152 protein-coding genes, 7 tRNA genes, 2 rRNA genes, 1 pseudogene and 1 riboswitch are annotated in these 168,758 nt (G+C 48.8%); of the genes and pseudogenes, 99 read left to right on the top strand and 63 right to left on the bottom strand.

The window, feature by feature from the left end; all coding sequences use genetic code 11:
• Together BLW68_RS12915 and rrf are read left to right on the top strand one after the other, a co-directional pair.
• Nucleotides 1-292 (top strand): 23S ribosomal RNA (locus BLW68_RS12915); the annotation flags it as partial.
• Nucleotides 293-439: 147 nt separating this feature from the next.
• Nucleotides 440-554: ribosomal RNA gene (rrf, locus tag BLW68_RS12910) — 5S ribosomal RNA — on the top strand.
• Between the two features lie 226 nt (nt 555-780).
• Here the strand turns inward: rrf and thiH are convergent.
• The 6 genes and pseudogenes from thiH to sbcB all read right to left on the bottom strand — a co-directional run bounded on the left by thiH (nt 781) and on the right by sbcB (nt 7,904).
• Nucleotides 781-1,893 carry a 2-iminoacetate synthase ThiH gene (gene thiH, locus BLW68_RS12905; protein WP_092793923.1) on the bottom strand — a complete coding sequence of 371 codons (1,113 nt, stop codon included), beginning with the start codon at nt 1,891-1,893 and terminating at the stop codon, nt 781-783.
• Nucleotides 1,890-2,657, bottom strand: coding sequence for a thiazole synthase (locus BLW68_RS12900; protein ID WP_092793921.1), 768 nt, complete (start codon nt 2,655-2,657; stop codon nt 1,890-1,892). Before BLW68_RS12900 ends, thiH begins: the two co-directional genes overlap by 4 nt.
• Before the next feature lie 2 nt (nt 2,658-2,659).
• Nucleotides 2,660-2,860, bottom strand: a complete 201-nt coding sequence (gene thiS / locus BLW68_RS12895; protein WP_092793918.1) for a sulfur carrier protein ThiS — start codon at nt 2,858-2,860, stop codon at nt 2,660-2,662.
• The gene (gene thiE, locus BLW68_RS12890; RefSeq protein WP_092793915.1) at nt 2,844-4,337 is read right to left on the bottom strand and encodes a thiamine phosphate synthase; all 1,494 of its coding nucleotides are present in this window, start codon (nt 4,335-4,337) and stop codon (nt 2,844-2,846) included. The genes thiS and thiE overlap by 17 nt, the downstream gene beginning before the upstream one ends.
• 16 nt (nt 4,338-4,353) lie before the next feature.
• A pseudogene (gene thiC, locus BLW68_RS12885) lies at nt 4,354-6,105 on the bottom strand (phosphomethylpyrimidine synthase ThiC); the annotation flags it as partial.
• 97 nt (nt 6,106-6,202) lie between these two features.
• Nucleotides 6,203-6,313, bottom strand: a riboswitch (TPP riboswitch).
• A gap of 157 nt (nt 6,314-6,470) precedes the next feature.
• Nucleotides 6,471-7,904 carry an exodeoxyribonuclease I gene (gene sbcB / locus BLW68_RS12880; protein WP_092793910.1) on the bottom strand — a complete coding sequence of 478 codons (1,434 nt, stop codon included), beginning with the start codon at nt 7,902-7,904 and terminating at the stop codon, nt 6,471-6,473.
• A gap of 271 nt (nt 7,905-8,175) precedes the next feature.
• Between sbcB and BLW68_RS12875 the strand changes: the two genes are divergently transcribed.
• Nucleotides 8,176-8,445 carry a type II toxin-antitoxin system Phd/YefM family antitoxin gene (locus BLW68_RS12875; RefSeq protein WP_092793908.1) on the top strand — a complete coding sequence of 90 codons (270 nt, stop codon included), beginning with the start codon at nt 8,176-8,178 and terminating at the stop codon, nt 8,443-8,445.
• Nucleotides 8,426-8,701, top strand: coding sequence for a Txe/YoeB family addiction module toxin (locus tag BLW68_RS12870; RefSeq protein WP_092793906.1), 276 nt, complete (start codon nt 8,426-8,428; stop codon nt 8,699-8,701). The genes BLW68_RS12875 and BLW68_RS12870 overlap by 20 nt, the downstream gene beginning before the upstream one ends.
• A gap of 51 nt (nt 8,702-8,752) precedes the next feature.
• Here the strand turns inward: BLW68_RS12870 and BLW68_RS21145 are convergent, their stop codons facing one another.
• The 3 genes from BLW68_RS21145 to BLW68_RS12860 form a co-directional block, all read right to left on the bottom strand.
• A complete protein-coding gene (locus tag BLW68_RS21145; RefSeq protein ID WP_177172233.1) occupies nt 8,753-8,926 on the bottom strand; it encodes a hypothetical protein in 174 nt (57 codons plus the stop codon).
• Between the two features lie 67 nt (nt 8,927-8,993).
• Complete coding sequence (locus tag BLW68_RS12865; RefSeq protein ID WP_092793904.1) at nt 8,994-11,531, bottom strand: EAL domain-containing protein; 2,538 nt, start codon at nt 11,529-11,531, stop codon at nt 8,994-8,996.
• A 100-nt stretch (nt 11,532-11,631) separates the two neighbouring features.
• Nucleotides 11,632-12,465 carry a LysR family transcriptional regulator gene (locus BLW68_RS12860; protein ID WP_092793903.1) on the bottom strand — a complete coding sequence of 278 codons (834 nt, stop codon included), beginning with the start codon at nt 12,463-12,465 and terminating at the stop codon, nt 11,632-11,634.
• 109 nt (nt 12,466-12,574) lie between these two features.
• Here BLW68_RS12860 and BLW68_RS12855 point away from each other — a divergent pair, with 109 nt between their 5' ends.
• From BLW68_RS12855 to BLW68_RS12845, 3 genes are read left to right on the top strand one after another with little or no spacing between them, the layout of a single operon-like run.
• A complete protein-coding gene (locus BLW68_RS12855) occupies nt 12,575-13,753 on the top strand; it encodes an acyl-CoA dehydrogenase (protein WP_092793901.1) in 1,179 nt (392 codons plus the stop codon).
• Between the two features lie 35 nt (nt 13,754-13,788).
• Nucleotides 13,789-15,999 carry a thiamine pyrophosphate-dependent enzyme gene (locus tag BLW68_RS12850; RefSeq protein WP_092793899.1) on the top strand — a complete coding sequence of 737 codons (2,211 nt, stop codon included), beginning with the start codon at nt 13,789-13,791 and terminating at the stop codon, nt 15,997-15,999.
• Entirely contained in the window at nt 15,996-17,015 is a 1,020-nt protein-coding gene (locus BLW68_RS12845) for a malonyl CoA-ACP transacylase (protein WP_092793897.1), read from the top strand. The genes BLW68_RS12850 and BLW68_RS12845 overlap by 4 nt, the downstream gene beginning before the upstream one ends.
• 5 nt (nt 17,016-17,020) lie before the next feature.
• Here the strand turns inward: BLW68_RS12845 and BLW68_RS12840 are convergent, their stop codons facing one another.
• On the bottom strand, nt 17,021-18,199 hold the full coding sequence (locus tag BLW68_RS12840; RefSeq protein ID WP_092793895.1) for a tetratricopeptide repeat protein: 1,179 nt from the start codon (nt 18,197-18,199) through the stop codon (nt 17,021-17,023).
• 174 nt (nt 18,200-18,373) lie between these two features.
• On the opposite strand from BLW68_RS12840, the gene BLW68_RS12835 reads away from it, so the two are divergent.
• The 4 genes from BLW68_RS12835 to BLW68_RS12820 all read left to right on the top strand — a co-directional run bounded on the left by BLW68_RS12835 (nt 18,374) and on the right by BLW68_RS12820 (nt 24,208).
• Entirely contained in the window at nt 18,374-19,375 is a 1,002-nt protein-coding gene (locus tag BLW68_RS12835; RefSeq protein ID WP_092793892.1) for an isoaspartyl peptidase/L-asparaginase family protein, read from the top strand.
• Nucleotides 19,376-19,450: 75 nt separating this feature from the next.
• On the top strand, nt 19,451-19,870 hold the full coding sequence (locus BLW68_RS12830; protein ID WP_068238149.1) for a CBS domain-containing protein: 420 nt from the start codon (nt 19,451-19,453) through the stop codon (nt 19,868-19,870).
• A 69-nt stretch (nt 19,871-19,939) separates the two neighbouring features.
• Entirely contained in the window at nt 19,940-23,827 is a 3,888-nt protein-coding gene (hrpA, locus tag BLW68_RS12825; protein WP_245728337.1) for an ATP-dependent RNA helicase HrpA, read from the top strand.
• Between the two features lie 81 nt (nt 23,828-23,908).
• Nucleotides 23,909-24,208 carry a PilZ domain-containing protein gene (locus BLW68_RS12820; RefSeq protein WP_068238154.1) on the top strand — a complete coding sequence of 100 codons (300 nt, stop codon included), beginning with the start codon at nt 23,909-23,911 and terminating at the stop codon, nt 24,206-24,208.
• Nucleotides 24,209-24,273: 65 nt separating this feature from the next.
• Here the strand turns inward: BLW68_RS12820 and BLW68_RS12815 are convergent, their stop codons facing one another.
• Together BLW68_RS12815 and BLW68_RS12810 are read right to left on the bottom strand one after the other, a co-directional pair.
• The gene (locus BLW68_RS12815; protein ID WP_092793888.1) at nt 24,274-24,843 is read right to left on the bottom strand and encodes a YceI family protein; all 570 of its coding nucleotides are present in this window, start codon (nt 24,841-24,843) and stop codon (nt 24,274-24,276) included.
• A gap of 70 nt (nt 24,844-24,913) precedes the next feature.
• Nucleotides 24,914-26,128, bottom strand: a complete 1,215-nt coding sequence (locus BLW68_RS12810; RefSeq protein WP_092793886.1) for a class I SAM-dependent rRNA methyltransferase — start codon at nt 26,126-26,128, stop codon at nt 24,914-24,916.
• Nucleotides 26,129-26,233: 105 nt separating this feature from the next.
• On the opposite strand from BLW68_RS12810, the gene BLW68_RS12805 reads away from it, so the two are divergent.
• The gene (locus BLW68_RS12805) at nt 26,234-27,229 is read left to right on the top strand and encodes an NAD(P)H-quinone oxidoreductase (protein ID WP_092793885.1); all 996 of its coding nucleotides are present in this window, start codon (nt 26,234-26,236) and stop codon (nt 27,227-27,229) included.
• Between the two features lie 84 nt (nt 27,230-27,313).
• Entirely contained in the window at nt 27,314-28,783 is a 1,470-nt protein-coding gene (locus BLW68_RS12800) for a hypothetical protein (protein WP_092793883.1), read from the top strand.
• A gap of 43 nt (nt 28,784-28,826) precedes the next feature.
• Here BLW68_RS12800 and BLW68_RS12795 read toward each other — a convergent pair whose 3' ends face one another.
• The gene (locus BLW68_RS12795) at nt 28,827-30,245 is read right to left on the bottom strand and encodes an MFS transporter (RefSeq protein ID WP_092793881.1); all 1,419 of its coding nucleotides are present in this window, start codon (nt 30,243-30,245) and stop codon (nt 28,827-28,829) included.
• 45 nt (nt 30,246-30,290) lie between these two features.
• The gene (metG, locus tag BLW68_RS12790) at nt 30,291-32,339 is read right to left on the bottom strand and encodes a methionine--tRNA ligase (RefSeq protein ID WP_092793940.1); all 2,049 of its coding nucleotides are present in this window, start codon (nt 32,337-32,339) and stop codon (nt 30,291-30,293) included.
• 131 nt (nt 32,340-32,470) lie between these two features.
• Between metG and apbC the strand changes: the two genes are divergently transcribed.
• The 5 genes from apbC to BLW68_RS12765 all read left to right on the top strand — a co-directional run bounded on the left by apbC (nt 32,471) and on the right by BLW68_RS12765 (nt 38,049).
• Nucleotides 32,471-33,535 (top strand): iron-sulfur cluster carrier protein ApbC, encoded by a 1,065-nt coding sequence (gene apbC / locus BLW68_RS12785; RefSeq protein ID WP_218141369.1) that lies wholly within the window; start codon nt 32,471-32,473, stop codon nt 33,533-33,535.
• A gap of 1 nt (nt 33,536) precedes the next feature.
• Entirely contained in the window at nt 33,537-34,127 is a 591-nt protein-coding gene (dcd, locus tag BLW68_RS12780; RefSeq protein ID WP_092793879.1) for a dCTP deaminase, read from the top strand.
• Nucleotides 34,128-34,399: 272 nt separating this feature from the next.
• Nucleotides 34,400-36,517 carry a hypothetical protein gene (locus BLW68_RS12775; RefSeq protein ID WP_177172232.1) on the top strand — a complete coding sequence of 706 codons (2,118 nt, stop codon included), beginning with the start codon at nt 34,400-34,402 and terminating at the stop codon, nt 36,515-36,517.
• 60 nt (nt 36,518-36,577) lie between these two features.
• On the top strand, nt 36,578-37,471 hold the full coding sequence (locus BLW68_RS12770) for a DMT family transporter (RefSeq protein ID WP_092793877.1): 894 nt from the start codon (nt 36,578-36,580) through the stop codon (nt 37,469-37,471).
• A 2-nt stretch (nt 37,472-37,473) separates the two neighbouring features.
• The gene (locus BLW68_RS12765; protein WP_092793875.1) at nt 37,474-38,049 is read left to right on the top strand and encodes a glutathione S-transferase family protein; all 576 of its coding nucleotides are present in this window, start codon (nt 37,474-37,476) and stop codon (nt 38,047-38,049) included.
• Nucleotides 38,050-38,066: 17 nt separating this feature from the next.
• Here BLW68_RS12765 and BLW68_RS12760 read toward each other — a convergent pair whose 3' ends face one another.
• Nucleotides 38,067-38,615, bottom strand: a complete 549-nt coding sequence (locus BLW68_RS12760; protein ID WP_092793934.1) for a YaeQ family protein — start codon at nt 38,613-38,615, stop codon at nt 38,067-38,069.
• 152 nt (nt 38,616-38,767) lie between these two features.
• Here BLW68_RS12760 and BLW68_RS12755 point away from each other — a divergent pair, with 152 nt between their 5' ends.
• The 3 genes from BLW68_RS12755 (at nt 38,768) to BLW68_RS12745 (ending at nt 41,566) form a co-directional block, all read left to right on the top strand.
• A complete protein-coding gene (locus BLW68_RS12755) occupies nt 38,768-40,048 on the top strand; it encodes an MgtC/SapB family protein (RefSeq protein ID WP_092793872.1) in 1,281 nt (426 codons plus the stop codon).
• A 79-nt stretch (nt 40,049-40,127) separates the two neighbouring features.
• On the top strand, nt 40,128-40,697 hold the full coding sequence (locus BLW68_RS12750; RefSeq protein WP_092793871.1) for a hypothetical protein: 570 nt from the start codon (nt 40,128-40,130) through the stop codon (nt 40,695-40,697).
• A gap of 116 nt (nt 40,698-40,813) precedes the next feature.
• On the top strand, nt 40,814-41,566 hold the full coding sequence (locus BLW68_RS12745; protein WP_092793869.1) for a MipA/OmpV family protein: 753 nt from the start codon (nt 40,814-40,816) through the stop codon (nt 41,564-41,566).
• A gap of 1 nt (nt 41,567) precedes the next feature.
• On the opposite strand, the gene BLW68_RS12740 is transcribed toward BLW68_RS12745, so the two are convergent.
• Both BLW68_RS12740 and ggt read right to left on the bottom strand, forming a co-directional pair.
• Nucleotides 41,568-42,563: an extracellular catalytic domain type 2 short-chain-length polyhydroxyalkanoate depolymerase gene (locus BLW68_RS12740; protein WP_092793868.1), complete on the bottom strand. Its 996-nt coding sequence runs from the start codon at nt 42,561-42,563 to the stop codon at nt 41,568-41,570.
• 126 nt (nt 42,564-42,689) lie between these two features.
• Entirely contained in the window at nt 42,690-44,366 is a 1,677-nt protein-coding gene (gene ggt, locus BLW68_RS12735) for a gamma-glutamyltransferase (protein WP_092793867.1), read from the bottom strand.
• A gap of 175 nt (nt 44,367-44,541) precedes the next feature.
• On the opposite strand from ggt, the gene BLW68_RS21265 reads away from it, so the two are divergent.
• Both BLW68_RS21265 and BLW68_RS21260 read left to right on the top strand, forming a co-directional pair.
• On the top strand, nt 44,542-45,384 hold the full coding sequence (locus BLW68_RS21265; protein WP_218141368.1) for a cache domain-containing protein: 843 nt from the start codon (nt 44,542-44,544) through the stop codon (nt 45,382-45,384).
• Between the two features lie 39 nt (nt 45,385-45,423).
• Nucleotides 45,424-46,245 (top strand): methyl-accepting chemotaxis protein, encoded by an 822-nt coding sequence (locus BLW68_RS21260; RefSeq protein ID WP_218141367.1) that lies wholly within the window; start codon nt 45,424-45,426, stop codon nt 46,243-46,245.
• Between the two features lie 67 nt (nt 46,246-46,312).
• Here BLW68_RS21260 and BLW68_RS12725 read toward each other — a convergent pair.
• Nucleotides 46,313-46,389: transfer RNA gene (locus BLW68_RS12725), tRNA-Pro, on the bottom strand.
• 156 nt (nt 46,390-46,545) lie between these two features.
• Between BLW68_RS12725 and BLW68_RS12720 the strand changes: the two genes are divergently transcribed.
• Both BLW68_RS12720 and BLW68_RS12715 read left to right on the top strand, forming a co-directional pair.
• Nucleotides 46,546-47,517: a DUF4382 domain-containing protein gene (locus tag BLW68_RS12720; RefSeq protein ID WP_092793866.1), complete on the top strand. Its 972-nt coding sequence runs from the start codon at nt 46,546-46,548 to the stop codon at nt 47,515-47,517.
• 103 nt (nt 47,518-47,620) lie between these two features.
• Complete coding sequence (locus BLW68_RS12715) at nt 47,621-48,493, top strand: EamA family transporter (RefSeq protein ID WP_092793864.1); 873 nt, start codon at nt 47,621-47,623, stop codon at nt 48,491-48,493.
• 28 nt (nt 48,494-48,521) lie between these two features.
• On the opposite strand, the gene BLW68_RS12710 is transcribed toward BLW68_RS12715, so the two are convergent.
• Nucleotides 48,522-50,036 carry a leucyl aminopeptidase gene (locus tag BLW68_RS12710; RefSeq protein ID WP_092793862.1) on the bottom strand — a complete coding sequence of 505 codons (1,515 nt, stop codon included), beginning with the start codon at nt 50,034-50,036 and terminating at the stop codon, nt 48,522-48,524.
• Nucleotides 50,037-50,209: 173 nt separating this feature from the next.
• Between BLW68_RS12710 and BLW68_RS12705 the strand changes: the two genes are divergently transcribed.
• The 3 genes from BLW68_RS12705 to BLW68_RS12695 are packed head-to-tail and all read left to right on the top strand — an operon-like array spanning nt 50,210 to nt 52,441.
• Complete coding sequence (locus BLW68_RS12705) at nt 50,210-51,340, top strand: lysophospholipid acyltransferase family protein (RefSeq protein WP_245728336.1); 1,131 nt, start codon at nt 50,210-50,212, stop codon at nt 51,338-51,340.
• On the top strand, nt 51,337-52,212 hold the full coding sequence (locus tag BLW68_RS12700) for an EamA/DMT transporter family protein (RefSeq protein WP_092793861.1): 876 nt from the start codon (nt 51,337-51,339) through the stop codon (nt 52,210-52,212). Before BLW68_RS12705 ends, BLW68_RS12700 begins: the two co-directional genes overlap by 4 nt.
• Nucleotides 52,196-52,441, top strand: a complete 246-nt coding sequence (locus BLW68_RS12695; protein WP_068238202.1) for a DUF2960 domain-containing protein — start codon at nt 52,196-52,198, stop codon at nt 52,439-52,441. Before BLW68_RS12700 ends, BLW68_RS12695 begins: the two co-directional genes overlap by 17 nt.
• A gap of 118 nt (nt 52,442-52,559) precedes the next feature.
• On the opposite strand, the gene cspE is transcribed toward BLW68_RS12695, so the two are convergent.
• Both cspE and ald read right to left on the bottom strand, forming a co-directional pair.
• Entirely contained in the window at nt 52,560-52,769 is a 210-nt protein-coding gene (gene cspE, locus BLW68_RS12690; protein ID WP_027670166.1) for a transcription antiterminator/RNA stability regulator CspE, read from the bottom strand.
• A gap of 310 nt (nt 52,770-53,079) precedes the next feature.
• Nucleotides 53,080-54,198 carry an alanine dehydrogenase gene (ald, locus tag BLW68_RS12685; protein ID WP_092793859.1) on the bottom strand — a complete coding sequence of 373 codons (1,119 nt, stop codon included), beginning with the start codon at nt 54,196-54,198 and terminating at the stop codon, nt 53,080-53,082.
• 148 nt (nt 54,199-54,346) lie between these two features.
• Here ald and lrp point away from each other — a divergent pair, with 148 nt between their 5' ends.
• The 7 genes from lrp to BLW68_RS21140 all read left to right on the top strand — a co-directional run bounded on the left by lrp (nt 54,347) and on the right by BLW68_RS21140 (nt 61,263).
• Nucleotides 54,347-54,847, top strand: a complete 501-nt coding sequence (gene lrp, locus BLW68_RS12675) for a leucine-responsive transcriptional regulator Lrp (protein ID WP_092793854.1) — start codon at nt 54,347-54,349, stop codon at nt 54,845-54,847.
• 121 nt (nt 54,848-54,968) lie between these two features.
• Nucleotides 54,969-57,425, top strand: coding sequence for a DNA translocase FtsK (locus tag BLW68_RS12670; RefSeq protein ID WP_092793851.1), 2,457 nt, complete (start codon nt 54,969-54,971; stop codon nt 57,423-57,425).
• Nucleotides 57,426-58,037, top strand: coding sequence for an outer membrane lipoprotein periplasmic chaperone LolA (lolA, locus tag BLW68_RS12665; RefSeq protein ID WP_092793850.1), 612 nt, complete (start codon nt 57,426-57,428; stop codon nt 58,035-58,037). It abuts the gene before it with no gap.
• 4 nt (nt 58,038-58,041) lie between these two features.
• Nucleotides 58,042-59,382 carry a replication-associated recombination protein A gene (locus tag BLW68_RS12660; protein ID WP_092793932.1) on the top strand — a complete coding sequence of 447 codons (1,341 nt, stop codon included), beginning with the start codon at nt 58,042-58,044 and terminating at the stop codon, nt 59,380-59,382.
• On the top strand, nt 59,382-59,756 hold the full coding sequence (gene crcB, locus BLW68_RS12655; protein WP_092793847.1) for a fluoride efflux transporter CrcB: 375 nt from the start codon (nt 59,382-59,384) through the stop codon (nt 59,754-59,756). The genes BLW68_RS12660 and crcB overlap by 1 nt, the downstream gene beginning before the upstream one ends.
• A 5-nt stretch (nt 59,757-59,761) precedes the next feature.
• Nucleotides 59,762-61,051: a serine--tRNA ligase gene (gene serS / locus BLW68_RS12650; RefSeq protein ID WP_092793844.1), complete on the top strand. Its 1,290-nt coding sequence runs from the start codon at nt 59,762-59,764 to the stop codon at nt 61,049-61,051.
• 65 nt (nt 61,052-61,116) lie between these two features.
• The gene (locus tag BLW68_RS21140) at nt 61,117-61,263 is read left to right on the top strand and encodes a hypothetical protein (protein ID WP_177172231.1); all 147 of its coding nucleotides are present in this window, start codon (nt 61,117-61,119) and stop codon (nt 61,261-61,263) included.
• A 3-nt stretch (nt 61,264-61,266) separates the two neighbouring features.
• On the opposite strand, the gene BLW68_RS12645 is transcribed toward BLW68_RS21140, so the two are convergent.
• From BLW68_RS12645 to BLW68_RS12625, 5 genes are all read right to left on the bottom strand, one after another.
• Nucleotides 61,267-61,602 (bottom strand): TusE/DsrC/DsvC family sulfur relay protein, encoded by a 336-nt coding sequence (locus BLW68_RS12645; RefSeq protein WP_092793842.1) that lies wholly within the window; start codon nt 61,600-61,602, stop codon nt 61,267-61,269.
• Entirely contained in the window at nt 61,590-61,856 is a 267-nt protein-coding gene (locus tag BLW68_RS12640; protein WP_092793839.1) for a DsrH/TusB family sulfur metabolism protein, read from the bottom strand. The genes BLW68_RS12645 and BLW68_RS12640 overlap by 13 nt, the downstream gene beginning before the upstream one ends.
• Nucleotides 61,856-62,212: a sulfurtransferase complex subunit TusC gene (tusC, locus tag BLW68_RS12635; RefSeq protein ID WP_092793837.1), complete on the bottom strand. Its 357-nt coding sequence runs from the start codon at nt 62,210-62,212 to the stop codon at nt 61,856-61,858. Before tusC ends, BLW68_RS12640 begins: the two co-directional genes overlap by 1 nt.
• Complete coding sequence (gene tusD / locus BLW68_RS12630) at nt 62,212-62,574, bottom strand: sulfurtransferase complex subunit TusD (protein WP_092793836.1); 363 nt, start codon at nt 62,572-62,574, stop codon at nt 62,212-62,214. The genes tusC and tusD overlap by 1 nt, the downstream gene beginning before the upstream one ends.
• A gap of 77 nt (nt 62,575-62,651) precedes the next feature.
• Nucleotides 62,652-63,320, bottom strand: a complete 669-nt coding sequence (locus BLW68_RS12625) for a Bax inhibitor-1/YccA family protein (protein ID WP_092793834.1) — start codon at nt 63,318-63,320, stop codon at nt 62,652-62,654.
• A 164-nt stretch (nt 63,321-63,484) separates the two neighbouring features.
• Here BLW68_RS12625 and BLW68_RS12620 point away from each other — a divergent pair.
• From BLW68_RS12620 to BLW68_RS12580, 9 genes are all read left to right on the top strand, one after another.
• Nucleotides 63,485-63,575: transfer RNA gene (locus BLW68_RS12620), tRNA-Ser, on the top strand.
• A gap of 185 nt (nt 63,576-63,760) precedes the next feature.
• A tRNA-Ser gene (locus BLW68_RS12615) sits at nt 63,761-63,851 on the top strand.
• A 209-nt stretch (nt 63,852-64,060) separates the two neighbouring features.
• A complete protein-coding gene (uvrY, locus tag BLW68_RS12610) occupies nt 64,061-64,705 on the top strand; it encodes a UvrY/SirA/GacA family response regulator transcription factor (protein WP_092793832.1) in 645 nt (214 codons plus the stop codon).
• The gene (gene uvrC, locus BLW68_RS12605) at nt 64,705-66,522 is read left to right on the top strand and encodes an excinuclease ABC subunit UvrC (RefSeq protein ID WP_092793830.1); all 1,818 of its coding nucleotides are present in this window, start codon (nt 64,705-64,707) and stop codon (nt 66,520-66,522) included. Before uvrY ends, uvrC begins: the two co-directional genes overlap by 1 nt.
• A gap of 33 nt (nt 66,523-66,555) precedes the next feature.
• Nucleotides 66,556-67,110, top strand: a complete 555-nt coding sequence (gene pgsA, locus BLW68_RS12600; protein ID WP_068238239.1) for a CDP-diacylglycerol--glycerol-3-phosphate 3-phosphatidyltransferase — start codon at nt 66,556-66,558, stop codon at nt 67,108-67,110.
• Between the two features lie 135 nt (nt 67,111-67,245).
• Nucleotides 67,246-67,321: transfer RNA gene (locus BLW68_RS12595), tRNA-Gly, on the top strand.
• Nucleotides 67,322-67,351: 30 nt separating this feature from the next.
• Nucleotides 67,352-67,425 (top strand) — tRNA-Cys (locus BLW68_RS12590).
• Between the two features lie 65 nt (nt 67,426-67,490).
• Nucleotides 67,491-67,577 (top strand) — tRNA-Leu (locus BLW68_RS12585).
• A 31-nt stretch (nt 67,578-67,608) separates the two neighbouring features.
• Nucleotides 67,609-67,684: transfer RNA gene (locus BLW68_RS12580), tRNA-Gly, on the top strand.
• Between the two features lie 111 nt (nt 67,685-67,795).
• On the opposite strand, the gene BLW68_RS12575 is transcribed toward BLW68_RS12580, so the two are convergent.
• Complete coding sequence (locus BLW68_RS12575; protein ID WP_092793828.1) at nt 67,796-69,238, bottom strand: SLC13 family permease; 1,443 nt, start codon at nt 69,236-69,238, stop codon at nt 67,796-67,798.
• 35 nt (nt 69,239-69,273) lie between these two features.
• Nucleotides 69,274-70,032 (bottom strand): pseudouridine synthase, encoded by a 759-nt coding sequence (locus tag BLW68_RS12570; protein WP_092793825.1) that lies wholly within the window; start codon nt 70,030-70,032, stop codon nt 69,274-69,276.
• Between the two features lie 100 nt (nt 70,033-70,132).
• Between BLW68_RS12570 and BLW68_RS12565 the strand changes: the two genes are divergently transcribed.
• A complete protein-coding gene (locus BLW68_RS12565) occupies nt 70,133-71,092 on the top strand; it encodes an aldo/keto reductase (protein ID WP_092793823.1) in 960 nt (319 codons plus the stop codon).
• Between the two features lie 76 nt (nt 71,093-71,168).
• On the opposite strand, the gene BLW68_RS12560 is transcribed toward BLW68_RS12565, so the two are convergent.
• Both BLW68_RS12560 and BLW68_RS12555 read right to left on the bottom strand, forming a co-directional pair.
• Nucleotides 71,169-73,232, bottom strand: a complete 2,064-nt coding sequence (locus BLW68_RS12560; protein ID WP_245728335.1) for a hypothetical protein — start codon at nt 73,230-73,232, stop codon at nt 71,169-71,171.
• A 331-nt stretch (nt 73,233-73,563) separates the two neighbouring features.
• Entirely contained in the window at nt 73,564-75,198 is a 1,635-nt protein-coding gene (locus tag BLW68_RS12555) for an electron transfer flavoprotein-ubiquinone oxidoreductase (protein WP_177172230.1), read from the bottom strand.
• A 200-nt stretch (nt 75,199-75,398) separates the two neighbouring features.
• Here BLW68_RS12555 and BLW68_RS12550 point away from each other — a divergent pair, with 200 nt between their 5' ends.
• From BLW68_RS12550 to BLW68_RS12515, 8 genes are all read left to right on the top strand, one after another.
• A complete protein-coding gene (locus BLW68_RS12550; protein WP_092793818.1) occupies nt 75,399-76,148 on the top strand; it encodes an electron transfer flavoprotein subunit beta/FixA family protein in 750 nt (249 codons plus the stop codon).
• On the top strand, nt 76,148-77,074 hold the full coding sequence (locus tag BLW68_RS12545; RefSeq protein WP_092793816.1) for an electron transfer flavoprotein subunit alpha/FixB family protein: 927 nt from the start codon (nt 76,148-76,150) through the stop codon (nt 77,072-77,074). Before BLW68_RS12550 ends, BLW68_RS12545 begins: the two co-directional genes overlap by 1 nt.
• A 115-nt stretch (nt 77,075-77,189) precedes the next feature.
• On the top strand, nt 77,190-77,687 hold the full coding sequence (locus BLW68_RS12540) for a GNAT family N-acetyltransferase (RefSeq protein WP_092793815.1): 498 nt from the start codon (nt 77,190-77,192) through the stop codon (nt 77,685-77,687).
• A gap of 277 nt (nt 77,688-77,964) precedes the next feature.
• Nucleotides 77,965-78,930 (top strand): toll/interleukin-1 receptor domain-containing protein, encoded by a 966-nt coding sequence (locus BLW68_RS12535; RefSeq protein WP_092793812.1) that lies wholly within the window; start codon nt 77,965-77,967, stop codon nt 78,928-78,930.
• 342 nt (nt 78,931-79,272) lie between these two features.
• The gene (locus tag BLW68_RS12530) at nt 79,273-80,148 is read left to right on the top strand and encodes a glycosyltransferase family 32 protein (protein ID WP_218141366.1); all 876 of its coding nucleotides are present in this window, start codon (nt 79,273-79,275) and stop codon (nt 80,146-80,148) included.
• Nucleotides 80,149-80,222: 74 nt separating this feature from the next.
• Complete coding sequence (locus BLW68_RS12525) at nt 80,223-82,379, top strand: family 16 glycosylhydrolase (RefSeq protein ID WP_177172229.1); 2,157 nt, start codon at nt 80,223-80,225, stop codon at nt 82,377-82,379.
• Nucleotides 82,348-83,952 (top strand): carbamoyltransferase C-terminal domain-containing protein, encoded by a 1,605-nt coding sequence (locus tag BLW68_RS12520; protein ID WP_092793809.1) that lies wholly within the window; start codon nt 82,348-82,350, stop codon nt 83,950-83,952. The genes BLW68_RS12525 and BLW68_RS12520 overlap by 32 nt, the downstream gene beginning before the upstream one ends.
• Before the next feature lie 132 nt (nt 83,953-84,084).
• On the top strand, nt 84,085-84,381 hold the full coding sequence (locus BLW68_RS12515) for a hypothetical protein (RefSeq protein WP_092793807.1): 297 nt from the start codon (nt 84,085-84,087) through the stop codon (nt 84,379-84,381).
• A gap of 84 nt (nt 84,382-84,465) precedes the next feature.
• Here the strand turns inward: BLW68_RS12515 and asnS are convergent, their stop codons facing one another.
• Entirely contained in the window at nt 84,466-85,866 is a 1,401-nt protein-coding gene (gene asnS / locus BLW68_RS12510; RefSeq protein ID WP_092793804.1) for an asparagine--tRNA ligase, read from the bottom strand.
• A 101-nt stretch (nt 85,867-85,967) separates the two neighbouring features.
• Here asnS and BLW68_RS12505 point away from each other — a divergent pair, with 101 nt between their 5' ends.
• Nucleotides 85,968-86,342 (top strand): hypothetical protein, encoded by a 375-nt coding sequence (locus BLW68_RS12505; protein WP_092793800.1) that lies wholly within the window; start codon nt 85,968-85,970, stop codon nt 86,340-86,342.
• 47 nt (nt 86,343-86,389) lie between these two features.
• Here BLW68_RS12505 and bioA read toward each other — a convergent pair whose 3' ends face one another.
• Nucleotides 86,390-87,661 carry an adenosylmethionine--8-amino-7-oxononanoate transaminase gene (gene bioA / locus BLW68_RS12500; RefSeq protein WP_092793797.1) on the bottom strand — a complete coding sequence of 424 codons (1,272 nt, stop codon included), beginning with the start codon at nt 87,659-87,661 and terminating at the stop codon, nt 86,390-86,392.
• Between the two features lie 106 nt (nt 87,662-87,767).
• Between bioA and bioB the strand changes: the two genes are divergently transcribed.
• Genes bioB through bioD form a run of 4 tightly spaced genes read left to right on the top strand, consistent with a single transcriptional unit; the run spans nt 87,768 to nt 91,474 of the window.
• Nucleotides 87,768-88,808 (top strand): biotin synthase BioB, encoded by a 1,041-nt coding sequence (bioB, locus tag BLW68_RS12495; protein ID WP_092793794.1) that lies wholly within the window; start codon nt 87,768-87,770, stop codon nt 88,806-88,808.
• Between the two features lie 2 nt (nt 88,809-88,810).
• Nucleotides 88,811-89,962, top strand: coding sequence for an aminotransferase class I/II-fold pyridoxal phosphate-dependent enzyme (locus BLW68_RS12490; protein ID WP_092793792.1), 1,152 nt, complete (start codon nt 88,811-88,813; stop codon nt 89,960-89,962).
• Complete coding sequence (locus BLW68_RS12485) at nt 89,959-90,768, top strand: methyltransferase domain-containing protein (protein WP_092793789.1); 810 nt, start codon at nt 89,959-89,961, stop codon at nt 90,766-90,768. The genes BLW68_RS12490 and BLW68_RS12485 overlap by 4 nt, the downstream gene beginning before the upstream one ends.
• Nucleotides 90,758-91,474 carry a dethiobiotin synthase gene (gene bioD / locus BLW68_RS12480; protein ID WP_092793787.1) on the top strand — a complete coding sequence of 239 codons (717 nt, stop codon included), beginning with the start codon at nt 90,758-90,760 and terminating at the stop codon, nt 91,472-91,474. The genes BLW68_RS12485 and bioD overlap by 11 nt, the downstream gene beginning before the upstream one ends.
• Nucleotides 91,475-91,607: 133 nt before the next feature.
• Here the strand turns inward: bioD and pepE are convergent, their stop codons facing one another.
• Nucleotides 91,608-92,309 (bottom strand): dipeptidase PepE, encoded by a 702-nt coding sequence (pepE, locus tag BLW68_RS12475; RefSeq protein WP_092793929.1) that lies wholly within the window; start codon nt 92,307-92,309, stop codon nt 91,608-91,610.
• Nucleotides 92,310-92,451: 142 nt separating this feature from the next.
• Here pepE and htpX point away from each other — a divergent pair, with 142 nt between their 5' ends.
• Nucleotides 92,452-93,315, top strand: coding sequence for a protease HtpX (gene htpX / locus BLW68_RS12470; RefSeq protein WP_092793785.1), 864 nt, complete (start codon nt 92,452-92,454; stop codon nt 93,313-93,315).
• 50 nt (nt 93,316-93,365) lie between these two features.
• On the opposite strand, the gene BLW68_RS12465 is transcribed toward htpX, so the two are convergent.
• Entirely contained in the window at nt 93,366-93,707 is a 342-nt protein-coding gene (locus tag BLW68_RS12465; RefSeq protein WP_092793781.1) for a zinc ribbon domain-containing protein YjdM, read from the bottom strand.
• A 197-nt stretch (nt 93,708-93,904) separates the two neighbouring features.
• Between BLW68_RS12465 and BLW68_RS12460 the strand changes: the two genes are divergently transcribed.
• The 3 genes from BLW68_RS12460 to BLW68_RS12450 all read left to right on the top strand — a co-directional run bounded on the left by BLW68_RS12460 (nt 93,905) and on the right by BLW68_RS12450 (nt 98,828).
• On the top strand, nt 93,905-95,044 hold the full coding sequence (locus BLW68_RS12460) for a pyridoxal-phosphate-dependent aminotransferase family protein (protein WP_092793777.1): 1,140 nt from the start codon (nt 93,905-93,907) through the stop codon (nt 95,042-95,044).
• A gap of 118 nt (nt 95,045-95,162) precedes the next feature.
• Nucleotides 95,163-98,441 carry a S41 family peptidase gene (locus BLW68_RS12455; RefSeq protein WP_092793776.1) on the top strand — a complete coding sequence of 1,093 codons (3,279 nt, stop codon included), beginning with the start codon at nt 95,163-95,165 and terminating at the stop codon, nt 98,439-98,441.
• A 138-nt stretch (nt 98,442-98,579) separates the two neighbouring features.
• Nucleotides 98,580-98,828 (top strand): TIGR02647 family protein, encoded by a 249-nt coding sequence (locus BLW68_RS12450; protein WP_092793773.1) that lies wholly within the window; start codon nt 98,580-98,582, stop codon nt 98,826-98,828.
• Here the strand turns inward: BLW68_RS12450 and BLW68_RS12445 are convergent.
• From BLW68_RS12445 to BLW68_RS12430, 4 genes are all read right to left on the bottom strand, one after another.
• Nucleotides 98,793-100,748: a transglutaminase TgpA family protein gene (locus tag BLW68_RS12445; RefSeq protein WP_177172228.1), complete on the bottom strand. Its 1,956-nt coding sequence runs from the start codon at nt 100,746-100,748 to the stop codon at nt 98,793-98,795. The two genes, BLW68_RS12450 and BLW68_RS12445, sit on opposite strands and share 36 nt — an antisense overlap.
• Nucleotides 100,742-101,692, bottom strand: a complete 951-nt coding sequence (locus BLW68_RS12440) for a DUF58 domain-containing protein (RefSeq protein ID WP_092793768.1) — start codon at nt 101,690-101,692, stop codon at nt 100,742-100,744. Before BLW68_RS12440 ends, BLW68_RS12445 begins: the two co-directional genes overlap by 7 nt.
• On the bottom strand, nt 101,680-102,588 hold the full coding sequence (locus BLW68_RS12435) for an AAA family ATPase (protein ID WP_092793766.1): 909 nt from the start codon (nt 102,586-102,588) through the stop codon (nt 101,680-101,682). Before BLW68_RS12435 ends, BLW68_RS12440 begins: the two co-directional genes overlap by 13 nt.
• A gap of 123 nt (nt 102,589-102,711) precedes the next feature.
• Nucleotides 102,712-105,201, bottom strand: coding sequence for a S8 family serine peptidase (locus tag BLW68_RS12430; protein WP_092793764.1), 2,490 nt, complete (start codon nt 105,199-105,201; stop codon nt 102,712-102,714).
• 287 nt (nt 105,202-105,488) lie between these two features.
• Here BLW68_RS12430 and BLW68_RS12425 point away from each other — a divergent pair, with 287 nt between their 5' ends.
• The 5 genes from BLW68_RS12425 (at nt 105,489) to BLW68_RS12405 (ending at nt 109,062) form a co-directional block, all read left to right on the top strand.
• Entirely contained in the window at nt 105,489-105,890 is a 402-nt protein-coding gene (locus BLW68_RS12425; RefSeq protein WP_092793761.1) for a curlin subunit CsgB, read from the top strand.
• A 91-nt stretch (nt 105,891-105,981) separates the two neighbouring features.
• Nucleotides 105,982-107,460 (top strand): hypothetical protein, encoded by a 1,479-nt coding sequence (locus BLW68_RS12420; RefSeq protein WP_092793759.1) that lies wholly within the window; start codon nt 105,982-105,984, stop codon nt 107,458-107,460.
• Between the two features lie 49 nt (nt 107,461-107,509).
• Nucleotides 107,510-107,890, top strand: a complete 381-nt coding sequence (locus tag BLW68_RS12415) for a curli production assembly/transport protein CsgE (RefSeq protein WP_092793758.1) — start codon at nt 107,510-107,512, stop codon at nt 107,888-107,890.
• A gap of 11 nt (nt 107,891-107,901) precedes the next feature.
• On the top strand, nt 107,902-108,285 hold the full coding sequence (locus BLW68_RS12410; RefSeq protein WP_092793756.1) for a curli assembly protein CsgF: 384 nt from the start codon (nt 107,902-107,904) through the stop codon (nt 108,283-108,285).
• Complete coding sequence (locus BLW68_RS12405; RefSeq protein WP_092793753.1) at nt 108,286-109,062, top strand: CsgG/HfaB family protein; 777 nt, start codon at nt 108,286-108,288, stop codon at nt 109,060-109,062.
• On the opposite strand, the gene BLW68_RS12400 is transcribed toward BLW68_RS12405, so the two are convergent.
• Complete coding sequence (locus BLW68_RS12400) at nt 109,035-109,712, bottom strand: response regulator transcription factor (RefSeq protein WP_092793751.1); 678 nt, start codon at nt 109,710-109,712, stop codon at nt 109,035-109,037. The genes BLW68_RS12405 and BLW68_RS12400 overlap by 28 nt on opposite strands.
• 135 nt (nt 109,713-109,847) lie before the next feature.
• Between BLW68_RS12400 and BLW68_RS12395 the strand changes: the two genes are divergently transcribed.
• From BLW68_RS12395 to BLW68_RS12385, 3 genes are all read left to right on the top strand, one after another.
• A complete protein-coding gene (locus BLW68_RS12395) occupies nt 109,848-110,330 on the top strand; it encodes a low molecular weight protein-tyrosine-phosphatase (protein ID WP_092793748.1) in 483 nt (160 codons plus the stop codon).
• Between the two features lie 128 nt (nt 110,331-110,458).
• Nucleotides 110,459-111,808 (top strand): class II 3-deoxy-7-phosphoheptulonate synthase, encoded by a 1,350-nt coding sequence (locus BLW68_RS12390; protein WP_092793745.1) that lies wholly within the window; start codon nt 110,459-110,461, stop codon nt 111,806-111,808.
• 22 nt (nt 111,809-111,830) lie between these two features.
• The gene (locus BLW68_RS12385; protein ID WP_092793744.1) at nt 111,831-112,898 is read left to right on the top strand and encodes a 2-dehydropantoate 2-reductase; all 1,068 of its coding nucleotides are present in this window, start codon (nt 111,831-111,833) and stop codon (nt 112,896-112,898) included.
• On the opposite strand, the gene ppsR is transcribed toward BLW68_RS12385, so the two are convergent.
• Nucleotides 112,895-113,704 carry a posphoenolpyruvate synthetase regulatory kinase/phosphorylase PpsR gene (gene ppsR, locus BLW68_RS12380; protein ID WP_092793742.1) on the bottom strand — a complete coding sequence of 270 codons (810 nt, stop codon included), beginning with the start codon at nt 113,702-113,704 and terminating at the stop codon, nt 112,895-112,897. The genes BLW68_RS12385 and ppsR overlap by 4 nt on opposite strands.
• A gap of 137 nt (nt 113,705-113,841) precedes the next feature.
• Between ppsR and ppsA the strand changes: the two genes are divergently transcribed.
• The 4 genes from ppsA to BLW68_RS12360 all read left to right on the top strand — a co-directional run bounded on the left by ppsA (nt 113,842) and on the right by BLW68_RS12360 (nt 119,182).
• The gene (gene ppsA, locus BLW68_RS12375) at nt 113,842-116,232 is read left to right on the top strand and encodes a phosphoenolpyruvate synthase (protein WP_092793741.1); all 2,391 of its coding nucleotides are present in this window, start codon (nt 113,842-113,844) and stop codon (nt 116,230-116,232) included.
• Between the two features lie 145 nt (nt 116,233-116,377).
• Entirely contained in the window at nt 116,378-117,064 is a 687-nt protein-coding gene (locus BLW68_RS12370) for a glutathione S-transferase (protein ID WP_092793740.1), read from the top strand.
• Between the two features lie 82 nt (nt 117,065-117,146).
• Nucleotides 117,147-118,664, top strand: coding sequence for an alanine/glycine:cation symporter family protein (locus BLW68_RS12365; protein WP_092793738.1), 1,518 nt, complete (start codon nt 117,147-117,149; stop codon nt 118,662-118,664).
• Nucleotides 118,665-118,831: 167 nt separating this feature from the next.
• Nucleotides 118,832-119,182 (top strand): BON domain-containing protein, encoded by a 351-nt coding sequence (locus BLW68_RS12360; RefSeq protein WP_218141365.1) that lies wholly within the window; start codon nt 118,832-118,834, stop codon nt 119,180-119,182.
• A gap of 51 nt (nt 119,183-119,233) precedes the next feature.
• On the opposite strand, the gene BLW68_RS12355 is transcribed toward BLW68_RS12360, so the two are convergent.
• On the bottom strand, nt 119,234-121,081 hold the full coding sequence (locus BLW68_RS12355) for an ABC transporter ATP-binding protein (RefSeq protein WP_092793735.1): 1,848 nt from the start codon (nt 121,079-121,081) through the stop codon (nt 119,234-119,236).
• 282 nt (nt 121,082-121,363) lie between these two features.
• Here BLW68_RS12355 and ribA point away from each other — a divergent pair, with 282 nt between their 5' ends.
• The 3 genes from ribA to ydiJ all read left to right on the top strand — a co-directional run bounded on the left by ribA (nt 121,364) and on the right by ydiJ (nt 125,624).
• Entirely contained in the window at nt 121,364-121,945 is a 582-nt protein-coding gene (ribA, locus tag BLW68_RS12350; RefSeq protein ID WP_092793733.1) for a GTP cyclohydrolase II, read from the top strand.
• 92 nt (nt 121,946-122,037) lie between these two features.
• Nucleotides 122,038-122,505 carry a YehS family protein gene (locus tag BLW68_RS12345; RefSeq protein WP_068237899.1) on the top strand — a complete coding sequence of 156 codons (468 nt, stop codon included), beginning with the start codon at nt 122,038-122,040 and terminating at the stop codon, nt 122,503-122,505.
• An 80-nt stretch (nt 122,506-122,585) separates the two neighbouring features.
• A complete protein-coding gene (gene ydiJ / locus BLW68_RS12340) occupies nt 122,586-125,624 on the top strand; it encodes a D-2-hydroxyglutarate dehydrogenase YdiJ (RefSeq protein ID WP_092793731.1) in 3,039 nt (1,012 codons plus the stop codon).
• Nucleotides 125,625-125,676: 52 nt separating this feature from the next.
• On the opposite strand, the gene BLW68_RS12335 is transcribed toward ydiJ, so the two are convergent.
• The gene (locus tag BLW68_RS12335; protein ID WP_092793729.1) at nt 125,677-128,235 is read right to left on the bottom strand and encodes a TonB-dependent receptor plug domain-containing protein; all 2,559 of its coding nucleotides are present in this window, start codon (nt 128,233-128,235) and stop codon (nt 125,677-125,679) included.
• A gap of 214 nt (nt 128,236-128,449) precedes the next feature.
• Here BLW68_RS12335 and BLW68_RS12330 point away from each other — a divergent pair, with 214 nt between their 5' ends.
• The 3 genes from BLW68_RS12330 to BLW68_RS12325 are packed head-to-tail and all read left to right on the top strand — an operon-like array spanning nt 128,450 to nt 130,354.
• A complete protein-coding gene (locus BLW68_RS12330) occupies nt 128,450-129,013 on the top strand; it encodes a GNAT family N-acetyltransferase (protein WP_092793726.1) in 564 nt (187 codons plus the stop codon).
• A 14-nt stretch (nt 129,014-129,027) separates the two neighbouring features.
• Nucleotides 129,028-129,264 carry a hypothetical protein gene (locus BLW68_RS21415; protein WP_245728334.1) on the top strand — a complete coding sequence of 79 codons (237 nt, stop codon included), beginning with the start codon at nt 129,028-129,030 and terminating at the stop codon, nt 129,262-129,264.
• Nucleotides 129,265-129,274: 10 nt separating this feature from the next.
• The gene (locus BLW68_RS12325; RefSeq protein ID WP_245728333.1) at nt 129,275-130,354 is read left to right on the top strand and encodes an NAD(P)/FAD-dependent oxidoreductase; all 1,080 of its coding nucleotides are present in this window, start codon (nt 129,275-129,277) and stop codon (nt 130,352-130,354) included.
• Nucleotides 130,355-130,385: 31 nt separating this feature from the next.
• Here BLW68_RS12325 and BLW68_RS12320 read toward each other — a convergent pair whose 3' ends face one another.
• Nucleotides 130,386-132,737 carry a TonB-dependent receptor gene (locus BLW68_RS12320; RefSeq protein ID WP_092793723.1) on the bottom strand — a complete coding sequence of 784 codons (2,352 nt, stop codon included), beginning with the start codon at nt 132,735-132,737 and terminating at the stop codon, nt 130,386-130,388.
• 172 nt (nt 132,738-132,909) lie between these two features.
• Here BLW68_RS12320 and BLW68_RS12315 point away from each other — a divergent pair, with 172 nt between their 5' ends.
• The 5 genes from BLW68_RS12315 to BLW68_RS12295 all read left to right on the top strand — a co-directional run bounded on the left by BLW68_RS12315 (nt 132,910) and on the right by BLW68_RS12295 (nt 136,436).
• Nucleotides 132,910-133,554, top strand: a complete 645-nt coding sequence (locus BLW68_RS12315; protein WP_092793720.1) for a LysE family translocator — start codon at nt 132,910-132,912, stop codon at nt 133,552-133,554.
• 45 nt (nt 133,555-133,599) lie between these two features.
• On the top strand, nt 133,600-134,130 hold the full coding sequence (locus BLW68_RS12310; RefSeq protein ID WP_092793717.1) for a YaeQ family protein: 531 nt from the start codon (nt 133,600-133,602) through the stop codon (nt 134,128-134,130).
• A 94-nt stretch (nt 134,131-134,224) separates the two neighbouring features.
• The gene (trhO, locus tag BLW68_RS12305; RefSeq protein ID WP_092793714.1) at nt 134,225-135,139 is read left to right on the top strand and encodes an oxygen-dependent tRNA uridine(34) hydroxylase TrhO; all 915 of its coding nucleotides are present in this window, start codon (nt 134,225-134,227) and stop codon (nt 135,137-135,139) included.
• A gap of 164 nt (nt 135,140-135,303) precedes the next feature.
• Nucleotides 135,304-135,852 (top strand): cytochrome b, encoded by a 549-nt coding sequence (locus tag BLW68_RS12300; RefSeq protein ID WP_092793712.1) that lies wholly within the window; start codon nt 135,304-135,306, stop codon nt 135,850-135,852.
• 14 nt (nt 135,853-135,866) lie between these two features.
• A complete protein-coding gene (locus BLW68_RS12295; RefSeq protein WP_092793710.1) occupies nt 135,867-136,436 on the top strand; it encodes a YceI family protein in 570 nt (189 codons plus the stop codon).
• Between the two features lie 19 nt (nt 136,437-136,455).
• Here BLW68_RS12295 and BLW68_RS12290 read toward each other — a convergent pair whose 3' ends face one another.
• From BLW68_RS12290 to ubiG, 5 genes are all read right to left on the bottom strand, one after another.
• Nucleotides 136,456-137,520, bottom strand: coding sequence for a tetratricopeptide repeat protein (locus tag BLW68_RS12290; protein ID WP_092793707.1), 1,065 nt, complete (start codon nt 137,518-137,520; stop codon nt 136,456-136,458).
• A 70-nt stretch (nt 137,521-137,590) separates the two neighbouring features.
• A complete protein-coding gene (yfaE, locus tag BLW68_RS12285; protein WP_092793703.1) occupies nt 137,591-137,845 on the bottom strand; it encodes a class I ribonucleotide reductase maintenance protein YfaE in 255 nt (84 codons plus the stop codon).
• Nucleotides 137,846-137,853: 8 nt separating this feature from the next.
• Nucleotides 137,854-138,984, bottom strand: a complete 1,131-nt coding sequence (gene nrdB, locus BLW68_RS12280) for a class Ia ribonucleoside-diphosphate reductase subunit beta (RefSeq protein ID WP_092793701.1) — start codon at nt 138,982-138,984, stop codon at nt 137,854-137,856.
• A gap of 70 nt (nt 138,985-139,054) precedes the next feature.
• Entirely contained in the window at nt 139,055-141,340 is a 2,286-nt protein-coding gene (nrdA, locus tag BLW68_RS12275; protein ID WP_092793699.1) for a class 1a ribonucleoside-diphosphate reductase subunit alpha, read from the bottom strand.
• 340 nt (nt 141,341-141,680) lie between these two features.
• Nucleotides 141,681-142,391, bottom strand: a complete 711-nt coding sequence (gene ubiG / locus BLW68_RS12270) for a bifunctional 2-polyprenyl-6-hydroxyphenol methylase/3-demethylubiquinol 3-O-methyltransferase UbiG (RefSeq protein WP_092793697.1) — start codon at nt 142,389-142,391, stop codon at nt 141,681-141,683.
• A gap of 187 nt (nt 142,392-142,578) precedes the next feature.
• Here ubiG and gyrA point away from each other — a divergent pair, with 187 nt between their 5' ends.
• The 10 genes from gyrA to BLW68_RS12220 all read left to right on the top strand — a co-directional run bounded on the left by gyrA (nt 142,579) and on the right by BLW68_RS12220 (nt 154,548).
• Nucleotides 142,579-145,197, top strand: a complete 2,619-nt coding sequence (gene gyrA, locus BLW68_RS12265) for a DNA topoisomerase (ATP-hydrolyzing) subunit A (protein WP_092793694.1) — start codon at nt 142,579-142,581, stop codon at nt 145,195-145,197.
• A 135-nt stretch (nt 145,198-145,332) separates the two neighbouring features.
• The gene (gene serC, locus BLW68_RS12260; protein ID WP_092793691.1) at nt 145,333-146,415 is read left to right on the top strand and encodes a 3-phosphoserine/phosphohydroxythreonine transaminase; all 1,083 of its coding nucleotides are present in this window, start codon (nt 145,333-145,335) and stop codon (nt 146,413-146,415) included.
• Complete coding sequence (gene aroA, locus BLW68_RS12255; RefSeq protein WP_092793688.1) at nt 146,412-147,692, top strand: 3-phosphoshikimate 1-carboxyvinyltransferase; 1,281 nt, start codon at nt 146,412-146,414, stop codon at nt 147,690-147,692. The genes serC and aroA overlap by 4 nt, the downstream gene beginning before the upstream one ends.
• 145 nt (nt 147,693-147,837) lie before the next feature.
• Nucleotides 147,838-148,527: a (d)CMP kinase gene (gene cmk, locus BLW68_RS12250; protein ID WP_092793686.1), complete on the top strand. Its 690-nt coding sequence runs from the start codon at nt 147,838-147,840 to the stop codon at nt 148,525-148,527.
• Nucleotides 148,528-148,637: 110 nt separating this feature from the next.
• On the top strand, nt 148,638-150,314 hold the full coding sequence (rpsA, locus tag BLW68_RS12245; RefSeq protein ID WP_092793925.1) for a 30S ribosomal protein S1: 1,677 nt from the start codon (nt 148,638-148,640) through the stop codon (nt 150,312-150,314).
• A 64-nt stretch (nt 150,315-150,378) separates the two neighbouring features.
• Nucleotides 150,379-150,663, top strand: a complete 285-nt coding sequence (gene ihfB, locus BLW68_RS12240) for an integration host factor subunit beta (protein ID WP_068237962.1) — start codon at nt 150,379-150,381, stop codon at nt 150,661-150,663.
• 41 nt (nt 150,664-150,704) lie between these two features.
• Nucleotides 150,705-150,947 carry a hypothetical protein gene (locus BLW68_RS12235; protein WP_092793683.1) on the top strand — a complete coding sequence of 81 codons (243 nt, stop codon included), beginning with the start codon at nt 150,705-150,707 and terminating at the stop codon, nt 150,945-150,947.
• A 3-nt stretch (nt 150,948-150,950) separates the two neighbouring features.
• Nucleotides 150,951-152,087: a tetratricopeptide repeat protein gene (locus BLW68_RS12230; RefSeq protein ID WP_092793681.1), complete on the top strand. Its 1,137-nt coding sequence runs from the start codon at nt 150,951-150,953 to the stop codon at nt 152,085-152,087.
• 14 nt (nt 152,088-152,101) lie between these two features.
• Entirely contained in the window at nt 152,102-152,806 is a 705-nt protein-coding gene (gene pyrF, locus BLW68_RS12225; RefSeq protein WP_092793679.1) for an orotidine-5'-phosphate decarboxylase, read from the top strand.
• 17 nt (nt 152,807-152,823) lie between these two features.
• Nucleotides 152,824-154,548 carry a potassium/proton antiporter gene (locus tag BLW68_RS12220; RefSeq protein ID WP_092793677.1) on the top strand — a complete coding sequence of 575 codons (1,725 nt, stop codon included), beginning with the start codon at nt 152,824-152,826 and terminating at the stop codon, nt 154,546-154,548.
• A gap of 5 nt (nt 154,549-154,553) precedes the next feature.
• Here BLW68_RS12220 and BLW68_RS12215 read toward each other — a convergent pair whose 3' ends face one another.
• From BLW68_RS12215 to BLW68_RS12175, 10 genes are all read right to left on the bottom strand, one after another.
• Nucleotides 154,554-154,820 (bottom strand): hypothetical protein, encoded by a 267-nt coding sequence (locus BLW68_RS12215; protein WP_092793675.1) that lies wholly within the window; start codon nt 154,818-154,820, stop codon nt 154,554-154,556.
• Nucleotides 154,821-155,644: 824 nt separating this feature from the next.
• Nucleotides 155,645-156,871, bottom strand: a complete 1,227-nt coding sequence (locus BLW68_RS12210) for a zonular occludens toxin domain-containing protein (protein WP_092793673.1) — start codon at nt 156,869-156,871, stop codon at nt 155,645-155,647.
• Between the two features lie 3 nt (nt 156,872-156,874).
• Nucleotides 156,875-157,240 carry a hypothetical protein gene (locus BLW68_RS12205; RefSeq protein WP_092793671.1) on the bottom strand — a complete coding sequence of 122 codons (366 nt, stop codon included), beginning with the start codon at nt 157,238-157,240 and terminating at the stop codon, nt 156,875-156,877.
• A 1-nt stretch (nt 157,241) separates the two neighbouring features.
• Complete coding sequence (locus BLW68_RS12200; RefSeq protein WP_143039962.1) at nt 157,242-158,600, bottom strand: hypothetical protein; 1,359 nt, start codon at nt 158,598-158,600, stop codon at nt 157,242-157,244.
• A 17-nt stretch (nt 158,601-158,617) separates the two neighbouring features.
• The gene (locus BLW68_RS12195; protein WP_092793668.1) at nt 158,618-158,824 is read right to left on the bottom strand and encodes a major coat protein; all 207 of its coding nucleotides are present in this window, start codon (nt 158,822-158,824) and stop codon (nt 158,618-158,620) included.
• A 251-nt stretch (nt 158,825-159,075) separates the two neighbouring features.
• Complete coding sequence (locus BLW68_RS12190) at nt 159,076-159,444, bottom strand: hypothetical protein (protein WP_092793666.1); 369 nt, start codon at nt 159,442-159,444, stop codon at nt 159,076-159,078.
• 11 nt (nt 159,445-159,455) lie between these two features.
• A complete protein-coding gene (locus BLW68_RS12185; RefSeq protein WP_092793664.1) occupies nt 159,456-160,706 on the bottom strand; it encodes a phage/plasmid replication protein, II/X family in 1,251 nt (416 codons plus the stop codon).
• On the bottom strand, nt 160,700-160,870 hold the full coding sequence (locus BLW68_RS21135; RefSeq protein ID WP_177172227.1) for a hypothetical protein: 171 nt from the start codon (nt 160,868-160,870) through the stop codon (nt 160,700-160,702). The genes BLW68_RS12185 and BLW68_RS21135 overlap by 7 nt, the downstream gene beginning before the upstream one ends.
• Entirely contained in the window at nt 160,870-161,085 is a 216-nt protein-coding gene (locus BLW68_RS12180) for a hypothetical protein (protein WP_092793662.1), read from the bottom strand. Before BLW68_RS12180 ends, BLW68_RS21135 begins: the two co-directional genes overlap by 1 nt.
• The gene (locus BLW68_RS12175) at nt 161,082-161,483 is read right to left on the bottom strand and encodes a hypothetical protein (protein ID WP_092793660.1); all 402 of its coding nucleotides are present in this window, start codon (nt 161,481-161,483) and stop codon (nt 161,082-161,084) included. The genes BLW68_RS12180 and BLW68_RS12175 overlap by 4 nt, the downstream gene beginning before the upstream one ends.
• Nucleotides 161,484-161,604: 121 nt before the next feature.
• Between BLW68_RS12175 and BLW68_RS12170 the strand changes: the two genes are divergently transcribed.
• Nucleotides 161,605-161,958 (top strand): DUF3693 domain-containing protein, encoded by a 354-nt coding sequence (locus tag BLW68_RS12170; protein ID WP_177172226.1) that lies wholly within the window; start codon nt 161,605-161,607, stop codon nt 161,956-161,958.
• Between the two features lie 68 nt (nt 161,959-162,026).
• Here BLW68_RS12170 and BLW68_RS12165 read toward each other — a convergent pair whose 3' ends face one another.
• Entirely contained in the window at nt 162,027-162,956 is a 930-nt protein-coding gene (locus tag BLW68_RS12165; RefSeq protein WP_092793657.1) for a hypothetical protein, read from the bottom strand.
• Between the two features lie 428 nt (nt 162,957-163,384).
• On the opposite strand from BLW68_RS12165, the gene BLW68_RS12155 reads away from it, so the two are divergent.
• The 3 genes from BLW68_RS12155 to BLW68_RS12145 all read left to right on the top strand — a co-directional run bounded on the left by BLW68_RS12155 (nt 163,385) and on the right by BLW68_RS12145 (nt 165,857).
• A complete protein-coding gene (locus BLW68_RS12155; RefSeq protein ID WP_092793653.1) occupies nt 163,385-164,278 on the top strand; it encodes a hypothetical protein in 894 nt (297 codons plus the stop codon).
• Between the two features lie 324 nt (nt 164,279-164,602).
• Complete coding sequence (locus BLW68_RS12150) at nt 164,603-165,235, top strand: porin family protein (protein WP_177172225.1); 633 nt, start codon at nt 164,603-164,605, stop codon at nt 165,233-165,235.
• A 16-nt stretch (nt 165,236-165,251) separates the two neighbouring features.
• Nucleotides 165,252-165,857 (top strand): DUF938 domain-containing protein, encoded by a 606-nt coding sequence (locus BLW68_RS12145; protein WP_092793649.1) that lies wholly within the window; start codon nt 165,252-165,254, stop codon nt 165,855-165,857.
• On the opposite strand, the gene BLW68_RS12140 is transcribed toward BLW68_RS12145, so the two are convergent.
• The 4 genes from BLW68_RS12140 to BLW68_RS12120 form a co-directional block, all read right to left on the bottom strand.
• Nucleotides 165,847-166,737: a transporter substrate-binding domain-containing protein gene (locus BLW68_RS12140; protein ID WP_092793647.1), complete on the bottom strand. Its 891-nt coding sequence runs from the start codon at nt 166,735-166,737 to the stop codon at nt 165,847-165,849. The two genes, BLW68_RS12145 and BLW68_RS12140, sit on opposite strands and share 11 nt — an antisense overlap.
• A 106-nt stretch (nt 166,738-166,843) precedes the next feature.
• Entirely contained in the window at nt 166,844-167,713 is an 870-nt protein-coding gene (locus tag BLW68_RS12135; protein ID WP_092793645.1) for a GNAT family N-acetyltransferase, read from the bottom strand.
• 10 nt (nt 167,714-167,723) lie between these two features.
• Nucleotides 167,724-168,353, bottom strand: coding sequence for a zinc chelation protein SecC (locus tag BLW68_RS12130; RefSeq protein WP_233079392.1), 630 nt, complete (start codon nt 168,351-168,353; stop codon nt 167,724-167,726).
• Between the two features lie 78 nt (nt 168,354-168,431).
• Nucleotides 168,432-168,758: transposase (locus tag BLW68_RS12120; RefSeq protein ID WP_143039961.1), on the bottom strand; the 327-nt coding region annotated here is incomplete at its 5' end.

Raw genomic sequence — 168,758 nt, 5'->3', positions numbered from 1 at the left:
TATCTGCCGTGGGCGTTGGATGATTGAGTGGAGTTGCTCCTAGTACGAGAGGACCGGAGTGAACGAACCGCTGGTGTTCGGGTTGTCATGCCAATGGCATTGCCCGGTAGCTACGTTCGGAACGGATAACCGCTGAAAGCATCTAAGCGGGAAGCCGGCCACAAGATGAGTCATCCCTTGGACTTTGAGTCTACTAAAGGGTCGTTGGAGACCACAACGTTGATAGGTGAGGTGTGGAAGCGTGGTGACACGTTAAGCTAACTCATACTAATTGCCCGAGAGGCTTAACCATACAACGCCCAAGATGTTTTAGAGATACAGTGTGTTTACTAATCAGATTGCCAAATATCGGAACACAGTTTTTATCAAATCCATCCATGGATTTGACCCTAACGGGCCGCACTAAAGTGCGTTAAAACTTGTTCCCTACAAGTTTTTGCCTGGTGGCAATAGCGCTGTGGAACCACCTGATCCCATTCCGAACTCAGAAGTGAAACGCAGCTGCGACGATGGTAGTGTAGCATTCGCTATGCGAGAGTAGTTCACCGCCAGGCTCCCAATTAAGTAAACAAGCCTCACGCGTAAGCGTGGGGCTTTTTGCTTTGTGTCGCCCTGGTGGTAAACTGCCCGAGCAAGCGAAAAGCTATGCGACAAAAATGTCCGGAACATTTTTGGACAGCTTCAGCTGGCCGCGAAGCGGCGAACCCCATGGAGGGGGGGGAGCAATGTAGTTCACCGCCATTCGACAGAGTTGGCTTGTTGCTTTTTATCTGCTTACCTTTATCGACCTAAAAAGCTGTCCCAATCTTTCCACACTGGCTGTAAGCCTTGTTGTATCAACGCCTTGGCAACCTGTTTAGGTGAACGAGTGTCGTCTATGCTGAACTGCTCGAGGTTTTCCGGTTCAACACTGTAACCGCCGGGTTGGGTTTTTGAACCGGCGCTGACACTGGTGATAGCCAGTGGTATCACGTGTTGACGGAACACGGCAGACTCGCGGGTAGACAAACTGATTTCCAGCTCAGGTGCAAATAAGCGAAAGGCGCAAATAAGCTGGATCAGTTCTTTGTCACTGATTGGATTTATTACCTCGTTACCACCACTGCAAGGGCGTATTCTGGGCACGGATAAGCTAAAGCGGCATTGCCAGTACTGTTTTTGTAAATATTGCAGATGCTGCGCCAGCAAGATGGCATCGGTACGCCAATCGCTAAGGCCAAGTAAAATACCCAGACCGATTTTATCGATACCAGACTGGCCAACTCTGTCTGGCGCATCCAGCCGCCAGTGGATATCGCTTTTCTTGCCTTTCAGATGATATTGCTGATACGCCGCCGCATTATAGGTTTCCTGATACAGCATTACCGCATCTACGCCAAGGCTTTTCAGCCTGGCATATTCATCAGTACTTAGTGGTTGCACTTCTAGTTGCACATTGCTGAAGTAACGCCGGATCAATGGCAGCACATCGCAAAAGTAGTCTATACCCACTTTACGCTCATGCTCACCGGTGACAATAAGCACCTGATCTATACCCAGGGCTTTAATCGCCCGGCATTCCTGTTCTATTTCGGCAGAGTTTAAGGTGCGCCGTTTTACTTTTTGGCTCAGGGAAAAACCGCAGTAAGTGCATTCATTAGCGCAAAGGTTAGACAGATACAAAGGCGCATAAAATTGTACGCTGTGGCCAAATCTTTGCCGGGTAAGCTGCTGGGCTTTGGCTGCCAGCACCGGCAATAAAGGCAAAGCGGCCGGAGACAGCAGTGCTTGTAAGTCACTCAGTGTTAAGCGTGGTTTATGCAGTGCCGTTTGCACCTGAGCTGTTGAAAAATTACGGCTTTGCAACTGCAATGCTTGCCAGCTTTGTTGCTGCCAATAGGCACTAAAGCTCATAGTGCCGCCAGAAAATCAGTGAGCGGGCTAGAAGATGCTGCGTGTGACTGTGTTTCCGCTAAACCTGCGTTATAAGCCATACGCCCGGCGTTTACTGCTTGTGCAAAGGCGCCGGCCATAGCAACAGGATCCTGACTTGCGGCAATGGCGGTATTAACCAGCACCGCCGATGCGCCCAGCTCCATGGCCGCGGCTGCATGCGATGGTGCACCAAGGCCGGCGTCGATAATTACCGGCACTTTGGCCTGTTCAATAATAATCTCTAGCATAGCGCGGGTTTGCAAGCCCTGATTAGAGCCAATGGCGGCACCCAGCGGCATTACCGCGGCGCAGCCGGCTTGCTCCAGCCGTTTACATAAAACAGGGTCGGCGCTGCAATAGGGCAGTACGACAAAACCCAATTTAACCAGTTGCTCAGCTGCCAATAAGGTTTCGATAGGGTCCGGCATTAAATAACGCGGATCAGGGTGGATCTCCAATTTCAGCCAGTTGGTCTGCAGCGCTTCACGTGCCAGCTCTGCAGCAAAAATAGCTTCTTTAGCTGTTTTAGCACCAGAGGTATTAGGCAGCAATTGAATATTCATTTCACGCAGTGGGCTGAGTAAATCATCCTGTGGCTGATCCAACTGCAGGCGCTTAAGTGCCAGGGTAACTAACTGACAACCGCTGGCCTGTATTGCTTGCTGCGTAAGGCTGGGGTTGGCAAATTTCCCACTGCCCAGCAGTAAGCGGCTACTAAAGCTTTTGTTAGCTATGTGAAGCATGGTTAACCTCCGGTCACTATCTGAAACAGTTGCACTTGGGCATTATTTTGCAACTGATGTTTGCTCCAGTATTGTTTAGCGATAACGACATTATTTATTGCCACTGCCAGGCCTTCAGTTTTTAGCTGTTGCTGCTGCACAAGCTCCGCTACGGTACAATTTGTGGCAAGCTGAATAGGGGTGTCGTTAAGCAGGATGCGCATAATAGTGCTCCACTCGATGTTTAAGCAGTAAAAATGCCTGCTCCGGTTCAGCTTGTGCCGTGATGGCAGAGACAACGGCAACACCGGAGACACCACATTGCATTACAGCCTCAAGTCGTTGTGTATTAATACCGCCAATTGCAACAGTCGGAATATCGTCGCAAAGCGCAGCATAGTATTTCAGGCGGGTTAAACCTTGCGGCTGCGATGGCATCTGTTTGGTTTGTGTAGCAAAGATATGCCCCAGCGCAATGTAAGAGGGGCGCAATTGATATGCCCGCAGCAGTTCTTTATAACTATGGGTAGAGATACCAAGACGTAAACCCGCTGCTGCTATTGCATTAAGATCAGCCTGTGCTAAATCTTCCTGCCCAAGGTGGACACCATAAGCACCGTATTTAATGGCCAGTTGCCAGTGATCATTAATAAATAGCCGTAGTTTATAATCACGGCTAAGCAATACCGCTTCTGCTATCTGCAGTTCAATCTCGTCTGGTGAACCTTGTTTGAGGCGTAACTGAATAACATCGGGTTCAAGCGGCAGCAAACGCTTTAACCACTGCACGCTGTTAATCACCGGATAAAAGCCGATAGGTGTACTGATGCCGGCAAAGCTCAGCGCACCGTATTGTGTATCCTGCGGTAGTTTTAACTGCGGAAAATAGCACCGCTTTGTTGGCCAGCTATGGTGTTGCAGGCAACCCGCACCTTTGCCCGTGGCATAACTATGGTTTAAAGCCTGTTGCAAATAAGCACGGGCAACGATGATGCTATCAGCAAGTTCATAGCCAAAAGCGTATGCAGCAGCGATAGCGCTGGACAAAACACAGCCGGTGCCATGGTTATGCAGTGTATTAAGCCGAGGCTGTTGCAAGCTAAAGTGCTGCTCTGGGCTGAAGTAATTGTCGGTTACCGTGTCTGTCTCTGCAGAGTGACCGCCTTTAACCAATACGGCTTTTACACCCCACTGCAACAGTTGATTTGCCTGTTCATTGCTGCTTGCGAGGGGCATGTCACTGAGTAATGTCAGCTCTGGCAGATTTGGCGTGATAAGGTCAAGCAGCGGCAGTAGTTGCTGCCGCCAGATGCTCAGTATGCTTTGGCTGATAAAGTTATAACCGCTACTGCTACTTAACACCGGATCGGCTATCAGCAGAAATTCATGCTCAGCTTTGTGCTGCATCAGCCAGATTGCTAATTGTTCCAGTAAGCCTGCATCTGGAATAAGGCCGATTTTAATCACTTTGGGCGACATATCCTGCAACAGGCAATTTAGCTGAGTGACAAACAGCGTTGGGCTGACGGTTTCATAGCCGACGACTTCAGTGCTGTTTTGTGCTGTTACGGCGGCAATAACACTGCAGCCATGACAACCCAGTGCAGCAAAGGTATGCAAATCAGCCTGTATACCGGCACCGCCGCCACTGTCTGAGCTGGCAATAGTCCAGACGATGGGTTTTGGGAGTGGCTCATGCATCAGTTGCTGCCTCTTCCTGTTGAATTTGCTGGTTAAGCCGCATTGAGCAAAACTTGGGGCCGCACATGGAGCAGAACGGCTCGGCATCGGCGCCTTCATGGCTTAGCGTTTCATCGTGATAAGCTTTGGCGGTGAATGGGTCTAGTGCCAGGTTGTACTGATCCTGCCAGCGAAACTCGTAGCGGGCTTTAGACAACGCATTGTCTCTTTGTTGCGCTGCCGGATGGCCCTTGGCCAGATCTGCGGCATGGGCAGCAATTTTGTATGCAATAAGGCCTTGTTTTACATCTTCTTTATTTGGCAGGCCTAAATGCTCTTTCGGCGTGACATAGCACAACATGGCACAGCCAAACCAACCAATCATCGCAGCACCGATGCCGGAGGTAATATGATCATACCCCGGTGCAATATCGGTGGTGAGGGGGCCTAAGGTATAAAACGGTGCTTCATGGCAATGTTTTAGCTGCTCAGTCATATTTTCCTGAATCAGCTGCATTGGTACATGGCCCGGGCCTTCAATCATTACCTGTACATCATAACGCCAGGCAATTTTAGTCAGCTCACCTAAGGTACGCAGCTCGGCAAATTGCGCCTCATCATTCGCATCGGCAATGCTGCCGGGGCGCAAGCCGTCACCCAGGGAAAGTGAAATATCGTAGGCAGCACATAGCTGACAAATTTGTTCAAAGTGCTGATATAAAAAGCTTTCCTGATTATATAGCCTGGTCCACTGCGCCATAATAGCACCGCCACGTGAGACGATACCGGTAACACGGTTGGCCGTTAAGGCGACATAGTCTTTTAACACGCCGGCATGGATAGTAAAGTAATCGACACCTTGTTCGGCTTGCTCTACCAGGGTGTCGTAAAACACTTGCCAGTTCAGTTGGCTAACATCGCCTTTCACTTTTTCCAGCGCCTGATAAATCGGTACTGTACCAATCGGCACCGGGCTGTTGCGTAAGATCCAATCGCGTGTTTGATGAATACGCCGGCCGGTGGATAAATCCATCACGGTGTCGGCGCCCCAACGGGTGGCCCAGACCAGCTTTTCCACTTCTTCTTCAATACTGGAGCTGACCGAAGAGTTGCCGATATTGGCATTTACTTTTACTTTAAAATTACGGCCGATAATCATTGGCTCCGCTTCCGAGTGATTAATATTGGCCGGAATAATAGCGCGGCCGGCCGCGACTTCCTGGCGCACAAACTCCGCGGTGATTTGTTTGGGTATAGCAGCACCAAAGCTTTCACCCTGATGGCTTCTGACGCCATCATCTGTAGCCGCCATATTTTCCCGCAGCGCAATAAAATGCATCTCAGGCGTAATAATGCCGGCGCGGGCGTAATGCAGCTGAGTTACGGTTTTACCGGCTTTGGCCCGTAGCGGCTGATGCTCAAACTCGGTGATTTGCTCATCCAGTGCAATATCAGCAAAGGGCGGTAACTGTGAGGGGGCAACATCAGCGCGTGCGGTAATCCAGTTAAGGCGTAATTTAGGCAGGCCTTTGAGCACATCTAATTGCTGCGCCGGATCACCATAAGGGCCTGAGGTGTCATACACCGGTAGGCTGCGGTTAGCCTGCTCGCTGCCATCGGCTAAGCGACTGGGGCTAAGATGAATATCCCGCACCGGTACCTGCACGCCGCTGTGTTCGCACAACAGATAACGGCGGCTGGAACCAGGGAAAGTTTCACCCTGCAGCGCCTGAATATAAGCGCGGGCATGGGCACGTAAATCACGGTTAGATAATGTTGGTACAGACATAGCAAACTCCGGTTAACAAGTTGAGGTTGCTTGTCCGGAGTGGGGGCAGGTGATAACAGGTGGCAAAACCGCCAGGCGGATTACTACTGTGTTATATGCTGTATTTCCCCTTGTTTCCCTTCGCAGGTATTAGCCTGATCAGGTTCAACGGATCCCGTTTTCACGGTCTCAGCCCGCTGTAAACAGCTGGGCACTCCGACAAGATGATGCTAAGTATTCATGTATTCCTGACGGAATTCAAGACTTAGATGTTAAACATGAACGAGGTTGGAACCCCATTAGCACAGCCACAGAGTGTCTGAGCCCTGCCGTAGGCATTAGGGCGAGTTGCTGTGGCGAGCACAATGGGTGTTGCAACCGGTGTTTTATAAACTCTGAACATACAAATAAAGCGACTTTAGAATTTTCATCTTCTGCTCATCACTGGCATGCTCATGTGCGAGATTTTCCAATACCAGACTAAAATCTTCCATCGTCAGGTTGGGGTTATCCACACCATGCATCAATTTATCAGTGCGGTAGCGCTGCCATTTTTGCTGCTCGCTGTCGGTCAGGCTGGCCGGATAATTACGGGCGCGGTATAAAAACAGCAGGCTGTTTAGGCGCTCATCACTAAACACCGGTGCGCTAACGGCTAATTGCTCCGGTGGTAACTGATGCAGTTGCTGCATTTTTTGCTTATCGCCATCGCTGATAAAACCGCTGTATAGCTGATAATCCGGGTTGGTTTCGGCCGGAAACTCATTTAACTGCTGATACAGCTCTATCGCTTTAGCCTGGGTGGCGCGATGTTGGCGCAAAAAGTCTAAATGTTTAAGACACTCTGCACGGTCGATGCCGAACTCTGCTGCACGCTCTTCAGTCAGTGTTTTCGCCGGTGCTAATACAGGGCATTTATTCAGATGAATAAGTTTTAAACCCAGCCGCTGTTCGCCGTCAGCCAGATCTGCCGTTTTGGTGTACAGCTTTTGCTGTAAGGTGGCAATATCGTCTTCAAGTAACGGTGTTGGATCAGCTTGCAGGTTATAGCAAATCACAGCATTTTTATTGGTCGGGTGAAACGCCAGCGGCACTATCCAACTGACACAGCCCTGAGTGGCGGGAAACTTAGACGACACATGCACCAGCGGCGTAATGCCTGCGACATCAATTAATTCAGTCACTTTAGCTTTTTTGCGCAGCTCAAATAAATAACCAAACAGCTTGGGTTGCTTTTCTTTTATCAGTTTTGCCATAGCAATGGTGGCGTACACGTCGGATAACGCATCGTGGGCATTTTCATGTGCCAGGCCGTTGGCCTTAGTTAGCTCTTCCAGTTTAAAGCTTGGGCTGCCATCTTCGCGCTCAGGCCAGTTAATACCTTCCGGGCGTAAGGCGTAACAGGCGCGCACCATATCGATAAGGTCCCAGCGGCTGTTACCATGTTGCCATTCGCGGCCATAGGGTTCATAAAAATTGCGGTACAGGCTGTAGCGGGTGACTTCATCGTCAAAACGCAGGTTGTTATAGCCCAGCACACAGGTATTGGGCGTGCTGAAACGCTGCAGAATTTGCTGCATAAACTCAGTTTCGGCCAGGCCTTTTTTATTACACAGTTGCGGTGTCAGGCCGGTAATTAATGCCGATTGCGGGTGTGGCAGATAATCGTTTGCCAGTTGGCAATACCAGACATCCGGTTCGCCAATAATATTCAGCTCAAGATCAGTGCGAATACCGGCAAACTGAGCCGGGCGGTCACGTTTGGGATCAGCCCCCCAGGTTTCGTAGTCGTGGAAATAGAACGTAGGCTGTTGGTTCAATTTTTATGTCCTGCGTTGTAATGTGTAATATTCATTCGGGCCAAAGACAAAACCATGCCTTTAGCCATAGTGTACCAGCTGGGGGTAATGTCGTCGATGCAGTCAATATACAGCATAAAAAGCACTTTAACGTACGAAAGTTTGTACCATTTCCTTGCGTTTGCGTACTAAAGTTTGTACGATGTTTTCTGAGATAGTATCCTTTGCGGTTTGAAGGATATCGGAGTTGAGAAACTCTTTTGGAATTTGCTTATTTGGCGGGAGCGTAGGCATGAACATTCTTACAGTTAGTGAAGCTCGAGCTAACTTTAAGGCCGTTATCGATACCGTACTGGATACTCATGAGCCTACGCTTGTGACTAACCAGCGTTCAGGCAATGTTGTAATGATTTCGCAAGAGGATTACAACGCCATGCAGGAAACGCTGTACTTATTAAGTACACCGAACAATGCGAACCGTTTACGGGAATCGGTAGCACGCATTAAAGCTGGCTCCTTCGAGTTGAAGGAACACTTTTTGGATGAACAAGAAAAAGGTTAAACCCGGCGTAGCATTTGATGCCAGTGCATGGGATGACTATCAATATTTTAAGCAGTACGACAAAAAGCTAAGTGCACGTATTGATGACTTGATAAAAGAAGCAATGCGTTCACCGTTAGAAGGTAAAGGTAAACCAGAGCGTTTAGTCGGGGATTTCGCCGGCTTTTATTCACGCCGGATAGACCGTGAACACCGCTTGGTTTACACCTACACAGATGGCTACCTGATAATAGCGCAGTGTCGGTTTCACTATTAAGAAAGGGGCACTAAGCCCCTTTGTCATTTCTCTCATATCCATTTGAACGCCTTACTTATCATCATCCATTAAACTTTCCAGGGCAGAGCCCGGATCTTCTTCACCACAAACAGAGCCGTCATCAGGGCAGGCTGCTTCTGCATCCCGGTGTGATAAGGGCTTGCGTCGTTTGGGCTGATCAACAGGTGGGCGGTTCTGGGGTTCAGTATCGGCAGGAAGCGTCATACGGTTAATTTACCTTAGCTAAAAGTGCTTTAAGTATAGGCAACAGCCTCAGCTATGCAATGCTGACTCATGCTGCCGTTACCGGTTTGATGGCTTTGGCAGATAGCGCCGGCGTAATATCCTGGGCTGGGCGGGGCGCTGACACCAGATAGCCCTGGCCTTTATCACAGCCTGCCTGCAGCAGAAAATCCAGCTGTTGCTGATGCTCAATGCCCTCAGCAATAACATCGAGCCCGAGCGCTTTGCCCATAGCAATAATGGCGCTGACAATTTGGCAGGCGCTGATATTGCCCGGCAGATCCTGCACAAAGCTCTGATCAATTTTTAACGTATCTAATGGCAGGCGGCGCAGGTATGACAGTGAGGAATAACCTGTGCCAAAGTCGTCGATAGATAATTTAAACCCCAAGGCTTTAAGTTGAGTCAGTTGATGCAGCGTTTGCTCTGCCTGCTCCGGGATCAGGCAGCTCTCGGTCAGTTCAAGTTCAATCAGCTGTGGCGCTATATCTGCCAATTGCACTATCCGGTGCAGCCGGGTAACAAACTCAGTATCTGCCAGTTGTAGCGCCGAGATATTCACCGACACTGGAATCGCGAAGTGTTGCCATTGTTGCAGTTGCAGGCATACCCGTTGTAATACCTGCTCGCCCAGAGCGGTAATTAAGCCAAGCTTTTCTGCCAGCGGAATAAACAACACCGGCGATACCGTGCCAAGCTCGCTGTGTTGCCAACGTACTAAGGCTTCAAACCCTACCAGTTGTTTGGTTGCCAGTGCAAATTTGGGCTGATAATGCACATCTAGTTGCTGCAACCGCAGGGCCTCGCGCAGTGCCTGTTCCAGCTTTAATTCATCAGCATTTTGCTGCCCGGCGCTGGCCTGATAAAAACAATACTGATTACGGCCGGCACTTTTGGCCTGATACATAGCAACGTCGGCATGTTTTACCAGTTGCTCTGCTGTACTGCCATCTTGTGGATACACTGCAATACCAATACTGGTGGTAAGAAAAAACTCTTGTCCCAGTAAGCGCACCGGTTTTTCGATTTGTGAAATCATGCGTTTAGCCAGGTACTCTACTGCAGAACCATCTGTTATCTCGGGCAGTAAAATAGTAAATTCATCGCCGCCAAGCCTGGCAACCGATTCGCCTTCGCGCACGGTAGCACTGATCCGGCTGGCCACTTCTTTTAATGCCTGATCGCCCGCCTGATGGCCCAAAGTGTCATTAATACGTTTGAATAAATCCAGATCCAGAAACAGTACGGCGAGCTTATGCTTATGCCGGTGCGCATTAGCTAAACTCAACTGCAGCCGGTCAAGAAACATGCGCCGGTTAGCCAGGCCGGTTAGCTCATCAATATAAGCCAACTGGTGGATTTTCTGCTCTTGCTGTTTGCGCTCGGTAATATCGCTGAAAATAGCGGCAAACTGGCTTATTTGCTGCTCTTCATTACGAATGGCAGTGATCGTAAGCCACTGCGGATATTGCTCACCGTTTTTACGTTTGTTCCAAATCTCGCCTTGCCAGCGTCCTTGTTGTAGCAGTACCTGCCACATACTGCGATAAAAGTCAGGCTGGTGCCTGCCAGAGCTTAATAAGCGCGGGCTGTTGCCAATAACATCCTGCATGCTATAGCCGGTGATATGACAAAAACTGGGATTTACTGACTGAATAATACCGTCTTTGTCGGTGATCATAATGCCATCTAACGAGGCATCAATAACCTTATGCGCCAGTCGCAAATAATCGGCAGAGGTACGCAGCGCCACATCGCGCGCCAGCAGCGCGGTTCTGAGCTGGTCAACATAGGCGTATTCAACGTTACGCAAAATGTCATTAAAAGATAATAAGCCAATCAGCAGGCTATCGTTGTGCACTGCAATATGCCGCAGTTGATTGTCTGTCAGCAGTTTTACGGCCTGCAGTAGTGTGGCCGTAGAGGCTATGCTCAGCAGCGGTGTTGTTGCCAGCTCTCCCACTGTCAGGCAATTGCTGTGCTGTGCCAGAAAATGGATCAGATCCTGTTCAGTAACAATGCCATTGCGGCCGTCATTAAACTGCACAATAGCGGCTTCAGTATTAAGCTGCTGCATTTGTTTTACTGCTTGTGCCAGCGGCATGGACGCATTTAATTGCAAGGGCGCTGCAGTAATACAGGAGCTGACATCACGAAATTGCAGATAAAACTCAATTTTTTGCTGCCGGACAATATCACTTTGGGTTAGCAGGCCAACCGCGTCGCCGTGTTTATTCACCACCAATAAGCGGCGGATACCATGCTGCAGCATAGTGCTGGCAGCACTACTAAGCCTGCTGCTATCAGTAATACTGCGCACCGGCGAGCTCATCATTTGCGTCAGTGGCGTATCTGCTGCTTCCGGGCGGCTGAAATCCAGTTTCCGGGCATCGGCTGCAGTCCAGATGCCACACACTTTACCGTTGTGCGCTGCGGTGATCAAAATACAGCTGATAGCATGCTGGCGCATCAGCTTGGCTGCTTCACGCACCGTTTGCGTACTGTTACAGCAAACAGGCTGTTTTAGCAGGACAGAAGCAATTACCGGATCGTTATCCTGCTCTTTGGCGTGTGGCACAACAGACATAGAACAACCTGCGAAGTATGACGGACAAAGCCGGTACTCTATCGTGATTGCCGTTAAGCGGTATTGCGTCAGATCAAGCGGGGGATGTTTAAATATCTATTTAAGGTACTGGCTGGCATAGTTGGCGTAACACGGTCAGTGACGCAGACGTTTGATTTTTTCTGTAGGCCAGCCCCAGTTGGCGTTCCAATTTAAGTTGGACGATAGGGCGCAGCACTATGTCCTGGCGTTGTAGCAAGGTGTCGAAGTTTGGCACCAGAGCGCAGCCGACACCGGCTGAAACCAGGCCCAGCGCATACTCAATAGTTTGAATATCGGCACGTACATCGGCTTTTATGCCGCGTCGCACCAGCTCGGGGTACAGTGTATTCCAGGCATCGCACGGGGTACGTTTTATCAGCGGCAGTTGTTCAAAGTCAGCTAAATGCACTTCGGCCTGTAAGCTAAGCGGTGTACCGGGAGGCATCGCCAGTAAATAGCTGTCATGCCAGAACGGCTGAAATGCCTCACCGGCTTTTAGCAATTGCGGAGTGATGATTCGGGCATCACAATGCTCATCAGGTTCTACCAAATGCAGTTCCAGCCCCTGCACATTGTTGCTGAATTCACGCAATAGCTGGCTCATCCGCTCTACGCCTAAGGCACGAATTAAACCAAGGCGGAATTTTACCCGTGCCACCGGTTGGCTGAATGATGCTTTAAGTGACTGCAACTGGCTTAGCAGGCGTCCGGCATGGCCATACAGTTTTTCGCCATCCTCCGTTGGAGTTACCCCTTTAGGTAAACGGGCAAACAGTGTAACCCCCAGCTCTTGCTCTAACTGGCGTAAGGCGGCAGAAAGCGATGGCTGAGCCACGCAGCACAGCCGGGCTGCAGCGCTGACACTGCCTTGTTCGTACACGGCAACAAAGTAGCTGAGTTGGCGAATATCCATAGTTTTAAACTATACCTGATACAGAATTATTATATTTTAACTCTATATCAAAGCAGGCTAATCTGGCCATAACAAAAATTATTTCGCTGGTTTTATTGAGGAATTTGCTATGACACGTGCACATTTTGACTGGCAGGACCCGTTTGCTCTCTCTGCCATGCTAACCGAAGAAGAACGGATGATCCGCGACAGTGCGCAGCAGTATTGTCAGGATAAACTGCTGCCGCGGGTATTGATGGCCAACCGCGAGGAGCATTTTCATCGCGAAATTATGACTGAGCTGGGGGAGTTGGGTTTGCTTGGCGCTACCTTGCCGGAAAAATACGGCTGCTCGGCCGTCAATTATGTCTGTTATGGCCTGGTGGCGCGTGAAGTTGAGCGGGTAGACAGTGGTTATCGCAGTGCAATGAGTGTGCAATCCTCGTTAGTGATGCACCCCATTCACGAGTATGGCAGCGAAGCGCAGCGGCAAAAATACCTGCCTAAATTAGCCAGTGGTGAGTGGGTAGGTTGCTTTGGTTTAACTGAACCGGATGCAGGTTCCGACCCGGCTGGTATGCGTACTACGGCGAAAAAGACCGCAGGCGGTTATGTATTAAACGGCAGCAAGATGTGGATCACCAACTCGCCGATTGCCGATGTATTTGTGGTGTGGGCCAAACTGGATGGTGATATTCGTGGCTTTGTGCTGGAAAAAGGCATGAAAGGTTTAACAGCACCGAAAATTGAAGGCAAGTTTTCACTGCGCGCCTCTGTTACCGGCGAAATTGTGATGGATAACGTTGAGGTGCCTGAAGATGCGCTGCTGCCTAATGTCAGCGGTTTAAAAGGGCCCTTTGGCTGCTTAAACAAAGCCCGCTATGGTATTGCCTGGGGGGCGTTGGGCGCGGCAGAGTTTTGCTGGCATGCGGCGAGGCAATATACGCTGGACCGGCATCAGTTTGGCCGGCCGCTGGCCGCTAATCAGCTTATTCAGAAAAAACTGGCTGATATGCAAACTGAAATCAGCATTGGCTTACTGGCCTGCTTACAGGCCGGCCGTCTGATGGATCAGAATTTACTGGCACCGGAGACAATCTCGCTGATTAAACGTAACTCGTGTGGCAAGGCGCTGGATATTGCCCGGATAGCGCGTGATATGCACGGCGGTAACGGTATTGCCGATGAATACCATGTTATTCGTCATGTGATGAACCTGGAGGCGGTAAATACCTACGAAGGCACCCATGATGTGCATGCACTGATTTTAGGCCGTGCGCAAACCGGCTTACAGGCATTTAGCGGCTAACAAGCCTGACATTTTACTTAAGTGGAGTAAGCCTTATGTCAGAAGCCGTGCATCCCTGGGTTAATGAATACCGTCAAAGGTTAAGTAGTGGCAAATTGCCGGTACACAGCAGCCGCCACAGTATTGAATTTGCAACCCTGTATCAGCTGTGGCACAGCCAGCTTTGCAGCCGGTTGTTGGACTTACAATCACGCTTGTTACAAACCAAAGGCCAGAGTTTTTATACCATTGGCAGTGCCGGCCACGAGGGTAACGGTGCGGTGGCGGCAGCGTTACGTGTTACCGATCCGGCTTTTTTGCACTACCGTAGCGGTGCCTTTTTTATCGAACGCAGTAAGCAATTGCCGGGCAGTACGCCACTGTACGATATGCTGCTGTCATTTTGCGCCAGCAGTGAAGACCCGATCTCCGGCGGGCGGCACAAGGTACTGGGCAGCCTGGCGCTGAATATTCCACCGCAAACCAGCACCATAGCATCGCAATTACCCAAAGCGGTTGGGGCGGCGTTTGCTATCGACTTAAGTAAGCGCCTCGGCATTGTTGGCCAGTGGCCTGTTGATGCCATCGCGTTGTGCAGCTTTGGCGATGCTTCGGCAAATCATTCCACGGCGCAGGGCGCAATTAATTCAGCCTGCTGGGCCGCTTATCAGCAAGTGCCGTTGCCGGTACTGTTTTTGTGTGAAGATAACGGCCTGGGTATTTCTACGCCAACCCCCAGTGGCTGGATAGAGCAGGATTTAGCCGACAGGCCTGCGCTGAAGTACTTTGCCGCCGATAGCCGCGATTTAGCTCAAGTTTACGCCGTTGCTAAACGGGCAGCCGACTATGTCCGCAGTAAACGTAAACCGGCCGTGCTGCACTTGTCTACCGTGCGACTGTTTGGCCATGCCGGAGCTGATGCTGAAGCGGCATACAGAAGCAAAGCACAAATTGATGCCGAGCTGGAACTGGACCCTTTACTAAGCAGTACCGCCGCGCTGCTTGCCAGCGGCGACATCAGCACTGAACAATTATTAATACAGCTGGACAGGTTGGTGGCGCAAATTGCCCGCGTCGCTACAATTGCCAGCGGCCGGCCTAAACTGATCAGTGCCGCACAGGTGATGGCATCCATTGCGCCGGCGCGGCAGGCTCTGCCTGTACCGCCATTACCAGCAGCTGAAGCACGCCAGCAATTATTCGCCTTTGACCAGCATAACAGCGGTAAAAAGCAGCATCTGGCCAAACTTTTAAACTGGGCGCTGCATGATGTGCTGGCGCAGTACACTAATACCGTAGTGTTTGGCGAAGATGTCGGTAAAAAGGGCGGAGTTTACGGCGTAACCCAGCATTTAGTCCATGCCTTTGGCAGTAACCGCGTCATTAATACGCTACTGGATGAGCAAAGTATTCTCGGGTTGGCCATTGGTCTGGCGCAACAGGGCTTTATCGCTATTCCGGAAATTCAGTTTTTGGCTTATGTGCACAATGCGGAAGATCAAATCCGCGGCGAAGCGGCCACCTTGCCATTTTTCTCTAATGGCCAGTACCACAATGCAATGGTAATACGCATTGCCGGCCTGGCTTATCAGCGTGGTTTTGGCGGTCATTTTCATAACGACAACTCCTTTGCTGTATTTCGTGATATTCCCGGCGTTATTTTATTGTGTCCGTCTAACGGCCATGATGCGGCCTTGTTGCTACGTCAGGCGGTGCAGCTGGCGCATCAGCAAAAGCGTTTGGTCATCTTCCTTGAACCTATTGCGCTTTATATGACGCGTGATTTAACCGCCACCGGTGATGGCTTATGGCTGTGTGATTATCCTGCAGCAGATACGCCTTTACCCGAATTGGGTGAACCGGCAGTATTTGGTGATGGCGAACAGCTGGCTATTATCAGCTATGGCAATGGCTATTATTTAAGCCGCCAGGCAGAGCAGGCATTAAATGCCAGCGGCATTCGGTTACGCGTACTGGATTTGCGCACCCTGGTGCCATTGCATATTGATTTAATTATCAAAGCTTTAGCCGGTTGCACTAAGGTGTTGATTGTAGATGAATGTCGCCGGCGTGGCTCACTCAGTGAAGAGCTGTTTACCGCACTGCATGAATCAAAACCGGGTTATTTTCATCTTAGCCGCTTGTGTGCGCAAGACAGCTTTATCCCACTGGGCGCAGCAGCTTATACAGTGTTGCCATCGGCGCAGCAAATTATTGACCAGGCACTTCAGTTACTGGGCGCCACCACGATGGAGGTCGTGCAATGAAAAAAACAGCCTTAGTGGTATGCCCGGGCCGCGGCAGTTATAACAAAGCTGAGCTGGGGTATATCAGCAACAACTTTAGTGATAAGGCATTGCAGGCACAGTTTGATGCGGTGCGAGCCGCTGCCGGTTTAGCTACAGTAAGTGAGTTAGATCAACAGGCGGTATTTAGCCGCAGCATACATTTAAAAGCGGATAATGCCGCTGCGTTAATTTTTGCGGCAGGGGTGGGTGATTACCACAATATTAACAGTAATCATTTTGATGTAGTGGCTGTTACTGGTAATTCTATGGGCTGGTATACGGCGCTGGGCTGTGCCGGTGTACTGACACCTGCAAGCGGTATGCAAATGGTAACTGATATGGCGTTATTAACAGCAGATGGTGCCGGCGCGCAATTTATTTACCCGGTTATTGATGACAACTGGCAACCAGATAATAACCGCATTGCGTTGGTGCAGCAGCAACTGGCCATTCACAGCAGTGAGTTGTTTATGTCAATTGTGTATGGCGGCTATGCGGTAATAGCGGGCAGCGAGCAGGCAGTAAAAGCGGCAATGGCAGCATTACCGCCTTGTGATGAGCGTTTTCCAATGTTACTGGCGGGCCATGCCGCTTTTCATACCGGCTTTATGCAGGCGGCATCGGACAAAGCTTTGTCGTTATGGCCAGCAGCACGGTTTAATCAGCCACAACTACCGTTGATCGATGGCCGCGGCCAGATATGGCCCAATTTCGGTAGCGATTTAGCGGCACTGCAACGTTATACACTGCAACATCAGGTTTGCCAGCCATATAATTTCAGTAAGGCGCTGCAGGTAGCAGTAAAAGAGTTTGCACCACAGCATATTATTTTATTGGGGCCCGGCGCCAGCTTAGGTGGTGCCGTAGCACAAAGCCTGATTGAGATTAACTGGCAGGGGCTTAGCTCAAAGCAGGATTTTATCGCAGCTCAGCAAAGTGAACGCCCTTACGTATTAAGTATGGGCATAGCTGAACAGCGCTTATTGCTTGGCTAAGTTTGCTAATAAGCGCTGCTAAGCTGATTTAACACCGCCAGTTTATGCCGGTAGCGCTGTTGATCATAACCCGAAGGGGCATTGCGTGTTGCTTTTAGCATATAACTGGCTGCCTGCTGGTTATTTTGCATGGCGTAGTAACTTCTGGCCAAACCAAAGTAGGCTTCATGGTTTTTATTATCCAGCGCTACGGCTTTTTCATAGTGGGCAATGGCAGTGTCGTAACTTTGCCCTTTGTATGCTTCGTTTCCCAGCATCAGGTGGTAATAAGGGTTGGTGCGTCGTTTAAGCATCACGCGTCTTTCCAGCGGTTCAGCTTTGGCTGTTTCACCACGTTGGCGGTACAAATAGGCCAGGTTAGCCAGCGTATTGGTAGAGCCTGGATCCAGCGTTAAGCTTTGCTGATAACTGCGCTCGGCCAGATCGTGCATATCGTTGGTACGATACAACACGCCAAGGTTTGACCAGCTTGGCGCATAATAGGCATCCGCTTCAATCGCCGCCTGATAGTAACGATAGGCCTGAGCATTATTACCGCTGGCAAAAGCCACGGCTGCTTTATTGTTGTAAAACATAGCAACTATGCGATTTACACTAATCGCGTGCTCCGGAAATTGTTGCTTCAGACTGTACGGATCAAAATCGACCACAATATCTTTTGCCAGTAACACAAAGCCCGGTGCTCCTCTTAAGGCTCTGCCGTGTTGCAGGCGCAGGTTAACATGGCCATTAAGCCAGGTTTGGCTGAGCTCACTGGTCCAGTATTCGGGGATCTGCACATCCTGAAACACTGCCGTCATGCCTAGCTCTTTTGCCATGCTGTAGGCCAGTATCGACAAACTCAGACAGTTAGCACGCCCGGCGGCAATTGTTTCACTTGCGGTTTTGGTGGCGGCATTGTCATAAAGTAAGCCGTCCTGAGCATAGGATAAAATTAACTTCAACACGCTGGTAGTGCGCTCTTCCATTGATTGAGTGGAGATAATCAGCCGTGACAGTTCAAAGCGGGTGTGTTGTGGCAGGGTGAATATTTGCTCTGCTGTTTCCGGCTCAGTAACTTCACCTTTCAGTTGCGGCGCCACCAGCAGTTGCTCTGGTGGGAACAGCATAGCCGGCGCAGTTGACTGGCAACCACTTAGCAGCACTATTATTGCGATTGGATATATCAACACCGGTAACTTCATAAACCACCCAGCCAGGTTGCCTCCTGGTAAATATAGTTCAGGCCGGTAAAAATACCGCAGTGGCTTTGTAACAAAGCACGACAACAACAGGCATGAAAGCTTTACATATAGTTGCTCCGCTGGACGATATAAAGTACAAAGGTGCGATAACACACTGTGCGGGGAGTTAGAACAATGAAACAACTGCTGCTTATTATACTCATGCTAAGTTCCGCCGGAGCCATGGCATCAAAAGCGCCGATAGGCATAGTGATCCACGGTGGAGCCGGTACCATAAACCGCGACAGTATGACGCCAGCACAGGAGCAAGCCTACCATGCCATGTTAACCCACGCGGTAAACCAGGGGTATGCCGTACTTGAGCGCGGCGGTTCCAGTTTAGATGCGGTAACGGCAGCAGTAATGGTACTGGAAGATTCGCCACTGTTTAATGCCGGTAAAGGTGCGGTTTACACCTTTGATGAAAGCCACGAACTGGATGCTTCTATTATGAATGGCCGGGATCGCAGCGCAGGGGCTGTTGCCGGTGTCACCAATGTAAAAAACCCGATATTGCTGGCGCGGGCAGTAATGGAAAAATCAAACCACGTCATGTTGTCTGGCAAAGGTGCCGAGCAATTTGCCAAACAGCAGAAACTGGAGTTAGTCGATAACAGCTATTTTAATACAGAGTTTCGCTACGAGGCGTTAAAACGGGCAAAACAAGCGATAGCGCCGCAGCCGCATCAGGCGGCAGTACCTTATGATCCGGCCTGGAAAATGGGCACAGTGGGGGCTGTTGCAATAGATCGCAAAGGCAATTTAGCAGCAGCCACCTCAACCGGCGGTATGACTGCCAAACGTTACGGCCGTATTGGTGATGCGCCCGTTATTGGTGCCGGTAACTTTGCCGATAATAAAAGCTGTGCTGTATCAGCCACCGGCCATGGCGAGTTTTTTATCCGCTATCAGGTAGCCAGTGATATTTGTGCCAGAGTGAAATACCAGAAAAAAACGGCCGCCGTGGCAGCAAAAGAAGTTATGGCCGAACTGAAAGCTGTTGGCGGTGATGGCGGCGTTATCGTGGTCGATAGCAAAGGGCAGTTAAGCTGGACCTTTAACACTGAAGGTATGTACCGCGCACTTAAAGCCGAAGGCGGCCAGGTTATCAGCGAAATCTTTGCTGCTAAAAGCTGATTTTGCAGCAAAGCGGCTAAATTCGGCTAATCTTAACAAGAGCCTGATGCTCAGCAATACAGTGCAGGGGGAAGCATGGATTTACTAAAAGTGGCAGATTATATGAACCGGTATCCGGTTACGTTTACTGCTGATATGCCGGTAGAAATGGCAGTAGCCCGCCTGATTAAAGGGCGGCAAACCGGTGGGCCTGTTATTGATGAACAGCGTAAAATAGTCGGTTTTATCTCAGAGCAGGATTGCCTGCAACGCATGCTGATGTCTACTTATCATGATCAGCAGGCGTCAAGAGTGGCTGACGTGATGAACCCGGCTGTGTTAACGGTAAAAGGCTATGATGGCATTATTGATTTAGCGCAAATTATGCTCAAAGCTAAACCTAAGTTGTACCCGGTGGTGGATGATGATGGCTATTTACTTGGCATTATTACCCGCTCAGATGTACTTGGAGCCATAGATAAAGAGCTACATTCGCATTATGGCAAGGTAGGTTAGTGTTTAAGCGCTGGATTTTTACCTGCTGCTCTTGGTAGCATGGCGCCCTCTGTTAACGAGGGCGTTGTTTTGTCTGAAGCTGTTATCTCTGTATCCGAACTTATTTCCCGTATTCCTGCTTGTCTGCTAAAAGACCAGTTTCGCCTGCGCCGCCGGTTACATAACTGCAAAAATCTGGCAGATGACGCAAAAAGCACACAATTAACGCGTATAGCTGCCGATATCGCCCGCTCTGAGGCACAGCGCACGGCCAGGCTGGCTGCGCTGCCCAAGGTAAGCTATCCGCCACAACTGCCGGTATCGGAAAAAAAAGACGACATTAAAGCCGCCATTGCCGCCAATCAGGTGGTGATTATTGCCGGTGAAACCGGCTCGGGTAAAACCACGCAAATTCCGAAAATCTGCCTCGAGTTAGGTCGTGGTGTTGCCGGTATGATTGGCCACACCCAGCCACGGCGTTTAGCTGCGCGCAGTGTCTGTGATCGTATTGCCGAAGAGCTGCAGTGTCAGGTGGGTAACCAGGTAGGCTATAAAATCCGATTTGGCGATCACACCAGCGACAATACTTTCGTTAAACTGATGACCGACGGTATTTTGCTGGCCGAAATTCAGCAAGACCGCTTTTTAAACCAGTACGACACCTTAATTATTGACGAAGCGCACGAGCGCAGCCTGAATATCGATTTTTTACTCGGTTACTTAAAGCAGCTGCTGCCCAAACGGCCGGATCTCAAGCTGATTATTACCTCAGCAACCATTGACCCACAGCGTTTCTCGAAGCACTTTTTTAATGCGCCGGTAATTGAAGTCTCCGGCCGCACTTTTCCGGTAGAAACCCGGTACCGGCCGGTAAGCGAGCAAGACGACAAAGACGCCGATCAACTGCAGGGCATTTTTGATGCGGTAGACGAGTTATACCGCGAGCCGCCGGGCGATATTCTGGTTTTCTTAAACGGTGAGCGTGAAATCCGCGATACTGCCGATGCGCTGGAAAAACTCAAACTGCCGCATACCGAAGTGTTACCACTGTATGCCAGATTAAGCGCGGCCGAGCAAAACCGCATTTTCCAAAGTCACGCCGGCCGGCGTATCGTGTTGGCTACTAATGTCGCCGAAACCTCACTGACAGTGCCCGGTATTCGTTATGTAATAGACCCCGGTACTGCGCGTTTATCGCGCTACAGCTATCGCTCTAAAGTACAACAACTGCCGATAGAGGCCATCAGCCAGGCCAGTGCTAACCAGCGTAAAGGCCGCTGTGGCCGCGTAGCCGCCGGTATTTGTATCCGGCTTTATAGCGAAGAGGATTTTAACGGTCGGCCAGAGTTTACTGACCCGGAAATACTGCGCACTAATCTGGCGTCCGTTATTATGCAAATGCTGGCACTGGGGCTGGGTGATATTGAAGCTTTTCCGTTTTTACAAAAGCCGGACAGCCGCTTTGTAAACGATGGTGTAAAGCTGCTTGAAGAGCTGGGTGCTATCCCGTTAAATCGTAATAAGCAGGGCCTGCAACTTACTGAACTGGGTAAAAAGCTGGCGCGCTTACCGATAGATCCGCGCCTGGCGCGTATGGTGCTGTTTGGTGCCGACAACGGCGCATTAACTGAATTGTTGGTGCTTTCAGCTGCATTGTCCATTCAGGACCCGCGTGAGCGGCCGTTAGATAAACAGCAAAAAGCCGATCAGAGCCATGCCCGTTTTGCTGATCCAGATTCTGACTTCGCTGCCTGGCTGAAGTTGTGGCAATACCTGCAGGAGCAACAAGAGCAGTTAAGTAACAACCAGTTTCGCCGTCTGTGCCGCCAGGAGTTTTTAAATTACCTGCGGGTACGCGAATGGCAAGACCTTACCGGCCAGCTTACCCAACTTATGCAGGAGCAGGGTTATCAGCTAAACCAGCAAACAGCCGGTTATCAGGCTATTCACCAGGCGGTGCTAAGTGGCTTGCTCGGCCAGGTGGGTTTTAAAGACTCAGAAGCCGATTACTTAGGCCCGCGGCAAACGCGGTTTTATGTGTTTCCGGGTAGCCATTTATTTAAACGTAAACCCAAATGGGTGGCGGCAGCTGAATGGGTAGAAACCAGCAAGCTGTATGCCCGCACGCTGGCCAAAATTGAACCGGAGTGGATAGAACCACTGGCCGAGCATTTGGTAACTCGCAGTTACAGCGAGCCGCACTGGGAGAAAAAGCGCGGTGCGGTAATTGCGTACGAGCAAGTCAGTTTGTACGGCTTGGTTATTGTGCCCAAGCGCGCTGTGCTGTATAGCAAAATTGACCCAGCAGTGTGTCATACGCTGTTTGTGCGCGAAGCGCTGGTGAATCAGGAGCTGGGTACCAATGATAGTTTTTTACAGCATAACCAGCGTTTAATTGACGATGTTACCGCGTTGGAAGAAAAATCACGCCGGCGCGATATTCTGGTAGATGAAGACACCCTGGCAGCGTTTTATCTTCAGCGTGTACCACAGTGGGCGAATAACCGTATCGATTTTGCCAAATGGTGGAAGAAAAAACGCAGTGAAGATGCGTCCTTTCTTAACTTTGATCCCGATAGCCTGCTTAACCGCGACGCCAGTGATATTACTGCCGATAAATTCCCTGAAACCTGGCGTCAGGGCAATTTAACCCTGCCGCTGGAATACCATTTTGCCCCGGGTGAACCGGACGACGGCGTCAGCGTGATTATTCCGCTGGCGCTGTTAAACCAATTGGACGATAACGGCTTTGACTGGCTGATCCCGGCGCTGCGTCACGAGTTGCTGGTGGCATTAATTAAATCACTGCCCAAACAATACCGGCGTAATTTTGTGCCGGCACCCAACTATGCTGATGCATTAATGCAAACGCTGAACCCGGATGAAGGCAAGTTACTTGACGTTATCACCCTGCGTTTAAAGCGGATGTCCGGCGTAACGATTCCGGAAGATGCCTGGGATTTAACCAGCCTGCCGCTGCATTTAAAAATGAATTTTAAAGTGGTAGATGACAAAGGCACTACTTTGCAGCAGGGCCGCTCGCTGAATTTGCTAAAGCAGGGCTTACAGGGCGAAGTGCAACAAAGCTTAAGCCAGGTAGCCGAGCAGGGCATAGAGCAGGATCAGTTAACCCAGTGGAGCTTTGGCCAGCTGCCGCGTGAGTACGTGAAATTACAAGCCGGCTATGAAATTAAAGCCTTCCCGGCGTTAGTGGACGAGCGTGACTCGGTAGCGATAAAGCTGCTGGATAACCCGCAACAAGCGCTGGCAGCAACCAAACAGGGGCTGCGCCGTTTATTGCTGCTCAATATTCCGTCACCGGTAAAATACCTGCAGGAATCGTTACCAAATAAAGCCAAGCTGGGTTTGTACTTTAACCCTTTTGGCCGCGTGCTGGAGCTGATAGACGATTGCATCGCAGCCGGTGTTGACGCTTTAATAGCGCAAGGCGAGTTGCCACAGAATGAGCAGGATTTTACTGCGCTCAGAGAGAAAGTACGCGCAGAGCTGGGAGACAGCGTGCTGGCAATAGCGCTTAAAGTGGAACAAATTTTAACCCTGTACCACGACATCCAAAAGCGCTTAAAAGGCAAAGTCGATTTAGCTCATGTACAGTCGCAGGGTGATATTAAGCAGCAGCTAAACGAGCTTATTTTTAAAGGCTTTGTCAGTGGCCATGGTGCCGCGCGGCTGGACGATATATTGCGTTACTTACAAGCTATGCAAAAACGGCTGGAAAAACTGCCGGTGGATCCGCAGCGCGATCGCTTATTGATGCACGAGTATCAAAAAGCCTTTGATAGTTATAATAGCCTGTTAGGTAAATTTGCCGGCAGTAAAGTATTACCTGAGCCGGTGCAGGCAATTTACTGGATGCTGCAAGAGTTGAAAGTGTCTTTACATGCGCAGCAGTTGGGTACGCCATATCCGGTATCGGTGAAAAGAGTGCTGCATGCAGTGAATGAAGCTAAGGTGTAATGGCGGCGATATGTTAACGCCTACTTTACACCAGCGATGGAAAGTTCTATAACTAACCCTGACGTAGTTAGGGGAGGTATTATGCTGACAAAAGGCGACAACCGGCATTATTTCAGGATGATGGTCAATGCTGACGTAAAACTGATGATTAATGATCCTGAAACCGGACGGGTGATAGACGGCATTTGCCGTGATTTAAGTGCATCAGGTATGTCAATTGAAGTGGATGAGCCGCTGGAAATGGGTACCTTGATCCGGGTGCGGCTTGATTCTGCCAATGCCAGCATACCGCCGCTGGATGCAAGTGCAAAAGTGATGCGCTGTAGCCAGGAAAGTGAAGATATTTATCAGTTGGGTTTAGCTTTTATGGAGCTAAATTAAACTTAGCCAATAAAAAAGCAGCCGAAGCTGCTTTTTTTGCCTTAGGGCTTAGCCAAACTGAGCTTTTACTGTTGGTTAAAGCGCACAGTAAAGCTTACCGGTACTAAGGCGTCAATACTGTTCAGCCCGGCCAGCTCCTGCAATTTGGCTACGCCGTCAGTGAGTTTAAAGCTGCTGGTGTTTAGCATCAGCGGCGCTTCTGTTACCGCTTGCAGTGTATTGGCACTTAGTTTGGTAATACGCAGCTTGGCATTTAGCACCACTGTTTCTGTGGCTATCGTAACGTGCAAAGGCAACTCTAGCAGCATGCTGTCGCGAACTGCCAGTTTTGCTACCGCATCTTGCTTAAGCTCAGCAGATACCGTAATGGCCGCAAATTGCTCGGCTTGCAGCACATATTGCCATATCCGCTCATTACGAATAGGGATCAGCGTGTCCAGGCTGCTCACCGGAATACTGATGTTAACCATGCTGCCATCCCAGTTGCCGCTTAACTGTTTAAACTGATGCGTTTCAGCAACTACTTCATTTTTTACTGATACAAAATGTAGGCTAGACTGGCTGTTGTCTAACTGCCAGCTGGCAGCAGAAACCAGGCTGCTGCTCAGGGCAAGGGCAAGGGCGAATAGTTTCACGTTGTTTCTCCAATGATGACAATTTTATGTCAGCATACCGCAAAGCTATGCTAATACCCAAGTGCTAATGTCAGTAGATTTTACACACTAAGCCTTTGAGATAACTGCCTTCCGGGTAAAAGCTGGCTACCGGGTGATCACTATCCTGGCTCAGTTTTTCAATAAACAGACAGTCACGTTTGGCATCAAGTGCGGCATCGGCCACGATTTTCTGAAACAGGCTGTCTTCCATCAGGCCAGAACAGGAGAAGGTCAGCAATAAACCGCCCGGTTTTACAATTTGCATCGCAACCATATTAATGTCTTTATAACCGCGGCAGGCGCCCATTAACTGTGCTTTGCTTTCGGCAAATTTTGGCGGGTCAAGGATCACCATATCAAACTGCTTACCTTGTTCACGGTACTGGCGTAGCAGTTTAAACACGTCAAATTTAACGTTATCAATTTTTGACAGATCAAGCTGATTAAGTTCAGCGTTTTTCAGCGCAGTACTAAGCGCCAGATCAGACAAATCAGCATTGGTTACTGCCTGCGCACCACCTTGCAGTGCTGCTACGCCAAAAGTGCCGGTATAGCTAAAGCAATTCAGTACCGTTTTACCTTTAGCATAACGTTTGGCTGCCGCACGGCTGGCACGCTGATCCAGATAAAAGCCGGTTTTATGGCCTTGCATTACATCAACCAGCAACGACATACCGTGTTCTTTAATCACGACTTCGCCGTTATCACGCGGTAAATGCAACCAGCCGGTAACCGGTTTTAAGCCTTCTTTTTTGCGCACATCAACATCTGAACGTTCATAAATACTGTGCTCAGGAAACAGTGCTATCAGCGCCTGCACTATGGCATCACGCCAGACATCGGCACCGGCAGATAACAGCTGGCACACCAGTATGGTGTCGTATTTATCGATGGTCACACCGGGTAAACCGTCAGATTCTGCCGCTACCACCCTTAAACCCGTGGTGTGGCTAAGATCAAACAGCTCTGTGCGTAACTGCCAGGCCCGGGCAATACGGCGCTGAAAAAATGCGGCATCGATTTGTTCTTGCGGGTTAAAGCTCCAGATCCGCGCCCGTATTTGTGACTCGGCAGAGTAAGCACCATAGCCCAGCCATTCACCTTTGCTGCTGACAACCTCAACCGTCTGGCCATTGGCCGGATTACCACTGACACTTTTTACTGCTTTGGAGAAAATCCACGGGTGTAGCCGTTTTAACGACTTCTCCCGGGTTTCCTGCAGGGTTAACCGGGGTAATACAGATGAGACTGAAGGCTTATTCATGGGCATTTACACACTGTGCTAGACTAAAGGCCGCATTGTAGAGAAGCGCTGCCCAAAGCTAAAGCACAATTTAAGCTAAGCAGCCAATTTGCTAAGGAGTTAGTTTTGGTCAGCATTCCAGCCACTATGCAGGTTATTGCCGTAGAAAACGCAGGTAAAGACAGCACATTGCGTATCGAACAACGTGCAGTGCCACAACCGTCAGCAGAGCAACTGCTGGTTAAGGTCGCCGCTGCAGGTATTAACCGCGCAGATTTAATGCAGCGCCGTGGCTTGTATCCGCCACCAGAGGGCGAAAGCGACATTCTGGGGCTGGAAGTAGCGGGTGTGGTAGTTGCTGCCGGGCCACTGCATAAAAGCTGGTTAGGTAAAGCGGTGTTTGGTTTGGTGCCAGGTGGGGGTTATGCAGAGTATGCACTGCTGCATGCCGGCCATGCCATGGCGGTGCCGGCAGGCTACAGCATGGCAGAAGCTGCCGCAACGGCAGAGGTCTTCTTAACTGCTTATCAGTTATTGTGCAGTATTGGTAACCTGCAAACTAATCAGCGGGTGCTTATTCACGCTGGCGCCAGTGGGGTGGGTACGGCAGCCATACAACTGGCAAAAGCCATTGGCGCAAAAGTGGCGGTTACGGCCAGCAGTGCCGAAAAGTTGGCCATATGCACTGCGCTGGGCGCTGAGCTGGCGATAAACTATAAAACAACTGCTTTTGAGCAGGAATTGGCCAGCCACTGGCCGCAAGGCGTGGATCTGGTGCTGGACCCGGTAGCCGGCGAGTACATCAGCCGTGAGATGCGGTTACTGGCAATGGATGGCAAAATAGTGCTGTATGCCATGATGGGTGGGCACGACATACCACAGCTGAATTTAGCACCTTTATTTAAACGCCGCGGCCAGCTGATATGTTCTACCTTGCGTAATCGCAGTAACCGGTATAAAACTAATCTTACTCAGGCGTTTAGTCAGGCTTTTGCTACCATGCTGGCGCAGCGCCAAATACAGCCGGTGCTGCAACAACAATTTGACTGGCGCCAGGCACAAATTGCACATCAGCTAATGGCCAGTAATGCCACCATTGGCAAGCTTGTGTTAACATTCTGATTTGCCGAAAACGTTTACATGCCCGCACATAGTTTTTCTGCTAGCGGGGCAGCGCGCATATTGTAACAAGGACGCCTTACCAGAATGACTTTAGGTACCATCGGAAAATCAACTTACAGCAAGTTGGTGTCAACACTGATTAACCGTATTTGTGATACTACTGCAGTAGCCGACTCATTGTACGAGCAGGCGGTGCAGTATTTTCAGCAGGCGGTAGCGCAACAGGCAGAAAAAACTGAACTGGAACAACAGGTATTTTTATTTGAAAACCGGCAGAAACAGGTAAATAAGCGCGATCTGGCTTTGGTCGAACGCAATTTGCAGCAAGCGCAAAATGAAAGGCAAACCTTTCAGCAGGCCCGCAATGAAGAAGCCAGTACACGGATGGCGGCACTGAAAAAGATATGCCTGGATATTCTGGAGTTATGTCAGGGCGAATCACAGGAAGACACTCATATGAATAGTGCCAAATTACTCGGTACTATTCAGCTGCTATCACCGACCGAAGGCAAGCATGTTGCCGCCAGTAATCAGAAAAGTAAGCACCTGTATAAAGCTATTTTGTCCCTGCGGTTGCTGGACAAACTACTGGCCGATGGTGAGCTGAATAATGCCTATGTACAGCAGCGGTATCAGGCCAGCAAAGGCTTAAAAGCGGGCAAAGACGAGTATAACCCGTTTCGGGACGATGTGCAGATCCCGTTGTTAATGGCCGCACTGTTGCAGGACATTGGTAATTGCCACCCTGAAGCACTGTTGATATTAAAAGGTGCCGATGGCAAAGCTGACGAGTTTCGCGTGCTTGAGAATGACGAGCGGCTGGCGTTACTACAAATTAGTTATCGCGAAAGCCTGAAATATATTACTCAGGGGTTAGGGCTGGATAAATACAGCGGTAATTCCAAAGAAGAGCGTGACCAGTTTATTAAGCTCGAAGGCGAACGGCAGAATTTTGTTCTCACCTTGCTGAAAAATGCCATTAAGCCCGAGCACGGTATTGGTAATTTGCTTAAAATTCCACAAATTTATACCTCGGTGGTGTTGTCGACTAAAAGCAGCTTTGCCTATGAAACCTTACCTAAAGTAGCACTGGTGCTGGAAAAAGGCGTCGAGAAGGGCGTATACAGTAAGGTCGCAGTAGATGCACTGCTAAGTATTACCGGTATTTTCCCGCAGGGCTTTGGCATAACCTACATTCCGAAAGACTCAGATCGGCAAGATCTGGATCGTTACGAATATGCCATCGTTACCGGGCTTTATCCGGCCGATATTCGCCAACCGGTTTGCCGAATGGTAACCCGTAACCTCACGTATAACGTGTCTGCCCAGGGTTGTATCGTCAGTGTAGAAAACAACCTGTACTACCCGCAAGCGCGCAAAAAGCTGGAGCGGATCAGCGAAGAGCGCTTACTGGAAATTTTGAGCAAACTGGTATCAAACTTTGAAGAGCGCAAAAACATGCCGTTGCTGCCTAAATTCTGGCGGCCGGATGAATATTTCTCTTATGTGAAAAACCAGAACCTGTGGAACAAAGTAGTTATGCACAGTAACTAACGCAGTTAATTGCACAATAACCAGCACAGCAACAAAACCGTCTTCAGACGGTTTTGTTTTGCTCAGTATTGCGCGGGTAGTTGTCAGCTGGCTCGCCAGGCTCAAAATGATCTTCCGCTTGCTGCTCTTGTTCAATATCTTCGTCATAGCCGGCAGGTACCTGCTGATAAGCGGCAATAAAGTCTTCGTCGCGCATTTGTGCCACAACCACTTCTTCGTCAACACGCGGATCAAGCGCGGCCGCCAGTGGTGATGATACCAAATCACCCGAGCCCATTTTAAACTGGGCATTTTGCTGTTCGTCCATCATCCGCTTAACCATTTTTTGCGTGTAATTTACCCGGATCAGCCGCAAAAACAGTGTTAGGGCACAGCAGCTGATAAAGGCATACAGCATAGCAGGGCCAACTAACTGCATCAGTGCCGACGCCAGCAGCGGGCCAAAACAGGCGCCCAGGCCAAAGGTCAGCAATACTGTGGCAGATAAGGCCACCCGATCGTTTTGCTCTACGTTTTGGTTGGCAAAAGCCGAGGCGATAGGATAAAGCGTAAACGCCAGCACGCCGTAGCAAAAGGTGGCAATTAGTAAGGCAAAGCCGGTTAATGGCAATAAAGCCATTGATAGCGTAAGAATGCTAAGTATGGCTGCATTAAAGCGCAAAATACGGCTGCGCGGAATGCGGTCAGAAATTTTGCCCATTGGCCACTGTGCCAGCAGACCGGCCAGTATAGTAACAGACATAAACAGGGTTACCTGTTCAGTATTCATGCCCTTGCTGGCAGCATAAGCTGGGGCCAGGCCATAAAAAGCGCCTGCCATCATGCCGGCTACCGTCACCGCAGTTAGCGACTGAGGCACCAGTTTCCAGAACGCCAGAATTTTCAGCGGCGCCGGTTGCAGTGGTGCCGGGTGAATACGTTTAGTTAGCGCTATCGGTACTATACACAGCGAGTAACACATGCTGATAATCAGCAGTGGTGCTATGCCAAGCTCAGGGAACTGGCTAAGCATCAACTGGCCACCAATCATGCCAAGGTAAGAGGTAATCATATAAAAGGCGAACACGGTGCCACGCTGCGAGCTTTCGGTTTGCTCGTTCAGCCAGCTTTCCAGCACCATATACTGGCACATCATGCCCATACCGACGATAACGCGCATTACCAGCCAGATCTCCAGTTGGTTTATCAGCACATGGCTCATCGCACAGGCACTGACAATAGCTGCGCTGGCGACAAAAGCCCGGATATGGCCAACCTGAGCAATAACTTTGTGGCCAAGCTTAGATCCCAGCACCAGGCCAAGGTAATAGCAGGACATTAACGCGCCAATCCAGATAGAATCGACATTTTGCTGTGCCAGCGATAAGCCAAGGTAAGTTGATAACGAACCCTGGGCCACCAACATTAGCAAGGTGGTAAGAAATAAAGCACTAAAGCTGCGATAAGGGCTTTTACTGGTCATCCTCTGCCTTAAAAAATACAGGCAGCCAAGAGCTGCCTGAAACTGTTACTTCACGCGCATACCGGGCTGGGCACCGTCATCCGGTGACAGAATAAACAAGTCGCTGCCGCCAGGGCCTGCGGCTAGCACCATACCCTCGGATAAACCAAAGCGCATTTTGCGTGGTGCAAGGTTTGCCACCATCACGGTTAAGCGGCCTTCAAGTTGCTCCGGGCTGTAGGCCGATTTAATACCGGCAAACACCTGGCGTACTTCGCCACCGCCAATATCCAGTTGCAGTTGCACCAGTTTGTCGGCACCTTCTACCGCGCTGGCTTTAATGATTTTGGCCACCCGCAAATCAATTTTGGCAAAATCATCAATGCTGATGGTATCGCTGATTGGTTCGCGCTCTGCCACCGGCGCTTTTTCAGTTTTAACGGCCGTTTTAACCGGTGCCGCCGTTTGTGGTTGCAGGTTTTCTTTCGAGGCATCCAGCATAGCGGTGACTTTTACCGGGTCAACCCGCTGCATCAGCGCTTTAAACGGGTTGATTGCATGGTTGGTTAACGGCAGCTGATAATTTTGCCAGTTCAGTTCGCTGTTTAAAAAGGCTTCTGTTTCTGCGGCCATTAACGGCAACACCGGTTTTAAATAATGCATTAATACGCGAAACAGGTTAATGCCCATTGAGCATACGTCATGCGCTTCTTGCTGTTTGCTATCATCTTTTACCAGTACCCAGGGCGCTTTGGCATCAATGTATTGGTTAGCCTTATCGGCCAGCGCCATAATGTCGCGGATAGCCCGGGCAAACTCACGTTTTTCAAAGCTGTCGGCGATGCTTTCGCCCATAGCGGTAAATTCTGCCAGCAGGGCAGGTTCAGCCACGGTAGCCGATAACTTGCCATCATAGCGCTTAGTAATAAAGCTGGCACAGCGGCTGGCGATATTGACCACTTTACCGACTAAATCGGCATTGACCTTCTGGCTGAAATCATCCAGGTTCAAATCCAGATCAATAATGCTGCTGCTAAGCTTCGAGGCAAAGTAATAGCGCAGGTATTCCGGGTTTAAATGATCCAGATAAGTGCGTGCTTTAATAAAAGTACCGCGCGACTTGGACATTTTGGCACCGTTTACGGTAACAAAACCGTGGGCGAAAATGGCGTTGGGTTTGCGCATACCTGCGCCATGCAGCATGGCTGGCCAAAACAGGCTGTGAAAATAAATAATGTCTTTGCCGATAAAGTGGTATATCTCGGCGTCAGAATCTAACCGCCAGAAGCTGTCAAAGTCGATACCGGTTTTATCGCACAGGTTTTTAAAGCTGGCCAGATAACCAATAGGTGCATCTAACCAGACATAAAAGAATTTGCCCGGTGCATTGGGTATTTCAAAGCCAAAGTAGGGTGCATCACGGCTGATATCCCACATTTGCAGGCCGTCTTTAAACCATTCCTGCAGTTTATTGGCCATTTCATCCTGCAAGCTGCCGCTGCGTGTCCAGTCTTGTAACATCTGGCTAAAAGCCGGTAAATCAAAGAAATAATGCTCAGAGTCTTTTAATACCGGTGTGGCGCCGGATACCACGGAGCGGGCATTTTTTACTTCGGTTGGGCTGTAGGTGGCACCGCAGACATCGCAGCTGTCGCCGTTTTGATCCAGGGCGCCACATTTGGGGCAATCACCTTTAACAAAACGGTCGGGCAAAAACATTTGCTTTTCCGGGTCGAATAACTGGCTGATGGTTTTACGCTTAATGTAACCGCCATCATTAAGTTTATTGTAAATCTGGCTGGCAAATTCGCGGTTCTCTTCGCTGTGGGTCGAGTGATAATTGTCAAAGCCAATGCCGAAACCGGCAAAGTCAGCCTGGTGTTCAATATTGGTTTTTGCAATCATTTGCTCGGGTGTAATGCCCTGTTCCTGCGCTTTGAGCATAATAGGCGTGCCGTGCGCATCATCGGCGCAAACGTAATAGCATTCATGGCCGCGGGCTTTTTGAAACCGGGCCCAGATATCGGTTTGAATGTATTCCAGTAAGTGGCCTAAATGGATAGGGCCGTTGGCATAGGGTAAAGCGCTGGTAACGAGTATTTTGCGTGTCGACATTAAGCGGTGCTCTTTTGCATAAATAACTGAAAAAATTTCACTAAATGATACACTAGCCGCCATCGATCCGCACCCGCCAAGGTGCGGATCTGCTAAAAAAACGTGTTAACGCCTGAATTTGGAACTTGCTGATGTTTAACTGGTTTAAATCCGCCAAAACCGACACTTTACCAGAGGCTGCCCAGCAGTTGCTGCAACACTGGCAATTGCCTGACAGCGGTGCGCCGCTGGCGTTATTACTCGAGAGCGTAAGTCTGCAGAAAAACAATCTGCGTATCAGCCTGAAGCTGCCGTTGTTATCCATAGCGCAGCCGCTGCAACAGGCGTTGCTTGATGCCGGCTTTAGTTATCAGTTAACGCTTGATTACCAACTGACAACAGCGCCGGTATTTAAAGATATTAAGCAGATTATTCTTGTTGCGTCGGGCAAGGGCGGGGTGGGTAAATCCACCACTGCCGTTAATCTGGCGGCAGCACTGGCGCTGGAAGGCGCCAAAGTTGGCTTGCTGGATGCTGATATTTATGGTCCGTCTATTCCTGTGATGCTGGGGCTGAGCGGCGAGAAGATCAGCTCGCCGGATAATAAACTGATGCAGCCCAAGTTTGCCCATGGCGTGTATTTGCAGTCTATCGGCTTTCTGGTTGACCCACAGCAAGCCTCGGTATGGCGCGGCCCTATGGCCAGCCAGGCTTTGTTGCAACTGTTGAACGAAACACTGTGGCCAGAGCTGGATTATTTAATTGTCGATATGCCACCGGGCACCGGTGATATCCAGCTGACTATGGCGCAAAAGCTGCCGGTAACCGGTGCTGTGGTGGTAACCACGCCGCAGGATGTGGCGCTGTCGGATGCAGAAAAAGCCATCAGCATGTTTCGCCAGGTGAATATTCCGCTGTTGGGCCTGATTGAAAATATGAGTTTTTACCAGTGCAGCCACTGCGGCACACGGGATGATATTTTTGGTACTGAAGGTGGCATCTTATTAGCAGAGCGTTATCAGGTGCCGGTGCTGGGCCAGTTACCGCTGCAAAAACAGATCCGCGAGCAGGCCGATGCAGGGGTACCGATAGTGCTAAAACAGCAGCCAGTGGCGCAAATTTACCGTACAATCGGCCGGCAATTAATGCTGGCATTGCATTGGCATGCTGCTGCGCAAGCGGTCGGCCAACCTGAAATAATAATAACGGACGATTAAAATGAGACTGTGTGACCGCGATATAGAGCGCTATTTAGCCGAAGGCAAAATCACTATTACCCCGCAGCCAGATGCCGACATGATAAGCGGCGTGAGTGTTGATATTCGTTTGGGCAATAAATTTCGCGTCTTTGTTGCGCATACGGCAGCTTATATTGATTTAAGCGGCCCGCGCGGCGAAGTGGATAAAGCCTTAAACAGCGTAATGAGCGACGAAATTTATATCGCTGATGGCGATAAATTTATTTTACACCCCGGAGAGCTGGCACTGGCGATGACGCTGGAATCGGTCACTTTGCCGGATGATATCGTGGGCTGGTTAGACGGGCGCTCTTCATTAGCGCGTTTGGGCTTGATGGTGCATGTTACTGCACATCGGATTGATCCGGGTTGGTCTGGCAATATCGTGCTGGAGTTTTACAACAGCGGTAAGCTGCCATTGGCGCTTCGGCCACAGATGAAAATTGGTGCGCTAAATTTTGAGCTGATGACAGGCCCGGCAGAGCGGCCTTATAACAAGCGGCTGGATGCCAAGTATCAGCAGCAAACCGGCGCTGTAGCCAGCCGTATTGGCCATGACGATAAAAGCTGACTATTGGCTGCTACAAAGTAAAAAGCCCACGCAAAGCGTGGGCCAAAAGCTATAAAGCAAAAATGAAGCCGGATGATTATGCAGTAAAGCTGCATAGCTTGGCAATATCGGCGGGTTAAAATTCCGCTTTAGGCTATTTAGGCAGCCAATGTAAGCCGTCAGTAAATTCGCTAAACGATAAATTCTATAGCCGGTAACACATTCAGTATTTGGTAAATAGTGCAGCGCTGCAGTATGCTAAATTGATTTTTTCGTCTCAGGGAGTGACGGCCGTGACTAACAATATTACACCACATAAATGGCGTTTTTTCCGCTCTGGCGGCTTTGATCAGGTTGCGCTGGAAACTGCAGCCGACTTACAACACCTGAGCGAGCTTGATCCTAAACTCTGGACAGTGCTGAGCTGCCCAACCTCTGGCCTGGAAATTGACAGCCGTACTCTGGCGTTGCTCGATCTCGACGGCGACGGCCAGATACGGGTGCCGGAAATACAGGCTGCAGTAAGCTGGAGTTGTCAGCGCCTTACTGATGCGCAGCTGATGTTTCAGCCGCCAGGCGTGCCATTACATGCAATTTCTGACGCTGATGAAATAGGCGCTGCCATTAAACTGGCTGCTTTGCGGGTGCTGGAATATACCGGTAAAACGGCCGACGACAGTTTGCAAGTTGACGATTTTGCCGATAAATCCCGTTTATTTTCGCCGGATCATTGCAATGGTGACGGCGTTGTTATGGCCCAGCTTACTGCTGACGAAGATGTAAAACAGCTGATCACCGATATTGTTAGTGTATTAGGTGGCGTGGCGGATCGCAGTGGCGGCATGGGCACTGACACCGAGATGTTAAGCAGTTTTGTGGCTCAGGCGCAGGCCATAGTAGACTGGCATAAAGCCGGAGCGGCAGAGTCGGACGATTTGCATCCGCTGGGTAGCGATACCGCCGCGGCCGTTGCGGTATTTGATAGCGTGCAGGCAAAAGTAGATGACTTTTTTGTCCGTTGCCAGTTAGCCGCGTTTGACAGCCGTGCAGCCCAGGCATTAAACCCTGAAGCCACAGTGTACGCCGTGCTGGCAAACCGGGCTATAGGCCAGGGCGAAGATGACATCACTGCTTTACCGCTGGCTGAGGTAGGCGCTGGTCTGGTATTGCCATTAGGGCAGGGTGTTAACCCGGCCTGGGCGGAGAAAATTCAGCAGTTAGGCCAGGTAGTTGTTAAGCCTTTACTGGGTAACATGCCGGAGAGCTTAAGTTTCGCCGATTGGTCGGCTATTTCTGCCAAACTGGCAACATGGCGTGCCTGGCAGGCCGCCAAGCCAGACTCAGCATTACATCAGCTTACGCTTGAACGTTTAACGGCCATAGTTACCAGCGATGCCACAGCGCGGCTTGAGCAGCTGATCGCGCTTGATTTGGCTGAAAAAACCTTTGCTGATAATGTCGATGCAGTTGAACGTTTGGTGCACTATCAGCGTAATCTGGTTACCTTATTGCGAAACTATGTATCGTTAAGTGACTTTTATCAGGGCGAAAATAAAGCCATTTTCCAGGCCGGAACCCTGTATCTGGATCAACGCAGTTGCGAGCTGGTGTTGTATGTGGCTGATATGGCCCGCCATGCCAGTATGTCGCCGTTTAGTGGCTGTTATCTGGTGTATTGTACCTGTACCCGCCAGGGTGAGGCTGCAGTGAATATTGTTGCTGCGCTTACTGGTGGTGATGTCGATGAGCTTATGGTGCCTGGCCGCAATGGTATATTTTACGACCGTAACGGCCGTGATTGGAAAGCCAGCGTAATAAAAGTTGTGGCGCAACCGGTTAGTATCCGCCAGGCTTTCTGGTCACCCTATAAGCGGGTAGCCGCTTTTATTGAAGGGCAATTGCAAAAGTTTGCCGCTTCGCGCGATAAAGATATTGAAACTCAAACTACCAGTGGCGTTGCTGATGCCGCCGCAGCGCCGGCAGCGACAACATCTGGCTTTGATATCGCTAAATTTGCCGGTATTTTTGCGGCTATTGGCTTGGCATTGGGCGCTTTGGGTACCATGCTCGCGGCCGTGGTTGCCGGTTTGTTTTCGCTGCAGTGGTGGCAGGTGCCATTAGTGCTGCTTGGCGTTATGCTGCTAATTTCATGCCCTTCTATGTTAATGGCTTTTATGACACTGCGCCGGCGTAATCTGGGGCCTTTACTGGATGCCAATGGTTGGGCGGTTAATACCCGGGCAAAAATTAATGTGCCCTTTGGTGCTGCGTTAACCGGTTTGGCTAAGTTGCCGCAAGGCGCCAAGCGCTCATTAAAAGACCCCTATGCTGAGAAAAAACAACCCTGGGGTTTAATACTGCTGGTGCTGCTGTTAATCGCCGCGACTGTTGGGTATTGGTTGTACTGGTAACTGCGGTAGCAGGTAATTAAACATACACAGCAGTAATAACTGACAAACAGGACAGTGACGGTGAATTCAGGCAGTATTATTCGTTTATTTTCGCTGGCCGCCATTTGGGGCGCGTCTTTCCTGTTTATGCGTATTGCGGTGCCGGAACTTGGCCCGGCCTGGCTGATGTTTGGCCGGGTGCTGCTGGCAGCGCTATTTCTGGCCTTGGTTGCCGTAGCGTTTAAACGCAGTTTGCCAATACGCGGCTATGCCGGCCATTTTATGATACTGAGTTTTTTTAATACGGCCTTACCGTTTCTGCTGTTTGCCTATGCGGCACAAACACTAACTGCATCTTTACTGGCGGTGCTTAATGCTACGGCGCCGTTGTGGGGCGCTTTGATTGGCTGGCTGTTTTTCCGCCAGAGTATGTCATTAAAAATTGCTGGCGGCTTGCTATTGGGGATCTGTGGTGTGGCCATACTGGTAGGTTTTGATGCTACAGCAAGTGGTAATGCTTTACCGGCTATTGCTGCGGCAGCAGGTGCGGCCTGTTGTTATGGTATCGCCACCTGGTATACCCGGCTGGCTAAACCGGTACCGGCTTTTACCAATGCACATGGCAATATGTGGGGGGCCTGCCTGTGGTTATTGCCACTACTATGGTTTATACCTTTGCCGGTAGCTGAACCTGCCAGCCAGAGCCTGTATGCTGTGCTGGCGCTGGGGATAGTTTGTACCGGTGTGGCCTATATGCTGTATTTTCGTCTGGTGCAGGATTTGGGCGCTACACCCACGCTAACGGTTACCTTTTTAATTCCGGTATTTGGTGTGCTGTGGGGCCACCTGTTTTTAGATGAAACTGTCGGCTGGCATACCCTGGCCGGTGCTGCCATTGTTATTACCGGCACCATGCTGGTAACCGGTTTTAGCCTGAATTCATTACGCGCTGCAACAGCGCCTGTTAAGGAGTAAATATGAAACTATATGGTTCACAAACTTCACCTTATGTGCGGCGCATTCGCTTATTGCTGGCCACTACTGCGCATGAATTTATTAACCTGAATATTTTTGCCGGTGAAGGGCGCCAAACACTGGCAGCAATTAACCCGGCACTGCGAATCCCTATGCTGGACGATGCTGGCCAGGTTATTTTTGATTCTGGCGTGATCTACCGCTACCTGGCACCCAAGCTGGGTATAGCGCCGCTTAGCTGGTATCAGGAAAACCAGCTAACTGTGATTAATGCGGTAAGTGATTCATTGGTTATGCTGCTGCAATGCAGCCGCAGCGGTTTTGACACCAATGAAGATAAGCTGTTTTTTAATTTACAGCGTGAGCGGATAGCTACCTCTTTGTATGTGTTGGAACAACAGGCAGCAAATAACGAGTTTGCCAATTGGGATTACGTTGCCATGGCGCTATACAGCCTGGTGGACTGGGCCTTGTTCCGTGAACTGCTAGAATTTGATGATTATCCGGCGCTACTGGCATTTGTTGCGCAAAACAACGCGCAACCGATGATTAAAGACAGCGATCCACGCCTGGGCTAAGCAGGCTCAAGCCGGTATTACTGTGCTGCTTTTAGCAGCACAGGTTCAATTAACACACTTTGCTCTGCATCTGACAGCCAGATGTGGCCTTCGCTGATATTGCACTGCAGGTTCATATTGCGGCTTACCAGTTTTGCCATGGCTTTTACCGATTCTTCGTTAATTTCCAGCACGGCCAGATTCTGGTAACGCTCCAGTGCCTGCTGAATGTTTTTCCACCACACTGGCACACTGCGCCCGCCATAGCAAAACAATTGCACCTGTTTTGCCCGTCCGGCGGCTTTACGCAGCCATTTTTCATCGCTTTGGCCAAACTCTACCCACAGGTTAATCTCACCACTGAGGGTTTTATCCCACAGCTCAGGTTCATCGTCTTCTGCACTTAAGCCTTTGGTAAAGGCCAGAGTCTCGCTGGCATTGATGGCAAAGGCTAACAGGCGCACCATCATGCGTTCGTCATTTTCTGACGGGTGCTGCGCCAGTGTCAGGCTGTGATCCTGATAATAATGCCGGTCCATATCTGCAATTTGCAGCTGAACCTTAAACACGGTGGCTTTTAGTGCCATAAGCAAACTCACTAACAATATAAAGGCGGCGAGTGTAACGCGAACCATTGTTTTGCTCAATTTAACTGTTTGCTGCGGTTGCATCTGCCGCGGCCGGAGAAACTGCGCTATGCTGTTGCGAATAACCGCTAACCAACTGAGTTAAATCGAAAGTGTCTGAATTTGATATTGATATGGTACAAAACTTTTTAATTGCTTTGTTGTTGGGGGCTTTGGTTGGCATTGAGCGGGAAAAACACCGCCGTGACGAGCACCCTGGCAGTTTTGGTGGTTTACGCACTTATATTTTATTTGCCCAGGCAGGTGCCGTATCGGCCTGGTTATCGCTGCATCTGCAATCGCCCTGGTTATTTGTTATTACGGTACTGGTGGTGGCACTGGCAGTACTCACGGCTTATATACTGGAAAACCGCCATACTCCATCAGAGCTTGGGTTAACCAGTGAAATCAGTGCTATTACCGTGTGTTTACTCGGTGGTGCGGTGATGTTTGGCTATGCCGAGCTTGCCGTTATGCTGGGTATACTGACATCGGCCATTCTTACCTTTAAACGGCCGCTGCATATTATGGTCAGTAAAATCGACAATGAAGATTTATACGCCGGAGTAAAGCTGCTGATTGCCAGTTTTATAGTACTGCCATTGCTACCCAACGAGCCGATTGATCCCTGGCAGGCCCTTAACCCTTACCGGCTCTGGTTACTGGTGATCCTGATTTCCTCTATGTCGCTGTTGGGGTATGTTGCCGTGCGCTGGCTTGGTGCTGCTCATGGCGCCGTGGTTACCGGGATCAGTGGTGGCCTGGCGTCATCTACGGCGGTTACCTTAAGTTTTGCCCGTAGCAGTAAATTTGAGCCTGATCCGTTAGCTGCCGATACTCAGGCCTGCGGGGTATTACTAGCCTGGCTGGTGATGTTTATCCGTGTGATGGTAACGGTAAGTATTGTGCATAAGCCTTTGCTGGCGCATTTGTGGCTGCCGTTTTGTGTCATGGCGGCTGCTACCGGCATTATGGCGGCCATTTACTACCAGCTTGGCCGCAGGCGTTATCAGGCACCACAACAAAGTAGCGTTAAGGTTAGCAATCCGTTTAGCCTGATTGCAGCAATGAAGTTTGGTGCACTGTTTGCGGTTATTTTGCTGCTGGTAAAGCTCACCGAGCAATATGCTGCCAGCGAGGGTATGTATTTGCTGGCCGCCGTAGCCGGTTTAACTGATGTGGATGCTATAACTTTGTCAATGGCAGACTACGCCCGGCGTATACCAGACGGCATAGCACTGGCTGCAGGTGCCGTTACCGTAGCGGCACTGAGTAATACCGTTGTTAAATGCGCCCTGGTATTTATATTGGGCGGCAGGGCACTGGCGAATAAGTTGTTAGCTGCCACGCTGGTAATACTGGCTTTGGGGCTGGCAGTGCTGTTTTTTGTTTAAGCAGTGTGGCGCAAGCCTTCAGGCTGGATTAAGCCTGGGCCTGTTCAGATGGCACAATAAAATACATTCCGGAGATAATATGATTAAGCGAAATAGCATTGCCGGCCTGGCACTGCTTAGTGTGTTTGCTGCGCCTACAATGGCGGCAACGGTGCTGACAGATGCTAACCTGGACCAGTTTGAAGCCATGTTACCCAAGTTGCAGCAGTTAGAGCAAAGGCCGCAGAACAAGCAGTTTAATTTGCAGCGACACTGTGATTGGCCGCGCCACTACCGCGAAATTAGCGCACAGGAAAAAGACTCAGCTTACCAGGCTGAAATTGAGCAACTGGCAAAAGAGCATGGTTTTACGCCGGTGCAATTTGTTGAGTTAAGCGCCAAAGTAACCTGGCCGGTGTTGGACAGTGTGCAACCTATGCTGGAGGTATCACGTCAGGCATTGATGTTTTTACCGGCAGCGCAGCGGCAAAAAACGGAAAAAACCATTCAACAGGGCCAGCAGTACTACCAAACGCTAACCGGCTGTTTAACCGCAGATGATAAAACCGCACTGGCCAAACACCATGACCGCATTATGCAAATAGCCAAACGCCTTGGCGGCGTTGAGCAAATATTGCCACCAGGCATGGCGGTAGAAAATAAACTATAGCGCTGGTTGATCTATACGTATTTAGGTACAGTAATCCTGTTATCAGCACAATAAGTGTTATATCTGTGGGTATTTTGCCACTCAGTCGCTATTTAGTCGCAACCTAAGGTTTTCAGATGAAATTGAGTCGTTATGTTTTAGCCAGTGTTATCAGTACCAGCATGATAAGTGGTGCAGCATTAGCCCAAAGTGCAGCATCACAAGGTTTTTCCTATGGTGTGGGTGTCGGGGTTAATCAAGAAATATATCAGGGCTACAGCAACCGTACAATTCCGTTACCGATCATTGGTTATCAGGGCGACAGGCTGACGGTATACGGGCCTTTTGTCAGCTATAAACTGCTGGATCTGGGTAATATTAGTTTTAGCGCCAAGCTGGCCCCAAGGTTTGCCGGTTTTGATGAATCTGACAGCGCAGTGTTTAGCGGTATGGCCAAACGTAAAGATTCAATTGACGGCGGTATTGGCATGCAGTTGCGCCAGGATAACTGGAAGTTTACAACCCAAACCGTATTTGATTTGTTAGGTAACTCTAACGGCCAGGAATCAAAGGTATCAGTGGGTTATAGCTACCGGGCGGGGCCCGTCATCATTGAGCCGGCATTTGGCGTCAGCTATTCCGACAGCAAACTGGTAGATTACTACTACGGTGTACGGCCGGATGAAGCCACAGCGCAGCGCCCGGCTTATAAAGCCAGTGGTGCCGTTAATTATAATGCCGGTGTTTCTGTCACTACGGCGCTGTTTTTTGGTGGTATGACAAGGCTTGGTGTAGAACATCACTGGTATGGCAGCAGCATCAGTGACAGCCCGTTAACAGATCGTGATACCGGGCTGTCGGCGTTTTTATCCTGGTCGCGGCTGTTTTAACTTAATCTGTTAAGGCCTGCACTAACTGGTGTATGGCCTTAAGTTGCATCCCTTCTTTGGTAGCATACTCTGCTCCGGTATAACCCCACCAATCCCAACAAGCGTTAGGGTTAAACGGGTTTATGCTGCTGGCAGTAGTTTGCGGGTATAACACCACGATATTATTGCTATCAGCATAATTATTCAGCCCGCTGCCGCTTACATAGGCCTGGTCTACGCTGGCAGCATTTTGCTTGCAGCCATGAAAACTAACATGTAACCGGCAACTTTCACCGCTGGCGCAGCTTTGTGGTACGTACAAATAACCCGTTTCAGCTAAGGTGCCTTTGGCGGCAGCGGCCAGCTGGTGCTGGTTAAATGGTATTAACTGGCCATTGCCAGTGGCTGTTTTAGCGTTAATACTGCCCAGTAAGTGCTTAAGCAGCTCGCCTGCGGCATCATAATTACAGCTGGCCAGAAAGGGCGCCTCAGATACATCGCAACTACCCAAAGCGGTATTGTCTGTTGGAAAGGTATGGCCAAACGCTTTATCCGTTATCAGCGCAATATTGCCGGCATCCACCCATTGCTGGTACTGCTGGTTAAGCACTGCGGCCAGGCCTGGGTATACTGTGGTGTCTTTATTGCCGTGAAAAATCCATACTTTGTCATTTTTAAGTGCTGTAACCGGCGCCAGCTTGCCAGCGGTGCGCTGTGCGGTTAAATATTGGTTTATTGCACTCATGTCTGGCGAGCTGCTGGCTTTATTAAAGCAATGTTCCAGTGCCAGGCCTAAACTGTTTTGCGCACAATACACCGGGCCACCGGCCAGCATGGCCACACCGCTAACCTGTTCGGCAAACGCCAGGTGGTACTGGCCAGCCATGTAAGCACCGCTGGATAAACCCGACAAGGTGATCTGCTCTGCCAGCTGCAGTTTGGGCAATGCCTGCTGTGCTGCCAGTGGTAAGGTAACAGCAGATAACAGAGTAAAACTAAATAGCTTAAATTTGCGCATACAGGCTCCGGCAATGGCGGGGTAATTTATTACTGAATTTTGCATAAAAGCACCCGGGCAACAATAAGGCTTTAGTACAGCACTAAAGCCAAAGTAATGCTAAAGCCTTATTACCAAACCGTGGTGTTAATGCAGGTTAATTACCTTAGCTACGCCACGCGAACGAGGATCGGCAGCAGCGGTGACTTTGCCGTCAAGCACCTGAATTGCCTGAATATCGCCCAGGTTCCAGCCCTGGGTAACCAGCTGATAGCCTTTGGCTTTTAGCTCGTCCTGCACGGCTGCTTTAAGGGGCGCATAAGGTTCCATGGTGATCTGATCTTTGGGCAGCAACTGATGATGAAAACGTGGCGCGGCCACAGCTTCACTCAGTGGTAGCTGATAGTCATATAAATTAGTCATTACCTGAAAAATTGAGGTGAAAATGGTTGAGCCGCCCGGCGTGCCGATCACCAGCTCTATTTTGCTATCTTTTAACAGCAGGCTGGGTGTCATGGACGACAGCATACGCTTACCCGGTGCTATGGCATTGGCGTCACTGCCTACTACGCCAAAAGCATTCGGTACCCCGGCTTTGGCGGAAAAGTCGTCCATTTCGTTATTCAGTAAAAAACCGGCACCTTCTACTACCACGCCGCTGCCAAAATCCAGGTTCAGGGTATAGGTGTTAGACACCGCATTACCGTCTTTATCCAGCACAGAAAAGTGCGTGGTATGGTAGCCTTCCAGCCCCGGCTTTACCGCCGCTGTGGCAGATATCGCTGCAGGGTTTATTTCAGCGGCGCGTTTATCTAAATAAGCACTGTCGAGTAACTGTTGCTGCGGTACTGCAGTAAAGTCTGGGTCGCCCAGATAATCGGCGCGATCAGCAAATACCCGTTTTTCTATTTCAGCAATTAAATGCACATACTGGCTGCTGTTAAGTGCAACATTATTAAAGTCTGCACTGCGCCGTTGCTTTAACGCCAGTAACTGGCTAAGCGCAATACCGCCAGAGCTTGGTGGTGCAGCAGTTACCAGCTGGTAATCGCGCCAGGGGGTAATAACCGGCTCGCGCCAGCCGGCTTTATATGCAGCTAAGTCATCAAGAGTGATCAGGCCGTCACCGCGTTGCATTTGCGCTACCAGTAATTTGGCTGTTTCACCCTGATAAAAGTCGGCCGGGCCATGTTCAGCAATGCGTTTAAGTGTGCTGGCAAGCTCGTTCTGGATAAAGTTTTCGTTGGGCTGCATAGCGGCAAAATAGCGGCCAAAATTGGTTTTGCCTTCCAGTTGGCTAAGTAAATCGGCACGGTACTGGTACTGGTTTTCTGCTACGGTAAAACCGTTTTGGGCATAGGAAATAGCCGGTTGTACCAACTCTGCCCAGGACAGGCTGCCAAAGCGTTGGTGGGCTTGCCATAAGCCCATCACAGTGCCCGGTACGCCACTGGCTTTATGGCCAATTAAACTTAAGTTTTCAATAACCTGTTTTTCTTCATCCAGATACATATCGCGATGTGCCGCAGCAGGGGCTGTTTCACGGTAATCGAGAAAGTAAGCTTTACCGTCAAACCACAACGTCATAAAACCACCGCCGCCAATATTGCCAGCCTCAGGGTAAGTTACTGCCAGTGTAAAGGCGGTAGCTACTGCAGCATCAACCGCATTGCCACCTTTTTTTAATATTTGTTCTGCTACCAACGCGCCATATTGATCCGGCGAAGCAACAGCAGCCTGGCCTTTAAGGCAAGCCTGTGCCGCGGGTGAAAGTACAGCCAGGCTGAACAACAAGTAAAAGCTAACGCGATACAAAAACTGCATAACAAACCACTCCGGTGATAACCAGTTATCAGTTCTAACGTGGTTGTTTGTTAAATACAAGATGTGACAGCTTATAAAGCGCCAGCTATGCTGATAAAGTAAAAAAAGCTTTGACTCTGGTAGCGAATTTAGCTGCTAAATCAGGAACATCGAAGTAGATAAAAAAGGATACATCATGGGATTTTGGAAAACCGTAGGCGGGCGTTTGTTAAGCATTCCTTTGTTGGCATTGCTTGGTTTTGTGGTACTTGGTGCAGTGGCATTAAATGCATTGCAGCACAGCCTGATAGAGGGCAGAGAAAATAGAGTAGTAGCTGTAATTGACAGTGCCCTTAGCCTGGTAAAGCATTATCAGGCACTGGAGCAAAGTGGCAGCCTGAGTAAAGAGCAGGCACAGCAACAAGCCATGGCCGCCATTAAAGCCATACGTTACGATGGTACCGAATATATCTGGATTAACGACACCGGCCGGCCCATTCCCAAAATGATTATGCACCCGACAGTGCCAACGTTAGATGGCACTGTACTGGACAGGCCAAATTTTAACCATGCCACCTTAATGCGCAACCGCGATGGCAGCCAGCAGCAAACCTTAAATAATGCCAATTTGTTTGTCAGCTTCGTTGACGTAATAGGGCGCTATGGCAATGGTTTTGTCGAGTATCAGTGGCCTAAACCAATCAAAGGTGGCGGGGTAACCGAAGAGCGCTATACCAAGCTGTCTTATGTGGCCAAAGACGATAACTGGGGTTGGGTGCTGGGCTCAGGTATTTATATTGATGATGTAAAAGCGGCATTCTGGGCTGTTGCGCTGCAAATCGGCGTAGTAGTGCTTATTGTTATTCTATTAACGGCGGGCGTATCGTTGTTTATCCGCAGTTGGTTACTGCGCTCACTCGGCGGCGAAGTTGCTGACACTAAGCTTCTGGTACAGCAGGTTGCAGCAGGTGATTTCTCGGTACAGTTTGCCCTGCGAAGTGGTGACAACGATAGTCTGCTGGCCGCCCTTAGCATTTAGGTTAATCAGCTGCGCAGTATTATCAGCCAGCAAATATCGATGGCCGAACAACTGGCCATGCAATCTGAAGCGTTAGACGACAGCAGCCAGCAAACGCAGCAGATTTTGCAAAATGTGATGGATCAAACTGCACAGGTTGCTACCGCTGTAAATGAAATGACTGCCACCTGTGAAGATATGGCCCGCAGCGCCACTACTGCCGCCAAAGCCGCCCGTGATGCTGATACCGAAACGCAAAACGGGGTAACTTCGGTAGGCCAAACCATTACTGCTATTGATGCGTTAAAGCTGAAGTTAGAGCAGGTATCTGAGGTTATTGCGCAGTTATCCAAACGCGGCGAAGAGGTTGGGGCAGTAACCGATGTTATCGGCGCCATAGCTGAGCAAACCAACCTGCTGGCACTAAACGCCGCAATTGAAGCTGCCCGCGCCGGTGAAATGGGCCGCGGTTTTGCCGTGGTAGCTGACGAAGTACGCACTTTGGCCAGCCGTTCGCAGGCCTCTACGCAAGATATCAATAAACGTATTCAGGGTATTCAGCAGGACTCTGCCAACGCCGTGCAATCTATGGCGCAAAGCAAAGCTGAAACTGAGCAAACCATAGTGTGCTCGCAGCAGGCCAATGAGGCGCTAAAACGCATTAATACGGCAGTATCCAGCATTACCGACGTTAACGACCAATTGGCCAGCGCCACCGAAGAGCTGGCAGTGGTGTCGGGCACCATCAATGAAAATATGGAGAATATCGCCACTGCAGTAGAAAGCACCACGGCAAAATCGACCGAGCTATCTGTAGCCAGCCAGCAACTGCGAAAAATGGCCAGTGATATGAAAAAGTCGCTGAGTGGTTTTAAACTCTAAACCAATATAGGTAAGTGCAGAAAAAACAAAGCCCCGCGAAAGCGGGGCTTTGTTTTGAGGAATTTAATGGTCGGTACGAGAGGATTCGAACCTCCGACCCCTTCACCCCCAGCGAAGTGCGCTACCAAGCTGCGCTACGTACCGACGTAGCGCGTATCATAATGATTCCCCGCCAGAATGCAATGCTGTATCGCCTGACTGCAGCAATTTTCGCCAGTTTAACAATAGCCTGCTGAACAATTAAGTAACCATTCAGTCTTTACTGCTATTAGTTAGGTTGCACTAACGGAGGACAAATTAATGAAACAGACAATACTGACAAGTGCCGTACTGGCGTCGTTGTCGTTACTGGCTGCGTGCGGCAGCGACTCTGACGATGATTTACAACCGCAGATGACCCGCTTTAGTTTGGCAGTAAGCGATGCACCGGTAAATGGCGCGAAAGTCGTTATGCTGTGTTTTAGCGAAATTGAGTTAACCGGCAACGGCGTGGGCAATCAGAGTTTTACGGTAGGGGATGATGATGCGGCGGCAGAGGCGAATGATGAATGCCGTGACGCCCAGGGCACTATTATTCCCAATACCCGTGGCATAGATTTACTGTTGCTCGATGGTGCTAAATCTGAAGCGCTGCTAACCGATGCAGATATTGAGGCTGGCAATTATGGCCAACTGCGGCTGGAAATTGCACCTGGCAGTTATGTAGAGCTGGAAGATGGCATGCGTGAGCCGTTACAGGTGCCGTCAAATGAATTAAAGCTGGGCAGTTTAACGCTGGTTGAAGGCGGGAATGCTAATTACACACTGGAGTTTGATTTACGCAAGGCGCTGATTAACCCGCCGGGGCAAAATGCTTACTTAATGAAACCAACCGGCTTGCGCCTAGTTAATAACACTGAGGTTGGCCATTTAACCGGCCAGGTAGCAGAGGGGTTGCTAATCAATAATAATTGCGCTGTGGCTCCCTCAGATGCCTCTGTGCCGGTAGCGGCGGTGTATTTGTATCAGGGCGCAGATCGGCCGCTGAATGAGTTATCGGATAATGGCGGCAATAAAACCTATCAGCCTTATGCCAGTACCAACGTGTACTTTGACGGTGTAAGTGCATACCACTACAGTATTGGTTTTATTAAGGCCGATAATTACACCGTAGCGCTAAGCTGTGACGTAGATGACAACCCTGAAGCGGCCGACGATATCAGCTTTTTGCAGGCGAAAAATGTGGTGGTAAGCCCTACAGCAACACCGGTTGAAGTGGACTTTATGGACTAAAGAGCCCATCAGCTTATTGAATGGCCGCTATTACTGCGGCCAGCTATCAACTTTTACGCTTTCTTGTTAGCATAGCCGTCTTTACGTCTTCGGGTGTGTCGCAGTGCTGTGGATCCCTTTTACCTTGCTGGCTGCATTTATGCAGGCCTGGCGCAATGCGTTTCAAAAACAACTAAGTAAAGACGTTAGCGTAGCCGGTGTTACGCTGGCGCGTTTTATCTGGGCTTCGCCTTTAGCGGCGCTTTATTTATACCTGTTATATCAGTGGCAGCCGGTGGCTATGCCGGTATTTAGCGGCCATTTTGCCGGTTTTATTGTTGCTGCCTCTTTGGCACAAATACTGGCTACAGCCCTGATGGTAAAACTGTTTAAGTTAAGAAACTACGCCATAGGTGCCGGCCTGGCAAAAAGTGAAGCCGTGTTGGCTGCGGTGCTGGGCGTGGTGTTTTTTAGTGAGTCGTTAACCGCTCTGGGCTGGTTTGGCGTTGCTTTAGGCGGTTGTGCGGTATTTTTACTCAGTGGTGCCAGTTTACGCCAGTTGTCCGTGCCGGTGTTGTTGCTGGGCCTTGGCAGCGGTTTAGCGTTTGCGCTGACATCCTTGTGGGTGCGCCAGGCCAGTTTGGTACTGGGCTTGCCTTTTCCCTATGGTGCAGCCTGGGTATTGCTGCTGGTTATTATGCTGCAAACGCTGTTATTGCTGCTGTGGTTAACGTTAAAAGACCGGCCCACGCTAACGGCTTTATGGCAGCGGCCTAAACTTACCTTACTGATCAGCCTATGCAGTTGCGTCGGCTCTATAGGTTGGTTTACCGCCATGAGCCTGGAATCGGTGGCACTGGTAAAAACCCTGGGGCAGGTTGAAGTGCTGTTTATGCTGCTGATTTCTGCTTTTGTATTTAAAGAAAAACTGCAAAAAGCCGACCACTGGGGCCTGGCATTGATTGTACTGGCCGCTATTGCGGTAATGTGGGCCTGAGGCAAACAGCCTCAGGCTATTGCTTTTATTAAGGCTGGGTTAGCGCCCATTGCGTTAGCAGTTGTACGCCATAGCCGGTTGCCCCTTCAGGAGTAATACCGCTGCTACTGTTGGCCAGGGCATTACCGGCAATATCAATATGTGCAAAGGGCGTGCTGCCGACAAACTGCTGTAAAAACAGCGCTGCGGTTGACGCACCGGCACTGCGGCCGCCATTACGCAGATCGGCAATACGGCTTTTCAGCTCTGGCAGCATGTCGTCGCTAAGCGGCAGGCGCCATAGTTTCTCGTTTACCTGCTCGCCGGCCTGCTGTAATTGCGCCACCAGATTATCATTTTTGCTAAATACACCGGCATAGTAGGCGCCAAGCGCTGTTACTTTAGCGCCGGTCAGGGTGGCAATATCTACCATAGCGCGTGGCTTGTAGTGTTTTTCGGCGTACCAGAGCGCATCGGCCATTACCATGCGGCCTTCAGCATCGGTATTAATCACTTCAACGCTAATGCCGGCGGCGGTATTCACCACATCACCGGGCAGGTAGGCGCGGTCAGAAATCATATTTTCTGCCAGTGCCATAACGACCACCACATTTACCGCTGCTTTTTGCTCGGCTAAAGCGGCAATAGTACCCAGTGCTGCAGCGGCACCAGCCATATCGCTGGTCATACGGATAATAGAATCTGCCTGGGTTTTCAGGTTATAGCCGCCGGTGTCAAAGGTAATACCTTTACCGATAATTGCCAGCGGTGCCTGCTGGCTGCCTTGCCAGTGGGCAATAACCAAACGCGGAGGGCGGGCACTGCCACGGCCAACGGCTAAAATGGCGCCCATATTATTTTTTTGCAGCGCGTTTTCATCGAAAATAGTAACTTTTACCCCCAGTTTTTTCAGCTCATTGGCTTTGTCGGCAAAATTAGCCGGTGACAGCCCCATAGCTGGCTCATTGGTGAGATCCCGCGCCAGAGTGACACCATTAGCAATGGCACTTAATTGGGCGTGGCGACGCTGTGCTTCGCTGGCATTGGCAACCACAAAATTCAGTTGTTGGCTTTGGGTATCCGCTTTGCCATCAGCAGCTTTAGCTTTGTAGCGCGTAAAGGTATAAGCGCTTAGGGTAGCGCCGAACGCCAGCTGTGCTGCCAGCTCAGTGTCGGCCAGGCTGCTGTTAATCTGGCTGGCATCAATAACGATATTTTTTCCGGCTGATTTAGTCAGCAAGCGGGCAAGATCAGCGCCGGCGTTGGCCGCGTTACTTGTAGTGTGCTCTGCAACGTTACCAACACCGAACACTACGACACGTTTGTAGGTGTTATAGGGGGCGGCCGGGCTTAGCCACTGCAGGCTCTGGCCGGATTTACCGCTAAAATTTTCGCTGCTGGCCAGTTGCTTCAGAGCATCCTGTTGTAAGGGGGTATTACTGGCGCCAAGTACTATTAATGTATCGGCATCGGTATTGGCCTGCTCAGTAAAGCGGATATCAAAGGCGGTAGCGCAAGTGGTAAAGCTTAGCAGTATCAGGGCTGCGGTAATTATTCTGTGCATGTGTTAAGTCCTTGTGTGGTTTCTTGTATTGTCTGCAGCAAATTCAGCTGATGCAACTCCAATGCGATAAGCCGTTCGCAGCATGTTATAAAACAATTGGTTGTCGGTACTGGTGAATTTTGATTAACTCAGTAAAATAGTTCGCTCTTTGAGCCTCATACGTAGTGATCCCTGTGCCAGACCAAGATTTATATGCCGATATCCGGCCGTACAATGATGATGAAGTCGCGCCGGCAATAGCCCGTTTAATTGCCGATGACGAGTTTATTCAGGCTATTTTGCATTACCGTTTTCCGCATTTATCCGGCCCGTTCGGCTGGTTGCTGTCGCCTATGGTGAAATTTGCCTTAAAACGGCGCTGGGCCAAATTAAACAGTGTGCATGCGGTGCAAAAGCAGGTTGCCAGTTTTATGGACCGGATGATAGACAACACCACCAATAAAATTACTGTGTCGGGCCTGGAAAACCTGACACCCAGCCAGGCTTACCTGTTTGTGTCTAATCATCGGGATATTGCCATGGATCCGGCATTGGTAAACTGGTGTTTGCATCATAACGGTTTTGATACAGTGCGCATTGCTATTGGTGACAATCTGCTGCGCAAAGCCTGTGCTACCGAGCTGATGAAGCTAAATAAAAGTTTTATTGTTAAGCGCGGTGCCAAAGGTCCACGCGAAATGCTGAAAAACTTCTCGCAGTTATCGGCCTATATTAAGCATTCGCTGCAACAGCAGCAGTCGGTATGGATTGCACAAAAAGAAGGCCGCGCCAAAGACGGTAATGATGAAACCGATCCGGCTATTCTGAAAATGTTTTATATGGAAGGCAAAAAACGCGGCGAAGATTTTGCCACTTATATGGCCGGTTTAAACATTGTGCCGGTGTGTTTGTCGTACGAATATGACCCCTGTGATATCAATAAAATTAACGAGTTGTGGCAAAAGCACACCGAGGGCTCGTATCAAAAAGGCGAGTTTGAAGATATCGACAGCATTATTAAAGGCATAGTTGGTTATAAAGGCCGGGTGCATGTGGCTTTTGGCAAACCCTTAACTACTGTGCCAGCAGAGCCGGAGCAACTGGCTGCTGTAATTGACCAGCAGATCTGGCAACAGTACCGGTTGTTTCCGGTAAATTATCTGGCAGCAGGCCAGCAACACGTTTCTGTAGATGAGGCTGTTGTAGAGCTGTGGCAACAGCGTTTACAAACCTTGCCCACAGGCGCTGCCCCTATGCTAAGTGCACTTTATGCCGCGCCGCTGATTAAGCAACAACTACAACAGCAGACGGAACACAGCACTTGAGCTATCTGGTTGGCGTAACCCTGTTATGGGCGTTTTCTTTTAGCCTGATCGGGGTATATCTGGCCGGTCAGGTAGATGCTTACTTTGCTGTTTTGCTGCGGGTGGTACTGGCTTTGCTGGTATTTATACCCTTTATGCGCCGGTTACCCTGGCAACTGGCCTGCAGATTATCAGCCCTGGGGGCTGTGCAGCTTGGGCTGATGTATTTGTTTTATTATCAGTCATTTATATTGCTAACGGTGCCGGAAGTATTAATTTTCACCATTTTTACACCGGTATACATCACCTTACTTTACGATGCGCTGCAGCGCCGGTTTCAGTATCGCTTTTTACTGGCGGCGTTACTGGCTGTTATTGCAGCAGCGCTAATGCGCTATAAAGGCTTAACTGAAGATTACTGGCTGGGTTTTGCCGTAGTGCAGGGCGCCAACCTGTGTTTTGCCATTGGCCAGGTAGGTTATAAAGTGCTGCTGGCCAAGCAGCCGGTTAAGTTAGTACAGCATCAGGTCTTTGGCTGGTTTTATCTGGGGGCGCTTGCGGTAGTGCTGCCGGCCTGGTTGTTACTGGGCTCGGCGCAGTACCCGCAGCACAGCAGCCAATGGGCAGTGTTGCTATGGCTTGGTTTGGTGGCATCCGGTGGTGGTTACTACTGGTGGAATAAAGGCGCTACCCTGGTCAGCAGCGGCATGTTGGCAGTAATGAACAATATGCTGATCCCGGCCGGTTTACTGGTGAATATTCTGCTGTGGAACCGTAATGAGAATTTACTGACTCTGGCAACAGGCTCGGTGTTATTAGTACTATCCTGTATGTTGTGTAAGCCTTTACGCAGCGCAGTTAAACCCGGAGGGGCAAATGGCCAGACAAATTAGCTATACCTTTAACAAGCAGCGCAAAGTGATTAATTTCAGTTATGACAAACACCATGATATGTACGAAGCCGTCGCTGCCGCTGAGGGCATAGATTTAACCCGCTTTCTGGCGATGGAGCAGCAAGTGGCAATGACCGCCAAGCGAGGCGCAGCAGTGAAAAACTACCGCCAACAAGAATTTGCCCGTATGGGGTTTGCTGATATCGCTTTTGTCAGAGAAGAGCAGTAGGGTATTTGCCCTGCAGGTAGTATGAATAGGGCGCCTGTATCTGGCGCTTATTTTTTATATCAAATTACAGGCAATAAAAAAGGACACCGCGGTGTCCTTTTTTTAGCAAGTGCTTAAATTACAGAACTGTAACGTTAGCAGCTTGTGGGCCTTTTTGGCCTTGTTCGATTTCGAAAGCTACGCGTTGGCCTTCGTTTAAGGTTTTGTAACCTTCAGTTTGGATAGCACGGAAGTGAACGAATGCGTCAGCGCCGCCGTTATCCTGAGTAATGAAACCGAAACCTTTATCAGCGTTGAACCACTTTACTACACCAGTTACTTTAGCCATGAATGACTCCTAAAAATTTTAATAAAACTAATTGACGCTTAATTGCGCTTTTAGCCTGACTGTTACCTTACTTATGCGGCCAAACGTGCGTGAATCTTCAGGACATGACTTACAATGAAGCTGTGTAGCGAAGTTTTCATAAACATTTTGTTACATAGGTCTGCTTTACAGGCCGGGAATCACTATAACAGGTCTGGAACGAATGTATATAGCAAAATGCAAATAAACCGTTGTCTGGTAATAAAAAAGCGTAAAAAAATAAAAAAGGCCGCAAAAGCGGCCTTAATCGAAGTTGGTTATTTATTGAGCATTAAGCATTTAATGCAATTTTAGGCTCAACAAAAGCAAAACCCAGTGCCTCGGCAACGCTTTGGTTAGTTACATGGCCATTCATCACGTTTAAGCCATTCATTAAATGCTGATCATCCAGCAGCGCCTGCTTGTAGCCTTTATTAGCTAAACGCAGAATAAACGGCAGGGTGGCATTGTTCAGTGCAAAGGTAGAGGTGCGTGGCACAGCACCCGGCATGTTAGCTACACAGTAGTGCACAACGTCGTCCACTATATAGGTAGGTTCAGCATGGGTAGTTGGCTTAGAGGTTTCCACACAGCCGCCCTGGTCGATAGCAACATCAACAATAGCTGAGCCGGGTTTCATCCGCTTGATGTGGTCTTTGGTAACCAGTTTAGGAGCCGCAGCGCCTGGTACCAGCACACCACCGATCACTAAGTCAGCCGCCAGTACTTCCTGCTCCAGTGCATCAGCGGTAGAGTAAATAGCTTTTACTGCACCGTTAAACTGGGCATTAATACGGCGCAGTACATCAACACTGCGGTCCAGCACGGTAACGTCAGCACCTAAACCCAGTGCCATTTGCGCAGCGTTAGTACCAACCATACCACCACCGATCACGACAACTTTAGCCGGAGCCACGCCCGGTACACCACCTAATAACATACCGCGGCCACCACAGGATTTCTCCAGCGCGCGGGCGCCGGCCTGAATTGACATCCGGCCGGCCACTTCAGACATTGGCGCTAACAGCGGTAAGCCGCCACGGTTGTCTGTTACAGTTTCATAGGCAATACAAATTGCTTTTGATTTGATCAGATCCTGCGTTTGCGGTAAATCAGGTGCCAGGTGCAGGTAGGTAAACAGGATTTGGCCTTCACGCAGCATAGCGCGCTCAACTGCCTGAGGTTCTTTTACTTTAACAATCATGTCAGCTTTGGCAAAAATTTCAGCAGCAGTGGCCAGAACAGTAGCACCGGCAGCAGTGTAATCTTCGTCAGTAAAGCCGATGCCCATGCCTGCATGGGTTTCAATCAGTACGCTGTGTTTGTTATTTACCAGTTCACGCACGCTTGCCGGCGTCATGCCTACGCGGTATTCATGGTTTTTAATTTCTTTTGGTACGCCAATGATCATAATGTTATGCCCTTTTCTGAGGTAAATGTTGGCTTGGGTAAAATTTGTGCGCAGTATACTGCTAATTTTGTAGAATTAATGCTTGTTTTATGGCTCTGCAGTAGTGCAAAATTCTGTTTAAATTTAAAAAGCGAATTTTTTAGCTGCTATGTACTCTTTAAGTAAAAGTATCAAGAAGTTAGACAGGATAGATCGCAAAATACTGCTGGAGTTACAACGCGACGGCCGTTTAGCCAACGTAGAACTGGCGCGCAGGGTAGGGCTTAGCCCGACTCCCTGCCTCGAGCGGGTGCGTAAGCTTGAAGCTGAGGGCGTGATTTTAGGCTACAGTGCACAAATTGACCCACATAAAGTGGGCGCCGCGTTACTGGTGTTTGTCGAAATTACCTTAAGTAAAACCTCGCCGGAAGATTTTGACGAATTCAGCAAAGCCGTGCAAAAACTGGAAGAAATTCAGGAGTGCCATCTGGTATCCGGCAGCTTCGATTTTTTGCTGAAAACCAGGGTGGCCAATATGGCAGCCTACCGGGAACTGTTGGGGGAAACTCTGCTCAGATTACCCAGTGTGCGCGAAAGCCGCACTTATGTGGTGATGGAAGAGGTGAAGCAAACCACCTTTGTTGCGATAAATGTGGCGCCAAGCAGCTAATTAGCGGTTCAGCCGTGCTTCACGGATGCACTTTTACAGTGTCTCTGGTATCTTAGCCTGCAGTACTACACTCTGGTGCGCTTGAACAAAAAACGATGATAAAAAAGGTAGGGTCTTTCATTTGCAAAACCGAGCTTATTTTCCGCTAAACGGTGTACAGCGCTTGCTGGAAGTCGGATTAATTGTGTTTTCCGGCTTTGCCTTATTTCTGTTATTGGCATTGTTATCTTTTGATCCCGCCGATCCCAGCTGGTCGCAAACCGGTTACCAAACCAGCATTCATAATTACGCCGGGCCAATAGGTGCCTGGCTGGCCGATTTATTATTATTCAGTTTTGGCTGGATTGCCTACCTGATTCCATTTTTGGTGGCATTGGCCGGTTATCTGCTGTTTAAACGTTTTCACGATTTAATGAGCCTGGATTATTTGATCCTGGGCCTCCGCCTGATTGGCCTGGTACTAACACTGTTAACGGCAACAGCAATAAGCAGTATGAATTTTAATGATATTTTTTATTTTTCATCCGGCGGAGTTATAGGTGATGTCGTTAGTGGCGCCTTGCTGCCGTACTTTAATTTTATTGGTACTGTTTTACTGTTGTTGTGTGGTTTTGCTACCGGCTTAACGTTAATGACAGGTATTTCCTGGCTAACGGTAGCTGATGCGCTGGGCGCGGCCTGTTACAGCGCAGTGCAGTTTGCTATGTCTGTGCCACAACGCTTACGTGAACGTAGTAAAGACGACTATGACCCTTTTGCTGCTGAACCGGAGCAAGATGAATTTGACGATGAGCCTGTAGTTATAGCCGAGAAGCCACGTAAAACACCGCAGCTGAGTAAGCCGGTGGCTGATACTTTGCCGATCACGCCGTTAAATGCCAAAACTGAAGCTAAGGCGTTTTACAGTGTGGATACGCTGGCTGATGAAGAGTTGTCGTTCAGTGCTATTGATGAACCGGACGCTGCACGCTGGAGTGATACTCTGCAACAATTGGATTTACCGCCAGATTCTGAAATTGAAACCATTCTGACTGAAATTGCAGATGAAGAAGATGACAGCGAAGAAGTATCGCATTTGATGGAGGAGCTGCCATCACTGGCGTTGCTGGACCGGCCTGATAAAGCTGTAAACCCGATAGATCCGGCTGATTTAGAGCGGGTGTCACGTTTGGTAGAGGCAAAGCTGCTTGATTTTAATGTTGACGCTAAAGTCGTCGGTGTACACCCGGGCCCTGTGGTAACCCGCTTTGAGCTGGATTTAGCGCCTGGTGTTAAAGTCAGTAAAATTACCGGCCTGGCCAAAGATTTGGCGCGCTCGTTATCTGCTATCAGTGTGCGGGTAGTGGAAGTTATTCCGGGTAAGTCTTTTATCGGTTTAGAGCTGCCAAACCAGCACCGCGAAATTGTGCGTTTATCTGAAGTGATTGGTGATGAGATATTTGAAAGCTCTAAGTCACCACTGACAATGGTATTGGGTAAAGATATTGCCGGTAAGTCGGTAGTGGCTGATCTGGCCAAAATGCCGCATTTGCTAGTGGCAGGTACGACAGGCTCTGGTAAGTCGGTTGGCGTAAACGTAATGATTTGCAGCCTGTTGTATAAATCGACGCCGGATGATGTGCGCTTTTTAATGATCGACCCGAAAATGCTTGAGCTGTCTATTTATGAAGGTATTCCGCACCTGCTGACCGAAGTGGTTACCGACATGAAGGACGCCGCCAATGGTTTACGCTGGTGTGTCGGCGAGATGGAGCGGCGCTATAAACTGATGTCTGCGCTGGGTGTACGTAATCTCAAAGGCTATAACGCCAAAGTTAAAGAAGCGATTGCAGACGGCGCTCCGTTAAAAGATCCGCTGTGGCGCCCGTCAGATAATATGCGTACTGAAGCCCCGTTATTAGAGAAATTACCGTCTATTGTTGTGGTTATCGACGAATTTGCCGACATGATGATGATTGTTGGTAAAAAAGTAGAAGAGTTGATTGCCCGTATTGCGCAAAAAGCGCGGGCGGCAGGTATTCACCTGATCTTAGCTACCCAGCGGCCGTCGGTAGATGTGATTACCGGTTTAATTAAAGCCAATATCCCTACCCGGATAGCATTTCAGGTGTCATCGAAAATTGACTCCCGTACTATTTTGGATCAACAAGGCGCTGAAAGCTTACTGGGACAGGGCGATATGCTGTATCTGCCACCAGGCTCAGGTGTACCAAACCGGGTGCATGGTGCCTTTGTGGACGACCATGAAGTGCATGCTGTGGTTGCCGACTGGAAAAAACGCGGTAAGCCAAACTATATTGCTGAAATTTTAAGCGGCGAAACCACCGAAGAAAATCTGCTGCCGGGTGAAACCCTCGAAGGTGAAGATGGTGAAGCCGATCCGCTGTATGATCAGGCCGTGGCCTTTGTTACCGAAAGCCGCCGAGCTTCGGTGTCCGGTGTACAGCGCAAGTTTCGTATAGGGTATAACCGTGCCGCCCGTTTGGTAGAACAAATGGAACACAGCGGTATTGTCAGTGGCCCCGGCCACAATGGTAATCGTGAAGTGATGGCTCCACCGCCACCAAAAGGATATTAAATGCTACGTAGTTTGCTAGCGGTTGTTGTGTTGTGTAGTTCTGTTTCTGCTGTGGCGCAAAATGCTGAGCAGACGCTACAACGTAAACTGGCCAGTATTAAAAGTTTTTCTGCCAGTTTTGAGCAGCAGGTGTTTGATGCCCAAAAGCAGTTGCTGCAACAGGGTAAAGGCGAGCTGATGATCAAGCAGCCGGCACTGTTCCGCTTTGAAACCACGGAGCCCGAGCCAAACCTGTTTATTGGCGATGGCCAAAGCCTGTGGTTTTATAATGAAGCGCTGGAACAGTTAACCATTTATGATGCTGCCAGTGAAGTAAACCGCACTCCCTTTGTGTTACTCACATCAACGAAGCCTGAGCTTTGGGCCCAGTATAATGTAGAGCAACAAGGCGAGCTGTTTGTGATCCGCTCCAAAGACGCCGATAGCCCGGTAAAACAGCTAACATTGAGCTTCGCCGGCGCGGCGTTATCTAAAATGCAGGTACTGGATATGAACCAGCAAACCAGCGAGTTTAATTTCACTTTAATGCAGCTGAATATTGAGCTGGACAAAGGCTTGTTCCGGTTTAATCCGCCAGAGCATACTGATATTGACGATCAGCGCCAGCGGTAACACTGTGAACTCATTGCCACTTGATTTTGCTGATGACTTTCGCCCGCTGGCTGCCAGAATGCGGCCGCAAACACTGGCCGAATATGCAGGGCAGCAACATTTAATCGGCGAAGGCACCGCACTTAAAAAAGCAATTGAAGCCGGGCGGGTGTTTTCGCTTATTTTATGGGGCCCGCCGGGCACCGGTAAAACCACTCTGGCAGAAGTTATAGCCCGGCATGCTGATGCAGCTATCAGCAAATTGTCTGCAGTAACCTGCGGTATTAAAGAAATTCGCGAAGCCATTGCACAGGCGCAGCAACGCCAGCAGCAGTATCAGCAGCGTACCTTGCTGTTTGTCGATGAGGTACACCGTTTTAATAAAAGCCAGCAAGATGCCTTTTTACCTTTTATTGAGGATGGCACCATTATTTTTATTGGTGCCACCACTGAAAACCCATCTTTTGCCCTGAACAACGCCATTTTATCCCGTGCCCGGGTGTGTGTACTCAAACCGCTGACTAATACCGATTTACAGCAGGTATTGGCACAGGCTCTGACAGATAAAGAGCGTGGCTTGGGCCTTGAGGCTGTGCGCCTGGCAGCCGATGCTGAGCAATTGCTGTTACAACTGGCCGACGGTGACGCGCGTAAGTTACTCAACCTGCTGGAACAAGCGGCAGAGCTTACCGAGGCTGATAGCGACGGCAAAGTGATAAGCTTTGATACGCTGAAAAATCTGGTGCCAAAGCAGTTACCGGGCTTTGATAACCAGGGTGATATGTTTTATGACCTGATTTCAGCCTTTCATAAATCAGTACGCGGCTCAGATCCTGACGCAGCCTTGTATTGGTATTGCCGTATTCTGGCCGGTGGCGGCGATCCGCTGTATGTTGCCAGGCGGCTGCTGGCCATTGCCAGTGAAGATATTGGTAACGCCGATCCGCGCGCACTGACACTGGCACTAAACGCCTGGGATACTTTTGAACGGGTAGGGCCGGCCGAAGGTGAGCGGGCTATTGCCCAGGCTGCAGTGTATCTGGCGCTGGCACCGAAAAGTAATGCCGTGTATAGCGCCTTTAATCAGCTTAAACAGCTGGTAGCAGAACAACCCGCTTTTGAGGTGCCGCTGCATTTGCGCAATGCACCAACTAAGTTAATGAAGCAGCTGGGTTTTGGCGAAGGGTATCGTTATGCGCATGACGAAGCCGGTGCTTATGCCGCCGGCGAGCGTTATTTACCGGCAGAGCTTGCCGGACAGCAATTTTATCAGCCGGTAGAGCGCGGCATGGAAAAGCAACTGGCAGAGAAGCTGCGTTACCTGAAGCAGCTTGATGCCGACAGCCCACGCAAGAGAGATAAATAATGCTGACTTATCTGGCTGTAGCTATCGGCGGTGCAGTAGGAGCATGCTTGCGCTATGGCGTTAACGAGCTGGCAATGAATGTTTTAGGTAAGTCATTCCCTTTTGGTACTTTGCTGGTTAATATTCTGGGTTCTTTTGTGCTGGGTTGGTTGTATGCGCTGTTCAGCAGTGGTGTGCTGGCGGTATCACCCTGGCGGGCACTGATAGCTATTGGCCTTATCGGTGCCTTTACCACGTTTTCAACCTTTTCGCTGGATTCCGTCTTGTTAATACAGCAAGGCGACTGGCTAAAAGCAATCGCCAACGTATTATTAAATGTGTTGTTGTGTTTAACGCTTGCCTGGTTAGGGCTTAAACTGGGTTCAATGAAGTAATTACTATGCTAGATGCGAAATTTTTACGTACCGAATTAACTGAAACCGCCAACCGTCTGGCCCAGCGTGGCTTTGTACTGGATGTGGCGCGTTTAACAGCGCTCGAAGAGCAGCGCCGCACTTTACAGATAGACACGCAGGAGCTGCAAAACCTGCGTAATACCAAATCCAAAGCCATTGGTCAGGCTAAAGGCCGCGGTGAAGATATTACGCCACTGCTGGCAGAAGTTGATGGCCTGGGGGCTCAGCTTGATGCTGCCAAGCAGCAACTGGATGCAGTACTGTCAGAAGTAGAGCAAATTGCTCTGACTATTCCTAACTTACCGGATGCGTCAGTGCCAGCCGGCAAGGACGAAACACAAAACGTAGAAGTACGTCGTTTTGGTCAGCCACGCGGGTTTGAGTTTACTATTCAGGATCATGTCGCTTTGGGCGAAGCGCTGGATAAAGGGCTGGATTTTGAAAGTGCAGTAAAAGTTGCCGGTTCACGTTTTGTTGTAATGCGTGGCCAGGTAGCCAGGCTGCACCGTGCGTTAACCCAGTTTATGCTGGATTTACACACCACCGAGCATGGTTACACTGAACTTTATGTCCCTTATCTGGTAAATCATGCCAGCTTATATGGCACCGGCCAGTTGCCAAAATTCGGCGCTGATTTATTCCATACCCAGCCCGCTACCGAAGAGGGGCAGGGCATGGCGCTTATTCCAACTGCGGAAGTGCCGGTAACTAACTTAGCCCGTGACACCATTTTTGACGCTACCGAATTACCGGTTAAATATACTGCCCATACACCATGTTTCAGAAGTGAGGCTGGCTCTTACGGCCGTGATACCCGTGGTTTAATCCGCCAGCATCAGTTTGACAAAGTAGAACTGGTGCAACTGGTGCAACCTGAGCACTCTATGCAGGCACTGGAAGAGTTAACCGGCCATGCTGAAAAAGTGTTGCAGTTGTTAGGCCTGCCATACCGTGTCATGCTGTTATGTACCGGTGATATGGGCTTTGGCTCCAGCAAAACTTATGATCTGGAAGTATGGCTGCCAGCACAAAATACTTACCGCGAAATTTCATCCTGCAGCAATATGGGTGATTTCCAGGCCCGGCGTATGCAGGCGCGTTATCGCAGCGCTGAGATGAAAAAGCCAGAACTGATCCATACCTTAAATGGCTCTGCTTTGGCAGTAGGGCGTACTCTGGTGGCTATTCTGGAAAACTATCAACAGGCAGACGGTACTATCACCGTGCCTGAAGTACTGCGCCCTTACATGGGTGGCTTACAACAGCTAGGCTGATAAGCTGCTGGTCGTCGTTAGCTCCACGTCAGCTATACTGGGTGGAGCTTTATAAGGATAGCTAAATGGCGCCAAAACCGCGTAAAAGTATTAAACAAAGCAATCCGGCTCTGATGCGGGCTATTTACTGGGCTATTATCATCGGTATTGTTGCAGTGTTTGCCCTTATTACCCTGGAGGCTATTGTGGGTATTATCGGAGACGCGGCCTAAGGGTTACAGGCATTTTGCCGGTTTAGGTAACCCCGCTATGCGGGTTGCCTGCTTGGCTGGCCCCTGTGGGAACAACATAAACAAGTATTTACTGTTGCCTTTATCCGGGCCTAGCTGCTGCGCCATGGCTTTTACCAGAATGCGGATAGCAGGGGAAGTATTAAATTCCAGATAAAACTGCCGCACAAAATGCACCACTTCCCAATGTGCATCAGTCAGGTTAATGTTTTCCAGCCGGGCAAACTCTTCTGCCACTTGCATATTCCACTGTTGCATATCTGCCAGATAGCCATGTTTATCCAGCGCCAGCGGCGCATCATTTAATATCAATTCTGCCATAACACATTCTGCTCTGCGCTAATACTCAGCTCAACCCAACGCTGGGCGCTGATAACGGTTACTGCTGCCAGCGGTTTGATTTGCCTTACCTGTATATCCACATCCAGCGCGTAAAGCTGGCTAGGCCAGCTAAGATCAGTGCGTAAGCACAGATAGACTGCATCCTGGCGTAGCAAAATAATATCCTGAGGCTGGCATATCAGGCTTAGCTCACTCAGGCTCACTGACGGATTAATAACGCTGATTAATTTCATTAGCTGCTGATAACCTGATGTTGGCGGGCAAACAGTTCTGCTATAGCCTGAGTATCGAGTTCTGTAACGTCAATACTTAAATCTGAAGCATGAATACCGCGCTGCTTAAGTGACTGCTGGCAAACATATACCTGCTCAATATCATACAGCGCAAACAGCTTAAAACTGCGCGGATACGCTTTAAGCTTAAAATCTGGCTGGTCTTGCGTTGGCAGTAGCTGATACACCGCATCAGCACTGAATAGCACGCTGACAGTATGCTCTACCGCCGCCAGCGCCAGGGCTATATCCAGTGCCTCACGCCCTTTACTGTTGTTAAAGGGGCTGCTGCGCTGCAATAACAGAATATTACGCATTAAAATTGCACCAGTTTATCAATGTTTGCCTGGCGCATAGCAAATTCTGCCAGGCCGGCAGCAATATAGCCGGGGCGTGCACTCAGGTTGCTTCCGGTTACACCCCGTTTTTCGGCTGCAGTGACACAAAACAGTAAAGGAATATTCTGCTGCTGACAAAACTGTGCCAGTTCAGCGCTTAGATCGGGTTCATCAGCGGGCAAATCGATATGGTTTGCTGCGCTATAGACGGCATCCTGATATAAAAATATATGGTCAATACTGTGGCCGTGATTAACCGCTGTTTTAGCAAACAACAGTGCACTGGCCAGGCTTTGGCTGGCAAAGCTATCGCTGGTAAGCAGCAATCCAAAGCATGTCATAGCGGATCCTAAAAACAAAAATGCCCCGACTGGCGGGGCATTTTAGCGAATAACCTGATTAAGGCAAAGCGCTGAGCTTAATCATCACCACCAAAAATACCCAGCAGCTGCAGCAGGTGGACGAAAATGTTAAATACATTCAGGTACAAACTTACTGTAGCGCGGATATAGTTGGTTTCACCGCCATTAATAATACGGCTGGTATCAAACAGGATAAGTGCTGACATAATCAGGATAATAGCGGCGCTGATTGTCAGGCTTAATGCCGGAATGGCCAGGAAAATATTTGCCAGTGCGGCTACCAGCACCACGATAAGACCTACCATTAAAAAACCACCCATAAAAGAGAAGTCTTTACGTGTGGTAAGGGCATAAGCTGACAGACTGAAGAAAATCAGCGCAGTACCGCCCAGTGCCTGCATAATTAATGCAGTACCATTTGGCAAGCCGGCATAATGATTAAGCATTGGGCCTAACGACGCACCCATCGCTGCGGTAAAAGCAAACACCCAGAAAATACCACTGGCAGAATCTGCCTTTTTATTCACCACAAACAGCATGATAAAACCAGCAACAAAACACACCAGAGACATCATAGGTGACATGTTCAGCGCCATGGCGACGCCTGCCGCTGCCGCACTAAATGCTAACGTCATTGCCAGCAAAAAGTAGGTGTTGCGCAGTACTTTATTAATCTCAACACTACGTCCGGCAGTACTGAGAGTAGAGGTTTCTCTGTATGACATAATTATGTTCTCCTGATACAAAGGTTTATTAACGCATTTGATGCCATCATACCCAGTTAGTTCCCGCCAGACCAGTGCCTGAGGATACAAATTGATAATAGCGTTAATTTTTTTGCATTTAGTGCTTTCTTTTGCCGTTCTAACTGATTAATATACGCGTCGCCGGAGGGATGGCAGAGCGGTTTAATGCACCGGTCTTGAAAACCGGCGTGGGTTAATAGCCCACCGAGAGTTCGAATCTCTCTCCCTCCGCCACTAAAACCACCTTTACCGGTGGTTTTTTTGTTTTGGTACAATTAAGTTGGAGCTGGCAGGGCGTTTTGCGCAGATTAATTGTCTGATAAATGGCTTTGTTGATGATTTACTAAGCAAACGGCTGAAAATAGCAAAAAAGCGCTTTACAAAGCCGCAGCCAGTTTCTAATATGCGCCCTGTAACGCGGAGGGATGGCAGAGCGGTTTAATGCACCGGTCTTGAAAACCGGCGTGGGTTAATAGCCCACCGAGAGTTCGAATCTCTCTCCCTCCGCCACTTTCCTGTTTTTATCTGTTATCAATTACCTCCACGCAAATCATCTCAAATCATATAGATTTGTTTCATATGGTTAACCTTTCTGGCACACTAAGCTGCAACAGTGCAAAACAACGTTTATTGATTTAATTTGTTTAGCAAAATGGCTGATGCTCGGCTATGCTAGACAGCTAGAATAATTCTAATATCCAGTAATCCGGAGAGCGAAATTGATTAACGTTCTGTTAGTTGATGATCATGAGCTTGTTCGTACTGGGATCAGTCGCATACTAATGGATGAGCGCGGTATCAAGGTGATTGGCGAGGCTGGCTCTGGCGAAGAAGCATTACAATTTTGCCGTCAACACGAGCCCGATGTGGTGTTGATGGATATGAATATGCCCGGTATGGGCGGTATGACGGCAACAAAGCGTATTTTACATTATTGTCCGGACATTAAAGTGCTGGCGTTGTCGGTATCCTGCGAAGAGCCGGTGCCGACTAAAGTCATGCAATTAGGGGCGGCAGGATTTATTTCAAAAAATTCACCGCCGCGGGAAATGGTGGCTGCAATACGTAAAGTGTATTCTGGTGCCCGGCATATTTCTGATGAAGTGGCGCAGAAAATGGCCATGAGTAAAGTGAATAACCAAAGCCAGAACCCATTTGATGATTTATCCGACCGCGAACTGCAAATCATGATGATGATTACGCAGGGACAAAAAGTAAATGATATTGCCGATCAGCTGAATGTCAGTGCTAAAACGGTGAACTCATATCGTTACCGGATGTTTGAAAAGCTGGCAATCAGTGGCGATGTAGAGCTGACTCATATGGCATTGCGCCATGGCATGATTGACATCGCTAAAGCCTGATGTTTGACGCTAAAACCTTTTTAAAGCAGGTTCCTCACCAGCCCGGCGTTTATCGTATGCTAAACGCCGCGGATCAGGTTATTTATGTTGGTAAAGCTAAAGATCTGCGCGCCAGGCTCAGTAGCTATTTTCGCACTAATGTTGACAGTATAAAAACCCGTTCTCTGGTTAGCCAGATAGTGCAGGTTGAATACACTCTGACACATAGCGAAACCGAAGCACTGATCCTGGAAAACAACCTTATTAAGCAGTTTTTGCCGCGTTACAACGTATTGCTGCGGGATGACAAATCTTACCCTTATATTTTAATCAGCGATCATAAGCATCCGCGTATCAGTTCGCACCGCGGGCCCCGTAAAAGTGCCGGGCAGTATTTTGGCCCTTACCCCAATGCAGGGGCGGTGTGGCAAAGCCTGAAAAGCCTGCAGAAAATTTTTCCCATCCGCCAGTGTGAAGATGGCTTTTATCGTGCCAGAACCCGGCCATGCTTGCAGTACCAGCTAAAACTTTGCTCAGCACCCTGTGTCGGGAAAATTTCTGATGAGGAATACCAGCAGCAGGTGCGGCTGGCCAGTTTATTTCTGCAGGGCAAAGATCAGCAGGTTATTGATAACTTGGTGCAACGCATGACACAGGCCAGTGAGACGCTGCAGTTTGAACAGGCGGCCCAGCTACGCGATAAAATTATTGCGCTGCGAAAAGTGCAGGAACAGCAAAGCGTCAGTGGCGAGCACGACGAAATGGATATTATTGGTTTTGCTTATTCGCACGGGGTGGCCGCAGTACATGTACTTTTTGTTCGTCAGCAAAAGGTGCTGGGCAGCAAAGCTTACTTTCCTAAAGTGCCGGCAGATACTGAAGAGAGCGAAATTCTCAGCGCTTTTTTGCTGCAGTTTTATCTTGATGGTTATGGCACCCAGCAAATGCCGCGGGAGATTGTGATTGCCAAGCCACTGCCGGAAATGGACGCGGTAGCAGCCGCAATCAGTGAAATTGCCGGTCGCAAAGTGCGCATTACTTATGCCCAGCGTGGCGAGAAAGCGCAATATCTTAGCCTGGCGCAAAAAAATGCCCAGCTGTCTTGTGACAACAAGCAATCGCTTAGCCAGAAAATGGCATTACGCTATCAGCAGTTGCAACAGTTATTGCAGTTAGAACAGCCGATAACACGGATGGAGTGTTTTGATATCAGCCATACCATGGGGCAGGCAACGATAGCATCCTGTGTGGTGTTTGATGATCAGGGGCCATATAAAGCAGAGTACCGCCGTTATAATGTCACCGGTATCACCGGTGGCGATGACTACGCAGCCATGCAGTTTGCGCTGGACAAGCGTTACACTAAGCTGCAGGATGAAGAAAAAATACCGGATATTATTTTTATTGACGGTGGTCAGGGCCAGCTGAATATTGCCATAACACAATTTGCTAACTGGCCACATGCCAAAATGCCATTGCTGGTAGGAGTGGCTAAAGGTACCAGCCGTAAGCCTGGCCTTGAAACCCTTATTCTGGCACAAAGCGGACGCAGCATTAATTTGCCGGCTGATGCACCGGCATTGCACCTTATTCAGCAAATTCGCGATGAGGCGCATCGTTTTGCTATTACCGGGCATCGTAATAAACGTGGCAAAGCGCTGATTAAAAGCCCGCTGGAGCAAGTAAAAGGTATCGGTGAAAAACGGCGTCAGGCTCTGTTGCAGTATCTTGGCGGCTTACAGGGCGTAATGCGCGCTTCCGTTACCGAGCTTAGCTCAGTGCCGGGAATATCAAAAGCACAGGCAGAAAAGATTTACCATGCCTGTCATAACAAGTAGCATAGCGGCATACATGCCGTAGAGAATATTAAGATGTGGAATATTCCCAATCTGTTAACCCTGTTCCGACTGTTTCTGATCCCGGTTTTTATCTTATGTTTTTATTCAGGTATGGAGAATGCCCGGTTCTGGGCGTCATTTGTATTTTGCCTGGCGGCTATTACCGATGCACTGGATGGTTATCTGGCGCGTAAGTTAGAGCAGTCTACGCCGTTTGGCGCTTTTCTTGACCCGGTAGCTGATAAGGTGATGGTTGCCGTGGCGCTGGTGCTGATAGCGGTAGACAGTGTATCGCTTTGGGTGACTATACCGGCCATTATTATGATAGGCCGCGAAATTGTCATTTCTGCCTTACGCGAGTGGATGGCAGAGCTGGGTAAGCGGGCTAATGTGGCGGTATCTAATTTAGGCAAGTATAAAACTATTGCCCAGATGCTGGCATTAATTGGCCTGATCTGGCGGCCGGAGTTCTGGCTGGTAAGCTGGTTTACGCCGGTAGGTATGCTGTTACTGTATATCGCCACGGTGCTGACAATATGGTCTATGTACAGTTACCTCAAAGCAGCGTGGCGGGATTTGATACATTAATAACTGTTTTTGTTGCTTATTAGCGCAACTCAGTCAAATTTTAATCAGTCAGTCATAAAAGCAAAAATTTATTATTGACTGGCTGAATTAAAACAGTAGAATGCGTCTCGTGTTAAGGCACATGGCCATAACAACGCGAGTATAGCTCAGCTGGTAGAGCGCGACCTTGCCAAGGTCGAGGTCACGAGTTCGAACCTCGTTACTCGCTCCAACTCTTTCAAAGAGTGAAAATTGTTTGAATGGCGGGTTGGCAGAATGGCCATGCAGCGGATTGCAAATCCGTCCATCTCGGTTCGACTCCGGGACCCGCCTCCATCACACAGTTTTATCTGGTAAAACCAGAAAAGTAACACAGTAAAATTGACACAGTAAAGTTGTCTGCCCGGGTGGTGAAATCGGTAGACACAAGGGATTTAAAATCCCTCGCTCGAAAGGGCGTGCCGGTTCAAGTCCGGCCCCGGGCACCATTACTCACTAAGAGTAAATAACCAGATTTTCGCGAGTATAGCTCAGCTGGTAGAGCGCGACCTTGCCAAGGTCGAGGTCACGAGTTCGAACCTCGTTACTCGCTCCAAACATAAAAAACGCAGCCCATTGGCTGCGTTTTTTATTATCTGCATTTTTTATTGCCTGCATTCTTTATTGTCGACATATTGCCCACCCGTCGGCCGGGTGGGGGGCAAGCTTAAAAATCAAATATATAACGCGCCAGGAATAACACCGCTAGTGTAATCAGCACTATGGCCGCCAGGTTCAGCGCCAGGCCGGCTTTTACCATATCAATAATTTTCAGCTTGCCGGATGCAAACACTATGGCATTTGGCGGGGTGGCTACCGGCATCATAAAGGCACAACTGGCTGCCACTGCTGCCGGGATCACCAGCATGGCGGCTGAGGTGTCCAGCGATACGGCCACCGGCCCCAATAGTGGCAGAAATGCCGCTGCGGTGGCGGTATTGCTGGTGATCTCGGTGAGAAAAATAATTACCGTGGTAACCAGAACAATCAGCAAAACCAGATTAATGCTGCCAAGCTGGCCAATTTGTGTGGCGATATAAGCCGATAAGCCTGAGTTATCGATTTGGGTTGCCAGCGTTAAACCACCGCCAAATAACAGCAATACGCCCCAGGGTAACTTTTGGCAATCTTCCCAGTTCAGAATGCGTTGGCCGGTTTTTAATGACACCGGTAAGATAAACAGCAAACTGGCCGCAAAGATAGCAATTAACGTATCGTCCAGTTTAATGCCGCTGATATTGCTAAGGGGCCCACGAAATACCCAGAAAAAAGCTGCCAGTGAAAACACTATCAGCACTAACTTTTCAGCATTATGCATAACACCCAATGCTGATAGCTTTTGCCGGTATAACGCGCGGCTATCTACTGATGGCATCTTGTCCAGGCGGAAATGCACCTGTGTCAGCCAGAACCAGCATACCAGTAACAAACTAACTGCCAGCGGCACACCAAACAGCATCCAGTCACTAAAGCTTAGTTGTAACTGATAACTGCGTTCCAGATAGGCAGCAAGCAGGGCATTAGGCGGTGTGCCAATTAAGGTGGCTATACCACCAATGCTGGCGGCATAGGCAATGGATAACAAAATGGCTTTGGCAAAATTATCGTTACTGACACCTTGCTCTTGCTGCATAGCAATAACAGACAAACCAATCGGTAACATCATTACGGCGGTTGCTGTATTAGACATCCACATAGATAAAAAAGCTGTTACCAGCATAATACCGGCAATTTGCTGGCTGGGTTTGGTACCTACCAACAGCATGGTTAATAGCGCAATGCGTTTGTGCAGGTTCCAGCGTTCCATGGCAATTGACAACATAAAGCCGCCAAGAAACAAGAAAATTAACGGATGAGCGTAGGGCGCTGTCACATTGCCTATAGTATCAAGGCTAATAAGTGGCACTATAACAATCGGCAGCATGGCCGTAACCGGTATCGGCACCGGCTCTGTTATCCACCACAAGGCCATCCAGCAGGTGAGGCCGGTAATCAGCCAGGCATTTACTGACATATCGCTAAACACCGGTTCTGAGACTAATGTCAGTAAAAACAGTAAAGGCCCAAGCAGCAACGTAATATAAAACGGTAATTTAAACTGCATATGCATAACGACCCCTGGTTGCGTTAATTATCCAAGTGGCTTTAATCATCAAAGCTATCGTTGCCTAAACTGCTGTCGGCGGTTTTACTGGAGCTTAGCAGTTGTGCTTCAAGCATTTTTATTTCAATGTCATCGAGTAAACGCCATTGCCCGGGTTTTAAGCCCGCGCCACGAATATGCATAATGCGGGTACGTTTTAAGGTTTGTACTTCGTAACCCAGATACTCACACATGCGGCGTATCTGCCGGTTTAGTCCCTGCGTTAAAATAATAGAAAAACTCTGTTTTGAGCGTTGCTGCACGGTACAGGGCAGGGTTACGGTATCGAGGATGGGCACACCTTTACCCATCTGCTGAATAAAGCGCTCTGTAATGGGCTTATTAACAGTAACCACATATTCTTTTTCATGCGCATTACCGGCGCGCAGAATTTTGTTGACGATATCGCCGTCATTGGTAAGAAAAATAAGCCCTTCAGAGGGTTTATCCAGCCGGCCTATCGGAAATATGCGCTCCGGGTAACGTACGGCATCAATGATATTGCCGTGAATATGCGGCTCTGTGGTGCAGGTAATGCCGACCGGTTTGTTATAAGCCAGATAAACCCGTTTTGGCTTGGCTTTTAACGGTTTACCGTCAATCAGTACCTGATCATTTTCAGTGACTTTAAGGCCAACAGGCGCCACGGCGCCATTTACCGTAACCTGACCATTTTCAATAAATTTATCGGCTTCGCGACGCGAGCAAAAACCCGTATCACTGATAAATTTGTTTAACCTGTATAACGTGGCATCAGACATAACGCAGAAGTATTCCGGCAGCATTTAATAATGGCGATAGTGTAGGGGTTCAGGCTGTTTTTCGCTACACTATCGCGGTATTTCATTGTCAGGAGTTTTTATGATCCCTTTATCCCGGCATCTGCCTGGTATCAGTTCACTGGCGTTTGGTTGTATGGGTTTGGGTGGCAGCTGGGACAGCAATACCACTACCGCCGAGCAGCATCGCCATGCGTTTTCTGCTATTGATGCAGCGCTGGCCAACGGTATTAATTTTTTTGATCACGCCGATATCTATACCCGTGGTAAAGCCGAGCAGGTGTTTGGCCAATATCTGGCGGCTGCGCCGGCAAAACGCGCTGAGCTGTTTATCCAAACTAAATGTGCTATCCGCTTTGCCGACGAGCAAGGGCCGGGCCGCTATGATTTTTCTAAAGACTATATTATCCGCTCTGTGGAGCAGAGCTTAACGCGGTTAAACACTGATTATCTGGATCTGTTGCTATTACACCGGCCTGATCCACTGATGCAGCCAGAGCAGGTAGCGCAAGCGTTTGATCAGTTAGTACAGCAAGGTAAAGTACGCCATTTTGGCGTGTCGAATATGGGCTGGGCACAAATGCAGTGGTTACAGTCGGCATTGTCGCAGCCGTTGCTGGTGAATCAGCTGCAAATGAGCCTGGCCGACATCGACTGGCTGGAAGAAAGTGTGCTAACGGGCCTGCCGCAGGGTAGTAACAAGCATTTTAGTTATGGCACTGTGGAATATTGTCAGCAACAGGGCGTGCAGCTGCAAAGCTGGGGCAGCCTGGCAAAAGGCGCTTTTAGCGGGGCACAAACACAAACCGACACCGAGCGTGCCACTGCAGCTTTGGTGGCTCAGTTAGCCGAGCAATATCAGTGCAGCCGTGAAGCCATTGTACTGGCCTGGCTTATGCGGCATCCGGCTGCTATTCAACCGGTGATTGGCACAGCTAACCCGCAACGCATTGCGGCCTGCGCCGGGGCAAGCCAGGTGCATTTAAGCCGTGAGCACTGGTATCAGTTATATATCAGTAGCCGTGGCGCGCCGTTACCCTGACAGATAAAAACCTTAACGGCAGATACAAAAAAGGCCTGGCGTTAAAATGTCAGGCCTTTTTAGCTCAGCCGCCAGGTTATTCTGCAGCGGCTTTTTTATTAGTTTGCGGGTTAAGTGAAATAACCTTGGTTTTACTGATCTTATGCCGGTATATCTCACGCAGGTATTTAATGGCTTTTTTCACGCTGTCGCGGCTTAGGCGAATATCATTTATTGAGACAAATTTGTCTTTGTTATGAATAAGTTCGCGGTATTTTTTCTCGTACATTGGCTTAATGGCATACCAATTGGTGTCGAGTATTTTGGCCGGGTTTTCAAACTCGTGCAGCATTTTATCCAGTGCGTCTTCATCGAAGAGTTCGGCACGGATAAACTCCAGCATCGCCTGATCTAACTGCTCGTCAAAACGATAGTTGTCTTTGGCAAAACAGCGTTTAATAAAGGCGACAATCAGCGTTAAAAAGTCGTCGCTTAAGCAGGGGCTTTTCACAATCAGCGTTGTCAGTGAAATGTTGGCAGAAGCACCAATTACCAGCGCATAGCGTTTTAGTGTGGTGTTAGGAAACAACGCATTTAAATGCGACTTCAGCCGGTTTAAATCCATGTAAGACAGTTTGTAGTCTTTTGGCAGTGACACTATAGACACCACTGACGAGCAATTTTTAAAGAAATGCAGATCTTTTAGCTCGGCGGCGTTATAGCCGTTCTTTACATAGCTGGCCAATGTTTCGCGGTAGCGGCCGGATTCAATCGGCAACAGGCTGATACCCTCAATGGCCTGAGTCACTTTGTTAAAGTGTGGCAGGTCGATAGAGCGGAAGAACAAGTCATCAATATTTAAACCGGTGCCGGTTTTTTCAAACAGCTTAAGTTTCTCTGCGTTGCTGCTATCACCTGGTATTACAGATTCGGCATAAGCCACCGCAACGGGGCCGGCCAGGCTCATAAACAGGTCATTGGCGTCAAGGCGGATAGTTTCACCGATATCGATACCGGCACGGCGGAAATAGTTTTCGTCGTAATCTGTGGTCACGGCCTGCGCGGTCAGAATATTAAAAATCTGTTGTGAGATGTACTGATTAGCATATTTTTCCATCGCATTAACATCGATATGCTGAATGCCACCGTCATCGGTTTCTTCGGCGTAACGCATAATGTCATTGGAGATCAGCATCATGGCATTCCAGGGCCGGATGCGGTGCATTACACTGGATTCGCTGCTGTCTTCGTTATCAAAGTTGTAAGAGAAATCCCATTCTTCAGCCAGGTATTTACACAATAAGCGCCCGGCGTTGATATGCAGCGCTTCAGACATCTCTACGCCATGATCAGAAATGTTCGGCAAAATACAAATACCGCTGGTAAAGATTGGTTCAAACACAAAGGAGTGGCCGCGGTTTTCTTCGTCTTCACCCATCATCCGGGTGTCGAAAGTTTTGCTCATATAGGCATACTGCTGAGCTAAACCGAATTCAGATGCCATGCCAGAGCCTGTGCCACCGCCGGCACTGAAGATATAAAAATACAGCCTGGACTGATTAGCTTTAATGCCACAGGAATCAATCAGGTAAGAATGGATATACTTCCATTCAGCATTGGCAAAGCGCTGGGTGTCTTTGTTGAGGATAATTTTTGCCAGATACTGGCCAAGAATAGGTGCATTACCGGCGCCACCGGCATGCACTTCAGACAAGTCCATAATTTTCATCTTGGTGTAGTCATGCAAAAAGCCGCTTTTTTCACCCTTGTGGGAGAAACGGATGCGGCCTTCGATGTCTTTATCCAAATCGCCGAGCATCACCAGCGGTTCAATTAAAAATACCGGTTTAACCGCCTGTGTGTCTGATAAATTCAGGCTGCGCTTAATCCAGCGCATTGGCCGGTATTCTTGTTCGCGGGTTTGTTTTTCTTCGTTGTTAAATTCGTTCAGGTAAAAGTTGCGGGCGTTATACACTAATGAAGCCACATCAAGCGCAATATTAGAGCCACACCGGCCGAGGCCAATCAGGCATACTGAAGGAAAGTTTTGCTGTTTACGGCTTTCTATTTCGTTGTCAGGGTTAACCAGCGGAAAAACGCTGCTGCGCAGTGCATCCAGGTTCGTCAGAATTTTATTCAGATCACGCTCAGTAAAATACATATACCGATCGCTGGCGAAAGAGGGGGGCAGAATTTGAGGTGAATTTTTTTTCGGCGCGTTTTTTACAATTACTACATCATCTTGTACGGTCCGTTCCGTATTTATTTTATTTGTCATCACACTACTTCCTGTCTCTGGCGAAGCCTTTCAGCTTGTTAATTTAAACAATACCCATAACCAAAGGTAGTTGTTGTTTAAAATTAATACAATGAAAAGCTTAAAAACACCAGCATATAAACAGTAAATATCAGTAAATTAAAATGTAGTAAGTAAAACAGCGCCTTAACGCCATATTCTCGCAAACACAGGCGCAGGCGCTGTCGGTTTATTGTTACATATTCGGGTAGTTAGGCCCGCCAGCCCCTTCCGGGGTTACCCAGGTAATATTTTGCGACGGATCTTTAATATCGCAGGTTTTACAATGAATGCAGTTTTGGGCATTTATCTGAAACTGCGGCTCATTATTTTCGTTTTGTACGATTTCGTACACTCCGGCCGGACAATAACGCTGCGCCGGTTCATTATATTTGGGCAGGTTAACGCTAACCGGGATCTGGCTATTGGCCAGTTTAAGGTGGCAGGGTTGTTCTTCTTCGTGGTTGGTGTTGGATAAATACACCGAAGATAAGCGGTCAAAGTTCAGCACATTATCTGGTTTAGGGTAGTTGATAACCGGGGCTTCGCTGGCGAGCTTCAGCTGAGCGTAGTCATGGCTGTTATCTTTTAATGTAAACGGAAGTTTACCGCCAAACCAGTTTTGTTCCAGCGTATTAAAGGCGCCGCCCCAGAAAGTGCCAAACTTATGCATTGCCGCGCTAAAATTGCGGGAGCGGTATAGCTCGTCATACAGCCAGCTATTTTTTATCGCATCGGCAAAAGCGGTCAGATCTTGTCCACCTTCGTCAGCATTACTGATGGTATTAAACAGCGTTTCCGCGGCCAGCATGCCGGATTTCATCGCAGTGTGGTTGCCTTTAATTTTAGCGCCGTTAAGGGTGCCGGCGTCACAACCAATCAGCAGGCCGCCGTTAAAGCTCATTTTCGGCAGGCTGTTCAGGCCACCTTTGGCAATAGCACGGGCACCATAACTAACGCGTTTGCCGTTGCTAAGGTACTGGCTGATCACCGGGTGCTGTTTATAGCGCTGAAACTCTTCAAACGGGTTTAAATGCGGGTTGCTGTAGCTAAGATCAATAATTAAGCCAACCACAATTTGCTGGTTCTCGGCGTGGTATAAGTAGCCACCGCCGGCGGTATCACTGGCTAACGGCCAACCGGCTGAATGCACCACCAAGCCAGCATGATGTTTGGCCGCCGGCACATCCCAGATCTCTTTAAAACCAATGGCATAATGCTGCGGTGATTTACCTTCATCCAGTTTAAAGTGCTTTATCAGCTGCTTACCCAAATGACCGCGACAGCCTTCTGCAAATACGGTGTACTTTGCCCTAAGCTCCATACCCGGCACATAACTGTCTTTAGGCTGGCCGTGTTTATCCAGCCCCATATCACCAATAACAATGCCTTTTACCACATTGTTTTCAATCAGAACTTCACTGGCAGCAAAACCGGGGAAAATTTCTACCCCAAGTTGCTCGGCCTGCTGTGCCAGCCAGCGACACAGGTTAGCCACCGATACAATATAGTTGCCACTGTTATGCATGGTTTTCGGTACGGCAAAGCCTGGCAGTTTTGTTGCGCTTTGGCCATTTTTCAGCAGATAAATATCATCATGAGTAACCGGCACTGTTACCGGTGCACCTTGCTGTTGCCAGTCGGGTATTAATTCATTTAACGCCCGGGGTTCGAACACCGCGCCTGATAAGATATGCGCGCCAACTTCAGAGCCTTTTTCAACTAAACAAACACTGAGTTCTTTTGCTGCTGCTTTGGCTTGCTGCATCAAACGGATAGCAGCCGACAACCCCGCCGGGCCACCACCTACTATAACTACATCGAATTCCATTGATTCTCTTTCCACAGCCCTGGCCTCTTGGAGTTTATTATTTACAGCTTACACTGCTTTTATCATGCTGTTTAGGGTATTGCAGGTTGACGTTAACGTCAACAGTAAGTAGATTGTGGCAAACCAAAGCGTACTAGCTTTACCTTAACGTAAACCTGTAGCAAAACTGTTGCCTGTTACAGGAAAAGAATGAGGAATTTATGAAAATACTGGTGCCGGTGAAACGGGTAATAGATTACAACGTAAAAGTGCGGGTAAAGGCTGACCAATCAGGTGTTGATCTGGCTAACGTGAAAATGGCGTTAAACCCATTTTGTGAAATCGCAGTAGAAGAAGCCGTACGGTTAAAAGAAGCCGGTAGCGCGACAGAAATCGTCGTTGTGTCCATCGGCACCACTGCTGTGCAAGAGCAACTGCGTACCGCTTTAGCGTTGGGCGCAGATCGCGCACTGCATATAGAAACAGATCAAAACCTGGACTCATTACAGGTGGCAAAACTGCTGGCCAAAGTGGTAGCAGAGGAACAGCCCGGCCTGGTTATTTTAGGCAAGCAGGCGATCGACTCTGACAACAACCAAACCGGCCAGATGCTGGCAGCGTTAACCGGTATGGGGCAGGGTACTTTTGCGTCTAAAGTACAACTGGCTGATGGCAAGGTGCAGGTTACCCGTGAAATTGACGGTGGCTTACAAACAGTAGAACTGCCACTGCCAGCGATAGTGTCAACCGACTTGCGCTTAAACGAGCCGCGCTATGCTTCACTGCCCAATATTATGAAGGCAAAGAAAAAGCCGCTGGATGTTAAAGCTGCCGACAGCTTTGGTGTCAGTTTAAGCTCTAACGTTACGGTGCTAAAAGTGGTGCCTCCGGCAACCCGTCAGGGTGGTATTAAGGTGGAATCAGTGGCAGAGCTGGTAGATAAGTTAAAGCATGAAGCGAAGGTGATCTGATGGCCATTTTAATTATTGCAGAGCATAACAACCAAAGCCTGAAGAGCGAAACACTTAAAGTGGTACAGGCTGCCACCGCTATTGGTGGTGATATTACCGTGCTGGTAGCCGGTTTTAACAGTGCAGCAACGGCAACCGAAGCCGCGGCGATAGCTGGCGTAACAAGAGTACTGCATGCTGACAATGCCGCTTACGAGCATCAGCTGGCAGAAAATATTGCTGCTTTGGTCACCGAGCTGGGTAAAGATTACAGCCATATTCTGGCAGCGGCGACCACCACCGGCAAAAACTTCCTGCCACGGGTAGCGGCCATGCTGGATGTGGCGCAAATTTCTGATGTTATCGCCATTGAAAGTGCTGATACCTTTGTCAGGCCAATTTATGCCGGTAATGCCATTGCAACGGTAAAATCTGCTGATGCCATTAAAGTGCTTACCGTGCGCCCGGCTGCATTTCGCGAAGCGCAAACCGGTAATAACGCCCCGGTTGAAGCTTTAACGGCGGTGCATGACGCCGGTATATCGCGTTTTGTAACCCAGGAGCTGACAAAGTCTGAGCGGCCTGAATTAACAGCAGCCCGGGTGGTGATCTCTGGTGGCCGTGGTATGCAAAATGGTGAAAACTTTGCGCTACTAAATGGCATTGCCGATAAGTTAGGTGCCGCCATTGGTGCCTCGCGCGCAGCGGTAGATGCGGGCTTTGTACCAAACGATATGCAGGTTGGCCAAACCGGTAAAATTGTGGCACCAGAGCTGTATATAGCCGTGGGTATTTCCGGTGCTATTCAACACCTTGCGGGTATGAAAGACTCTAAAGTGATAGTAGCAATTAACAAAGATGCCGAAGCGCCGATTTTCCAGATCGCCGATTACGGCCTGGTAGCCGACTTATTTACCGTGCTGCCAGAGCTCGAACAGCAACTCTGAAGCTAGCAAGTGTGCGATAAAGCCAGCATCTTGCTGGCTTTTTGCATTTTAGCCCTTGTTGATTGCAACTAAACCCCCTTAAGATAATTGCCTGTATATTGTGAAGGACGCCATTATGCCCGCTGTGATCCGTCATGCTGAACCTGCTGACATTGACGCTATTAAAGCTATTTATGATCAACCTACTGTGTACGCCAATACGCTGCAGTTGCCTTATCAGCCGGTGGCAAACTGGCAAAGGCTGTATACCGCTGGTGCCGGTTTTTATAACTTGGTGGCCGAGGTAGAAGGTAAAGTAATAGGTCAGCTCGGGTTACAGGTATGCCAAAACCCACGGCGCCGCCATGTGGCCGAGCTTGGCATGGGCGTGTCGGAGGATTATCAGGGCCAGGGTATCGGTTCGGCACTGCTGCGCTCCGCGTTAGAAATGGCCGACAACTGGTTGAATATCCGCCGTATGGAGCTTACCGTTTACACCAGCAACGAAGCAGCAATAGCCTTATATGAGCGCTTTGGTTTTGAAGTAGAAGCAGAGCTAACCGATTTTGCCTTTCAATACGGTAACTATGTCAACGCCTTATGTATGGCACGTATCAATACCGGTTCTGTTTGAATATAAAAAAGCGGAATAAACTACCGCTAAGTAGATTTAAACCAAACTAACCGCCGGGCGTTATTCACAGCACCCGGCTTTTTATTGCCTGCCATAACGTGTGCCTCAATACACAACTACAGAGTTATCTTTATCAATACCGGCAAAGTAGCGGATATATTTTATTTACATAGGCATATATATGTTGCGGATACAAAATACTTTAGCTAAGTTAAAGGCTTACTGCAGATGAGCGCAGAAATATAATGAATGCTCAAAAATAAAATGTTAGGACTTTATGGCCAAGATATTTATTTCTTATGCTAGAGAAGACAGCCAAATCGCACAAAGATTGACCACAGAACTCCATCAGCGGAAGCATGATGTGTTCTTGGACCAACAATCGATTCGAATTGGTGCTCACTGGCAAGAGGACATTAAGCGCCACCTAAAAGATGCAGATGTTTTTCTAGCGCTAGTCACCAACCATAGTGACAAATCCTATTATTTCAATATAGAAGTCACCTCAGCCGTTTCCTATGTAGCTCACAGCAATAGGGATAAATTGATATTGCCAGTGGTGCTAGATCAGGCATCACTGAACGATAGCGATCTTGGTGCATTTCAGGCTCTATTTGGGCGCACTGAGGACTTCGATTTTCTCGTTGGGGAAATTGAAAACGCCATAAGTCGTTTCGAAGGGTTCCGGATTGCTCAAGAAGAGATAAAGGATCTTCAAGGGAAAATTCTTGAAGAAAATTCAGCCGACTACATAAAAGAAACCATTGAAGATCTCACTGCGCGGGAAAAAACTGGGCGAAAACTTGCTTCAAGATGGCACTTGGCAGGTTATGCCACACTTGTCGCATCGGTCATTTTCGTCTTTACACTTTGGTGGATGGCTGAACGCACACTTGCTCAAGCCACTCTTGAGACCAATCGTTTGCTGTTTGATACCGTAAAAGGGGTCACAATTGTTGCTTTGCTTCTGGGGCTTGCTAGATATGCATTTTTGTTGGCAAAAGCACATCAGCTTGAGGCGCTAAAGAATGCTGATCGCTTACATGCTATTTCGTTCGGTAAATTCTATATGCGTGTTTTTTCTACACAAATTACACCGGCAGAAATTAAAGAGGTGTTTCAGCATTGGAACACATCTGGTTCCTCAGACCTATCGCACCTCGACGTTGAGAAAGTAGATTCACGATTTGCAGAGCTAATTAGCAAGGTGGCGGACAAATTTGATGGGAAGCCAAAGTCCTAACCTGGCACTCAACTTTGCTCACTTCGCTGGGCTCGCCAAAGCTGAGATTTGGCGTCGGTTAGATCTACGTTAAGCACATAAGCAGGTATCGATACAAAAGGATAAATGAAAGTAATAAACAGGGGCAGATAAAAACTAAAAGGCTGAAAAAAATCATGTTTAATTTTTATCTGACCCTAATTATTTCTAATAACTTATGGTCATTCTCAGAATTTGCGACCACGCGTATTACTAATATAAATCATCTTAGTGTCGATCAACTTCCTGCGGCACGACGATTCAGCGATGTCGGGGCGGAGTTTTAAATGATGAAGAGAATACATTAAAGATGAGGAGTTATAAATGAACGAGGTAATAGTGAGCGAAATTGTCGAGGCCGACCCACTAAGTCCTTTGGAGCGTGCACGCTCTGATTTCGTGCGTGATATGGTACAGCGGCGTGAACCAACTTCGCTCGGCTCTGCGACGTGGTCCGCTGCCCCCACCCCCAAACGTATTGTACAGTTCTGGGACGACTTACAGCGATTGCCGCAAGATGTCAAAGCCTGCATGAGTTCATGGAAGCAGTTGGAGCGAAGTGGATTTACGTTAGAAGTGTTCGACAAAAGATCGGCCAGTGCTTTCATTCGAAACCGCTTAGGGGCTCGCTATGAAGACGCATTTAATAGGTGCTACCACCCCTCAATGATGTCGGACTACTTCCGTTACTCTTATGTGTTTGTGGAGGGAGGATTCTACATCGATGCCGACGATGTTTACCACGGAACCCCCGTTGAGCAACTCTTCGTCGATGGAAGGTTGAAGCTTCAACCATTCTGTTACGACATTGCAACGTCTCGAATGGTAGAGCCGTCAATATTTACCAAGCCTGGGGCCAATCAGCCTGGATGGATTTTCTACTTCAATACCACCCCGCTTATTGCGTCCGCCCGTCACCCCATAGTTGAAAGAGCGCTGATGAATGCCACGGTATCTCTCGAAGCAGACAGTACAAGCGGGTTGCCTGAAGTTCAGGCTACGACGGGACCAGGCAATCTCACTAGGTCGGTCTTCGAAATACTTGGCGAAGGCTGCTCCCATGACGCAATGATGGTCGCGCACGATTGGGAATTGATATCCTCCAGCCAGTGGCCATTGAGCTATCGCGACGATTCAAGGAACTGGAGACTGTCTAATCAGCAGGCGTATTGTGCTCCTTCACTTCTGGACGTGCGATGAATCCGGCACGCCCATACCTTGCCGTTCTTCGTTGGGCATTTCGTCTAGGGCACGGCCTTCGCAGGCTCCTTCCTATGCAGACGTCCATCGCATTTGGGGCTCAGCAGATCCCGGCGGCGCGGACAATTGAAAAGATATACGTGATCAATCTCGATCGTGAGCCAGGTCGGTGGTCTCGCGTGAAGCAGGAGCTAGGATGCATAAGGGATAGATTTGGTAATGATCTTCTCAGCCTCACAGAACGTCACGTTGCTGTGGATGCGAGATGTTTTTTGCAGGACCCATCCAAAGACTCAGAGGTAGATCCTTACTACACATTGGCGGATCAACTATTTGTTGAGCCTCAGCCTCGGACTCTTCCGACGAGTTATGAGCTTGACGCACCAATCCGAATGAGTAGGGCGGAGGTGGCTGTTGCCAAATCGCATATTGAGGTCTGGAAACGAGTTGCGCAGGGGGCGCAAGAGTATGCCCTTATTTTAGAGGATGACGTCTGGTTTCATCCCCGTTTCGCACGCCATCTAGACCAGGCTTGGAAGAACTTCAAGGCCGATGATCAACAAAGCAGCTTCGACGTTCTTTACGTTTCTTATTTGGAGGTGAAACATGGCGCTCCAAAGTTGCAGGTGTCGAACTATGTTTTCCGGCCGGAGCGTGGACTGTGGTTTTTGTCTGGATACATCCTTTCCAAAAAGGGAGCCGAGAAACTTCTTAGCATGTTGCCGTGTCGCGGCCCGGTTGATCTTTGGATAAACCATCAGTTCCGCGCTCTAGACGTGTACGCAACTAAGCGTAGCATAGTCCTTCAAAGGACAGACACAACCTCAACAAATTCGTACTCGATTCTTCCGGCCCTATCTACGATTGGCGCGATCAACAGCGAAGGGGCAGCATTGTTCAACTCTCGTCCGACGCAGTTCCCTGTCTTTGCGTTTGGCCCGTCCAACTCGGGACAGTCATCCATCGGGATGGCACTGTTGATGCTTGGTTACCGATGCTGCAGCGATTTAAAGGATTTGCCGAGCGAAGAGTTGAAAAGGCTTCGCGAGGGTAATGTTGATAGGGTGTTCAATGCGTATGTCAATATTGGATGCATCGAGTTGATGATAGGGGATCTTCGACATAGTTACCCCCATGCCAAGTTCATCTTAACAACCGACGCTGCCGGGCAAACTGCTCGCGGCGTTCTAGATGACCTCGAGGGGGCGGACGTCATCGTGCTTGATTGCGACGATGTCAATGTCTGGCGGACTCTCTGTGAGCATCTCCGGTGCGCGCCACCTTTGTGCTCATTCCCCAAACTGGACGATCTGGGCCAACGACATATCGGGGAAACGCCTAGCCAATCTGCCTTCACCCAGAAAAGTGTGATAGCCAAGCGGGATCGATCTCCTTGGGTTGTTGAGTCAAGTCACCGCGCGTGGTCAGGTATTCGAGTTGTACCGCACCCGCTGGTGGGCGAGGACGATTGGGTAGATGCCTCTGGGAGGCTCGACCCGCTGTATTGGTTTGCTCGGTCAGACACATTCACCGGTAATTTAGCGTTGTTCCGCCCCCAGAACATTGAATTTGACGAAGATGGAGGAGCGACTATTCACGTCCGACGGGAAGAGTTGGGCGCTCGACAATACAGTGCAGGCGCGCTAACTAGCCATGCCGACTACCTGTTTGGGAGGTTCGAATCAACCTTCCAAGCGTCCAACGTACCAGGTATCGTCACTGGATTCTTTCTTCACCGTAACTCTCCGCATCAGGAGATTGACATCGAGATTGCCGGTAACTTGCCAAATCGCCTTCTTGTAAATGTCTTCTACAACCCAGGCGGGGAAGGCGCAAAGTTCGACTACGGCTATCGGGGCGCTCCTAGCTACATAGAATTGGGCTTCGACGCTTCGAAAGGTATGCATCGGTATGCTATTGAATGGACACCGTGGGAGATTCGATGGTTTGTGGATGATCTCCTGGTCCATCGACGTGTGCTTTGGGATCCAACCCCGATTCCCCATTTGCCGATGAAACTGCACTTCAACACGTGGCCTACTCGATCCTCTCAACTCGCAGGGCGCCTCAATACCCGTCGGCTACCGACAGTGGCAAATGTACAGTCGATTCGCGCGCTTGCGCACAGAGCATCAGTACACCAACAGAAATCCAGGGGGCTCTATAACTTGGACGGGCCAGTTATCAACGGAGTTCAAGATGAAGATACTCTCATACAACCCAGGCCATGATGGCGCATTTGCATATATTGAGAACGGGCGTTTGGTGTTCTCTATCGAGGCCGAGAAGAGTTCGAAATACCGACATTCTTCACTATCTATTCCGGATACATTCGACGCCCTTGCCGAGCTTCATGACATTCCCGACGTGCTCTGTAAAGGAGGATGGTGGCCTGGTGACTCTCCGCAAGGAGGGGAAAAGGTGGCGGAATATCGCGGCAGCGATCACGGCCAGATGATTGTCAGCAAGAAGCAGTTATTGGGAAAGACCATTGACTTCTTCTCATCATCCCACGAGCGCTCGCACCTTCTATGTGCGTTTGGGATGTCTAGTCTAGCGAAGGGCACCCCATGTTATGCGTTGCTCTGGGAGGGCGTTATTGGAGCGTTCTACGAGATCGATCCGGAATTGAATGTGACGAAGGTGGCCGATGTGATGCCGGAGCCTGGCCATCGCTATGCCATGCTCTACGCACTAGCAGATCCTACCTTCGACAAAAGTACCGCTGAATTCTCCAGGTTGTCTGACGCCGGGAAGCTTATGGCGCTGGCTTCTTTCTCGAAAAGAAGCCAGCCAACGGCTGAGGAAGAGGCAATCATGTCTTTCTTGTTGCAAGATTGCGAGCATCTTAAGCCCCGCGACTGTGAAGCCTTTAAAGGGTCTCGGCATTACAATGTGGGAGTGGAGGATCCGGAGTTCTGCAACTTTGCTGGCATCTTCAGCAATCGCCTGTTCGACCGTTTCCACCGGTTTGCTGAGATGAGTCTGAAACGGGGTATGCCATTATTAATAGTGGGGGGATGCGGGCTTAATTGCGATTGGAACACTAAATGGAAAGATTCTGGATTATTCAGCGATGTGTTCGTCCCCCCAGTCGCTAACGATTCAGGTTCAGCGATTGGTACAGCCATCGACGCGCAGTTTCATTTTACCGGCGACCCAAAGATAAAGTGGGATGTCTACTCTGGTTTGCAATTTATCTTTGACGAACCCGTCGATAGCTCCCTATTCGATGAGTGGGAAGCGAGTAATGCCACTGTAGCCGCAATGCTTGCCGGCGACTTGATCTTAGGGTGGGTAAGCGGCCGCTACGAGATCGGGCCACGCGCGCTCGGTAATCGTTCCATCTTGGCTGCGCCTTTTAACGCCAGCACCAGAGAGCGGCTGAACATCATCAAGCAGCGGGAACAGTTTCGTCCAATCGCTCCCGTTTGCTTGGAGGAGGAGGCAAAAAAATGGTTTGGATGCAGCCAACCTAGCCCATTCATGCTTTACACCTATCAGGCCACCACTGACGTACTTGCAGCGGTGACCCATGTTAACGGGACTGCGCGTATTCAAACAGTGTCCACAGTGAGCAATCTTACTTTGTTTGAGTTACTGACTGCCTTCAAAGAGCAAACAGGTTATGGAGTACTGTGCAATACGTCTCTGAACTTCAAAAGTAAGGGCTTCATAAACAAGATGTCCGATATGTCGGCTTACACGTTGCAACATGAACTTGACGGATTTGTAGTCGAGGGACGTGTCTACATGCTGAAATCGTCAGTGGCTTATCAGAACTACTCGCGCAGCCACAGGTGAACTCCCGCTCTTGAATAAATGGGATCATAATGAAAAGAAATAAAAGGGTCAGATAAAGATTAAAAGGGCGAAAAATATCATGTTTAATTTTTATCTGACACGGTAATACATTTTGTAATGAACAGCAGGATTATGCTTAAACTAAAATTTATTGCTGCAGCAATCAGCATTTTGGGCTTACTGGTTTTCGGCTTCTACGCAAACGAAGCGCGAAAAGAAATTTATTATCTTTGCGGCAATGTTAGTAAAGGAACCGCTTACTCAAGTGTAATACGGCAATTAAACACGGTTAATTTGTCGGAATACAAAGTGGAAAACCTGCCGCAGGGTAAACGCGTTAGTCACAGTAGCGTGCTGCATTTTCACTTGCTTAGCTGCGATATAGAATTTAACCCGCAAGAAAAGGTAGTTTCTGTTTTGTATGGTTAAACAAAAGTAGCTAACTGAATAACCTTTGCTTTGGGCAATAAAAAAGGCGCTGTTTAAAGCGCCTTTTGTGTATTGTGGGAGTTATTAAAACTCAGCGTTGCCCGGTGTACGCGGGAAGGCGATAACGTCGCGCACGTTACCTACACCGGTAACGTATGACACTAAACGCTCAAAGCCTAAACCAAAGCCGGCGTGTGGCACTGTGCCGTAGCGGCGCAGGTCGCGATACCAGCTGTAGTCTTCTTTATCCAGACCCATTTCAGCTAAACGCTTATCAAACTCTTCCAGGCGTTCTTCACGCTGGCTGCCACCGATAATTTCACCAATACCGGGGGCCAGTACGTCCATCGCCGCTACGGTTTTGCCGTCGTCATTTAAGCGCATATAAAAGGCTTTAATGTCTTTCGGGTAGTTTTGCATAATGATCGGCGCGCCGATGTGCTCTTCAGCCAGGTAGCGCTCGTGTTCAGATTGCAAATCGACACCCCATTCCACAGGGTATTCGAATTTCTTACCGCAGGTTTTTAAAATTTCGATAGCATCGGTGTAATCCATCCGCACAAAAGACGAATCAACCAGCTGCTGTAAACGGGTTACTGCTGTCGGGTCGATACGCTCGGCAAAAAATGCCATATCATCGGCGCGCTCGGTCAGTACGGCTTTACAGACGTACTTCAGCATATCTTCTGCCAGCTGGGCGATGTCTTTTAACTCAGCAAAGGCGACCTCTGGCTCAATCATCCAGAATTCCGCTAAGTGGCGGCTGGTGTTGGAGTTCTCGGCACGGAAGGTTGGGCCAAAGGTGTAAATTTTTGACATGGCGCAGGCATAGGTTTCGCCGTTTAACTGGCCGGATACGGTTAAGAAGGTTTCTTTACCGAAGAAATCTTTGCTGTAATCAATATTGCCTTTGTCTGTACGCGGCAGGTTTTCCAGGTCCAGCGTACTGATACGGAACATTTCACCGGCGCCTTCAGCGTCTGAGCCGGTAATAATTGGCGTGCTGATCCAGTAATAACCCTGCTCATGGAAAAAGCGGTGTACCGCCTGGGCTAAACAATGCCGCACACGGGTAACGGCACCCATAATGTTGGTGCGTGCGCGCAGGTGGGCGTGTTCACGCAGGTATTCCATGCTGTGGCGCTTGGGTGCCATCGGGTAGGTGTCCGGGTTTTCTACCCAGCCTAATACCTCAACCGCAGCTGCTTGCAGTTCAAATGCCTGGCCCTGGCCTTCAGAACGTGCCACAGTACCAGTAACGGCTACAGAGCATGACGTTGTCAGGCGCTTTACTTCAGCTTCGTAATTAGGTAAATCTGAAGGGGCTACGGCCTGCACCGCATCAAAGCAGCTGCCATCATGAATAGCTAAAAAGGAAATACCTGCTTTTGAATCGCGGCGTGTGCGGATCCAGCCTTTAACGGTGATAGACTCACCAACGGCATAGCGACCAGCTAAAACATCTTTAATAACGGCATGCGTCATGCAACAAACTCCAGAGGGTGTAAACTTAGCAAACTGCGTAAAGCCTGTAATGATACTGAGCCAAACGCACAACACAAGTAAAAGTTATCAGGACTTTAAAATTGATTACAGAGCAGGAAAAGTCAGAAAAATATGAGCGCCGCCAGGGGCCGGATATACTGTGCCGGGCTTTTGGCTGGCTGGCAGTATTGGGCTGGATACTATTTATTGCCGGCATGGTGGTAGCGCATTATGCCAGCCCGGAGCTGGATACCGGGCTGGTGCGTTACTGGGGTATAGAAATTCGCAGTGACTGGCACCCGCAGTTAACCGTTTATCTGCAATACCTGCTGTGGGCGGTGGCATTGGTCAGTGGTTTGAGTTTACTGCTAAACCGGTTGCGTTTGCGCCGTCGTGGCGATCACCTGCATTTTAATATTGTTATATTGCTGCTTAGCAGCATTGGTTTGCTGCTGTACCTGTATCGGCAGGTCTAAGCTTTGAGTTTTAAGTTGTGAGTTTTTAGTTGTAAGTATTGACTGCTCTATACTCCGGTTACCTTGCGCATGGCTGAGGTAAGTTTGCCCAGTTGCTCGCTGCTAATAATAAACGGTGGCATCACGTAAATCAGGTTGTTAAACGGCCGGATCCATACTCCCAGCTCAACAAATTGCTGCTGCAGGGCGCCGACATCTACCTTGTTGTGCATTTCCAGCACACCTATAGCGCCTAATACCCGCACATCTTTTACTGAGAGCGAGCGGCGGCAAGGGGCCAGTTCCTGCTGTAATTGTGCTTCAATCGCTGCTACCTGCGCCTGCCAATTACCCTTTGCAATCAGCGTTAAACTGGCATGGGCTACGGCACAGGCCAGAGGGTTGGCCATAAAAGTAGGGCCGTGCATTAAACCGCCGGCCTGGCTTACGCTGATACCGCGCGCCACTTCATCAGTGCACAGTGTGGCCGCCAGCGTAATATAACCACCGCTGAGTGCCTTACCCACGCACATAATATCCGGAGCTATGCCGGCATGCTCACAGGCAAACAACTTGCCGCTGCGGCCAAAGCCGGTAGCAATTTCATCGGCAATCAGCAGCACTTTATATTCGTCACACAAGGTTCTGGCGCGGCGTAAAAACTCCGGGTGATAAAAGCGCATACCGCCGTAACCCTGCACTATAGGCTCTAAAATTAGCGCGGCAATTTCAGTGTGTTTTTCTGCCAGCAGTTGCTGCAGCGGGGTAATATCGCTTTGTAAAAAGTCGCCGTCAAACCGGCTTTGCGGTGCCGGTAAAAAGTAATGCTGTGGCAGTAAGGCGGCGAACATATCGTGCATGCCATCGACCGGATCGCACACCGCCATAGCGGCAAAGGTGTCGCCATGATAACCCTTACGCAGGCTAATCAGCTTTTGTTTTTGCGGTGTCTCACTGGCCAGCCAGTACTGCAGTGCCATTTTAATCGCCACTTCTACCGCGATAGAGCCGCTGTCGGCCAAAAACACCTTGGTTAAATTTTGCGGCACCATACTCAGCAGCTGTTTACACAGCTCAACTGCTGGCTGATGGGTAATACCGCCAAACATCACATGCGCCATTTTGCCCAGTTGCGCTGTTACTGCAGCGTTAAGGGCGGGGTGGTTATAACCATGCACGGCTGACCACCAGGATGCTGTGCCATCAATTAAGCGCTGACCATTTTCCAGCACCAGCTCACAGCCTTCAGCGGCCACTACCGGATACACCGGCAAAGGGTTTTGCATGGAGGTATAAGGGTGCCAGATATGCGTGCGATCAAAAGCCAAATCAATGCTCATTATTTAACCTGCAGTAAAGTTTTAATTCTGGTCAGCGTTGACAACGCGAAGGTGGCGGTTAGACTAGCCGAAAACACCTTTAACCTCAATTTAAACAGGGATTTTTATGCAGGCTGTTGTCCGCCACGACTGGACCCTCGCGCAAGTCAATGCACTTTATGCGCTGCCGTTTAACGATTTATTGTTTCAGGCGCAAACGGTGCACCGCCAGCACTTTAAACCAAACGAAGTACAGGTAAGTACCTTGTTGTCGATTAAAACCGGTGCCTGCGCAGAAGACTGCAAATACTGCCCGCAAAGCGGCCACTACAATACCGGGCTGGAGCGTGAACGCCTGCTGGAAGTGGAAAAGGTATTAACCCAGGCCAAAGCGGCGAAAGACAAAGGCGCCAGCCGATTTTGTATGGGCGCCGCCTGGACCAACCCGAAGCAGCGCGATATGCCGTACATTATTGAAATGGTGCAGGGCGTAAAGGCCATGGGCCTGGAAACCTGTATGACACTGGGCATGTTAACCGGTGAACAGGCGCAAACCCTTGCCGGTGCCGGGCTGGATTACTACAACCACAACCTGGATACCTCACCGGAGTTTTACGGTGAAATTATTACCACCCGTACCTATCAGGACCGGTTAGATACGCTAAGCCATGTGCGCGATGCCGGTATGAAAGTATGCTGTGGCGGTATTTTGGGTATGGGCGAGAGCGCTAACGATCGCTCGGCGCTGTTAATGCAACTGGCTAATTTGCCTGAGCACCCTGAGAGTGTGCCGATTAATATGCTGGTAAAAGTGGCCGGTACGCCGCTGGAAAATGTTGACGATTTAGACGCCTTTGAGTTTATCCGCACTATTGCGGTGGCGCGCATTATATTGCCGCAAAGCCATGTGCGTTTATCGGCCGGCCGCTCACGTATGAACGAGCAAATGCAGGCGCTGTGTTTCTTTGCCGGTGCTAACTCTATTTTCTACGGCGATAAACTGCTGACTACCGATAACCCGGAAGCCGATGCCGACATGCAGCTGTTTGCCAAGCTGGGTATTAAGCCGGAGCAGCGCCATGATGTGTCTGACGAAGCGCACGAGCTGGCATTGGCCGATGCAATCAAAGATCAAGTTAACCCGCCGCTGTTTCACGCGGCGCAGTAAACATGCCACAGGCTAAGCTGGCGCAGTTAAGCCAGGCGCTTGAACTGCGCAGAGCACAACAGCTGCTGCGCACTCCGGTAACGCTGGAACGTTACAACGGCAGGTTAGTAGTTGTTGCCGGCACAAGTTACCTCAACTTTTGCGGTAACGATTATCTGAGCCTGGCAACAGCACCGCCGGTGTTGCAGGCTTATGCTGATGGTGCTGCACAGTTTGGCGCTGGTAGCAGCGGCTCGCCATTGGTTACTGGCCAGCATGCGGTGCATCAGCAGCTTAGCGACAGCTTAGCCGACTGGCTGGGAGTAGAGCGGGTATTGCTGTTCTCCTCCGGCTTTGCCGCCAATCAGGCCATGCTGCTGACATTAAGCAGTAAAAACGACACCCTGGTACTGGATAAGCTTAGCCACGCCTCAATAATTGATGCTGCACTGCACAGTGAAGCCAGCTTAAAGCGCTTTGCCCACAATGATGTTGCGGCCTTGCAAAACCTGCTTAGCCAGGTAAGCCAGCCGATGGTGGTGACAGAAGGTGTGTTCAGTATGGATGGCGACAGCCCGGATCTGGCGGCGATGTTAACGTTGTGCCGACGCTATGATGCTCCGCTGCTGCTGGATGATGCCCATGGCTTGGGCGTGTTGGGGCCAGAGGGCAGAGGCACTGCCGCGGCGCAGGGCATTGCGCAAAGTGAGCTGTTTTGCACTATGGCTAACTTTGGTAAAGCACTGGGCACCGGCGGAGCTTTTATTGCTGGCAGTAAAACCGTGATCGATTATATCGAGCAGTTTGGCCGGCATTATATTTACAGTACCGCTTTGCCACCACCGCTATGTGCAGCCGTGCTAAAAAGCATTGAGCTGTGCCGCAGCGATAGTTGGCGGCGCGATAAGCTACACAGCAATATCACCTTGTTTCGCCGCCTGGGCGCCGATCTGCCGCTGCTTAATTCGCAAAGTGCTATTCAGGGCCTGGTATTGGGTAGCAGCGAGCGCGCTGTGGCTGTCAGTAACCAATTAAAACAACGGGGTATTTGGCTTAGCGCCATTCGCCCGCCAACAGTACCGCAGAGCAGTGCTCGTTTACGCATTACACTAAGTGCGGCGCATACGGCTGAAGATATTACATTGTTGCTGCAACAATTAAGGCAGGTGCTATGACAGCAGTTAGCGCTGCAACCGCAGAGGGTTTTATCCGCCAGGTGGCACAGAGTTTTGGTAAAGCCTGTGACAGCTATTTACCGGCAGCGCGGCTGCAGCAACAGGTGGCATTGGATGCGCTGGCACTGTTGCCGGCGAACAACCAGGGGCATTTGCTCGATTTAGGCTGTGGCCCGGGTTGGATCCATCCGCGCTTTGCTACCTATTGCAGCCATTTTACCGCGGCAGATTTAAGCGCCGGTATGCTGGCAAAAGCTGCAAGCCAGCAGCTAGCCGCTCACATCGGTACAAGCTATCTACAGGCAGATGCTAAGCAATTGCCACTGGCGGCGCACAGCGTTGATAAAGTGTTTTCCAGCTTAATGCTGCAGTGGTGCGCCAAACCGGCGGCGGTATTTGCCGAAATAGACCGCATATTAGCGCCCGGTGGTCGGGTGGTACTGACGACTTTAGTCGATGGTACCCTGGCAGAGCTGAAACAGGCATTTGCCAGTTTGGATCAACAGCAGCATGTAAACCGCTTTTTGCCTGCGGCTGAGGTAGTTGCCGCTGCAAAACCGGTCAGCAGCATTCGCTGGCAGTTTGAACAACGTTGTTACCCGCTGTTTTATCCGGACGTTATCAGCCTGGCGCGCGAGTTAAAAGCGCTGGGTGCCAATCAGGTTGCCGGACGGCAAAGTCGCGGTTTAACCGGCAAAGGCTACTGGCAAAATCTGGCCGGTGCTTATAACATCCACCGCAGCACGCTGGGCTTACCGGCCAGTTATCAGGTGCTGATTATCAGCGGCTATAAAGATGCCAATTAACAACTGCTTTATTACCGCTACCGATACCGACGCCGGCAAGACCTATGTCAGCAGCCTGCTGTTGCAAGGCTTTAAAGCGCTGGGCACAACAGCGCTTGGCGTAAAGCCAATAGCGGCGGGGGCTGACGGCCAAGGCTGCAATGGTGACGCGTTACTGTTGCAACAACATTCCGGTATCGCGTTACCTTATGAAATGATCAATCCAGTCTGTTATCAGGCGCCGGTGGCACCGCATTTGGCGGCCGCTAACGAGCAATTACCGATTGACGAAGCTCAGTTAGATGCTGCCTTGGCCCAGTGGCAGCAATTACCGGTGCAGCAATTATTAATTGAAGGCGCCGGCGGCTGGTTATTGCCGATAAGCAATCAGCGTTATCTGGCCGACTGGGTGGCCGATAAGCAGTTACCGGTAGTGCTGGTGGTAGGCATGAAACTGGGCTGTTTAAACCATGCCATGCTAACGGTGCGCGAAATTGAGCGCAGCGGCTGCTCTTTGCTGGGTTGGGTTGCAAACTGTATTGATCCGCACATGGCGTTACTTGAGCAAAATATTGCCGATTTACGCCAGCGTATCACTGCACCTTGTTTGGGGGTTGTACCTTTTGCGCCGGAACCGGTGCAGTATCAGCAGTTAGCTCTGGATTTGGCGACACAGCTTATGCAAGGTGTCAGGAGCAACCGGTTTGCCCACACCAACACGCCGTGAATACATCCCTGTAGGCTCGATTCAGGCATCCATGCCTTCAACGGTTGGTTTAGAGCAAACCGATTGCTCCCGTCCATACAGGCTGTTTATTCCAACCTTCGTAAACAGACTCTGAGCTCCGCAGAGAATTCTCTTACAGCAAAAACTCATCTAAATCGCTGTCTGCTGCCAGTGGCGTTTTATTACCGCCGACAAACAGATAACCCCCGCCAGCACCAAGCAATGTCAGGCTATTGCCACTGCGTTTTAGTGCCGTACCTTCTGGCAGGGCAATAATGGGTGTGGCCGGATGCAGTTGCATAAACTCCGCTAAGCGCATATCGCGGGTCTCACCATGAAAACCTTCCGGCTTATAGTCGGTGTAATGCGGGTTTAATTGCAGTGGTAACAGGTTTAACGCATTAAACGAGGCCGGTTCAATGATTGGCATATCGTTAGTGGTGCGAATGGTGGCGCCGGCAATGTTTGAGCCGGCACTCCAACCAATATAGGGTACGCCTTCGGTTACGCGTTTCTTGATGAGTTGCACTATATCCTGTTGATATAGCTGATAAAGCAGGTGAAAGGTATTGCCGCCACCTACCGCAATAGCCTGCGCTTGCACCACAGCCTGGCGTGCATCAGCAAACTGATGAATACTGCGCACCTTAATGCCCTGTGGCGCCAGTGCCTGCTGCACTGTGGCCAGATAGTCGTCATAGTTAATGCTGACGCCGGCGTAAGGAATAAACAGCAACTCATCTACACCGCGTAAGTGCTCAGTAAGCCACGCCATATATGGGGCCAGATAAGCGCTGTTATTAGCGCGCGAACTGCTCAGTAGTAATAATTGCATGGCTAACTCCTTCATGTTGCTGCCATTGTAGCCAAAAGCGCTACGGCAGACACCTTTTCTTACAAATAATCTGCGTTGTTTAAATTGAAAATGGCCTCTAAAGCCATATATTACGTGCAGTAAACCAATTGAGGAATGCAGTATGAAAAGAGTATTTTTATTTTTAGCCACCAACCTGGCGGTTATTCTGGTGCTGAGCATAGTGCTCAATATCGTATTCAGTTTCCTCGGCGTGGATCGCAGCAGCATTGGCGGCTTACTGGTATTTGCTGCAGTGTTTGGTTTTGGCGGCTCTTTTATCTCCCTGGCCATGTCAAAGTGGATGGCAAAACGTTCTACCGGTGCAGTGGTAATTGAGCAACCCCGCAATGCTACCGAACAATGGTTAATGGCTACCGTAGCGCGCCAGGCTAAAGCCGCCGGTATTGGTATGCCGGAAGTGGCCGTGTACGACTCACCGGAAATGAATGCCTTTGCCACCGGCATGAACCGCAATGATGCTTTAGTTGCCGTAAGTACCGGTTTGCTGCGCAATATGCGCGAAGACGAAGTGGAAGCGGTGCTGGCGCACGAAGTGTCGCATATTGCTAATGGCGATATGGTTACGCTGACGCTGATCCAGGGCGTGGTAAACACCTTTGTAATTTTCCTTGCCCGTTTGGTTGCCGGCATGCTGAACAATAACGGCAATAATAATCAGGGTGGCGGTATAGCCTATTTTGCCACCGTAATAGTGCTGGAAATGGTATTTGGCGTACTGGCCAGTATTATCGTGATGTGGTTCTCACGTCAGCGTGAATACCGTGCTGATGCCGGTGCTGCCAAGCTTGAAGGCGGGCCGAATAAGATGATCGCCGCGCTGGAACGCTTAAAGCATAACCACGAAAGCCGGCTGGAAGGCAGTATGATGGCTTTTGGTATTGCCGGTGGTGCGGCAAAATCTGAGCTGTTTTTAAGCCACCCGCCGCTGGAAAAACGTATTGCTGCGCTGCGCGGACGTTTTTAATCGATAGCAGGTAAAAACAAAACGGGGCTTTATGCCCCTTTTTTGTTTTTTTAGTCTTGTACTTTACGCACAAACTCCGATTTTAAACTCATGGCGCCAAAGCCATCAATTTTGCAGTCTATATCATGATCGCCCTCTACCAGGCGGATGTTTTTCACCTTAGTGCCAATTTTTACTACTGAGGATGAGCCTTTGACTTTTAAATCTTTAATCACCGTTACCGTATCACCATCCTGCAGCACATTGCCGGCGCTATCGCGGATCTGTTTACTGTCTGCGGTATCGACCACATTAGCAGACCACTCATGGCCGCACTCCGGACAAATTAACAGGGCGCCATCTTCATAGGTGTAAGCAGACTGGCATTTAGGGCAGGCGGGTAATGTACTCATAGCAGGGTTCCTGAAACAGCGCTTAAGCGCAAAAACGCGCATTATACCTCAGGCTGGCCCTGCAGTGGCACTATTGATGCTTTGAGTTATTGCTGCTTTGAACTATTGATCCTTTGAATAGCGGCAATAGCCGAACAATACTGCTATCAAAGCGCGATTTTGCTATGGTAAAGCAAAAATAACTGTACGGAGTTCTTATGTTACAGACTATACCGGCACCGAAAATAGATGCATTTTTACCCCCACGCCGCATCCTGATGGGCCCCGGGCCATCAGATGTGCACCCTCAGGTTTTAGCCGCTCAGGCCCGGCCAACAGTCGGCCATTTAGACCCACTGTTTATCGGCATGATGGATGAGTTAAAGCAGCTGCTGCAGTATGCCTTTCAAACCCAAAACGATATGACACTGGCAGTATCAGCGCCCGGCAGTGCCGGTATGGAAACCTGCTTTGTGAATCTGTTAGAGCCAGGTGATACGGTAATCGTGTGCCGTAACGGTGTATTTGGCGAACGGATGCGCCAAAACGTTGAGCGCTGTGGTGCTACCGCTATTACGGTAGACAATGCCTGGGGCGAGCCGGTAGACCCGGCTGCAGTGGAAGCAGCATTAAAAGCCAACCCGCAGGCAAAGTATCTGGCCTTTGTGCATGCTGAAACCTCAACCGGCGCCTTGTCGGATGCGAAAACCCTGTGTGCGCTGGCACAGCAATACGACTGTTTATCTATTGTTGATGTTGTGACTTCATTGGGCGGTGTTGAACTGCGGGTAGATGACTGGGGTATTGATGCTATCTATTCCGGCAGTCAGAAGTGTTTATCTTGTGTGCCGGGTTTATCGCCGGTGTCATTTTCACCCAAAGCGGTTGAGCGTATTAAAGCGCGGACCAGGCCGGTACAAAGCTGGTTTTTAGATCAAAGCCTGGTAATGAGCTACTGGAGTGGTGGCGCCAAACGCAGTTATCACCACACGGCACCGGTTAACGCCCTGTATGCACTGCATGAATCGCTGCGCTTGCTGGCTGGCGAAGGGCTGGAGCAAAGCTGGCAGCGCCATAAGCAAATGCATGAGCTGCTAAAACAAGGTTTAACAACTTTGGGGCTGGAGTTTGTGGTGGCAGAGCCGTACCGCCTGCCGCAGCTGAACAGTGTGTATATTCCGCAGGGTGTCGATGATGCCGCCGTGCGTAAACAGTTGCTGGCGCAATATAACCTGGAAATAGGTGCTGGCCTGGGTGAGCTGGCAGGTAAAGCCTGGCGTATCGGCCTGATGGGTTATGCGGCCCGGCGCGAAAATATCGCGCTGTGTATCAAAGCGTTAGAGGATGTTTTAGCGTAGTTTATTGGCTAATCATGCCTTGTGGTTATTTGGTCGTTTTTGTTTGGCGCGTTTTGCCGCTTCTGCTAAGTTGATGCACAACAGCAACATAACAATACCAAATAGCTACGAGGCCTTAATGAAACTACGTTACACCTTACTAAGCCTGGCGTTGCCGGGTTTATTGTCGTTGCCGGCATTGGCAGTACAGGGTTATTACCGTTCACCGGTATTACAGCAGGATCAGTTGGTGTTTACCGCTGAAGGCGATTTATGGCAAGCCAGGCTAGACAGTGAAAAAGCCCGCCGTATTACCAGCCATGCTGCAGAAGAAACCCAACCGCTGTTATCGCCAGATGGCAGCCAATTGGCCTTTGTTGCTGATTATGACGGCGCAGCTGAAATTTATCTGATGCCATTAGCTGGTGGTGTAGCCAAACGTATCAGCTATGAAAACAGCCGGGTGCGTATTCAACAATGGTTAGCTGACGGCCGTATTTTATACGCTACTGATAGTGGCGCCGGGCCAGCCAATTACTGGCTGCTGAAAACGGTTGATCCGCTAAGTTTAGCCACTGAAACCTTACCGCTGGCAGATGCCTCCGGCGGCAGCATAGACGAGCAAGGGGGTAATGTTTTTTTCAGCCGTTTTGGTTTGCAGCTTACCGGCGACAATAGCAAGGTATACCGCGGTGGTGCCATGGGTGAGCTATGGCGCTGGACGCTGGGTAGCAAAGATGAAGCCGTACTGCTAAGCAAAGGCCACAACGGTAGTATCAGCCAGCCGCTGTTTTATCAGGGCCGGGTGTATTTTGTCAGCGACGCTGACGGTAACAGCAATATCTGGTCGGTTGCTGCTTCAGGCGGTGATTTTAAGCAGCACAGTTTTCATCAGGATTGGCGTATTGGCCGCATCAGTGTGTCAGACGGGCGCATTGTGTATCAGCTGGGTGCCGATTTACAGCTGCTGCAACTGGCAGATGGCCAAAGCCGCACTTTAACACTTCAGATACAGTCTGATTTAGTGCAGCAGCGCGAGCGTATTATCAATAAACCACTACAGTATTTTAATTCGGCTATTTATCAGGCGCAGCACGATAACAGCGATAAAGTGGTGGTAACTGCCCGCAGCCAGATAGCGCTGGCTATGCCTGGCAAACAACGGCTGGTGCAAATTAGTACGCCGGCTGGCAGCCGCTCCCGCGCGGCGGTGCTGTCTAAAGATGGTAAATGGGTCTATGCCATTAACGATCACAGTGGCGAAAATGAAATTTGGCGCTTTGCAGCCGATGGCTCAGATAACGCGCAGCAATTAACTAAAGATGGCAGCGGCCATCGCTGGCAGCTAACGCTATCGCCTGATGGCGAATATCTGGCACATGATGATAAAAACGGCGATTTATGGCTGTTGCAGTTAAGCAATGGGCGTAACAGCAAGGTCTACAGTGGCGGTATAGGCCTGGCCGGTTATGACGATATTAATTGGTCGGCCGACAGCAAACTGCTGGCATTTACGCTTAATTCTTCCAGGCAAAGCCGCTCGCAGGTCGTGCTGTATAGCCTGGCCGAGCAGAAAAGTGCGGTGCTGACTTCAGATAAATACACCTCCTTTGCACCTGCGTTCAGCCCCGATGGCCTCTGGCTGTATTTTGTCTCAGATCGGCAGTTTACGGCTACTCCGGGCCATCCCTGGGGGGATCGTAATCTGGGGCCGATGTTTGACCGGCGCAGCCAGCTGTTTGCCGTTAGCCTGAAGCAGCAAGCCTGCTTTGCGTTTCGGCCGCTACAGGAGCTGGAAAACTGTGACGACAAAGCGGCTAAAGACAGCCTGACAGGCAAAAAAGCGACATTAGTGGATTGGGACGGCCTGAATGCCCGCTTGTGGCAGGTTCCGGTGGCGTCAGGCAACTACAGCCAACTGGCGGTAACCGATAAACGGCTTTATCTGCTGGATCGTAACAGTGGCCCGGATAGCAAACCGGTATTAAAGCAGATTAAGTTCAGCCAGACAGAAGCCAAAGCTGAGGTGTTTGCCACTGATATTGCCGACTATCAGTTAGCAGCCAATGGCAAAAAGCTGTTTATGCGTAAGCACGCCAGCGAGGGCGCTGGCGCTATGTATGTGGTGGACGCCGGCGATAAAGCGCCGGCAGATCTGGCCAAAGCCCGGCTTAATAGTGACAGCTGGCAGCTGAGTATTAATCCGGCACAGGAGTGGCAGCAAATGTTTGCCGATGGCTGGCGCATGCACCGTGATTTTCTGTTTGATAAAGGCATGCGAGGCCTGGACTGGCAAGCCAGCAAAGCGAAGTATCAGCCATTATTAGCACGGGTGACCGACCGCTATGAGCTGGATGATATTTTTGCCCAGATGATGGGCGAGCTTAATGCATTGCACTCGCAGGTACGTGGTGGTGAATATCGTGCGGATGAAACAGCAGCGAAAGCCGCCAGCCTGGGGGCTGAGTTTAGTACCGGTAAAGATGGCCTGGTGATCCGCCATATCTACCGTACTGACAGTGAACTACCGGCACAAGCTGCGCCTTTGGCCAAACCCGGTGTTAATGCCAAAGTGGGGGATAGCTTAGTCTCTGTTAATGGCCGCGCGGTAAAGGATATTCCCGGCCTTACTCAGGCACTGCGTAATCAGGCCGGTAAGCAGGTGTTGTTAACTCTGCAGCGGGGCAAGCAACAATGGCAAACGGTGGTAGAGCCGGTTAGCAGTAGCCATGACAGCATGCTGCGGTATCAGGATTGGGTGTCAGCCAATCAGCAACAGGTTGCCGGCGCGGCCAATAACCAGTTAGGTTACTTACATTTGTATGCAATGGGCGCCAATGATATTGCCAACTTTGCCCGCGAGTTTTATGCCCACTATGACAAACCCGGCTTAATTATTGATGTAAGACGCAACCGTGGCGGTAATATTGACAGCTGGATCATCGAAAAACTGCTGCGCCGCGCCTGGGCATTCTGGCAGCCGACCCAGGGCGATGCCTACACCAATATGCAGCAGGCGTTTCGTGGTCACTTAGTGGTGTTAACCGACCAACTGACATATTCCGATGGTGAAACCTTCTCTGCCGGGGTTAAAGCTTTAGGGCTCGGGCCATTAATTGGTAAGCGTACTGCCGGTGCCGGTGTCTGGTTATCCGGCCGTAACCGGCTGGCCGATAACGGCATGGCGCGGGTAGCGGAAACAGCTCAGTTTGCTATGGACGGGCGCTGGATCATTGAAGGTTATGGCGTAACACCGGATCAGGAGGTAGATAACTTACCTTATGCCCGCTTTAACGGCCAGGATGCGCAATTAGAGCAGGCCATTGCCTACCTGCAGCAAAAATTGCAAAGCCAGCCGGTTGCACCGCTAAAAGCGCAACCTATGGCAAAACCGCTGGCGTCGGATATATTGCCTTAGGGCATTTCGCTTGCATTCAGCTTTGTATAAGCCCGGTGAGATTACCGGGCTTTTTTTACTGCTGTATTTCACATCAGCGCTTTGCTTTTAGGCCAAGGGCAGCTATGGTGAGTAAAACAACAGAGCAGGAACGCACCTATGCCAATATCACCACAACTTAATGCTGAAATTCGCGTGTTAACCTTGTTTAATCTTGATAGCGCCATGGAGGGAATTAAAGTTCACAAATCGGCCGATACGGATACGCTGGCCGCGATAAAACGGCTGTATGACAAAGGGCTGGTCACGCAGGAAGATGGCGGTTACCTGACCGATCTTGGCATTCACTGCGCCGAACATCTGCAAACTGCTTTACGTATTCTTAATGGCACGCCGCAAACGGCCTAACTCTGCTTTATGGCACTTAAGTAGTTGTTTCAGCTGATTAAGTGCCTCAGTGTCCTCTTTATATAATGCCTGTTCGTATAGTGCAGTTAACTGCTTAAGGTACGCATTATGTGCCGGGTAGCGCTTAGCGCATTGCAGCAAAAATGCCGAAACAGATAGCGATAGCGGTTTTGCCGCCAATGCTTTGCCCAAATAGCGGTGCAGCTGTTTTGTTGCTTGTGGTGTGTTGTCAGTGCCGCTTTGCGTTAAGCGCAAATACAGCAGCACTACAATAATAATGCTAAACAGCACAGCCGCTGAATAAGCCATAGCCGGCAAATAACGGTACAGGGTACGCCACAGCTCGCGCTGGCGGTTATCATTAAACCCCAGTACCCATACTGACCAGTAATAGTCGAGATGCATCAACTGTTGCCGCAGATTTTGCAGCAAAACCAGCTGGCGCCAACCCGGATCCAGTAAAGCACGCTGATCTTCCGGTAAGGCAGAATCCAGGCTATCCAGAATGCGCTCAGGCGCTACCGCCGCTGTTGGATCAAATGGCTGCCAGACACCGTTATGCAGATATTCTACCCAGGCATGGGCTTCGCGCTGCCGTACCGCCAGATAACCTTGCTGCGGGTGCCAGTTACCGCCCTGATAACCACCCACCACCCGCGCCGCAATACCGGCGTGGCGTAAAATAACGGCGCTGGCCGACGCATAATGGCTGCAAAAGCCGGTATGGCTGTCAAACAAAAAGGCGTCAATACTGTTGCTGCCAAGCCGCGGCGGGGTAAGGCTGTAATAAAACGGCTGCCGGCTAAAATGCTCAGCCAGAGCCTGCACCAGCTCATGGCTTTGTGGATACTGCTGCTTCAGCTGATAGGCAAATTGCTGCGTCTGCGGGTTACCCGGCGGCACACGCAAGTTAAGCTGTTGCTCCTGCTCAGATACCAACACCACGGGTGTAAGGCTGCTGCTTACCTGATAACTTAACCGCTGGCTAACAGGCTTATTGCTGCTTAACAGCCCACTTGGGCTGATAAAAACATTGCTGCTGCTGGTAACGGGTGTAGCTAAGGCAAATAAGCCGGTTTGCTGGCTGGCTTCGGCAATAATACGGTAACTCAGGCTACTATCGGCAGCAGTGTCTGCAGCGCGCTGCCGGCTGGCATTTTGCCGCAGCGCATTTACCTGCCAGCGCCTGCCATCAAAGTCTTCGTATAGCCTGGCGCGCCAGTACAGCTGCTGCCGCGGTGGCAGGGCACCGTCAAATTCTACCCGAAATGCCAGGCTGTCATCCTGTACCAGCTGCTCTATGCTGCCCGGATCCAGGGTATCGTTAAGGCCGGTGCTGGCAATATTAACATTCGGGATTTGCCAAAACGGCGGCAGGCGCGGGAACAGTAAAAAGATGGCCAGCCATAATGGCAGAATAATCAGTATGCCGCGGCCTGTCTGCAACCAGTTTAAACGGCTGACAGAGGGCGAAAACAGCCGGTAATGGCTGTACAGGTTAACGGCAAACACCAGCAAAATGAACAGGGCTATCAGCATGTCCTGGTGCAGAATAAAGCAGCAGGCAATCAGAAAATAATGCACCCACACCAGTTGGCGGGCTTCGTACAAATGCTGCAAAGCCAGCAGGCGCGCGGTGGCCGCCAGCAGCAAAATTTGCAGCATAAAATGCAGTACACCTGCTTGTCGTAGCTGCAAAAAGAATGTTATGGCAATAATGCCGGCCAGCAGATTCACCAGTTTAAGGCTAATGCCGGCTTTGGCTTTAAATACGCTTAACAACCGGTACAGCAGCAACAAGGCAAATATGGCAATAACCCAACCGGCGAATGCCTGTTGCAGTAGCAGCAACAATGAAAACTGAATGGCAGCCCAGCTAAGCAGTAATTGTTTTTGTTTCTGCATCTGTTGTGTCAGCACAGTGCCAGCTCCTGCAGGCATCGCTGTAAGTGTTGCGGGCCTTTTGCCTGAGGCAATGTCAGTGCCGGCGTTTTCAGCCCGTAACTGCTGCCGGATTGCTCCAGTTGCAATAATTGCTGGCAGGCATAACGTAGTGCACGCTCTAAGGCATCACCAGATAACGCCGGCACGACTACCCAGCTGGGCTCTGCCTGAGCAGAAAAGTGTTGTTGCCTGACCACCGGGTTCGCTGGATCGCGCGCCAGGCGTTTCCACACTATATGCCGCACACTATCGCCGGCACGATAAGGTGCCAGTGTTTCACCGGCATCGGTTTTAGCCTGTTGGCTGGTATCAGTGGCCGCGACGTTAACAGCTGATTTATCTGCATCAGGTGCCGGGTATACCCAGTAAGGCTGTGCCAGTGCTACATAGCTCCAGGCGCGCCATAAACCAAAAGGGTACTGGCTGGTTATTTTTATACGTGGCAGGGGGTATTTACCGCGCTTTGTGCCAGTAAGGTTTAGTGATGCTGTCGCAGCTGGCTGGCTTAACAACACTGTTTCATTGTGCTGGACAAAATTCATGTTCAGCATAAAGTGTTTTTTGTCACTGCTAAGATTTACCGTCACGGTGGTGTCTGTACCGGCAAAGCCTGCTGCTGCGTGCTGGCATTGCAGTGTTAAACCACTGATATTCTGGTAAGCCAGCCCAATATTGACCAAAAACACACTTAGTAACAGGTAGCACAATAATAGGATCAGGTTGTTTTGATAGTTGGTACCCAATAAATATAACAGCGCAATCAACAACACAAACCACCAGCCATAACGGGTTGGCAGAATAAAAATCAGCTTTTGCACCAGCGTAACCTTGTCTGCAGCCGGTTGGCGCTTATCCAGATACCGGCTGATCAGTTGCCAGTATCGCTGGTATAGCCGCTGTTTTAACGTCAGATTGGGCATGGCGTCTGTAATAGCAGTAACTGGCTTAAACGGCTCTCCTGTGCATCTGACGATGGCGCCAGACGGTGTTCAGCCACATAAGGAAACACCTGCTGTACATCTGCTGCGGTAACATAATCACGCTGGTTAATTAAGGCGAACGCTTTGGCGGCACGCAAAATAGCTTTTGATGCGCGGGGGGATAATGGCAACATATCGCTGCGATGGCGGCTACTGTTAACCAGTGCCAGTAAATAATCTATCAGTGCATCTGATGCCGCAACTTTGGGCACTTGCTGCTGTAGGGCGCGCAGCTGTTCGGTATTCAGTTGCTCGGTTAGCAGCTCGAGCCGCGAAGTACTGCTGTCGCGTTGTAATAACTGATGTTCGGCCTGATGATCGGGAAAGCCCAGCGACAGGCGAAACATAAACCGGTCCAGCTGTGATTCTGGCAGTGCTGAAGTACCGGCATGAAATAACGGGTTTTGGGTGGCAATAACAAAAAACGGCGTGGGCAGGGCGCGGGTTTCACCATCTACTGACACTTGTTTTTCTTCCATTGCTTCGAGCAATGCGCTTTGTGTTTTCGGGCTGGCACGGTTTATCTCATCTGCCAGCAATACCTGGCTGAATACCGGACCGGCCTGAAAGCGAAATTGTTGTGACCGGGCATCGTAAATGCTCATGCCGACTAAATCGCCGGGCAGTAAATCGCTGGTGAATTGTACCCGGCGGTAACTAAGGCCAAGGCTGTTTGCCAAAGCATGCGCCAGAGTGGTTTTTCCCATACCGGGTAAATCTTCTAGCAGTAAATGGCCTTCTGCCAGCAGGCAGCATAACGCCAGCCGGATCTGGCTGCTTTTTCCCAGAATCACCTGATTAAGGCTTTGCTCTACATTATGCAACTGAGTTAACACCAGGGCTCCTTACTGCTGTGAGCGGAAATAACACTATACCGTTGGTTCATACTACCCCTGCAATGCAGAACTGCAAACTAAAAAGGCGGCCGAAGCCGCCTGTAGATCCGTTTAACTTTATTATCAGAAGTTAACGGTTAAATCTGCCGAACAAGCGTCTGTACCTGCCAGACAAATCTTGTACGTTACTGTTGCAGCTTGTGAGTTAAAACGATCACGGTAGCTGCCGCTATTATCAATGGTTTCTACTAATTGACCATCGCGGAACAGATCTAACTCACCGGATGCACCTGTCCAGCGCAGATCAACAATGGTTGAACCGGTGCGGGTGCGTACAGAGCGTTGCAGGCTAAGTACAATAGTGCTGTCGGTTACGGTTACTGTTTTCTGTGCCGTGTTGCTCAGGCCGGTGCTGTCAGTGGTGGTTAAGCTAACGCTGTAACTGCCGCTACTGGCATAGGTATGGCTTGGGTTGGCTGTATCGGCCTGATTGCCGTCACCGAAATCCCAGCTCCAGCTGCTGATATCGTTATCTGCATCGGTGGAAAGATCGGTAAAACTAACCGTTAAGCCTGACGCGACAAAACTAAAATCAGCCACCGGTGCCACAGGGCCGGGTGGGGTATCATCGTCAGACAATGCAGTCAGAGTCAGCGTCCAGCTATTGAGGGTTCCGGTATCTAACCCGGCGTTGTCAGACACGAGCAGTGTCCAGTCGCCCTGCATGCTTTCGCTGTTAAAGCTGTCCACTTGCCAGTTTTGTATCAAATCGTCAGCACTGCCACCGGTACGGTTATGCAGCATATGCTCTGTGCCCTCTGGCGAGCGCAGTTTAACGATAAGATCTCCACGCCAGGTATGGGTAATATTTACGCCAACATCAGTACCAAACACCACGCCGGTTTGCGGCACACTAATAATGCTTTCTATACCAGCAGCATTGTTGTCCGGAATAGGCACAGCAGTGTTGTTGCTAAAAGAGTAATCCTGCAAGCCTTGTGGCAATATATTCAGGCTGGCATTGACCGATTTCACCAGCTCACCGGTGGCACTGTCGACGCCGGTAACAGTAAACTGATAGCTACCCCAGTCAGTATCAGCCGAAGTGACAACGTCCAGCGTCACAGTATCACCCGGTTGTGCCGTGCTGGCAGACAAGCTGACGCCATCCAGAGCGGGTTGTACGTCAACACTCAGAGCAACTTCGCCTGCCCAGTCGGCAATATTGCCAACATCCAGCGTGTATTGCGCGGCATCACCGGCGGTAATTTGCTGAGTACGCGGGCTGATAGACAGCTTAAACGACGGAGTAGGATCGGCTTCAACCATTGCGCTGGACAGATTCAGCCGTTTGCCTGATACCGTTTTACCATCTAATGCTGGCAGGCTATCGCCTGAATCCATCAGAATGGCCTTCATTTCAAGCGGTGTAATATCAGGGTTAACAGACCACAACAAAGCTGCAGCGCCCGCTACATGAGGCGATGCCATAGAAGTACCTGAGTAGCTGGCATAGCCGCCACCGGGCACGGTAGATAAAATAGCAGAACCCGGCGCGCCCAGATCTACCGACGTTGCACCATAGTTAGAGGCGCCATTGGTAAAGATAGACAGGTTGTCATTTCTGTCAGTAGATGCAACCGACACGATAACATCAAGATCATAAGCGGCCGGATACATTGGCGTGCTGTCTGCGTCTGCGCCATTATTACCTGCTGCGGCAATAAACAGAATACCGGCATCACCACCTGACTGAATGGCAGCCCTTAAGGTTTCAGAAAAAGCACCACCACCCCAGGAGTTGTTGGTTGCTTTAATATCAACGCCGTGGTTCAGTTTTAAATCAGTAAAATAGTTAATACATTCGATAGCGCCAGCGGTGCTGCCACCTAAAGGCCCCAAAAACTGGCACGGTAACAAGGTGACACTCCAGTTAACGCCTGTAATGCCAACGCCATTATTGCCTGATGCACCTATAGTACCTGCTACGTGGGTACCATGGCTGTCGCTGTCCATAGGATCTTGTTCGGCATTTAATGTTGAATAACCATAAGTGCTGCCTGGCAGATTACCCGGATTTACCCAGCGGTTATCTAAAAGATCCGGGTGGGTGTAGTCCATGCCGCTGTCGATTACGCCAATAATGATATCATGGCTGCCCGTCGAAATATCCCAGGCATCAACCGCTTTAATATCGGCACCTGCAGTGCCGCCGCTTTGCCCGGTATTTTGCAAGCCCCATAAATCACCAAAGCGGGGGTCATTTGGCACTGCCAAAGCGTGCAACGGATAATCTGGCTCGGCTACTTCAACGGCCGGGTTTGATGCCAGTTTTTTGATCAGATGATCACGCTGAACCCCTTTGGGCACCTGAACTTTAACAATACGACCATCGGCAACATAGCGCATTTTCATATCGCGGCCCTGTGCATCCAACTGACGCAGGCTGGCGCCATGCTGCTGAATAACAGTTTCACGTTCTTGTTTGGATACGCCATGTTTAAACATCACCAATACAGCATTTTCTGCCGAACTTGTTGCGGTGTCAGCCAGTGCATTTGCTGATAACAAGGCTGCTGCTACAGCCAATGTGATCATTTTTTTATTAGTCATAACTGTCCCCAGATTAATTAATTGTAAAAAATATGCTCATTTTTAGCACCAACTAGGAATAGCATGCAATGCAACAACTATTAAACAATTTATACAAAAATAAGCCAAATTAACTAGGCTGATTGGTGGGGTAGTTGTAAATAATAATCTGCATATGTTTGTTTATTAATGGTTATATTGTTTTAATTGGTGTTTTAAATGTTTTTAAAAATAGCTCTTTATTCCTATTGCGCCTTTTTCGTAGTGCTTTAGCCTAACTTTCGCCGTAACGATTTGAGGTAGAAATTTTGCATAGCATTAACAAAAAACTGGCATTAGTGAGTTTGTTGCTGATATGCGGCTGCGTGCATGCAGATATCTCGTTGCAAATGACGTCTTTGCTGGAACGACGTGCACTGGCAAGCGGTGTTGACATTACGCAATTAGGGGATCTGAACGTGGCCGATGTTACCCAGTCGGGTCAAGCTCATTACGCTGTGCTGTTGCAACAAGGCGTGCTAAATCAAATTTTGTTGCAACAAACTGGCTATGGGCATCAGGCTGAACTGGTGCAAACAGGTAACAATAATATTGCCAACATCAGCCAAACTGGTGAAAGCAATCTGATCCGGGTAGAGCAGTGGGGCAACAGACAATTGACCATTGAGCAAAGCGGTGTTGGAGAGCGGATCTCTATCGTTCAGTACTGAGGACAGAGGACTCTTCACTTTGCACTAACGTGACCCGGCAACAAGATGTAAATAATAAATTAATAAACAACAATGAGTTAGGGAGAATCAGATGAAAGGTCTAATTTCACGTAAACATATACTTGGCCTTACGGTTGCGCTGGCAATGTCAGCACCTGCGATGGCTGTCAGCAATGAAGTTATTATTAACCAGACATCAGCAGCAGCGGTTGAAGGTAATTTGGCTGAAGTGACACAAAGCGGCGAAATCAGCCTTGCTGTTATAGATCAAAACGGCAGCATAAATACTGCCAGTGCTATGCAGGATGGTGTTTGGCTGGAGGCTTATCATTTTGTCAGCGGCAACGACAACCAAACCCGCACCGAGCAGCTGACAGATTGGCATATTGCCTATATTGACATTGTTGGTGACGACAACACCGTAAGCATGACGCAAGACGGTTTTTACAATGTTGCCGAAGCGGTTGTTACCGGCAATATCAATGATGTTGCTGTGTTACAACTAGGCGATTTGAACGAAACCTTTGTCAACATTACCGGCAATGGTAATTTGGTTGAAACTACGCAGGAAGGTTTTGCTAACTGGACCAATGCTGGCTTCAGTGGTAACGACAACAGCTTGTTCAGTGTACAGGTGGGCGATAACAACGAAGCCGGCATGTTTAATCTGGCCGGTAACCGCAATACCTTTGAGTCAGAGCAAATCGGTAATGCCAACGTTGGCGGTATTGTTGGTGTAAGCGGTGACAACAATAGTACTTTTGTGCAACAACAAGGTGATGGCAACGTTTTTATCCTGTCTAACCTGATTGGCGATGATAACCTTGTTGATGTGTATCAGAATGGTAATGCTAACCAATTCCTGCTTGAGCCATTACAGGGCGAGCAAAATCTGGTGTTAATTGATCAACGTGGCGACGGCAACCTTATTGAGGCACCGCTTGGCCTGGTTGGCAATGATAACCAAGTTGATATCTGGCAAAACGGTAATCTTAACACCATGTTATTTGCCACTGATGGTGATGGTCATAACCTCGAAGTTATTCAGCGTGGTGACGGTAACATAGCGGAGCTGGTACTGGCTGGTAGTGATAACAGCGCCACCATTTACAGCCGTGGCGATGATAATATTGCCGCTGCGGGCTTATTTGGTGCCGGCAACAGTGCCGATATTCAGCAATTAGGTGATGCAAATTTTGCTGTGGTTGATGTGCTTGGTGATAACAATGATTTTTATATCGACCAGTCAGGATCTGCCAATGAATTGCTGATCACCAGCGATATAGCCGTGAATGGTAACAGCGTATATGTAGAGCAAAACGGCGACATTAACCTGGTTGATGTGCTCATTGCCGGCAATGCTAATACGCTGGATATTCTGCAATCAGGCAGTGGTAACTGGGTTGCCGGTGATAATGGTTATTTTGCATTAAGTGGTAACAACGGTCTGGTAGCAATTACTCAAAACGGCAATGACAACCTGGTGCTGGGTAGCCAGTCTGGTCAGGGCAACGTGATGAGTGTTACGCAAAATGGCGATTTCAATACCGCCATCGTAGTACAAAACTAATGCGTTGGCTCAGGCAGCCTGCCTGTCTGAGCCAGCTGTATTACCTGCTATGAAATTACTTTTTATTCTGTTGTTGGCCTGCGGCATGAGTTTGCCGCTGGCCGCTGCCGATATTGAGCTGGAAGGACTGGTGCTGGATCGCACCATTTCGCGTTTTGGCAAAGATTTTACCTATTACTATGCCGGTTACTGGCGCGATATGCCGGGGACCGATGGTATCACTGTTGTGGTGTACGAACAGGTATACCCGCAAGCTGGCACCTTTTTGTGGGTAGAAATGAATCAGAGCCGGGTGTATCAGACTTATTTTGGCCGACGCTATAACGACGTCAAACAAATGGCTGAACAAGCTATTCTTTTAAGTATTAACGAGTTAGCCAATATACAAACTGCGCGTATGCTGGGTGACCCACAGAGCGATGAGCTGTGAAAGGATTAAAAATGAAGTGGATATTTCTGCCGTTATTCATACTAAGCGCCGGTATTCAGGCCACTGAACTGGTGTATACCCCCATAAATCCCAGTTTTGGCGGCAATGCATTAAATGGTAATTTTTTACTGCAAAAAGCCCAAAGCCAAAATGCTCATACTGCAGCTAAACCGGGCCAGTCTTTTGTCGATAAGTTTCGTGACGCTTTAGAGCGTAATATTATTAACTCGCTGACACGGCGTATAGCCGACGGCGAGCTGGTGGAAGGGGTATATAACACAGGAGAATTTCGGGTTGAAGTTGTTACCGACTCTGACGGCAGTGTAATAGTTAATATTACTAACCTTGCTAGCGGTGAAGTAACCATTATTACTATTCCGGTAATTGGAGGATAAATGAAAGCAGTATTCTTCCTGGCCGCTGTCTTACTTAGCGGCTGTTCGTTATTACCCAAACCGGCAATTAATATCTCAGCGGCCAGTATTGATGTACCCAGCACACTGATGCAGGAATTGCAGCAAGGTAATAAACCCAGGCTGGCTATTCCGGTGTCGGTATATACTTTTCGTGATCAAACCGGGCAATACAAACCTCAGGCCAATGTTTCCAGTTTTTCTACTGCCGTTACTCAGGGCGCAACCTCTATATTGACTCAAACCTTACTGGACAGTGGCTGGTTTGCTCCGCTTGAGCGGGAAGGGCTGCAAAACCTGCTAACAGAGCGTAAAATTCATGGCTCAAATAAAAAAGCGGCTGAACTGCCACCGCTAAAAGAAGCCCGCTTACTGTTTGAAGGCGGTATTATTAGTTATGAAACTAACCTGACAACCGGTGGTATTGGCGCGGAATATTTTGGCGTGGGTGCATCTGAGTTATATCGTGAAGATCAGGTCACCATTTATCTGCGTGCTGTGGATGTGCACACCGGTCAGGTGTTGTTGTCTGTTGCCAGTAATAAAAAGGTATTTTCGCAGGAATTGCGGGCCGGGCTGTTCCGATATGTATCGTTAAATCGTTTATTGGAAGCAGAAGGGGGTTACTCCACTAACGAGCCGGTACAGTATTGTGTGAAGCAGGCTATTGAAACCGCCGTTGCTGAACTGATAAGTCAGGGCCAGCAACGTGGGTTTTGGCGGGCGGATACTCAGGCGGGCCTTACCAGCGAAGGTTGATCGTGCCGGCTGGGCTGCTGTAGCCAGCGCAGCAGCTCTACCCGGTTTCTGGCCTGTGTTTTACGGAAAATGGATGACATATGGGCTTTAACAGTATGAGCGCTGATATTGAGGTTGTCGGCAATTTCTTTATTACGCGAGCCTTCAGCCACCAGCTGAATAATGCGTTTTTCTTGCCTGGTTAACAGATTACTCTCTGTAGCATGGCGTTGCCCGGCATTAGAGTTCCGCCTTTGCAACAGCAGTTCATCCAGCAATTCGGACATTACCGGACGGGCATAATACAACTGGCCATCCATCATGGTTTTCAAGGCGGTCAGCACCCGATCTAACTGCTCATCGCGGTATATGGCACCGCGAATGCCGTTTACTAAGGCCTGGGTGGGATTAAGCAGGGCACGTTCAGCCTGAAAAAAGAACAATGGCGCTTTTTGCTGCAAACATTGCAGTTCTACCGACATGCCTTTTTTATTTAAATCTGTACTGTGGTATGGGCAGGCCAGTAACGTGCCTGCTTTAAGTTGTGGCATTTGTAATACATATGAACGACTTTGTTGTTGTACTTTAATGCCGACAGACTGCGCCAGCAGTGAAATATTGTGTACAGTTTCCTGTTCCGTCAGCACGATAAGTTTGGCAAACTTATCCATTTACTTCTCTCCGAAATACAATCAAATTCTCCTGTCAGGAAACGCCATACTGAACCTGAGTTTAGCAATATGCAACCATTTAACGTTCGGCTCAAAGCATGCTAGCATAGCAAAATTGAGATATAGGGAGTTGTTATGCCAAGGAAAATCTTGTTTGTCTGTCTGGGGAATATCTGTCGCTCACCCACGGCTCATGCTGTTATGCGCTATAAAGCGGCTCAATATGCATTGGCGGTTGAAATAGAATCGGCCGGTACCAGCGCGTCGCATCGTGGTGAGGCCCCCGATCAGCGCAGTGTAAGGGAAGGCCAGGCTAGCGGTTATAAGTTTAACGGTATAACATCAAGGCCGGTAAAAGAGCAGGACTTTGCGTACTACGATCTGATCCTGGCCATGGACAATGATAATTTGCAGGAACTGAACCGCCGTTGTCCGCCAGAGCATCAGCATAAATTGCAGTTGTTTTTGCAGTATCACCCTGAATTTCCGGCCATAAGTGAAGTACCAGATCCCTATTACGGCGGCAGCCGGGGCTTTGCGCTGGTATTAAAACTGATAGAGCAGGGCTGTGATGGGCTGGTGGAATATTTGTCAGATCCGTACTCCAGGCAAGCCTAACTGAACAAAACTACAGCAATTTTTCGCCAGCAGATAAAATTGTCATAAATTATGCCATGTTCAGCATTGAATTTACGTCCAGAAGTCTATAACTTGCATGGCAATTCATCAGACATAGGAAAATCATCGTGACCACCTGGACGCCTCAAAGCTGGCGCAATCTACCGATCCAACAGCAACCAAGCTACAAGGATCAGGATTTGCTACACCGTGTTGAACAGCAATTACATAAGTATCCGCCGCTGGTTTTTGCCCAGGAAACGCGGGATCTGTTTAGCCAGTTGGGCCAGGTTGCTGAAGGTCAGGGGTTTTTATTGCAAGGCGGAGACTGCGCCGAAAGCTTTAACGATTTTAACGCACCTAAAATTCGTGACACCTTTAAAGTATTACTGCAAATGGCGGTGGTACTGACGTTTGCCGGTGGTTTGCCGGTAGTAAAAGTTGCCCGCATGGCCGGGCAATATGCCAAACCGCGCTCAAGTGATCTGGAAACGATTAATGGCGTGTCACTGCCAAGCTATCGCGGTGATATTGTTAATAGTTTTGAATTTACTGAACAGGCGAGGCTGCCGGATCCAAACCGGTTAACCACGGCTTATCACCATTCAGCGGCTACGCTGAACCTGCTGCGTGCTTTTGCTCAGGGTGGTCTGGCTGATTTACATCAGGTCAGTAAGTGGAATATGGGTTTTGTTGAATCTAACCCACTAAAAGATCGCTATCAGGATGTGGCGCAGCGTATTCAGGAAGCGCTGCGTTTTATGGAAATTTGCGGTATTACCGGCCAGAATTCACCCTCTATCCGTGAAACCCAGCTATATACTTCGCATGAAGCTTTGCTGCTAAATTACGAAGAAGCACTGACACGACGTGATTCATTAACCGGCGACTGGTACGACTGCTCTGCGCATATGGTGTGGATTGGTGAGCGTACCCGCCAGTTGGATCATGCGCATATTGAATTCTTCCGCGGCATCCATAACCCGGTTGGCGTAAAAGTGGGCCCGGGTATGCAGCTGGACGATCTGATCCGCTTAATTGATGCATTAAATCCGGACAATGTTGCCGGACGCTTAACCCTGATCACCCGTATGGGCGCCGACAAACTGGCTGATAAATTACCCGCTTTAGTGCGTAAAGTGCAGCAGGAAGGCCGTAAAGTAGTGTGGAGCTCCGACCCGATGCATGGCAATACGGTAAAAGCGAGTAACGACTACAAAACCCGCGATTTTGAAGCCATCTTGCGTGAAATCCGTAACTTCTTTGCGGTGCATAAAGCAGAAGGCAGCCATGCCGGTGGTATTCACCTGGAAATGACAGGTGAGCATGTTACCGAATGTACAGGCGGTGCTTACGGCTTAAGTGAGCACGATTTGGGTAAACGCTACTTTACTCAATGTGATCCGCGGTTAAATGCTGATCAGGTACTGGAATTAGCCTTCCTGATTGCCGATACTCTACGCACTGCGCGTAAATAATAACGCGCTCAAAGGAGCGTAAGTGTTATCAGGACAACAAGCTCAGGATGACGCTGGCCGGTATTCTACTGCTGGTCAGCGTTACTGTATTGGCATAGTAGGTGCAGGCAGTGTGGGTTGCTATCTTGGCGCTTACTTATGCCAGGATAGTGCCCTGGACGTTAAATTTTTTGGCCGTGAAACTATGGCACTGGAACTGGCTGCTAATGGTTTAAGTGCTACCTCGTTTGATCATCAGGCATATTTTGCCCAGCCCGTCGCTTTTTACAGTTCACTTAACAGCCTTATTGAGTGCGATGTGGTGTTACTGACAGTAAAAGCTCCCGCATTAGTGCCGATGCTTACCCAGCTAAAACGCTTTTTACGCCCTGAAGTACCGGTGGTGGCGATGCAAAATGGTATAGGCATTGGTGAAATGCTAACCCAGGATCTGACTAATCCGGTACTGCGCGCAATAGTGCCATTTAACGTTATAAAAAACCGCGCTGGGCAGTTTCATCGTGCCACTGCGGGTAACATTGTCTGGCAGCAAAGCCAGCATGCTGCGGTAAATTACCTTATCAGCGTGTTTAACCATTTACAGTTGCCGGTGCAATTGACCACAGATATTACAGCAGCGGAATATGGCAAGCTATTACTTAACTTAAACAATGCCCTCAATGCGATCAGTAATGTACCGCTGAAACAACAGTTGTTGGATGCCGACAGCCGTATGCTACTGGCGCTGGCCATGCAGGAATGGCTGGCAATATGCAGTAAAGCAAAAATCCGCCCGGTGCCATACACCGGCTTACCCAATGCTATGTTGCCATGGTTACTGCGTTTACCAACCATATTGTTCCGCCGTATTGCCGCTAAAATGTTGCCTATGGATGAACAAGCCCGCTCATCGATGTGGGATGATATACAGGCAAAAAAGCGCACTGAAATTATGTTTTTAAATGGTGCAGTGGTGCGGATGGGCCAGCTTTATCAACTACCAACCCCGGTGAATACCTTATTGGTTGAGCAGATAAAACGGCTGGAAAGCGGCGAGGCTGAGCCGCTTTCTATTAGTGAAATACTGCAGCAGGTTGGACGGCACAGTTAATATTTATGCCGTTTAAGCCCCGTTTTGGCGATAATCTTTGCTGAAATCTCTTCTATCGACAGATGGGTGGAGTTTAAAAACGGAATTTGCTCGCGCTGATATAAGTTTTCTACCTCTGCCAGCTCCAGCTGACACTGACGCAGTGATGCATAGCGGCTATTGGCCCGGCGTTGCTCGCGAATCTGGCTTAAACGCTCCGCGGTGATGGTTAAACCAAACAGTTTACTCTTGTTACGCTTTAACACCTCCGGCAAATGTAGTTGCTGCATATCCTCTTCTACAAATGGGTAATTTGCTGCTTTAATGCCATATTGTAGTGCCAGATACAGGCTGGTAGGGGTTTTACCAGAGCGGCTGACGCCGACGAGAATAATGTCGGCCTGATCAAAATTTTTCAGGTTAGAACCGTCATCATTGGCCAGGGCAAAATTTACTGCATCAATACGAAAATCATAACTTTGTTCATGGATGCTGTGAGTGCGGTGGGTTTTGGGCACCGGCGCCACGCCAAGCTCGCGCTGAATAGGCTCGACAAAGGTATTGAGGAAGTCATAACACACGCCATTACTGCTGTTAATAATCTGCCGTAACTGGTCATCAACAAAGGTTTGAAAGATTAACGGCCGTTGTCCCGTTGTTTTATAACGATCGTTAATACGCTGTTTTACCTGTTCAGCCATATCGGCAGTTTCAACAAACGGAATGGTAACATGCTCAAATTGTGCAGGAAAAAGAGTAAGTAAGGCATGGCCAAACACCTCTGCAGTAATAGCGGTTCCATCTGATATATAAAAGGCTGTACGCACCGGAAACTCCGTTTTGTTGTTATAAAATTACATTGAAATTAAGGTTTTAATTAACCCTGACGCCAGTGTAAAATCGTCTGGCCCTGTAATGCTGGATGTAAGCTTACACGCCATACGACAAAAATTGGAGACGAACTGTGCAAGAATTTGTGATTTGGTATGAAAACCTGGGAATGCACGATGTAAACCGGGTGGGGGGCAAAAATGCCTCACTGGGTGAAATGATCAGTAATCTGGCTAATGCCGGGGTACAGGTACCTGGCGGCTTCGCTACTACAGCCTATGCCTTTAACCAATTTCTTGAACAAAGCGGCGTTAATGAGCGCATTTATCAACTGCTCGACGGCCTGGATGTGGACGATGTAACGGCACTGGCCAAAGCCGGCGCACAAATCCGCCAGTGGGTTATTGATACACCGTTTCAGCCTGAATTAGAACAGGCCATTCGCGAGGCTTACCAACAACTGCACCCGGACGCTGCACAGGATGTGTCTTTTGCTGTGCGCTCATCAGCCACTGCCGAAGATATGCCCGATGCGTCTTTTGCCGGCCAGCAGGAAACCTTTTTAAATGTGCGCGGCTATGATGCCGTGATCATTGCTATTAAACATGTGTTTGCCTCGTTATTTAACGACCGCGCCATTTCTTACCGTGTGCATCAGGGCTACGACCACCGTGGTGTGGCGTTATCAGCTGGCGTACAGAAAATGGTGCGCTCTGATTTAGCTTCATCCGGCGTTATGTTCAGTATTGATACTGAGTCGGGCTTTGAAGAGGTGGTATTTATTACTTCTTCTTATGGCTTAGGTGAAATGGTGGTGCAGGGCGCCGTTAACCCGGACGAATTCTATGTACACAAACCCACACTGGCCGCTGGCCGCCCGGCAGTGGTAAAGCGCAATTTAGGCAGTAAAAAAGTCGAGATGATTTACTCCGGCGAGCAAGGCCACGGCAAGCAGGTTAAGGTGGTGGATATTGAACCACAGCGCAGCCGGCAGTTCTCCCTCACCGATGCCGAAGTAGAAGAGCTGGCTAAGCAAGCTGTTATTATTGCCAAGCACTACGGCCGCGCGATGGATATCGAATGGGCAAAAGATGGTAACGACGGCAAGCTTTATATAGTGCAGGCCAGGCCGGAAACGGTGAAAAGCCGCGAAGATAGCAACAGCATGGAGCGCTTCCAACTGCTGGCGAAGGCGCCGGTGTTGGTGGAGGGCCGGGCTATTGGCCAGCGTATTGGTGCCGGTACTGCTAAGGTGCTTAAAGGCATAGAGCAGATGGACCAAATTCAGCCGGGCGATGTGCTGGTAACTGACATGACCGATCCGGACTGGGAACCGATTATGAAGCGGGCGTCAGCTATCGTGACCAACCGCGGCGGTCGTACCTGCCACGCCGCTATTATTGCCCGTGAGCTGGGTATTCCAGCAGTAGTGGGTTGTGGCGATGCTACCACTAACATTAAAACCGGCCAGCAGGTTACCGTGTCTTGTGCTGAAGGTGATACCGGCTTTATTTACGACGGCAAGCTGGAGTACAAGGTGGTAAGCAGCCGCGTTGATCAGATGCCCAAGCTGGATTTAAAAATAATGATGAACGTTGGCAACCCGGAGCGGGCATTCTCGTTTGCCAAACTGCCACATGCCGGTATTGGTCTGGCACGGCTGGAGTTTATTATTAACCGCATGATTGGCGTGCACCCTAAGGCACTGCTGAACTTTGATGCGCAAACTCCCGAGCTTAAAGCCACTATCAGCGAAATGATTGCCGGTTATGCTAATCCGGTTGAGTTTTATATTGCCAAGCTGACTGAGGGCATCGCCACTTTAGCCTGTGCCTTTGCGCCGCAAAAGGTGATAGTGCGGATGTCAGATTTTAAATCAAACGAATACGCTAACTTAGTTGGCGGACGCCAGTATGAACCGCACGAAGAAAACCCGATGATAGGTTTTCGTGGTGCTTCGCGCTATATCTCCGAAGATTTCCGTGATTGCTTTGCATTGGAAGTTGAGGCATTAAAGCGGGTGCGTAATGTGATGGGCTTTACCAATGTAGAGGTTATGATCCCGTTTGTGCGCACCCTGGGTGAAGCAAGTAGCGTAATCGATTTATTAGCAGAGCACGGCTTAAAACGCGGCGACAACGGTTTGCGGGTTATTATGATGTGCGAGTTGCCCTCTAACGCCTTGTTGGCAGAAGAGTTTTTAGAATACTTCGATGGCTTCTCTATCGGCTCAAACGACTTAACTCAGTTAACCCTGGGGCTGGACAGAGACAGCGGCCTGATAGCCCATTTATTTGATGAGCGTAACCCGGCAATTTACAAGTTGCTGGAAATGGCCATTAAAACCTGTAAAGCTAAAGGTAAGTACATTGGTATTTGTGGCCAGGGCCCGTCGGATCACGACGATTTTGCTGCCTGGTTAATGCAGCAGGGCATCGATAGCGTATCGCTGAACCCGGATACCGTGCTGGAAACCTGGCTATATCTGGCCGAAAAGTATGGTTCACAACACGGTAAACAATAACCTGTTTTTTGCAGACTAAGCCCCTTAAACAGGGGCTTTTTTATGCCAGCCGCCCGGTATAGCATCAGTTTGAAACAAAAGCTGATTGTGATTTTTGCTACTTCAGCACATAGTAAATAAACACTACGCCACTAAGGAGCCGACTATGCGTGAACTTTATATTGCCAACAAAAATTATTCTTCCTGGTCATTACGGCCCTGGGTGTTAATGCATCAGCTGAATATTCCGTTTATTGAGCAACTGGTGCCTTTTAGCCAGCAGGGCAACTTTGAAAAATTCCGTACTTTCTCGCCCTCTGGCAAAGTGCCATGTTTGGTGCAAAAAGACATTGTGGTATGGGATTCGCTGGCCATTGCTGAATATCTGTATGAAAGCTATCCAACTGTATGGCCAAAAGACGTAAAAGCCCGCGCATTTGCCCGTTGCGCCGCGGCAGAAATGCACTCTGGTTTTAGCACCTTGCGTAATACCTGCGGTATGAGCTGTGGCCACCGGGTACAGTTGCATCAGCTAACGCCGGCTCTTTTGCTAGACATTAACCGCTTAAGTGAATTATTTGAGCAGGGGATCCGGCAGTTCGGCGGGCCATTTTTAGCCGGTAAAGCGTTTTGTGCCGCTGATGCGTTTTTTGCGCCGGTAGCATTTCGTATGCAAAGCTATGGTTTGCCGTTTAGTAAAGTCGCCACCAGCTATCTGCAACACTTATTAGCTTTACCTGCAATGCAGGATTGGTACAAGCAGGCATTAGCAGAGCCATGGGTGGATCAGGCGCATGATGATGAAATCGCCGCTGCCGGGCAAATTATCGCAGATCAGCGGCAAACCAGCTAACGGCGTAGCAATTCTGCTTTTGCTGTGGCAAATTAAGCGGCGTATAACACAATTAGCTGAAAAATAATTATAAGGAAGGGAAATGGAAGGCTTTATTAGTGCGCTAAATGGCATTATCTGGAGCCCGGCGCTGATTTACTTGTGTCTTGGCGCTGGCTTATTTTACTCAATACTGACCCGGTTTGCGCAGGTTCGCCATTTTAAAGAAATGTGCAAACTGCTGCTGAATAATACTGAATCAGACAAAGGTATCTCGTCATTTCAGGCACTGGCAGTGTCGTTATCCGGCCGGGTTGGTGTAGGTAATATTGCCGGTGTGGCCGCAGCAATCGGTTTTGGTGGCCCCGGTGCGGTGTTCTGGATGTGGGTTGTCGCATTTTTAGGTGCCAGCACGGCCTATGTTGAATCTACGCTGGGGCAAATTTATAAAGTTGAAGAAAACGGCCAGTATCGTGGTGGCCCGGCTTACTATTTTGAACGTTGTCTTGGTTGGCGCTGGTTAGGTATTTTGTTTGCTATTTCGGCCATTATTGGCTGCGGTATCTTCTTGCCGGGTGTGCAGGCCAATGCGGTGGGTAATGCCGTAACGCAGGTTTTTGGCGACGGTAATATGGTGGTTACCAGTTTTGGTGAAGTAGGTACCCATAAACTGATTGCACTGGCGGTGATCCTTATCGTACTGGCGTTTATTATCTTCGGCGGTATTAAGCGTATTGCGCATTTTACCCAGATTGTTGTGCCCTTTATGGCGCTTGGCTACATAGTGCTGGCACTGATCGTGGTATTTCTTAACCTGGACAAAGTGCCTGGCGTGTTTGGCATGATATTCACGGATGCCTTTACTGCGCAGGCCGGTTTTGGTGCAGCAATAGGCTGGGGTGTGAAGCGGGGCATCTACTCGAATGAAGCTGGCCAGGGCACAGGCCCGCATGCCGCAGCTGCGGCTGAAGTTGACCATCCATCACAGCAGGGTTTAGTGCAGGCGTTTTCTGTGTATGTTGATACCTTGTTTGTTTGCACCGCCACAGCGTTAATGATTTTAATTACGCAGCAGTACAATATTCAAACCGAGAACTTTAATGCCGCCACTGGTGTTGGCACCATGATCCTGCAGAATGTTGATGCGGCAACCGAAGTGGCTTCACCTGCCTTTACGCAAATGGCGTTGTTAAGTGTGTTTGGTCAGTTTGGCCAGATGTTTGCCGGCTTGGCTATTTTCTTCTTCGCTTTTACTACCATTTTGGCGTACTACTATATTACTGAAACTAACGTGGCCTATTTAAACCGGGTGTTTAACAACAAATTGCCCAATATCGTATTTAAGCTGTTATTGATGTTTATGGTGGCCTACGGCACGGTAAATAGCGCCGGTTATATCTGGAATATCGGTGATATAGGCGTAGGCTTAATGGCCTGGGTTAACGTGGTTGGTATTCTGGTCATATTTTTTATGTATAAGCCTACCATGCGTTGCCTGCGTGATTTTGAAGAGCAGAAAAAAGCTGGCGGCCCCATTACCTTTGATCCGGTAAAACTAGGCATTAAAAACGCGACGTTCTGGGAGAAGCGGCTGGCCAAACAGCAGCAACAGCAGAAATAAATTAACCGCATAATTAAATCTGATTAGCAGCCCGGCCTAAGTGCCGGGCTTTTTTATCTGTCGCATTAGCAGGCTGCATATATGCTATGTCTGCTAGCGCACAGATACCAGCCTGTTGTTAGGCCATTATGGTTTTGACTCTGCACTTTTGCAGCGTGAACGAGCCAATGATGCAAGTAATAAAACGTACCTTTGTCACCGCTGGTGTGGTGCTGGCAGGCAGCTTGCTGCTGAGTAGCTGTGAGCGCGGCAATGTTAATGCCCAAACCGGTGCACCGGATCTTAGCGTAACAACTGAAGATGGCAGTGGTGACGATGTTAATATCAGCACTGCGGTTAATACTGCCCTGATGGCAGATCCACAGTTGCAGCATTTAGATATCCAGATAGAAACCCGCAAAGGTGATGTTAAACTTTGGGGCCAGGTTGAAACTCAGGCGCAGCGCGAACAAGCGGCGATGATTACCGCGGCAACCTCTGGCGTGCATTCGGTGAATAATCAGTTGGAAGTAAAGTAAAAACGCCGACTTAATGTCGGCGTTTAACTCAGGCTGATTTAACGCTTTGCTTTATTCTACACCAATAAAACCACCGGTTTGGTGCGCCCACAGCTGGGCGTATATGCCGCCGCTGGCAATCAGTTCGCTGTGGCTGCCTTGCTCAACGATATTGCCCTGATCCAGCACAATAAGCCGGTCCATCTGCGCGATGGTAGATAACCGGTGAGCAATGGCAATAACAGTTTTACCGGCCATCAGCGTGTTTAAGCTGGCCTGAATAGCAGCTTCTACTTCTGAATCCAGTGCCGAAGTGGCCTCATCCAGAATTAAAATCGGCGCGTTTTTCAACAGCACCCTGGCGATAGCGATACGCTGTCGTTGGCCGCCGGAGAGTTTAACGCCGCGCTCACCGACCTGGGCATCAAAGCCACTGTTGCCTTTAGGGTCGGTTAAATTACGGATAAAATCACTGGCTTCGGCTTGCTCTGCTGCTAACTGTAATTCCGCTTCGCTGGCATCTGGTTTGCCATAAGCAATATTTTCACGTACTGAACGGTGCAGCAGGGAAGTGTCCTGCGTTACCATGGCGATATGCTGACGCAGGCTTTCCTGGCTTACCTGGCTGATATCCTGGCCATCGATCAGTATTTTACCGCTCTCGATATCATAAAAACGCAGCAACAGATTTACCAGCGTGGATTTACCAGCGCCGGAGCGGCCAACTAAACCGACTTTTTCGCCTGGTTTTATGCTCAGGTTCAGTTGTTGCAATATTGCCGCTTTACCGTCTTCGGTTGGGGTTTTACCGTAGTTAAAACTAACCTGCTGAAATTCAATCTGGCCCTTTGGCACCGTTAACTTAGCGGCGTTATCAGCATCTTTTACTTCAATCGGCCGCGACAGGGTGGCGATACCGTCGGCAACAGTACCGATATTTTCAAACAGCGCACTGACTTCCCACATAATCCACTGTGCCATACCGTTTAAACGCAGCGCCAGGCTAATTGCTATTGCAATAGCGCCCACTGTAATAGCACTGCCAGCCCATAAATACAGCGACAATGCCGCTACACTGAAGACTAAAATATAGTTAAGCGTTTGCACTGATACACTTAATCCGGTGGCAAGGCGCATTTGCTGATATACCGGTTGCAGGAAGACATCCATACTGTCTTTGGCATAGCTTTCTTCGCGGTTGGTATGCGAAAACAGCTTAATGGTGGCAATATTGGTGTAGCTGTCAACGATACGGCCGGTCATCTCTGAACGGGCATCCGCCTGTGCGGTGGACACGCGCTTTAAGCGTGGTACAAAATAAAACTGCAGTGCGATGTAAAATACCAGCCAAATCAGCATTGGGGCTATTAAACGGATATCGGCATCGGCAACAAAAAACAGCATGGCGCTAAAATACACCAGCACATATACCATTACATCCAGCAGCTTCATTACCGTTTCGCGCACCGACAGCGCCGTTTGCATAACCTTGGTTGCAATACGGCCGGCGAAGTCGTTCTGATAAAAACTGACACTCTGGCGCAATAAGTAACGGTGAGCCAGCCAGCGGATCGACATCGGGTAATTACCCAGCAAAGTTTGATGCACTATTGCCGAGTGAAGAAAGGTCATTAACGGCAGCAACACCAGGGTTACCAGCGCCATCCAAATCAGGGTTGCGCGCTCGTCGGTAAAAAAGTTTTCCGGATCATTAGCTACCAGCCAGTCAACCAGCTGGCCCATAAAGCTAAACAGTGATACTTCCAGTACGGCTAAGATAGCTGAAGATAAAGACATGAATAACAATGATGTTTCCATGCCCTTGGTATAGTGACGACAAAAAGCCAGCAAACCGCGCGGTGGTTGGCCAGGTTCAACTGCTGGGAAGGGTTTGGTAAGGCGTTCAAAAAAGCGTAGCATGGAAAACAACCGGTAATAAAAACAGCGGCTATTGTAACGGGTTTAATAAAAATTGCATGGTTGCTGCGTCAATCTGCCTGATTTTATCGGTGTCGGAGCTTAGTGCACTTTGCATTGTGCTAATGATGTTATTACCACCATTCGCGTTAACATTAACGAACGCGGTATAATGCCGGCATTGGGCCTACTTGAATTACCGGCACCCTGGCCCAACTTATGGCCCAATTAAGGTCCTATAAAGCTTGTGCTGTAGTAAGTGCGGCCGTTATCTGAGAAGTCATGATGAAACTAAAACTTGTAACCTCAACGCTATTACCCACACCTTTTGCTGAGTTCCGTTTGCATGGCTTTGAAGCACCTAATGGTAAAGAGCATGTCGCATTAACGCTGGGCGACATCACTACAGATGAACCCGTGCTGGCGCGGGTGCATTCGGAGTGTTTAACCGGAGATGCCTTGTTTAGCCTGCGCTGCGATTGTGGCCCACAGTTAGAAGCTGCGATGCGTAAAATTGCTGATCTGGGCCGCGGTTGCATTTTGTATTTACGCCAGGAGGGCCGTGGCATTGGCCTGATCAATAAAATTCGCGCTTATGCTGAGCAGGATAAAGGGCTGGATACGGTAGAAGCCAACGAAATTTTGGGCTTTTTACCCGATATGCGTGAATACGATATAGCGGCGCAAATGTTTGCACAACTGGGTATTCAGCAAATACGCCTGCTTACCAATAACCCGCGTAAGCTAAAAGCCTTAACCGATGCCGGTGTTAACGTATTAGAAAGAGTACAGCACCGGGTAAAAACCTCGGCGCATAGTCACCGTTATCTGGCCACCAAAGCCAGTAAGTTGGGGCATTTACCTTAAGCGGCAGTGTCATTACAGCAAAATACGGATTTAACGGCGGCTGTGGTATTATAGCCGCCGTTTTTCATCTGACTTTGCTACAGGATATTATCTTGACCAACAACGACGTACTGCGCAGCCTGCGTTACACACTAAATGCTCCTAACCACGGCATGATTGCCATTTTTGCTTTAACCAATGTCACAGTAACGAAAGAGCAGGTGATGGCCTGGCTGGAGTCTGACGAAAGTGAAGATTTTGCCTTAATTAGTGATGTGTTGCTGGCTGGCTTTCTCAATGGCGTGATTATCCAGCGTCGCGGTGCCAAAGACGGTGTTATTCCCGAACCGGAAACTAAGCTTAATTACAATATTATTCTGCGTAAACTCAAAATTGCCTTTGATTTAAAAGACGATGACATTTTAGCCTTATTAGAAGGTGCAGAGTTCCGTTTAAGCAAGCATGAACTCAGCGCGTTTTTCCGCCGCCCGGATCATAAACATTACCGTGCCTGCCAGGAGCAGGTGCTGCGTTATTTCTTACGCGGCTTGCAGCAGAAAATACGTCCGGCAGTCAGTTAGTTTTTAGCGCGCAATTGCAGTTAAATCTGCTATCAAGTTAATGTTATACTGCAGGCACTTATTGCCGAGTGTCTGCAGTTATGATCCCAAAGCTTAATCCCGAACTCGCGCTGGATGCCAGCATTGTTGCTTTTAGCAAAGCCTTAGTTGCCGCTGGCTTTAACGGCGATATCGAAACCAGTTATGGCAGCCGTTTAGCGGTTGCTACTGATAACAGCGTGTATCAGGCGCTACCACAGGCCGTGTTGCTACCTAAAAGCACCGACGATCTGGTTATTCTTACTTCACTGGCGCAAACGTCAAGTTTCTCGCATATTAAATTCAGCCCGCGCGGCGGCGGTACCGGCACTAATGGCCAGGCACTGACGGAACACGTGGTGGTAGATTTATCGCGCCATATGCGCAATATTCTCGAAATTAACGTCGAACAGCGTTGGGTGCGGGTGCAGGCCGGGGTCATTAAAGATCAGCTGAACGCTTTTTTAAAACCTTACGGCTTTTTCTTTGCGCCGGATTTATCCACCTCTAACCGCGCGACTATCGGCGGCATGATAAATACCGATGCCTCGGGGCAAGGCTCTTTGGTGTACGGTAAAACCAGCGATCACGTGCTGGCATTAAAAACGGTGTTGATCGACGGCAATATATTAAATACCCATAAAATGGCCACCTTTGAAGCTGAGCACCGCGCCCAGATGCCAAACAGCATTGGCCGTATTTACCAGCAAGTGCTCGATAGCTGCCGTACTTTCCGGCCACAAATTCTGCAGAAATTTCCACGTTTAAACCGTTTTTTAACCGGTTACGATTTAGAGCATGTGTTTAATGACGATTTAACCGAGTTTGATTTATCGCGTATTATTACCGGCTCTGAAGGCTCACTCGGTTTTGTATCAGAAGCCAAACTAAACATTACACCGATTGCCAAATACAAATGTCTGGTTAATGTTAAATACGACAGTTTTGAAAGTGCGCTGCGTAACGCCCCGTTTCTGGTGGCGGCTGAAGCGACATCAGTTGAAACCGTTGACAGCAAAGTGCTGAATTTAGCCCGCGCCGATATTATCTGGCATCAGGTAAAAGACTTAATCACCGACGTGCCCGGCATTGAAATGCAGGGCCTGAATATGGTGGAGTATAACAGCGAACAGCAAAGCGAAATTGAACAAAAAATTGCCGCGCTAACGGCCCGGTTGGACGGCGCAATAGCAGATAAAACCGATGGCATTATTGGCTACCAGCTTACCTATGATAACACCGCTATTGGCAATATTTACGCCATGCGCAAAAAGGCAGTAGGGCTGCTGGGTAATGCTAAAGGCAGGCAAAAGCCCATTCCTTTTACCGAAGACACTGCCGTACCGCCGGAGAATCTGGCCGATTTTATTATGGAGTTTCGTGCACTGCTCGACAGCCACGGCCTGCAATATGGCATGTTTGGCCATGTTGATGCCGGTGTATTGCATGTGCGCCCGGCGCTGGATTTATGCGACCCACAGCAGGAGCAATTGCTGCGTACTATTTCCGATCAGGTGGTGGCATTAACGGCCAAATACGGCGGCCTGATGTGGGGTGAGCATGGTAAAGGTTACCGTAGTGAGTACGGCCCGGCATTTTTTGGCGATGAACTGTTTAACGAGCTGCGTAAAATTAAAGCGGCTTTTGATCCACGCAACAGAGTAAACCCCGGTAAAATTTGTACGCCGTTTAACAGTGCTGACAGCTTAGTGTCGGTAGATGGTGTAAAACGGGCTTACTTTGACCGGCAAATACCGGTAGCCGTGAAAGACAGTTTTGACAGCAGCTTAAACTGCAATGGCAATGGCCTGTGTTTTAATTACGAAGAAAACTCGCCGATGTGCCCGTCGAGCAAAGTAACGAAAGACAGGCGCCACAGCCCTAAAGGCCGGGCAGGCTTAATGCGTGAGTGGTTACGCCTAACCGAATTGCAAGGCCTGGATGTACTGGCACAAGAGCAGCAGTTGTTAAGTAAATCAGCCGGTATCAATGGCTTATGGCAGCGTATAAAAAATACGCTGGCAAAACGACAGGGCGAAGAAGATTTCTCGCATGAAGTGATGGACGCTATGGAAGGTTGTCTGGCCTGTAAAGCCTGTGCCGGCCAGTGCCCGATAAAAGTCGATGTACCGTCGTTTCGCGCGCGGTTTTTACAGCTGTACCACAGCCGTTATTTACGCCCGGCTAAAGATTATATTGTCGGTAATATTGAGCGCACAGCGCCGTTGCTGGCCAAAGCGCCGAAACTGGTTAACTTTGTGCTAAAGCGTAGCATTACCGCGGCAGTGCTTAAAAAAACAGTAGGCTATGTTGATACACCGCAATTATCGGTGCCAACGTTGGCGCAGCAGATTGGTGAGCAGTATCGTTTCGATTTAGTTAGTTTGCAGCAGCTGCCAACAGAGCTAAAAGCACGCACCGTATTGCTGGTGCAAGACCCTTTTACCAGTTTTTATGAAGCAGAGCTGGTAGCTGATGCATTAAATTTACTGCAAAAACTCGGTTTTAACCCGGTATTGTTGCCGTTTTTACCCAACGGTAAGCCGCAGCATGTAAAAGGCTTTTTGCGCGAATTTGCCAAAACTGCCGCCACAGCGGCACAGTTTTTAAACCAGTTGCAACAGCTGGGCTTGCCGATGCTGGGGCTGGATGCCTCTTTAGTACTGGTATACCGCGATGAGTACAACAAAGCACTGGCCGATAAACGCGGTGATTTTAACGTACAGTTACTGCACGAATGGCTGGTACAGCAAAGCTTACCCAAGGTAAGCAAAACCGCTGAGTTTGCCTTACTGGCGCATTGCACGGAAAAAACTGCCTTACCGGCCACTGAAAAAGCCTGGCAGCAAATATTTAGTAGCACCGGGCTAAGCTTAAAGCCGGTGAGCGTGGGTTGCTGCGGTATGGCGGGTACTTATGGCCATGAAGCGCAAAATCTGGATAACAGCAAAGCACTGTTTGATATCAGCTGGCGTGCACCGGTTGAGCAGTATGGTACCGGGCAAATACTGGTTACCGGTTTTTCTTGTCGCAGCCAGGTAAAACGCTTGGTAGGGGATAAGCCAAAACATCCGCTGCAGGCTTTGCTGGCAGCGTTATAGCCATAAAAAAATCCGCCGGTTAAGGCGGATTTTTGTTTTACAACAGGGTCTGTCAGAAGCGGTAAATGCCCTTCAGATAGTAATAGCCACCATTGATCCCCATCGGGGAGGTTTCAAAGTACTTGGCACCGAGTATGTCGCTCATCCATTGCGGCAAACGCTCTGGTTTGGTATCAAACAGGTTCTGTGCGCCCAATGCGACAGAGAAGCTGTCATTGATGTGGTAGCTTACTTCGGCATCAAAAGTAACTTTAGATGATGCCATTTGCGTTAAATCAGGATCATCGGCGTGCACGCCCTGATAGCTACCATAATAGTTTGCGCGAACAAACATATCGATACTATCCCAGTCCTGTTTCCAGGTCAGAGTAGCGCGGTGGTCTGGCAAATCTTTTTCCAGCCGTGATACTTTAAAATCACCTGTCACTGCGGTGTAGTTAGTGACAGTGGTATCGGTCCAGTTGTAAGCCAGACTAAAGGTGCTGCGGCCGTTAAGTAAGCTGGCCGAGTAGTTGGCAACCAGGTCCAGACCACGGGTGACAGTATCAAAGTCGTTAGTCAGAAATGTGATCTGCGATAAGCTTTCAACGCCCCTGACCCCTGCTGCCCGCAGTGCATCCCGGTCAGCCTGGGTTACATCAAACTCTGCAGATTGACCAATCCGATCATCAACTTCAATACGGAATACATCCGCGGTAAAGAAGAAGTTATCGCCGTTATACACCAGGCCCACGGCAAAGCTTTTTGACTCTTCCGGCGTTAATTCTTTGCCGCCTTTAAGCAGCGATACCGGACTAGTGGCTGGTAATAACGCAATATCAACCAACTCGCCGCCGATCAGTGCCGTACGCACATTGCGCACATTTGCCTGGCCTACCGTAGGCGCCCTGAAACCTGTACTGTGAGAGCCGCGCATCGCCCAGTCTTCACTTAAGCTGTACTGCGCCGTTATTTTGTAGTTAGTGGTGGAACCGAAACTTTCATAGTCTTCAAAACGCAGCGCTGCGGCCATCAAAAAGTTTTCGGTAAATTCGGCTTCAACATCAACATAAGCTGCATAGTTACGGCGGGTATTCGTACCGGCATCATCTGGCTGAAACCCAGGAAAACCATTAGAGCCATTGGTTAACTGGCTGACATAAGGGCCAATTTCCCACGATGCCACCTCGCCGGCTACTATCTCAAAGCTCTCTTCTGTCCACTGCAGGCCGCCGGCTACCGTCACATCTTCGTACAAACCGGCGGCTACATACTTAACAAAGTCTGCAGCAAAGGTTTTTTCTAACTGAATGTATTTACCGGCTTCAAACTCGGTAGGGGTATTAGGGCCTAGTGACGCATTCACAGTATTAATGATGTTAAATGTTGATTCGCTGCGGCCAACTGAGCCTGAGAAGTCATACAATATGCCTTCCAGCCAGCCGGATTTAAACTCGCCTTTAGTGCCTGCTGTTAATGAGGTATCAGTAATATTGCCGCCAAAATTAGGTGTAAAGCCTCCCGGGAACATCGAAAAGAATGTAAAGCAGTTAGCAGGTAAAGCGCCTACTGCTGTGGTTATCTGCTGATGATTAAGACCGCCGATAGGTACATTTGTACAACCACCAGCGCCGGTAGTATCGACAACCTCCAGTGTTTCACCGCCGTCGTTCGAGAACACGCCACCACGTGTATGTGGATTGCGGTAATAGAAACCGCCTGTCACATCACGCTCAGAATAGTTACCAAACAGATAGGCTTCACGGCCGTTGCCTAATTCCAGACCTGCATTAGCAAACAGCGTGATATCATCTTTAATTTTAGGCGAGCCCCATACCTGAGTAACCGGGGCAATAAAAGGATTACCGTCATCGGCAATAGCCTGCGCATCGGCGCGTTGCACGCTGCGGCTGGTAGGATCAGCATTTTTCAGTTGGGCGCTGATATTGACAAAACCATTGTCGGTTAATGGCATACCAATATTCGCCGCTATTTCCGTTGAAGTACCATCACCGGCGTAATATTCACCACGCTTTACTTCTAAAGAACCACCTTGATCTGCATCTTTGAGCACAAAGTTAATGACACCCGCGATAGCATCCGAGCCATACTGTGCGGCTGCGCCGTCCCGTAATACTTCGACTTGCTTCATTGCAATACCAGGGATCACGGAGATATCAGAACCCTGAGCACCATCGTTGATACCACCACCTAAAAAGGTAATGACAGATGCTTTATGCCGGCGTTTACCGTTTAACAGGATCAGTGTGCTGTCTGAAGACAGGCCGCGTAAATTTATTGGTCGGATCAAACTGGCCGCATCGCTGATAGGATTGGCATGCACATTTAACGACGGTACTGAACTGGTTAGCATGTTTAACATGTCAGAGTTACCGCTTTTCATCAGTTCGTCGCCACCAATAATATCGATGGGCACCGGAGAATCACCAATCGACCGTGGCGCTGAGCGGCTGCCTACTACAGCAATTTTTTCTACGGATTGTTCTTTCTTGGCAGTATCGGCGTCTTCCTGTGCCATAGCTACGCTGGTACTGATACCGAACGACAGCGACGCTGCAAGGCCGAATTTAACGGCTCGAGCAACCGGATGGTAGTTATTATGGTTTTTCATAGTTTGTTCCTGGATTATTTTTCTATTTAGCAGACGCTTATGTTTTTATCTTGCGTCCTGATAACCATATTGGATAACTCGGATGTTGTCTATCGTATATTTCTGTTATTCCGACTCTAAAATAGGAAATTACATTCGATTGCATAGAAAAACATTGCCGTAGTTACAGCGACTGATTTATAACAACGCTACCGTTCTTGTCCTGATCACAACGATGCAAATCACCGAACTTACTCCAGCTTTTTTCCCTGCCGTCGTCAGCCTGGCTAATACTATTCATGGTGATAATTACCTTAGCCACGCCAGCCTGAGAGCTATGCAGCTGCAAGGTATCGCAAAGGGTATTAACGCCAGCTTTGTTGCGATTGAAGAGCAGCAACTGATAGGTTACCGCTTAAGCTTTGCTGCCGGGCAATGGCAACCGGATAACTGGTGCACAGAAGCACGATGGCCAGTGCCGCGCGCCGATATGGCATACTTTAAATCTGTGGGGGTAAGTGCTGAGCAACGGGGTAAAGGCGTTGCATCCTCGCTGTTACAGGCCTCAGTTACGGTTTTAAAGCAACAGGGCGCCAAAGCGGGGTTGGCACATATCTGGCGCGAGAGCCCGGGTAATGCGGCGCAACGTTATTTTAGTCAGGCGGGTGCTGTTTTAGTTAAAGTTCACCCACAGCGCTGGCGGCATTTATCTGAAACCGCAGGTTATTTTTGCCCGGTGTGCGGTGCCTTGTGCAACTGCAGCGCCGCTGAAATGGTATTAACCTTTAGTGCCGGCTAGTTCAGGAGTGTGCTATGTATGATCCGCTGGTTGATAAGGATATCGGGCAGGGGGCAGCTTACCCGTCTTCGTACTGGGCAGCGCAAACACAAACCGGTGCCAGCACTGGTGCAATTGTAGCGGACCAAAGCGCCGACATAGTAGTGATTGGCGCCGGTTATACCGGCCTGAGCTGCGCCTACCAACTGGCCAGTCGTTTTAACCGCGAGATTAGAAGCGCATCAGACCGGCTGGGGCTGCAGTGGCCGTAACGCCGGTTTTGTGCTGCGTGGTACCGGGCGGCTGGGCCTGGCGCAGTTAACACAGCGTTTTGGCTTAGATACTGCCCGAATATTTCATCAGGAATACGGCGCGGCTGTGGCTCAGGTCAGGCATATGATTGCTGATGGCAATATCGCTTGCGCTGCCCAGCCCGAAGGCTATTTAAAAGTGGCCCACAAAGCCTCTTTGGGCGCCGATTTACCGGCACAAACAGATTTTTTACAGCGCCATTTTGGCTATCCGGTGGTTTATTTATCTCCGGCGCAGCTAAAAAGTGACTACATGCACAATACTCAAGCTTATGGTGCGATTAAATTTCCCGATTGCTTTGGCGTAAATCCGCTGGCTTTGGCGCAGGGCTATGCTGCTATGGCGCAGCGTAGCGGGGTGCAATTATATACCGCCTCACCGCTGTTACGCTGGCAACGCTCGGGTAATGGTTTTGTGGTGCATACACCACAAGCCCGCGTGCACTGTAAGCAACTGATACTGGCAACAAATGGTTATACAGCCAAAGATTTGTATCCGCCGTTGAACCGCGGCTGTTTGCCGGTGTTAAGCAGCATTATTGTGACAGAGCCGTTAACGCCGGCACAACTGCAGCAAAGTGGTCTGCACCATACCCAGTTAATAATGGATACGCGTGCGCTGAAGTACTATTACCGTAAACTGCCGGACAACCGTATTTTATTTGGCGGACGCAGTGCAGTGTATGGCCGTGATGCTGAAAAAGCGGTATATCCGCAGCGCTTGCTAAGCGCATTGAAAAGCTGTTTTCCGATGCTGGCTGATGTGCGCTGCGATTATCACTGGAGTGGCTGGGTGGCTGTGTCGTATGACGATTTGCCGCGGCTGTGTCAGGCGGAAGATAATGTATTTTATGCCGCTGGCTATTGCGGCAGCGGTTTGTCGTTCAGCACTCTGGCCGGGGTAAGGCTGGCAGAAATGGCAATGGGTGTTGCTTTACCATCGCTGCCGATATATCAAAGCCGGTTGCGGCCTTTCCCGTTGCCGGTTTTCCGGCGTCTGGGCCAGCTGGCTTATTATCAGTGGGGCCGCGTTAAAGACCGTTTTCTGTAATAAAAAGCCCGGCTAAACCGGGCGTAATTTATTAAAAGGTTGCCCGCAGGCCAAGCGTTACAGCCCGGCCCGGCAGCGGCGCATCTGCTTTGATAAAGGAGCTGTGCACAAAGCCCAGCTCGTTGGTTAAATTAGTACCGCGTAAAAATACGGTCATATCTAACTGCGATAAGCTGAAATCGTAATTTACGCTGGCATCAAGCAGAGTATAGGCTTTGGTAACGGTTTCGTTTGCCGCGACTTTGTCCTGTTTCGCGTAACGTGTTACACCTAAATCTGCACTCCAGCTAACACCGGTATACTGATAGCCCAAACCGGTTTTATAGGGCGGAATACGCGGCAGATAATCGCCACCGTCCAGTTTGGCACGCACGGCATCAAAAAACACATTTAATGATTGAGCATGATCTAACTTATAGCGGGCTTCAAATTCCGCTCCATACAGGGTGGCGTCCTGTTGTTGATACTGATACAGGCCAAAATTGTCGTGGTGGTGTTCTTCTTCGCCTGTTTCATCATCATGGCCTGCTTCCAGATCTTCCATGGTCAGGCCGGTATCTGCCAGGTACAGATAGTTATGTACCTTGTTATAGAAAAAGTTATAGGTAAAACTCAGATCACCTTTAAAACTGCGAAAGGTGATGTCGACATTATTTGCCGTTTCTTTTTTTGCTTTACGTTGCGATAATTCCAGCTCGCCATCGTGTAGTTGATACATCAGGCCAAGTTCATAGCTGCTGGTAGCAATATGCGCACCGTTAGAATACAGCTCTGCTGCACTTGGTGCACGCTCTGAGCGGCTAACTGCTAATGCCCAGGAAAAGCCCGGTACAAATTCCCAAACCACACCAGCGGATGCACTGACAGCAGCAAACCTGTTAGAAATACCACTGACTAAGGCGCCATCGTGCCCCAGTTCCAGATCGCCGGCGTCATGCTTTGTCCGCTCAATACGGCCACCCAGCTGAGCGGACAAATTACCGTACTGTTTTTCTTCCAGCACAAACAAAGCGTGCGTTAATGTTTTACTGTCTGGTGTAAAAGCCTCTTCGCCAAAGGCCCGATAATCAGAGTGTTGCAAATGATAACCCACCAGGCCATGCCAGCCACCAATGGCTTCATGTTCCAGCGTAATACGGCTTTCCAGAGCTTTATTTTTAAAGGTGGTACCAATGCTACCTGCCTCAATTTCCTGATGCTGATAGTCGGTGTAAGCGGTATTAAGCGATAAGGTCTCAATACCCGAAAACGGGGTATACCATTCACCGGCTACGCTGACGCGGTTTTGCTTTAGCTTGGCAAAGACACTTTCTTCATCATGCAAATGCTCATCTTCATGTTCTTCTTCGTGCTCATCTGCGTGGTGATGATGGCCCGGGATACCGTAGTCCGACTCTAACCGGCCAATACTGATACCGAACAACCCCCGGTCGCCAATGTAGCTTACACCGCCATTCACGGCTTTACTTTGGATCCAGGAGTTCTCCAGGGTTTTACTGCTGTCGCCTTCATCATTAGTAAAGCGTGGTACATCATAGTCTGAGCCGTCACGATTAAAGCCATCGAAATGCCAGGCGATATTGTCGTTACTGCCTTCGTGGTTCAGTGCGACAGTTTTTTCATCTGACACATCAACGTAGCGTGTTTCCAGTTTGGTTTCGCTGCTGCTGCGCAATTGGCGCGGAATACGGTTGTCTACCACATTAACGACGCCACCAATGGCACCACTGCCATACAATAAGGTAGCAGGGCCACGCAGTACTTCAATTTGTTGCGCGGTGATGGCATCTGCGCTAATTGCATGATCCGGCCCGACACGGGATACATCAGCTGTGTCCAAACCATTATTTAAAATACGTACGCGCGGGCCGTCCAGGCCGCGGATCACCGGGCTTGATGCCACCGGGCCATAATAATTGGCGTGTACGCCTGGCTCGTATTTCAGGGTTTCGCCAATAGTAGGCTCAGTGCGCCGGCTTAATTCTTCACCGGTTAATACTGATACCGGCGTTGCCATTTCCAGGTTGTATTTATGAATACCTGATGCGGCAACCACAATACGCTCTACACCACCTGGCGATAAGTTGATATTCAGTTGTGGTTGCGCCGGCGTTACCGTAATAAAGCTATCACCATAGCCGGCGGCTGAGATATGCAGCTCTGCGTTAGCCGGAGCCTGAATACTAAAACGGCCTTGTTCATCGGCATAAACATATTGCTGGCGGCCGTGAATGTGGACGCGGGCATTTTTTAACGGTTGGCCCTGGGGATCAGTTACAACGCCGTTATAGCGTTGAGATGACTCTTGTGCAGCAACATTAAATGCCAGGCTGACAAATACCGCTAGCAGGCTGTAACGTCGCAAAGCAGGGGTACGGCGCATGTTGGATTCTCTCAATAAATAGCGTGATGTTGTAACATTTTACAGCTTTATGCTGCGCCGGCAAACGCCTTACGGATTGAATAGCTTAAATGACAGCTTTAAGCGATTAAACTCTGGCACAACACCGGCAGAAGTTATTAGAATGTTTGCTTTTTACCGCTGAGGTTTCTACGTGACAGGTTTTTGGCCGGAGTTCTTATTAATTGCTGTAGTGCACCTGATGGCAGTGGCAAGCCCCGGGCCTGATTTTGCCATAGTGCTGCGTTATGCCGTGCAGTTTGGCCGTCAGCAGGCGATAGCTGCCAGTATGGGCATTGGTGCGGCAATACTGCTGCATGTTACCTGGTCACTGGTGGGCATCGCCGTGCTTATTCAAACTACACCCTGGCTGTTTAAAGTGCTGAGCTTTGCCGCAGCGGGTTATTTGTTTTATATCGGCATTATGGCCTTAAGAAGCAAAGCGCCGTTGCATCCTGAGCAAGCCATTGCTGGCAGCGCAAATGAGGACACACCATCTGCCCGTAAAGCCTTTGTTGCCGGTTTTATTACTAACGGCTTAAACCCAAAAGCTACGTTATTCTTCTTATCACTGTTTGCGGTCATTATTTCGCCAATGACACCACTTTTTTACAAAGTAATTTACGGCGTTTATATGGCTGTTGCTACCGCAGCCTGGTTTTGTATGTTATCGATAATTCTAACCCAAACAAAAGTAAGAGGTTTTTTACTACTAAAGGGCTACTGGTTTGATCGGCTGATGGGGTTGTTACTGTTGGCATTGGCTATGCATCTGGTTGTCTCAAGTATTAACAGCTAAACTCTGCTTACGCCAGGCAGAGTCTGGTTTAGTGAGGTTGTGATCATGCAAATGGTCAGTAAGGTTATAAAGCTCGATCTGGATTATAGCTGTGATGCCAGCCATGCTTATCAACAGCAACGTCATTATGTCTCACCCTGGCAAGGTGAGAGCGCAGAGCATTTTGCCAAACGCTTACTGGCGTATCTGAGCTTGTACGAGCAACACCCCAGTTTTGCCAAAGATAACTCTGCTGGCAAAACGCCGGATCTGTATATTCAGGATCAACAGCAGCATTTTCAACTCTGGTGCCAGCTGGAGTTGGTACCGGAAAAACGCCGGTTGCGCGCCTCGCATCTGGCGGACCAACTGCTGCTGGTGCTGGACGAACAGGAAACCAACAAAGCACAGCACGACCAGTGGCCGGCTAATCAACGTATTTTTACGCTGAGTTCTGCACAGTTAGCCGAGTTTTGTCTGATGCTCAAAAGCCATATGAAGCTCAGCGTTTGGCGCGAAGATCCGCTGTTGTCTATTACCGACGGCGAGCATTTATTACAGCTTAATCTTGCCGCATTGCTGGAAAAACCACATTAAGTTTGTGGCCTTGCCTTAATTACTGCGAACGCTATAATACGCGCGATTTTAATATTGCTGCGGATTTACGGTCCGCCGTTGCAAGAGGTAAGTTATGTACGTAGTTGCTGCTTTATATAAGTTTGTCCGTTTGCCTGATTACGTGACGCTACGCGATGCGTTGTACGACCACATGGTTGCGAACAAAGTCAAAGGTACTTTATTGCTGGCCGAAGAGGGTATTAACGGCACCATTTGCGGCGAACGTGCCGGTGTCGATGCGGTCAAAGCCTGGCTTGATGCTGACGGCCGTTTTGATGGCATGAGTTACAAAGAGTCATTGTCTGACGAGCTGGCTTTTTACCGCACTAAAGTAAAACTGAAAAAAGAAATTGTTACTATGGGCGTAGAAGGCATTAACCCGGCGCATATAGTGGGCACCTATGTAAAAGGTGACGACTGGAACCAATTGATCAGCGATCCAGACACCATTTTAATTGATACCCGTAATGATTACGAAGTGGCTATCGGCACCTTTAAAAACGCGATAAACCCTAATACCACCACTTTTCGCGAGTTTCCGCAGTGGGCGGCAGAAAACCTGGACAAAACCAAACATAAAAAAGTCGCCATGTTTTGCACCGGCGGCATTCGCTGTGAAAAATCCACCGCCTTTTTAAAAGAGCAGGGGTTTGATGAGGTATATCACCTTGATGGTGGTATTTTAAAGTACTTAGAAGAAATGCCGGCACAGAACAGCCTGTGGCAAGGCGAGTGCTTTGTATTTGACCAGCGTGTTGCGGTAAAACACGGGTTAGAGCAGGGTAGCTATGATCAATGTTATGCCTGTCGTATGCCGTTATCAACAGCTGAAATGGCATCCGAGCATTATGTTAAAGGCCTGAGTTGCCCGCATTGCCATGATAAAACAACAGACGAGCAAAAAGCCGCCTTTGCCGAGCGCCAGCGCCAGGTAGAACTGGCCAAGCAGCGTGGTGACAAACATATCCGCGACGGTAAGTTTGAGTAAAGAGTGTTGTTAACTATGACCTGAAACCAGCTTAATGCTGGTTTTTTTTCGCCAGGTAAAAATTCACCGGTAAACCTTTCTAATAAATAGAATTATTTTTGAGGAATATTGCAATTTTACTTTTATCAAATTGCTATATTATCAAGAAATTACAGGAGCTCAGTATGCTGAAAAATAGTTCATCTCATTATGGCTTAGTGAGTGTGGTACTGCACTGGTTGGTAGCATTGACCGTATTTGGTTTGTTTGGTGTAGGTTTTTGGATGGTAGATCTGAGCTACTACAGCGAATGGTACAGAACTGCGCCATACTGGCATAAAAGTGTTGGCATCTTACTGGCCGTAGCGATGCTACTGCGTGTGCTGTGGCGGTTTTTCAGCCCGCCGCCAACCGCGCTGGCATCACATAAAAGTTGGGAAAAGCGCACATCGGCCGTAGTACAGTTTTGTTTGTATCTGGGTATTTTTATGCTGGTGTTAAGTGGCTATCTAATCTCAACTGAGGATGGCCGGCCAATAGCGGTATTTACCTGGTTTGAGGTGCCGGCACTGGGAGCTTTGTTTGCTAATCAGGCTGATATAGCCGGCTTGGTGCATGAATATGTGGCATACAGTTTGATAGCACTTGCAGTGTTGCATGGTTTAGCGGCGTTAAAACATCATTTTATTGATAAAGACAATACGCTAAAACGTATGTTTGGGCGTAAACCTTAACTTTGGAGATCTTCATGAAAAAACTACTACTGGCTGCATCAATGGCCGCTATGATGGCAATTCCGGCGCAAGCGGCTGACTATGTCATTGATACACAAGGTGCTCATGCCTTTGTACAGTTTAAAATAAGCCATTTGGGATACAGCTGGCTGTATGGTCGCTTTAATACGTTTTCCGGTGACTTCAGCTATGATGCGGACAAACTGGAAGCATCTAAAATTCAGCTGACTATCGACACTAACAGCGTAGACTCTAACCACGCCGAGCGGGATAAGCACTTGCGCAGCGGTGATTTTTTAAATGTTAGCAAACACCCTAAAGCCACTTTTGTCAGCACTAAAGTTGTACCAAAAGCAGGTGATACTTTTGATTTACATGGCAACCTTACCTTAAATGGCGTTACTAAAGAGGTGGTTATTGCTGCCGAAAAACTGGGTGAGGGTAAAGATCCGTGGGGCGGTTACCGGGCAGGTTTTGCCGGTACTACTACATTAACCCTTAAAGACTTTGCTATTAATACCGATTTAGGCCCGGCCTCTGCCACAGTGCAGCTGGATTTAACGGTCGAAGGTATTCGTAAGTAAGCTGCAAAACAGGAGATCATCAGATCTCCTGTATCGTTTCTGCCTGATCTTGTCCGTTATCCTGTTTTTCTTCCACCGGCTCTGGTGCAGCTTCAGGTTGCTCAATAACAGCCGGTGCGTCTTTGGCTTTTAATGCACTGAGTAAGCTTAACAGAATAAGGTTAAATTCTTCATCTGCAACCCGGGCATGGGTCAGGCTGCCCACCAGCAATGTGGCTTCAAAATTATCACCAGTGCGGTACATCAGCTGTGCCAGACGCAAGGTGGCCCAGGGTAAGGTTTTGTTTTCGCTGTCGCTGTAAAATTCCAGATATTGCTGCAGCGCAGTAATGCCCAACATAGCATCCTGATCAGCCACTACAGCCAGACGGCCGATATGGTACAGCGCGTTGTATTTATCGGTCAGATCGGTAGCATATTCTGCCGCCAGCTTATAGTTGTCAAAAGCCGCGTCATATTCTGCCAACTCATTGAGGATTTGCGCTTTGCGTGCCAGCAGGCGGGCATTTGGGGGATCTGGCATCATTTGTTCAAGCAGTGCCAGGGCTTCGGCAGGTTTTTTTTCATTTAGTAAAATACGGCTTTGTGCCAGTAGTGCCTGATCCGGGTTTTCTTTTGCCAATTGCTCTGTCATTGCCAACGCGAGTTCTTTATCGCCGCCGGCATTGGCAGGCGCAACGCTGTAAAAATCAATCAGAGCCTGACGCGCAGCAAAGTGATCAGGCTTTATAATCACGGCTTTTTGCAGTAATTCTACCCCACGGGCTGCACGCTCTTTGGCCGAAAATACGTTACCGTTACTTGCTAAACGGAGTTTACTCAGACCTGCCAGATAGTTCAGCTCGCTGTTACCCGGAAACTGTTCTACTGCAAAGTTAAGCAGGGTGTTGGCATCTTCCAGCCGCTGCTGTGCAATTAATGCCCTGGCATATACCACTAAGACATCGCCATGCTGCTTATAATCACTTTGTTGTAAAATCTGATGTTCAAGTTCGCTAAACTGAGATTTAGCCAGCAAGGCTTCGTACTGGGCTACATTGCTGGCTGGCAGGGCGCCGGCGAGCAACAACAATAAGGCTTTCATTATCGATCTCCTTAAAGATCAACGAGTATTATCAATAGTCTGCGGGAATACGCCGGAAATTACCATCAGTTCAGGGGATTTCAATTTCTATATCTGTAACCGGAACGCTACAGCAAGGCAGAAACTCACCTTTACGGACAAAAGCCAGCGGTTCATTTATATAACTTACCTCGCCGCTGACTAATTTACAGCGGCAAGCCCCACAATAGCCTTCCCGGCAATGAAAATTTACCTCTAACTGCTTACGCTCTAATGCATCAAGTAAAGTTCGTGCGCTGCCATCAAAATTGATAACAACGCCATTGCTAAGCTTAACGCCAGGCATAAGCAGGCTTAGAGATCGAAGTCGCCGAAGTCGCCACCATCAACTTCGTTATCAATCTGGCCAACCAGATAAGAGCTAATCTCGGCTTCCTGCGGTGCAACCTGTACATTGTCTGACACCAGCCAGGTGTTGATCCACGGAATAGGATTTTGCGTGGTAGAAAAAATGGCTTTCATGCCAATAGCCTGCATCCGGCTGTTGGTAATGTATTCGACATACTGGCAGAGGATATCTTTATTCAGGCCAATCATTGAGCCATCTTTAAACAAATATTCTGCCCAGTCTTTTTCCTGCTCGGCGGCTTTACGGAAAATAGCATAAGCTTCTTCTTCACATTCTTTGGCTATTTTGGCCATGTCGGCATCGTCATCACCGGCGGCCATTATATTCAGCATATGCTGGGTGCCGGTTAAGTGCAGTGCTTCATCACGGGCTATCAGGCGGATAATTTTGGCATTACCTTCCATCAGCTCGCGCTCAGCAAAAGCAAAACTGCAGGCGAAGCTAACGTAAAAGCGAATAGCCTCCAGTACGTTTACCGACATTACGCACAGGTATAAGCGGCGTTTTAATTCGTACAGGCTGATGCTGTGTGTTTCGCCATTAATGCTGTGCGTACCTTCACCACAGCGCTGATACAGGTTAATGCCGTCTATCAGGTCGTCGTAGTAGCGGGTAACATCTTCAGCGCGCTCAAGAATTTTCTCGTTCAGCATAATGTCGTCAAACACTTTGTGCGGCTCGGCACTAATGTTACGTACTATGTGGGTATAGCTACGGCTGTGAATGGTTTCACTAAAAGCCCAGGTTTCAATCCAGGTTTCCAGTTCAGGCAAAGAGACGATAGGCAAAAAGGCAACGTTGGGCGAGCGGCCTTGCACTGAATCCAACAAGGTTTGGTACTTCAGATTACTAATAAAGATATGCTTTTCATGATCCGGCAGGTTCTGGTAATCAATCCGGTCTTTACTGACATCAACTTCTTCCGGGCGCCAGAAAAAGCTCAGCTGTTTCTCAATCAGTTTTTCGAAAATGCCGTATTTTTGCTGATCGTAGCGCGAAACATTCACCGGATTACCGAAGAACATTGGCTCTTTCATTTGATCGTTAATTTGTCGGTTAAAGGTTGTGTACGCCATTGCCGCTTATCGTCCTAATAGGGTGTCATTACAAAGTACGGGCTACCGAAGTAGCCCGTTTAGTCCGGAATTAAATTTTGCAGGCGCCGCCTGCGCAGCCATCATCTTCCACCTGAGGTTTAATATCTTCCTGCATGTCAGACGCACCGTCACGGGTGTTGTGGTAGTACATGGTTTTTACACCCAGCTTATATGCCGACAGTAAGTCTTGCAGTAACAGCTTCATGGGTACTTTGCCGCCGTCGAACTTATTCGGGTCATAGTTGGTGTTAGCAGAGATAGTCTGGTCGATAAATTTCTGCATAATTGCCACCAGAGAGATATAACCGGTGTTGTTCGGAATATCCCACAACAGCTCATACTGGTTTTTCAGCCGCTCATACTCCGGCACAACCTGCTTTAAAATACCGTCTTTACTGGCTTTAACGCTGATATGGCCGCGCGGTGGTTCAATACCGTTAGTGGCATTGGAAATTTGTGACGAGGTTTCAGACGGCATTAATGCTGACAAGGTTGAGTTACGTAAGCCATGATTAAGGATGTCTTTACGCAGTTGCTCCCAGTCCAGCAGCAGTGGCTCGTTGCACACTTTGTCGAGATCTTTCTTGTAGCTGTCAATTGGCAGTATGCCCTGGGCATAAGTGGTTTCATTAAATTTAGGGCAGGCGCCAAATTCCTGTGCCAGCTTGTTCGACGCTTTGAGTAAATAATACTGAATGGCTTCAAAAGTACGGTGCGTTAAACCATTGGCTGAGCCATCAGAGTATTTCACGCCGTTTTTCGCCAGATAGTAGGCGTAGTTAATCACACCCACACCTAAGGTACGGCGGCTGATAGAGGCATGGAATGCAGCCGGAATAGGGTAGTCCTGATAATCCAGCAGGCTGTCCAGTGAGCGCACCGCCAGTTCTGCCAGCTCTTCCAATTCGTTCAGGTTTTCAATAGCGCCTAAGTTAAACGCTGACAGCGTACACAGCGCAATTTCGCCTTCCGGATCGTTGACATCGTTCATCGGTTTGGTTGGCAGCGCAATTTCCAGACACAGATTGCTCTGGCGCACCGGAGCCAGTTTTGGATTAAACGGGCTGTGGGTATTGCAGTGATCAACGTTTTGCAGGTAAATACGGCCGGTACTGGCACGTTCTTGCATAAACAAGGTAAACAACTCTAATGCTTTTAAGCGCTTTTTACGGATAGACGTATCAGCTTCATACTTAACGTATAGCTCTTCAAACTTTTCCTGATCTTCAAAGAAGGCATCGTACAAGCCTGGTACATCAGACGGGCTAAACAGGGTGATGTAATCATCTTTAATCAGGCGGGTGTACATCAGGCGGTTAAACTGCACGCCATAATCTAAATGCCGTACACGGTTTTCTTCTACGCCACGGTTGTTTTTTAACACCAGCAGCGATTCAACTTCTAAATGCCACAGCGGGTAGAATAACGTAGCGGCACCGCCACGAACGCCACCTTGCGAACAGCTTTTAACCGCAGTTTGAAAATGTTTGTAAAATGGAATACAGCCCGTATGAAACGCTTCGCCATTACGGATTGGGCTGCCCAGCGCACGGATACGACCGGCGTTAATACCGATACCGGCACGCTGGCTAACGTATTTAACAATGGCGCTTGAGGTGGCGTTGATTGAATCCAGACTGTCACCACACTCGATCAGCACGCAAGAGCTGAACTGGCGGGTAGGGGTACGCACGCCCGACATAATCGGGGTTGGCAGTGACAATTTAAATAATGAGCAAGCATCGTAGAAGCGGCGCACATAGGTTAAACGGGTCGATTTAGGGTAGGTGGCAAACAGACAGGCAGCTACCAGCATGTAGAGGAACTGCGCACTTTCGTAAATTTCACCGCTAACCCGGTTTTGCACCAGATACTTACCTTCCAACTGCTTTACCGCAGCATAGCTGAAGTTTAAATCGCGGCTGTGGTCGATAAAGCTGTTCATTTGTTCCAGCTCGTCGCGGCTGTAATCGGCCAGAATATGCTGATCATAGCGCTTGGCTTCCACCATTTTTACGACCTGGTCGTACAGGTGTGGTGGTTCAAACTGGCCATAGGCCTTTTTACGCAAATGAAACACTGCCAGGCGGGCGGCCAGATACTGGTAGTCCGGGCAGTCTTTTGAGATCAGATCTGCTGCTGCCTTAATAATGGTTTCATGAATATCTTCAGATTTAATACCATCGTAAAACTGAATATGAGACTTTAGCTCAACCTGAGATACCGATACATTTGACAAGCCTTCGGCGGCCCAGGTAATAACGCGGTGAATTTTATCCAGATCTAACGCTTCACGGCGGCCATCACGTTTAGTGACGAAAAGAGATTGAGTCATTGCTGCAGCTTTCCATTTCAGTTGTAATTAATGGTTATAGTCAGCCATGTAGCGCACGGCTATTTTACCAGCAGCCATTGTTGCTTAATTACACAACATATAGGTGCTTTTTTGAAAGTGATCACAAGATAGTGTGTATTTTGATTTTTTGCAAGGCTTAACACTGAGGAAAAATAGCACCGCTAAGGTTGGGGTTAGTAGCTGCTAACCGCCTTGCCAGTGTGCAAAGATATACCGAGACAACGCAAGCTTTTTCTCCGGTTAAATTTATTTATTCTATTAATCTTTTTTTTATAGCCAGCAGCTATTTAGATGCTGGAAAAATCACCAGCCTGATGATTCAGGCTGGCTTACGGGCAACGACAATGTAATTTACATCTACACCCGGGCCGGTTTTAAAGCTTTCGTTAATCGGGTTAAAGTGCAGCCCGGTGGCGTCAGTTACTTCAAGCCCGGCTTGTTCGATAAAACGCATTAGCTCGGATGGACGGATAAACTTACTAAACTCGTGTGTACCTTTGGGTACCAGTTTTAACACGTGCTCTGCGCCAATAATGGCCAGCAAATAGGCTTTCCAGGTTTTGTTCAGTGTAGAGAAAAATAGCGTCGCACCGGGTTTGGCTAAATCAGCACAGGCCTGAATAACTGACATTGGCTCTGGTACATGCTCGAGCATTTCCATACAGGTCACCACATCAAATTGTGCCGCATGGCTTTGGGCATATTGCTCGGCAGTAACTTGCTGGTAGTTTACTTCAACACCTGCTTCCAGTGCGTGCAGCCGGGCTACGTTAAGGGAATCATTGGCCATATCCAGCCCGGTGACGTTAGCACCGCAACGCGCCATACTCTCCGCTAAAATTCCGCCGCCACAACCGATATCGATAACGGTTTTACCAAACAGGCCCTGCAGTTCGTCGCTAATGTAGCTTAACCGTACCGGGTTGAGTAAATGCAGCGGCTTAAATTCACCCGATGGGTCCCACCAGCGCGAAGCAATATCGTTAAACTTAGCGATTTCGCCCGGATCAACATTCATATCTGCAGTCATATTAGATGCTCGTTAGTTTTTGCGCATTATAAAGCCTTGATCCATTTGAGCAATGCCAAAGCGTGCTTTGCGTTGCATTTGGGGCATGGCAAGCGGGATTTTCTGTGTTAGAATCCTGCGTTGTCTCGCGCTTTATAACATCGACAAAAGCGAGTTATCTATCTGATTTAAGGGAAATTAGCGTTTTATGACAGATCTGGCCAGAGAAATAGTTCCTATTAATATCGAAGACGAATTAAAGAATTCGTACCTCGATTACGCAATGAGCGTCATTGTTGGCCGCGCCTTACCGGACGTAAGGGATGGTTTAAAGCCGGTACACCGCCGCGTGCTGTTCGCGATGAAGGAACTGGGCAATGACTGGAACAAAGCCTATAAAAAATCTGCCCGTGTGGTAGGTGACGTTATCGGTAAATACCACCCGCACGGCGACAGTGCTGTGTACGACACTATAGTACGGATGGCGCAGCCATTTTCACTGCGTTATATGCTGGTAGACGGCCAGGGTAACTTCGGCTCTATCGACGGCGACTCTGCAGCGGCAATGCGTTATACCGAAGTGCGGATGGCGCGTATTGCGCACGAACTGCTGGCCGATTTAGACAAAGAAACTGTCGATTTTGTGCCAAACTACGACGGCACCGAGCAAATTCCGGCAGTAATGCCGACCAAGTTACCTAACTTGCTGATCAACGGCTCCAGCGGTATTGCTGTGGGCATGGCCACCAATATTCCGCCGCATAACTTAACTGAAATTATTGACGGCTGTTTAGCCTTAATTGCTAACCCGGATATCGAGCTGCACGAGTTAATGCAGTATATCCCGGGCCCGGATTTCCCTACCGCCGCTATTATTAACGGCCGCAAAGGTATTGAAGAAGCCTACCGTACCGGCCGTGGCAAAGTGTATATCCGCGCCAAAACCGTGGTAGAAACCGACGAGAAGACCGGCCGCGAAGCCATTATCGTCAACGAGATCCCGTATCAGGTTAACAAAGCCCGTTTAATTGAAAAAATTGCCGAGCTGGTTAAAGAAAAACGCATTGAAGGCATTTCCGCGCTGCGCGACGAGTCTGACAAAGACGGTATGCGTATTGTTATTGAACTAAAACGCGGTGAGTCTACCGATGTAATGCTAAACCAGCTGTATACCAACACCCAGATGCAAACGGTGTTCGGTATCAATATGGTGGCGTTGGATCAGGGCCAGCCTAAGCTGCTTAGCTTAATTGAAATGCTAAAATGCTTTGTATTGCACCGCCGTGAAGTGGTTACCCGCCGTACCGTGTACGACTTACGTAAAGCTCGCGATCGTGCGCATATCCTTGAAGGTTTAGCCATAGCACTGGCTAATATCGACGATATTATTGATTTAATTAAGCAATCTGCCAGCCCGGCCGAAGCTAAAGCCGGTTTAATTGAACGCGGCTGGCAGTTAGGTGACGTCAGCGCCATGTTAGAGCGGGCCGGTAAAGATGCCGCGCGGCCAGAATGGCTCGAAGAGCACTTCGGTATTCGCGATGGCTTGTATTTCCTGACCGAGCAGCAAGCGCAGGCAATTCTGGATTTACGTTTACACAAACTGACCGGGCTTGAGCACGAGAAAATCCTCGACGAGTACAAGCAGCTGTTAGAACTGATTGCCGAGTTACTGCATATACTGGCGAGCCCTGAGCGCTTAATGGAAGTGATCTGCGAAGAGCTGGAGGCTATTAAAGCGCAATATGCGGATAAACGCCGCACCGATATCCAGGACAATATGCTGGATATCAATATGGAAGACCTGATCACTGAAGAAGATGTAGTAGTAACCTTATCGCACCTGGGCTACGCCAAGTATCAGCCGTTGTCTGATTACGAAGCTCAGCGCCGCGGTGGTAAAGGTAAAGCCGCTACTACGGTAAAAGATGAAGACTTCGTTGATAAGCTGTTGGTAGCCAGCACCCACGACACCATTTTGTGTTTCTCTAACCGTGGTCGTCTGTATTGGATGAAGGTATACCAATTACCGCTGGCCAGTCGTACTGCCCGTGGTAAGCCGATTGTAAACTTACTGCCGCTGGAAGAAGGCGAGCGTATTAACGCTATTCTGCCGGTACGTGAGTACGAAGCCGATAAATATGTGTTTATGGCCACCGCTAACGGTACAGTGAAGAAAACCTCACTGGTAGAATACTCGCGGCCACGTTCTAACGGCATTATTGCCGTTAATCTGAACGACGGCGACCGTTTAATCGGTGTGGGCATTACCGATGGCAGCAGCGAAATTATGCTGTTTTCTGATGACGGTAAAGTCGTGCGCTTTACGGAAGATCAGGTGCGTGGCATGGGCCGTACCGCTACCGGTGTACGTGGTATTAAACTGCGTGAAGGCGGCTCAGTGGTGTCGTTAATTATTCCAAACGGCGAAGGCCCGATCCTTACGGTTACGGAAAACGGTTATGGTAAGCGTACCGCGTTAACTGAATATCCGGCGAAGAGCCGTGCTACCCAGGGCGTGGTATCCATTAAGGTCTCTGAGCGTAATGGCCTGGTGGTTGGGGCTGTACAGGTGAACGAGTTGGACGAAATTATGATGATTTCCAACAAAGGTACTCTGGTACGTACCCGCGTTAATGAAGTCTCTGAAGTAGGCCGTAATACTCAAGGCGTGATCCTGATCCGCACCGCCGAAAATGAGAAAGTGGTTGGCGTAGCCAAAGTGGACGAAATTCAGGATGCGGAAGAGCTAGCCGCTGCCGAGGCAGAAAAAGCTGCCAGTACTGTGTTGACGGATACCCAGTTAGCGCAGGATGAAGAAGAGTAACTCCCAGATAAAACGGGCGCTTATGCGCTCGTTTTGCTTTTTATCAGCTACAAAAAAGATCGGTATTAAGCCGGCAGCAATAAATACCACCAGGCCAGTTAAATAGACGCGCTAAATCAGGAGTAAGCAGTAAAAATGACAACCTTTAATTTTTGTGCCGGCCCGGCAATGTTACCAACAGAAGTAATGCAGCAGGCACAACAGGAATTTATTAACTGGCAACAACATGGCTGCTCAGTAATGGAAATGAGCCACCGTAGCAAACCCTTTATCCGCCTGGCCGCAGAAGCTGAGCAGGATTTACGTGATTTGCTCAGTATTCCGGCAAATTATAAAGTGTTGTTTATGCATGGCGGCGGTCGGGGCCAGTTTTCGGCAGTACCACTTAATTTGTTAAAGCCTGGCCAAAGTGCCGACTATATTGTCTCTGGTGCCTGGTCAAAATCAGCGGTGGAAGAAGCAGTAAAATACGGTGATATTAACGTACAGGATATCCGCCAAAAAACGGCCAATAATATTCGCACTGTTACCGCACCGACTGACTGGCAGTTAACAAAAGGTGCTGCCTATGTGCATTGCTGTCCGAATGAAACCGTAGATGGCGTTGAGTTTACCGCCTTGCCAGATACGGATAGCCCGATAGTGGCCGATTTGTCTTCCACTATTTTATCCAGACCAATTGACGTTAGCCGCTACGGCGTTATTTATGCCGGTGCGCAGAAAAATATCGGCCCATCAGGGTTAACGCTGGCCATAGTGCGCGAAGATTTGTTACCCGGCAAAGATGCGGTTATTCCGTCGGTACTGGATTATCGCTTAGCCGCAGAAAACGATAGCATGTTTAATACACCGCCTACTTTTGCCTGGTATCTGGCGGCGTTAGTATTTAAATGGTTAAAACAGCAAGGTGGCGTTACCGCGATGGCTACGCGTAACCAGGCTAAAGCCAGCTTGCTGTATGATTTTATAGATAAAAGTGATTTTTATAGCAATGACGTCGATCCGGCGTACCGGTCGTGGATGAATGTACCGTTTTTCTTAAGTGATGAGCGGTTAAACGATATGTTTGTTGATCAGGCTGAAACACATGGCTTACTGGCACTAAAAGGTCACCGTATGGTTGGCGGTATGCGTGCCAGTATTTATAACGCTATGCCGCTGGAAGGTGTGCAAACGTTAGTGAGCTTTATGCAGGAATTTGAGCGGGTGCACGGATGAAAACACTAACCTTAAACCCCATCAGCAAAATGAACGGCGAAGTACATTTGCCGGGCTCAAAAAGTATTTCTAACCGCGTGCTGTTGCTGGCAGCACTGGCAGAGGGTACAACACATATTACTAACTTGCTCGATAGCGATGATATTAAACATATGCTTAATGCCTTAACGGCCTTGGGTATCAGCTATACGTTGTCTGTCTGTCGCACCAAATGCCAGGTACAGGGTATTGGCGGTTTATTTAATCACCCGCATGCGCTAACAATGTTCCTGGGTAATGCCGGTACAGCGATGCGGCCATTAACTGCGGCACTGGCTGCGTCGAACGTCGATGTGACCCTCACCGGCGAGCCACGCATGTATGAGCGGCCGATTGGCCATTTAGTTGATGCACTTAACCAGTGGCAAGCCGATATCCGCTATCTGGGCAATGCAGACTTTCCACCGCTGCAGATCAAAGGTAAAGCATTATCTGGCGGTAAAATGCAGATTGACGGCAGTATCTCCAGTCAGTTTTTAACCGCCGTGTTAATGGTGGCGCCGCTGCTTGATGGTGACAGCGAAATAGACATCATCGGCGAGCTGGTATCCAAGCCTTATATTGATATTACCCTGGCGCTGATGCAGCGTTTCGGTGTTAGCGTGCAAAACCATGACTACAAACGTTTTAGTATCAGGGGTAAGCAGGTGTACCGCTCACCAGGCCAGTGGCTGGTAGAGGGCGATGCATCATCAGCATCTTACTTTTTGGCGGCGGCAGCGATTAAAGGCGGCAGCATAAAAGTGACCGGCATTGGCAAACACGCAGTGCAGGGTGATATTCACTTTGCTGACGCGCTGGAAGCGATGGGAGCCAAGGTTGAGTGGGGCGATGACTATATTATGGTTACGCGTAATGAGCTTAACGGCATTGACCGTGATTATAACGCTATACCCGATGCAGCCATGACCATTGCCACCACAGCGTTATTTGCCAAAGGGCCTACGGTTATCCGCAATGTGTATAACTGGCGGGTAAAAGAAACCGACCGCTTAGCGGCTATGGCGACTGAGCTTCGAAAAGTGGGTGCAGAGGTAGAAGAAGGCCACGATTATATCAAAGTGACACCACCGGCCACACTTAAGCACGCCAGCATTGCCACTTACAATGACCATCGTATGGCGATGTGTTTTTCGCTGGTTGCTTTGAGCGATACTGCGGTAACGATTGAAGATCCGGATTGCACCGCTAAAACCTTCCCGAATTACTTCAGTTTATTTTCCCAACTGGCTGGTTAAATAACAAAAAAACATCCAGACGCGTAGCCTTCTAACTGCGCGTCTTTCCTTCGCTTTAGCGCAATTAAACACAGATCTTGTCGCAAAAAGCTGTATAATACCGCCGTTTTTAAATCCGATTAACAGTAGTTTGAAAGGGGGTAGGATGCCACATTCTGCAGCAGTAATTACCATAGATGGCCCCGGCGGTTCCGGCAAAGGTACCATTTGCCGTTTACTGGCCCAGCGTTTAGGCTGGCAATTACTCGACAGTGGCGCTATTTACCGCGTGCTGGCTCTGGCAGCTATGCATCACCAGATTGTTTGTGATGACGAAGAAGCCTTACAACCGTTGGCGGCGCATCTTGATGTGCAGTTCAGTAGTGATGAGCACGGCAATATCCGTATAACCCTCGAAGGCGAAAATGTTTCGCATACCATTCGCACCCAAGAAGTCGCTGATTTAGCATCAAAAATTGCCTCACTGCCACGGGTAAGAGAAGCATTGCTACGCCGCCAGCGTGCCTTTGCTGAAGAGCCCGGTTTAGTAGCCGACGGCCGTGATATGGGTACTGTGGTATTTCCGCAGGCTGCCGTTAAAATATATTTAACAGCCACCCCGGAAGAGCGCGCCAGACGGCGCTATTTAGAGTTGAAAGAAAAGGGCTTTGATGTTAACATCGGCGACCTTTTGAGCGAAATCCAGGCAAGAGACGAGCGCGATATGAATCGTGCTACTGCGCCGCTGAAACCAGCTGCCGACGCCTACATGCTGGATTCGACCAATAAAACTATTGAACAAGTGTTGGAAGAGGTACTGAACTACGCGGGTATGAAAATACCAGGCTTAGTGTGAACCAGGCCAAAACCGCATTTTGGACAGCCTGTTAAATGGATTTAAACAGGTAAATTTAGCAACCCCACAACGCACGACGCGGCGTGGAGCACTTAACTGAAAAAGTGACTATGACTGAAAATTTTGCACAACTACTTGAAGAAAGCTTCAAATCTGAAACACGCCTTGGCTCTATCATCAAAGGAACAGTTGTTGCTGTTCTGAAAGATGTTGTTATGGTTGACGCAGGTCTGAAATCAGAAGCCGCTATCCCGGTTGAACAGTTCAAATCTCTGAACGGCGAAATCGAAGTAAGCGTTGGCGACATCATTGACGTAGCGTTAGACGCTATTGAAGATGGTTTCGGTGAAACCCAACTGTCTCGTGAGAAAGCTAAACGCCACGAAGCATGGGTACGTCTGGAAAAAGCCTGTGAAGACAAAGAAACTGTTATCGGTGTTATCACTGGTAAAGTTAAAGGTGGTTTCACAGTTGAAGTTGACAGCATTCGTGCATTCCTGCCTGGTTCATTAGTAGACGTACGTCCGGTGCGTGACACTCTGCACCTGGAAAACAAAGAACTTGAGTTCAAAGTTATCAAACTGGATCAGAAGCGTAACAACGTGGTGGTATCACGTCGTGCCGTTATTGAATCAGAAAGCAGCCATGAACGTGACCAGCTGTTAGAAACGCTGGAAGAGGGCATGGAAGTTAAAGGTATCGTTAAGAACCTGACTGACTACGGTGCATTCGTAGACTTAGGTGGCGTAGACGGCTTACTGCATATCACTGATATGGCATGGAAGCGCGTTAAGCACCCAAGCGAAATCGTTAACGTTGGCGACGAAATTCCAGTAAAAGTACTGAAATTTGACCGTGAGAAGCAACGCGTATCTTTAGGTCTGAAGCAAATGGGTGAAGATCCATGGGCCGCTATCGCATCACGTTACCCAGAAGGCGCCCGCATCACTGGCCGCGTAACTAACCTGACTGATTACGGCTGCTTCGTAGAAATCGAAGAAGGCGTAGAAGGCTTAGTACACGTTTCAGAAATGGACTGGACCAACAAAAACATCCACCCATCTAAAGTCGTTAACTTAGGTGATTCAGTGGAAGTTATGGTTCTGGAAATTGACGAAGAACGTCGTCGTATTTCTTTAGGCCTGAAACAGTGTAAAGCTAACCCATGGGAAGAGTTCGCTAAGGGCTTCAACAAGGGTGATCGCGTAAGCGGTAAGATCAAGTCAATCACTGACTTCGGTATCTTCATCGGTTTAGATGGCGGCATCGACGGTCTGGTTCACTTATCAGACATCAGCTGGAACGCTACTGGCGAAGAAGCGGTACGTGACTTTAAGAAAGGCGACGAAGTACATGCAGTTGTGTTACAAGTTGACCCAGAGCGTGAGCGTATTTCTTTAGGTATCAAGCAGCTGGACGAAGACCCGTTCAACGGCTACCTTGCTGACAACAAAAAAGGTGCTATCGTTAAAGGTGAAGTAACTGCCGTTGACGCTAAAGGTGCTACTGTAATGTTAGAAGGTGCTGTAGAAGGTTACGTTCGTGTATCTGATATCGCGCGTGAGCGTATTGAAGATGCCACTACAGTGCTGAAAGTTGGCGAAGAAATTGAAGCTCGTTTGATGGGTGTTGACCGCAAGAATCGCGTAATCAGCCTGTCAATCAAAGCGAAATTTGAAGCTGAAGAAAAAGAAGCTATGGATACTGTCAACAGCAAGCAACAAGAAGCTGATTTTGGTGGTAACGCTATGGCCGAAGCATTTAAAGCTGCTCAGAAGCAGGATTAATTGCTAACGAAGCAGGGGGCTTAAGCCTCCTGCTTTATCCAAAATCAGGTTTGCCGGAGGGGCTATGACCAAGTCTGAATTAATTGAAAAATTAGCTACTGATTTCCCGCATATTCAGGTCAAGGATGTTGAAGCTTCAGTTAAAGAAATCCTCGAGCAGATGGCGCAATCATTAGCCGCTAACGAACGTATTGAAATTCGTGGTTTTGGTAGTTTTTCACTGCATTACCGTGCACCGCGTGTAGGGCGTAATCCTAAAACCGGTGACAAGGTTGAACTGGACGGTAAACATGTACCGCATTTCAAGCCTGGTAAAGAATTACGTGACCGGGTAAAAGACAACACCTGAGCCTCAATTTATTGAGTTTGCAGGCGTAAACGGAGTTTCCCTTGCGCAGACTACTTTATATCGCAGTAATAGTAGCCCTGATTGTAGTAGGGGTGCTGTTTGGTTCTATTAATCAGCAACTTGCTGATTTAAATCTTCTTATTGTCAGCGCACGCTTAAGAGTTGTTGATATTGCGCTGATTTTCCTGCTGCTGGGCATCCTGCTTGGCCTTATGATAGCCCTGCTGTATTCACTGCAACGTAAAGCAAAGGGTTGGCTGCGTAAATCCACGGAAAACAGCTAGCCTATGTTAGAGCTGCTGTTTTTGTTATTGCCGGTAGCTGCAGCCTATGGCTGGTTTATGGGACGCAACAGCGTTACACATAAAGAACTTAAAGGCCGCGCCAGTATTACCCGCAATTTATCTTCCGGTTTAAATTTCTTATTAACTGATCAGGAAGATAAAGCTATTGAGCAGCTGTTGGAGTTGCTTGATATAGAAGCAGCCACCATTGAAACCTATCTCGCGCTGGCAAACCTGTTTCGCCGTAAAGGCGACTGGGATAAAGCTATTCGTATTCACGAAAAGCTACATCAGCTTAAATTGCCAAAACCGCAAGCTCAGCAAATTCAGTTTGAACTGGCCAAAGATTATTTTTCTGCCGGCTTGTATGACAGAGCTGAGAAATTACTGGTTAACCTGGTTAAATCACCGGTACTTGGAGAAGCTGCTCTAAAACAACTGTTTAGTATTTTTATTGCTACTCACGAGTGGCATAAAGTTAAGCAATATAGCGCTGTGGTAAATAGCACCGAATCAAGCTCTTTGCGTATTGCTCAGGCCAATATGCAAATTGAAGCACTTAAGCAACAACCCGAGCAAAGCACCGAGCCATTGCTGGAGTTAGCTTCACGTTACCCGGCTGCAGTGCGGCCTAAATATGAGCTGGCTAAACGAGCACTGGCAGAGCAGCATACTGCGCTGGCCAAATCTGCCTTGTTATATATTGTTGAACACAGGCCGCAATGGAGCGCCGATATCTTACCGTTGTTACAACAATGCGCTCTGACCGACGAAGAGTGGTATCAGCTATTAAGTCAGCTGGCCAATAAACAACATAATATCAGCGCCGTGGTGCTGCTGGCCAGTTGGCTGGCTCAGCATGGTTCGGCCACCGCTGCTGAACAATTTCTGCTGGATAAATTAAAACAACAACCCAGTATCCGGTTGTTTCAAAAATTACTGCAGATCCGGCAACAGCAGTCGGCACCGGCCGCTGAGGCTTTGTCTTCAGTTGAAGAGCTGGTTAACGCCTATCTGGATAAAAAATCGTTATACAGTTGCCGTAACTGCGGCTTTAAAACCCGTAAACATTATTGGTTGTGTCCGTCTTGTCAGCAGTGGGAAACTGTAGAGCCTATCAGCGGCATTGACGGTCGTTAGTGAAAGGAAAAAGCATGTCCTGTAAGACTCCTGTGGTGGTGGCTCTTGATTTTGAACAAAAAGCAGAAGCACTGAATTTAGTCAGCCAGTTAGACCCAACTCTGTGCCGGCTGAAAATCGGCAAAGAAATGTTTACTCACTTTGGCCCACAGTTTGTGCAACAACTGCAGCAACGCCATTTTGATGTGTTTCTGGATTTAAAATTTCACGATATACCCAACACCGTAGCTAAAGCGGTAAAAGCGGCCGCTGATTTGGGAGTGTGGATGGTAAATGTGCATGCCAGTGGCGGCAGTAAAATGATGCATGCAGCGCGTGAGGCGCTGATAACGTATGGTGATGATAAGCCTTATCTTATAGCTGTTACTGTGTTAACCAGTATGGAGCAGAGTGATTTAACCGAACTAGGCATTAATCAAACGCCAGAGCAACAGGTACTAAAGCTTGCCACTTTGGCGCATGGTGCTGGTTTGGACGGCGTAGTGTGCTCAGCACAAGAAGCGGCATTGTTAAAACAACAATTTGGCAAACACTTTTGTTTGGTTACACCGGGTATTCGCCCGGCCAGCAGTAGCCAGGACGACCAGAAACGTGTAATGACACCCGCACAGGCGCTGACGGCAGGTGTCGATTATATGGTGATCGGACGCCCAATCACTAAGGCAGTACAACCACTGCAAGCACTGAATGCTATAGTTCAGGAGATATCAAACGCTTAATTTATCTGGAGGTTAGGGTGGATGGCATAAACCTCGCGATATTAATTGGCGGTTTTCTTTTTGTTATCAGCATCATAGCTACTCTTATTTCAGCACGTCTTGGCGCGCCGATGCTATTGGTATTTCTTATCATTGGCATGCTGGCAGGTGAGCAGGGACTGGTTGGCATCAAGTTCGATAATCCGCAGGTAGCGTTTTTAATCGGCTCTATCGCCTTAGTTATTATTCTGTTTGATGGGGGCATGCGTACCCACCCGGAACGTTTCCGTGTAGCTCTGGCTCCGGCGTCTATGTTGGCCACTCTTGGCGTAGTACTTACCTGTGGTATTGTCGGTGTTTCTGCGGCTTATTTACTGGATATGACCTTATTGCAAGGCCTACTGCTGGGCGCTATTTTAAGCTCAACCGATGCCGCAGCGGTGTTTTCTATTTTCCAGTCGCAAGGGCTGCGTATTAAAGACCGGGTGGCCTCAACGCTGGAAATAGAATCAGGCAGTAATGATCCTATGGCGGTTATTTTAACGCTGACTTTGGTAGGGGTATTAGTTGAAGGCAAAACCTTCAGCTGGGACGTCGGGGCAACCTTTTTACAGCAAGCTGTAGTAGGGGGCGTTATGGGCTATACGGCAGGGCGCATCTTTGTATTTTTATGCCGTAAATTACCTCTTAGCTTTGCTTTTTTCCCCTTGCTGGCTGTGGCCAGCTGTATTTTCATTTATGCAGTAACCAATACTTTTGGTGGCAGCGGCTTTTTAGCCGTGTATTTAATGGGCTATCTGGTCGGGAACGCCAGGTTGCCGCAAATTATTCACATCCTGCGTATGCACGACGGTTTAGCCTGGATCAGCCAGATTGGTATGTTTCTGATGTTAGGCTTACTGGTTGTGCCCAGCAATTTAATGAACCATCTGGTACCGGCTTTATTGCTGGCTGCAGTGCTGATTTTTATTGCCAGGCCAATAGCCGTATTTCTCAGTTTAATACCATTTCGTTTTCCGGCACGCGATCAGCTGTTTATCAGTTGGGTTGGGCTACGCGGCGCAGTGCCTATTATTTTGGCGCTGTTTCCCTGGTTGGCCGGTATGCCGGATGAGCATTTGTATTTTGACGTCGCCTTTGTGGTGGTTATTGTGTCGTTAGTGGTGCAAGGCTGGAGCATAGTGCCGGTAGCGCGCTGGTTAAAACTTGAAGTACCGGCTGAGCTGACACCAGATCAGGTGATGCCGCTGGATGCAGTACCCAGCAACGATGTAATGGAAGTGCTGGCATTTAAAGTAACAGACAACTCGCCGGTGCTGGCTTCAAGTTGGCCAGATTTACAGTTTAAGCAACCTGTACAGTTCTTAGGTGTGGTACGTAACGGTGAATGGATATTACCGGCAAAACAACCGGTGTTTAATGCCAAAGACACCATAATGGTACTAACCAAACTGAAGCATGCACGACAAATAAGCGAAGTGCTGGCCAAAGATGCAGAGAAATCAGTAATAAGCCAAAGCAGTTTCTTTGGTGATTTTGTACTTAACGGCAATATCAGCCTGAGTGATTTAGATGCGTTTTACACCATAAACTTTGAAGATCAGGACAAACAGCAAACACTGGCAGGCTATATTACACAGCGCTTTCACCGCCGGGTGGTTATTGGGGACCAGGTGCAGCTTGATAAACTGTTACTAACAGTGCGCCAGGTAAATGACGCCGGCGAAGCAACTCAGGTGGGTATTAAACCCGTAGCTGATTAACGCTGTTAATCCTGCGCTTTGGCGTCATTTTGCAGCATGCGTTCCAGTTTGGTTTTCGACATAACATACATGGTTACTGTGTCTTTTAATTCAGCATGCGCACTTAGCAGTGCGTTATGCTTTTTTTCCAGCTCATCAAAGTCTTTTTTCAGCTGCACATATTCAGCAAGGCCTTTAAAGATAGCTTTGGAGTAAGTAAGTTCAGCCGTCATACGCTGTGCTTTGGCTAAAATAGCCAGTTGCTCATCATTGGGGCGAATGGTAATTGCCATAATATAAAACCTGAAGAGAAATACCGAATGACAGCATTCTACAGCGCTGAGTTAAAATAGAAAGCCTATTGGAAGCATAATAAAGGTAATTAGAAGTGATAAATGGATTTTATGGTTTCAATAGCTGTTTTATCAACCCCTGCCACATATCCTATAATGTAATTGTTATGGTAAATTAGTTCTTATTAATCATATAGTTAGATTGGCATAAAGGCTGGTTTTCACAAACCGGCCTTTTTTGTACGTTTTGTCAGGTGATAGCAAAAGCGTGAAATGGGGTAGTTTTGTTTCAAAATGAAACAAGAGTGGACTATTACTGTAGTCCACCCTGCGGGTTAACCCCAAATTTAGCAAATCGGGAAGAAAAGTTGTTTTTTCAGGGCTTAGCGTGCCGGAAAAATCGCGGGCGCGGAGACGCGCCGAGAGGGGGAAAACGCGAAAATCGCGGCGCCGGAGACGGCGCGAGAATGACGCACGTTGTGCGGAACGCTAAAGCGATCTAATGCCTGGCTTCGCCAGAGCTTTTTATGCAGCTTCGCTGCTGTGGTTCGGCAGAGCGCGAACCGGCGCCGGATTCACTTCAGGGCAGGTTTTACGCGAAAAAGACATCTGCTGCCAAAAGGTGGTTTGGTTCCCGCTGTGCGTCTCCCTCCGGTCGATGCTCGCTGCATGGCCTTCGGCCATTGGTGGCAGCATCAGGTTAAGGCGAAAACAGCGGCTAAGTGCATGGCAACGCGCGGGAGTGGTGGCAGGTTTGAATGCGGTTTAACGATGCTACAGCCAGCATCTCGCGTACCCAACCCCATAAAGGGGCATGGGCACGCTCAAAGCTGGGCTGCAGGTTCTAAATCAACCGGCTTAGGCGGCTGGCTAAACGCCAGCTTGTTTGGCATGCAAGTCAGGCGCTGTGTCACGCCTTCTATCTGTATTCTGGCCACACACTGGCCCATTTCTCTAACCCGGTAGCTTAACGGGTAGTAAGGCGCTCCGGTGTCGTCAACAAAATTGACCTGCCAACCTTTATTGGTGAGCTGCCAGCCGGCCATGTAAATGACCTGTGATTGTCCAGGCTCTGTTGCCTGTGACTCAGTTTCGGCTTTGTCGTCCTGCTTTTCTGGCTTTGGATAGTAGTATTCATACGGCGCTATCGCTTTGGCACTGCATGAGCCATAAAGCGCTTTGTACGTGTCATTGCAGGTGAATATGCCTTTTTGCGGGGCTTCTGGTTCAAACGTGACAAGGGCATTAACGGTGAATGCTGCAGCTAATGCCCCAAATGAAAAAAAATGAATGCCTTTGGCTTTGAAGTTCCTAATTGCATTGATAAACCTCTGCTTTTTGCTGATGTATCGGCCATGGGTGTAGTAGGTCGGTAAAATGGTTGTTAGGCCATCTATGGCCCCTAAGTTTTCTGTGGTGCTAAAGAGTTGCTCGGTGTCATAAGCGTCATACAAGCTGCTACCGTAGTATGTCCAGCGGTCAACAGTCAGGCTGTTTAATTCAGTTCCGTATTTCACAATGCCAAGGTGTACTGATGGCAATGGCAAATCGTAAGTGGTAAACAGCTTAAACAGGGCGCTGACAATGGGTATTTTCATTCTATCCATGCGCCGACAGTAAACAACGTGTTCGGCTATGGTGCGCCTGGCATCGGCGTCTAGGTTCTCTATGTCCTGAATGATGAAAACGGCATCCCAGCGCAGTTTGCGAAGCAATTTAAAAAACGCATTGACCTCTTTGCGGCCGGGGTCATTCCAGCCCCGGGAGTTAAGAAAAATGCCGCATTCATCAAGCACCAGCAGGCCATTTTTGCTTTCATCTATTTTTTCATCGTTATAGCCGCGGGGAAGGGCTTGCAGGTCGGTAATCGTAGGGATATCGGGCAGGCGGTAAAGCTCTGTGTGCTTCTTATCCATGCCAAGCATATGCTCAGGAAAAATATTAAGGTTGGTAGCAACCTTGCGCCCTTCAAGCAAATACTTCTGAATGCGGCTGACGCTCATTAGCGATTTGCCAGCACCCAGCTTGCCTGTAACAACCCATACCGGCATACATTACGCCTTGAAGCTGCCAAGGGCTTTTTCTGCCCATTCTGCTTTTAACTTGGCAATTTCAATAGTGAGATGAAACGCCGCACTAAAGAGTAAATAGGTCAAAACACCGGTTAGCAAATAGGGCATGTTTGGAGGTAAAAATGCAGCAAAGCTACTAAAAATAAGCTGTCCAACGGGAGATAAACCGTTAACCCAAGATAGCAGCATGTTATTAGCCAGACTTATAAAAGAAAATGCAGCTGTGCCATAAGCGGCAATAAGCACGGTATAAATAGCAACAGTTCTAAGGGCGCCTGTAATCCATTTAACAAGAAACCACTGGCCTATTTTGCTGAACATAGCACCTAAAAAAGCAATAACTGGCATATCAGGTCATCCTTATTTTTTTGATATCGGAAACGACACTAAAAACAATGAAAATAATGGTTAAGATGGTTAATACCCACGTAAGCACATAAGACGATGTGGAAGCATAAGGGCAGAGATCCATTCGTATATCGCCAAAGTTAAGAGGGCCACAGTTTTCACTGGCCAGCGCGAAAATTTGCGGAATAGATTCAAATGCGGTTAAGCCGGTGCCGACATTCTGCAGACCATCTGTTACTTGGTTATTTGCATCAGAATTTATGGCGTCCATAATGGCGTCATAGCCATCATTGATAGCTTTTTCTACATCAGGAAGGTCTACGTTGTTGGCGGCATCCTCACCGTCTTGTGAGGTTCCCATGCCATCTTTAATGCCGTCGATGCCTTCTTTGATACCGTCTAATTTGCCCTCAATTCCGGATAAGTCTGTATCTTCACCTTCGCCAAGGCCGGTTATGGCGTCTTTAATGCCATCAAGTTTTTTACCATTATCAGTGCCGCCTTTGATAATGTCATTTAGCCGGTCAATGATGGTTGAACTGTTCTGGTTTTCGGCTTTTAAGCGCTCGTTTGTTTCATTCTGCCGGTTGGTTATGGGGCTGAAATCCTGATCCATTGTCAGGTTGATGTTAGTAATATTGCCCTGGCTATCGGTAATGCTGCCGGTAACGGATGTGTTACTGGAGTTAGAGCCACCGCCCGTGTCGGGTATTTCTGAGCCATCATCACCGCCACCTGGGGGTGTTTCGGGATTTGTGGGTTCGCAGTTTTCTGTGCAGGGTTCGCCAGGGTCTGTGCCATCACCATCAGGAGCAATGGGGCCGGTAGGTGAGTTGCAATCATTAGCGCTTATCGTATGCTGAAAATTGCCAGAGTTTGCAGGTATCTCAGCTAAATTTTTTGCAACACACATGAGAGGCTGAGGGTTTGAACCGCCTGTGCTGCCTACGATGGCGCAGAAATCGTTTTCAGAATTGTGATAGCCGTCTATAAATGCGCCTTCAACAGTTTTACAGGTTTGGGTAGGTTCAGCGGGTGAGTTTGTAGCTGTAAAAGTAAAGTACGACCTTAAAGAAGATGCTTCCGGGCAACGGAAAAATCTAGAAGGCCCATCCATGTGACAGGATTTATTAGAATAAGTAATATTGGTTATTTGAAAAAGATACTGTGTTTTTAAATCGTCATTTGTTGCGGAAACAGGCATGTAAAAAGTCTGGTAGCAGACGTTAGACGACGAGCAGTTGTTGTAAGTGGAGCCCTCATTGGAAAAACGGCTAATATAAACTTCCAGTGATTCTGAATACGAAAAACTGCTCCAGACAGAAGCAGTTAAGGCGATAAATAACATTAACGTTTTCATGTCTGGAGCCTTCGGTTTTAGGTCGCGCGACCAACAAACTTCTTAAACAACTTGATGCCGGTCAAAGCAACAACAACGGCCGTAGCAAAGCCCCAGCCAGCAGATGCAAATGAGCTTATATCGGCTTCCACCGCTTCTAATGCAGCAGAGACATCAGCCATAGCGGCAGTGGAACTTAACAATAACATTGCGGCTAATACCGCTTTTTGTTTCAGATTTTTCATATCGGATTACTCCAGTTTTGGTTTAATTTGTGGCTGTCCAGACGAAGCGACGAAGGAGATACCAACCCGCACCGACTGCCCAGCCACTAGCGTATGCAGCGAATAACACGCCGCTGATAAATGTGGGGGTCATCATTTGGCGACTGACTCCCACGCATTGAAACCCAGAAAAGCCGAGATACATGCCGCCATTGTTAAAATGGCGGTGAGAATGTATTCAACTTGGTCTGGGTCGAATGTTACGGTTTCCATTACGCGGCCTTAGCGTCCGTGTGCTTGATAAGCACTGCATCAGCGTCAAGAAGCTGTTTAATGGAAAAACAAAGGTTTACAGAGACACCGCTTTTGCCGTTGAACTCCCATTCGCGGATAGTGAAGGGCAGCATTACCGGTTTATCCTGCAGGGTGGACATGCGAGGCGGTATACCGGCCTGAACGAGGTCATCATTAACGCCGAACACTTTCATTTCAGTAACGGGGCCAAACTCTGTATGAGTTAAAACTTCTACCGCACAAGTAAGGCGGCTTTTGGCAATGCCCTGGGCATTTGGTCTGCCTTGTTTGTTAACGAAGCCTTTAAAAATGCCGTGAGCGAATAATCCGGTTTGTAATTGTTTCATGGTGGTATTTCCTAAGATGCCAGTCGTAACTGAGGTTGTTTAAGCTGCCGCGATAATGGCAGCGGTTCGGTAAAATCTGCGGGTAACTGGTTAGCAAAATCGACGTTAATCAAGCGAATTAGCGGTATGACGTTGGCGTTTTCGCCAGTAAATTGCATTAGCTGAGCAAGAGACAAACCGGCGCTTTGCAAGTCGTCTATTTTGCGTTTCCATGTGGCGCGTGAGCGTTCGCAAATACGGTCTTTAGTCTTTTTAAAGCCGTCTTTCATTATCGCGGTGTATAGGTCATATAGCGTTTCAGCTTTGGCGTAGGAAATGTTGCCGTTCGGTGTCATGCGAAAGTGTATAGCGCGTAATTGGTTCAATACTTCGGTGTTGTCGTGTGCGTTCATAGTGGCACCTGCGAATGTTCTAAATATGTCGTTAAATGCTTTTGCCCATAATGCTGGGAAGTCAGGTTGATTTTCTGGATTGGTAAAATATGCAAGTGTGCATGGAATGCCGTTAGCAGTTAGCCAGCGGGACTTAAGCCGGGCTTCAAAACGTACAGCGCCGGTTGCCGCTTCTCTGATGTGCGGCTTTGTTATCTGTTCAATTTGGTATTTAAGGTGATCGTGCTTCTCATTAACCCATTTGCGGGTAAGTTGCTTAATCTGGTTATCCAGCTCCGGCAGTTTTAAATAGGCTTTAAGCTCTTTGTGCTCGCTGCCTTTGTTCCAGTAAATGGTGGTTTTAAACTTCTTATGGTCAGCGCTTAGCCGTGTCTGGCCGTAATTTAAATGGCGCAAAGTGTCTATTACCTGCTGGGCCACAACTTCGTTTTCAACCTGGGCGGAGTAGGTGACGTCAATGAAATCAATGGTGGCGTGAAACCAATCAAGTGATGTTGATAACTCAGGAAATGCCAGGGTAAAGGCTTCGACCAGTGACATAATGCACAAATCAGCGTTATCTGAGCCATATACGTTATGCCCTTGCAGCAGCTTGGCAGGACAGCCAGAAATGCGCACATAGGGCCAGCGCTTAAAATCGGTGCCGTCTGTAACCTTATAGGCCAGTGACGCAAATGAGCTTGGCAGGCTTTCAAACTTGTGGCGTAGGCGCTGGACATTACGCTGACCGTTCTCCCAAAACACTTCGCCTTCCAGTGTCATGCCTAATTCAGCACACAGGAACTCAATGTTTCTGAGCAGGCCGCCGTGGTCAGTTTCGGCAACGTGTTCAGATAGGAATGGAATGCTGATCCCGGCCATATCTAACATAAGGTGATACCAAATTCAGAAAGCCAGTACGCGAGCGAAAAAGCAAAAAAGAAGGCAAAAGAAGCTGCCACTAAGGCATAGATGCACAAAACAATAAGGGTAATAATCAGCATCAGAGGCGGGTCTTCTTTCCAGTTCGCGACAAACTGATTAAAGCTATCCATTAGTTATCCACCGTTTCTGTGGATAATTTTTGATGACCGGATAACGGAAACTCTTTAGCAATGTGGCCGCAGTTATCACAGGTATGCTTGCACAGTGTGAAAGTATCATCAGGGTGCTGCTGTACGGTGCTAACCACGCTACGGCTGTTGCACAGTGGGCAGTAATGGAAGCGGATAATAGGCGCTTCTGGTGGCTGTTTCTTTAGCTTTTTCATGCCGCATCCCTCTGTAGTAAGCAGGTCCAACGGTTGTTAGAGCGCTTGCTGGGGTTGTAGCAGTTAAGACTGGTTTTAAAGCGTTTTTTGCCGCAGATTGAGCAAGGTGGCCGCTGCTGACTATCCGTGTCGGTGCTGGCTGTACTGACAAAGAAGCCAGCGGCGGCCGTTAAATCTTCATACTGAAAAGGAATACGATTATCATCTAACAGACGCAGTAACAACAGCTCTGAGGCAGTGTGAGGGTGCTTTAAGGTAAGGGTAACGTGACCCAGCGGGTAAACCAGATTTGCAGTACACGAGTAGTGAACGGCAAAGCGCCAGTTAAGTGATTTGGTCACAGTAACGAACGTTACCGCCTGTACCTCTAAAAGCCTTTTTAATTCCTTGATATCCATAGCGCCAGCCCTTGGTTATACTACTTCGAATTTGGTTAAGTGCAGGTTCACTAATAAGTCAGCAAACTTGCGAACAAAGGAATATTAATTCGCAAACATGCGAACTGTCAAGAGAGGCTTTATGTTTAGCTACGAATTAATTTGCGAGCTGAAAAACGCAAAGGGATTAACAAAAGATTCTGAGGTGCTAGCTGTGCTGCCTAAGTGCACCAAAAGCATTGTGTCTGAAGTTAAATCAGGCAAAAGGCACTTAACCGAGGAACAGGCGCTGTTCATTGCGAGTGAGTGCAATTTGAATACTGAATGGGTTCTGGTGCAGTTAGCAGAAGAAACAGCAAAATCAGAGGAAGCTAAAAGCGCATGGCACAATCTGGCAAAAAAGCTGAATAAGTCAGTCTTAGCCGCGATACTGGCTGTAACTGTTGTTTTTGGCGGTTTGGAATCTAACGGCAATAACAAGGCTGTTTTTGCCTAGTTGTCTATATCCCATAATGTATATTATGTTAAATTGATAATTATTATAATAAGGCTGTTTTAAGCAAACTACCGCAGTAACTCCTCCAGCTTTCTCTCAAACTGTTTTCGACACCTCGGATGGCTACCATCACCAAATACATCAAAGTAACCCTTTTCACTCCATCGCAACCAGCGCTCAACTGCGCTATGCAACCCAAAGTTATTCGCTTCTGCATCCACGCCTTTTAAAAAATGCTCCGGCCGTTCAAAAAACTCGTCTATGTGCCAAACTGCAGAAGACGCCAAAGCTACGCTGCCATCCTGATAATCATATTCAGGAATAACCGTTCCGCTGTTAAACAGATTCAGCCAGTCTTTATTTGCGTACTTACCAACTTGCTGAATACCAGACTTAATCAGCAAGCCACAGTTTGCCGCAAAATCTGCACGGCTTTTCCAGTAACCAATGCATAAATGGCCTACCGGACAATATCTGACGATTTCACGGTTATTAATCACGCCTATCGTCTCTACAAACAGAAATGCTCCATCTGAATTGTCATCTGCGTGCGTAGACTCATGTGTTCTAAGCACATAGCACCACAACTCATTGGTTGTTTGCTTAAGCTCAGTTATGTACTGGTCAAATTTTTCCGGGTGTTTATAAAAGTCTGGTACGTTATAAATCTTGTCGCTTACGCATTCCAGCCAGTCCTGCCTTACACCGAATAAGCTTGATGCTTGCTGCAAGATTTCCGGTGTAAGCTGTTTACTCAGTTCGGCCAGATCTGTCATTGCATGCAGTGTTATACCATGGCCGAAAAAAGCCGGTATCTGGTTGCGGTGTACACCATGACACTCGAACAGATAAATAAAACGTTCCGGAATGGTGTTTAAGGTATCGCGACTAACGTCTTTTCGCTTATTAAAAGGTAATAATTTCAAGTTCTTAAATAGCTGAAAACCTGAGTTTATCAAATCAATTAAAAACTGAATCACCACCAGTAAAGTAGACATTAGCGTATCCTTGTAGCTTGTGAGTTGTTGTGAATTCGCGTAGAACATACCTCGCAGTCAGCTAAAAGCGCAAGTATTTAACATATTTTAAGCATTAATGGCGGTTAACTACCCTCACCCATTCTTACCACTAACGAACGCCTCGGGCACTACAGACAAAGACGACATAATGCCTACACCACACGGCAGTTGTACGGTCGGTGACGTTGCTATGATATGGCGCTATAAGTGGACAGCAGAACAGTCAGTAAAGCAGCTCAAAGCTACAAGGGACAGGCTCAAAGACATCACCAGTGGTACTAAATACAAAATGCTATTGCATACAGCGGATTATATGAATAGATTGGTAAATGAACTTTATTCAGCCGAATGAATAAATTTCTTAAATTTCGGATAATATGGATTACTAATTTTACAAGGAGTTAACTATGACAAAGTGCCCTATCTGCAGTAAAAACAGAGATCTACAGTCGCATCTCTTCGAACTTTCTGAACTATGCAGGTACTTGGGTAACACAGCAAAATTTACTAAAAACGGATATACGAGAATAGTTAATACATCAGTAATTGGCGATTGGCTCAAGTTAGCTTGTCATTTGAAAAAAGTTGATATGGAATGGTGGCGATTTAGGGATGAAATGTCAGATATGTATTGCCCTTCTGATATAGACGAAGAAGCCTCTGATGACGAGCACTTTACAGAGTATTCTACAGCCTTAACCAGATTTATGTATGTCACAAATGCAATGGAGGAAGCTTACCGCTTTATCGATAATAAGTATTTGGCTTTGGATTCTGTAATTAATACCCCTGACAATAAAAGATTTAAAGAGTCCAGTATGAGAGCTATAGTCGTAATCAATCAGATTCCTAAAGAATCTTTACCAGTCAATTTTTTCCATATAATGAAGAACTTCCATCATCGTTTCCAAAAATATACCAATGACTTTTCGTTGAAAGTCGTTCGCACCAACAATATTGCTGAAGGCGATAACAGTTTTGCATTAGATGAAATCAGAGTTCTTCGTAATCATGTTTCTCATGGTATTTTCCCAATAATAGACAATCCAGAGTATTTGGGGAGAGAAGATGTTAAGACAAATTTACTATGGCTGCTAATTCATGCCTGCAGAGCTGGAGCTATTTACATTCAAACTATACTCTTGCATTTCAATCACGGATTCCATTCAGGAGATTACTTTGTAATGAAAGATATATGGGATGAGGAAGGTGAATTTTTTGAAAGCAACTGCAAAGTAGAATTAGCGTCAGAATTACACTTAGAGGGAACATTTAGCTTTGCTACCCCTCTAGAAACTTAGTCAAATGTTATATCATTGACTAAAAACAGGTTTTCGCCCGTTTCCTCTCTTCCATTATGTTGAATTGGCAATTAAGTGACAGCTAATAGGCTGCCCTCACTTTCTAGTTAGTAGTAAAAATATCAGCAAATTGCTGCTTCAGCGTACTTAAAAACAGATCTTGTTGTGCGTTATTCATCACTTTTCCTTTATCAACTGCAGCACATTCGTCCAGTTTGCGGCATAACGTTGATACTACAATACTTTATTGAATAATTTCACTTATTTGCTGCAAAGATGCTACTCTGTTTGCGTTTATTTCCCTTAGATCACAACAGAGGTTTTATGAAGTCAATTATCGCTGGCCTGGCTCTGACCGCTTTAGGCTGCTCTGCTTTTACTGCACAAGCCAATACGCCAAACACTGGCTGGAAACAGGCTGCTAAGTCTGATATTAACTGGAATTACGTAGGTGCTGGTTATGCCAAAGCAACGATTAAAAATATTGGCCCTGACGACATTGATCTTGATGGTTATCAGCTAAACGCCCGTTATTTACTGTCTGATAACTTGTACCTGCATGCTTCTTACTATGACGTATCAGGTGATGTTGGCGTTGCTGATATTGAGCTGGAAGCATCTGAATTAGTTGTAGGTTTGGGCCTGCGCCAGGCAGTGGCTAAGAACATTGATTCCTTTATTGAAGCTGGCTATGTACGTTCAGAAATGGAAGTAGTTGGTTTTGAAAAACGAACGTTCAACGGTTTTCAGGCCAGTGCTGGTTTTCGTTATCTTGTAATCCAGAATCTGGAACTGTCAGCAGCACTACGTTATAACGACAGCTCAGGCAGTGACAGCAGTACTTTTGGTGATATCTCGGCGCGTTATCGCGTTACGCCAATGATCGATTTATACATTAACTATCAGTTCGACAGTGATGCATCTTTACTGGGCACCGGCGTTGCACTGAATTTCTGACAAGGTGACCAAATTAATGCAAAGCGATCTGCCCTTCTCCCAGGCTTGCGAAAACAACAAAGCGCCGATTTTAGCTGTGTTGCAGCAGGCGTTTGCCAATTGCAGTAAGGTGCTGGAAGTCGGCAGTGGTACCGGCCAGCATGCGGTGCATTTTGCTGCTGCTTTGCCGCATTTACGCTGGCAGGCGTCGGATCAGGCGGTGTATCTGAGCGATTTAACTGAAAGGCTGCGCCGGGCAGCCTTGCCTAACCTGCCCTTGCCGTTGCAACTGGATATCAGTGCTGATGCATTGCCTGAGCAGCAGTTTGATGCAGTGTTTAGCGCCAATACACTGCATATTATGCCGTGGCCAGTGGTAGAGCTGTTTTTCAGCCGCTTAACCGGTTTAACAACGCAGCAGGCAACGCTTTGTATTTATGGCCCTTTTAACTATAACGACAGCTTTACCAGCGATAGCAACAGAGCCTTTGATCTGTCGCTTAAAAGCCGCGACCCGGCGATGGGTATTCGGGATATTGCTGCAGTTGTTGCTTTGGCCGATGCCGCCGGTTTTACCCTACAGCACGACCACAGTATGCCGGCGAATAACCGTTTGCTGCAGTTTTTACGTGCTACGGGTTAAAAGCCTCGTGTTCAAACGTGGTGTTATACACCTTGTTGTACAAGGCGGTAACCTTGTGATGTGAACTGACATCAAACCAGCGTAAATGCGCCTGCAGGTAGCGTTTATCCTTGCTGGCCAGTCGAATAGCATTACTGTATGCCTGTACCAGCATTTTACCTTGCTCATTTTTACTGCACATAATGTAGCCGCCAGTGTACTCAGCCGCTTCGCTAATCTCTACGCTAACCAGTTCTACGGCATGGTTCAGCGCTTCGCTGTAGTGCTGAACCACGTTGGGGTATTCCACTACCAGCTCTACTCTGCCGTTTGCCAGCATGTCCAACATAGCCGCCGCACTCATATCATTGCCGGTGCGGGTATAAATGCGGTTGCGGCCCGCCAGTTGATCAAAAATGGCTTGCAACGGCTCGCCATAATTACGCCCTCCCACTACCCCGATACGGCTGCGCGGTAGTCTGGTGCTGATCTCGGCAAAAGAATGGCGTTTATCATGTTGCAGCCCTGCTATACCGGCAGTTTCTGCGGTAGCTTTTAACATATATAAACGCATGCCGGGGAAAATCAGCTGCGGTACATCACTGAAGTAGGCAAAGCTCTCACGCTCGCTATTGCGCACTTTATTACCGGTGCAAGCCAAAGTGTTTGCTTTTAGCATCTGAAAGGCACGTTCGTTATTAACAATAGTGATACTGTCCTGATGCCCGGACATATGTTCCAGCAACAGCTGCCGCGTGGCGGCGTTAATATCAATGCCGGGCACATTCTTGTACACCAGAGCACTTTGATCCATATCGGTAAGCCATAAAGGTTTAGCGAAGCTGTGTGGCATAGCAGCTATAGTAAGTACAAATAAAGCTGCTAAGGAAGTGTATGTCATAACCACCTTATATTTTGCAGTAACATGGGCAAATCATTATCAACTGTTGCCATACGTGCAACAACGTCGCTGATGTCAGTATAGGCAACTGCTGATGCTCTGACTGTTATATTTTTTTGTACGGTAAAGCCTGCATCGCTGCCGCACTATAGGCTTTAAGGTGTTCAGTTTCCTGCTGAAAATACGCTGTTATAGCACCGCTTAACGGCGTGTCGGCAAACCGGTAACTGCCATAACGCATTACCGGTTCAAAGCCGCGCTTAAGTTTATGCTCGCCCTGAGCGCCGGCGTCATAATAGCGCAGGCCATGCCTGATGCAATACTCAATACCCTGGTAATAACACAGTTCGAAATGCAGATGCTCAGCATCAATAAGTGTACCCCAATAACGGCCGTACAAGGTATCAGCACTTTTAAAACACAGAGCAGCGGCAATAATGTCTTGTTCTGCTGCGCCGGTAAAGGCCGCAAATACCACTATGCTATCGGCCATAGTTTCAGCCAAAGCAATAAAGCTTTGTGGGCTGATATAGCCCTGATGGCCGGAGCGCTTTAAATAGGTAGCCTGATAACAGCGGATAATCGCCTGCCAGTGTGCAGCGCTAAGCTCGTTGCCATCCAGGGTTTTGATGCTAAAACCGTTGGTTTGCTTACGCTCCTGGCGGATTTGCTTACGCTTACGGGCGTTAAGCTGCTGTAAAAAATCATCAAATTGCTTATAACCGCTGTTTTGCCATAAAAACTGCACATCATGTCGCGCTAAAAAGCCCTGCTGTGTCAGGCTGTGTTGCAATGGTGCGGTGGTATATAGCCATTGCGCACTGCAAAAGTCGTTAGCGTCCAACCGCTGCTTTATTGCTGCACAAATAAGTGGCAACAGGCTATCGGCAAGATCAGCACTTAGCAGGCCAAGCCTGGGCCCTGTTGCCGGTGTAAAGGGAATAGAGGGTTTGCCGGGATTCTGGAAATTTCTCATGAAAAGTATATTATCTAACTGATTCAGAAATATATTTCTGAATTTCCTTTCCGCAGCATCGCTTGTATTTAATAGAACTCTTGCAACAACACGTATCGTGATCTCTATACCCCGCTTTTAGCGCCCCCAATAGAAATCTTTTGGCTTCCATAAGTGGTTTCATTTTTGCTTCAGGTACAGTTATAAAACCGTACTCGAATTCGCGGCCATCCTGTAAAGCTTTGCTGATAAGTTCAGATATTTGGATAAAGTGATGAATGATGGTGTCATCACGTAACGCGAGTCTTACATTGTCAACACGTTTGCCGTCATATGGCCGCTTTGGAGTGTGAGCGAACAAAATAGTCTGTTCTTCATCTTGCTTCGGTGTGATATCGACCCAGTCCCCTTCCGGGCTTTGCCAAATAGCATGAAACTCTGCTTCTATCATGACATTTGGCCACTCCCAAATCTGCCACCCGCAAAGCATTTTCCCGCCACTTGAGAGAACTTTGCGTTCTACATTCGGAAAGCATTCGCTCACTATCGCGCCTGATTCAGGCTGCACTTTTACATAAACCGGTGGTGCCTTCAGGTTTAATTTTGATATTAACCTATTGACTTGCTTTGAGATGGTTCGCGGGGTGTTTGAGTTGGTCAAAATGCCCCCTTAATGGTTTCGGGTATACGGATTTAATGGTTGATGGGGCACCTTCACCCCATCAATCTGATACCACCCTCAGATGGTTGATAGATCGACTCCGTAGTTGAGTTCCTCTGCGAAGTCCGGCAGTCCGTAACCGATGGTTTTCTTGTAGAAAGGAGAGACCTTCGCAGTCGGTGCCTTCTTCTTGTGCTTCGTGGTGTAGGCGGCCAGCAGTTGCGGGAACGCGCCTGTCCAGGTCTCCATGATGAGGCGCTCCCGGTCTGAGACTTCGTGAGCGCGTTTCAGCAGGATTTTCCGGTCTCCCTTGAGAGTCCGGCTCTGGGATGGTTTCAGCTCCTTTCTGAGGCCCTTGCGCACTCTCTCTAGGGCATCGTTGGCCATGCGCACCACATGGAACTT

It is taken from the genome of Rheinheimera pacifica (assembly GCF_900108485.1).
Classification (GTDB): Bacteria; Pseudomonadota; Gammaproteobacteria; order Enterobacterales; family Alteromonadaceae; genus Alishewanella; species Alishewanella pacifica.
Note: the sequence above shows the minus strand (reverse complement) of the source record. Positions and strands in the feature narration are given on the sequence as shown.

Coding starts and splice junctions, on each gene's coding strand:
- thiH (WP_092793923.1), bottom strand. CDS start 1,893: ATGAGCTTTAGTGCCTATTGGCAGCAACAAAGCTGGCAAGCATTGCAG.
- BLW68_RS12900 (WP_092793921.1), bottom strand. CDS start 2,657: ATGCTTCACATAGCTAACAAAAGCTTTAGTAGCCGCTTACTGCTGGGC.
- thiS (WP_092793918.1), bottom strand. CDS start 2,860: ATGCGCATCCTGCTTAACGACACCCCTATTCAGCTTGCCACAAATTGT.
- thiE (WP_092793915.1), bottom strand. CDS start 4,337: ATGCATGAGCCACTCCCAAAACCCATCGTCTGGACTATTGCCAGCTCA.
- BLW68_RS12875 (WP_092793908.1), top strand. CDS start 8,176: ATGAACATTCTTACAGTTAGTGAAGCTCGAGCTAACTTTAAGGCCGTT.
- BLW68_RS12870 (WP_092793906.1), top strand. CDS start 8,426: ATGAACAAGAAAAAGGTTAAACCCGGCGTAGCATTTGATGCCAGTGCA.
- BLW68_RS21145 (WP_177172233.1), bottom strand. CDS start 8,926: ATGACGCTTCCTGCCGATACTGAACCCCAGAACCGCCCACCTGTTGAT.
- BLW68_RS12865 (WP_092793904.1), bottom strand. CDS start 11,531: ATGTCTGTTGTGCCACACGCCAAAGAGCAGGATAACGATCCGGTAATT.
- BLW68_RS12860 (WP_092793903.1), bottom strand. CDS start 12,465: ATGGATATTCGCCAACTCAGCTACTTTGTTGCCGTGTACGAACAAGGC.
- BLW68_RS12855 (WP_092793901.1), top strand. CDS start 12,575: ATGACACGTGCACATTTTGACTGGCAGGACCCGTTTGCTCTCTCTGCC.
- BLW68_RS12850 (WP_092793899.1), top strand. CDS start 13,789: ATGTCAGAAGCCGTGCATCCCTGGGTTAATGAATACCGTCAAAGGTTA.
- BLW68_RS12845 (WP_092793897.1), top strand. CDS start 15,996: ATGAAAAAAACAGCCTTAGTGGTATGCCCGGGCCGCGGCAGTTATAAC.
- BLW68_RS12840 (WP_092793895.1), bottom strand. CDS start 18,199: ATGAAGTTACCGGTGTTGATATATCCAATCGCAATAATAGTGCTGCTA.
- BLW68_RS12835 (WP_092793892.1), top strand. CDS start 18,374: ATGAAACAACTGCTGCTTATTATACTCATGCTAAGTTCCGCCGGAGCC.
- BLW68_RS12830 (WP_068238149.1), top strand. CDS start 19,451: ATGGATTTACTAAAAGTGGCAGATTATATGAACCGGTATCCGGTTACG.
- BLW68_RS12820 (WP_068238154.1), top strand. CDS start 23,909: ATGCTGACAAAAGGCGACAACCGGCATTATTTCAGGATGATGGTCAAT.
- BLW68_RS12810 (WP_092793886.1), bottom strand. CDS start 26,128: ATGAATAAGCCTTCAGTCTCATCTGTATTACCCCGGTTAACCCTGCAG.
- BLW68_RS12800 (WP_092793883.1), top strand. CDS start 27,314: ATGACTTTAGGTACCATCGGAAAATCAACTTACAGCAAGTTGGTGTCA.
- BLW68_RS12795 (WP_092793881.1), bottom strand. CDS start 30,245: ATGACCAGTAAAAGCCCTTATCGCAGCTTTAGTGCTTTATTTCTTACC.
- metG (WP_092793940.1), bottom strand. CDS start 32,339: ATGTCGACACGCAAAATACTCGTTACCAGCGCTTTACCCTATGCCAAC.
- apbC (WP_218141369.1), top strand. CDS start 32,471: ATGTTTAACTGGTTTAAATCCGCCAAAACCGACACTTTACCAGAGGCT.
- dcd (WP_092793879.1), top strand. CDS start 33,537: ATGAGACTGTGTGACCGCGATATAGAGCGCTATTTAGCCGAAGGCAAA.
- BLW68_RS12765 (WP_092793875.1), top strand. CDS start 37,474: ATGAAACTATATGGTTCACAAACTTCACCTTATGTGCGGCGCATTCGC.
- BLW68_RS12760 (WP_092793934.1), bottom strand. CDS start 38,615: ATGGCACTAAAAGCCACCGTGTTTAAGGTTCAGCTGCAAATTGCAGAT.
- BLW68_RS12750 (WP_092793871.1), top strand. CDS start 40,128: ATGATTAAGCGAAATAGCATTGCCGGCCTGGCACTGCTTAGTGTGTTT.
- BLW68_RS12745 (WP_092793869.1), top strand. CDS start 40,814: ATGAAATTGAGTCGTTATGTTTTAGCCAGTGTTATCAGTACCAGCATG.
- BLW68_RS12740 (WP_092793868.1), bottom strand. CDS start 42,563: ATGCGCAAATTTAAGCTATTTAGTTTTACTCTGTTATCTGCTGTTACC.
- ggt (WP_092793867.1), bottom strand. CDS start 44,366: ATGCAGTTTTTGTATCGCGTTAGCTTTTACTTGTTGTTCAGCCTGGCT.
- BLW68_RS21265 (WP_218141368.1), top strand. CDS start 44,542: ATGGGATTTTGGAAAACCGTAGGCGGGCGTTTGTTAAGCATTCCTTTG.
- BLW68_RS21260 (WP_218141367.1), top strand. CDS start 45,424: ATGGCCGAACAACTGGCCATGCAATCTGAAGCGTTAGACGACAGCAGC.
- BLW68_RS12720 (WP_092793866.1), top strand. CDS start 46,546: ATGAAACAGACAATACTGACAAGTGCCGTACTGGCGTCGTTGTCGTTA.
- BLW68_RS12710 (WP_092793862.1), bottom strand. CDS start 50,036: ATGCACAGAATAATTACCGCAGCCCTGATACTGCTAAGCTTTACCACT.
- BLW68_RS12695 (WP_068238202.1), top strand. CDS start 52,196: ATGGCCAGACAAATTAGCTATACCTTTAACAAGCAGCGCAAAGTGATT.
- cspE (WP_027670166.1), bottom strand. CDS start 52,769: ATGGCTAAAGTAACTGGTGTAGTAAAGTGGTTCAACGCTGATAAAGGT.
- ald (WP_092793859.1), bottom strand. CDS start 54,198: ATGATCATTGGCGTACCAAAAGAAATTAAAAACCATGAATACCGCGTA.
- lrp (WP_092793854.1), top strand. CDS start 54,347: ATGTACTCTTTAAGTAAAAGTATCAAGAAGTTAGACAGGATAGATCGC.
- lolA (WP_092793850.1), top strand. CDS start 57,426: ATGCTACGTAGTTTGCTAGCGGTTGTTGTGTTGTGTAGTTCTGTTTCT.
- crcB (WP_092793847.1), top strand. CDS start 59,382: ATGCTGACTTATCTGGCTGTAGCTATCGGCGGTGCAGTAGGAGCATGC.
- serS (WP_092793844.1), top strand. CDS start 59,762: ATGCTAGATGCGAAATTTTTACGTACCGAATTAACTGAAACCGCCAAC.
- BLW68_RS21140 (WP_177172231.1), top strand. CDS start 61,117: ATGGCGCCAAAACCGCGTAAAAGTATTAAACAAAGCAATCCGGCTCTG.
- BLW68_RS12645 (WP_092793842.1), bottom strand. CDS start 61,602: ATGGCAGAATTGATATTAAATGATGCGCCGCTGGCGCTGGATAAACAT.
- BLW68_RS12640 (WP_092793839.1), bottom strand. CDS start 61,856: ATGAAATTAATCAGCGTTATTAATCCGTCAGTGAGCCTGAGTGAGCTA.
- tusC (WP_092793837.1), bottom strand. CDS start 62,212: ATGCGTAATATTCTGTTATTGCAGCGCAGCAGCCCCTTTAACAACAGT.
- tusD (WP_092793836.1), bottom strand. CDS start 62,574: ATGACATGCTTTGGATTGCTGCTTACCAGCGATAGCTTTGCCAGCCAA.
- BLW68_RS12625 (WP_092793834.1), bottom strand. CDS start 63,320: ATGTCATACAGAGAAACCTCTACTCTCAGTACTGCCGGACGTAGTGTT.
- uvrC (WP_092793830.1), top strand. CDS start 64,705: ATGTTTGACGCTAAAACCTTTTTAAAGCAGGTTCCTCACCAGCCCGGC.
- pgsA (WP_068238239.1), top strand. CDS start 66,556: ATGTGGAATATTCCCAATCTGTTAACCCTGTTCCGACTGTTTCTGATC.
- BLW68_RS12575 (WP_092793828.1), bottom strand. CDS start 69,238: ATGCATATGCAGTTTAAATTACCGTTTTATATTACGTTGCTGCTTGGG.
- BLW68_RS12570 (WP_092793825.1), bottom strand. CDS start 70,032: ATGTCTGATGCCACGTTATACAGGTTAAACAAATTTATCAGTGATACG.
- BLW68_RS12565 (WP_092793823.1), top strand. CDS start 70,133: ATGATCCCTTTATCCCGGCATCTGCCTGGTATCAGTTCACTGGCGTTT.
- BLW68_RS12560 (WP_245728335.1), bottom strand. CDS start 73,232: ATGTATTTTACTGAGCGTGATCTGAATAAAATTCTGACGAACCTGGAT.
- BLW68_RS12555 (WP_177172230.1), bottom strand. CDS start 75,198: ATGGAATTCGATGTAGTTATAGTAGGTGGTGGCCCGGCGGGGTTGTCG.
- BLW68_RS12550 (WP_092793818.1), top strand. CDS start 75,399: ATGAAAATACTGGTGCCGGTGAAACGGGTAATAGATTACAACGTAAAA.
- BLW68_RS12545 (WP_092793816.1), top strand. CDS start 76,148: ATGGCCATTTTAATTATTGCAGAGCATAACAACCAAAGCCTGAAGAGC.
- BLW68_RS12540 (WP_092793815.1), top strand. CDS start 77,190: ATGCCCGCTGTGATCCGTCATGCTGAACCTGCTGACATTGACGCTATT.
- BLW68_RS12535 (WP_092793812.1), top strand. CDS start 77,965: ATGGCCAAGATATTTATTTCTTATGCTAGAGAAGACAGCCAAATCGCA.
- BLW68_RS12530 (WP_218141366.1), top strand. CDS start 79,273: ATGAACGAGGTAATAGTGAGCGAAATTGTCGAGGCCGACCCACTAAGT.
- BLW68_RS12525 (WP_177172229.1), top strand. CDS start 80,223: ATGCAGACGTCCATCGCATTTGGGGCTCAGCAGATCCCGGCGGCGCGG.
- BLW68_RS12520 (WP_092793809.1), top strand. CDS start 82,348: ATGAAGATACTCTCATACAACCCAGGCCATGATGGCGCATTTGCATAT.
- BLW68_RS12515 (WP_092793807.1), top strand. CDS start 84,085: ATGCTTAAACTAAAATTTATTGCTGCAGCAATCAGCATTTTGGGCTTA.
- asnS (WP_092793804.1), bottom strand. CDS start 85,866: ATGACGCATGCCGTTATTAAAGATGTTTTAGCTGGTCGCTATGCCGTT.
- bioA (WP_092793797.1), bottom strand. CDS start 87,661: ATGAGCATTGATTTGGCTTTTGATCGCACGCATATCTGGCACCCTTAT.
- bioB (WP_092793794.1), top strand. CDS start 87,768: ATGCAGGCTGTTGTCCGCCACGACTGGACCCTCGCGCAAGTCAATGCA.
- BLW68_RS12490 (WP_092793792.1), top strand. CDS start 88,811: ATGCCACAGGCTAAGCTGGCGCAGTTAAGCCAGGCGCTTGAACTGCGC.
- BLW68_RS12485 (WP_092793789.1), top strand. CDS start 89,959: ATGACAGCAGTTAGCGCTGCAACCGCAGAGGGTTTTATCCGCCAGGTG.
- bioD (WP_092793787.1), top strand. CDS start 90,758: ATGCCAATTAACAACTGCTTTATTACCGCTACCGATACCGACGCCGGC.
- pepE (WP_092793929.1), bottom strand. CDS start 92,309: ATGCAATTATTACTACTGAGCAGTTCGCGCGCTAATAACAGCGCTTAT.
- htpX (WP_092793785.1), top strand. CDS start 92,452: ATGAAAAGAGTATTTTTATTTTTAGCCACCAACCTGGCGGTTATTCTG.
- BLW68_RS12465 (WP_092793781.1), bottom strand. CDS start 93,707: ATGAGTACATTACCCGCCTGCCCTAAATGCCAGTCTGCTTACACCTAT.
- BLW68_RS12460 (WP_092793777.1), top strand. CDS start 93,905: ATGTTACAGACTATACCGGCACCGAAAATAGATGCATTTTTACCCCCA.
- BLW68_RS12455 (WP_092793776.1), top strand. CDS start 95,163: ATGAAACTACGTTACACCTTACTAAGCCTGGCGTTGCCGGGTTTATTG.
- BLW68_RS12450 (WP_092793773.1), top strand. CDS start 98,580: ATGCCAATATCACCACAACTTAATGCTGAAATTCGCGTGTTAACCTTG.
- BLW68_RS12440 (WP_092793768.1), bottom strand. CDS start 101,692: ATGCCCAATCTGACGTTAAAACAGCGGCTATACCAGCGATACTGGCAA.
- BLW68_RS12430 (WP_092793764.1), bottom strand. CDS start 105,201: ATGACTAATAAAAAAATGATCACATTGGCTGTAGCAGCAGCCTTGTTA.
- BLW68_RS12420 (WP_092793759.1), top strand. CDS start 105,982: ATGAAAGGTCTAATTTCACGTAAACATATACTTGGCCTTACGGTTGCG.
- BLW68_RS12415 (WP_092793758.1), top strand. CDS start 107,510: ATGAAATTACTTTTTATTCTGTTGTTGGCCTGCGGCATGAGTTTGCCG.
- BLW68_RS12410 (WP_092793756.1), top strand. CDS start 107,902: ATGAAGTGGATATTTCTGCCGTTATTCATACTAAGCGCCGGTATTCAG.
- BLW68_RS12405 (WP_092793753.1), top strand. CDS start 108,286: ATGAAAGCAGTATTCTTCCTGGCCGCTGTCTTACTTAGCGGCTGTTCG.
- BLW68_RS12400 (WP_092793751.1), bottom strand. CDS start 109,712: ATGGATAAGTTTGCCAAACTTATCGTGCTGACGGAACAGGAAACTGTA.
- BLW68_RS12395 (WP_092793748.1), top strand. CDS start 109,848: ATGCCAAGGAAAATCTTGTTTGTCTGTCTGGGGAATATCTGTCGCTCA.
- BLW68_RS12370 (WP_092793740.1), top strand. CDS start 116,378: ATGCGTGAACTTTATATTGCCAACAAAAATTATTCTTCCTGGTCATTA.
- BLW68_RS12365 (WP_092793738.1), top strand. CDS start 117,147: ATGGAAGGCTTTATTAGTGCGCTAAATGGCATTATCTGGAGCCCGGCG.
- BLW68_RS12360 (WP_218141365.1), top strand. CDS start 118,832: ATGATGCAAGTAATAAAACGTACCTTTGTCACCGCTGGTGTGGTGCTG.
- BLW68_RS12355 (WP_092793735.1), bottom strand. CDS start 121,081: ATGCTACGCTTTTTTGAACGCCTTACCAAACCCTTCCCAGCAGTTGAA.
- ribA (WP_092793733.1), top strand. CDS start 121,364: ATGAAACTAAAACTTGTAACCTCAACGCTATTACCCACACCTTTTGCT.
- ydiJ (WP_092793731.1), top strand. CDS start 122,586: ATGATCCCAAAGCTTAATCCCGAACTCGCGCTGGATGCCAGCATTGTT.
- BLW68_RS12335 (WP_092793729.1), bottom strand. CDS start 128,235: ATGAAAAACCATAATAACTACCATCCGGTTGCTCGAGCCGTTAAATTC.
- BLW68_RS12330 (WP_092793726.1), top strand. CDS start 128,450: ATGCAAATCACCGAACTTACTCCAGCTTTTTTCCCTGCCGTCGTCAGC.
- BLW68_RS21415 (WP_245728334.1), top strand. CDS start 129,028: ATGTATGATCCGCTGGTTGATAAGGATATCGGGCAGGGGGCAGCTTAC.
- BLW68_RS12320 (WP_092793723.1), bottom strand. CDS start 132,737: ATGCGCCGTACCCCTGCTTTGCGACGTTACAGCCTGCTAGCGGTATTT.
- BLW68_RS12310 (WP_092793717.1), top strand. CDS start 133,600: ATGCAAATGGTCAGTAAGGTTATAAAGCTCGATCTGGATTATAGCTGT.
- trhO (WP_092793714.1), top strand. CDS start 134,225: ATGTACGTAGTTGCTGCTTTATATAAGTTTGTCCGTTTGCCTGATTAC.
- BLW68_RS12300 (WP_092793712.1), top strand. CDS start 135,304: ATGCTGAAAAATAGTTCATCTCATTATGGCTTAGTGAGTGTGGTACTG.
- BLW68_RS12295 (WP_092793710.1), top strand. CDS start 135,867: ATGAAAAAACTACTACTGGCTGCATCAATGGCCGCTATGATGGCAATT.
- BLW68_RS12290 (WP_092793707.1), bottom strand. CDS start 137,520: ATGAAAGCCTTATTGTTGTTGCTCGCCGGCGCCCTGCCAGCCAGCAAT.
- yfaE (WP_092793703.1), bottom strand. CDS start 137,845: ATGCCTGGCGTTAAGCTTAGCAATGGCGTTGTTATCAATTTTGATGGC.
- nrdB (WP_092793701.1), bottom strand. CDS start 138,984: ATGGCGTACACAACCTTTAACCGACAAATTAACGATCAAATGAAAGAG.
- nrdA (WP_092793699.1), bottom strand. CDS start 141,340: ATGACTCAATCTCTTTTCGTCACTAAACGTGATGGCCGCCGTGAAGCG.
- ubiG (WP_092793697.1), bottom strand. CDS start 142,391: ATGACTGCAGATATGAATGTTGATCCGGGCGAAATCGCTAAGTTTAAC.
- gyrA (WP_092793694.1), top strand. CDS start 142,579: ATGACAGATCTGGCCAGAGAAATAGTTCCTATTAATATCGAAGACGAA.
- serC (WP_092793691.1), top strand. CDS start 145,333: ATGACAACCTTTAATTTTTGTGCCGGCCCGGCAATGTTACCAACAGAA.
- aroA (WP_092793688.1), top strand. CDS start 146,412: ATGAAAACACTAACCTTAAACCCCATCAGCAAAATGAACGGCGAAGTA.
- cmk (WP_092793686.1), top strand. CDS start 147,838: ATGCCACATTCTGCAGCAGTAATTACCATAGATGGCCCCGGCGGTTCC.
- rpsA (WP_092793925.1), top strand. CDS start 148,638: ATGACTGAAAATTTTGCACAACTACTTGAAGAAAGCTTCAAATCTGAA.
- ihfB (WP_068237962.1), top strand. CDS start 150,379: ATGACCAAGTCTGAATTAATTGAAAAATTAGCTACTGATTTCCCGCAT.
- BLW68_RS12230 (WP_092793681.1), top strand. CDS start 150,951: ATGTTAGAGCTGCTGTTTTTGTTATTGCCGGTAGCTGCAGCCTATGGC.
- pyrF (WP_092793679.1), top strand. CDS start 152,102: ATGTCCTGTAAGACTCCTGTGGTGGTGGCTCTTGATTTTGAACAAAAA.
- BLW68_RS12215 (WP_092793675.1), bottom strand. CDS start 154,820: ATGGCAATTACCATTCGCCCCAATGATGAGCAACTGGCTATTTTAGCC.
- BLW68_RS12210 (WP_092793673.1), bottom strand. CDS start 156,871: ATGCCGGTATGGGTTGTTACAGGCAAGCTGGGTGCTGGCAAATCGCTA.
- BLW68_RS12205 (WP_092793671.1), bottom strand. CDS start 157,240: ATGCCAGTTATTGCTTTTTTAGGTGCTATGTTCAGCAAAATAGGCCAG.
- BLW68_RS12200 (WP_143039962.1), bottom strand. CDS start 158,600: ATGAAAACGTTAATGTTATTTATCGCCTTAACTGCTTCTGTCTGGAGC.
- BLW68_RS12195 (WP_092793668.1), bottom strand. CDS start 158,824: ATGAAAAATCTGAAACAAAAAGCGGTATTAGCCGCAATGTTATTGTTA.
- BLW68_RS12190 (WP_092793666.1), bottom strand. CDS start 159,444: ATGAAACAATTACAAACCGGATTATTCGCTCACGGCATTTTTAAAGGC.
- BLW68_RS12185 (WP_092793664.1), bottom strand. CDS start 160,706: ATGTTAGATATGGCCGGGATCAGCATTCCATTCCTATCTGAACACGTT.
- BLW68_RS21135 (WP_177172227.1), bottom strand. CDS start 160,870: ATGGATAGCTTTAATCAGTTTGTCGCGAACTGGAAAGAAGACCCGCCT.
- BLW68_RS12180 (WP_092793662.1), bottom strand. CDS start 161,085: ATGAAAAAGCTAAAGAAACAGCCACCAGAAGCGCCTATTATCCGCTTC.
- BLW68_RS12175 (WP_092793660.1), bottom strand. CDS start 161,483: ATGGATATCAAGGAATTAAAAAGGCTTTTAGAGGTACAGGCGGTAACG.
- BLW68_RS12170 (WP_177172226.1), top strand. CDS start 161,605: ATGTTTAGCTACGAATTAATTTGCGAGCTGAAAAACGCAAAGGGATTA.
- BLW68_RS12165 (WP_092793657.1), bottom strand. CDS start 162,956: ATGTCTACTTTACTGGTGGTGATTCAGTTTTTAATTGATTTGATAAAC.
- BLW68_RS12155 (WP_092793653.1), top strand. CDS start 163,385: ATGACAAAGTGCCCTATCTGCAGTAAAAACAGAGATCTACAGTCGCAT.
- BLW68_RS12150 (WP_177172225.1), top strand. CDS start 164,603: ATGAAGTCAATTATCGCTGGCCTGGCTCTGACCGCTTTAGGCTGCTCT.
- BLW68_RS12145 (WP_092793649.1), top strand. CDS start 165,252: ATGCAAAGCGATCTGCCCTTCTCCCAGGCTTGCGAAAACAACAAAGCG.
- BLW68_RS12140 (WP_092793647.1), bottom strand. CDS start 166,737: ATGACATACACTTCCTTAGCAGCTTTATTTGTACTTACTATAGCTGCT.
- BLW68_RS12135 (WP_092793645.1), bottom strand. CDS start 167,713: ATGAGAAATTTCCAGAATCCCGGCAAACCCTCTATTCCCTTTACACCG.